This window comes from Sphingopyxis sp. OPL5 (assembly GCF_003797775.2).
GTDB lineage: Bacteria > Pseudomonadota > Alphaproteobacteria > Sphingomonadales > Sphingomonadaceae > Sphingopyxis.
In genome coordinates this window covers 1183872-1410726 of record NZ_CP060725.1, presented here as the reverse complement: position 1 = coordinate 1410726, position 226855 = coordinate 1183872, and the positions used below count along the sequence as shown (strand labels likewise).

207 protein-coding genes and 2 tRNA genes (2 of these 209 only partly in view) are annotated in these 226855 nt (G+C 66.4%); 119 read left to right on the top strand and 90 right to left on the bottom strand.

The genetic code is table 11. The annotated features are described in order from the left end of the window. Positions 1-1342, bottom strand: the 5' portion of a protein-coding gene (locus EEB18_RS06770) for a lipopolysaccharide biosynthesis protein (protein ID WP_187141091.1). The gene continues 188 nt to the left of window position 1, outside the view; the window shows 1342 of its 1530 coding nt (coding positions 1-1342); it begins with the start codon at positions 1340-1342; its stop codon lies beyond the left edge, outside the window. A 124-nt stretch (positions 1343-1466) separates the two neighbouring features. Between EEB18_RS06770 and EEB18_RS06765 the strand changes: the two genes are divergently transcribed. The 3 genes from EEB18_RS06765 to zapE are packed head-to-tail and all read left to right on the top strand — an operon-like array spanning position 1467 to position 3852. After that, positions 1467-2249, top strand: a complete 783-nt coding sequence (locus tag EEB18_RS06765; RefSeq protein ID WP_056343647.1) for a succinate dehydrogenase iron-sulfur subunit — start codon at positions 1467-1469, stop codon at positions 2247-2249. Continuing rightward, entirely contained in the window at positions 2246-2731 is a 486-nt protein-coding gene (locus EEB18_RS06760) for a PaaI family thioesterase (RefSeq protein WP_187141090.1), read from the top strand. The genes EEB18_RS06765 and EEB18_RS06760 overlap by 4 nt, the downstream gene beginning before the upstream one ends. Continuing rightward, positions 2728-3852: a cell division protein ZapE gene (zapE, locus tag EEB18_RS06755; protein ID WP_187141089.1), complete on the top strand. Its 1125-nt coding sequence runs from the start codon at positions 2728-2730 to the stop codon at positions 3850-3852. The genes EEB18_RS06760 and zapE overlap by 4 nt, the downstream gene beginning before the upstream one ends. Here zapE and EEB18_RS06750 read toward each other — a convergent pair. Together EEB18_RS06750 and EEB18_RS06745 are read right to left on the bottom strand one after the other, a co-directional pair. Continuing rightward, positions 3823-4866 (bottom strand): polysaccharide deacetylase family protein, encoded by a 1044-nt coding sequence (locus EEB18_RS06750; protein WP_187141088.1) that lies wholly within the window; start codon positions 4864-4866, stop codon positions 3823-3825. The two genes, zapE and EEB18_RS06750, sit on opposite strands and share 30 nt — an antisense overlap. A gap of 59 nt (positions 4867-4925) precedes the next feature. Beyond that, entirely contained in the window at positions 4926-5468 is a 543-nt protein-coding gene (locus EEB18_RS06745) for a phosphatase PAP2 family protein (RefSeq protein ID WP_187141087.1), read from the bottom strand. Positions 5469-5677: 209 nt separating this feature from the next. On the opposite strand from EEB18_RS06745, the gene EEB18_RS06740 reads away from it, so the two are divergent. The 13 genes from EEB18_RS06740 to EEB18_RS06680 all read left to right on the top strand — a co-directional run bounded on the left by EEB18_RS06740 (position 5678) and on the right by EEB18_RS06680 (position 19858). Beyond that, complete coding sequence (locus EEB18_RS06740) at positions 5678-7189, top strand: DUF4157 domain-containing protein (RefSeq protein WP_187141086.1); 1512 nt, start codon at positions 5678-5680, stop codon at positions 7187-7189. A gap of 224 nt (positions 7190-7413) precedes the next feature. Further along, the gene (mdh, locus tag EEB18_RS06735) at positions 7414-8376 is read left to right on the top strand and encodes a malate dehydrogenase (RefSeq protein WP_037517804.1); all 963 of its coding nucleotides are present in this window, start codon (positions 7414-7416) and stop codon (positions 8374-8376) included. Positions 8377-8456: 80 nt separating this feature from the next. Continuing rightward, positions 8457-8909 carry a hypothetical protein gene (locus EEB18_RS06730; protein ID WP_187141085.1) on the top strand — a complete coding sequence of 151 codons (453 nt, stop codon included), beginning with the start codon at positions 8457-8459 and terminating at the stop codon, positions 8907-8909. Positions 8910-8967: 58 nt separating this feature from the next. Next, positions 8968-9858 (top strand): succinate--CoA ligase subunit alpha, encoded by an 891-nt coding sequence (sucD, locus tag EEB18_RS06725; RefSeq protein ID WP_187141084.1) that lies wholly within the window; start codon positions 8968-8970, stop codon positions 9856-9858. 94 nt (positions 9859-9952) lie between these two features. Beyond that, entirely contained in the window at positions 9953-12772 is a 2820-nt protein-coding gene (locus EEB18_RS06720; RefSeq protein ID WP_187141083.1) for a 2-oxoglutarate dehydrogenase E1 component, read from the top strand. Positions 12773-12792: 20 nt separating this feature from the next. Beyond that, positions 12793-14037 (top strand): 2-oxoglutarate dehydrogenase complex dihydrolipoyllysine-residue succinyltransferase, encoded by a 1245-nt coding sequence (gene odhB, locus EEB18_RS06715; RefSeq protein ID WP_187141082.1) that lies wholly within the window; start codon positions 12793-12795, stop codon positions 14035-14037. 13 nt (positions 14038-14050) lie between these two features. Then, positions 14051-14416 carry a gamma-glutamylcyclotransferase family protein gene (locus tag EEB18_RS06710; RefSeq protein ID WP_187141081.1) on the top strand — a complete coding sequence of 122 codons (366 nt, stop codon included), beginning with the start codon at positions 14051-14053 and terminating at the stop codon, positions 14414-14416. Continuing rightward, the gene (gene lpdA, locus EEB18_RS06705) at positions 14416-15813 is read left to right on the top strand and encodes a dihydrolipoyl dehydrogenase (protein WP_187141080.1); all 1398 of its coding nucleotides are present in this window, start codon (positions 14416-14418) and stop codon (positions 15811-15813) included. The genes EEB18_RS06710 and lpdA overlap by 1 nt, the downstream gene beginning before the upstream one ends. Before the next feature lie 22 nt (positions 15814-15835). After that, positions 15836-17173: an amidohydrolase gene (locus EEB18_RS06700; RefSeq protein ID WP_187141079.1), complete on the top strand. Its 1338-nt coding sequence runs from the start codon at positions 15836-15838 to the stop codon at positions 17171-17173. A 9-nt stretch (positions 17174-17182) separates the two neighbouring features. Beyond that, entirely contained in the window at positions 17183-17809 is a 627-nt protein-coding gene (locus EEB18_RS06695; protein ID WP_187141078.1) for a trimeric intracellular cation channel family protein, read from the top strand. 118 nt (positions 17810-17927) lie between these two features. Then, positions 17928-18203: a hypothetical protein gene (locus EEB18_RS06690; RefSeq protein ID WP_187141077.1), complete on the top strand. Its 276-nt coding sequence runs from the start codon at positions 17928-17930 to the stop codon at positions 18201-18203. Between the two features lie 18 nt (positions 18204-18221). Continuing rightward, positions 18222-19124, top strand: a complete 903-nt coding sequence (locus tag EEB18_RS06685) for an alpha/beta fold hydrolase (RefSeq protein ID WP_187141076.1) — start codon at positions 18222-18224, stop codon at positions 19122-19124. Continuing rightward, positions 19121-19858 (top strand): PepSY domain-containing protein, encoded by a 738-nt coding sequence (locus EEB18_RS06680; protein WP_187141075.1) that lies wholly within the window; start codon positions 19121-19123, stop codon positions 19856-19858. The genes EEB18_RS06685 and EEB18_RS06680 overlap by 4 nt, the downstream gene beginning before the upstream one ends. Positions 19859-19913: 55 nt before the next feature. On the opposite strand, the gene sppA is transcribed toward EEB18_RS06680, so the two are convergent. The 6 genes from sppA to EEB18_RS06650 all read right to left on the bottom strand — a co-directional run bounded on the left by sppA (position 19914) and on the right by EEB18_RS06650 (position 26721). Beyond that, a complete protein-coding gene (sppA, locus tag EEB18_RS06675; protein ID WP_187141074.1) occupies positions 19914-21899 on the bottom strand; it encodes a signal peptide peptidase SppA in 1986 nt (661 codons plus the stop codon). Positions 21900-21977: 78 nt separating this feature from the next. Beyond that, on the bottom strand, positions 21978-22877 hold the full coding sequence (locus EEB18_RS06670; protein ID WP_187141131.1) for an NAD(P)H-binding protein: 900 nt from the start codon (positions 22875-22877) through the stop codon (positions 21978-21980). Positions 22878-22894: 17 nt separating this feature from the next. Then, positions 22895-24001: a glutamate 5-kinase gene (gene proB, locus EEB18_RS06665; protein ID WP_187141073.1), complete on the bottom strand. Its 1107-nt coding sequence runs from the start codon at positions 23999-24001 to the stop codon at positions 22895-22897. Between the two features lie 45 nt (positions 24002-24046). Next, a complete protein-coding gene (locus EEB18_RS06660; RefSeq protein ID WP_187141072.1) occupies positions 24047-24847 on the bottom strand; it encodes a MipA/OmpV family protein in 801 nt (266 codons plus the stop codon). Between the two features lie 50 nt (positions 24848-24897). Then, positions 24898-25941, bottom strand: coding sequence for a GTPase ObgE (gene obgE / locus EEB18_RS06655; RefSeq protein ID WP_187141071.1), 1044 nt, complete (start codon positions 25939-25941; stop codon positions 24898-24900). 174 nt (positions 25942-26115) lie between these two features. Further along, the gene (locus tag EEB18_RS06650; RefSeq protein ID WP_056346987.1) at positions 26116-26721 is read right to left on the bottom strand and encodes a TetR/AcrR family transcriptional regulator; all 606 of its coding nucleotides are present in this window, start codon (positions 26719-26721) and stop codon (positions 26116-26118) included. An 83-nt stretch (positions 26722-26804) separates the two neighbouring features. On the opposite strand from EEB18_RS06650, the gene EEB18_RS06645 reads away from it, so the two are divergent. Beyond that, complete coding sequence (locus tag EEB18_RS06645) at positions 26805-27710, top strand: metal-dependent hydrolase (RefSeq protein WP_187141070.1); 906 nt, start codon at positions 26805-26807, stop codon at positions 27708-27710. A 111-nt stretch (positions 27711-27821) separates the two neighbouring features. Beyond that, positions 27822-28352 carry a GNAT family N-acetyltransferase gene (locus EEB18_RS06640; RefSeq protein ID WP_187141069.1) on the top strand — a complete coding sequence of 177 codons (531 nt, stop codon included), beginning with the start codon at positions 27822-27824 and terminating at the stop codon, positions 28350-28352. 71 nt (positions 28353-28423) lie between these two features. Here the strand turns inward: EEB18_RS06640 and EEB18_RS06635 are convergent, their stop codons facing one another. Together EEB18_RS06635 and EEB18_RS06630 are read right to left on the bottom strand one after the other, a co-directional pair. Beyond that, entirely contained in the window at positions 28424-28870 is a 447-nt protein-coding gene (locus EEB18_RS06635) for an NfeD family protein (protein ID WP_056343594.1), read from the bottom strand. Position 28871: 1 nt separating this feature from the next. Next, positions 28872-29795: an SPFH domain-containing protein gene (locus tag EEB18_RS06630; RefSeq protein WP_187141068.1), complete on the bottom strand. Its 924-nt coding sequence runs from the start codon at positions 29793-29795 to the stop codon at positions 28872-28874. An 80-nt stretch (positions 29796-29875) separates the two neighbouring features. Between EEB18_RS06630 and EEB18_RS06625 the strand changes: the two genes are divergently transcribed. Both EEB18_RS06625 and EEB18_RS06620 read left to right on the top strand, forming a co-directional pair. Further along, positions 29876-30679, top strand: coding sequence for an HpcH/HpaI aldolase/citrate lyase family protein (locus tag EEB18_RS06625; protein WP_187141067.1), 804 nt, complete (start codon positions 29876-29878; stop codon positions 30677-30679). Positions 30680-30743: 64 nt separating this feature from the next. Continuing rightward, positions 30744-32249, top strand: a complete 1506-nt coding sequence (locus tag EEB18_RS06620; protein WP_262408149.1) for a M28 family peptidase — start codon at positions 30744-30746, stop codon at positions 32247-32249. Between the two features lie 116 nt (positions 32250-32365). On the opposite strand, the gene EEB18_RS06615 is transcribed toward EEB18_RS06620, so the two are convergent. Continuing rightward, positions 32366-33739, bottom strand: a complete 1374-nt coding sequence (locus EEB18_RS06615; protein WP_187141066.1) for a class II 3-deoxy-7-phosphoheptulonate synthase — start codon at positions 33737-33739, stop codon at positions 32366-32368. Between the two features lie 239 nt (positions 33740-33978). On the opposite strand from EEB18_RS06615, the gene EEB18_RS06610 reads away from it, so the two are divergent. From EEB18_RS06610 to EEB18_RS06595, 4 genes are read left to right on the top strand one after another with little or no spacing between them, the layout of a single operon-like run. Next, positions 33979-34656: a Crp/Fnr family transcriptional regulator gene (locus tag EEB18_RS06610; protein ID WP_056343585.1), complete on the top strand. Its 678-nt coding sequence runs from the start codon at positions 33979-33981 to the stop codon at positions 34654-34656. Between the two features lie 46 nt (positions 34657-34702). Next, positions 34703-35050, top strand: coding sequence for an ArsC family reductase (locus EEB18_RS06605; RefSeq protein ID WP_056343583.1), 348 nt, complete (start codon positions 34703-34705; stop codon positions 35048-35050). Continuing rightward, positions 35047-36117 (top strand): glycerophosphodiester phosphodiesterase, encoded by a 1071-nt coding sequence (locus EEB18_RS06600; RefSeq protein ID WP_187141065.1) that lies wholly within the window; start codon positions 35047-35049, stop codon positions 36115-36117. The genes EEB18_RS06605 and EEB18_RS06600 overlap by 4 nt, the downstream gene beginning before the upstream one ends. Continuing rightward, positions 36114-37049, top strand: a complete 936-nt coding sequence (locus tag EEB18_RS06595) for an aldo/keto reductase (RefSeq protein WP_187141064.1) — start codon at positions 36114-36116, stop codon at positions 37047-37049. The genes EEB18_RS06600 and EEB18_RS06595 overlap by 4 nt, the downstream gene beginning before the upstream one ends. Here EEB18_RS06595 and EEB18_RS06590 read toward each other — a convergent pair. The 4 genes from EEB18_RS06590 to EEB18_RS06575 all read right to left on the bottom strand — a co-directional run bounded on the left by EEB18_RS06590 (position 37046) and on the right by EEB18_RS06575 (position 39068). After that, a complete protein-coding gene (locus tag EEB18_RS06590; protein WP_187141063.1) occupies positions 37046-37828 on the bottom strand; it encodes a dienelactone hydrolase family protein in 783 nt (260 codons plus the stop codon). The genes EEB18_RS06595 and EEB18_RS06590 overlap by 4 nt on opposite strands. Positions 37829-37940: 112 nt before the next feature. After that, positions 37941-38162: a helix-turn-helix transcriptional regulator gene (locus tag EEB18_RS06585; protein ID WP_056343571.1), complete on the bottom strand. Its 222-nt coding sequence runs from the start codon at positions 38160-38162 to the stop codon at positions 37941-37943. Beyond that, positions 38155-38580, bottom strand: coding sequence for a hypothetical protein (locus tag EEB18_RS06580; protein ID WP_056346981.1), 426 nt, complete (start codon positions 38578-38580; stop codon positions 38155-38157). The genes EEB18_RS06585 and EEB18_RS06580 overlap by 8 nt, the downstream gene beginning before the upstream one ends. 65 nt (positions 38581-38645) lie before the next feature. Next, positions 38646-39068, bottom strand: coding sequence for a hypothetical protein (locus EEB18_RS06575; protein WP_187141062.1), 423 nt, complete (start codon positions 39066-39068; stop codon positions 38646-38648). Between the two features lie 128 nt (positions 39069-39196). Between EEB18_RS06575 and panB the strand changes: the two genes are divergently transcribed. From panB to EEB18_RS06545, 6 genes are all read left to right on the top strand, one after another. Then, positions 39197-40060 (top strand): 3-methyl-2-oxobutanoate hydroxymethyltransferase, encoded by an 864-nt coding sequence (panB, locus tag EEB18_RS06570; protein ID WP_056343565.1) that lies wholly within the window; start codon positions 39197-39199, stop codon positions 40058-40060. 115 nt (positions 40061-40175) lie between these two features. Next, a complete protein-coding gene (locus EEB18_RS06565; RefSeq protein WP_187141061.1) occupies positions 40176-40943 on the top strand; it encodes a tetratricopeptide repeat protein in 768 nt (255 codons plus the stop codon). After that, on the top strand, positions 40943-42274 hold the full coding sequence (locus EEB18_RS06560; RefSeq protein WP_187141060.1) for a PQQ-binding-like beta-propeller repeat protein: 1332 nt from the start codon (positions 40943-40945) through the stop codon (positions 42272-42274). Before EEB18_RS06565 ends, EEB18_RS06560 begins: the two co-directional genes overlap by 1 nt. 40 nt (positions 42275-42314) lie before the next feature. Continuing rightward, positions 42315-43703 carry a ribosome biogenesis GTPase Der gene (gene der / locus EEB18_RS06555; RefSeq protein ID WP_187141059.1) on the top strand — a complete coding sequence of 463 codons (1389 nt, stop codon included), beginning with the start codon at positions 42315-42317 and terminating at the stop codon, positions 43701-43703. Between the two features lie 14 nt (positions 43704-43717). After that, positions 43718-43921 (top strand): sulfurtransferase TusA family protein, encoded by a 204-nt coding sequence (locus EEB18_RS06550; protein ID WP_262408148.1) that lies wholly within the window; start codon positions 43718-43720, stop codon positions 43919-43921. A gap of 97 nt (positions 43922-44018) precedes the next feature. Then, entirely contained in the window at positions 44019-44441 is a 423-nt protein-coding gene (locus tag EEB18_RS06545) for an Hpt domain-containing protein (RefSeq protein ID WP_056343545.1), read from the top strand. Here the strand turns inward: EEB18_RS06545 and EEB18_RS06540 are convergent. Continuing rightward, positions 44435-45691 (bottom strand): DUF418 domain-containing protein, encoded by a 1257-nt coding sequence (locus tag EEB18_RS06540; protein ID WP_187141058.1) that lies wholly within the window; start codon positions 45689-45691, stop codon positions 44435-44437. The genes EEB18_RS06545 and EEB18_RS06540 overlap by 7 nt on opposite strands. A gap of 192 nt (positions 45692-45883) precedes the next feature. Between EEB18_RS06540 and EEB18_RS06535 the strand changes: the two genes are divergently transcribed. Further along, on the top strand, positions 45884-46666 hold the full coding sequence (locus EEB18_RS06535) for a Coq4 family protein (RefSeq protein ID WP_187141057.1): 783 nt from the start codon (positions 45884-45886) through the stop codon (positions 46664-46666). A gap of 69 nt (positions 46667-46735) precedes the next feature. On the opposite strand, the gene EEB18_RS06530 is transcribed toward EEB18_RS06535, so the two are convergent. The 7 genes from EEB18_RS06530 to EEB18_RS06500 all read right to left on the bottom strand — a co-directional run bounded on the left by EEB18_RS06530 (position 46736) and on the right by EEB18_RS06500 (position 52271). Then, positions 46736-47086, bottom strand: coding sequence for an endonuclease domain-containing protein (locus EEB18_RS06530; RefSeq protein WP_262408223.1), 351 nt, complete (start codon positions 47084-47086; stop codon positions 46736-46738). A 95-nt stretch (positions 47087-47181) separates the two neighbouring features. Next, entirely contained in the window at positions 47182-47583 is a 402-nt protein-coding gene (locus EEB18_RS06525) for a hypothetical protein (protein WP_187141056.1), read from the bottom strand. Beyond that, positions 47580-48314 (bottom strand): DUF72 domain-containing protein, encoded by a 735-nt coding sequence (locus tag EEB18_RS06520; protein WP_187141055.1) that lies wholly within the window; start codon positions 48312-48314, stop codon positions 47580-47582. The genes EEB18_RS06525 and EEB18_RS06520 overlap by 4 nt, the downstream gene beginning before the upstream one ends. 129 nt (positions 48315-48443) lie before the next feature. Continuing rightward, complete coding sequence (gene purL, locus EEB18_RS06515) at positions 48444-50699, bottom strand: phosphoribosylformylglycinamidine synthase subunit PurL (RefSeq protein ID WP_187141054.1); 2256 nt, start codon at positions 50697-50699, stop codon at positions 48444-48446. 77 nt (positions 50700-50776) lie between these two features. Further along, on the bottom strand, positions 50777-51067 hold the full coding sequence (locus EEB18_RS06510) for a hypothetical protein (RefSeq protein WP_056343528.1): 291 nt from the start codon (positions 51065-51067) through the stop codon (positions 50777-50779). A 131-nt stretch (positions 51068-51198) separates the two neighbouring features. Then, positions 51199-51612 carry a DUF2177 family protein gene (locus EEB18_RS06505; RefSeq protein ID WP_187141053.1) on the bottom strand — a complete coding sequence of 138 codons (414 nt, stop codon included), beginning with the start codon at positions 51610-51612 and terminating at the stop codon, positions 51199-51201. Next, positions 51612-52271 (bottom strand): hypothetical protein, encoded by a 660-nt coding sequence (locus EEB18_RS06500; RefSeq protein ID WP_187141052.1) that lies wholly within the window; start codon positions 52269-52271, stop codon positions 51612-51614. The genes EEB18_RS06505 and EEB18_RS06500 overlap by 1 nt, the downstream gene beginning before the upstream one ends. An 83-nt stretch (positions 52272-52354) precedes the next feature. On the opposite strand from EEB18_RS06500, the gene EEB18_RS06495 reads away from it, so the two are divergent. From EEB18_RS06495 to tgt, 9 genes are all read left to right on the top strand, one after another. Next, a complete protein-coding gene (locus tag EEB18_RS06495; RefSeq protein WP_187141051.1) occupies positions 52355-52630 on the top strand; it encodes an exodeoxyribonuclease VII small subunit in 276 nt (91 codons plus the stop codon). A gap of 5 nt (positions 52631-52635) precedes the next feature. Continuing rightward, on the top strand, positions 52636-53553 hold the full coding sequence (locus EEB18_RS06490; RefSeq protein ID WP_187141050.1) for a polyprenyl synthetase family protein: 918 nt from the start codon (positions 52636-52638) through the stop codon (positions 53551-53553). Continuing rightward, positions 53553-54059 carry a pantetheine-phosphate adenylyltransferase gene (gene coaD, locus EEB18_RS06485; protein ID WP_056343510.1) on the top strand — a complete coding sequence of 169 codons (507 nt, stop codon included), beginning with the start codon at positions 53553-53555 and terminating at the stop codon, positions 54057-54059. The genes EEB18_RS06490 and coaD overlap by 1 nt, the downstream gene beginning before the upstream one ends. An 87-nt stretch (positions 54060-54146) precedes the next feature. Continuing rightward, positions 54147-54872: a peptidylprolyl isomerase gene (locus EEB18_RS06480; RefSeq protein ID WP_187141049.1), complete on the top strand. Its 726-nt coding sequence runs from the start codon at positions 54147-54149 to the stop codon at positions 54870-54872. Between the two features lie 13 nt (positions 54873-54885). Then, positions 54886-55911, top strand: coding sequence for a tRNA preQ1(34) S-adenosylmethionine ribosyltransferase-isomerase QueA (gene queA, locus EEB18_RS06475; protein ID WP_056343504.1), 1026 nt, complete (start codon positions 54886-54888; stop codon positions 55909-55911). A 154-nt stretch (positions 55912-56065) separates the two neighbouring features. Next, positions 56066-58186: an EAL domain-containing protein gene (locus EEB18_RS06470; protein ID WP_262408147.1), complete on the top strand. Its 2121-nt coding sequence runs from the start codon at positions 56066-56068 to the stop codon at positions 58184-58186. Between the two features lie 55 nt (positions 58187-58241). Further along, positions 58242-59003 (top strand): tetratricopeptide repeat protein, encoded by a 762-nt coding sequence (locus EEB18_RS06465; RefSeq protein WP_187141047.1) that lies wholly within the window; start codon positions 58242-58244, stop codon positions 59001-59003. Positions 59004-59073: 70 nt separating this feature from the next. Continuing rightward, entirely contained in the window at positions 59074-59562 is a 489-nt protein-coding gene (locus EEB18_RS06460; RefSeq protein WP_056343494.1) for a hemerythrin domain-containing protein, read from the top strand. A gap of 46 nt (positions 59563-59608) precedes the next feature. Further along, on the top strand, positions 59609-60745 hold the full coding sequence (gene tgt, locus EEB18_RS06455) for a tRNA guanosine(34) transglycosylase Tgt (RefSeq protein WP_187141046.1): 1137 nt from the start codon (positions 59609-59611) through the stop codon (positions 60743-60745). 6 nt (positions 60746-60751) lie between these two features. Here tgt and EEB18_RS06450 read toward each other — a convergent pair whose 3' ends face one another. Continuing rightward, positions 60752-60862, bottom strand: a complete 111-nt coding sequence (locus tag EEB18_RS06450; protein WP_162248534.1) for a NepR family anti-sigma factor — start codon at positions 60860-60862, stop codon at positions 60752-60754. A gap of 259 nt (positions 60863-61121) precedes the next feature. Here EEB18_RS06450 and EEB18_RS06445 point away from each other — a divergent pair, with 259 nt between their 5' ends. The 9 genes from EEB18_RS06445 to EEB18_RS06405 all read left to right on the top strand — a co-directional run bounded on the left by EEB18_RS06445 (position 61122) and on the right by EEB18_RS06405 (position 70545). Beyond that, positions 61122-61916 (top strand): response regulator, encoded by a 795-nt coding sequence (locus tag EEB18_RS06445; RefSeq protein WP_187141045.1) that lies wholly within the window; start codon positions 61122-61124, stop codon positions 61914-61916. Positions 61917-61983: 67 nt separating this feature from the next. Then, positions 61984-64680 (top strand): bifunctional [glutamine synthetase] adenylyltransferase/[glutamine synthetase]-adenylyl-L-tyrosine phosphorylase, encoded by a 2697-nt coding sequence (locus EEB18_RS06440; RefSeq protein ID WP_187669088.1) that lies wholly within the window; start codon positions 61984-61986, stop codon positions 64678-64680. After that, the gene (locus EEB18_RS06435) at positions 64677-65141 is read left to right on the top strand and encodes a peroxiredoxin (protein ID WP_187142016.1); all 465 of its coding nucleotides are present in this window, start codon (positions 64677-64679) and stop codon (positions 65139-65141) included. Before EEB18_RS06440 ends, EEB18_RS06435 begins: the two co-directional genes overlap by 4 nt. Before the next feature lie 102 nt (positions 65142-65243). After that, positions 65244-66035, top strand: a complete 792-nt coding sequence (locus EEB18_RS06430; protein ID WP_187142017.1) for a ferritin-like domain-containing protein — start codon at positions 65244-65246, stop codon at positions 66033-66035. A 177-nt stretch (positions 66036-66212) separates the two neighbouring features. After that, complete coding sequence (locus EEB18_RS06425) at positions 66213-66851, top strand: M23 family metallopeptidase (protein WP_187142018.1); 639 nt, start codon at positions 66213-66215, stop codon at positions 66849-66851. 334 nt (positions 66852-67185) lie between these two features. Then, complete coding sequence (gene erpA / locus EEB18_RS06420; protein WP_056343477.1) at positions 67186-67527, top strand: iron-sulfur cluster insertion protein ErpA; 342 nt, start codon at positions 67186-67188, stop codon at positions 67525-67527. A 39-nt stretch (positions 67528-67566) separates the two neighbouring features. Then, positions 67567-68337, top strand: a complete 771-nt coding sequence (xth, locus tag EEB18_RS06415) for an exodeoxyribonuclease III (RefSeq protein WP_187142019.1) — start codon at positions 67567-67569, stop codon at positions 68335-68337. Beyond that, positions 68334-69326, top strand: a complete 993-nt coding sequence (locus tag EEB18_RS06410) for a cyclic nucleotide-binding domain-containing protein (RefSeq protein ID WP_187142020.1) — start codon at positions 68334-68336, stop codon at positions 69324-69326. Before xth ends, EEB18_RS06410 begins: the two co-directional genes overlap by 4 nt. Positions 69327-69354: 28 nt before the next feature. Next, positions 69355-70545 (top strand): serine hydrolase domain-containing protein, encoded by a 1191-nt coding sequence (locus EEB18_RS06405; RefSeq protein WP_187142021.1) that lies wholly within the window; start codon positions 69355-69357, stop codon positions 70543-70545. A gap of 194 nt (positions 70546-70739) precedes the next feature. Here EEB18_RS06405 and EEB18_RS06400 read toward each other — a convergent pair whose 3' ends face one another. Together EEB18_RS06400 and acs are read right to left on the bottom strand one after the other, a co-directional pair. Next, positions 70740-71261 (bottom strand): hypothetical protein, encoded by a 522-nt coding sequence (locus EEB18_RS06400; protein ID WP_187142022.1) that lies wholly within the window; start codon positions 71259-71261, stop codon positions 70740-70742. 52 nt (positions 71262-71313) lie between these two features. After that, entirely contained in the window at positions 71314-73278 is a 1965-nt protein-coding gene (gene acs, locus EEB18_RS06395; RefSeq protein ID WP_187142023.1) for an acetate--CoA ligase, read from the bottom strand. A gap of 190 nt (positions 73279-73468) precedes the next feature. Between acs and EEB18_RS06390 the strand changes: the two genes are divergently transcribed. Beyond that, a complete protein-coding gene (locus EEB18_RS06390; protein WP_187142024.1) occupies positions 73469-74968 on the top strand; it encodes an aldehyde dehydrogenase family protein in 1500 nt (499 codons plus the stop codon). 10 nt (positions 74969-74978) lie between these two features. Here the strand turns inward: EEB18_RS06390 and EEB18_RS06385 are convergent, their stop codons facing one another. From EEB18_RS06385 to fsa, 4 genes are all read right to left on the bottom strand, one after another. Further along, positions 74979-75857, bottom strand: coding sequence for a YwqG family protein (locus tag EEB18_RS06385; RefSeq protein WP_187142025.1), 879 nt, complete (start codon positions 75855-75857; stop codon positions 74979-74981). 83 nt (positions 75858-75940) lie between these two features. Next, entirely contained in the window at positions 75941-77443 is a 1503-nt protein-coding gene (locus EEB18_RS06380; protein ID WP_187142026.1) for an acetyl-CoA acetyltransferase, read from the bottom strand. A 1-nt stretch (position 77444) separates the two neighbouring features. Continuing rightward, on the bottom strand, positions 77445-78248 hold the full coding sequence (locus EEB18_RS06375; protein ID WP_187142027.1) for an enoyl-CoA hydratase-related protein: 804 nt from the start codon (positions 78246-78248) through the stop codon (positions 77445-77447). Between the two features lie 213 nt (positions 78249-78461). After that, positions 78462-79112, bottom strand: a complete 651-nt coding sequence (fsa, locus tag EEB18_RS06370) for a fructose-6-phosphate aldolase (RefSeq protein ID WP_056343398.1) — start codon at positions 79110-79112, stop codon at positions 78462-78464. 220 nt (positions 79113-79332) lie between these two features. Here fsa and radA point away from each other — a divergent pair, with 220 nt between their 5' ends. From radA to EEB18_RS06350, 4 genes are read left to right on the top strand one after another with little or no spacing between them, the layout of a single operon-like run. Beyond that, on the top strand, positions 79333-80694 hold the full coding sequence (gene radA, locus EEB18_RS06365; RefSeq protein ID WP_056343395.1) for a DNA repair protein RadA: 1362 nt from the start codon (positions 79333-79335) through the stop codon (positions 80692-80694). 10 nt (positions 80695-80704) lie between these two features. Beyond that, complete coding sequence (locus tag EEB18_RS06360; protein WP_082544813.1) at positions 80705-81274, top strand: CvpA family protein; 570 nt, start codon at positions 80705-80707, stop codon at positions 81272-81274. Continuing rightward, positions 81271-81699: an iron-sulfur cluster assembly scaffold protein gene (locus EEB18_RS06355; RefSeq protein ID WP_056343392.1), complete on the top strand. Its 429-nt coding sequence runs from the start codon at positions 81271-81273 to the stop codon at positions 81697-81699. The genes EEB18_RS06360 and EEB18_RS06355 overlap by 4 nt, the downstream gene beginning before the upstream one ends. Further along, positions 81696-83582 carry a cation:proton antiporter gene (locus EEB18_RS06350; RefSeq protein WP_187142028.1) on the top strand — a complete coding sequence of 629 codons (1887 nt, stop codon included), beginning with the start codon at positions 81696-81698 and terminating at the stop codon, positions 83580-83582. The genes EEB18_RS06355 and EEB18_RS06350 overlap by 4 nt, the downstream gene beginning before the upstream one ends. Here the strand turns inward: EEB18_RS06350 and aroB are convergent. Together aroB and EEB18_RS06340 are read right to left on the bottom strand one after the other, a co-directional pair. Beyond that, positions 83579-84685, bottom strand: a complete 1107-nt coding sequence (gene aroB / locus EEB18_RS06345) for a 3-dehydroquinate synthase (RefSeq protein WP_056343385.1) — start codon at positions 84683-84685, stop codon at positions 83579-83581. The two genes, EEB18_RS06350 and aroB, sit on opposite strands and share 4 nt — an antisense overlap. After that, the gene (locus EEB18_RS06340; RefSeq protein ID WP_082544812.1) at positions 84673-85248 is read right to left on the bottom strand and encodes a shikimate kinase; all 576 of its coding nucleotides are present in this window, start codon (positions 85246-85248) and stop codon (positions 84673-84675) included. The genes aroB and EEB18_RS06340 overlap by 13 nt, the downstream gene beginning before the upstream one ends. A 140-nt stretch (positions 85249-85388) precedes the next feature. Between EEB18_RS06340 and EEB18_RS06335 the strand changes: the two genes are divergently transcribed. The 5 genes from EEB18_RS06335 (at position 85389) to EEB18_RS06315 (ending at position 90863) form a co-directional block, all read left to right on the top strand. Next, positions 85389-85529 (top strand): hypothetical protein, encoded by a 141-nt coding sequence (locus EEB18_RS06335; protein WP_156377553.1) that lies wholly within the window; start codon positions 85389-85391, stop codon positions 85527-85529. Beyond that, a complete protein-coding gene (locus EEB18_RS06330) occupies positions 85526-87337 on the top strand; it encodes a hypothetical protein (RefSeq protein ID WP_187142029.1) in 1812 nt (603 codons plus the stop codon). Before EEB18_RS06335 ends, EEB18_RS06330 begins: the two co-directional genes overlap by 4 nt. A 2-nt stretch (positions 87338-87339) precedes the next feature. Then, positions 87340-88281: a tyrosine recombinase gene (locus tag EEB18_RS06325; RefSeq protein WP_187142030.1), complete on the top strand. Its 942-nt coding sequence runs from the start codon at positions 87340-87342 to the stop codon at positions 88279-88281. A gap of 10 nt (positions 88282-88291) precedes the next feature. Further along, the gene (locus EEB18_RS06320) at positions 88292-89239 is read left to right on the top strand and encodes an acetyl-CoA carboxylase carboxyltransferase subunit alpha (protein WP_187142031.1); all 948 of its coding nucleotides are present in this window, start codon (positions 88292-88294) and stop codon (positions 89237-89239) included. Positions 89240-89372: 133 nt separating this feature from the next. Further along, positions 89373-90863 (top strand): M48 family metalloprotease, encoded by a 1491-nt coding sequence (locus EEB18_RS06315; RefSeq protein ID WP_187142032.1) that lies wholly within the window; start codon positions 89373-89375, stop codon positions 90861-90863. Between the two features lie 104 nt (positions 90864-90967). Here the strand turns inward: EEB18_RS06315 and EEB18_RS06310 are convergent, their stop codons facing one another. Then, a complete protein-coding gene (locus EEB18_RS06310; RefSeq protein WP_187142033.1) occupies positions 90968-91132 on the bottom strand; it encodes a Flp family type IVb pilin in 165 nt (54 codons plus the stop codon). A gap of 146 nt (positions 91133-91278) precedes the next feature. Beyond that, entirely contained in the window at positions 91279-91449 is a 171-nt protein-coding gene (locus EEB18_RS06305) for a Flp family type IVb pilin (protein ID WP_187142034.1), read from the bottom strand. 261 nt (positions 91450-91710) lie between these two features. Between EEB18_RS06305 and EEB18_RS06300 the strand changes: the two genes are divergently transcribed. Continuing rightward, positions 91711-92094 (top strand): (deoxy)nucleoside triphosphate pyrophosphohydrolase, encoded by a 384-nt coding sequence (locus EEB18_RS06300; RefSeq protein ID WP_187142035.1) that lies wholly within the window; start codon positions 91711-91713, stop codon positions 92092-92094. A 4-nt stretch (positions 92095-92098) separates the two neighbouring features. Here EEB18_RS06300 and EEB18_RS06295 read toward each other — a convergent pair whose 3' ends face one another. Then, positions 92099-92950, bottom strand: a complete 852-nt coding sequence (locus EEB18_RS06295; RefSeq protein ID WP_187142036.1) for a methyltransferase domain-containing protein — start codon at positions 92948-92950, stop codon at positions 92099-92101. Positions 92951-92974: 24 nt separating this feature from the next. On the opposite strand from EEB18_RS06295, the gene EEB18_RS06290 reads away from it, so the two are divergent. From EEB18_RS06290 to EEB18_RS06275, 4 genes are all read left to right on the top strand, one after another. Next, positions 92975-93859, top strand: a complete 885-nt coding sequence (locus tag EEB18_RS06290) for a ComF family protein (RefSeq protein ID WP_262408146.1) — start codon at positions 92975-92977, stop codon at positions 93857-93859. A 4-nt stretch (positions 93860-93863) separates the two neighbouring features. Beyond that, a complete protein-coding gene (gene grxC, locus EEB18_RS06285; RefSeq protein ID WP_056343365.1) occupies positions 93864-94124 on the top strand; it encodes a glutaredoxin 3 in 261 nt (86 codons plus the stop codon). A 3-nt stretch (positions 94125-94127) separates the two neighbouring features. After that, complete coding sequence (locus EEB18_RS06280; RefSeq protein ID WP_056343362.1) at positions 94128-94607, top strand: DUF1178 family protein; 480 nt, start codon at positions 94128-94130, stop codon at positions 94605-94607. A 49-nt stretch (positions 94608-94656) separates the two neighbouring features. Further along, positions 94657-94733 (top strand) — tRNA-Arg (locus EEB18_RS06275). A 228-nt stretch (positions 94734-94961) separates the two neighbouring features. Here the strand turns inward: EEB18_RS06275 and EEB18_RS06270 are convergent. Continuing rightward, the gene (locus tag EEB18_RS06270; protein WP_187142037.1) at positions 94962-97706 is read right to left on the bottom strand and encodes a TonB-dependent receptor plug domain-containing protein; all 2745 of its coding nucleotides are present in this window, start codon (positions 97704-97706) and stop codon (positions 94962-94964) included. A 181-nt stretch (positions 97707-97887) separates the two neighbouring features. Between EEB18_RS06270 and EEB18_RS06265 the strand changes: the two genes are divergently transcribed. Together EEB18_RS06265 and EEB18_RS06260 are read left to right on the top strand one after the other, a co-directional pair. Further along, on the top strand, positions 97888-99828 hold the full coding sequence (locus EEB18_RS06265) for an isoaspartyl peptidase/L-asparaginase (protein ID WP_187142038.1): 1941 nt from the start codon (positions 97888-97890) through the stop codon (positions 99826-99828). Next, on the top strand, positions 99828-100274 hold the full coding sequence (locus tag EEB18_RS06260) for an Lrp/AsnC family transcriptional regulator (RefSeq protein ID WP_056343352.1): 447 nt from the start codon (positions 99828-99830) through the stop codon (positions 100272-100274). Before EEB18_RS06265 ends, EEB18_RS06260 begins: the two co-directional genes overlap by 1 nt. Positions 100275-100360: 86 nt before the next feature. Here EEB18_RS06260 and EEB18_RS06255 read toward each other — a convergent pair whose 3' ends face one another. The 4 genes from EEB18_RS06255 to EEB18_RS06240 all read right to left on the bottom strand — a co-directional run bounded on the left by EEB18_RS06255 (position 100361) and on the right by EEB18_RS06240 (position 106502). After that, positions 100361-101905, bottom strand: a complete 1545-nt coding sequence (locus tag EEB18_RS06255; protein ID WP_187142039.1) for an AMP-binding protein — start codon at positions 101903-101905, stop codon at positions 100361-100363. A 12-nt stretch (positions 101906-101917) separates the two neighbouring features. Further along, complete coding sequence (locus EEB18_RS06250; protein ID WP_187142040.1) at positions 101918-103039, bottom strand: DUF5938 domain-containing protein; 1122 nt, start codon at positions 103037-103039, stop codon at positions 101918-101920. Positions 103040-103071: 32 nt separating this feature from the next. After that, positions 103072-103842 (bottom strand): SDR family oxidoreductase, encoded by a 771-nt coding sequence (locus EEB18_RS06245; RefSeq protein WP_187142041.1) that lies wholly within the window; start codon positions 103840-103842, stop codon positions 103072-103074. A 77-nt stretch (positions 103843-103919) separates the two neighbouring features. Next, positions 103920-106502, bottom strand: a complete 2583-nt coding sequence (locus tag EEB18_RS06240; RefSeq protein ID WP_262408145.1) for a TonB-dependent receptor — start codon at positions 106500-106502, stop codon at positions 103920-103922. Between the two features lie 182 nt (positions 106503-106684). On the opposite strand from EEB18_RS06240, the gene EEB18_RS06235 reads away from it, so the two are divergent. Next, positions 106685-109363, top strand: a complete 2679-nt coding sequence (locus tag EEB18_RS06235) for a LuxR C-terminal-related transcriptional regulator (RefSeq protein WP_187142357.1) — start codon at positions 106685-106687, stop codon at positions 109361-109363. A gap of 36 nt (positions 109364-109399) precedes the next feature. On the opposite strand, the gene EEB18_RS06230 is transcribed toward EEB18_RS06235, so the two are convergent. Then, the gene (locus EEB18_RS06230) at positions 109400-110770 is read right to left on the bottom strand and encodes an MFS transporter (protein ID WP_187142358.1); all 1371 of its coding nucleotides are present in this window, start codon (positions 110768-110770) and stop codon (positions 109400-109402) included. A 72-nt stretch (positions 110771-110842) separates the two neighbouring features. Beyond that, positions 110843-111625, bottom strand: a complete 783-nt coding sequence (locus tag EEB18_RS06225) for a FadR/GntR family transcriptional regulator (protein ID WP_056343333.1) — start codon at positions 111623-111625, stop codon at positions 110843-110845. Positions 111626-111771: 146 nt separating this feature from the next. Here EEB18_RS06225 and EEB18_RS06220 point away from each other — a divergent pair, with 146 nt between their 5' ends. The 4 genes from EEB18_RS06220 (at position 111772) to EEB18_RS06205 (ending at position 117998) form a co-directional block, all read left to right on the top strand. Beyond that, a complete protein-coding gene (locus EEB18_RS06220) occupies positions 111772-113943 on the top strand; it encodes a TonB-dependent receptor (protein ID WP_187142359.1) in 2172 nt (723 codons plus the stop codon). A 52-nt stretch (positions 113944-113995) separates the two neighbouring features. Then, positions 113996-115549 carry an acyl-CoA synthetase gene (locus EEB18_RS06215; protein ID WP_187142360.1) on the top strand — a complete coding sequence of 518 codons (1554 nt, stop codon included), beginning with the start codon at positions 113996-113998 and terminating at the stop codon, positions 115547-115549. A 1-nt stretch (position 115550) separates the two neighbouring features. Beyond that, the gene (locus EEB18_RS06210; protein WP_187142361.1) at positions 115551-117071 is read left to right on the top strand and encodes an AMP-binding protein; all 1521 of its coding nucleotides are present in this window, start codon (positions 115551-115553) and stop codon (positions 117069-117071) included. Positions 117072-117194: 123 nt separating this feature from the next. Continuing rightward, a complete protein-coding gene (locus EEB18_RS06205) occupies positions 117195-117998 on the top strand; it encodes an enoyl-CoA hydratase/isomerase family protein (RefSeq protein WP_187142362.1) in 804 nt (267 codons plus the stop codon). Positions 117999-118279: 281 nt separating this feature from the next. Here EEB18_RS06205 and EEB18_RS06200 read toward each other — a convergent pair. Further along, positions 118280-118366 (bottom strand) — tRNA-Leu (locus tag EEB18_RS06200). 318 nt (positions 118367-118684) lie between these two features. Here EEB18_RS06200 and EEB18_RS06195 point away from each other — a divergent pair. From EEB18_RS06195 to EEB18_RS06125, 15 genes are all read left to right on the top strand, one after another. Next, complete coding sequence (locus EEB18_RS06195) at positions 118685-120244, top strand: hypothetical protein (RefSeq protein ID WP_187669087.1); 1560 nt, start codon at positions 118685-118687, stop codon at positions 120242-120244. An 89-nt stretch (positions 120245-120333) separates the two neighbouring features. Beyond that, on the top strand, positions 120334-123036 hold the full coding sequence (locus EEB18_RS06190) for a TonB-dependent receptor domain-containing protein (protein WP_187141917.1): 2703 nt from the start codon (positions 120334-120336) through the stop codon (positions 123034-123036). Positions 123037-123311: 275 nt separating this feature from the next. Next, positions 123312-124190 (top strand): type II secretion system protein N, encoded by an 879-nt coding sequence (locus tag EEB18_RS06185; protein WP_187141916.1) that lies wholly within the window; start codon positions 123312-123314, stop codon positions 124188-124190. A gap of 5 nt (positions 124191-124195) precedes the next feature. After that, a complete protein-coding gene (gene gspD, locus EEB18_RS06180; RefSeq protein ID WP_187141915.1) occupies positions 124196-126400 on the top strand; it encodes a type II secretion system secretin GspD in 2205 nt (734 codons plus the stop codon). Then, on the top strand, positions 126397-127890 hold the full coding sequence (locus tag EEB18_RS06175) for a GspE/PulE family protein (protein WP_187141914.1): 1494 nt from the start codon (positions 126397-126399) through the stop codon (positions 127888-127890). The genes gspD and EEB18_RS06175 overlap by 4 nt, the downstream gene beginning before the upstream one ends. Next, complete coding sequence (gspF, locus tag EEB18_RS06170; protein ID WP_187141913.1) at positions 127883-129100, top strand: type II secretion system inner membrane protein GspF; 1218 nt, start codon at positions 127883-127885, stop codon at positions 129098-129100. The genes EEB18_RS06175 and gspF overlap by 8 nt, the downstream gene beginning before the upstream one ends. 11 nt (positions 129101-129111) lie before the next feature. After that, the gene (gspG, locus tag EEB18_RS06165; protein ID WP_410468121.1) at positions 129112-129597 is read left to right on the top strand and encodes a type II secretion system major pseudopilin GspG; all 486 of its coding nucleotides are present in this window, start codon (positions 129112-129114) and stop codon (positions 129595-129597) included. Then, positions 129584-130051 (top strand): GspH/FimT family pseudopilin, encoded by a 468-nt coding sequence (locus EEB18_RS06160; RefSeq protein WP_262408144.1) that lies wholly within the window; start codon positions 129584-129586, stop codon positions 130049-130051. The genes gspG and EEB18_RS06160 overlap by 14 nt, the downstream gene beginning before the upstream one ends. Continuing rightward, the gene (gspI, locus tag EEB18_RS06155) at positions 130041-130406 is read left to right on the top strand and encodes a type II secretion system minor pseudopilin GspI (protein ID WP_235535548.1); all 366 of its coding nucleotides are present in this window, start codon (positions 130041-130043) and stop codon (positions 130404-130406) included. The genes EEB18_RS06160 and gspI overlap by 11 nt, the downstream gene beginning before the upstream one ends. Continuing rightward, a complete protein-coding gene (locus tag EEB18_RS06150; protein ID WP_187141910.1) occupies positions 130403-131014 on the top strand; it encodes a GspJ family type II secretion system protein in 612 nt (203 codons plus the stop codon). The genes gspI and EEB18_RS06150 overlap by 4 nt, the downstream gene beginning before the upstream one ends. Then, complete coding sequence (gene gspK / locus EEB18_RS06145; protein WP_187141909.1) at positions 131011-132018, top strand: type II secretion system minor pseudopilin GspK; 1008 nt, start codon at positions 131011-131013, stop codon at positions 132016-132018. Before EEB18_RS06150 ends, gspK begins: the two co-directional genes overlap by 4 nt. Before the next feature lies 1 nt (position 132019). Beyond that, the gene (gene gspL / locus EEB18_RS06140; protein WP_187141908.1) at positions 132020-133159 is read left to right on the top strand and encodes a type II secretion system protein GspL; all 1140 of its coding nucleotides are present in this window, start codon (positions 132020-132022) and stop codon (positions 133157-133159) included. Continuing rightward, positions 133156-133638: a type II secretion system protein GspM gene (gspM, locus tag EEB18_RS06135; RefSeq protein ID WP_187141907.1), complete on the top strand. Its 483-nt coding sequence runs from the start codon at positions 133156-133158 to the stop codon at positions 133636-133638. Before gspL ends, gspM begins: the two co-directional genes overlap by 4 nt. Beyond that, a complete protein-coding gene (gene gspN / locus EEB18_RS06130) occupies positions 133638-134345 on the top strand; it encodes a type II secretion system protein N (RefSeq protein WP_262408143.1) in 708 nt (235 codons plus the stop codon). Before gspM ends, gspN begins: the two co-directional genes overlap by 1 nt. Positions 134346-134348: 3 nt before the next feature. Further along, complete coding sequence (locus EEB18_RS06125) at positions 134349-135122, top strand: prepilin peptidase (protein WP_187141905.1); 774 nt, start codon at positions 134349-134351, stop codon at positions 135120-135122. Here EEB18_RS06125 and pal read toward each other — a convergent pair. The 18 genes from pal to EEB18_RS06035 form a co-directional block, all read right to left on the bottom strand. Continuing rightward, entirely contained in the window at positions 135109-135618 is a 510-nt protein-coding gene (gene pal / locus EEB18_RS06120) for a peptidoglycan-associated lipoprotein Pal (protein ID WP_410468131.1), read from the bottom strand. The two genes, EEB18_RS06125 and pal, sit on opposite strands and share 14 nt — an antisense overlap. A 132-nt stretch (positions 135619-135750) precedes the next feature. Next, positions 135751-137118: a Tol-Pal system beta propeller repeat protein TolB gene (gene tolB / locus EEB18_RS06115; protein WP_187141903.1), complete on the bottom strand. Its 1368-nt coding sequence runs from the start codon at positions 137116-137118 to the stop codon at positions 135751-135753. Between the two features lie 5 nt (positions 137119-137123). Continuing rightward, positions 137124-137930: a hypothetical protein gene (locus tag EEB18_RS06110; RefSeq protein WP_262408142.1), complete on the bottom strand. Its 807-nt coding sequence runs from the start codon at positions 137928-137930 to the stop codon at positions 137124-137126. 27 nt (positions 137931-137957) lie between these two features. After that, positions 137958-138467 carry a protein TolR gene (gene tolR / locus EEB18_RS06105; protein WP_187141901.1) on the bottom strand — a complete coding sequence of 170 codons (510 nt, stop codon included), beginning with the start codon at positions 138465-138467 and terminating at the stop codon, positions 137958-137960. Then, entirely contained in the window at positions 138467-139165 is a 699-nt protein-coding gene (gene tolQ / locus EEB18_RS06100; protein ID WP_056343269.1) for a protein TolQ, read from the bottom strand. Before tolQ ends, tolR begins: the two co-directional genes overlap by 1 nt. Beyond that, positions 139159-139638: a YbgC/FadM family acyl-CoA thioesterase gene (locus EEB18_RS06095; protein WP_187141900.1), complete on the bottom strand. Its 480-nt coding sequence runs from the start codon at positions 139636-139638 to the stop codon at positions 139159-139161. Before EEB18_RS06095 ends, tolQ begins: the two co-directional genes overlap by 7 nt. A 121-nt stretch (positions 139639-139759) precedes the next feature. Next, positions 139760-140782 (bottom strand): Holliday junction branch migration DNA helicase RuvB, encoded by a 1023-nt coding sequence (gene ruvB / locus EEB18_RS06090; RefSeq protein ID WP_187141899.1) that lies wholly within the window; start codon positions 140780-140782, stop codon positions 139760-139762. After that, positions 140779-141309 (bottom strand): hypothetical protein, encoded by a 531-nt coding sequence (locus EEB18_RS06085; RefSeq protein WP_187141898.1) that lies wholly within the window; start codon positions 141307-141309, stop codon positions 140779-140781. Before EEB18_RS06085 ends, ruvB begins: the two co-directional genes overlap by 4 nt. Next, positions 141302-141706, bottom strand: coding sequence for a GFA family protein (locus EEB18_RS06080; RefSeq protein ID WP_187141897.1), 405 nt, complete (start codon positions 141704-141706; stop codon positions 141302-141304). The genes EEB18_RS06085 and EEB18_RS06080 overlap by 8 nt, the downstream gene beginning before the upstream one ends. After that, a complete protein-coding gene (locus EEB18_RS06075; protein ID WP_187141896.1) occupies positions 141699-142388 on the bottom strand; it encodes an energy transducer TonB in 690 nt (229 codons plus the stop codon). Before EEB18_RS06075 ends, EEB18_RS06080 begins: the two co-directional genes overlap by 8 nt. Continuing rightward, positions 142385-142984, bottom strand: a complete 600-nt coding sequence (gene ruvA, locus EEB18_RS06070) for a Holliday junction branch migration protein RuvA (RefSeq protein ID WP_187141895.1) — start codon at positions 142982-142984, stop codon at positions 142385-142387. The genes EEB18_RS06075 and ruvA overlap by 4 nt, the downstream gene beginning before the upstream one ends. Positions 142985-143175: 191 nt before the next feature. After that, positions 143176-143649 (bottom strand): crossover junction endodeoxyribonuclease RuvC, encoded by a 474-nt coding sequence (gene ruvC, locus EEB18_RS06065; RefSeq protein WP_187141894.1) that lies wholly within the window; start codon positions 143647-143649, stop codon positions 143176-143178. A gap of 96 nt (positions 143650-143745) precedes the next feature. Beyond that, the gene (locus EEB18_RS06060; protein WP_187141893.1) at positions 143746-144492 is read right to left on the bottom strand and encodes a YebC/PmpR family DNA-binding transcriptional regulator; all 747 of its coding nucleotides are present in this window, start codon (positions 144490-144492) and stop codon (positions 143746-143748) included. Between the two features lie 84 nt (positions 144493-144576). Beyond that, on the bottom strand, positions 144577-145395 hold the full coding sequence (locus tag EEB18_RS06055) for a hypothetical protein (protein WP_187141892.1): 819 nt from the start codon (positions 145393-145395) through the stop codon (positions 144577-144579). Continuing rightward, complete coding sequence (locus EEB18_RS06050) at positions 145392-145919, bottom strand: hypothetical protein (protein WP_187141891.1); 528 nt, start codon at positions 145917-145919, stop codon at positions 145392-145394. Before EEB18_RS06050 ends, EEB18_RS06055 begins: the two co-directional genes overlap by 4 nt. A gap of 32 nt (positions 145920-145951) precedes the next feature. Then, entirely contained in the window at positions 145952-146269 is a 318-nt protein-coding gene (locus tag EEB18_RS06045) for a YbjQ family protein (protein WP_056343246.1), read from the bottom strand. A gap of 30 nt (positions 146270-146299) precedes the next feature. Beyond that, the gene (locus tag EEB18_RS06040; RefSeq protein ID WP_056343244.1) at positions 146300-146542 is read right to left on the bottom strand and encodes a DUF2312 domain-containing protein; all 243 of its coding nucleotides are present in this window, start codon (positions 146540-146542) and stop codon (positions 146300-146302) included. A gap of 63 nt (positions 146543-146605) precedes the next feature. Beyond that, a complete protein-coding gene (locus tag EEB18_RS06035; protein WP_187141890.1) occupies positions 146606-146926 on the bottom strand; it encodes a DUF1244 domain-containing protein in 321 nt (106 codons plus the stop codon). Positions 146927-147048: 122 nt separating this feature from the next. Here EEB18_RS06035 and pyk point away from each other — a divergent pair, with 122 nt between their 5' ends. The 6 genes from pyk (at position 147049) to EEB18_RS06005 (ending at position 156174) form a co-directional block, all read left to right on the top strand. Then, the gene (gene pyk, locus EEB18_RS06030) at positions 147049-148503 is read left to right on the top strand and encodes a pyruvate kinase (protein WP_056343238.1); all 1455 of its coding nucleotides are present in this window, start codon (positions 147049-147051) and stop codon (positions 148501-148503) included. Positions 148504-148691: 188 nt separating this feature from the next. Further along, a complete protein-coding gene (locus tag EEB18_RS06025; RefSeq protein ID WP_056343236.1) occupies positions 148692-149465 on the top strand; it encodes an arginyltransferase in 774 nt (257 codons plus the stop codon). Between the two features lie 251 nt (positions 149466-149716). Beyond that, positions 149717-152164 (top strand): cyclic nucleotide-binding domain-containing protein, encoded by a 2448-nt coding sequence (locus tag EEB18_RS06020; RefSeq protein ID WP_187141889.1) that lies wholly within the window; start codon positions 149717-149719, stop codon positions 152162-152164. After that, the gene (locus tag EEB18_RS06015) at positions 152164-153060 is read left to right on the top strand and encodes a hypothetical protein (protein WP_262408141.1); all 897 of its coding nucleotides are present in this window, start codon (positions 152164-152166) and stop codon (positions 153058-153060) included. The genes EEB18_RS06020 and EEB18_RS06015 overlap by 1 nt, the downstream gene beginning before the upstream one ends. Positions 153061-153079: 19 nt before the next feature. Beyond that, positions 153080-155014 (top strand): cytochrome c3 family protein, encoded by a 1935-nt coding sequence (locus EEB18_RS06010; RefSeq protein WP_187141888.1) that lies wholly within the window; start codon positions 153080-153082, stop codon positions 155012-155014. Positions 155015-155325: 311 nt separating this feature from the next. After that, entirely contained in the window at positions 155326-156174 is an 849-nt protein-coding gene (locus tag EEB18_RS06005; RefSeq protein ID WP_056343226.1) for a phosphodiesterase, read from the top strand. Here the strand turns inward: EEB18_RS06005 and EEB18_RS06000 are convergent. The 9 genes from EEB18_RS06000 to EEB18_RS05960 all read right to left on the bottom strand — a co-directional run bounded on the left by EEB18_RS06000 (position 156171) and on the right by EEB18_RS05960 (position 179247). After that, positions 156171-157115 (bottom strand): D-2-hydroxyacid dehydrogenase, encoded by a 945-nt coding sequence (locus EEB18_RS06000; RefSeq protein ID WP_187141887.1) that lies wholly within the window; start codon positions 157113-157115, stop codon positions 156171-156173. The genes EEB18_RS06005 and EEB18_RS06000 overlap by 4 nt on opposite strands. A 19-nt stretch (positions 157116-157134) precedes the next feature. After that, entirely contained in the window at positions 157135-157494 is a 360-nt protein-coding gene (locus EEB18_RS05995; RefSeq protein WP_187141886.1) for a hypothetical protein, read from the bottom strand. A 68-nt stretch (positions 157495-157562) separates the two neighbouring features. Beyond that, positions 157563-158057 (bottom strand): hypothetical protein, encoded by a 495-nt coding sequence (locus EEB18_RS05990; RefSeq protein ID WP_187141885.1) that lies wholly within the window; start codon positions 158055-158057, stop codon positions 157563-157565. Between the two features lie 198 nt (positions 158058-158255). Next, a complete protein-coding gene (cysS, locus tag EEB18_RS05985) occupies positions 158256-159698 on the bottom strand; it encodes a cysteine--tRNA ligase (RefSeq protein ID WP_187141884.1) in 1443 nt (480 codons plus the stop codon). Positions 159699-159744: 46 nt separating this feature from the next. Continuing rightward, entirely contained in the window at positions 159745-171273 is an 11529-nt protein-coding gene (locus EEB18_RS05980; RefSeq protein WP_187141883.1) for a hypothetical protein, read from the bottom strand. 28 nt (positions 171274-171301) lie between these two features. Then, a complete protein-coding gene (locus EEB18_RS05975; RefSeq protein ID WP_262408140.1) occupies positions 171302-173221 on the bottom strand; it encodes a ShlB/FhaC/HecB family hemolysin secretion/activation protein in 1920 nt (639 codons plus the stop codon). A gap of 87 nt (positions 173222-173308) precedes the next feature. Next, complete coding sequence (locus tag EEB18_RS05970; RefSeq protein WP_056343214.1) at positions 173309-174067, bottom strand: hypothetical protein; 759 nt, start codon at positions 174065-174067, stop codon at positions 173309-173311. Further along, entirely contained in the window at positions 174054-176144 is a 2091-nt protein-coding gene (locus EEB18_RS05965) for an adenylate/guanylate cyclase domain-containing protein (protein WP_187141881.1), read from the bottom strand. The genes EEB18_RS05970 and EEB18_RS05965 overlap by 14 nt, the downstream gene beginning before the upstream one ends. A 4-nt stretch (positions 176145-176148) precedes the next feature. Then, positions 176149-179247 (bottom strand): CHAT domain-containing protein, encoded by a 3099-nt coding sequence (locus EEB18_RS05960; protein ID WP_187141880.1) that lies wholly within the window; start codon positions 179245-179247, stop codon positions 176149-176151. Positions 179248-179460: 213 nt separating this feature from the next. Between EEB18_RS05960 and EEB18_RS05955 the strand changes: the two genes are divergently transcribed. The 3 genes from EEB18_RS05955 to grxD are packed head-to-tail and all read left to right on the top strand — an operon-like array spanning position 179461 to position 180408. Then, on the top strand, positions 179461-179784 hold the full coding sequence (locus EEB18_RS05955; RefSeq protein ID WP_056343429.1) for a DUF1476 domain-containing protein: 324 nt from the start codon (positions 179461-179463) through the stop codon (positions 179782-179784). A gap of 10 nt (positions 179785-179794) precedes the next feature. Then, positions 179795-180028: a BolA/IbaG family iron-sulfur metabolism protein gene (locus EEB18_RS05950; protein ID WP_056343204.1), complete on the top strand. Its 234-nt coding sequence runs from the start codon at positions 179795-179797 to the stop codon at positions 180026-180028. Positions 180029-180078: 50 nt separating this feature from the next. Then, on the top strand, positions 180079-180408 hold the full coding sequence (grxD, locus tag EEB18_RS05945; protein ID WP_056343201.1) for a Grx4 family monothiol glutaredoxin: 330 nt from the start codon (positions 180079-180081) through the stop codon (positions 180406-180408). 161 nt (positions 180409-180569) lie between these two features. Here grxD and EEB18_RS05940 read toward each other — a convergent pair whose 3' ends face one another. Further along, positions 180570-180965, bottom strand: a complete 396-nt coding sequence (locus EEB18_RS05940) for a group III truncated hemoglobin (RefSeq protein ID WP_187141879.1) — start codon at positions 180963-180965, stop codon at positions 180570-180572. Positions 180966-181635: 670 nt separating this feature from the next. Between EEB18_RS05940 and EEB18_RS05935 the strand changes: the two genes are divergently transcribed. From EEB18_RS05935 to EEB18_RS05885, 11 genes are all read left to right on the top strand, one after another. After that, the gene (locus EEB18_RS05935; protein WP_187141878.1) at positions 181636-182004 is read left to right on the top strand and encodes a BlaI/MecI/CopY family transcriptional regulator; all 369 of its coding nucleotides are present in this window, start codon (positions 181636-181638) and stop codon (positions 182002-182004) included. Continuing rightward, a complete protein-coding gene (locus tag EEB18_RS05930) occupies positions 182001-183731 on the top strand; it encodes a M56 family metallopeptidase (protein ID WP_187669086.1) in 1731 nt (576 codons plus the stop codon). The genes EEB18_RS05935 and EEB18_RS05930 overlap by 4 nt, the downstream gene beginning before the upstream one ends. A 557-nt stretch (positions 183732-184288) precedes the next feature. Continuing rightward, positions 184289-185209: an MBL fold metallo-hydrolase gene (locus EEB18_RS05925; RefSeq protein ID WP_187141641.1), complete on the top strand. Its 921-nt coding sequence runs from the start codon at positions 184289-184291 to the stop codon at positions 185207-185209. Beyond that, positions 185206-185820 carry a DUF4230 domain-containing protein gene (locus tag EEB18_RS05920; RefSeq protein WP_187141640.1) on the top strand — a complete coding sequence of 205 codons (615 nt, stop codon included), beginning with the start codon at positions 185206-185208 and terminating at the stop codon, positions 185818-185820. The genes EEB18_RS05925 and EEB18_RS05920 overlap by 4 nt, the downstream gene beginning before the upstream one ends. Before the next feature lie 66 nt (positions 185821-185886). Continuing rightward, on the top strand, positions 185887-186600 hold the full coding sequence (locus EEB18_RS05915) for an adenylate cyclase (RefSeq protein ID WP_187141639.1): 714 nt from the start codon (positions 185887-185889) through the stop codon (positions 186598-186600). 71 nt (positions 186601-186671) lie between these two features. Beyond that, on the top strand, positions 186672-187661 hold the full coding sequence (nadA, locus tag EEB18_RS05910; RefSeq protein ID WP_187141638.1) for a quinolinate synthase NadA: 990 nt from the start codon (positions 186672-186674) through the stop codon (positions 187659-187661). 1167 nt (positions 187662-188828) lie between these two features. After that, a complete protein-coding gene (locus tag EEB18_RS05905; protein ID WP_056343173.1) occupies positions 188829-189092 on the top strand; it encodes a GlsB/YeaQ/YmgE family stress response membrane protein in 264 nt (87 codons plus the stop codon). 120 nt (positions 189093-189212) lie between these two features. Beyond that, positions 189213-189482 carry a GlsB/YeaQ/YmgE family stress response membrane protein gene (locus EEB18_RS05900; protein ID WP_056343170.1) on the top strand — a complete coding sequence of 90 codons (270 nt, stop codon included), beginning with the start codon at positions 189213-189215 and terminating at the stop codon, positions 189480-189482. A 304-nt stretch (positions 189483-189786) separates the two neighbouring features. Then, the gene (locus tag EEB18_RS05895) at positions 189787-190959 is read left to right on the top strand and encodes an efflux RND transporter periplasmic adaptor subunit (protein ID WP_187141648.1); all 1173 of its coding nucleotides are present in this window, start codon (positions 189787-189789) and stop codon (positions 190957-190959) included. 36 nt (positions 190960-190995) lie between these two features. Beyond that, complete coding sequence (locus EEB18_RS05890; protein ID WP_187141637.1) at positions 190996-194166, top strand: efflux RND transporter permease subunit; 3171 nt, start codon at positions 190996-190998, stop codon at positions 194164-194166. A gap of 181 nt (positions 194167-194347) precedes the next feature. Beyond that, entirely contained in the window at positions 194348-195532 is a 1185-nt protein-coding gene (locus EEB18_RS05885) for a DUF445 domain-containing protein (protein ID WP_235535555.1), read from the top strand. Positions 195533-195562: 30 nt separating this feature from the next. Here the strand turns inward: EEB18_RS05885 and EEB18_RS05880 are convergent, their stop codons facing one another. After that, positions 195563-196354: an SDR family NAD(P)-dependent oxidoreductase gene (locus tag EEB18_RS05880; protein ID WP_187141636.1), complete on the bottom strand. Its 792-nt coding sequence runs from the start codon at positions 196352-196354 to the stop codon at positions 195563-195565. Positions 196355-196402: 48 nt separating this feature from the next. Between EEB18_RS05880 and pepN the strand changes: the two genes are divergently transcribed. Next, positions 196403-198997: an aminopeptidase N gene (pepN, locus tag EEB18_RS05875; protein WP_187141635.1), complete on the top strand. Its 2595-nt coding sequence runs from the start codon at positions 196403-196405 to the stop codon at positions 198995-198997. 220 nt (positions 198998-199217) lie between these two features. On the opposite strand, the gene EEB18_RS05870 is transcribed toward pepN, so the two are convergent. Beyond that, positions 199218-199538 carry a DMT family transporter gene (locus EEB18_RS05870; RefSeq protein WP_187141634.1) on the bottom strand — a complete coding sequence of 107 codons (321 nt, stop codon included), beginning with the start codon at positions 199536-199538 and terminating at the stop codon, positions 199218-199220. A 324-nt stretch (positions 199539-199862) separates the two neighbouring features. Here EEB18_RS05870 and EEB18_RS05865 point away from each other — a divergent pair, with 324 nt between their 5' ends. Both EEB18_RS05865 and EEB18_RS05860 read left to right on the top strand, forming a co-directional pair. After that, the gene (locus tag EEB18_RS05865; RefSeq protein WP_187141633.1) at positions 199863-200399 is read left to right on the top strand and encodes a hypothetical protein; all 537 of its coding nucleotides are present in this window, start codon (positions 199863-199865) and stop codon (positions 200397-200399) included. Then, on the top strand, positions 200399-201202 hold the full coding sequence (locus EEB18_RS05860; RefSeq protein ID WP_187141632.1) for a hypothetical protein: 804 nt from the start codon (positions 200399-200401) through the stop codon (positions 201200-201202). Before EEB18_RS05865 ends, EEB18_RS05860 begins: the two co-directional genes overlap by 1 nt. A 17-nt stretch (positions 201203-201219) precedes the next feature. On the opposite strand, the gene EEB18_RS05855 is transcribed toward EEB18_RS05860, so the two are convergent. From EEB18_RS05855 to EEB18_RS05840, 4 genes are read right to left on the bottom strand one after another with little or no spacing between them, the layout of a single operon-like run. Then, positions 201220-201819 (bottom strand): ABC-type transport auxiliary lipoprotein family protein, encoded by a 600-nt coding sequence (locus EEB18_RS05855; RefSeq protein WP_187141631.1) that lies wholly within the window; start codon positions 201817-201819, stop codon positions 201220-201222. 11 nt (positions 201820-201830) lie between these two features. After that, complete coding sequence (locus tag EEB18_RS05850) at positions 201831-202772, bottom strand: MlaD family protein (protein ID WP_187141630.1); 942 nt, start codon at positions 202770-202772, stop codon at positions 201831-201833. Positions 202773-202781: 9 nt separating this feature from the next. After that, positions 202782-203639 carry an ABC transporter ATP-binding protein gene (locus tag EEB18_RS05845; RefSeq protein ID WP_056343129.1) on the bottom strand — a complete coding sequence of 286 codons (858 nt, stop codon included), beginning with the start codon at positions 203637-203639 and terminating at the stop codon, positions 202782-202784. Beyond that, complete coding sequence (locus tag EEB18_RS05840; protein ID WP_056343126.1) at positions 203639-204745, bottom strand: ABC transporter permease; 1107 nt, start codon at positions 204743-204745, stop codon at positions 203639-203641. The genes EEB18_RS05845 and EEB18_RS05840 overlap by 1 nt, the downstream gene beginning before the upstream one ends. A gap of 111 nt (positions 204746-204856) precedes the next feature. Here EEB18_RS05840 and EEB18_RS05835 point away from each other — a divergent pair, with 111 nt between their 5' ends. Next, positions 204857-205582, top strand: coding sequence for an HAD family hydrolase (locus tag EEB18_RS05835; protein WP_262408139.1), 726 nt, complete (start codon positions 204857-204859; stop codon positions 205580-205582). A 106-nt stretch (positions 205583-205688) separates the two neighbouring features. On the opposite strand, the gene EEB18_RS05830 is transcribed toward EEB18_RS05835, so the two are convergent. The 6 genes from EEB18_RS05830 to lgt form a co-directional block, all read right to left on the bottom strand. After that, positions 205689-207014 (bottom strand): cystathionine gamma-synthase family protein, encoded by a 1326-nt coding sequence (locus EEB18_RS05830; RefSeq protein ID WP_187141629.1) that lies wholly within the window; start codon positions 207012-207014, stop codon positions 205689-205691. A gap of 73 nt (positions 207015-207087) precedes the next feature. Beyond that, positions 207088-208371 (bottom strand): MFS transporter, encoded by a 1284-nt coding sequence (locus tag EEB18_RS05825; protein WP_187141628.1) that lies wholly within the window; start codon positions 208369-208371, stop codon positions 207088-207090. 109 nt (positions 208372-208480) lie between these two features. Then, on the bottom strand, positions 208481-209242 hold the full coding sequence (gene pgeF, locus EEB18_RS05820; protein WP_187141627.1) for a peptidoglycan editing factor PgeF: 762 nt from the start codon (positions 209240-209242) through the stop codon (positions 208481-208483). Further along, positions 209239-209757 (bottom strand): GNAT family N-acetyltransferase, encoded by a 519-nt coding sequence (locus EEB18_RS05815; RefSeq protein ID WP_187141626.1) that lies wholly within the window; start codon positions 209755-209757, stop codon positions 209239-209241. Before EEB18_RS05815 ends, pgeF begins: the two co-directional genes overlap by 4 nt. Beyond that, on the bottom strand, positions 209754-210794 hold the full coding sequence (locus tag EEB18_RS05810; protein ID WP_262408138.1) for a class I SAM-dependent methyltransferase: 1041 nt from the start codon (positions 210792-210794) through the stop codon (positions 209754-209756). Before EEB18_RS05810 ends, EEB18_RS05815 begins: the two co-directional genes overlap by 4 nt. Next, positions 210787-211668 carry a prolipoprotein diacylglyceryl transferase gene (gene lgt, locus EEB18_RS05805; RefSeq protein WP_187141625.1) on the bottom strand — a complete coding sequence of 294 codons (882 nt, stop codon included), beginning with the start codon at positions 211666-211668 and terminating at the stop codon, positions 210787-210789. Before lgt ends, EEB18_RS05810 begins: the two co-directional genes overlap by 8 nt. Before the next feature lie 77 nt (positions 211669-211745). Here lgt and EEB18_RS05800 point away from each other — a divergent pair, with 77 nt between their 5' ends. Genes EEB18_RS05800 through EEB18_RS05790 form a run of 3 tightly spaced genes read left to right on the top strand, consistent with a single transcriptional unit; the run spans position 211746 to position 215104 of the window. Further along, positions 211746-213452 (top strand): class I adenylate-forming enzyme family protein, encoded by a 1707-nt coding sequence (locus EEB18_RS05800; protein WP_187141624.1) that lies wholly within the window; start codon positions 211746-211748, stop codon positions 213450-213452. A gap of 30 nt (positions 213453-213482) precedes the next feature. Next, on the top strand, positions 213483-214328 hold the full coding sequence (locus tag EEB18_RS05795) for a cytochrome b/b6 domain-containing protein (RefSeq protein WP_262408137.1): 846 nt from the start codon (positions 213483-213485) through the stop codon (positions 214326-214328). Next, positions 214325-215104 (top strand): molybdopterin-dependent oxidoreductase, encoded by a 780-nt coding sequence (locus tag EEB18_RS05790; protein ID WP_187141622.1) that lies wholly within the window; start codon positions 214325-214327, stop codon positions 215102-215104. The genes EEB18_RS05795 and EEB18_RS05790 overlap by 4 nt, the downstream gene beginning before the upstream one ends. 97 nt (positions 215105-215201) lie before the next feature. Here the strand turns inward: EEB18_RS05790 and EEB18_RS05785 are convergent, their stop codons facing one another. The 3 genes from EEB18_RS05785 to EEB18_RS05775 form a co-directional block, all read right to left on the bottom strand. Further along, positions 215202-215639, bottom strand: a complete 438-nt coding sequence (locus tag EEB18_RS05785; protein ID WP_187141621.1) for a DUF1801 domain-containing protein — start codon at positions 215637-215639, stop codon at positions 215202-215204. A gap of 10 nt (positions 215640-215649) precedes the next feature. After that, positions 215650-216990: an acyltransferase family protein gene (locus EEB18_RS05780; protein WP_187141620.1), complete on the bottom strand. Its 1341-nt coding sequence runs from the start codon at positions 216988-216990 to the stop codon at positions 215650-215652. 274 nt (positions 216991-217264) lie between these two features. Beyond that, a complete protein-coding gene (locus EEB18_RS05775) occupies positions 217265-218338 on the bottom strand; it encodes a tetratricopeptide repeat protein (protein ID WP_187141619.1) in 1074 nt (357 codons plus the stop codon). A 142-nt stretch (positions 218339-218480) separates the two neighbouring features. On the opposite strand from EEB18_RS05775, the gene EEB18_RS05770 reads away from it, so the two are divergent. The 4 genes from EEB18_RS05770 (at position 218481) to EEB18_RS05755 (ending at position 222043) form a co-directional block, all read left to right on the top strand. Then, positions 218481-219698: an argininosuccinate synthase gene (locus tag EEB18_RS05770; RefSeq protein ID WP_187141618.1), complete on the top strand. Its 1218-nt coding sequence runs from the start codon at positions 218481-218483 to the stop codon at positions 219696-219698. A gap of 152 nt (positions 219699-219850) precedes the next feature. Then, a complete protein-coding gene (locus EEB18_RS05765) occupies positions 219851-220036 on the top strand; it encodes a hypothetical protein (RefSeq protein ID WP_056343085.1) in 186 nt (61 codons plus the stop codon). 43 nt (positions 220037-220079) lie between these two features. Continuing rightward, a complete protein-coding gene (locus EEB18_RS05760) occupies positions 220080-221090 on the top strand; it encodes a threonine aldolase family protein (RefSeq protein ID WP_187141617.1) in 1011 nt (336 codons plus the stop codon). Next, positions 221087-222043 carry a DMT family transporter gene (locus tag EEB18_RS05755; protein WP_187141616.1) on the top strand — a complete coding sequence of 319 codons (957 nt, stop codon included), beginning with the start codon at positions 221087-221089 and terminating at the stop codon, positions 222041-222043. The genes EEB18_RS05760 and EEB18_RS05755 overlap by 4 nt, the downstream gene beginning before the upstream one ends. A gap of 19 nt (positions 222044-222062) precedes the next feature. Here the strand turns inward: EEB18_RS05755 and EEB18_RS05750 are convergent, their stop codons facing one another. Beyond that, complete coding sequence (locus tag EEB18_RS05750) at positions 222063-222734, bottom strand: hypothetical protein (RefSeq protein ID WP_187141615.1); 672 nt, start codon at positions 222732-222734, stop codon at positions 222063-222065. Positions 222735-222825: 91 nt separating this feature from the next. Between EEB18_RS05750 and EEB18_RS05745 the strand changes: the two genes are divergently transcribed. Next, the gene (locus tag EEB18_RS05745) at positions 222826-224091 is read left to right on the top strand and encodes an alpha/beta hydrolase family protein (protein WP_187141614.1); all 1266 of its coding nucleotides are present in this window, start codon (positions 222826-222828) and stop codon (positions 224089-224091) included. Here EEB18_RS05745 and EEB18_RS05740 read toward each other — a convergent pair. Then, positions 224088-224696 carry a hypothetical protein gene (locus tag EEB18_RS05740; protein ID WP_187669085.1) on the bottom strand — a complete coding sequence of 203 codons (609 nt, stop codon included), beginning with the start codon at positions 224694-224696 and terminating at the stop codon, positions 224088-224090. The genes EEB18_RS05745 and EEB18_RS05740 overlap by 4 nt on opposite strands. A 35-nt stretch (positions 224697-224731) precedes the next feature. Then, the gene (gene murA / locus EEB18_RS05735) at positions 224732-226015 is read right to left on the bottom strand and encodes a UDP-N-acetylglucosamine 1-carboxyvinyltransferase (protein ID WP_187141612.1); all 1284 of its coding nucleotides are present in this window, start codon (positions 226013-226015) and stop codon (positions 224732-224734) included. Between the two features lie 180 nt (positions 226016-226195). Between murA and EEB18_RS05730 the strand changes: the two genes are divergently transcribed. After that, positions 226196-226855, top strand: partial view of a DUF3011 domain-containing protein gene (locus tag EEB18_RS05730; protein ID WP_187141611.1) — the 5' portion only. The gene runs 351 nt beyond the window's last position; the window shows 660 of its 1011 coding nt (coding positions 1-660); it begins with the start codon at positions 226196-226198; its stop codon lies off the right edge, out of view.

Sequence of the window (226855 nt, the reverse complement as noted above, 5' to 3'; positions counted from 1 at the left end):
GCAGCGCGACGCCGGCGAACTGGTGGTCGAACGGATGGAGCTTTTCGTTGATCGCGAGCTGGAGCATCGGGATGCCGCCCATCACGACGAGGCCGATCGACATGGCGAGCGTCACGCCGGTCAGCGCATCCATATGCCCGACGATCAGCCAGCCCGCGCCGACGGCGACGATCACCCCGACGATGGCCGCGGTGAGTTGGTGGCGGAACGCCGCGACGACCTGCAGCACCGGCAGCGAGATGCCGAGCACCGCCTCGGCGGCGCGCGCGAAGAGCAGGATGACCAGCGCAGCCTGCGCGACCTTTGCCTCATGCCCGAACAGGCTGAGCAAAGGCGCGCTGCCCGCAGCGAGGATGGCCGCGAGCGGGAGCGCGATCGCCATGATCAGCCGCGTCGCATAGGCATAGATGTCGGTCACCTGCGCGCGGTCCTCGCGCTCGGCGCTGGCTGCCAGCGGCGCCATCACATAGACGAAGGCGATGCGGACGAGTTGGACGACGCTCGAGAGCTTGCGCGCGATGGTGAACAGCGCGGCGGCCGCGGCGCCCGCCGCGCCGGGCAGGATCAGGTTGAGCACCAGCGCCGGGGCGTCGCCGAACAGCCGCGCGATGACGTTCGACGGCAGGATCGACAGCCCGGCCCAGAAGGTGTTTTTCGCGGTCTCGCCGCCGCGTCCGCCGTGGAGCAATTCGCCGAAGTTGTAATAGCGCCGCAGCAGGCGGACGCAGAGGATCGCGGTGATGCCAAGCGAGCAGAGATGCGCGATGAACAGGCCTTTCAGGCCGAGGCCGCCGGCGAAGAAGGCGCTCGCGAACACCAGTCGCATGATCTGTTCCCACACGATGCGGAGGCGGATCTCGGCGCCGAACACCATGCGTGCGCGCATCGCGCTGGTCGCGATCTCGACGAACGCCCAGAGCGGCAGCGCCCAGATGAAGAGCTGGATCGCGGGCACGACGAGCGGCCGGTCCTTCGCCGCGACGTTGAGGAAGGGTGCGAGGTCGGCGGCGAAGACGGCGATCAGTGCCGCGACGATCAGGCACGGCCCGACCCCGAACAGCATCGCGGTGCGCAGCGCCGCGGCGGCATCGGCATCGCTCGCCGATTGCGGCACGGTGCGCTGCATCGCGCTGGTCATGCCGAGGTCGAAGAGATTTTCGAGCAGGTTGATCGTCGCCCACAGCACGGCATAGAGGCCGTAACCCGCGAGCCCGAACATCAGCACATAAAGCGGCTGCGCGACGATCTCGACCACCGCGCCGAGGCGCGCGAGCACGGTGGTGCCGAGCCCCTTCGCGACGCTGCGGCTGGTAACGGCGGGGGCGGGCGTGTCGTCGCTCATCGTGGCGCCAGTAGCCGCTCGCGCGCGGCCCCGCCAGCGGGTTTCGCTTTTGCGTCCGTCACCCCTTGTCGTCGCGATTAATCGGGTCTAGTCCGACCCCGACTGCATCAGGGGAGCCAGCGACATGGCCGAATTTCGCCTTCCGAAGAACAGCCGCATCCAGAAGGGCGGCCAGACCCACAAAGCCGAAGGCGCGGCCAAAGTCCGGAAATTCAAGGTCTATCGCTACGACCCCGACAAGGGCGAGAACCCGCATTTCGACAATTTCGAGATCGATCTCGACAAGTGTGGCCCGATGGTGCTCGACGCGCTGATCAAGATGAAGAGCGAGCAGGACTCGACGCTGACCTTCCGCCGCTCGTGCCGCGAAGGCATTTGCGGCAGCTGTTCGATGAACATGAATGGCAAGAACGGCCTCGCCTGCACCACCGCGATCGAGGATCTGAAGGGCGATATCAAGATCACCCCGCTGCCGCATATGGAAGTGATCAAGGACCTTGTCCCCGATTTCACCCATTTTTATGCGCAATATAATTCGATCGAGCCCTGGCTGAAGACCAAGACGACGACGCCGAGTGGCAAGGAGCGGCTGCAGTCGCCCGCCGAGCGCGAGAAGCTCGACGGGCTGTACGAATGCATCCTGTGCGCCTGCTGCTCGACGAGCTGCCCGAGCTATTGGTGGAACAGCGACAAGTTCCTTGGCCCCGCGATCCTGCTCCAGGCGTATCGCTGGCTCGCCGACAGCCGCGACGAAATGACCGGCGAGCGCCTCGACGAGTTGGAAGATCCCTTCCGCCTCTATCGCTGCCACACGATCATGAACTGCTCGAACGCCTGCCCCAAGGGGTTGAGTCCGGCACGCGCGATCGCCGAGATCAAGAAGCTCGAGGCCGAGCGGCAGGTGTGAACGACGGGATCGAGGAACCTCGCCGCTATAGCTTTAGCGCCGAGGACGAGGGCGACGGCTGGCTGAGCTGGAACCTCAAGGACGCGAGCCGCTTCAACAGCTTCATCGAACCGCTATCGGTGCGTGTCGAGCCGAACACGCCCGACGGCCGCCCGCAGGCGCGGGTGCGGATGATCCCGGAGCGCAAGCACAGCAACCTCGGCGACAATGTCCATGGTGCGGTCACGCTCGCGCTCGTCGACATCGCGCTGTTCGCGGCGTCGCACCAGTTCGGGTCGCTCAACGCCGGCCATTCGGTGACGCTCGACCTGTCGACGCAGTTCGTCGGCGCCGGCCGACTCGGCGAGCCGCTCGACGCCGTGGTCGAACTGGTGCGCGAGACTGGCCGGCTGATCTTCCTGCGCGGACTCGTGGTCCAGGGCGAGGGCGACAGCCACATCGTGCTGACCTTTGCGGGGACGATCCGCAAGGCGAGCAAATGACGACGGGCGTGCTCGCGGCCTATGATGCGCTGGTCGCGGGCGGCGAGTTGCGGCCCGACCCCGAGCAGCGGGCCGGGGCCGAACGGCTCGACCGCCTGCAAAAGGAACTGGAAGCGGTGCCGCCGCGCGGCAGCCTGCTCTGGCGCCTCACCGGCCGCAAGCCCGAAGCGCCGCGCGGCGTCTATCTGTGGGGTGCGGTCGGGCGCGGCAAGTCGATGCTGATGGACCTGTTCTACGACCAGCTGACCATCCAGCGTAAACGGCGCGTCCATTTCCACGCCTTCATGATCGACGTCCATGCGCGGATGCGCGAGGTGCGCAAAAGCGAGGCGGGCGATCCGATCCCGCTCGTCGCCGACGCGCTCGTCGCCGACGTTCGCTGCCTCGCCTTCGACGAAATGGTGGTGAACAACAGCGCCGATGCGATGATATTGTCGCGCCTGTTCACCGCCTTGATCGATCGCGGTGTCACCGTCGTCGCGACCTCGAACCGGCCGCCCAAGGACCTCTACAAGGACGGGCTCAACCGTGAGCATTTCCTGCCCTTCATCGCGCTGGTCGAGGCGAAGCTCGACGTGATGGGGCTGAACGGCCCGACCGATTATCGCCGTGACCGGCTTGGCGACGGGGCGCGCTGGTTCGTGCCCGCCGACGATGCCGCGAGCGCGGCGCTGTCGGCGGCCTTTTTTCGCCTGACCGACTATCCGCCCGAGGATCGGGCGCATGTGCCGACGCTCGACCTCGACCTCGGCGGCGGGCGCATCCTCCATGTCCCCAAGGCGCTGAAGGGGGTCGCGGTCTTTTCGTTCAAGCGCCTGTGCAGCGAAGCACGCGGCGCGTCCGACTATCTGGCGGTCGCGCGGCATTTCCACACCGTCATCATCGTCGGCATCCCGCGCATGGGACCCGAGAATCGCAACGAGGCGGCGCGCTTCGTGACGCTTGTCGACGCGCTCTACGAATATAAGGTCAAGCTGCTCGCGAGTGCGGCGGCGATGCCCGATGCGCTCTATGTCGCGGGCGACGGGGCGTTCGAGTTCGAACGCACCGCGAGCCGGTTGTCGGAAATGCAGTCCGACGACTATCTGGCCTTAGGCCACGGCCAGGAAGACGCCGCCTAGCACCTTGCCCCAGCGCGAGGAGTTGACCGTCACCGCGATCAGGTCGCGGACATAGCGGACCTCGTGGACGACATGGCCGACGCCCTGTTCGATGATACGGCGCAGGGTGCGCAGCGGCTTGGGCGCGGCGATGCCGATCCGCGCCGGGCGCGAGGGCGGGGCGGGCAATGTCGCGAAACCCCCGCTGGTGACGCGGGGATCCTCGGCGACGGCGCGGCACAGCGCCTCCATTCGCGCGATGGCGAGTCCGTTGGGCACCGCGCGGTCGCGGCTCAGAAGTTCAAAGCTGTGGCTGAAGGCCGAGAACTGGATGGCGCCGCTTGCCGCGCTATGACCCAGGGCATCGCGCATCTCTTCTTCGGACATCGCGCAGAGTTGGGCGGGACGGAAACGGCCCACGCGGTCCATCAACCCGCTGACCGGGACTTCGCATATGCCTTCATGCGCGCGGACCGCGAGGTTGCCCGGGTCTAGCGAAATGGCGCAGCCATGATCGCGATACGCCCCGTTGAAGCTGCTGTCGAAACGGAAACCGAGCGACGCGAGGGCGCGCAGCGTGTCGTCGTTGGCGCCAAAATTGCCGGCACGAAAGGCGGTGGGTTTGGGCGCGCCGGCGCCGACGAGAATGTCGCGGGCCAGGCCGATCAGCTTTTTCTGCGCGCCGAGGGGAAAGTCGCCGATGTTGCGTCCGGTGAGCCGCCCGATGGGGTTGAAGCGCGCGAATTCGAGCCATTCGGTGTGGATGTGAAGCTGAACCTCGTGCCCGCGCGCGACGATCGGCTGGACGATCCTGTCGATGATTTCGGGCCCATAGACGAGCGCCGGCATCGGATCGACGAAATAGACCCCGGTCAGGCCATGGCGTTCGAGCATGTCCATCTGGAAGTGGATGCCATAATCGCCGTCGCGGCAACGGCCGAGGATCGAGCTTTCGAAATTTGCACGCGCATCGGCGCCCCGTTGATAGAGGCCCGCCGACAATTCGGTGTCGAAGCTGATGATAGCCCGCGTCATCCCCGCGAGCCTAACAGGCAGGGGGATAAGGGAGGGTTAACCGGGGGTTGCGGCGGACCTCAGAAGCGCAGCGTCACATCGACCCCGGCGCTCTTGGTATCGGCCCAGGGGAAGATGTGGATGTTGTCGTTCGCCTTGGTGGTGATCAGATGCCCGGTCGCGGTGCCGATCGCGGCGCCGACGAGCACGTCGCCGACGCGGTGCTTCTTCGCTTCGACACGGCTGAGGCCGACAAAGGACGCGACCAGATAGGCGGGCAGGCCGGCTTCCCAGCCGTAGCGGTTGTGCAGCGTCGCCGCGGCGGCGAAGCTGGTCGAGGTGTGGCCCGACGGGAAGCTCTTGTTGTCGCTGCCGTCGGGGCGGCGCGACGGAAAGGCCTCCTTCAACCCTTGGGTGATCAGGATCGTGCCGCCGATGCTGCCACCCGCTTCCAGCACGCCCTCCCAGTCGCCCTGCACCGCCGGGACGCCGAAGGCCGCGACGACGAGCGCATTCTTGGCGACGGTGCCGGCATCGTCCCAGCCCTTTTCGCTGGCGTGGGCGGGCGCCGCGCATGCCAGCGCGATCGCGGCACCGGCGGTGGTCAGTCCAGATCGTATCATGTCGCTCGCCTCGTGCCGTTATGGCACCGATGCATAGCGCAGAATTGGCCGCGGCCAAAATTGCGGCTCCGGTACGCCGCTTTTGGCGGATTGGTCCAATTGGCCCGCCGGGAAGGCGGTTAGGTTCTCGCCGGGCCGGCTTGTATCGGGGTGACGAAAAGGGGGAATTCCGATACAAGCCGCCGACCGGAGTTGGAAGGCGAACTGCCATGTACCGACGCGCGATCCGCCGCAAAAACCGTGTTATGCCCGCCACCGGCGCGCCGCAACAGGCGCCGGCGCGGCGCGCGCGTTCGCCGCTTGCTTCGCTTATGGGGGTACCGTCGCACGCACCGCTGACGATCGGCGCTGCGAACGACCCCGCCGAACAACAGGCCGATGCCGCCGCCGATCATGTGATGCGCGCGGCGACGCCAGCGCGCGGCGAGGCGTCGGCGCCGGTCGTGCGGCGCGAGGCCAGCGGCGGCTCGGCCACGGGGTCGGCGCCCGCGACCCCTGCGGCGCAATCGGCGATCGCCTCGCTCGGGTCGGGGGCGCCGCTCCCGGCATCGGAACGGGCGTTTTTCGAGCCGCGCTTCGGTGCCGACCTGTCGGGCGTGCGCGTCCATGACGGGGCCGCCGCCGACATCGCATCGCAATCGATCCAGGCGCGCGCCTTCACGCTGGGCAGCGACGTCGCCTTTGCCCGCGGCGAATATCGGCCGGGGACCGGCGATGGGCGGCGGCTGATGGCGCACGAACTGGCGCATGTCCTGCAGGGGGGCGGCGAGGCGCGCCGCGTCGTGCGCCGCGTCACCGCCGATCAATGCGCGTCGGACTGCACGATGGAAGATGGCATCGCGACCAAGACCGGCAAATATACGCTGACGATCATGGCCGACAAGGAGGGGCCGTTCCTGCTCATCCCCTTCACCTCCAACGTCGGGCACGCCTGGTTGCGGCTGCAGGACGACACCGGCAATTACTGGACCTATGGGTTCTGGCCGCAGACCGGTTTCGATGCCAGCCAGCCCTTTGCCGACGTCGAAGGCTGCGTTCATCATCCCGACACCGCGCACGACGACCATATCACCGCGTCGCAAAGCTATGAGCTCACCGCGGCCCAGTTCGCCGCGGCGAAAAGCTATGCTTCGGGGATATGCGCGGCCAAGCCGAAATATAATCTGTTCCAGTTCAACTGCACCGAATTCGTCCGCAAGACGCTCGACGCCGCGGGGCAGGGATCGTGGGGCGGCTTTGGGCTGATCTGGGAAAGCCCCAACGGGCTCGATGCCTGGATGCGTCTCCATGCGCTGGAAATCGGGACCAGCGCCACCGCCGCGACCACGGCGCCGAAGGCGGCGGGCGCCGGCTCGTTCGGGTTCGAACTATCCTATCGCCATCAATTTTATTCGATGCTGGGGCATAAATTGCGGCTCTATGGCGTCGGCCAGACCGAGTTGGGCGGGCCGATCAAGATCGCCGGGGCCGGGGTCGGGGTGTCGCTCGATCCGCAGCGCGTCTGGCTGCCGTCGCTCTATGCCGAGGGCATGGGGACATTCGGCGACATGAATCCCGGCGCCGATAAATTCGGCGCGGGCCTGTCGGCGGGTTATGGGCTGAACTATCGCATCGACGCCTTGGGCTCGATCGGCGTCGAGCATAATTTCCTCAAGGATTTCGTCAACGACGACCCCGCACTGGGTCGGCTGATGATCAAAGCCAAGATCAATCTGTGGTAGCCTTGGCGTTGGCGATCGATGCCGGAGGCCGGAGCAAATGGGCCTCTATCACTATTGCGAACTATTAGCAATTAATCTTTGATTTTCATGCTTTTCGCGGTTGTTTCCTTAAGGGAATCGGCGTAGGGCGGCGCCGTCTAGGGACCGGCGCGGCGATTTGGCCCGTGTGCCAGCCGGTTTTGTGCTTCATTGCCGGGCTTGCCACGAAGGGAGTGCCGCGCGCCATGGGACGCAAGAAAATCGCTTTGATCGGAGCCGGAAATATCGGCGGAACGCTGGCGTTGCTGGCGGCGCAGAAGGAACTGGGCGACGTCGTCCTGTTCGACGTCGTCGAAGGCGTACCGCAGGGCAAGGCGCTCGACCTGTCGCAGGTCGGCCCGATCGCGGGCTTTGACGCGAAGATCACCGGCACGAACGACTATGCCGACATCGCCGGCGCCGACGTCATCATCGTCACCGCCGGTGTCGCCCGCAAGCCGGGCATGAGCCGCGACGACCTGCTCGGCATCAACCTGAAGGTCATGAAGGCCGTCGGCGAAGGCATCAAGGCCAACGCCCCCGACGCTTTCGTCATCTGTATCACCAACCCGCTCGACGCGATGGTGTGGGCGCTGCGCGAATTTTCGGGTCTGCCGCACAACAAGGTCGTCGGCATGGCCGGCGTGCTCGATTCGGCGCGGTTCAGCCACTTCATCGCTGACGAGTTCGATGTGTCGGTGAAGGATGTGAACACCTTCGTCCTCGGCGGCCATGGCGACACGATGGTTCCCGTCGTGCGTTACTCGACCGTCAACGGCATTCCCGTTCCCGACCTCGTCAAGATGGGCCTGTCGTCGCAGGACAAGATCGACGCGATCGTCAAGCGCACGCGCGGCGGCGGCGGCGAGATTGTCGCGCTGCTCGGCACCGGTTCTGCCTTCTATGCGCCCGCCGCGTCGGGCATCGCGATGGCCGAAGCCTATCTGGGTGACCAGAAGCGCATCCTGCCCTGCGCCGCCTATGTCGATGGCCAGTACGGTCTCGACGGCCTGTACGTCGGCGTTCCGGTGCTGATCGGTGCTGGCGGCGTCGAAAAGATCGTCGAGATCGAACTCGACGACGCCGACAAGGCGGGGCTGCAGGTCTCGGTCGACGCGGTCAAGGAACTGCTCGACGCGTGCAAGGCGCTGGATCCGTCGCTCGCATGATAGCCCTTCGCAGCTTCCTGTTGGCGATTGCCGCTTTGCCTACGGTGGCAGCCGCGCAATCGGCCAGCACGGAGCCAAGTTTGAGCGACATGCTCAAACCTGGCACCCCTGATGCTCTGGCAGCTGCCTTTGACGAAGTTTGCTTCGCCAACCGTAGCGATATCGGGCTCCAGCAGGCGGCTGCGAATGGATCGGCAAGGGGTTTTCGGCCGTTGGGAAAGCCGACGCCGAAGAAGGCCAGTTTCATGGCCTTTCCGATCATGGCCTCGATGGAACAGCTTGGAAAATCGGTGTTCGGCTGCTCGATGACCTCGGGCGTTGCGGATGACCTGACGCCGTCGTTGCTGGTGGAAGCGATCAAAACGAGTAGCCCTGGCCTGAAAGACGTTCCATTCCGGATCGAGAAGGATAGCGCGAGCGCGTCTATCGTCGAAGGAAACAGGCGCTTCGAAGTTCAAGTGCAGCTCTCGGAGGGGCAGCTATCGCCGATTGCGACGCTGGCTGTGATGTCGCTTTCCGTTCCGTCGAGATGAGTAAAATGCCCCTGGCCGCCGCATGGCCGGCATCAGGAAACAAGGAGTAGTTTGTGTAATGTCCATCCTCATCGACAAGAATACCAAGGTCATCACGCAAGGGATGACCGGTGCCACCGGCACCTTCCACACCGAACAGGCGCTTGCCTATGGCACGCAGATGGTCGGCGGCGTGACGCCGGGCAAGGGCGGTACGACGCATATCGGCCTGCCCAACTTCAACACGGTCGAAGAAGCCAAGGCCGCGACCGGCGCGACCGCGTCGGTCATCTATGTGCCGCCGCCGTTCGCCGCCGACTCGATCCTCGAGGCGATCGACGCCGAGATCGAGCTGATCGTCGCGATCACCGAGGGCATCCCGGTGCTCGACATGGTCAAGGTGAAGCGCGCGCTGTCGGGCTCGAAATCACGCCTGATCGGCCCGAACTGCCCCGGCGTGCTGACCCCCGGCGAATGCAAGATCGGCATCATGCCCGGCAGCATCTTCTCGAAGGGCAGCGTCGGCGTCGTCTCGCGCTCGGGCACGCTGACCTATGAAGCGGTGTTCCAGACCACCAACGCCGGGCTTGGCCAGACCACCGCGGTCGGCATCGGTGGCGACCCGGTCAACGGCACCAACTTCATCGACGTCCTCGAACTCTTCCTCGCTGACGAAGCGACCAAGTCGATCATCATGATCGGCGAAATCGGCGGCGACGCCGAGGAGCAGGCGGCACAATTCCTGATCGACGAAGCCAAGCGCGGCCGCAAAAAGCCGATGGCCGGCTTTATCGCGGGCCGCACCGCGCCTCCGGGCCGCCGCATGGGCCACGCCGGTGCGATCGTGTCGGGCGGCAAGGGCGACGCCGAAAGCAAGATCGCGGCGATGGAAGCGGCGGGCATCACCGTGTCGGCGAGCCCGTCCGAACTCGGCACGACGCTCGTCGAAGTGCTGAAAGAACGCGTCTGAGTATCGCGCCCGCCGGAACGAAACGGTTCCGGCGGGCATCCCCTTCCCAACCCTTCTCCCCGGAGCCATTTCTCGCAAGGGAATGGAAAAGATCATGAACCTCGAACGACAGAGCTTTGACATCGACGAGCCGCAGGCGGGCCCCAGCTGGGCGCCGAAGAACTGGCCGCCGATCGACAGCGACGACCTGACCGCTGCGCTCGATCCGCAGCAGATGCAGGTCGCAGTGAAGGCCGCCGCCGCCAAGGCCGGTGCGCCCCTGTCGAATGCCGAAGTCGAACGCGCGGCGAATGATTCGATCCGCGCGATGATGCTGATCCGCACCTATCGCGTGCGCGGGCATCTCGCCGCGAACCTCGATCCGCTGGGGCTCAGCACGCGCGAGCTGCCCGCCGATCTGACACCCGAATATCATGGTTTCGTCGGCGCCGATCAGGACCGGCCGATCTTCGTCGGCGGTGCGCTCGGCCTTGAAAAAGCGACGATCCGTGAGATCGTGGCGATCTTGCGCGCGAATTATTGCGGCAATGTCGGCCTCGAATATATGCACATCGCCGACATCGAGGAGCGCCAGTTCCTGCAGGAACGGATGGAAGGCGCCGACAAGATCATCGAATTTTCGGTCGAGGGCAAACGCGCCATCCTGAACAAGGTGATCCAGGCCGAGGAATGGGAAAAATTCCTCGCGCGCAAATATGTCGGCACCAAGCGCTTCGGCCTCGACGGCGGCGAATCGATGATTCCGGCGATGGAAGCCATCATCAAATATGGCGGCCAATATGGCGTGAAGGAAATCGTCTACGGTATGGCGCACCGCGGCCGCCTGAACATGCTCGCGAACGTGATGGCCAAGCCGTACAAGGTGATCTTCCACGAATTTTCCGGCGGCAGTGCCAACCCCGACGATGTCGGCGGGTCGGGCGACGTCAAATATCACCTCGGCACCTCGACCGACCGCGAGTTCGGCGGTGCGTCGGTGCATATGTCGCTGGTTCCCAACCCGTCGCATCTCGAAGCCGCCGACCCGGTCGTGCTCGGCAAGGTGCGAGCGCAGCAGGTGGTGCGCGACGACCTTGCCAAGCATGAGCAGGTGCTGCCCGTGCTGATCCACGGCGACGCGGCCTTCGCGGGGCAGGGGATCGTCTGGGAATGCCTCGGCTTCTCGGGCATCCGCGGTTACAACACCGGCGGCTGCATCCACTTCATCGTCAACAACCAGATCGGCTTCACGACCAGCCCGCAATATGCGCGCTCGTCGCCCTATCCGTCGGACGTCGCGAAGGGCGTGATGGCGCCGATCCTGCACGTCAACGGCGACGATCCCGAGGCGGTGACCTTTGCCTGCAAGCTGGCGATCGACTTCCGCCAGCAGTTTAAGCGCGACGTCGTGATCGACATGTGGTGCTATCGCCGTTTCGGCCATAACGAGGGCGACGAGCCTTCGTTCACCCAGCCTTTGATGTATGCCGTCATCCGCCAGCACCCGCCGGTGTCGCAGCTTTGCGCGGCGAAACTCGAAGCCGAGGGCGTGATCGATGCCGGCTGGGCCGACGCCCGCCGCGCCGAATTCGTCGCGCGGCTTGAGGATGATTTCGAATCGGCGAAAAGCTACAAGCCGAACAAGGCCGACTGGTTCGCGGGTCGCTGGTCGGGGCTGCACGCCCCCGCCGATCCCGAAAACGCCCGCCGCAACATCTCGACCGGGGTCAGCGACAAATTGTTCGACTCGATCGGCCGGATCATGACGACGATCCCCGCCGACCTCGACGTCCACAAGACGCTGCGCCGCGTGATTGACGCGCGGGGCGCGATGTTCGCCGACAAGAGCGACAAGGAAGTGTTCGACTGGGCGACCGCCGAGCAGCTCGCGTTCGGGACGCTGCTCAGCGAGGGCTATCAGGTGCGCCTGTCGGGGCAGGATTCGGGCCGCGGTACCTTCAGCCAGCGTCACGCGGTCTGGGTCGACCAGCAGACCGAGAATAAATATGTCCCGCTGACCACCGTGCCGCACGGCCGGTTCGAGGTGCTCGACAGCCCGCTCTCCGAATATGGCGTGCTCGGGTTCGAATATGGCTATGCGATGGCCGATCCGAAGAGCCTCGTGCTCTGGGAAGCGCAGTTCGGCGACTTCGCCAATGGCGCGCAGATCATGATCGACCAGTTCATCGCGTCGGGCGAAGCCAAATGGCTGCGCGCCAACGGCCTCGTGATGCTGTTGCCGCATGGCTATGAAGGGCAGGGTCCCGAACATAGCTCGGCGCGCCTCGAACGCTTCCTGCAGCTGTGCGCGGGCGACAATATCCAGGTGTGCAATATTTCGACCCCGTCGAACTATTTCCACGTCCTGCGCCGCCAGATGCTGCGCCCGTTCCGTAAGCCGCTGATCATCATGACGCCCAAGTCGCTGCTCCGCCACAAGCTGGCGGTCTCGCAGCGCTCGGACTTCATCGGCGACGCGCATTTCCGCCGCATCATGTCGGACCGCACCCCGCCCGCCGATAGCGATGTGAAACGCGTCATCCTCTGTTCGGGCAAGGTCGGTTACGACCTGATCGAAGCGCGCGATGCCGCGGGCCAGACCGATACGACGGTGATCCGCATCGAACAGCTCTACCCCTTCCCGGGTGAACCGCTCGCCGTGCGTTTGAAACGCATGCCGAAGCTCGAGGAAGTGGTGTGGGCGCAGGAAGAGCCGCGCAATAACGGCAGCTGGTCCTTCGTCGAGTCGTTCGTCGAGGAAGCGCTGACCAACGCCGGGCACAAGGGCATGCGTCCGCGCTATGCCGGCCGTGCCGCGGCGGCATCGCCCGCCACCGGGCTGATGAGTCGTCACCAGACCGAGCAGTCGGCGCTGGTCGCCGACGCGCTGGGCCTGAGCGTTCGCGCCGAAATCCGCCGCACCAAGAATAAATAAGCGCCCCAAAGGAAAGCAAGATGAGCACCGAAGTCAAAGTCCCCACCTTGGGTGAAAGCGTCACCGAAGCGACGGTCGGCGAATGGTTGAAGCAGCCGGGTGACGCGGTCGCGCTCGACGAGCCGATCGCGAGCCTCGAGACCGACAAGGTCGCGGTCGAGGTACCCTCGCCCGTCGCGGGCGTGATGGGGCAGCAGGTGGTGGCCGCGGGCGACACCGTCGCCGTCGGCGCGGTGATCGCGACGATCGAGGCTGGCAGCGGCAAGGCCGCGGCGCCCGCAGCGCCGGCTTCGGCGCCTGCTCCCGCCGCGAAGGCCGAAGCCGCAGCGCCCGCGCCCGCCGCGACGGCGAGCGAAGACACCGGCGACGGCGTCACCACCCTGTCGCCCGCGGTGCGCCGTCTGGTGCTCGAGCATGGCGTCGACCCGAGCAAGATCAAAGGCAGCGGCAAGGACGGCCGGTTGACCAAGGAAGATGTGCTCGCCGCCGCCAATAATGCGCCCGAGGCTCCGGCGGCCGCGCCGCCGCCCGCCGCTGCCGCCCCCGCGGCATCGGGTGCCCCCGGCCGCCGCGAAGAGCGCGTCAAGATGACTCGGATGCGCCAGACGATCGCCAAGCGGTTGAAGTCGGCGCAGGAAACCGCGGCGATGCTGACGACGTTCAACGACGTCGACATGTCGGCGGTGATGGCGACGCGCGACAAATATCGCGAAAGCTTCGAAAAGAAGCATGGCGTCCGCCTCGGCTTTATGAGCTTCTTCACCAAAGCGGTCGCGCTCGCGGCGCACGACATTCCGGCGGTCAACGCGCGCATCGACGGCGACGAGATCGTCTATTTCGATTACCTCGACGTCTCGGTCGCGGTGAGCGCGCCCAACGGCCTCGTCGTGCCTGTCGTGCGCAACGCCGACAGCCTGAGCTTCGCCGAGATCGAAAAGGCGATCGCCGACCTCGGCAAGCGCGCCAAGGAGGGCACGCTGACGATGGACGACATGACCGGCGGCACCTTTACCATTTCGAACGGCGGCGTGTTCGGCGGCCTGATGTCGACCCCGATCATCAACCCGCCGCAGTCGGCGGTGCTTGGTCTCCATCGCATCGAGGAACGTCCGGTCGTCCGCGACGGCCAGATCGTGGCGCGCCCGATGATGTATCTGGCGCTGAGCTATGACCACCGCCTGATCGACGGACGCGAGGCGGTGACGTTCCTGAAGACGATCAAGGAAGCGATCGAGGATCCGACGCGGCTGCTGATCGACCTGTAATAGGGAACGCCGCATGCGCGACGCCACCGAAGCCTTGTTCGCCTATGGCACGCTCCAATATCCGGACGTGCAGCGCGAACAGTTCGGCCGGTTGCTCAGCGGCACGGCGGACGCGCTGACCGGGTATTGCCTCGGACGGATCGCGATCGCCGACCCCGAGGTGATCCGCAAAAGCGGCGAAAATCACTATCCGGTGCTCGTTCCCGACAGCGAAGGCTCGCAGCGGATCGCGGGCACCCTATATTGGATTACAAGACAAGAACTCGAAGCGGCCGATGTCTATGAGGCCGAAGACTATCAGCGGCAGCGCGTCGCACTGGAATCGGGCGAGAGCGCCTGGGTCTATGTCGCCGCACCGGGCCTGCAATGGAGTATATGATGGCTGAATACGATTACGACGTCCTTGTCATTGGTGCCGGCCCTGGCGGCTATGTCGCGGCGATCCGTGCGGCGCAGCTCGGCCTCAAGACCGCGTGCGCCGAAGGGCGCGAGACGCTCGGCGGCACCTGCCTCAATGTCGGCTGTATCCCGTCGAAGGCGATGCTCCACGCGTCCGAATATTATGACGCCGCCGCCAATGGCGCGATGGCGAAGATGGGGATCGACGTGACCCCCAAGCTCAACCTGCCCGCGATGCACGGCCAGCGCATCGACGCGGTCAAGGGCCTGACCGGCGGCATCGAATTCCTGTTCAAGAAGAACAAGGTCGACTGGCTGAAGGGCTATGCGCAGTTCACCGGCAAGGACAGCGTCGAGGTCGCGGGCAAGACGGTCCGCGCCAAGAATATCGTCATCGCCACCGGATCGTCGGTCACCCCGCTGCCCGGCGTCGCGGTCGATAACGAAAAGCAGATCATCGTCGATTCGACCGGCGCGCTCGAACTCGCGAAGGTTCCCGAGCATATGGTCGTGATCGGCGGCGGTGTGATCGGACTCGAACTCGGCAGCGTCTGGCGCCGGCTTGGCGCGAAAGTCACCTGCGTCGAGTTCCTCGACCAGATCCTGCCCGGCATGGACGCCGATGTGCGCAAGGACGCGAACCGCATCTTCAAGAAGCAGGGCATCGAATTCAAGCTGAAGACCAAGGTCACCAAGGCCGAGGTCAAGGGCAAGAAGGCCGTGCTGACGCTCGAACCCGCCGCTGGTGGTGACGCCGAGACGCTCGAGGCCGATGTCGTGCTGGTATCGATCGGGCGCCGCCCGAACACCGAAGGGCTGGGCCTCGACAAGGCGGGCCTCGCGGTCAACGCGCGCGGCCAGATCGAAACCGACCATGATTTCGGCACGCAGGTCCCTGGTATCTGGGCGATCGGCGACGTTATCCCCGGCCCGATGCTCGCGCATAAGGCCGAGGACGAAGGCATTGCGGTCGCTGAGAATATCGCCGGGCTGACCGGCATCGTGAACCACGACGTCATCCCCTCGGTCGTCTATACCATGCCCGAGATCGCCGGCGTCGGCCTGACCGAAGAGCAGGCGAAGGAGCGCGGCGAGGTCAAGGTCGGCAAATTCCCGATGGCGGGCAACAGCCGCGCCAAGACCAACCACGAACCCGACGGTTTCGTGAAGGTGATCGCCGATGCGAACAGCGACCGCGTGCTCGGCGTCTGGATCATCGCCAGCGTCGCGGGCACGATGATCGCGCAGGCCGCGCAGGCGATGGAATTCGGCGCCACGTCGGAAGACATCGCCTACACATGTCACGCCCACCCGACGCACAGCGAAGCGGTGAAGGAAGCGGCAATGGCGGTGACCGGCAAGCCGATCCACATCTGACAGGCATTTGGGGGAGAGAGTGATGGCGAAGCATGGGCTCTGGGCAGCGGCTTCGCTCGCCCTCTTTCTGGTCCCGGCGGGCGCTCAGGCGGCGCCTGACATGGCTGCGGCGAACGCGCGGCTGACCGCGCTTCTCGACAAAAATTATCCGGCTCTCGAGGCGGTCTACAAGGATTTGCACGCCAATCCCGAACTGGGGATGCAGGAGGTGCGGACCGCCGCGATCCTCGCCCAGCATCTCCGCAAGGCGGGCTTCACCGTGACCGAGAAGGTCGGCGGGACCGGCGTCGTCGCGGTGCTGAAGAACGGCGACGGGCCGACCTTCCTCGTGCGTGCCGACATGGACGCGCTGCCGATGGAGGAAAAGACCGGGCTGGCCTGGTCGAGCAAGGCGCGCGCGACCTATGAGGGCAGGGATGTCCCCGTGATGCACGCCTGCGGCCATGACACGCACGTCGCCTATCTGATCGGCGTCGCGCAGGCGCTGAGCGCGATGCGCGACAGCTGGTCGGGGACGGCGGTGCTGATCGGCCAACCGGCCGAGGAACCGCTCAAGGGCGCGCGCGCGATGCTGGATGACGGGCTGTTGACGCGTTTCCCCAAGCCCGACTTCGGCTTTGCGGCGCATGTCTCGAACCTGCCGTCGGGTGTCGTCGCGATCAAGGCGGGCGCGGGGTCGTCGGCCTCCGACAGCTATTCGATCACCTTCCACGGCCGCGGCGGGCACGGATCGATGCCCGCGGCGACGATCGACCCCATTCCGATCGCCGCGCGCTTCGTCACCGATACGCAGGTGGTGATCAGCCGCGAGAAGGATCCCGCCGCCTTTGGCGTGCTGACGATCGGCGCGATCAACGCCGGCAGCGCGCCCAACATCATCCCCGACAGCGCCGAGGTGAAGGTCAATCTGCGTTCGCAGTCGCCCGAGGTGCGCAAGCTGCTCCAGGACGGCACCGCGCGCGTCGCGAGATCGGCGGCGGCGATGGGCAATGCGCCCGAACCGACGATCCGCTACCTGAGCGGCACCGGCATTCTCACCAACGACGAGACGATGGCCAAGGCCGCGGTCGCGGCGCTGACCCCGGTGTTCGGCAAAGGCCTCGTCTTCGCCCCCGCGAGCGCGGCGCCGATGTCAGGCAGCGAGGATTATTCGGAATTCGTCGACGCGGGCGTGCCGTCGCTGTTTTTCGGCATCGGCGGTTATGATCCTGCGGTGCTCGCCGACCTGAAGGCGAAGGGCGAACCCGCGCCGACCAATCACTCGCCCTTCTTTGCGCCTCGCGCCGAGCCCGCGATTCGCAATGCGGTGACCGCGATCATGCTCTCGATCGTCGGCGGTGTTCGCCCTGCCGCGAAATAGCGACGCGCAATGCCCGTCCCCGACAATGACCTGCTGATCCGGCTGCTCGATCTTGCCGGGATCGGTGTGTTCGCCTTGTCGGGGGCGCTGATGGCGGTGCGTCTGCGCCAGACGCTGGTCACCGCGATGTTTTTCGCGCTGGTGACCGGGGTCGGCGGCGGCAGCGTGCGCGACCTGCTGATCGGCGCGCCGGTATTCTGGGTGCAGGACGGGGCGATCGCGGCGGTGTGCATCGCGATCGCGCTGGTCGTCTGGGTGACGCCCGAACGCTGGTGGCAGGGGCAGTTGCTCGAATGGGCCGATGCCGTTGGGCTCGCGGCCTATGCCGTCTTCGGCACCGCCAAGGCGCTGGCGTGGGGCGTGCCGCCGGTGCCTGCGCTGCTGATGGGGGTGATCACCGGCTGCGTCGGCGGCACGATCCGCGATATCCTCGCCGGGGTGCCATCGATCATCGTCAGGCCTGAAATCTATGTCACCGCGGCGGCGCTCGCCTCGGGGCTGTTCCTGGCGCTGCTCTGGCTGGGCACGGGGACGCCGGTCGCGGCGCTGAGCGGTGTGGTCGCGGGCTTCGTCCTGCGCGGTGCCGCGATCTACTGGTCGCTTGCGCTGCCCGCGTATCGCGAACCGAACCGCTGAACGGGTCCCGGTTCGGGACGGAATGACCCGAACGGCAGCCGGACTGTCAGAATCGATTAACCCACCACGCCTAGCCCGCATCGCACGAAAGGGGCGCGTGGGGGCCTTGGAAGTCTTGTTGATCAGTTTCGGCGCCGGCGTCGCGTCGGCCGACTGCGCGGTCGATTGCGATGCGGCGATGACGGCGGGGGTCATGCTATTGGCCGCGCCGCCGATCCTCGCCGCGGTGATGCTGCGCGACCGGCTGTTCGCGATGTGTGCGGGATGGGGTGAACGGTTCGGCCACTTGCGTGCCGCGCGCGGCTCCTGCGCCGCGGGCTTGCCAAATACGCTGGCTGTGGCAGGTTCGTCGGTGAACACGGATGTCAGCACCATCGCCGCGCGAAGGGCCTGACCCTTGCAGGGGCTTTCCATGACGACAATGCAGACGACCGCAAATGGCATCGACATCACCTATGAGGACAAGGGGCCGCGCGATGCGCCGGTCATTCTGCTGGTGATGGGACTGGGCGGGCAATTGACTCTGTGGCCCGACGAATTCGTCGATGCGTTGAATGCTCATGGTTTCCGCACCATCCGCTACGACAATCGCGACGTCGGCCTGTCGACGCGCTTCGAGGCGGCGGGGGTGCCCAACCTGAAATGGATGTTCGTCAAGGCGGCGTTGCGCCTGCCGGTGCGTCCCGCTTACACGCTCGCCGACATGGCAGCTGACGGGGTGGCGCTGCTCGACCATCTTGGCATCGAGCGCGCGCATATCGTCGGCGCGTCGATGGGCGGCATGATTTCGCAGCATATCGCGGCGCGCTATTCCGACCGTACCCTGTCGCTGACCTCGATCATGTCGACCACCGGCAACCCCAGATTGCCGCGCGCCAACAAGGACGCGATGGCGGTGCTCGCCAACCGGCCGATGAGCGGCGATCCCGAGGCGATGATCGCCTATTCGGTGCGCGCCGCGCGGGTGATCGGCAGCCCCGCCTATCCCGCCGAGGAAGAGCGGCTGCAGCGCCGGGTGCGCGGCGATTTCGAGCGTGGCTGGTACCCGCAGGGCGTCGCGCGGCAGATGGCGGCGATCGTCGCCGACGGCGACCGCCGCGCGATGCTGAAGACAATCGCCGCGCCGACGCTGGTGATCCATGGCGAGGCCGATCCGCTCGTCCCGCTCGCGGGCGGCAAGGACACCGCGGCGAGCATCCCCGGCGCGCGCTTGATGACGATCCCGGGCATTGGGCATGACCTGCCGCTCGCGCTCGTCGATACGCTCGCCGATGCCATCGCGGGTCATGCGCGGGAGCTGGCGGCGGCGGCATGAGCGCGCTGAAGACGCGGCTGCGCGCGCAGCTGCTCCGCATCCATATCTGGCTTGGCTGGCTGGTCGGCGTGCCGCTGATCCTGTGGACGCTGTCGGGGTTGGTCATGGTGATCAAGCCGATCGACGAAGTGCGCGGCAGCGATTTGCGCAGCGAGCCGGTTGCGATCCCCGCGACCTTGGCGGCGGTGCCGCCGCAGCTGAATGGCCGACCGGTGCAAAAGCTGGAGCTGGCGATGCGCGGGGCGAGACCGGTGTGGCTGGTGCGCTATTCCGGCGACGACAGCCGCGCCGCCGATGCGACGACCGGCGCGCTCTTGCCGCCCGTCACCGCCGCCGAGGCGCGGGTGATCGCCGATGGCGCGCTAAAGGCGCCGGGCAAGCTGCTATCGGTACGCCGCTTCGCCGCCGACGCCAATCCGATCGAACTGCGGCGCGACCGTCCGGCGTGGCGGATCGTCTATGACGGCGGGCTTCATGCCTATGTCGATGCCGATACCGGCGAGTTGCTGGCGCTGCGGACGGGATATTGGCGCGGCTATGACTTTTTCTGGGGGCTGCACATCATGGATCTGCAGACCCGCGAGGATACGCACCACCCGCTGCTGATCGGCTTCACGGCGGTCAGCCTGGTGACCGTTGTGCTGGGGTTCGTGATGCTGTTCGTGCGCCAGCGGCGGCGGCGCAAACAGTCCCCCTCCCGATCGCGGGAGGGGTTAGGGGAGGGTATGTCGTAAAGGCGGGAAGGCAACAGGCCCTCCCCCGACCCCTCCCGCAAGCGGGAGGGGAGTATCAGCGCATCAACAACGCCAGCGTGGCGAGGAAACCCCGGGTCTCCGCCTGGCCCGGCCGCGGCACGGCGGGCAGATAGGCGCGGCAGTCGAGGCACGATGCCTGCACCGACCCGGCCTCGGTCAGCAGCGAGAGGTCCTGCACGACGCGGCGTTCGATCATCTGGCGGTTCATCGCCGCGATGCCGAACCAGCCGCGAGGCAACGCCGCGGTCGGTTCCTGTTCGGCGCCGGTCCAGCTCGCGAGCATCTTCGAAAACTCGCTCGGCTCATTCTCGAAATATTTGGCGTGAACGTCGCCATCGACCTTGGCCAGTTTAGCCGCGGCGGCAATCGCGTCGGGCAGGCCGCCGAACTGGTCGACCAGCCCGATCTGGCGCGCGGTGCCGCCGGCCCAGACACGGCCTTCGGCGATCTCGCGGATCTTCTCGATCGGCTGCTTGCGGCTTTTGGCAACGAGGCCGGTGAAGCGCCCGTAGATATCCTCGACGCTGGCCTGCGCCAGCTGGTTGAACTCGTCGTTCACCCCGCCGAGGATGTCGGGCTGGCCCGACAAGGGCGTCGTCTTGATGCCGTCGGTGGTTACGCCGGCCTTGGCGAGCGTTTGTTCGAAGCTCGGCAGGATGCCGAAGACGCCGATCGACCCGGTGATCGTGTCGGGTTCGGCGAAGATGCGGTCGGCGGGCGTTGCGATCCAGTAGCCGCCCGACGCCGCGACATTGGCCATCGACACGACCACGGGCAGTTTCTTCGCCTTTGCGGCGAGCAGCGCCTGCCGGATTTCCTCCGACGCGAGCACCGATCCACCGGGCGAATCGACGCGCAGGACGATCGCCTTGATGCTGTCGTCGGCCGCGGCATCGAGGATGTGCTGGGCGATCGTCTGGCCACCGGCGCTGCCGTTCGGAGCCTCGCCATCGACGATTTCGCCGATCACGGGCACCACCGCGATCGCGCTGCCGGGCTGCTTCGGCGGATTGGCGGCGACCCAGTTGTCGAGCGGGATCGCATTATAGTTCCAGGGCTGGCTGTCGTCGAATGCGCCGCTGATTTCGGCGACGCGGCTGCTGAACGCCATCCGGCTGCCGAGCGTGTCGATCAGCCCGGCGTCGAGCGACGCCTTCGACAGGTCGTTGCCCGCGGCGCGCACCGCACCCGCGGTGTCGGCGATGAAGGGATCGATCTTCGCCTTCGGGCGGGCCTTTTTGACGTCGGCCAGCCAATTTTCCCACAGGGCGCCGGCATAGGCGAGGTCGGCCTGTTTCGCCTCGGGCGACTGGTCGGCGCGCAAATAGGGTTCGACCGCGCTCTTGAAGGTTCCGACGCGATAGATGTTCGCGGTGACGCCGAGCTTGTCCATCAGCCCCTTGTAATAGAGCCGCGAACCGCCGGGTCCGGCGATCGCGACGCCGCCGATCGGGTCGGCCCATATTTCGCTGGCGTGCGAGGCGAGCTGATAGCTGTCGGTCGTGTAGGCGGTGGCGAAGGCGAGGACGGGCTTTTTCTGTGCGCGGACCTTGTCGAGCGCGTCACCGATTTCGGCGAGCGAGACCTGGCCGCCGCCAAGAAAGCGGTCGAGGTCGAGCACCACCGACGTGATACGCTTGTCGTCGGCCGCGGTTTCGAGCGCGTGAACGACGTCGCGGACGCGAATTTCCTTGAGGTTGTTGCCGCCCGACAGCGCCGCGAACGGATCGATCTCGGCGGGCTGTTCGGTGACGACGCCGTCGAGCTGGAGCAGCAAAGCGCCTTCGCTGACCGGCAGCGATGGATTGGGGCGCCCCGCGAACAGGCCGAAGAGCACGACAAAGAAGAGGAGCAGGAAGATGAGCGCCAACCCGTCCTTGATCGCGACGAGCAGGTTCCAGACCTTGCGCGGAAAGCTGGTCGTGCCTTTCGGCTTGTCCTCGCCGGGCAGCGGGCGGCGAACGGGGATGGCCCAAGGGCCGGCGGGATCGTTGGGCGTGTTCGCGGTGCTGTCGGTCATGCGCGCAAACCTAGGGATGCGGCTGGCCCTTGGCAATGCACGCTTCGACCGGCGGGCGATGACGCCCCACCGGCGGCGTCAGAGCCAGTTTTCGCGGCGGTACCAGCGGACGGTTTCGGTCAGCGCATCGCCGGTGTCGAGTTCGGGGCGCCAGAGGTCCGGCGGCGGGCCGGCGCCGTCGGTGGCGACCCAGTCGGGATGCGCGATATAGCGCGCGCGGTCGGGGGTCAGCTTGGCGCGGCTGCGGCGCACCAGCTTGTCGATCCGCCCGCCGGCCTTGAGCAAGGTCGCCGGAATAGTGAGGGTCGAGACATGGCTGCGGCCGACGGCACGCCCGACCGCTCGGGCAAAGCTGCGATGCGACCAGCCGCCGGGCTTCCCGTCGTCGGGTTCGTAAATGGCGCCGATGCTGGCGTCGCGATCGGCGGCGAGCGCGACGAGCAGGCGCGCGAGTTCCTCGACGTAGATTGCCGACATCCGTCCGGCGGGCGGCAGCAGCGCGATGCCGCGCCGCGCCATGCGGAAAATGTCGAGCATCTCGGTATCGCCGGGTCCGAACACCGCGGGCGGGCGAACGATCGTCCAGTCGAGCCCGCTCGCCTTGACGATCGTTTCGGCGCGCGCCTTCGACCAGCCGTAGTTGGAGAGGTCCGGCTCGCGCGCCGCGAGCGATGAGACATGGACGAAGCGGGTGACCCCTGCGCCGCGCGCGGCATCGACGACGTTGCTGGTCGCGGTGGCGTTGCCGGCTTCGAACGCGGCGCGGGTGGGCACATTGACGACACCCGCGATGTGCAGGACGATGTCGCTGCCCGCCGCGAGCTCGGCGAGCGTCTCGGGCTGGTCGAGCGCGCCGGCGATCCAGGTGACGCCGTCGCGCTGCTCCTGCCGGCGGCGGGTGAGGGCGCGGACGTGCCAGCCCTGTTCTATCGCGCGCCGCATCGTCGCGCCGCCGACAAAGCCGGTCGCGCCGGTCATCGCCAGCACCGGCGCGGTCACAGCAGCACCATATGGTCGCGGTGGACGACGGCGCTGCGCGGCGCATAGCCGAGCGCCGCCTCTTGCGCGTCGCGGCCGAGGCCGAGGATCGCGGCCGCGTCGGCGGCGGTATATTCGGCAAGGCCGCGCGCGACGACGCGATCATCGGGACCGGCGATGTCGAGAATGTCGCCGCGCGCGAAATTGCCGGTCACCGTCGCGACCCCGGCGGCGAGCAGGCTGGCGCCGCCGCGCAGCGCCTTGACCGCGCCGGCGTCGATACCCAGCCGGCCCTTCGCGGTCAGCCCGCCGGCGAGCCATGCCTTGCGCGCGCTCGCGCCCTTTTCGGCGACGAACAGGCTGTGCCGCGCTTCGGTCGAGAGCGGGTGGTCGATGCGCCCCGACGCAATCGCGAGATGCGCGCCCGCGGCGTTGGCGATCCGCGCCGCCGCGATCTTCGACACCATGCCGCCCGACCCCATGCCCGAGGCCGACCCGGTGTCGGCCATCGCCTCGATGGCGGCGTCGATGCGTTCGATCCGCGCGATATGGACGGCGCCATCCTGCGCGGGGTTGCGGTCGTACAGCCCGTCGATGTCCGACAGCAGGATCACGCCGTCGGCGCCCGCCGCCTGCGCCACGCGCGCGGCGAGCCGGTCGTTGTCGCCAAAACGGATCTCCTCGGTCGCGACGCTGTCATTCTCGTTGATGATCGGCACCACGCCGAGGCTGAGCAGGCGGTCGAGCGTCGCGGCGGCGTTGAGGTAACGGCGGCGATGTTCGAGGTCGTCGAGCGTGACGAGCATCTGCGCCGCGGTCAGCCCCTCGGCGCCAAGCACCTCGGCCCACACCTGCGACAGCGCGATCTGTCCGGTTGCGGCGGCGGCCTGCGCATCCTCGAGGCTGGCGCGCCCGCCCTTGGCCAGCCCCAGCCGCCGCGCGCCGAGCGCGATCGCGCCCGACGAGACGACCGCGACCTGCTGGCCGGCCCTGGTGCGTGCGGCGATGTCGGCGGCGATGCCGGTCAGCCAGTCTCGCCGCACCGCGCCGTCCGGATCGACGAGCAACGCCGAACCGATCTTGACGATCAGACGGGGGCAGGCGGCGGGCGGAAACAGGCTCATGGCGCCGCCGATAGCGCGCGCGGCGCCGCGCGCCAATGGCTTTGCTCAGCGATCTCCGCCGAAGGTGTAGCTGAGCGCGACGCCGACCGACGGCTGGTCGCGCGACCCCAGCTGGCGGACGACGGGCGAGCGCGCGGCGTCGCCGACGAGGCGGTCGTAGCGGGCATAGGCCGCGAGGCCCCAGTTCGGGCTGAGCTGGCGGAGATAACCGGCGGTCAGCCCGACCGCGTGAACGCCGCCGTCGATATCGAAGGCGGGAAGGCCCGAGGCGGCCGCCGCGGCCGGACTCACCCCGAAATAGGCGCGCTGATATTTGCCGTCGCCGAGCGTCACGCGCGGGCCGACGGAGAAGAGCCAGTCGTCGCCGTCGCGCAGGACATAATCGGCGCTGACCTCGCCGACGAAGCCGTCATGGCCGCCGAGGCCCCGCCGGGCCTCGGCCCGCAGGCGAAAGTTCGGGGTCAGCGACACCTGCGCGAACCCGCCCGCTTCGATCGTCAGGCCGACCTTGGGCAGGTTGGCGCCGACATCGGCGGCGGTGCGTTTGCCGACGAAGCCGAAGGCCGGGCCGAAGGCGAAGTCGCCGGCCTGGAGGAGCGGCGCGCCGAAGCTTTCGTCGGCGGCTTCGAAGGTGAATTCGGTGCCTTCATGCTCGCGCGAGAGATCGAGATAGGGGCCGATCGACAGGTCTTTCGCGCCCGGCCAGGCTGGCGAAAGCTGCGGCCCCGCGATGATGCGCGTGCGTTTGGGGGCGGGGGTTTCGGCCTCTTGCGCGAAGACAGGTGCCGTCAACGCCAGCAAGGACGAGGCGGCGAGAGTATAGGGGATCAGGCGACGAGGGGGCATCGGGAACTCCAGCTGTTCCCTCACCCAAGTCCCGCCTCGGCGCTTGGTTCCTAGACGGGAGACCATAGGGCGTCGGCATCGCTGTCGGGGTCTTCGCCCGCGACGTCGCCCGCGACGGCTTCGAGCAGCTTGTCGAGCACGGCTTCGATGCCCGCGCCGCTCGCGCCCGACAGCGCCATCACGGGATGGCCGCTTTCCTTGGCGAGTTCGGCCGACAACGCCGCGATCAGCTCGTCGTCGAGCGTGTCGACCTTGTTGAGCGCGACCACCACCGGCTTGTCGAGCAGGTCGGCACCATAGGCCTCAAGCTCGTTGCGCACGATGCGATAGCTGGTCGCGACATCCTCGTCGTTCGCGTCGACGAGGTGGAGCAGCACGCGGCAGCGTTCGATATGGCCGAGGAAGCGGTCTCCGACCCCGGCGCCGTCGGCGGCGCCCTCGATCAGGCCGGGGATGTCAGCGACGACGAATTCATTGCCCTTGTGGCTGACGACGCCGAGCTGCGGGCGCAGCGTGGTGAAGGCGTAGGCGCCGACCTTGGCCTGCGCATTGCTCACCGCATTGATGAAGGTCGATTTGCCGGCATTGGGCAACCCGACCAGCCCCGCGTCGGCGAGCAGCTTCAACCGCAGCCACACCCACATCTCCTCGCCGGGCCAACCGGGGCCGTGCTGGCGCGGGGCGCGGTTGGTGCTGGTCTTGTAGCTTGCATTGCCGCGCCCGCCGTCGCCGCCGCGCAGGAAGGTGACCTGTTCGCCCTCCTTGGTCAGGTCGGCGAGCAGGCTGCGCTCTTCGTCGTCGTCGAGGATCTGGGTGCCGATCGGTACCTTGATCAAGAGGTCGGGGCCGCCGGCGCCGGTGCGGTCGCGGCCGGCACCGGGGGTGCCGCGCTTGGCCTTGAAATGCTGGGTGTAGCGAAAGTCGATCAGCGTGTTGAGCCCGGCGACCGCTTCGAAGATGATGTCGCCGCCCTTGCCGCCGTTGCCGCCGTCGGGACCGCCATATTCGACATATTTCTCGCGCCGGAAACTGACGGCGCCGGGGCCGCCGTCACCGGACTTCACGAATATCTTGGCTTGATCGAGGAAATGCATGGCGGGGCCTTTGGGCGCGGGAGACGGGAAAACTACACATCAAATCCCGTTCGTGTCGAGCGAAGTCGAGACACCCATCGGGGCACACGACCGAAGGGAGTCTCGACTTCGCTCGATGCGAACGGAATGACGGGATGCGGCCCCTTAGCGCGCGCGCACCAAAATTGCTAGCCTTCAGGCAGCAGGCTTGCCGCCGTGCTCAGCCCAGAATTTCGCGATCCTGCCGGTGATCAATTCGGTCGCCAGCACCCGCGACGTGTCGCGCGGCAGGTCGAGCGCCTCGGCCATCGGGCCGCCGAGCTGCGCATCGCCCAGTGCCATCAGCACCAGTGCCAGCGTATCTTCGTGCATCAGGCGCTTTTCATGCGCGTCGGGCGCGATGTTGTCGATCAGCCGGTGGATCGCCTCGACGATCGGGTCGAGCGCATCCTCGTTGCCCGTCGCAGCCATCCAGGTCGCGAGCGCGCCGGCGCCGCCCTCGTTGAAGGCATCGAAGGCGAGGTCGACGATCTCGCGCACATTGCGTTCGCCCGGTGGCGATTCCGCCATCTTCCGGCCGATCGTCGCGCAGACGGTTTCGGCCTGATAGGCGGCGAGTGCCTTTTGCAGTCCCGCCGCGCTGCCGAAATGATGCAGCAGATTGGCGTGGGTGCGGTCGATGCGCGCCGCCACGGCTTTCAGCGTCACCGCCGCCGGCCCCATCTCGATCAGGATCGTCCGCGCCGCCTCAAGCGCTGCCGACCGGCTCTCTTCGGGACTCAGGCGCTTCTTCGCTACTATTGACACCACTGTAAGTAACCTTTAACATATGCCCCATAGGACGTCCCCACGCCCTTCCTCTCCTTTTCGACGGTGCAGACCATATGTCCAGCTTTTCCCACAACCCGACCCCCGCCGACCTTGCGATCACGCCGCGCGACATGCGCTTCGGCCGCGACGACCGGCAGGGCCGCTGGTGGCTGAACGGCGACCCGATCGCCTCGGCTTTTCACACCGCGCTGTCGGTGACCTTCCCGCGCGGCGAGGCGATGTTCATCGAGGCGGTGAAAGCGCACCGCGATGGCGTGCCCGACAAATTGGCGCGCGAAATCCGCGCCTTCACCCAGCAGGAGGTGGTCCACAGCCGCGAGCATGTGGTGTTCAACAAGAAGGCGGCGGAAGCGGGTTACGACCTCAGCGAGCTCGAAGACGATGTGAACCACGTCCTCGACCTGATCAAGGCACGGCCGCAGATCGTCAACCTGATGGCTACGATCGCGCTCGAACATTATACCGCGATGATGGCAGCGGTGATGCTGCGCGACGACAGCATGTATGCCGGCGCCGAACCCGAATGGGCGGCGCTGTGGAAATGGCACGCGATCGAGGAGATCGAGCACAAGGGCGTCGCCTATGACACCTGGCTGCACGCGACGAAGGACTGGAGTCGCTTCAGACGCTGGCGCGCCAAGTCGATCATGATGCTGCTCGTCACCACCCGCTTCTGGCCGAAGCGCGTCAAGGGGATGAAGGCGCTGCTGAAGCAGGACGGCCTGACCGGCTGGCGCGTCACGGCGCGCATCTGGTGGTATCTGCTCGGCAAGCCGGGGGTGCTGCGCAAGAGCTTCCTGCCCTGGCTCAGCTATTTCCTGCCCGGCTTCCACCCGTGGAATCACGACGACCGCGCGCTGATCGGCAAATATGAAAGCGATTATGTCGATGCGGTGATGCCGCAGCACAGCTCGGCTGCGCCGGCGCGGCACGAGGAATTGGCGGCCGTGGCCGCCTGACCGGCTCGTAAAGGCGGAGCCTCCAAAGGGCTCTCTCTCCCCATTTTCGGGGCTTCGCCTTTGCGGGATCAGCGGCTTGCGGCGCGTCGTGTGCGCTGATAGCCCGGCGCCATGTTCACGACGCCCCCGATCATCGAAACCGACCGCCTGCGCCTGCGCGAGCACCGCCTGTCGGACAAAGCCGACCATATCGCGATGTGGGCCGACGAGCGCGTGACGCGCTTCATCGGCGGCGAGCCGCGCCCCCCCGACGTCAGCTGGGGCAAGTTCCTGTCGGCCGCCGGGCTATGGCCGGTGATGGGCTTTGGTTATTGGGTGTTTGCCGACAAGGTCACCGACAGGCTGATCGGCATGGGGGGCTTAAGCTATTTCGGTCGCGGCATCCCCGAACTCGAAGGACAGCCCGAGGCGGGTTGGGCGTTCGACGCCGACCATTGGGGCGGCGGCCTCGCGACCGAGGCGATGGGCGCGGCGCTGGCCTGGGCCGACGCGAACCTCGACGCGGCGGACATCCGTTGCATCATCGAACCGGGACATGGCGCATCGGAGCGCGTCGCGGCGAAGCTGGGGTTCGGCCTGACCGGATCGAGCGACGTGCTACCCGAGATCGTTAATATCTACGCGCGACCGCGCGGCGGATAGAGATATTCGTCATTGCGAGCGGAGCGAAGCAATCTCCTTCGGCTCCTCGCAATGACGAGATGTGGTTTAGCCTAAGCCAGTTCCACCACCAGCAACCCGCCCTCGGCGCTGACGACGCGGACCTTCGTGCCTTCGGCGGTATCCGGGCCGCGCACCGGCCATTCGCCGTCGCCGACCTTGGCGCGGCCACGGCCGTCTTCGATCGCCTTGGTCACCGTCAGCACTTCGCCGACCAGCCGCCCGCCGCGCTGGTTGAGCAGCGGGTCGGTGGTGGTGATCGGATTGTCGCGCAGATATTTGCGCCCCGCGTAAAGCGCGACGATCGACAATATGGCAAAGATGGCGAGCTGCAGCGGGACACCGATCGGGACGATCCACGCGACGATGCCGGTGACGATCGCGGCGGCGCCGAGCCAGACGAGGAAGAAGCCCGGCGCGACGATCTCGGCCGCTGCGAGCAGGACGCCGATCGACAACCACGCCCAATGCGGCTCCATGTTCGCAATCCAGTCGGGCATGTCAGCGGCTCCCTTCGCGGCTGGCCAGCGCATCCTTGGCGAGTTCGCCGATGCCGCCGAGCGTGCCGATCAACTGCGTCGCCTCGACCGGGAACAGGATCGTCTTGGCATTGGGGCTGGTCGCGAACTGGCCGACCGCCTCGACATATTTCTGCGCGATGAAATAGTTGATCGCCTGGGCATTGCCGCTCGCGATCGCGTCCGACACCATCTGGGTCGCCTTGGCTTCGGCCTCGGCTTCGCGTTCGCGCGCCTCGGCGTCGCGGAAGGCCGCCTCGCGGCGGCCTTCGGCCTGCAGGATCTGGCCCTGCTTCTCACCCTCGGCGCGCAGGATCTCCGACGCGCGCATGCCTTCGGCTTCGAGGATGTTGGCGCGCTTTTCGCGCTCGGCCTTCATCTGCCGCGCCATCGCGTTCGAAATGTCGGCGGGCGGGCGGATGTCCTTGATCTCGACGCGGGTGATCTTGACGCCCCACGGCGTCGTCGCATCGTCGACGACGTGCAGCAGGCGCGCGTTGATCTCGTCGCGCTTCGACAGTGTTTCGTCGAGGTCCATCGAACCCATCACGGTGCGCAGGTTGGTCGTCGTCAGGTTCATGATCGCAAGATAGAGGTCGCTGACTTCGTAAGCGGCCTTCGCGGCGTCGAGCACCTGGAAGAAGACGACGCCGTCGACCGCGACCATCGCATTGTCCTTGGTGATGATTTCCTGGCCCGGGATATCGAGCACCTGTTCCATCATGTTCACCTTGCGGCCGACACGATCGAAGAAGGGGGTGATGAAGTTGAGCCCCGGCTGCGCGGTGTGTGTGTAGCGTCCGAACCGTTCGATCGTATAGCTGAAGCCCTGCCGGACCGGCGTCATCGCCCAGATCAGGAAGAACAAGGCGAGCACCACGATCGCGATGGCAAACCCAAAACCCATGACAAATCCCCTCTGCTTGGTCGCAAACCTCTGGCGCTAACTTATTGCGACATTGCCCGGCTTGCGCCACAGAAAAGCGCATGATCGATTTTGCGCCCCGCTCGCTGCTCTATGTTCCCGGTTCCAACGCCCGCGCACTGGAGAAGGCGCAGGGGCTTGCGGCCGACATGCTGATCGTCGACCTTGAGGATGCGGTGCCCGGCGACCGCAAGGAAGAGGCGCGTGCCGCGATGCGTGCGGCGGTGGTCGCTGGGTTCCCGGGCAAGCGGATCGCGGTGCGGATCAACGGCACCGGGAGCGAGCATCAGGCGGCCGACATCAACGCGGTCGCCGGGCTGCCGCTCGATGCCGTGGTGCTGCCGAAGGTCGATGCGATCGCCGACCTCGAACCCGCACGCGGGCTTGCTCTGCCTTTGCTCGCGATGATCGAGACGCCGACCTCGATTTACGCCGCGCGCGACATCGCCGCCGACCCTGCGGTCGCGGGCCTGATCGCCGGACTCAACGACCTTGCCTACGAACTGAAGCTGCCCGACGGCATGGACCGCAGCGCGATGAGCCACGCGATTCAGGCGATCGTGCTCGCGGCGCGGGCGGGCGGGAAATATGGCTTCGACGGGGTCTATAACGCCATCGACGACGCCGAAGGTTTTGCGACGGAAGCCGCCGAGGGGCGGCGGCTGGGGTTCGACGGCAAGACGCTGATCCACCCGTCGCAGGTCGAGCCGTGCAATGCCGCCTTTGCGCCGTCCACGCGCGAGATCGCCGAGGCCGAAGCGCTGGTTGCCGCGGCGACCGGCGGGGCGCAGCGACATCAGGGGCGGATGATCGAAGATATGCATGTCGCCGCGGCCCGCGCGCTGCTGGAGCGGGCGGGGCGATAAACGCCCGATCCGCTTCGACGAACCGTCTTGCCGGTCGTTCGCGGACATGCCATGCCGCGCCGCCATGCACGCAATAAAATTTCGCGCCGCGATCGCGGCCGTCGCTCTGATCGCCGTCTCCGTTTCCGCCGTTCAGGCCAGGCCGGTCGATCCCCCGATTACCGAAGCCGACCTCGCCGCGCATATGCGCGTGCTGGCGAGCGACGCGTTCGAGGGGCGCGCGCCGGGGACCGAGGGCGAGAACCGCACCATCGCCTATGTCGTCGGCGAATGGGCCAGGATGGGGCTCCAGCCCGTGCCGGGCAGCGAAACCCCCTGGCTGCAACCGGTGCCGCTGGTCGAAAGCGCCGCGATCGCGGGCAGCGTCCAGTTCAAGGTACGCGGCCGCGCCTTTCCGCTGTCGGACGACAGCATCGTCCTGACCGGACGCGACGCCTCGCTGGCGCTGGCGGACGTGCCGGTGATCTTCGTCGGCTATGGTGTCGATGCATCGGGCAAGGTCGCCGCCGATGTGAAGGGCAAGGTCGCGATCCTGCTCTCCGACGCGGTGCCGTTCGGCGAGAAGATGCCGCGCTATCGCGACCGGCGCCAGATGCTCGCCGAAGCGGGCGCGACCGCCGTGCTCGTCGTCGCGAGCGATGCGCTGCCTTGGGCGGCGGTGCAGGGATCGTTCGGATCGCAGACCACCAAGCTTGCCGGCGCCAAGCCCGGCGCGGCGGCGACGGGCTTCATCGCGGCGCCCGCCCTGCAGGCCTTGCTGACCAAGGTCGGTAAGCCGGCGGTCGCGGCGCTCGAAGCCGCCAAATCGCCCGATTATCGCGGCACCGACCTCGCCGTCACCGCGAACCTCAGCGCCGAGACCGAAGTGCGTCCCTATGCCAGCCACAATATCATCGCCAAACTGCCGGGCGCGAAACCCGACGGCAAGGCGGTGCTGTTCCTCGGTCATTGGGACCATCTGGGGATCTGCGGCGACGAGGGCGACGCCGACCGGATCTGCAACGGCGCGGTCGACAATGCGAGCGGCATCGCAGTGCTGACCGAGGTCGCCAAGCGGCTCGCCAGCGGCCTGCGCCCCGACCGCGACATCTATTTCATGGCGACGACCGCCGAGGAAAAGGGCCTGCTCGGCGCCGCTTATTTCGCCGACCATCCGATGGTGCCGCTGGGCGACATCACCGTCGCGCTCAATATCGACACCATCGCCATCTCGCCGCGCGGCACCCCGGTCGCGACGATCGGGCGCGGGCGTCCCGCCTATGACGCGGTGGTGCGCAAGGTTTCCACCGACCTCGGCCGCAAGCTCGACGAGGATGGCGAGGCCGATGCCTTTGTCCAGCGGCAGGACGGCTGGGCGCTCGGCGCCAAAGGCGTGCCGTCGCTGATGGTCGGGGGAAGTTTCTCGGACATGCCGTTGCTCGAGAAATTCCTCGGCAGCGACTATCACAAGGCCGCCGACAATTTCAGCGACGCGATCCCGCTCGGCGGCGCGGCGGAGGATGCCGACCTGCACGTCGCGCTCGGCCGGGTGTTCGCCGACACCAAGGCTTGGTCGGGAACGGAGAAATAGGGCCGGGGAAAAAGGCTTCGTCATTGCGAGCGAAGCGAAGCAATCCAGGGCGGTTTACGCCTGCTCTGGATTGCCGCGTCGCTTCGCTCCTCGCAATGACGAGTTGATGAGGCTGATCAGGCCGCCTGCTTCGCCCGTTCGCTCATTTCCTGATTGAGCATTTCGGCCAGCAGGAACGCCAGTTCCAGCGACTGACCCGCGTTCAAACGCGGGTCGCAATGGGTGTGATAGCGGTCGGCGAGGTCCATCTGGGTCACGTCCATCGCGCCGCCGGTGCATTCGGTGACATTCTGGCCGGTCATCTCGATATGGATGCCGCCACCATGCGTACCCTCGGCGCGGTGGACGGCGAAGAAGCCGCGCACTTCGGCGAGGATGCGCTCGAACGGGCGCGTCTTGTAGCCGTTGGGCGTCTTGATGACATTGCCGTGCATCGGGTCGCACGACCAGACGACAGGATGCCCCGATTCCTTCACCGCGCGGACAAGCCGCGGCAGGTGCGCCTCGATCTTGTCATGGCCATAGCGTGTGATCAGCGTCATGCGGCCCGCGACATGATTGGGATTGAGCGTGTCGAGCAGGCGCAGCAGCACGTCGGCTTCGAGGCTCGGTCCGCACTTCATGCCGACGGGATTGCCGATGCCGCGGAGGTACTCGATATGCGCGGAGCCTTCGAAGCGGGTGCGGTCGCCGACCCACAGCATATGGCCCGAGGTGTCGTACCAGCCGCCGGTCAGGCTGTCCTGCCGCGTCAGCGCCTGCTCATAGGGAAGCAGCAGCGCTTCATGGCTGGTGTAAAAGCTGGTGCCCTTGATCTGCGGCACCGTTTCGGGGGTGACGCCGCAGGCTTCCATGAAGGCGAGCGCTTCGGAAATGCGCGCGGCGGTTTCCTGATATTTCTTCGCCCAGGGGCTGCGGTCCATGAAGTCGTGCGTCCAGGCGTTGACCTGGCGCAGATTGGCATAGCCGCCGCCCGCGAAGGCGCGCAGCAGGTTCAGCGTTGCCGCCGACTGGTTGTACGCCTTGACCATGCGCTGCGGGTCGGGCGCGCGGCCCGATGCTTCGAACGCGATGTCGTTGATGATGTCGCCGCGATAGCTGGGCAGCTCGACGCCATCGATGTCTTCCATGTCGGCCGAACGCGGCTTGGCGAACTGGCCCGCCATGCGGCCGAGCTTCACCACCGGCATTTTCGACGCGAAGGTCAGCACCACCGCCATCTGGAGCAGCACGCGGAAGGTGTCGCGGATGTTGTTCGGATGGAATTCGGCGAAGCTTTCGGCGCAGTCGCCGCCCTGGAGCAGGAACGCCTTGCCCTCGGCGACGCGGCCGAGTTCACTGGTCAGTTCGCGCGCCTCGCCGGCAAACACCAGCGGCGGATAATTCGACAGCTCGCGCTCGGCCGCGGCGAGCGCGACCTCGTCCGAATAGGTGGGAAGCTGGCGGGCTTCGTGCGAGCGCCAGCTGTGCGGCTGCCATGGCTGTGTCATAATCAAAATCCAAAAATCGAATCGCGCGCCGCCATGGCGCGAATGGACCATGGAGGCAAGGATCAGGAAATTAGCATCGGCGCGGCTTTTGCGCACCTGTGCTTTTCTTTGCCGCGAAAAACTGATAGTTTGCTATGGTTTTGGGACGTGCGCGCGGGGATCGTGATCGTCCGTTCGGCAATCCGTAACCTTCTACACTTAGTGGCCCAGGTAAGGGGCCACCTGTTGAAAAGATTCATATGGCGAGTTTCGATCCCGCCTGGTTCGGATATGGCGCACTTTTGCTGGTGCTCGGAACCAGCTTCGCGCTGACCCTGACGCACGTCCGCATCGGGCTGGCGCTTGCGGCGCTGATCGCGCTGCCGCTCACCCTGTTTCACGCGCCGGGCGCCGGCTATTCGCTGCTCGTCGGGCTGATCCTCGCGGTCAACCTCGGACAGGTGGGGCGGGACTGGATCGGCGATGCCCAGGTGGCTTTTTCGCCGGAGGAACAGGAATTGCGGCGGCTGCACTTCGAAGCGCTCAGCCCGAGCAATGCGCGCCGGCTGATCGATCAGGGGCACTGGATTTCGGCGCGGCGCGGCGAGGTCTTGATCCGCGAGGACCAGGCGGCGCCCAGCCTCTTTTACCTTGCCGATGGGGTTGCGACGATCCGGCGCGAGGGCATCGACGTCGGCACCGTGGCGGGCGGGACGCTGATCGGCGAGGCGACAGTGCTCGACGGCAGCCATGCGACCGGGACCGTCTTGCTCGCGAGCAACGCGCGGATGTGGTTCATCCCGGCGCATTCGCTGCGCGCCTATCTCACCGCCAATCCGGGCATCGCCGCCACGCTGCACGAAGGCTTTGCGCGCGCGCTTCGCGGTAAATTGGCGAACGCCAACGCCCGCATTGCCGACCTGCCACCCATCGCTTAGGGTCTGCCGCATTATTGTCATCGGCGGCTTCTAACATGGACTATATATGGCACTGACTTTGTACGGAATTCCCAATTGCGACACGGTGAAAAAGGCGCGGACCTGGCTCGATGCGGCGGGCGTTCCGTACAGATTCCACGATTTTCGCAAGGACGGGCTCGATCCCGCGACGCTGCAATCCTGGATCGACGCGATCGGCTGGGAAAAATTGCTCAACAAGGCCGGGACGACCTTTCGCAAGCTGCCCGACGCGGACAAGGCGGATCTGGATGCGGGCAAGGCCAAGGCCTTGATGCTCGACCAGCCGGCGATGATCAAACGGCCGGTGGTCGAGGCGGACGACGGGGTGAGCGCGGGCTTTTCGGCCGCCGAATGGCAGACGCGTTTTGCATGATCCGGCGCTGGGCGGTGGTGCCGGCGCTGCTGCTCGCGGCGTGCGGGGCTGAGCCGATGGCGGCGCAGCAACCGACGCTCGACGGCAAGGCCCCGATCGTCATCGCGCACCGCGGCGCGTCGGGCGAGCGCCCCGAACATACGCTTGAAGGCTATCTGCTCGCGATCGACCTCGGTGCCGACTATATCGAACCCGACCTCGTGCTGACCAAGGACGGTGTGCTCGTCGCGCGCCACGAGAATGAGATTTCGGAGACCACCGACGTCGCCGATCATCCCGAATTCGCGGATCGCAAGGCGACCAAGCGGATCGACGGGACCGAATTTACCGGATGGTTCACCGAGGATTTCACCCTCGCCGAGCTCAAGACGCTACGCGCGAAGGAGCGGCTGCCGCAATTGCGCAGTACCGACTATGACGGGCGGTACGAGATCCCGACCTTCGAGGAAATTCTCGACCTGCTGGTTCGGGTGAACAAGGGGCGGAAGGAGCCGGTCGGAGTCTATCCCGAGACCAAGCATCCTAGCTATTTCGCCTCGATCGGCCTGCCGCACGAGGCGACACTGCTGGCGACGCTTGACCGCTATGGCTATCGGGGCCGCAGCGCACCGGTGTTCATCCAGAGCTTCGAGGTCGCCAACCTCAAGGCGATCCGCGCCAGGAGCGACCTGCCGCTGATCCAGTTGATGGACGGCGAAGGCGGTCCTGCCGACGATGCGAAGACGACCTATGCCGCCATGGCGACGCCTGCCGGGCTGAAAGCCATCGCCGCCTATGCCGACGGTATCGGACCCAACAAGGCGATGGTCATCCCGCGCGGCGCGCTCGGAACGCTGGGCGAGCCGACGACGCTGGTGGCGGACGCCCATGCGGCAGGACTCAAGGTTCATCCCTGGACCTTTCGCCGCGAAAATTATTTCCTGCCGCTCGCCGACAAGGGGGGCATCAATCCCGCCGGCCATGGCGATCTGGGCGCCGAGATCGACGCCTATCTGAAAACCGGCATCGACGGGCTGTTCAGCGACAACCCGCGCGAGGCCGTTGCGACGGTGAAAGGCAAGCCATGACCGAACGCGCATTGGGCCAGAGCGGCCTGTCGATCCGGCCCTTCATGCTCGGCGGCAATGTCTTCGGCATGACCGCGGACCGCGACGCGAGCTTCGCCGTGCTCGACCGATTCGTCGAACTGGGCGGCGGCATGATCGACACCGCCGACGTCTATTCGGCCTGGGTGCCGGGCCACAAGGGCGGCGAGTCCGAGCGCATGATGGGCGCTTGGCTGAAGGCCGGCGGCGCGCGCGACCGGGTGATGATCGCGACCAAGGTCGGCATGATGCCCGGCGGGCTGAAGCCTGATCGCATCCGCGAGGCGGTGCAGGGTTCGCTCGACCGGCTCGGCACCGACCGGATCGACCTGTATTTCGCGCACAAGGACGATCCGGACGTGCCGTTGGACGAGGTGCTCGGCGCGTTCGGCGAACTGGTCGACGCGGGCGTCGTGGACGCGATCGGCGCGTCCAACTATTCGGCCGATCGGCTGGCCGAGGCGCTGCGCGTGGCCGACGGCAACGGCCTGCCGCGTTTCACGGTGATGCAGCCCGAACTCAACCTGCTCGATCGCGGCCAATATCAGGGCGCGCTGCAGGATTTGTGCGTTGCCGAGGGGCTGGGTGTCGTCACCTATTTCAGCCTCGCTTCGGGGTATTTGTCGGGCAAATATCGCAGCGTCGATGACATCGGCCAAAGCGCGCGCGGCCCGCGCGTGAAGCCCTATGTCGAGGGCAAGGGGCCGGCGATGCTGGCGGCGATGGATACCATAGCGGCGGAGACGGGTGCCACCCTGTCGCAGATCGCGCTTGCCTGGGTCGCCGCCCAGCCGGGCGTCACCGCGCCCATCGCGAGCGCGACGAGCGTCGCGCAACTCGACGAGATCATGGGCAGCGAGAATCTGACGCTGACCGCCGAGCAACTTGCGGCGCTGACTGCCGCCGGAGCCTAGTCGAGCGCGCAGCTTTCGAAGCTGATCCCCCGTTCGAACAGAAAGTCGCCGATCGTCTCGCGGGCGTCGGCGTGCGCATTGGCGTCGAAATCCTCTTCCGTCGTCGCGCTTGCCGGATCGTCGACCGGGTGTGCGACGTCGAAACGATGTTTGGCGCCGGGGTAGCGCTTTACGATGAACGGATATTCGGCGTTCTTCACACGCCCGGCGGCGAGGGCTTCGAGCTTTTTGGCCGGTGCGGTCCCGTCGGCGGTACCTTGCAGCGCGAGCACCGGCATCCGCTGCGGCCAAGGGGACGGCTGGCCGCCGACCGAGGGATAATAGACGATCGCGGCGCGAATGCCGCTGTCAGTGCCTTGCTTGCTCGATGCCAGCGTGAGTGCGCCTTCGCCGCCGCGCGACCAGCCGACGACGACGCCGGGGCAGCGCATGTCGAAGCGGCCCTGCTCACGCAGCCGTGCGATCGCGTCGAGCGCAATCGTCGCGCGCTTTTCACCCGCCGATCCCTTCGGGGCGAGCCGTTTGAGCGCCGCGTCGTCGTCCACGATCACGACGTCGATGCCGCGATCATTCAGATATCGGCCAAGGTCGGCATATTGATTGCCGGGTGCGAGCATGCCGACCCCGGCGGCGCGTGGGAAGAATATAGCCCAGGGGCGTGGTTTCGTGTCGGGAGCGACCGGGACCAGGTGCAGGTCGGCGGGGAGCGGGGCGGGGGACTCCGCCGACAGCGGCGCGGCGGCCAGCAGGGCGGAGCAGAGCAATGCAAGGCGGGGCACCGGCGACTCCTTTCGGACGGTCCAGCCTAGGCCTTTTCGCGGGCGCTGCCAAATCAAGGTGCGGCCCCGGCCCCGGGAAGAGCCGAGGCCGCACCCGCGCGGCCGCGCTGTTTCAATCGGCGCTTTCGTCCCACTGGAACACCGCTTCGAGCGGCTTGTCGAACGTGCGCGCGATGCGAAAGGCGACTTCGAGCGAGGGGGAATATTTGCCCTGTTCGATTGCCGCGATCGTCTGGCGGGTGACCCCGACCCGGTCGCCGAGGTCGCCTTGGGTCATCTCGCCCGAAAGGAAGCGCAGCGTGCGGATGTCGTTGGTGAAAGGGGGCTTAGCCATGCCAGCCCCTCCGGTAGCTGATGAGCACGACGACGCTGTTTACCAGTTCGGCGGCGACGATCGCGAACAGGCCGCAATTCGCCAGCCGCACCCCGCCGTCGACGAAGGGCATATAGACGCCGACGACCATCATCCCCACCAGCAGCACATAATAGGCGGCGGTCGCCCCGCGGCGGCGGATCGCGCGGTCGCGCTCGTCGGCGCGCGCGCGCTCCGACTTCGGGGCCTGCGCCGACAGGATGATCGTGCCGACGATGACGGTGGCGGCATGCGCTATGGCGATCGATCCGAAGAGCCACAGCATGGGGAATATTTCGCGCCCGGCGGGATGCCCGGACAGGAGCAGCCCGAAATAGAGGGTATAGGCGGCGACCATCGCGATGACGTTCAGCCAGGCGGTCTTTTCACGGAAGTTCATCGACAAGTCTCCGGTGTCGGCGCCGGCAAGCTGCCGCGCGGATTCGAGGGTCGCGGGGACATGGCTCAGTACCCCCGGCGATAGAGGAACAACTGGGTCCCGATGCGGACCAACTCGGCGACGACCAGCGTCGCGATCATCAGATTGAGCTGCTGCGCTTGGCCGATGCCCCAGAAGATCAGGAAGATGTTGACCCAGATGCCGACGACGAGCGGATAATAGGCATAATGGGTGCCGTGCATATGAAAGCTGCGGTCGCGTTCATCCTCTTTGACATCGACCTCTCCGCGGTTGCGGATCGCAAGGAAGGCGGTGGCGACGGTCATCGCGACGATGATTGCGATGGTGACCGGCACCAGCATCCCCGCCGTCGCCCACACAGCCGCCGGACGGTCGGCGATCTGCCAAGGGTAGGCGAGGAAGTACCAGCCGAAGGCCAGGATCATCGTCACCAGCGTGACCCAGTGAATTTTCTCGCGGAAAGCCATCCGATTCGACTCCATGTCATGAAATATGCACTCTATGTCTAATATTTTTAACATTGAGTCAACAAATAATAACATGGCATGGCTTTGGCGCTTTCGCCGCCTTCTATTTGGGGGTAAGCGGCGACCCCATGTCCACGCTCCCCAAAACGCTCACCTACGACACCTCAACCAGCCGCGCCAATCCGACGCCGCAGCCGATGAAACGCCTGACGGTGCCGCGGATTCGCCAGCGCAAGGGCGGCGAGCCGATCGTCATGCTGACCGCCTATACCGTCCGCATGGCGCAGCTGCTCGATCCGCATTGCGACATGCTGCTCGTCGGCGATTCGCTGGCGCAGGTGATCTATGGCCTGCCGCACACCGTCGGCGTGACGATGGACATGATGGCGCTGCACGGCGCGGCGGTGGTGCGCGGCAGCTATCATGCGGCGGTGATCGTCGACATGCCCTTCGGCAGCTATGAGGGCAGCCCGCAGCAGGCGTTCGACAATGCGGCGCGGCTGCTCAAGGAAACCGGCGCCGCGGCGGTCAAGGTCGAGGGCGGCAAGGTGCTCGCCCCGACGATCGAATTCCTGACCCAGCGCGGCATTCCGGTAATGGGCCATGTCGGGCTGACCCCGCAGGCGGTGAATATCCTCGGCGGCTATGGCGTGCGCGGCAAGAGCGAGGAGGAAGCGCGTTCGATCGTCGAGGACGCGATCGCGGTCGCAAAGGCGGGCGCTTTTTCGATCGTCATCGAAGGCGTGCTCGAATCGATCGCGATCGAGATCACCGAGAAGGTCGACTGCCCGACGATTGGCATCGGGGCCTCGGCCAAATGCGACGGTCAGGTGCTGGTCACCGACGACATGCTCGGTATGTTCGATCGTGTCCCCAAATTCGTGAAACGCTATCAGGATATGGCCGGCGTGGTGAACGGCGCGGTCAAGGATTATGCCGACGAAGTCAGGTCCCGTTCATTCCCCACCGAAGATCAGATCTACGCCGGTTGATCCGGCATAAGGCGGTGTGTGCGGGCCAAGTGAAAAGCTTGGCCTTTTCGGGTGCCGTCGCTAAGGAAACCACCGGCGGGCGTCTTCGTGCCTGCCCGGTCTATGGAGAATATGTGTGGCGTTGAGCCCGACGAACAATGCGGCCCTGTTGCAGGAAGTGGATGAGGCTGTCCGCAAGGACCAGCTCGACAGCATCTGGCAGCGGTTTGGCATCTGGATCTTGGTCGGGGTCGTCGCGGCGTTGATCGCGTTCGGCGGCTACCTTTATTGGGGCCATATGCAGGAAACCAAGCGCGGCGAGAATGCCGAGCAGCTGCTCGCGGCCTTCGACAAGTTGAAGGCGGCGCAGCCGACCGCGGCGACCGCCGAGCTGACCAAGATCGAGGCCGACGGCGGCCCCGCCTATCGCGCCGTCGCGCTGTTCCAGCAAGCGAACATGAAGGCCGAACGCGGCGACCTGAAAGCCGCTGCCGCGCTGATGGCCAAGGCCGCCGCCGACACCAAGCTCGACCCGTCGCTGCGTGATCTGGCGCTGATCCGCCAGACCGCCTTCGAATATGACACGCTGAAGCCCGAAGTAGTGATCGCGCGAATGAAACCGATGGTCGATGCCAAGGATCCCGCGTCGAGCTGGTTCCCGAGCGCCGCCGAACTGTCGGCAACCGCGCATTACCAGCTCGGTCAGTTTAAAGAGGCGGGCGCGCTTTACGGCCGGATCGCCGACACCCCCAATATCCCCAAGTCGCTGCAGTCGCGCACCGTCCAGATGGCCGGCATGCTGGGCGTCGACGTCGTCAAGGATCGCGCGGCCGAGAGCGCCGCGAAGGAACAGAAGGGCAGCGCCGCACCGGCGGCCGCCGGACCAGCCGAGGAAAAGAAATAATGCGGAAAGCCAATTTTGTCGGCGTGGCGCTGATTGCGCTGACGCTCGCCGGCTGCGGCGTGCTCAAGGGCAATGGCGGGCCGAAAACCCCGACCGTCGGCGACCGCGTCTCGATCCTGTCGAACGATAACAGCGTCAAGGTCGATCCCGCCACGGCGTCGGTCGCGGTCGTGCTGCCCAATCCCGTCGTGAACGCGAACTGGGCGCAGTCGGGCGGCAACGCGTCGAAATCGATGGGCCATCCCGCGCTCGGCGCGTCGCGCAGCCAGATCTGGACCGCCAGCATCGCCGGCGGCAACAACAAGCAGCGGCTGGCCGCGGCACCGGTCGTTTCGGACAACCGGCTGTTCGTGGTCGGCACCGATGCCGTCGTCTCGGCCTTTTCGGCCGACACCGGCGCGTCGCTGTGGAGCGCGGCGATCGGCACCACGGGCAAGGATTTCAAGGATTCGCTGTTCGGTGGCGGCGCGTCGGTCGACGGTAGCGTCGTCTATGCGACCAGCGGCGTCGGCGATGTGGCCGCGCTGAACGCGGCCGACGGATCGATCCTGTGGAAGGTGAAGCCCGCGGGGCCGCTGCGCGGCGCCCCGACGATCGCCTTCGGCGGCGTCTATGTCATCACCCAGGACAACCAGATCATCGCGCTCAACGCCGCCGACGGCGCGGTGCTGTGGCAGGCGACGGCGTCGCTCGAAGCCGGCAGCATCTTCGGCGCCGGATCGCCCGCCGCGGGGCAGGGCACGATTGTTGCCGGCTTCTCGTCGGGCGAGGTGCAGGCCTATCGGTACGAGAATGGCCGCGACCTTTGGGAAGATGCGCTGGCGCGCACCTCGATGGCGCTGTCGGTGTCGACCTTGTCCGACGTCGATGCCGACCCGGTGATCGACCGCGGCCGCGTCTTCGCGCTCGGCCAGGGCGGCCGCATGGCGAGCTACGAACTCGTCACCGGCCAGCGCAGCTGGGAAATTTCGATCGCCGGCATTTCGACGCCCTATGTGGTCGGCGAATGGGTCTATGCGATGACCGACGACGGCAAATTGCTGTGCGTCGCGCGCGGCACCGGCAAGGTGCGCTGGCTTCAGCAGCTCGCGCGCTTCCGTGTCGAAACCGAAAAGAAGAAGAAGGACCCGATCCGCTGGACCGGCCCGATCCTCGCCGGTGGCCGCCTGATCGCGGTGAACAGCGAGGGTCAGCTTTCCGAATTTTCGCCCGCCGACGGGTCGCTGATCGCGACGACCGAGTTCAAGACGTCGCTGTCGCAGTCGCCGATCGTCGCGAACAATGTCCTCTATATCCTGGCGGACGACGGACGCATCACCGCCTGGCGCTAAATTAAATAGGGACTGTCCCTATTTATTGAAGGAATATGAAATGGCGCGATCCGCAACGATCGCCATTGTCGGCCGGCCCAATGTCGGCAAATCGACGCTGTTCAACCGGCTCGTCGGCAAGCGCCTGGCGCTGGTCGACGACCAGCCGGGGGTGACGCGCGACCGGCGCGAAGGCGACGGCGAACTGCTGGGACTGAAATTCACGATCGTCGATACCGCGGGGTTCGAGGATTATGACGCGGCGACGCTGCCCGGCCGGATGCGTGTGCAGACGGAGAAAGCGGTGCGCGAGGCCGACGCTGCGCTGTTCATGATCGACGGCCGCGCCGGCGTGACTCCGCTCGACGAGGAAATCGCGCGCTGGCTGCGCAGCGAGGACACGCCGATCATCCTCGTGGTCAACAAGGCCGAGGGCAAACAGGGCGAAAACGGCCTCAACGAAAGCTATTCGCTCGGCTTCGACAATCCGATCGCGCTCAGCGCCGAACATGGCGAGGGCATTGTCGACCTGTTCGACGCGCTGCGCCCGATCGTCGAGGGTTATGACGCCGCCGCGGCCGAAGCCCTGCCGCCGCCCATCGAGGGCGAAGAGGATGAGGATGCGCCGCTCGGTCCGCTGAAGCTGGCGATCGTCGGCCGCCCCAATGCGGGCAAATCGACGCTGATCAACCGCATGATCGGCGAGGACCGGCTGATCACCGGACCCGAGGCGGGGATCACGCGCGATTCGATCCGCGTCGACTGGCGGTGGGAAAATGACGGCGAGGTCCACGAGATCCAGCTGTTCGACACTGCGGGCATGCGCAAGCGCGCCAAGGTGCAGGACAAGCTCGAGAAACTGTCGGTGATGGACGCGCTCCACGCGGTCGATTTCGCCGAGGTTGTGGTGCTGCTGCTCGACGCCACCAAAGGCCTGGAATCGCAGGATCTGCACATCGCCGACCGCGTGCTGCAGGAAGGCCGCGCGCTGATCGTCGCGCTCAACAAATGGGACGTCGCCGAGGACCCGTCGTCGCTGTTCAACGGCGTCCGAGGCGCGCTCGAGGACGGACTCAGCCAGGTCAAGGGCGTCCCGGTACTCACCATTTCGGGCGCGACGGGCCGGGGAATCGACACGCTTGTCCGTGTCGCCTTCGAACAGCGCGCGATATGGACCAACCGCGTCTCGACCGCACGGCTCAACCGCTGGTTCGAAAGCGCGGTCGAAAACAACCCGCCGCCCGCGCCCGGCGGCAAGCGCATCAAGCTACGCTATATCACCCAGGCGCGCACCCGCCCGCCGACCTTCGTCGTTTTCGGCACGCGCACCGACTCGCTGCCCGGCAGTTACGAGCGTTATCTGGTCAACGGCATGCGCAAGGAACTGGGGTTTCAGGGCGTGCCCGTGCGGCTGAATTTCCGCAATTCGCGCAATCCCTATGACGAATGACGGCCGCTGAAAACTTGGATACGGTAATCGTCGATGCGCGCGGCATGAAATGCCCATGGCCGGCGCTACGGCTCGCCCGCGCGATGCGTACCGATCCCGCTGTGATCCTGCTCGCCGACGATCCGCAGGCGGAGCGCGAAGTCGCGGCGCTGGCGGGCGAACATGGCTGGACCGTCACGACCGAAGCCGCAGGCCGCTGGCTGGTCCGCCGTACCTGACCCAAAACGGGCCGCATCGGAAGCGGACGTCCCCATCGTAACGGCTTTTTTACCGGATTCGCGGCATGACGGGGCTGGGACCAAAGACCGAATTTTGATGCCAAGGGACAAACGAGTGGACGATATCCTGGTCGATTGGGATGAATTCCGCGCGACGCGCACGCAGCTCGGCGCTGCTTTCGTGCGGATATTGGGCTATTTTCGCGAAGACGGCACCAAATCGGTCGTCGCGATCGAGGAAGCGATGCGCGCCCGCGACGCACGCGGTCTCGTCATGCCCGCGCACACGCTGAAGGGCGAATCGCGTCAGTTCGGGGCCGAAAAACTCGCCGACCTTGCCGAAGATATCGAAACCTTCGCGCGCCATTGCATCGAAAGTCAGGTCAGCCCCGAAGAATATCTGCCACGCGTGGTCACGCTGCGCCCACTGTTCGAGGAAACGCTGGCTGCGCTGGAAAAGGAAGCCAATCCGCTCGTCCAGCGCCGCGCCCCCGGTTTCGGGCGCGCCGTCGGTTACTGAACCGCCGCGCCTTTCCGCATCGGTTGCAAGCTGAAGCGCGACAGGCTGCGCCACAGCCATTCGAGCGGCCCGTAGTAGAAGCGGGCGAGCCAGGGTTTCGACCAGAACAGCATCGCCGCCCACATGCCGAAGCAGAACAGGTAAAGTCCGGCGCGCCCGACGCTGCCGAACAGGCCCAGTCCATAGCCGTAGAAGATCGTCGTCATCACGATCGTCGTCACCAGATAGTTGGTGAAGGCCATGCGCCCCGTCGCGGCGAGGCGCGCCCGGACCGCGGCGCTGGCGCGGGTCTGGATCAGCAGCATGATCAGCGCCGCCCAGCCGACGGTCATCAGGATGTCGAACGGTGTCGAGAAGACGAGGCTGGTTCCGAACACCGTCATCGTCGCGAAGCCCGTCTGCGCGCTGTGCCACGCCATCCATGCGAGCACGGGTGCCGCAATCGCGAAGCAGGCGGTGGCCCATTTGGTGTAGCGCTCCGGACTCCATTCGCCCGTCAGCATGCGCGACTTGAACAGCGCCATCCCGATCAGCATCAGCGCCATGCTCTCCCACAGGAACAGCATGACCTGCACCAGCGGTTCGGCGGCGTCGGGACCCATGCGGGTGCCCGCGATCTCGCGATAGCTGCCGAGGAAATGGGCGACGTCGGCGGCATAGGTCGGCGAGTTCGGTCCCATCATCGCGTTGAATTCGGCCATTTGCTGACCCATGGCGGCGGCGGTTTCGGGCGGCAGGCCGCCGGTATCGAGCATCGCGATCGACAGCCAGGTCGATCCCAGGAACAGCAGCGAGACGAACAGGAACGCACCCGCCCAGATCAGCAGTGCGCGGATCGACAGGCCCCGAAACAGGAACAGCAGCAGCCCGCATGCGGCATAGAGCGACAGGATGTCGCCGAACCAGAAGAGGTAATAGTGGGCGAGGCCGAACAGCCCGAGCCAGAACATTCGCGCATAATGCGTACCGGCCGCGCTGCGCCCGCTCGCCTCGGCGCTCTGGATCACCAGCAGGGTGCTGGCGCCGAACAGCACCGAAAAAAGCCCGCGCATCTTGGAATCGACAAAAACGAAATTGAACGCCCAGGTTGCAAGGTCGCTCGTGCCTGGCGCTCCGCCGGCGGCGGGATTGAAATAGGCGCTCATCGGCAATGCGAAGGCGACGATGTTCATTGCCAATATGCCCATCACCGCGACGCCGCGAATGGCGTCGAGACTTTCGTAACGCGTTGCTGCCGCTTGCCCGTTCATACCGTTCCCCTGTCGATCGAAGGTCTTCGCAACTTCTCGATCATCGCGCACATCGCCGATGCTGTATTATGATGGTATAACGGTTCGGGGGCCAGTCCGTCCAGCCCGTCGAAACGCTATTGACATGTATGTCAGTAATGCTATCTGGACAGCGTCAGATGATTCGCCAGAGTCCGCCGAAAGAGAGCCGCCATGACCCCGACCATCTTCTCCCATCCCGCCCGCCAGCCCGCTAAGTTCCGCCCGTTCAAGGCGCTGTCGCACTTTCGCAAGCTGATCAAGGACAAGGAAGACACCGAGCAGGTCTTCCACATCTTCGAGAATCTTCCGCGCAAGGGCTTCATGGATGATGCGCGCGCCTTCGTCGAAAGCGATTTCGGCCAGCGGCTGATGGCGAGCGAGCCCTATCTGCCCGATCTACTCGACGATCATGGCTGGATCGACGCACTGCCCGAAGGCACGGTGGGCCACGCCTATGTCACCTTCATGCGCCGCGAAGGCCTGTCGGCGGCCGGCCTGGTCGCCGAGGCCGACAAGATGGGGCGCCCGAAGTTCGACGACCAGGTGCAATGGTATGCCAACCGCCTGCGCGATACGCACGACCTGTTCCACATCCTGACCGGCTATGGCCGCGACGCACTCGGCGAGCAGTGCGTGCTCGGCTTCACCTATGGCCAGACGGGCAATTACGGCAATTTCTTCATCGCCTATGCCGGCGGTTACGAACTGAAGCGCAGCGTCAAGGGCGACGCGCCGGTGATGAGCGCGATCCGCCAGGGCCAGCGTCACGGCAAGGCGTCGAAGGCGATCATCGAGCAGGATATCCGCTCGCTGCTCGCCGAACCGCTCGACGCCGCACGCGCGCGGTTGGGGATCGGGGAACCGACGCTTTATAAGGAAGCGCACCGGGCATACCGCAGCCGCGGCATCGACCCGTATAACTTCCTGGCGTCGCAGCAGGCGGTTGCGGCTTGACCTGAAGATCCTCCCCTTGGCGAAGCCATGGGGAGGGGGACCGCTCGCGTAGCGAGTGGTGGAGGGGTTTTACCTCTCGGTATAGAGCCGCACGATGCTGTCTGCGACAGCGACGGGGTTGGCGAGGACGTCCTTCGCGGCGATACACAGCATCCGCACTCCTTGCGATTCAAGCCACTGGTCGCGCGCCTCGTCGCGGTCGGGTCGGTCGCCCATGTCGTGGGCGATGCCGTCGATCTCGATCGCGAGCTTTAGTTCCAGCACATAGAAGTCCAGCACATATCGGCCGATCGGGTGCTGGCGCCTGAATTTGATATAGCCGGGCTGCTTTCTGAGGATTTGCCAGAGCAGCACTTCGGGGAGCGACATCTTGCGGCGCAACCGTTTCGCGTTCCTGTAGGCGTTGTTGCTTGGCGGCACGCGCGACCCCTCCACCACGCCCTGCGGGCGCGGTCCCCCTCCCCAACGCTTCGCGAAGGGGAGGATCTATTTAGCCCGACCGTCGCTTTTGTCGATCAGCGCAGCTTTTTCCGCACCATCAGCTTCAGCCCCGACCACACCGTATCGACGGCGCAGACCTTCACATCGACCCAGCCCATCGGCAGGCAAATCTCGCGGATCACATCCTCGGTGATGTCGGTCGGGACTTTCGCGGCCTTCTTGGGCCAACTCACCCAGACGAAACCCGTGGGGTCGATCAGCGTGCGCAGCTCGGTGAGCAGGCGCTCGAGTTCGGCGCGCTCGGTGGTGAAGATATGCACGGCCTGCAGGCCCGCCTCGGGCGCGGCGCGTTCGTCGAGTGCGACATCGCCGATCTCTTCGCGCACGCTGGCGGGCATCGTGTGGAACCACGCGGTCATCCCGTCCTTCAGCGACAATTTCTTCGCGAGCGAGGTGCCCGAATAGCCGGCACTCATAGCCGCGCGATCAGCGCCTGTGCGGCCGCGGGATTGCGGACCTTCGCGCCCGAGATGAAGAAGAGGAAGACGTCGCGGTCGCCCTTGGTCCAGTCCTTCGCCTGGACAGCCCATTTGCCTAGCGCCGCCGCGTCATAGCCGGTTTCGACATCCTCCTGGCTGCGTTGCAGGCGGGCGTAGGTGAAGTCGGCGGTCTGCTCGTCGATGCAGGGGAATTCGTCGCTGTCGGCATAGACGACCGCCATGTTGCGCTCGCGCAGCATGGCGATGAAGGCAGGGTCGCCGAAGCTTTCGTGTCGGACCTCGATCGCGTGACGGAGGGGGAGGCCGTCCTGGCTGTCGGGCAGCAGGTCGAGGAAGCCGGCGAAATCGTCGCGGTCGAACTTCTTGGTTGCCATGAACTGCCAGTGGATCGGGCCGAGACGGTCGCCGAGCCGCGTCAGCCCCTGCGTCAGGAATTTCTCGATCGATCCGGCGCCTTCGGCCAGTATCTTGCGGTTGGTGGTGAAGCGCGAGGCCTTGACGCTGAACTTGAAGCCGTCGGGGACCGAGGCCGCCCAGCTCGCGAATGTCTCGGGCTTCTGGCTGCCATAATAGGTGCCGTTGATCTCGATGCCGGTCAGATGCTGGCCGGCATATTCGAGCTCGCGTTTCTGTGCGAGGCCGGCGGGGTAGAAGGGGCCGCGCCACGGTTCGAAGGTCCAGCCCCCGATTCCGACATGGATGCTCATAGACCTCTCACCTCGTCGCGCCAGTGGTGGTTCGTCATTGCGAGGAGCCGCAGGCGACGAAGCAATCTCCAGCTATCGTCGTCAATGGACGGCGGCTGGAGATTGCTTCGCTACGCTCGCAATGACGACTTAGGCAAGCGCCGCGTCGGCCCCCATCAGCGTCGGGAAGAAACCTTCATGCGCGTCGCGCAGCTCGGCGAGCGTCACGCTATGGTCGCTGCCTTCCAGTTCGAAGACGATGCGGTCCTTGATCGTGCGCCCGACCGGATCGACGGGCACATCGGCGCGGCCGGCAGCGTCGAGGAAATCGGCGAGGCAGGTGTCGCAGACGGTGACGAGGTAGAGGCCCTGATCCTCGCCGAAGAAGCTTTCGGCGACGCCGAAGGGCTGTTCTTCGCTAACCAGCACACCGATGTTCGACTTGAGCGCCATTTCGGCGAGCGTCACCGCCATACCGCCGTCGGAGACGTCGTGGCAGGCGGTGATCCAGCCAGCGTTGATCGCACCGCGGATGAAATCGCCGGTGCGCTTTTCGGCGCGCAGGTCGACGGGCGGCGGCGGACCTTCCTCGCGGCCCAAAATTTCGCGCAGCCAGACCGACTGGCCGAGATGGCCGGCGCGCTCGCCGACCGCCAAGACGATGTCGCCGGTGCGCTTGAAGCCGATGCCGACCGCCTTGCCCAGATCTTCGATCACGCCGACGCCGCCGATCGCCGGGGTCGGCAGGATCGCGCTGCCGCCGCCGGTCGCCTTGCTCTCGTTATAGAGGCTGACGTTGCCCGAGACGATCGGATAGTCGAGCGCGCGGCACGCCTGCGCCATGCCGTCGAGGCAGCCGGTGATCTGGCCCATGATTTCGGGGCGCTGCGGGTTGGCGAAATTGAGGCAGTTGGTGATCGCCAAGGGCGTGGCGCCGACCGCGCTGATGTTGCGCCAGGTTTCGGCGACCGCCTGCTTGCCGCCCTCGACAGGGTCGGCGTAGCAATAGCGCGGGGTGCAATCGGTTGACATGGCGAGCGCGCGGTTGGTGCCGTGGATACGAACAAGCGCGGCGTCGCCGCCGATCTGCAGCGTGTCGCCGCCGACCTGGCTGTCATATTGTTCGTAGATCCAGCGGCGGCTGGCGATGTCGGGGGTGCCCATCAAGGTCTTGAGGTCGGCCGCGACATCGGTCGTCTCGGGGACGTTCTGCAGTTCGGGCTGCTTCGGCGTCGGGACGTGCGGACGGTCGTAGAGCGGCGCGTCGTCGGCGAGCGGGGCGAGCGGAATGTCGCAGACGATCTCGCCCTTATGCTCGAGCACCATGCGGCCGGTGTCGGTGACGGTGCCGATGACCGCGAAATCGAGTTCCCATTTGTGGAAGATCGCGGCGGCGAAATCCTCGCGGCCGGGCTTCAGCACCATCAGCATACGTTCCTGCGATTCGGACAGCATCATCTCGTAGGTCGTCATGCCGGTTTCGCGCTGCGGCACATCGTCCATCTTGAGATGGAGGCCGACGCCGCCCTTCGACGCCATCTCGACCGATGACGAGGTGAGGCCTGCAGCGCCCATGTCCTGGATCGCGACGATCGCGTCCGACGCCATCAGCTCGAGGCATGCCTCGATCAGCAATTTTTCGGTGAAGGGGTCGCCGACCTGCACCGTCGGGCGCTTTTCCTCGGCATCCTCGCCAAAGTCGGCTGACGCCATGGTCGCGCCGTGGATGCCGTCGCGGCCGGTTTTCGAACCGACATAGACGATCGGATTGCCGACGCCCGAGGCGGCCGAATAGAAGATCTTGTCCTGTTCGGCGACGCCGACGGTCATCGCGTTGACGAGGATATTGCCGTCATAGGCCTTGTGGAAATTGACCTCGCCGCCGACCGTGGGGACGCCGACGCAATTGCCGTAGCCGCCGATGCCGTGGACGACGCCCGAGATCAGATGCTTCATCTTCGGATGGTCGGGGCGGCCGAAGCGCAGCGCGTTGAGGTTCGCGACCGGGCGCGCGCCCATCGTAAAGACGTCGCGAAGGATGCCGCCGACGCCGGTCGCTGCACCCTGATAGGGTTCGATATACGACGGGTGGTTGTGGCTCTCCATCTTGAAGATCGCGGCGAGCTTTTTGCCGTCGGGGCCTTCGCCGATGTCGATGACGCCGGCATTTTCGCCGGGGCCGCAGATGACCCAGGGTGCCTCGGTCGGCAGTTTCTTGAGATGGAGGCGCGAGCTTTTGTAACTGCAATGTTCGGACCACATCACCGAGAAGATGCCGAGTTCGACAAGGTTCGGTTCGCGCCCGAGCGCGTGCAGGACGCGCTCATATTCTTCCGGAGACAGGCCGTGTTCGGCGACGATCTCGGGGGTGATGACGGAGGCGGGCGCGGCTGCTGTCTGAGTCATGGCGCGCCTTTAGCCGCGCGAGGACAAAACGAACAGACCCCATAGTGCATTTCGCACCATGGGGCCTGCGTCGGAGATCAGCGCGCGGCGAGGACGGTGACCGTCGCCTTCAGCGGCTCGACGTCCTTCAGCGAGAATTCGACCTGCTGCGAACCGACGGTGCCGCGGACCTTATGGGTGCCGACGCGAAGCGAGAAGCGCTTGCCGCTCGCCTCGTCGACGCCATCGATGATGCGGCGTTCGCCGACGGTCTTGATCGTGTAGCTGTAGATGCGACCCTCATGTTCGAAACGGCGCGCTTCCTCGGCATGCGCGGCGGCGGGCAGGACGGCGAACAGGGTCAGGATGGGGAGGAGAAACTTTTTCATGATGCAAGTCCTTGTTTAACGAACAAAACTTGCCTTTACGCCCCTCTCTCTTGTGCGGTGCAGCATGATGCGACATGCCACATTCGGCAATTGCAAAAAACGGAAACGTGATTGCGCGCGGTGGAGCGCGCTCAGGCGCTGCGCGGCAGCAGCGCCAGCACCAGCCAGGCGGCGGCGCCCGCCGACAGCCCGGTCGCGCAGGTGCCCCAGACGATGTCGGCGAGAGTGATTTTGGTCGACCAGATCTTCATCGTCGCATGGTTGGTAAGGTCGTAGGTCATGTAGCAGAAGAAGCCAAAGAGCGCGCCATATGTGGCCGCGACCTGCCATTTGCCCGCCGCGAACGCCGGCTGGACCGCAAAAATCTGGATACCGAGCATATAGAGGGCGTAAAAGATGAGCGCGGGCGCGGGGCGCCAGCCGTCCATCAGCAGTTCGCCGATCTCGGGTCGATAAAGTTTCGGCCCGACTTTCGTCAGCCACAAGGCGTCGAGAATGCCGAAGATCAGGGCGGTGAAGCCGTATCCGGCAGCGGCCTGCAGCATCAGGGCATGGCCCCCGCGATACGGCGGTTGGCGCCCGCCCACGCGGCGGTCGCGGCGAGCAGCGCATAAGCGAAAAGCATCGTCGCCGGGATCGCGAGCGAATAGACCGGTTCCTTCGGCCCGAACCAGTCGACGGCCTGCGCGAAGGCGAGCAGTCCGGCGAGAATCCACAGCCGCCTGTTGCCCGTCGGCGCCTGTGTGCGGCGGGCGTAGTAGATCAATGCGGCGCCGATGAAGGCGATCTCCAGCGGCATCGCGATCGCCGGATGATCCCACAGGCCGAGCCCGAGCTTGGGCGGCGCGCCATAGAGCGTCAGGTCGGGGATATGGACGAGCAGGTCGACGAACCAGTGCGACACGACGACGAGCGCCGCGCCGATCGCCGCCGCGCGCCGCTTCGTCGCGAACCAGACGAGCGCCCCGAACACCGTAGCCCAGAGCAGGCTGCCGAGCAGGCTGTGGGTGTAGGGCATATGAAAGAGGTCCATCGGGTTCATCGCGGTGATGCCGGGGGCGATGCGCATCGCCTCGATCCCCGGTATCAACAGCGCTGCGAAGCCGATATCCACAAGCTGTGCGGCGACGAAGAGCGTCCCGAGGCCTGCGGCTTTTGGCCGGGCGGCGGCGACCAGCGCCGGGGCGAAATGGCCGATGAACATCGCGCGAGCCTAGTGCGCCGCCGGGCGACGTCAAGCTTGACCGCACTTGACCATCGGGTGTCGAAAGGGCCAAAGCAGGTGCCATGACGGACACCCCCGCACCCGCCCCGGAAACCTCTGGCGCCCCCGCCATCGCCGCGCTCTCGTTCGAAGCCGCGATGGGCGAACTCGAAACGATCGTGCGGCGGCTCGAAAGCGGCGACGTCAGCCTCGAGGAATCGGTTGCGCTCTACGAACGCGGCCATGCGCTGCGCGGCCATTGCGAGGCCCGGCTCGCCGCGGCGCAGGCGCGCATCGAACAGGTCAGCCTCGGCGCCGACGGCCGGCCGGCGGGTACGACGCCCTTCGGCGAAGGCTGAACCGGATGACGGTCGCGGAAGGGGATATCGACGGCGGCCGCCTGCTCGCGGATGCGCAGTCCGAGGTGGTCGAGGCGACCGACCGGCTGTTCGACCAGTTGCTGCAAGTTCCCGAGGATCCGCGCGAGCGTCTCTATCAGGCGATGCGCCACGCCGCGATTGGCGGTGGCAAACGGCTGCGTCCCCTGCTCGTCCGCGCCGCGGGCGATCTTTATCATGTCGACCGCAATCTTTCGCTGCGCGTCGGCGCGGCGGTCGAGGCGATGCATGTCTATTCGCTGATCCACGACGACCTGCCGTGCATGGACGATGACGACCTGCGCCGCGGCAAGCCGACGGTGCACAGGGCCTATGACGAGGCGACGGCCGTGCTTGCGGGCGATTCGCTTCACGCGCTCGCCTTCGAATGGCTCGTCGATCCCGCGACCCACGCCGATCCCTTCGTGCGCAGCGAATTGATTCGCGAACTCGCGCGTGCCGCCGGGCCCGCGGGCATGGCGGGCGGCCAGATGATGGACCTCGTCGCCGAGACCGCGCAGTTCGATCTGCCGACGGTGACCCGGCTGCAACAATTGAAGACCGGGGCGCTGATCGCTTTCTCGGTCGAGGCCGGCGCGATCCTTGCGCGCATCCCGGCCGAGGGACGCACGCCGCTGCGCGGTTATGCGCGCGACATCGGGCTCGCCTTCCAGATCGCCGACGACATCATGGACGTCGAGGGCGACGAGCAATTGGCGGGGAAGGCGCTGCACAAGGATGCCGCGGCGGGCAAGGCGACGTTCGTGACGCTGATGGGGCTCGACCGGGCGCGCGAACAGGCGGTCGCGCTCGTCGACCAGGCGATCGGCCATCTGGCAGGATTTGGCGAAGAGGCGACGCTGCTGCGCGCCATCGCCCATTATATCGTGGAAAGGGACCGCTGATGCGCGTGGGGGTTTATCCGGGGACGTTCGATCCGATCACCCTGGGACATATGGACATCATCCGGCGCGGCGCGAAGCTGGTCGACCGGCTGGTGATCGGGGTGACCACCAACATCACCAAATCGCCGCTCTTCGACGACGAGGAGCGGATCGAGATGGTTCGCCGCGAGGTCACCAGCATCGGCGGCGATATCCGTGTGGTCGGTTTCAACTCGCTGCTGATGGACTTTGCCGAACGCGAGGGCGCGAGCGTGATCGTGCGCGGGCTGCGCGCCGTCGCCGACTTCGAATATGAATATCAGATGGCGGGCATGAACCAGCAATTGAACGACCGGATCGAGACGGTGTTCCTGATGGCCGACGTCGGATTGCAGCCGATCGCGTCGCGGCTGGTCAAGGAAATCGCGATCTTCGGCGGCGACATCCACAAGTTCGTCACTCCGGCGGTGAAGGACGCGGTGACGGGGCGCATCGCCGAACGCGGGCTGCGCCAGGGCGACGCCTGATCGCGATCATTGAGCGTTCAGCTTTTTCCCGCTAGGGCCGCGCCAGACGGGGCGCATAGAGCATTTCATCACAAAGGCCGATCCAGCATGACATTCACCTTCCGCCCCCTGATCCTGACGGCGATAGCGCTCGGCCTTGCGGCTCCGCTCGCGGCGCAGGAAACGCCCCCGGCGGAGGCGCCCGCGACGGCACCGGCCACGGGCGAAACCACGGTCGCCCCGGCGGTGCCGGCGATGACGCCCGACCAATATATCAACAACCCCGAATATATGCTCAACATCGACCTTTCGACCGGTGGGCGGATCGTCGCGCAGCTCTATCCGAACGTTGCCCCCAACCATGTCGAACGTGTGAAGCAGCTTGCGCGTGCGGGATTCTATGACGGGGTGAAATTCCACCGCGTGATCGACGGCTTCATGGCGCAGACGGGCGATCCGACCGCGACCGGGCAGGGCGGCTCGCAGCTCCCCGATCTCAAGGCCGAATTCAACCCGACGCCGCATCTGCGCGGAACGCTGTCGATGGCACGCGCCGAGAGTGAGGACAGCGCGAACAGCCAGTTCTTCATCATGCTCCAGCCGCGCTTCAGCCTCGATCGCCGCTACACCGCCTTCGGCCGCGTGATTTCGGGCATGCAATATGTCGATGCGATCCACAAAGGCGAACCGCCTGAAGTGATGTCGCGAATGGTCCAGGTGTCGGTCGCCGCCGACAACAAGCCGATGCCGCCGGCGTCGATGCTGACAGACACGGTGTCTGCGCCCGCCGCGGCGCCGATCACCGCCGACCAGCTCAACGCACCGATCCGGTAAGGAGAGGCGCGCGATGCGCGTCGACGCCTTCGATTTCGACCTCCCTGCCGAGCGTATCGCGCTCCGCCCGGCGCGTCCGCGCGACGCGGCGCGGATGCTCGTGGTCGAGGGACAGGCAATGTCCGACCGGGGCGTGCGCGACCTGCCGGCGCTGCTTCGTGCGGGCGACTGCCTCGTTTTCAACGACACGCGGGTCATCCCGGCGCAGCTCGAAGGGAAACGCGGCGAAGCGAAAATCGGCGCGACGCTGCACAAGCGCATCGACCTCCGCCGCTGGCAGGCCTTCATCCGCAATGGCAAGCGGCTTCGTGTTGGAGAACGCGTCGATTTCGGTTCTGGCGTCGCAGCGGTTGCCGAGGACCGGCTCGCCGACGGCAGCTTCATCCTCGCCTTTGCCGGCGACGAGCCCGTCGAAATCCTGCTCGAACGCGCCGGCACGATGCCGCTGCCGCCCTATATCGCGGGCAAGCGCGGGACCGACGAGGCCGACCGCAGCGATTACCAGACGATGTTTGCGAAGGAAGACGGGGCGGTGGCGGCACCGACCGCAGCGCTGCATTTTACGCCCGAACTGCTGGAATCGCTCGCCGAAGCCGGGGTAAAAAGCGAAACGCTCACGCTCCACGTGGGAGCGGGAACCTTCCTGCCGGTTAAGGCCGACGATACCGACGATCATGTCATGCATGCCGAATGGGGCCGCATCGATGCCGACACCGCCGGGCGGCTGAACGCGGTGCGCGCGGCGGGGGGACGCGTCATCGCGGTGGGCACGACCAGCCTGCGCCTGCTGGAAAGCGCGGCGCGCGAGGATGGTATCATCGCGCCCTTTGCGGGCGACACCGCGATCTTCATCACCCCGGGCTATCGCTTCCGCGCCATCGACGGGTTGATGACCAATTTCCACCTTCCCAAATCGACCCTGTTCATGCTGGTTAGCGCGCTGATGGGGCTCGACGCGATGCAGGCGGCCTATGCCCACGCCATCGCGTATGACTATCGCTTCTACAGCTATGGCGACGCGAGTCTGCTGCTCCCCTGATCTGACTCCCCGTCATTTACTGATTCGCAAGGGATTTCAGGCAAATGGTCTCAATTGGTGGGGACCAGCACGATGATGCGACATGGGTAAGCCGGTGCTGCGCCCGGACGACCGGGGGAAATAGAGAGTGCCAGACGGCGGTGGGCGAGGGTTTTTGGGCAAGTTCAGCGCGCGCGCGGCGACGCCGCGCCCTGAAGTCGTTCCCAGCATCCACACCAAGGAAGCGTTGCTCCTCCTTCAGAATTACGAGGAAAGCGGCCAGGGCTGGTTCTGGTCGACCGATGCCGACGGTCGGCTGACGTATATCACCCATCATGTCGCGCAGCAGATGGGGCGGACCGCCGCCGCGATGCTCGGCGCCACTTTTTCCGACCTGTTCCTGCCGGTCGACAGCCATGGCGAGCGGCAGCGCACTCTGCCCTTCCTGCTCACCAAACAATCGAAATTCGACGAATTGCCGCTGCGCGGTGCGTTCGAGGGCGACCAGCGTTGGTGGGCGGTGTCGGGACGCCCGCACTTCGACGGCGGCGGCCGCTTCACCGGCTATCGCGGCAGCGGCATCGACATCACCGAGCAGCGCCGGTCGGCCGAGGATGCGTCGCGGCTCGCGATGTATGATTCGCTGACCGGGCTCGCCAATCGCTTCAACATCTCGAAAAAGCTCGATACGACGCTCGCCGCCTTCACCCAGCAACAGCGATCGTGCGCGATCATGCTGCTCGACCTCGACCGCTTCAAACAGGTCAACGACACGCTGGGCCACCCCGCCGGCGACGCGCTGCTCAAGCAGGTCGCCGAACGGCTGCTCAAGATCGTGGGAGACAAGGAAATGGTCAGCCGCCTGGGCGGCGACGAATTCCAGATCATCCTGCCCGACGTCGAGGATCGCGGCAAATTGGGCGACATGGCGTCGGACATCATCAACAGCCTGTCGCAGCCCTATTCGGTCGAGGGTAGCCGCTGCATCATCGGCGCCTCGATTGGCGTTGCGATCAGCCCGTTCGACGGCGACAACAGCGACAATCTCGTTCGCAACGCCGACCTCGCGCTCTATGCGGCCAAGGGCAATGGGCGCGGCCGGTTCAGCTTCTATTCGAGCGACCTGCACCAGTCGGCGGAAGATCGCCGCGCGCTTGAGGAAGATTTGCGTGATGCGCTTGCACGCGGCGAGATGGAGCTTTCTTACCAGCCGATCGTCAACGCGAAGACCGATACCGTCACCGGCATGGAGGCGCTGATCCGCTGGACGCATCCCGAGCGCGGACCGATCTCGCCGGCGCTGTTCATCCCGATCGCCGAGGAAGCCAACCTCATCTGGACGCTCGGCGAATGGGTGCTGCGCAAGGCGTGCGACGACGCGTCGCGCTGGCCGGGCGAGATGCGCGTCGCGGTCAATGTCTCGCCGATCCAGTTCGCCAACGCCGAATTGCCGAAAATCGTCACCCATGCGCTCGCCGCCAGTGGCCTGCCGCCTGAACAGCTCGAACTCGAAATCACCGAAAGCGTCTTTCTCGGCGATTCGGCCGAAACCAGCCAAATGTTCAAGGCGCTGAAGGCGATCGGCGTCCGCCTCGCGCTCGACGATTTCGGCACCGGCTATTCGTCGCTCGGCTATCTGCAGTCGGCGCCGTTCGACAAGATCAAGATCGACCAGAGCTTCGTACGCGGTGCGACCCAACCGGGTTCGCGCAACGGCGCGATCATCGCGGCGATCGTCGCGCTCGCCGAGGCGCTCGAAATGGAAACGACCGCCGAGGGTATCGAATCGCTCGACCAGCTCGACCTGATCCGCAAACTCAACGTCAGCCATGTGCAAGGCTATGTGTACAGCAAGTCGGTGTCGAACGACGAACTGCTCGGCCATGCCGAATCGGGAAACTGGACGATCAAGCCAGCGGGTCCGGCGCGTCAGCGCAACGATCGTTTCCAGATGTTCCGCAATGTCGGTGCGATCCACGACAATTACCGCTATACCGTCGTGATGCGTAACCTGTCGGCGACCGGCGCCTTTATCGAAGGGATCATGGACGTGCCGATCGGCACCCAATTCGTGATCGACTTCGGCGAAGGCCAACTTGCCACCGCAACCGTCCGCCGGACCAAGAAGCACCAGCAGGGCATCGAATTCGAACAGTCGATGGTCAGCGACGGCAATGGCGGGCTGTGCACCCGGCACCGTGTGTCGCCCTATCTCATCGCCGCCGCCACGCAACAGACCGCGACCTCGCTGGCGCTGCCGTCGTTTACCACGACGACGGACTGGACGGGCAACTGACACGGTCGCGCAGGTAGCGCTGGCGCCGACGCTGCGTCTTTGCCAAAAGGCACCCATGTTCAGCACAGCACATCATATCAAGCGCGTCGCGATCGTCGGATTGGCGTGGGTTGCGCTCACCGCCGCATCGACCGGCGAGCAGGTCGCCGACTTGATCGAGGCGGGCAAGCCGATCGAGGCTTTTGCGCTCGCGCAGGAAAAGGCGGGCGAGGGTGACCCCGAGGGGCAGTTCGCGCTCGGCTGGTTCTATGACAATGGTGAGAATATCACTGCCGACAAGGCGAAGGCAGCGGGGCTGTACCGCAAATGCGCCGACAAGGGGCTTAGCCAGTGCCAGTGGCGCCTCGGCGTGATGTACGACACCGGCGAGGGTGTGACCGAGGATCCGAAGGCTGCGTTCGGCTGGCTGAAGAAGGCGGCGGCGCAGGATAATCTGGCGGCGCAGGTCAGCTTGGCCGTGATGCACGCCAATGGTCGCGGCACGCCGGTCGATTTCGCCAAGGCGATGGACTATTATCAGGCGGCGGCAAGAAAGCGCGAGCCGCACGCCTTTTACGGCATCGGCATCCTCTATCTCGAAGGGCAGGGCGTGGCGGCCGACAAGGAAACCGCCGCCGCGTGGTTCTCGGTCGCGGCTGCACTCGGCGACGAATCGGGGAGGGCGATCACCGATCGGATGCTTGCGGACCAGAAGACCGAGGTGCTCGACCGCGTCGCGGCCAAGGCGACCGCGCTCTATTCGGATTATGTCGAACCGGTGCGGCCTTTGCCGACGCAGCCTGCCGAGGCGCCGACCGAAGCCCCCAAGGGACCCTGACTTCGCCGCAGCGGAACCGCTGCCGTCATAAGCCGTTATCCGTTCGAGGGATCAGCGAACGGAGACGATCATGGCGGAAGCAAAGATATTCGCGCGACTCAAGGCCGATCACGACCGGCATCGCGACCTGCTCGACCGGATCGACGACACCCATGGCGACAGTCCCGAGCGCGAGCAATTGTTCGAGGCGTTCCGCGTCGAGGTGACCGCGCACGCGGCGTCCGAGGAACTCTCGCTTTATGCGACGATGATGGGCCAGCCCGACCTGCGCGAGGACGCCCAGCACAGTGCGAGTGAGCATAAGGAAATCGACGAGATGCTCACCGAACTCTATGAGATGGACTTTGCCTCGACCGGCTGGCTGACGCGATTCCGGACGATGAAGCATCGCTATCTCCACCATATCGACGAGGAAGAGGAAGAGATGTTTCCCGCCGCCGAAGAGGGGCTGACCGCGGCGCGGAAGAAGGAACTGGCGGAAATCTTCGCGAAGGAAAAGCCGAAGGAAAAGGCGAAGGCGGCTGCCGATGAGCCATCGAGCGAGGACGAGCGCGAATAGGCGCGGCGCTCGACTTTCGCGCGCCCGCCCGCCATAGGCGCGCGCCATGACCACAAGATTCACCTTTTCGGTCGCCGCGACCGATGGCGCAGCGCGAACCGGCGTCATCGCGATGCAGCGCGGCGACATCCGCACCCCGGCCTTCATGCCCGTCGGCACCGCCGCGACGGTGAAGGCGATGCGCCCTGCGGACGTTCGCGCGACCGGCGCCGACATCATCTTGGGCAACACCTATCATTTGATGCTGCGCCCCGGCGCCGAGCGCATGGCGCGGTTGGGTGGCTTGCACAAATTCATGGGGTGGGACCGGCCGATCCTGACCGACAGCGGCGGTTATCAGGTGATGAGCCTGTCGGCGCTGACCAAGCAGAGCGAGGAAGGCGTGGCGTTCCAGAGCCATCTCGACGGATCGCGTCACATGCTAACGCCCGAACGCTCGATGGAGATCCAGCGGCTGCTCGGCAGCGACATCGTGATGGCGTTCGACGAATGCCCGCCGAATGGCGTCGATGCCAGGCGCGCCGAGGCGAGCATGGAACGATCGATGCGTTGGGCCGCGCGCAGCCGCGCGGGCTTCGACGCCGGCGAGGAACATGCGGCGCGTTCGGCGCTGTTCGGAATCCAGCAGGGCTCGCTCGACGAGACGCTCCGCGCACGCTCGGCGGCGGCGCTGACCGACATCGGCTTCGATGGCTATGCGATCGGCGGCCTCGCGGTGGGTGAGGGTCAGGAGGCGATGTTTGGCGTGCTCGACTATGCGCCGAGCCAACTGCCCGCCGACCGGCCGCGCTACCTGATGGGGGTCGGCAAGCCGGACGATCTGGTCGGTGCGGTCGCGCGCGGTGTGGACATGTTCGACTGCGTGCTGCCGACGCGTTCGGGGCGTAACGGGCAGGCCTTCACCTGGAGCGGTCCGGTCAATATCCGCAATGCAAAGCATGCCGAGGATCAGGCGCCGCTGGACGAGGCCTGCGGCTGCCCGGTATGCTCGACCTGGACGCGCGCCTATCTCCACCATCTCGTCCGCGCGGGCGAGATGCTTGGCGCGATGTTGATGACGCAGCACAACCTGCATTTCTATCAGGATCTGATGCAGGGGATGCACGATGCGATCACCGAGGGGCGCTTCGCGGCTTTCCAGTCGGATTTCGAGAGTCGGTATCAGCGTGGCAAGGCCGGGTGACGCGACTCAGTTGAGCTTGTTGAGCAGGTCCATCATCGAATCGGGGATCGTCTCGTCGACCGCAGACTCATAGGCGCGACGCAGGGCGATGTTCACGTCCTGCGCCTTTCTGGTCATTTTCTTGTCACCGTCTTTTCCGGTTCGCTTCTGTGAAGGGGACCCGGATTCAGACGGCATTATCATGATATCCAATGGACATGGGGCCTGTAGCTAACCGCGCCTTCAACAAAGAGCAATGGCGCGTTTCTTCTTCCCCATGAAACCAATTTGCCGTTAGATCGTTCCACGTCGGCGCAATAATATCGGGCGCGGGCGGAGCATCGTCCGATTCCGGCGGGTTTCGAGGCAGGCATGGACCTGTATCAGGAGGTAAACTATGTCATTGGGTCAGGCGATCGCGCCGCATCTTCCCTATCTGCGCCGCTACGGCCGTGCGATTTCGGGAAGCCAGCGGAGCGGCGATGCTTTGGTCGCGGGCTTGTTGCAGACTTTGGTCGCAAACCCGGCGGCGGTCGATACGCGCGCCGACCTGCGCATCCAGCTCTATCGCATGGTGCATGACAATTTCGGGCTCGCCAGCGAGCAACAGGGGCAATCGGACGAACCCGCCGCCGCCGACATCGCGATCGCCGACGCGCGGCTGCGCCGCATTCCCTCGCTCGCGCGCCAGGCCCTGCTGCTGACGGCGGTCGAAGGCTTCAGCGAAGAGGAGGCCGGACGCATCATCGGCCGCGACGCCGCGACGGTGCGCGGCCTGATCGACGAGGCGATGGCCGAGATCGACCGCCAGACGCGTGCGCGCATCCTGATCATCGAGGACGAGCCGATCATCGCGATGGACATCGAAATGATCGTTCGCGACCTGGGGCATGACGTCGTCGCGGTCGCAACCACGCACAGTGAGGCGGTCGCCGAGGCGCAAGCGCACACACCGAGCCTCGTCCTCGCCGACATCCAGCTTGCCGACAACAGCTCGGGGATCGAGGCGGTGCAGGAAATCCTGACCGGGCTGAAGGTACCGGTCATCTTCATCACCGCCTTTCCCGAACGGCTGCTCACTGGCGACCGGCCCGAGCCGGCCTTCCTGCTCACCAAGCCGTATCAGCCCGCGACGCTGCGCGCCGCGATCTCGCAGGTGCTGTTCTTCGACGAGAGCACGGTTCCGGCCTGAGGTCATCCCTTCGCTATTGCGCGCTATGGGTTGCGAGCTTGGCCGGAGCAGGTGATAGGGCGGGGCGATGACTTCCCAACGCCAATCGGCGCTCGATCGCCTGACTGCCAATGCGCCCTTTCTCGCGCGGCTGGCCGAGTTGCAGCCCGATGATGTGACGCGCTTCCTGACCGACGGCACCGACGCCGCGCTGGCGGCGGTCGCCGCGCCGCCGATGGATGACGATATCATGGTGAGCCTGCGCCAGTGGCGCGGGCGCATCGCCTTGTTGCTTGCGCTCGGTGATCTGTCGGGCGAGCATGATGTCGCGACGACGACGCGGCACCTGTCGGCGTTTGCCGACGCCGCCTGCGATGCCGCGCTTGCTGCTGCCTTTGCCGAGCGCGTGCCCGGCGAAGAGCCGCGCGGGTTGTCGGTGATCGCGCTCGGCAAGCTCGGCAGCCACGAACTCAATTACTCTTCGGACATCGACCCGATCCTGATCTTCGATCCGGAGACGATGCCGCGTCGCCAACGCGACGACCCGACCGAGGCGGCGGTGCGGATCGCGCGGCGGATGACCGAAATATTGTCGGCGCGTACGGCGAACGGGCATGTGCTGCGCGTCGACCTTCGGCTGCGCCCACACCCGGAGGTGACGCCGATCGTGCTGCCGGTCGATGCCGCGATATCCTATTATGAATCCGAGGCGCTGGCGTGGGAGCAGGCGGCGTTCATCCGGTCGCGCGCATCGGCTGGCGACCGTGCGCTTGGCGGCGAGTTCCTCTCCGCGATCCAGCCCTTCATCTGGCGCCGCAGCCTCGATTTCCGCCAGCTCAAGGAAATCGGCGCGATGAGCGACCGCATTCGCGACCATTTCGCGCAGGGGCAGGCCTTTGGGCCGGGCTACGACCTCAAGCGTGGGCGCGGCGGCATCCGCGAGATCGAGTTTTTCGCGCAGGTCCACCAGCTGATCTATGGCGGGCGCGACCCGTCGCTGCGCGTGCCGGCGACGGTCGACGCGCTTGCGGCACTGGCGAAGGCGGGGCGGATCGAGGGGGGTGTCGCGGAGCGGCTGACCAGTTGCTACGCTATTTTGCGGCGGATCGAACATCGGTTGCAGATGATCGAGGACCAGCAGACGCATGGCCTGCCGCTGCAGCCCGACGCGCTGGATGCGGTGGCGCGGCTCGACGGGCATGCCGACGGCGCGGCGCTGCTCGCGATGCTCCAGCCCGTCACCGCCGAGGTCGCCGCCTGTTACGACCGGCTCGTCCTCGAACGGGCGGCGACCAGCGGGCTGCCGCGCGACGAGGGCGAACTCGCCGGGGCGCTGATGGCCGCCGGGTTCGAGCCGCCCGAGCCGGCATTGCGCGCGATCGCCGAATGGCGAGGGGGCAAGCTGCGCGCGCTGCGCACCCCCGCGGCGCAGGACGCGCTCGAGACGGTGCTGCCCGAACTGGTCAAGGCGCTGGGCGCCGCTCCCGATCCCGAAGCGGCGCTGACCCGTTTCGACAAGCTGGTGTCGGGGTTGCCGAGCGCGATCAATTTTTTCCATCTGCTCGCGGCGCAGCCCGAACTCGCCAAGGTCGCGGTGCGCGTGCTGACGCTGGCACCGACGCTTGCCGAGGCGCTGGGCGTGCGGGTCGAGCTGATCGAAGGGCTGATCGACAAACGCGCGTTCGATGCGCCCGCCGACAAGGCGCAATTGCGAGCGGAGTGGGCACCGGGGCTGGCGGGGCTCGATTACGAACGCCTGCTCGACCGCGTGCGCGACCGGGTCGGCGAGCGGCGCTTCGCGTATGGCGTGCAACTGATCGCGGGCGCGAGCGACCCGATGGTCATTGCGCGCGGCTATGCCGAGCTTGCCGAGGCGGCGCTGCAGGTGCTCGCCGATGCGACGGTCGCCGAATTCGTCGAGGCGCATGGGCGGATCGCCGACAGCGAATTGGTGGTCCTCGCGCTGGGGCGGCTCGGTGGACGGGCGCTGACGCACGCGTCGGACCTCGATCTGATCTATCTGTTCACCGGCGATCATCTGGCCGAATCCGACGGGCGGCGGCCGCTCGGCGCGACGACCTATTACAACCGCCTCGCGCAGCGGGTGACCGCGGCGATGTCGGTGCCGACCGCGGCGGGCAAGCTCTATGACGTCGATACCAGGCTGCGGCCACAGGGTGCGCAGGGGCCGCTGGTCGTCACGCTCGACAGCTTTGAACGCTATCAGCGCGAGGAGGCCTGGACGTGGGAGCATATGGCGCTGCTCCGCGCGCGGCCCGTCTATGGATCGGACGGTGCGAAGGCCGAGGTGCAGTGCGTCATCGACACGCTGCTCACGGCGCCGCGCGATGCAGGGAAACTGACGCAGGACGCCGCCGAGATGCGCGACAAGATGGCGGCACACAAGCCGCCGAAGGGCGCGCTCGACATCAAGGGCGGGCCGGGCGGGCTGGTCGACCTCGAATTCGCGATGCAGGTGACCCAGCTCGCCAGCGGCGAATGCCATGACCCCAATATCGCGGCGGCGCTCGCGTGCCTGAAGGGCAAGGGCCTCGCACCGCCCGAAGTGTGCGAGGCGCATGCGCTGCTCGCGCGGATGCTCGTGATGCTGCGCCTGACCGCACCCGAAGGTGAACCCGCGACCGCCGCGGCGCGACAACTGGTGGCGAGCCAATGCGGCGAGCCGGGCTGGCCGCAGCTGCTTGCTGCGCATGACGCGGCGCGGCAGGATATTACAAATTGGTGGGCGTCGATTCGCCCCGACCCACAGGAGAAAATGCCATGACCCTCACCATCGGCGATGCTGTTCCCGCAATGAAGCTGCTCGACGCCGACGGCGCGGCGATCGACCTTGCGGGCCTGACGGGCGCGCCGCTGGTCGTCTATTTCTACCCCAAGGCCGACACGCCGGGTTGCACCGTCGAAGCGCAGGATTTCACGCGGCTTGCCGATGACTTCGCGAAGCTCGGCGCGCAGGTGCTGGCGGTGTCGCGCGATGCGCCGGCAAAACTGTGCAAGTTTCGCGACAAATATGGGCTGACCGTCCGTCTCGCGTCCGACGAGGATGGCGCGCTGTGCGAGGCGTTCGGCACCTGGGTCGAAAAGCAGAATTACGGCCGTAGCTATATGGGGATCGAACGCTCGACCTTCCTGTTCGGCGCCGACGGCAAGCTCGCGCGCGAATGGCGCAAGGTACGCGTGAAGGGCCATGCCGAAGCGGTGCTGGAGGCGGCGAAGGCGCTTTGATGATTACTGCCCCTTTTTCCGTTCGCGTCGAGCGCAGTCGAGACGCCGGGCTGGACCGAGGGGCGTCTCGACTTCGCTCGACGCTAACGGGATAGGGAATCCATGAACTCCTTGGGCGAAGCCGCGCGGGCGGTGCTGCTGACCGCCGATCCGCACGCCAAAAGGCGCGCGGCGCGCGAACTGGCGCGCGCATGGCGGCGCGGCGATCTGGCTCATCGCTGCGACGTCGCGATGCCCGATCAGCCAGCCTGGCCCGAATATCCCCAACTGCTGCCGCCCAACCGCATGCCGAGCCGCCGCAAGGGAGGTTCCGAGCGCGGACGCATCGCGATGCTCCACGCGCTCGCGCATATCGAGTTCGTCGCGATCGACCTTGCGGTGGACCTTGTCGGACGCTTTGGGGGAGAATTTCCGCGCGCCTTCGTCGACGACTGGATCGGCGTCGCGGCCGACGAGGCGATGCATTTCGCGCTGCTCGACCGGCGGCTGCGCACGCTCGGTAGCCACTATGGCGCGCTGCCCGCGCACGCGGGTTTGTGGGAGGCGGCGCAGGAAACGAGCGACGATGCGCTGGCGCGGCTGGCGATCGTCCCCATGGTGCTCGAAGCGCGCGGGCTCGACGTCACGCCGGCGATGATCACCCGGTTCGAGGGCGCCGGCGACACGGTTTCGGCGGCGATCCTGCGGCGCATCTATCGCGACGAGATTCGCCATGTGAGCGCGGGCACAGACTGGTTCAACTGGGCGTGCGATGAACAGGGATTCGCCCGGACGTTAACCTGGCAAAGCCTCGTAAAATCGCGATTTCGGGGAGGGTTGAAGCCGCCGTTCAACGACTCAGCGCGCCATGACGCCGGTTTAACGCAAGAATACTACGCCGTTGTTGCTTCGTAAGGATTGACCCCGCAGACAGGCTCGCGGGCGGATGATCAATCATCCAATGCAGACTAAACCGGCACCACCGGAAAATTTTTTCCGTTGGCGACAAGGCAGATGCGGGGTCGTTAAGTGATAAACACTCTTCTGGCGCAAAAGTTTCGTTTTGGGCTGATTTTTTGTGCCACAGCGCTGATGGGCTTCACGGCCCCGACGGTCCAGGCCGCCGAAACCAGCGCCGATGCGGGCATTGTCGTTCCCGACGAACCCGATGACGACAGCTTCACCGCCGGCGTTCCGCAGACCAGCGAAGATACCGAAGCCCGCGCGATTTTCCAGGCGTGGAAGCGCCTCGACACCGGCCTGACCGCCAATATCGGTGTCGCAATCCCGTCGCGGGTGCCGATCGAGAATATGTCGCTGTCGTCGTCCTACGGCATGCGCGTCCACCCGATCACCGGCAAGGTCGCGCGCCACAATGGCGTCGATATTCCCGCGCCGCACGGTACCCCGATCTATGCGACCGCCGACGGCATCGTCGGTCGCGCCCAGCGCCTCGGCGGCTATGGCAATTATGTCGAAATCGAGCATGGCAACGCGATCCAGACGCGCTACGGCCATATGTCCTCCTACATCGTGGCCCCGGGCCAACAGGTGAAGAAGGGGCAGGTCGTCGGTTACGTCGGTTCGACCGGGCGTTCGACCGGCAACCACCTCCATTATGAAGTTCGCATCGAAGGCGCGCCGGTCAATCCGATGCCCTTCTGCCGCCAGGACAGCATGGCGATCGCCGCGATCACCGGCGACAAGCTGGCGATGGGCGGTCCCGAATAAAAAGCTTTTCAGGGTCGGAGAGGAGGGGGCGCCCACCGGTCCAAGCCGGGGCGCCCTTTTCATTTGGGCGGTATGCCTCGGTTGGACGCAAGATCCTCCCCACGCGAAGCGATGGGGAGGTGGCAGCCCGCAGGGCTGACGGAGGGGTTCAAACCTCTCGCCATGACGCACCGTACCGACCCCTCCACCACCGCTTCGCGGCGGTCCCCCTCCCCAACGCTTCGCGATGGGGAGGATCTTCAGGGTCGCCACTCACACCAAAGCCGACAAAACGCCGCGATCCATCGTCACCACAACCCCTTCCATTCGTGCCCGCACTCCCTATCTTGGCACCATGGCCACGCAGCTTTCCGATATCACTCTGTCCCCCGCCGCCGCGGCGCGCGTCCGCTGGATCGCCAACCGCAAGGGTGAAGCAGAGGCTGCACTGCGCCTCGCGGTCGATGGCGGCGGCTGTTCGGGCTTTACCTATCGTTTCGGGCTCGCCGAAGGCATCGATGCGGAGGATATCGTCACCGAGACCGACGGAGTGAAGCTGGTCGTCGATCCCGTCAGCATCGACCTGGTGCGCGGCTGTATCGTCGATTTTGTCGATTCGCTCGGCGGGTCGTCGTTCAAGGTCGAAAATCCTAACGCGGCCTCGGGCTGCGGCTGCGGGTCGAGCTTCTCGATCTGACGCCTTTCGTCGCGACCCCGTTGCTGCCATAGGTGCGGCATGAAAATCGCGACCTTCAACATCAACGGAATCAAGGCGCGCCTGCCGCGTCTCGTCGAATGGCTGGAGGAAACCCAGCCCGATATCGCCTGCCTGCAGGAACTGAAGTCGAGCGACGAGACGATGCCGACCAAGGAGATTGAGGCCGCGGGTTACGGCTTCCTCTATCACGGGCAAAAGGGCTTCAACGGCGTCGCGATCCTCGCCAAAGGCACGACGCCGGTCGAGGTGCAGCGCGGGCTGGCGGGCGAAGCCGAGGACGAGCAGTCGCGTTACCTGGAGGCCGATGTCGACGGCGTGCGCGTCGCGTCGATCTACCTGCCCAACGGCAATCCGCAGCCGGGGCCGAAATTCGATTATAAATTGCGTTGGATGGCGCGGCTGCGCGAGCGCGCGAAGGCGCTGCTCGTCGCCGAGATCCCGACGATCCTGACTGGCGACTATAATGTCATCCCGCACGACGACGATGTGTGGGACCCGCGCGCGATGTCGACCGACGCGCTGATGCAGCCCGAATCGCGCGACGCCTGGTTCCGCCTGCTCGGTGACGGCTGGACCGACGCGATCCGCAGCCGCCATCCGGCGGGCGGGGTGTGGACCTTCTGGGACTATCAGGCCGGCGGCTGGCAGCGCGACCATGGTTTTCGCATCGATCATCTGCTGCTCAGTCCTGCGCTCGCCGACCGGCTGGTCGACGCCGGAGTCGACAAGGACCACCGCGGGCGCGAGAAGGCGAGCGACCATGCGCCGACATGGGCGGTGCTCGCTTGAACGCGCTGTCCGCCAGCCGGCTGGCGGACGTGCCGCTGTTCGCGGACCTCGACGACGCCGCGCGTGCCGAAATCGCCGATGCCTTCACGGTGCGCCATTTCGCCGATGGCGAGGCGCTGCTCGTCCAGAACGAGCGCGCCGAGGGCCTGTATCTGATCGACGAGGGCCGGGTCGATATCGGCAAGCGGCTGCCCGGAGGCGGACTGGCCTTGCTTGCGCAGGTCGGCCCGGGGGAGGTCATCGGCGACATGGCGCTGATCGGCCGCGATATCAAACGATCGGCGATGGGCATCGCGCGCGGACCGGTGCGCAGCTGGTATATGCCCGCCGATCAGTTTCGCGCGGCGTTGTCGCAGCTTCGCCCCGCCTCGCTGCAATTGCAGACCGCGCTTGGCCGGCTGGTCGCGGCGCGGGTTGCGGGCAAGACGCGCGATATTGCCGCGATGCTGTCCGAAACCCCCGATAGCTTCACGCCGCGCCCGCAGCGGGCGCTGCCGCCGGTGAGCGAGGAGGATTTCGCGGCCGAGGCCTTTCTCGCCAAGCTCCCCTGTTGCGCGGCGATGACGCCGGGCCAGCGCCGCGCCTTCTGGGATGCCGGAACGCGCGTCGATGCGCCGGCGGACAGAGATTTGGCGACGCCCGGCGCGGTTTCGGACCGGCTGTGGCTCGTCGTGCGCGGGGCGGTGCGCAGCGGCCTGCCGCACAGGGAGGGTATCTATCAGCTGACCGTCACCGGTCCCGGCCAGCTTGTCGGTCTGTCGCCGATGCTCTCGGGCACGGCACACGACCGGCTGCTGCGGACGAGCGAGCAGGCGACGTTGCTGGCCTTCGACCGCGCGACCTTTGCCGAAATGCTCGGGACCGGCGATGCGCTGAGCCGCGAACTCGGGGTGTCGGTCAACGCCGACCTCGTCACCGCGCTCGACGCGCTCGATCAGGTCGAGGCGCGCATCCTCGCGATGCAGCGCGGGCACGCGGTGGCGGCCTGATATTTCGATGAAGAGACGGGAGATTGCCATGTCGCGCTGGATTGCCGTCGCCCTTTGCCTGACCGCAGCCCCGTCCGCCGGGGCGGACGAGGGCGGTTTCGACGCCGCGCTGCGTGACTTTCGCCAGCTCCATCGCGCCGAAACGCGCCGCGCGAATATTGCCGGGAGCAGCTTTTACGTCGTGCGCGACGGGCAGGTTGTCGCGGCCGACCATCTGGGCGAGCAGGACGCCGAGGCGCATGTCCCGGTCGATGCGCGCACCATCTATCATTGGGCGTCGGTGACCAAGACGATGACGGGTATCGCGATCATGCAGCTGCGCGATCGCGGGCTGCTGTCGCTCGACGACCCGATCGTGAAATATGTCCCCGAACTGGCGGCGGTGCATAACCCCTATGGTGACACGGGCGCGATCACGCTGCGCCAGCTGATGAGCCACAGCGCGGGGTTCCGCAGCGGCACCTGGCCGTGGCGCGAGCATGACTGGCAGCCGTTCGAACCGGCCAACTGGTCGCAGTTGTTGGCGATGCTGCCCTACACGCGGGTCGAGTTCGAACCCGGCAGCCGTTTCGGCTATTCGAACCCCGGCATCGTCTATCTCGGCCAAGTCATCGAGCGGCTCTCGGGCGAGGATTATGAAGTCTATATCGACAAGAACATCCTGAAGCCGCTCGCCATGCACGAAAGCTATTTCGACCGGACGCCGCCGCACCTGCTGCCGCATCGGTCGCACAGCTATACCATCAGCGACGGCAAGCGCGTCGCGGCGCCCTTCGATGTCGATACGGGCGTCACCGTGTCGAACGGTGGGCTCAACGCGCCGATGCCCGACATGGCGAAATATGCCGCCTTCCTGCTCGGCGAGCCTGCGCGGCAGGCGGACTATGATCTGGTGCTGAAGCGCTCGTCGCTCGAGGAAATGTGGGTGCCGCAAATCGCGGCGGGCGAGGATTTCACGCAGGGCCGCATGGCGAAGACGACCCAGAGCGGACTATCCTTCTTCGTCGACCGCGGCGCGGGCGTGCGCTTCATAGGTCACAATGGCGACCAGAACGGCTTTCGCGCCTATCTCAGTCTCTGCCCCGACCAGCGGGCGGGAACGTTGCTGGCGTTCAACACCGAAACGAAGGGCGTCGAGAACAGCCCGGCCAATCGCGATACCGCCGAATCGCGCATCGCGCTGGCGACCGATCGTCTGTGCGAGGCGCTCGCGAAGTAGCTGTGTTGCGGTTCTCCCGTTTGGGCGGAAATATTCTATGTTTTTAGCTAGTTGGTGCATTCGTCTGGCGATAACATGTCGAGCAGGGTTGGCAGCGCGGCCATGTCGCCTGGACTGTGCGCCCCGCCCGCTCACCGCCGATCGAGCCCGCTCCTCGGGAAGGCCCAATCGATTCCATCAACGGGAAATCAACGCTAAAACTCGCAATTCGGCACAGGAAGCACTTTCATATCCTCTGGCGTTCGGCCTGTAGAAACTTCCTTCACATCCATCGAGCAACTGCGAACAGGATTGTTGCCGTCCGGTATCTGGGTGATGTTATATGTCGCATTGGCTTTTGGCGTGAATTCGATAACGTTTATGCAAGACGAGTAAAGCTGAGAATTATAGCCTCCGTAGGTTTGCTTCATGGTAAAGCCCAATATCTCTACCTTCTTTCCGGCTTCAATTTTTATCGGTTTTTCTTTTGTATTTCGACCAATTCCAGCGCTATAATCAATAAGCTTTTGAGATAACTGACATTCATCGCCTTTCATGGTCCGGTAATATTGATAATCTCCGCTGAAAACGGATAGTCTCAAGCCTCCCTTAGGAAAGATAAATGTTGCGGTCTCTGTTGCGCCGGTAGGGACTTTGTATTTTTTCTGGCCAAGCTCGTTTCTATCGACTGATCCTCCGAGCACAACGGCAAGAATTAGGGCAAATGCTATTCTCATTTGTCAATATTCCCTGAAACTTCGTAAATTCATTATATTGTCGGGGCCGCGCCTACCGGTTCTTGCGCCCCTCGATCAGCCCGTCGACGAGGCTCGGGTCGGCCAGCGTCGATGTGTCGCCCAATGACCCGAAATCATTCTCCGCGATCTTGCGCAGGATCCGGCGCATGATCTTGCCCGAGCGCGTCTTGGGCAGGCCAGGTGTCAGGTGGATATGGTCGGGGGTCGCGATCGGGCCGATTTCCTTGCGCACCTGCTGCTTCAATGCGGCGGCGACCTCCTCGGTCGCTTCGACCCCGGCGTTGAGCGTCACATAGGCGTAAATGCCTTGGCCCTTGATGTCGTGCGGGAAGCCGACGACCGCGGCCTCGGCGACGTCCGCGTGCAGGACGAGCGCGCTTTCGACCTCGGCGGTGCCCATGCGGTGGCCCGACACGTTGATGACGTCGTCGACGCGGCCGGTGATCCGCCAATAGCCGTCGGAGTCGCGGCGGCAGCCGTCGCCAGTGAAATACTTCCCCTTGTAGGTCGAGAAATAGGTCTCGGCGAAGCGCGCGTGATCGCCGTAGATCGTGCGGGCCTGTCCGGGCCAGCTGTGGGTGATGCACAGATTGCCTTCGGCCGCGCCGCCGCTCTGTTCGTCGACGAGCACACCGCCCTCGGCATCGACGAGCTGCGGGCGGATGCCGAAGAAGGGCTTGCCGGCGCTGCCGGGCTGCGCGGGATGCGCGCCGGGCAGGGTGGTGATCATGATGCCGCCGGTCTCGGTCTGCCACCAGGTGTCGATCACGGGCACGCGGCCCTTGCCGACGATGTCGCTGTACCAGCGCCAGGCCTCGGGGTTGATCGGTTCGCCGACGCTGCCGAGCAGGCGGATCGACGACAGGTCGTGGCGGGTGACATAATCGTCGCCCTCGCGCATCAGCGCGCGGATCGCGGTCGGCGCGGTGTAGAGGATGTTGACCTGGTGCTTGTCGACGACCTGCCAGAAACGGTCGTGGTCGGGGTAGTTGGGGACGCCCTCGAACATCAGGGTCGTCGCGCCATTTTGCAGCGGGCCATAGACGACATAGCTATGCCCGGTGACCCAGCCGATGTCGGCGCTGCACCAGAAAATCTCGCCGGGGCGATAGTCGAAGCCGTACCAGAAGGTGCTCGCGGTCCAGACCGAGTAGCCGCCGACGGTGTGCAGCACCCCCTTCGGCTTGCCGGTCGATCCCGAGGTGTAGAGGATGAACAGCGGATCCTCGGCGTTCATCGGCTCGCAGGGGCAAGTGTCGCCGACGTCGGCTGAGAGCGCATCGTACCAATGGTCGCGGCCTTCGGTCATCGCGACGTCGCCGCCGGTGTGGGCGATGACGAGCACCGCCTTGACGTCGACGCGTTCGAGCGCCTTGTCGACATTGGCCTTGAGCGGAACGGTCTTGCCGCCGCGCAGCCCCTCGTCGGCGCAGATCACCCAGTCGCTGGCGCAATCCTCGATGCGGCCGTGGATCGCCTCGGGCGAGAAGCCGCCGAAGACGACGCTATGCACCGCGCCGATGCGCGCGCAGGCGAGCATCGCCACCGCGCCCTCGGGGATCATAGGCATATAGATGGTGACGCGGTCGCCCTTTTGGACGCCCATATTCTTGAGCGTATTGGCGAAGCGGATGACGTCGGCGAGCAGTGCGGCATAGCTGATCGTGCGCGTCTCGCCGTCGGGGGCGTCGGGCTCGAAGATGATCGCGGTGCGGTCGCCATGGCCGGCGGCGACATGGCGATCGACGGCGTTGTGACAAAGGTTGAGGACGCCGTCCTCATACCATTGGATCGACACCGGATCGTAGGACCAGTTGGCGATCTTCGTCGGCGGGCTGATCCAGTCGATCCGCTTCGCCTGTTCGGCCCAGAAGGCATCGGGGTCGGCGATGCTCTCGGCATAGAGCCGGTCGTAGTCGGCGGCGGTGCAATGGGTGTTCGCGGCGGCGTCGGCGGGGACCGGGACCAAAGGTTCGGAGGGGGGTAGGTCGGACATGTTGCTTCTCCCGCTTTTCAGGCCCGTCGCTTAGGCCGCGAATCTTGTCAGTCCCTCCTTATCCGTTCGCATCGAGCGAAGTCGAGGTGCCCGTCGGTCGCATACGACTTCGGGGTGTCTCGACTTCGCTCGACACGAACGGGTGGAGGGGATTAGAGGCGGCACGAGACCGCAATGGAAAGGACTATCGATGACCGGGATCGGCGAAGAGGTCGGGCGGCTGCTCGACGGGCTGGGCGTAGACCGGGCGTTGTGGACCGACGGATCGATGCCGTCGGTGACGCCGCTGACCGGCGAGCCGGTCGCGATGCTGCGCGTCGCCGATGCGGCGGCGATCGACGAGACGCTGGACAAGGCGGTTGGCGCCTTTCGCGCATGGCGCAACGTTCCGGCACCGCGGCGCGGCGAACTGGTACGGCTGTGGGGCGAGGAATTGCGCGCGGCCAAGGACGATCTGGCGAAGCTGGTGACGATCGAGGCGGGCAAGATTCCGTCCGAGGGCGCGGGCGAAGTGCAGGAGATGATCGACATCTGCGACTTCGCGGTCGGGCTTTCGCGCCAGCTTTACGGCCTGACCATCGCGACCGAGCGGCCGGGGCACCGGATGATGGAGGTGTGGCACCCGCTGGGCGTCGTCGGGGTGATTTCGGCGTTCAACTTCCCCGTCGCGGTGTGGGCGTGGAATGCCACGCTGGCGCTGGTGTGCGGCAACAGCGTGGTGTGGAAGCCGTCGGAAAAGACGCCGCTGACCGCGCTCGCCACGCAGGCGATTTTCGCGCGCGCGGTTGCTCGGTTCGGCGATGCGCCGGAGGGCCTGTCGCAACTGCTGATCGGCGGGCGCGAGGCGGGCGAGGCATTGGTCGACGACAAGCGCGTGGCCTTGCTGTCGGCGACGGGGTCGACGCGCATGGGCCGCGCGGTCGCGCCGCGGCTGGCCGAGCGCTTCGCGCGCGCTATCCTCGAGCTTGGCGGCAACAATGGCGTGATCGTCGCGCCCTCGGCCGATCTCGACCTCGCGCTGCGCGGGGTGGCGTTCGGCGCGATGGGGACCGCGGGGCAGCGCTGTACGACGACGCGGCGATTGTTCCTGCACGACAGCATCTACGACGGCTTCGTCGCCAAGCTGAAGGCGGCCTATGCGAGCGTCGGGGTCGGCAATCCGCTGGCGGGCGAGGTCCTCGTCGGGCCGCTGATCGACCGCGCCGCGTTCGAAATGATGCAGGAGGCGCTGGCGGCGGCCAAGGCGTCGGGCGGCGTCGTGCAGGGCGGGGAGCGCGTCGGCGAAGGCGCGAGCTTCTATGTGCGGCCCGCGCTGGTCGAGATGCCGGGGCAGGTCGGGCCGGTGCTCGAAGAGACCTTCGCGCCGATCCTTTATGTCATGCGTTATGACGACCTCGATGCGGTGATCGACGAACATAATGCGGTCGCTGCCGGCCTGTCGTCGGCGATCTTCACCACCGACATGCGCGAGGCCGAACGCTTCTTGGTCGCCAGCGACTGCGGGATCGCCAACGTCAACCTCGGCACCAGCGGCGCCGAGATTGGCGGGGCGTTCGGCGGCGAGAAGGAGACCGGCGGCGGGCGCGAGAGCGGGGCGGACAGCTGGCGCCAATATATGCGGCGCGCGACGAACACGGTGAATTATTCGGACGCGCTGCCGCTGGCGCAAGGGGTGTCGTTCGACATCTAGGATAGGGTGGTCAGTAGCAGTCCCACTGGTAGAAGATCTTGCTGAAGTCGCGCTTGAGCAGGTCTTCGCGCCGGATCATGAACTGGCCCTGCCCGGAGTCGCCCCACATGATGTGGTCGTCGCTCCACAGGTTGAGGAGGACGCGGTCGACGTCCTGATAGCGCTTGTCCGCGCGCCAGTCGGACTGGGTAAAGCCGGGGTGGCCGCCGACATGGTGGCCATGGGTCGCCAGTTCGATCTGCTTGTCGGCGAAGGCATAGATGCGGTCGCTCTTGGCGCGGTCGTTGAGCAGCGTGGCGAGGTCGCGTTCGGCGAGCCAGGATTCGACCGAGGGTATCTGGTCGGTCCGTTTCGGCTTCAGCGCGACGCCTCGCGCGACGGCGGCGTCGTAGAGCGGGGAATAATCGTCGATCCCGCGGTCGCCCGCTGGCCGTCCGCTGTGCAACTGGCCGGGGCCGTCCATTTTTTCGCGCCAGATGACACGAAACTTGCCGGCCTCGGGCTTCTCGAAATTCGCGCCATACAGGTCGTCGCGGGCGAGGAAGAATTGCAGCACGCCGCTGGTCGGATAGTCGGGCAGCGGCGGCAGTTCGGCAAAATCGACCTGCGCCAGGAAGGACATCGGTCGTCCTTCGGGGTCGGCGGGCCACGCTTCGCCGGCCGCCAGCCAGACCGGGCCGCCGATGCGTGTGCCCCCCGCCGTGGCGGGGGCCGGACCCGCCGGCTCGAGTTCGATCGCGGGGAGGCTGTGTTTTGCCTGCCAGGCGGCAAATTCGGACACCGCCGGATCGCGTAGCAATTCCTGCATCGTCGGCTCGGCGGGTATCGCCGGTGTGCAGCCGAACATCGTCGCGGCTGCGAGGGCCGCAGGGAGCAGGAGCCTTTTCATGTGGTGGAGCCTATCGGCTTAGCCGATCGTGCGCGAGTGAATTTGGGACGATGTTCCCCTCCCGCTTGCGGGAGGGGAGAGGCTTATGCGCGCCAGCCGAAGCGATCCTCGCCCAGCGCCACGACCGCGCCCGCCGTGCCGACCGGCTCGGCCTTGCCGTCGGTCAGGAACGCCAGCATCGCGGCATCGCTGACATCGACATGCGCCAGCGTGCGCTGGCCATCGGGCGTGCGCGCCACCACCACGCCGGCTTTCGGCGCGCCGTCGCGGCCATAGAAGACGGTGTAGCTTTCGATCGTCGCCGGCCCCGCATAGTCCTTGACCAGTTCGGGGACGGGGCCGCGCTTTTCCTCGGCTTCGGCCTGATAGTCGAAATCCTGCGGGAAGCTGGCGGCGGCGATCGGTTCGCTGCCGAGGACGATGCAATGATTGTCGGTCGCGAAGCCGCCATTGGCGAACAGGAAGCCGTAGCGGCCCTCCTTGCGCAGCTTTTCGACCATCGAGACCACCGCGTGGCTCATGTAATTGGCGATCGGGCCGCCGCCGAAGGTCAGGCCGCCGAAAACGGTCGCGGGCTTGTCGACCGACCAGCCGAGCGTACGCCGCGCCATCTTGGGCACGCAGGGGAAGCAGCTGTAGAGTTCGACGCAATCGAAATCCTCGACGGTCATGCTGTTGAGCGCGAGCGTGCGGTTGATGCTCGTTTCCATGCTGACGCTGCCGTCGTAGCGGTCGCGGTGGAGGATGTTGGCGGGCTCCTTTGCGGCGGCGCCCATGCCCACGTAAATGATCCGGTCGTCGGCGATGCCGCGGCGCCGCGCCTCGGCGAGGCTGGTGACGATGAAGCCCGCACCCTGATTCACCGACGAATTGGCGACCATCAGCTTCGAATAGGGAAAGGCGATCGGGCGGTTGCGCTCGTCGACGGTCAGGATGTCTGCCGGCGTCGCGGGCTTGCGGATCCACGCGCCATCGTTGGCGGCGGCGACTTCGGAAAAACGCGACCAGATCGCGGCGCTTTCGTCCTGTGCCTCGGTCAGCGTCTGGCCCCAGGCGGCGCGGGTGGCGTTTTCGTAGAGCGGATAGACATCGACCGGGGCCGAGAGCCCGTGCAATTGCGAATAATTGGGTTCGCGGCGGGTCGCGACCTGGCGGATCGCGTTGTAGCTTTTGTCTTCGCCTTTCGCGGCCTTGGCGGCGCGGCCGGCGGCGGTGCGCAGCGCTTCGGCACCGACGATCGCGGCGAGTTTGATCTCGCCGGCGCCGATGCGGTTCGCGGCCTCGTTGAGCAGGCGGATCGGGGTGTCGCCGTGCGGGGCGGCGGACTGGTAGTTGATCGCAGGGGTCGCACCGATCGCGGCGGCGAGCGGTTCGGGAAGCTTGCCGAGGCTGTGGAAGCTGATCTGGTCGACGATCGCGAGGCTGTCGATTTCGGTCAGCGACACGCCCGCGTCTTCGGCGGCGACCTTCAGCGCCGCGACCATCAGGCCAAGCGAATCGAGGCCCTGGTCGGGATCGGCGGGGCGGTCGTTGACCTGCCCGACGCCGATGATGACGGGGATAAGTTCGGGATCGGTCATTGTCATCCTAGCGTGCCTTCCACTCGGGCTTGCGCTTCTGCGCGAAGGCGAGCGGGCCTTCGCGCGCGTCCTCGCTGCGCATCAGCTGGTTGCGTTCGAGCGTGTTCGCCTCCCACGCCGCCGCGTCCGACGCGATACGGCCCTCGTGGATGCCGAGCGCGACGCGTTTCGACACCTGCACCGACAGCGGCGCGTTGGCGGCGATCTTTTCGGCGAGCGCGATGGCGGTCGGCATCAGGTCGGCGAGCGGGACAACGCGATTGGCGAAGCCATAGCGATGCGCGGCCTGTGCATCGAAGGGGTCACCGGTGAGCAGATGCTCCATCGCGAGCTTTTGCGGCAGCTGGCGCGCGATGCGAAAGGCGCCGCCGGCGGCGGCGAACAGCCCGACCTTGACCTCGGGCAGGCCGAATTGGGCGGTTTCCGCGGCGACGACGATGTCGCTCATCAGCGCGATCTCGCAGCCGCCGCCAAAGGCGAAGCCGTTGACCGCCGCGATGATCGGTTTCGAGATCGGGTGCGCGACCATGCCCGCGAAGCCCCACGCCTGTTGCGCCTCATCGTCGGGTGCGAGCTTGCCGCCGCGCGACAGCGCGACAAGGTCGGCGCCGGCGCAGAAGCTCTTGTCGCCCGCGCCGGTGATCACGACGACGCGGATCTCGGGGTCGTTCTCGGCCTCTTCGAGTGCGGTGCCGATGCCGACATGGACGTCGGCATTGACCGCGTTGCGCGCCTCGGGCCGGTTGATCGTGATGATCAGGATATGGCCCTGACGCTGCGTCAGAACGGCGGGGGCGGCGGTGTCGGTCATCGAATCTCTCCCTTTGTCGTAGGGGAGTATCGGCGTGAGTTGACGTTTACGTCAACTGTAAAGGGATGAATCCTCCCTGTCGCGAAGCGATGGGGAGGTGGCAGCGGCGCAGCCGCTGACGGAGGGGCCATGGCGCGACGTCGCCGGCCCCTCCACCACCGCTTCGCGGCGGTCCCCCTCCCCACGGCTGCGCCGCAGGGAGGATCTCTATCTTCAGATCGACTGCCCGGTCTTCGCCCAGTCGGCGAGGAAGCCTTCGATGCCCTTTTCGGTCAGGATGTGCTTGAACAGCCCCTTGATGACCGACGGCGGCGCGGTCATCACGTCGGCGCCGATCTTGGCGGCTTCGAGAACATGGATGCCGTGGCGGACGCTGGCGACGAGGATTTCGGTCTCATAGCCATAATTGTCGTAGATCAGCCGGATATCCGAAATCAGCTGCATGCCGTCGAAGCCGTTGTCGTCGTGGCGGCCGACGAAGGGCGAGACGAAGGTCGCGCCGGCCTTGGCCGCGAGCAGCGCCTGCGCCGCCGAGAAGCAGAGGGTGACATTGACCATCGTGCCGTCGCCGGTCAGCGCCTTGCACGTCTTGAGGCCGTCGATGGTCAGCGGCACCTTGATGCAGACGTTGGAAGCGATCTTGCGGAGGATTTCGGCCTCCTTCATCATCGTTTCATGGTCGAGCGCGACGACCTCGGCCGACACGGGGCCGGTGGTGAGGGCGCAAATCTCGCGCGTCACTTCCTTGAAGTCGCGGCCCGACTTGGCGATCAGCGAGGGGTTGGTGGTGACCCCGTCGAGCAGGCCGGTCGCGGCGAGTTCCTGGATGTCGGCGATTTCGGCGGTGTCGGCGAAGAATTTCATGGTGCGGGGGATCCTTGTGCGGGGCGATTCGGTGGTTGGTTATCGCCCTAGAGCAGTGCGCGAGAAAACTGAACCGTCACCCGCTGTTCGTCATTGCGAGCGAAGCGAAGCAATCCAGAGCGGCCTTGCACAGCCCTGGATTGCCGCGTCGCTTCGCTCCTCGCAATGACGGGGGAGGAAAGGGCTAGCGTTCCGCGTTTGTTCCGATTATGCGAACCCCATGGCCAAAGCGAAACGCCAATATGTCTGCCAGAATTGCGGCTCGGCCACCTATCGCTGGCAGGGGCAATGCGCCGATTGCGGCGAGTGGAACACGCTGGTCGAGGAAGCGGGCGAAACGGCCTTTTCGGCGAAGCACGACCTCAGCAAAGGCGGACGGACGATCGCGCTCGAGGCGCTCGACGCGCACAGCATCATGCCCGAGCGGATGCTGTGCGGCATCGCCGAGTTCGACCGCGCGCTGGGCGGCGGTTTCGTCGCGGGGTCGGCGACGCTGATCGGCGGCGATCCGGGGATCGGCAAGTCGACGCTGTTGTTGCAGGCGGCGGGGCGGCTGGCGCTGGCGGGCAAGACGGTCGTCTATATCAGCGGCGAGGAAGCCGCGGCGCAGGTGCGGCTGCGCGCGCAGCGGCTGGGGCTCGGCAAGGCGCCGGTGCAATTGGCGAGCGCGACCTCGGTGCGCGATATCCTCGCGACGCTTGGCGGAAGCGATCCCGATTTCATCGTCATCGATTCGATCCAGACGATGCACAGCGACCTGATCGAAGGCGCGCCGGGGACGGTGAGCCAGGTCCGCGCCTCGGCGCAGGAACTGATCCGCTATGCCAAGGACAGCGGCGCGGCGCTGGTGCTCGTCGGCCATGTCACCAAGGACGGGACGATCGCGGGGCCCCGCGTGCTCGAACATATGGTCGATACCGTGCTGGCGTTCGAGGGCGAGCGCAGCCATCAATATCGCATCCTGCGCGCGGTCAAGAACCGTTTCGGCGGCACCGACGAGATCGGGGTGTTCGCGATGGGCGAGGGCGGGCTGGGCGAAGTCGCCAACCCGTCGAGCCTGTTCCTGACCGACCGCAGCCGCGACGTGCCGGGGTCGGTGGTGTTCCCCGCGCTCGAAGGCACAAGGCCGGTGCTGGTCGAGGTGCAGGCGCTGACCGTGCGGCTGGCGAGCGGAGCAACGCCGCGCCGCGCGGTGGTTGGCTGGGACAGCGGGCGGCTCGCGATGGTGCTCGCGGTGCTCGAGGCGCGCTGCGGGCTGCAGCTTGGCGGGGCGGAGGTCTATCTGAATATCGCGGGCGGTTATCGGCTCACCGATCCCGCGGCCGACCTCGCGGTCGCGGCGGCGCTGATCTCGGCGTTCAGCGAGCGGCCGGTGCCCGCCGATGCGATCGTGTTCGGCGAATTGTCGCTGTCGGGCGAGGTGCGCCCGGTGTCGCACGACGGGCTGCGGTTGCGCGAGGCGGCGAAGCTCGGTTTCTCGACCGGCTGGGGTCCCAAGGGGATGAAGGGCGTCGGCGGGATTTCGGTCACCGGTTTCGGCCGATTGGGCGAACTCGTTGACCTGATGCTCGGGCGCGACTAGCGACCGGCAAATGGGAAGTCTGACGGCTCTGGATATCGTCGTGCTCGTGCTGGTTGGCGGCGGCGCGGTGCTCGGTTTTACGCGCGGCCTGGTGCAGGAGGTGACGACCCTCCTCGCCTGGGTGCTGGCGATCGTCGCCGTGCGCCTGTTTCACGGCATGGTGACCGGCCTCGTCAGCGGCTGGGTCGGGACCCAGGGCGGCGCGGCGGTGCTCGCCTTCGTGCTCGTTTTCGGCGGGGTGTTCGCGCTCGCCAAATGGGGATCGCGCGCGATGGGCAAGCGCAGCCGCGCCTCGCTCGTCGGCGGGTTCGACCGCGGGCTGGGCGCGGGCTTCGGTGCCGTGAAGGGGCTGCTGATCGCTTCGATCGGCTTCCTGCTCGTCACGCTGCTGTACGACATCGGTTATGGCAATACGCAGCGCCCGGCGTGGATGACCGACAGCCGCACCTATCCGGCGCTCAATGCCACGAGCGCGGCGATGAGCAAGGTCATCGCCGAGCGCCGCGCCGCAGCGCGCGAGGCCGAGGCAAACGGCAGCGCCAAGGACAACAAGGACGCGTCCGCCGCGGGCGCGAAATGAGCGCGCCGCTCTATAATCGCGACATTTTGTCGCTCGCGGTCGCGACCGCCGAATATCTGCCGCTGCCCGATGCGCGCCATCACGCCTCGCTGCGCGCGCCGCTCTGCGGCAGCCGGATCATCCTCGATCTCGATACCGACGGCGATGGCCGCGTGACCGCCGTGGGCCTGCATGTCGAGGCCTGCGCGCTCGGACAGGCGTCGGCGGCACTGCTCGCGCGCCATGCGAAGGGGCGAAGCCTCGACGATATCCGCGCCGCGCGGACAGCCATAGCGGGCTGGTTTGGCGGCACCGGCGACCAGCCCGACTGGCCCGGCTTCGACCTGCTGGCGCCGGCGAAGGATTATCCCGCGCGGCACGGCGCCATCCTGCTGCCCTTCGATGCGGCGATCGCGGCCTATGAGGCGGAGACCGCGGGCGCATGAGCCTGTTGCTGCTCGCGACCGCCGCGTCGGACATCGCGGCCGGCAATGGTGTCGCGACCGACACGATGTTGTTCGAAGGGGCGATCCTGCTCGGCGTCGCGACCCTGTTCGTCATGATCTTTCGCCGCCTCGGCCTCGGTGCGGTGCTCGGCTATCTGATCGCGGGCGCGCTCGTTGGCCCGCATGGGCTGGGGCTGGTCGGTGGCGGCGAATCGAAACTCGCCTTCGCCGAGATCGGCATCGCCTTCCTGCTGTTCCTCGTCGGGCTCGAACTCCATCCGCGCCGCCTGTGGGAACTGCGCCGCGCGATCTTTGGGCTGGGCATGGCGCAGGTCGTGGTGAGCGGGCTGATCCTCACCGCGCTGATCCTCGCGACGCTGGGGTTCAGCTGGCAGGCGGCGCTGGCGCTCGGCCTGCCGCTGGCGCTGTCATCGACCGCGCAGGTCCTGCCCAGCCTCAAATCTTCGGGCACGATCAATTCGCCCTTCGGCGAAAAGGCCTTTTCGATCCTGTTGTTCCAGGATCTCGCGATCGTGCCGATGATCACCATCGTCGCCGCGCTGTCGCGCGCGCCCGCCGACCCGTCGGCGCCGCCGGGATGGCAGATGGGGCTTTATACGGTCGGCGCGATCGCCGCGCTGGTTCTGGTCGGACGCTTCATCGTCAACCCGTTGCTGCGCCTCGTCGGGCGCTATGGCGAGCGCGAGCTGTTCGTCGTCGTCGGGCTGCTGGTGGTGCTGGCGAGCGCGGCCTTCATGCACAGCCTGCATCTGTCGACCGCGCTCGGGGCCTTCATCGCGGGTGTGATGCTCGCCGACTCGCCGTACCGGCACGAGATCGAGGCCGATGTCGAGCCCTTCCGCCTCGTCCTGCTCGGCCTGTTTTTCCTTGCGGTGGGCATGGTGCTCGATGTCGGCGCGGTGATGGAGCGGCCCTGGCTCGTCCTCGGCCTCGCGGCGGGGCTGGTCGCGGTCAAGGTCGGCGTTCTCACCGGGATCGCGCGCGTGTACGGCATGTCGTGGAAGGCCGCGCTCGGCCTCGGTCTGCTGCTCAGCCAGGGCGGCGAGTTCGGTTTCCTGCTCTTCACCCAGGCGTCGGACGCGCTGCTGATCGCCCCCGAGGCAGCGAGCCTGTTCAGCGCGGTGGTGACGCTGTCGATGGTGTCGACGCCCTTCCTGATGCTGTTCGCGCGCAACCTGGAATTCGCGCCCGACCGCGATGGCCAGGAGCTCGCCGGTCCCGAGGATGCGCCGCGCGGATCGGCGCTGGTGATCGGTTATGGGCGGTTTGGACAGATCGTTTCGCAGATGCTGCATGCGGTCGATTGTTCGGTGACGCTGATCGACAAGAAGCCGAGCCAGATCGAGCTGTCGGAACGGTTCGACACCAAGGTCTATTTCGGCGACGGGCTGCGGCTCGACCTGCTGCGCCGCGCGGGGGCCGATGACGTCAAGCTGATTGTCTATTGCATCGACGATCGCAGCGTCGATGCCGCCGCGCTGCGCCCGGTGGTCGAGGCCTTCCCCAATGCGAAGGTGCTGATGCGCGTGTTCGACCGCCGCCAGTTGATGGCGATCGACGGGGCGGGAGCGAGCGGCGCGGTGCGCGAGGTGTTCGAAAGCTCGATCGCGCTGGGGTTGATGGCGCTCGAACAGCTCGACATCGACCGGCGCGAGATCGAGGATGTCGAAGCGGCGCTGCGTCACCTCGACGAGGTGCGGCTCGATGCGCAGCTGGTCGATGGAGACCTGTCGGCGGGCATGGACCATCGTTTCCAGCCCGGGGGTAGCCGCGAGGGGACGAGCATCCTCGAGAAACTGCGCGAAACGCGCCGCGCGGCGAAGCTGGCGAAGGAAGAGGCCGAGGGTGAGCCATTCGCCTAGGCGGCGTCGGCGCCGTCCAGAAACGCCGCGACCTTGTCGAGGCCATAGTCTTCGGTCACGAAGCTTTGGCCGATGCCCCGCGTCAGGATCAGCGGCAGCTTGCCGCCGCGTACCTTCTTGTCGTGCGCCATGTGCGCCGCGAGCGTCGCGCCGTCGCTGTTGACGCCGGCGCTCGCGAGGCTGTGCGGCAGGTCGACGCTGGCGAGATGGTCACGGACGCGGGCGGCGTCCTCCGGCGGGCAGAGGCCGTTCGCGGCCGAAAACTGATGCGCCAGCACCATGCCCGCGGCGACCGCTTCGCCGTGGAGCAGTCGGTCCGAATAGCCGGTCTCGGCCTCGAGCGCGTGGCCGAAGCTGTGGCCGAGGTTGAGCAGCGCGCGGATATCCTGCGTTTCGCGCTCGTCGGCGGCGACGATGCGCGCCTTGGCCGATACGCTGTGCGCAATCGCCTTGTGCCGGGCGGCGCTGTCGCCCGCGAGCAACGCGGCGCCGTTCGCCTCGCACCAGGCGAAGAAGGTGGGATCGTCGATCAGGCCATATTTGACGACTTCGGCATAGCCCGCGCCGAGTTCGCGGCGCGGCAGCGTTGCGAGCGTCGTCGGATCGATCAGGACGAGCGCGGGCTGGTGGAAGGCGCCGATGAGATTCTTGCCCGCCGCGACGTTGATCGCGGTCTTACCGCCGACGCTGCTGTCGACCTGCGCCAGCAGCGTGGTCGGCACCTGTACGAAGGCACAGCCGCGTTTGACGATGCTGCACGCGAAACCGACGAGGTCGCCGATCACCCCGCCGCCGAGCGCGATGACATGGTCGCTGCGTTCCACGCCCTCGCCGATCAGCCATTCGGTGAGGCGGCCGAGGCCGGCCCAGCTCTTGCTGCCCTCGCCCGCCGGCAGGACCAGCGAGGAGAAGGAAATGCCTTCGGCGCCGAGCGAGGCGCCGACTGACGTCAGATAGTGCTGCGCGACATGGTCGTCGGTGACGATCATCGTGCGCGGGCGCTTGAGCAGCGGCGCGACATGAGTGCCGATGTCGCGGATCAGGCCGTCGCCGATCAGGATCGGATAGCTGCGGCTGCCGAGTTCGACGGTCAGGCGTTCCATTGCGAAAGGGCCTCCAAAATCGCGCGCACCGTATGGTCGTGCGGGCTCGACGCCGAGCTAACGCGGATATGCGCCTCGGCATAGATCGGGTTACGGACGACGGCGAGTTCGCGCAGCACCTCGCCCGGATCGCGATTCTTGAGCAGCGGGCGGTGGCTGCGGCGCCCGACGCGTTCGACGAGGGTCGGAATGTCGGCGTCGAGCCAGATCGACAGGCTCGCCTGCTTGATCAGCGCGCGCGTCTCTTCGTTCATGAAGGCGCCGCCGCCGGTTGCGAGGACGAGCGGCTTGCCGGTCAGCAGGCGCGCGATGACGCGGCGCTCGCCGTCGCGGAATTGCGCCTCACCGAAGCGCGCGAAAATCTCGCTGATCGTCATGCCCGCCGCGCGCTCGATCTCGTCGTCGGCGTCGGCGAAGCGCATCCCGAGCCGTGAGGCGAGACGACGGCCGATCGTCGACTTGCCCGACCCCATCAGCCCGACGAGAACGATCGGCCGCTCGCGGATCGCCGCGGACAGGGCACCCGAGGAAATCGGTGCCGGGCTTTTCGGGTTTCGCGTCATGCTGGGCGCGGCTATACCGGCTGGACCGCGCGGGACAATGGTTTTGCTGCGCCGCGCAAAACGGGCTTCTGGTCGGCAAAGGATGGCATTGGATATTGCGCAGGCGGGGCAGATCGGGGAAAGGCCGCTGGGTCGGTCGATTGGTCGTGTTCCTGTTGGTGCTGCTGGTTTTCTGGCTGCTGCTGATTTTCCTGGGCCGGCCGATCGAACCGCGAATGATTGAGGTGGATGTGACCGACAAGATTGCCGACAGCGCGACGCCCGAAAGCCGCCCGCAATGAAGACGCGGCTGGTATCGCTGACGCTGGGCCTGTCGGGCGCCGCTCTCGCCGCCGCGCTGGTCCTGCCCGCGCTCGCGCAGGAATCGCTGCTGCCCGAAGGTTTCGGCAATCCGGCCCCGACGCCAAGCCCGTCGCCGACCCCCGCGCCGACCGCGACACCGACCCCTTCGTCGACGCCGAAGGCCGGGCCGGTCGCCCCGACCGTTACCGCGACGCTCCCCGGCACCGCCACGACCGCGACTGCGACCGACGACGAGGAGCTCGAGGACGGCGAAGAGGTCGAACCCGGCACGCTGAAATACGACCTGCCGCCCGGTGCGCGGCGCCTGCTTACCCGCATCGGCCCGCTGACCCCGGAAACCGGCGGGCTTGGCCCCGACGCGTTCGGCGTGCGCGGCCAATATGCCGCCGCGATCATGCGTTCGACGCGCGGGCCGCTGGCGTCGCGCTGGGGCGCGATCCTGCTGCGGCGTTCGCTCGCCTCCGCGATCGACACCCCCGACACGATCAATGGCGCCGACCTCGCCGCCGACCGCGCTGGCTTGCTGCTGCGTATGGGCGAGGCGAGCGTCGCACGCACGATCGTCCAGTCGGTCGATTACGACCGCGCGAGTCCGCGGCTCGTCGCGACGGCGCAGCAGGTTTTCCTCGCCAACGCCGATCCCGCCGGCATGTGCCCCTATGTCCCCGCCGGCCTTGCGCATGGCGACGAACAGGCGTGGCGGCTCGCCGCCGGCATCTGTGCCGGCCTGTCGGGCGAGGCGGGTCCCGCCGGCTGGGCGATGAGCCGCGTGCGATCGAGCGGCAAGGTATCGAATTTCGACATTTTGCTCGCCGAACGCGTGCTCGGCGCGAGCGGCGCGGGCGGGCGTTCGATCACGATCCAGTGGGACAAGATCGACAAATTGACGAGCTGGCGCTTCGGCATGGCGACCGCGACCGCGACGCCGATTCCGGCGCCGCTGCGCGGCACCGCCACCCCGGCGATGCGCGCCTGGACCGTGCTCGCGCCGATGAGCGAGATGGCCGACCGCGTCGCCGCCGCGCCCGACGCCGCGGCACGCGGGGTGCTGTCGAGCGAAGCCTATGTCTCGCTGCTCAGCGCCGCGGCGAGCGACGAGGAGCCGCCCGAAAGCCTGGCTGCGCAGACCGACCTGTTGCGCAGTGCCTTTGGCGGCGAAACGGCGGCCGATCGCTATGCGGCGATGGAAAGCCTGTGGGGCCGAGGCAGCAATCCGGTCGATCGTTACGCGGCGCAGGTCGCGACCGCTCGCGCCGCCGCGGCGTTGCCGGTCGGCACCGCGGTCGGCAGCGATCCCTGGCAGCTGATCGGGTCGATGCTCGCGGGCGGTTACGACAATCGCGCGATCGATTGGGTGCCGACGGTCAATGTCGGCAGCCGCGCCTGGGGGGTCCTCGCGGTTGGATCGCCGCGCGCGCTCAACGGCACGACCGCGAGCGCGGTGTCGAGCTTTTCGGGCGATGACGACAGCGCCGATTATCAGCGTAGCAAGCTGCTGCTCGCGGGGCTGGCCGGTCTCGGGCGCATCGACAGCGGCCAGGCCGCGTCGGCGGCGAGCGATCTCGAGGTGAACCTCGGCAAGCAGACGCGCTGGACGCGCGCGATTTCGGACGCCGCAGCGCGCGGCGAACCGGGCATGGTCGCGCTGCTCGCGGCAGCGGGGATGCAGGGCGACTGGTCGACGATGCCGCCCTATCATCTCTATCATATCGTGAAGGCGTTGCGCGAAGTCGGGCTGGCGTCGGAGGCGCGGATGATCGCGGCCGAGGCGCTGGTTCGGGTCTGACCATGCGCGACGGCGACGCCGCGCTGATCGACCGTTTCCTCGAAATGATGGCCGCCGAACGCGGCGCGGCGCGCAACACGCTCGTCGCTTATCGCCGCGACCTGGAGCAGGCGGCAACGATGGCGCCGCACGGGCTGGCGGATGCCGACACCGACGCGCTGCGCACGATCATGGCTGGTTATCAATCACTTGCGGCGAGCAGCGCGGCGCGCAAATTGTCGGCACTGCGGCAATTTTACGCGTTCCTGCGCGACGAGGGCGAGCGGGCCGATGACCCGGCGCAGCCGCTGGCGCGGCCGACGACGCGGCGGCCCTTGCCGCGCATATTGACCCATGACGATGTCGAGCGCCTGTTCGCCCAGGCGGGCGGAGAGGCCGATGGGGCCGCGCCGCCCGCCGCCGCGGTGCGGATGTTGCTGCTGCTCGAACTGCTTTACGGTTCGGGGCTGCGCGCGAGCGAATTGGTGTCGCTGCCGCGGCGGGCGATCGCGGGCGAGCGGCTCTATCTGATCGTGCGCGGCAAGGGCGACAAGGAACGGCTGGTCCCGCTGTCGGAGCGTGCGCGGGGGGCGCTCGATCGCTGGCTGCCGTTGCTTGCCGACGGCGCGCCGTGGCTGTTCCCGTCGGGCAAGAGCCATGTTTCGCGCGTGCGCCTGTTCCAGATGCTGCGCGAGCTGGCGGCGCGCGCCGGGATCGATCCGACCGCTGTGAGCCCGCATGTGCTGCGCCACGCCTTTGCGACGCACCTGCTGGAGGGCGGCGCCGATCTGCGCGCGCTGCAACTGATGCTCGGCCACGCCGACATCGCGACGACCGAAATCTACACCCATGTCGACAGTCGTCGCCTCGTCGAACTCGTCAATCGCCGCCATCCGCTCGCGCGCATGGATGTCGGGACGGGCGGGGTGGCGGCGAACGTTGACGTTGCGACGCCATCGTCCTAACCGCGCACAGATGACAGCCTTTCTGGACTTCGAAAAACAGGTCGCGGCGCTTGATCGCCAGATTGCCGAATTGCGCGAAATGGGCGACGATCCGACGCTCAATATCGAGGGGGACATCGCGCGGCTCGAGGACAAATCCTCGAAGATGCTGCGCGATATCTATGCGAAGCTGACGCCCTGGCAAAAGACGCAGGTCGCGCGCCATCCCGACCGCCCGCATTTCAAACATTATGTCGCGGGGCTGTTCGACGACTGGATGCCGCTGGCCGGCGACCGCAATTTCGGCGACGATCAGGCGATCCTCGGCGGGCTCGCACGTTTTCGCGGTCGCCGCGTGATGGTGATCGGGCATGAAAAGGGCGACGATATCCCGTCGCGGATGAAGCATAATTTCGGCATGGCGAAGCCCGAAGGCTATCGCAAGGCGATCCGCCTGATGCAGCTCGCCGACCGCTTCGGGCTGCCGGTGATCACACTCGTCGACACCTCGGGCGCTTTTCCGGGGATCCAGGCCGAGGAACGCGGGCAGGCCGAGGCGATCGCGCGCTCGACCGAACAATGTCTGGCGCTCGGCGTGCCGATGATCGCGACAGTGGTCGGCGAAGGCGGATCGGGCGGCGCGATCGCGATCGCCGCGGCGAACCGCGTGCTGATGTTCGAACATGCCGTCTATTCGGTGATTTCGCCCGAAGGCTGCGCGTCGATCCTGTGGCGCACCGCCGACAAGGCGGCCGACGCGGCGGCGGCGATGAAAATGACGCCCGAGGATCTGCTGGCGCTGAAGATCATCGACCGCATCGTTCCCGAACCCGTTGGCGGCGCGCATCGTGCGCCCGAAATCGCGATCAAGGCGCTGGGCGACGCGATCGCGCAGGAACTCGATGCGCTGTCGGGGCTGCCGCGCGACAAGATTCTCGCGGCGCGCGAGGAGAAGTTCCTCGCCATGGGCCGCGCCTAGACGGCATCTTTCCGGAACCCGATCGCGGGCCCGACGTTTTCCTGTCAATTGCCTGAGCCGGATGTTCATGGCGCGTCTTTTCGTGCGCGGATATAGGCTTATGGTATCGCGGACAGGACCAAGGGAGATCAACATGACCCGGACGAAATTGGCGATGGCGGCGTTGCTCGCCAGTGCGGTGACGATCGGCGGTATCGCCGATGCGAAGACCAAGACGATCAAGACGGCGACCAGCATCACCGCAAGCGAGCGCAAGCAGGGAAGCGACGCGCACCCCGAACTGGTGCAGGAGTTCGGCGGCACCTACGCCGGACCGCAGGCCGCCTATGTCGGGCGCGTCGGACAGGCTATCGCGGTGCAATCGGGCCTTTCGAACGCGCGTAGCGACTTCACCGTCACCCTGCTCAATTCGCCGGTCAACAACGCTTTCGCGATTCCCGGCGGTTATATTTACGTCACGCGTCAGCTGATGGCGCTGATGAACGACGAGGCCGAACTCGCGGGCGTGCTCGGCCACGAGGTCGGCCATGTCGCGGCCCAGCATAGCAAGAAGCGGCAGTCGGCGGCGACGCGCAATTCGATCCTCGGCGTCCTCGCCGGCGTGCTCGGCGGCGCGATCGGTGACAATGGCGGGCTGCTCGGTGGTCTCGGCGGGCTGCTTCAGAACAATGCCATGAAGGTCGCACAGCTCGCGACCCTGGGATTCTCGCGCAGTCAGGAACTTGAGGCCGATCAACTGGGCGTCCAGTATCTGCGCAAGGCGGGCTATGATCCGCTGGCGCTGTCGACCGTGCTCGCCAGCCTCGCCAACCAGACCAACCTCGATGCCCGCCTGTCGGGCGGCGATGCGCGCGCGCTGCCCGAATGGGCGAGCACTCACCCCGACCCGGCCTCGCGCGTGCGCAACGCCCAGACGCTCGCTTCGGGTGCGGGAACCGGCGGCGTGCGCAACGCCGATGCCTTCCTCGCGTCGGTCGACGGCGTGCTCTATGGCGACGATCCGGCGCAAGGTGTCGTCGAGGGCAATGAATTCCTCCACCCCGACCTGCGGCTGAAATTCGCGGTGCCGAGCGGTTACGGGATGCAGAATGGCGCGGCCGCCGTGTCGGTCAGCGGCACCGGCGGGCAGGCGCAGTTCACGACGGCTGCGTATAACGGCGACATGAATGCCTATGTCGCCGCGGCGTTCAAATCGGTGGCGGGCAACACCGCGCTGACACCCAGCAGCATCCAGCGCACGACGGTGAACGGCATCCCCGCTTATACTTCGACCGCGCGGGCGAACACCCAGTCGGGGCAGGTCGACGTCACCGTCTTTGCCTATGAATTTTCGCGGACGAGCGCGTTTCACTTCGTCGCACTGACCAAGGCGGGCGGCGGCAGCGTGTTCAATACGATGTACAACAGCGTCCGGCGCCTCAGCACGGCGGAAGCCACCGCGATCAAGCCGCGCCGCATCGATGTGGTAACGGTCGGCCGCGGCGACACCGTTGCGACGCTGGCGCGGCGTATGGCGTACAGCAATTACCAGACCGAGCGGTTTCAGGTGCTCAACCGGCTGACCGCGACAAGCCGTCTGACGCCGGGGCAGAAGGTCAAGATCGTGGTGTATGCGAGCCGCTGAACCGGCGCGGACTTTTCGACCGGACAGCAAAAAGGGCGGTGGATTGTTCCACCGCCCTTTCTATTGGATTGCCGACCGGCGGACCGGTCGGCGAAATCGCAATATTAGCTTTCGAGCGCGGTGTTCACGTTGTTGAACGTGCCGCTGACGCTCTTGCCGACCGAGGTCATCGCGGTGATGCCGGCGACGGCGATCAGAGCGGCGATCAGGCCGTATTCGATGGCGGTCGCGGCCTTGGTGTCGCGAACGAATTTCTTGAGAAACTTCATGTCTGGTCTCCTGATAAGTCACTTACCCTGTTGACGGTCTGGTCGGGTCAACATTTGCGGTTCTACGGCGAATTGGTTTTGAATTTCTTAATGCGTCGGAGGCTCTTGGCGTCTTTCGTCAGTCCCATTATCGGACAGACCGAATCTCACATCGCTTCGGTCGAAGCGGTCGATACATTGTTCCACATGGCGATCGTCGACGATCCGACATTCGATATCGCGGTCATCGCCGCAATGAAGATCAGGGCCAGTATCAGCCCATATTCAACAGCCGTCGCGGCGCTGGTCGACCGCAGCAACTTGGCAATCTTGGTCATCGTTCTGCCCCTGCCTTGTGCCAGGTTCAGGACCCCTGAATTGCCGGACGGATCGCCCATGGCGCCTGACGTGCGCGCGATGCGGCACTGGTCCGTGCCGGATATCGCGTCATGGGTCCGAGACGATAGAATCGTTCGAACCTCGGCCGTGCAATTCGGGGATTCTGGTCCTAGAGTTCCCGAGGATTCCGGATTTCGCATATCAGGGTTAATAATTTGTCCTCTGCTACATCGATAAAAGCCGCCGAAAACTGTCTCATTGTGGTCGCCGCGGCGCTGGTCGATCGCGACGGGCGGGTGCTCGTCCAGCAACGTCCCGAAGGCACGGCGATGGCCGGTTTGTGGGAGTTTCCGGGCGGCAAGATCGACCCCGGCGAGACCCCCGAGGCGGCGTTGATCCGCGAACTCGACGAGGAACTGGGAATCGTGGTCGATCATGCCTGCCTGGCCCCCGCCTGTTTCGCGAGCGAACCGCTGGGCGACCGGCATTTGCTGCTGCTCGTTTATGCGCTGCGCAAATGGCAAGGCGTGCCGGTGGCGCAGCACGCCACGGCGCTGCGCTGGGTGCGGCCGGTCGAGCTTTACGGCCTCGACATGCCGCCCGCCGACCGCCCGCTGATCGGGCTGCTCGAAACCTTGCTCTAGGACCCTAGTCTTTCGGTTTCAGCGCGTCGGCGAGTGACGCGGTGCCGCTGCCGCGTCGCGCGGGTTTGGGCTGATCGGGATGCGGTGCCCAGCCGCTGAAATGGATCAGTCGGAAATGTTCGGCGACGCGGCCGTCGGGGTCGGCCTGCGCCGCAAAGGCGACCGCGATGCGCGCCGCCTCTTCGCGCGTCAACGGCGGCGGCGCGGGGGATAGCCGGCTCGACAGGCCTGCGGCGCGTAGATCGCGGACGAGCGCGAACCAGTCGCCATAGCGCACGCTTAGCGCGTCGACGTCGACCACCGGCATGGTGAAACCGGTGCGCTGGAGCAGATTGCCCATCGCCGCGAGGTCGATCTGTGGATGCAGGCGGGCGATCGAGCGCACCCCGTCGGTCATCACCGCGCGCCGTAGTCGCGCCAGGCTGCCGTCGCCGACGAAGGCGCCGAGCAGCAAGCCATCGGGCGCGAGCAGCGCGCGCAACCGAACGAGCGCTCCGGGCACGTCGTTGACGCTGTCGAGTCCGCCGGGCCAGACGATCAGATCGAAACTGGCGAAGGGCAGGTCGATCGCATCGGCCTCTCCCACGATCGCGCCCGTCGCGGCGGCCAGTGCCGGCCCCGCCTCGAATATCGTCAATTCGGTGCCCGTCGCGCGCAGATGGTCGGCGAGCGCGCCGTCATGGGCACCGATCAGCAGGGTTCGCGGGAAGCGGCGCGTCACCATCGACAGGCGGTCGAGCAGCGTTTCGGCGATGATCGGCGCGAGAAAATTGGCCTCGGCGGGCAGGTGCGCCAGGCGATCGCGCTGGGCGCGGTGGCGCGCGGAGGAAAAAAGCGGGGCGGGGGGCTGCGACATGCGGCGCTTGTGCCGCCTCGTGCGATGCTTCACAAGTCGGACATGGCGAGCGCGGCGGTGCAGGTCGAGAGCGAAACGCCGGCGCGGGCGGCAAGCCTGCTGCGCGGCCTCCGCGACGCGGGCCGGGCGATCGTCGACTATGCCCTGCCGCCGCGCTGTCCCGCCTGCGGGATCATCGTCGCGGGCGACCGGCAATTCTGCCTGGCCTGCTGGCAATCGCTCGATTTCCTCGATGGTCCCGCCTGCGCCCGCTGTTCGATCCCCCTGCCGCGGGCGCTGGCGGGCGCCGATTTGCACTGCGGCGCCTGTGTCGCGAATCCGCCGCCCTTCGATGGCGCTCCGGCGGCGGTCGCTTATGGCCCCGCGGCGCGCACCGTCGCGCTGCGGCTCAAATATGGCCGGCGGCTCGGTCATGCCCGGCTGATGGCGCGCCTGATGGCGCGGCCGTTGACGACCCTGGCGGACGGGGGAGAGGCGCTGCTCGTGCCGATCCCGCTCCACCGCCGGCGGCTCTGGTCGCGCGGGTTCAACCAGGCGGCGCTCGTCGCCGACGAACTGACGCGGCTGACCGGCGCCCCGCACGATCATCATCTGTTGCTGCGCGCCAGGGCGACCGCGTCGCTGCGCGGCAAGTCCCGGCGCGAGCGCGAGAAGATCGTCGCGGGCGCGTTTGCGCTGGCCCCCGATGCCAAGGCGAGAGCCGCGGGACGTCACCTGATCCTGATCGACGATGTCCATGCCAGCGGGGCGACCTTGCGCGCCGCCGCCAGGGCGCTCCGGCGCAGCGGTGCGGTGCGCGTTTCGGCGCTCAGCTGGGCGCGGGTCGTCCCCGAAGCGCTGATGACCGGCAACATATTTGACTTTGCCACGTTGGATTCCGATATCAGCGATCAGATCATGACAGGATAGCCATATGGCCAAAATCGAAGTCTTTACGAAATTTTTCTGCCCTTACTGCTCGCGCGCGAAGGCGCTGCTCGACCGCAAGGGCGCCGACTATCAGGAAATCGACCTGACGATGGATCGCGCGGGGTTCGAAGCGATGGTCGAACGCGCCGGCGGCAGCCGCACGGTGCCGCAGATTTTCATCGACGGCCGCCATATCGGCGGCAGCGACGATCTTGCCGCGCTCGATGCGAAGGGCGGGCTCGATCCGCTGCTCGGAACGGCCTGACCTTTGATCGTCTTCGATCTTTGCTGCGCCGCCGGCGACCACCGGTTCGAGGCCTGGTTCGCCAGCAGCGATAGCTTTGCCGGTCAGCAGGCGCGCGGTCTGATCGCCTGCCCGATCTGCGGCGACAGCGATGTGCGGAAAGCGGTGATGGCGCCGCGCATCGGGGCGAAGTCGAACCAGCTTGCCGCGCCGTCGGCTCCGGCGCTGACCGAGGCCCAGCACGGCCATGCCGGTGAAATTTCGCCCGAACTCGTCCGCAAGGTGATGGCGGGGATCGCGGCGAAACAGGCCGAGATGCTGCCGCAGTCGCGCTGGGTCGGCCGCGACTTCGCCGACGCGGCGCGCGCGATGCACGAAGGCCGCGCCGCCGAGGACCTGATCCATGGCCAGACCTCGCCCGAGGAAGCTCAGTCGCTACGCGACGACGGCATCGCGGCGATGCCGTTGCTCGTTCCCTTCGTGCCGCCCGATGCGCTGAATTGATCGCTGCCGATTGACGCTTTGCGGGCCACGCCGCTACACGGACGGCGGCGCACCCGTAGCTCAGCAGGATAGAGCATCAGATTCCTAATCTGGGGGCCACAGGTTCGAATCCTGTCGGGTGCACCACTTCGCTCGTCGTCGCGATCATTTTACAGCTTCGACCCGATTTCGGTCGCGGCGGGCCGCGCCGACGCGCATCGCGCCGCTGACAGCGGCGATCGTTTCGGTCTCCGCCATGCCGCTCTCGATCGAAACGCCCGGGGTAAGGCCGGGGGTGGAGAGCCAAGCAAAAAAGCTGGCTCGCCACAACCGGCCCATAACCGCCGCGCTAGCGAAGGATCGGTTCGAAAGCCTTCAGAGTGCCGAACCGCCGAGCTTGTAGGTAAGCTGCAGAAACACGCTACGCCCGACGCTGTCGAACCAGCTGGTGTTGTAATAGGGATAGCTCGACCAGGTCGGGTCTTTCACCGGGTTGGTGTCGAACAGGTTCCGGATCGTCAGCGACCCGCGCATATGATCGGTGAAATCATATTGCAGCGTCGCGTTGAACAGGTAGCTCGCCTTCAGGAACGCGTCCTCGTCATAATTGGGCAGCTTGCCGAGGCGGGTGCCCGAGAAAGTGAGCTGCAATCCATCGCTGGCCCAGGTGATGCTGGCGTTGGACTTGTCGCGCGGCAGATAGAAACCGCTGTCGAACGCCAGCTTGTTCTCGATCGGATCGCCCGGATATTGCTGGAAGCTGTGCTTGAACACATGACTGTGCGCGAGCGACAGGGTGAAATCGCCGAAGCTGGTGGGCAAGGTGCCGCGGAAGGCGATGTCGATACCGCTGGTCTTTTCGCGCGCAATATTGATCGGGTTGACGCGGATCGATTCGATCTGTCCCGCGAAGCTGCCGCCGGTGAAGCGCGACACGCGCGCGATCGCGTCCTGGCAGGTCGGCGAGGCCGGATCGAGTTCGGTGTTGCCATTGGCGTCGGGCCGGCAGGCGGCCTCGTCGCGCGCGATCTGGTCGATGCTGAGGTCGTCGACCTGATTGTCGAGCGAGACGCGGAAATAGTCGACCGACAGGTGCAGGCGGCTCGACGGAGCGAAGACGATACCGGCGGTCAGCGTCTTGCCCGTTTCGGCCTTGAGGTCGCGGTTGCCGGTCCGGTTCACGACGACGCCGGTGCCCGAATAGCTGCAGTCGCCGATGTCTTCGTCGGGTTCTTCGATGCCGCAGAGGTAATAATCGTCGACGCCGCTCGACACATTACCCGGTCCGGTGAACACATAATGGAGGTCGGGCGCGCGGAACGCGGTGCCATAGGCGGCGCGGAACAACAGGCTGTCCATCGGCCGCACTTCAAGGCCGCCATTATAGGTGAATTTGCCGACGTTGCGGCCCGCAAAGCCGAAGCGGTCATAGCGCCCGGCGCCGGTCACCGTCACGAAATCGAGCACCGGCACGCGCAATTCGCCGCCCAGGGCGGCGTGGCTGCGCTTGCCCTCGCCATCGCTGTCCTTCCAGCTGTAATAATAGTCGGTGAGCGCCAGCGGATCGGGGCGGAGATTATAGCCCTGCTTGCCATATTCGGCGACCATCGCGAAGCCGACCGGGCCGGCGGGCAGTTCGAACAGCTCACCGTTGGTAAGCGTCGCCTGCAAATTGTTGGTCCACGCGTAAGGGCGATAGACGGTGTCGGCCGAAATGCTTTCATATTCGGCGCGCGTCAGCGGCGTGTAGAGCCGCGCCGGGTCGGCGTTATAGATCGGATAGCCGCTGTCCTCGTCGAAGCCGACCCGGTCGCCGAGGAACAGCTTCTGCGCCTTGCTGTTGATGATCTGCGGCCAGCGAACGGTCGACTGGTAGCGGCTGTAATTGAACGACAGCTCGTAATTCCATTTATCGGCAACCGTGCCGCGGATGCCCGGCGTGATGCTGTAGGTCGTCTGCTTGATCCGCTGCAGCTCGAACCCGCCGGTTTCTTCCGGCGTGAACTGGCGCGACCAATCTTCGAGCTGGTCGGTGAAGCTGTTGTAGAAATAATTGTCGGCGCTCGAAGACGATTGTTCGAACGCCCAGGCGGTGACGTCGTACATCAGCCGCACCTTGCTGATCCCGAACTGGAAGTCGGTGAACAGCTTGGCATTGTCCGACAGCTCGTATGACATGGTGCCAAAGCTGTTGAAGCCCTTGCGCCCCGAAATGATCGTCCCATAGGCGATCGATTGCTTGCTGCCGCAGAAATCGCCGTAGCGCGGACGGTTATATTGCTGGATCGTGCCCATGTTGAGTCCCGACAGCGCGGCGCAGGCGCCCGGCGGCGGGGTGATATAGTCGACATTGTCGTCGATGCGCAGGAAGGTGCGCCGCGCCAGCGTGTTCACCGGATTGTCGTCGGTGCTGTCCTGGATGCCGCGGTCGAACGCCCACAGCGGCCGCTGGTCGATATATTCGATCCCGCCGGCGATGTTGAACCGATCGGTCGACCAGCCGCCCGTCGCGGTGACGCGGTGCGACATGCCGCCGCCATGCTCGGTGCGCCCGTGGCGATAGTCGAGCGTGATGCCGTCGAGCTTTTCCTTCATCTTGAAGTTGACGACGCCGGCGATCGCGTCCGAGCCATAGATCGCCGACCCCGCGCCGCTCAGGATTTCGACCTTGTCGATCAGGCTGACGGGGATGTTCGAAATGTCGGTGAAGTTGCTGCGCCCGATATAGGGCAGCGGGAAATCGGCGATGCGGCGCCCGTTGATCAGCACCAGCGTATGGTTGGGGCCGAGACCGCGCAGGTCGACCTGCTGCGCACCGGGGGTGAAGTCGGCGCTGCTGCCCGATTGCGGGCTCTGCGTTTCGCCACTGTTCTGCGTCATCGCGGCGAGCAATTCGGGGACGCTGGTATAGCCGTTGGCGCGGATCGTATCGGAATCGATCGTCGTGACCGGCGACGGCCCCTGGTCGCGGATCGTGGGAATGCGCGACCCGGTGACGATGATTTCCTCGCTGCCCGCCTCGGCGGAGGCCTCCTGCGCAAAGGCCGGCGCGGACAGCGCCGGCACGCAAACGCCCAACGCCAGCAGAACCCGCATCGGACGCCTCGAGAAATTCGTCATCATACAACCCCTTGTTTGCCCGGCTCGACTCGATGCCCTACGCGCCCCGCGTACCGGATGTTTCGCGCATCCCACCAGAAAGCGTCGATAATTTCAATCAATATGTCGAATCTGGAAATCATATTGTCTTTTCAGGTCGACATTATGTAACATCCGCTCGTTCATTGGGAGAAGGAAAGCCATGCTGCGCGCGTTCATCAGGGGAATCCGGCTGCTGTCGATCGCGATGCTCGGTATCGCCCTGACCCCGGCCGCCGCGAAGGAGGCGAAGGAAAAGCCCGTCGAACATTATGTTTTCGGCAAGCTCGACACCCCGACTCCCGGCCCCGTGTCGGGCGGGCTGCTGCTGATGGGCGGCGGCGACCGCAATATCGACGCGATGAAATGGTTCTTCGGCAAAGCCGGGCGCGGCCATATCGTCATCATCAGCGCCTCTTATGGCGAGGAGATGGGCAAGGAATTCTTCGACGAGATCGGCGGCATCGAGTCGGCCGAAATCTTCGTCTTCCACGCGCGCTCGCAATCGACCGACAAGAAGATCCTCGCCCGGCTGCGCAAGGCCGACGGCATCTTCATCGCCGGCGGCGACCAGGCGCGCTACGTCCGCTACTGGCGCGGCACCCCGGTCGCCGAGATTCTCGACGCGCATGTCGCGGCGGGCAAGCCGCTCGCCGGGACCAGCGCCGGGCTGGCGATGCAGGGCGAAAAACTTTATGGCGCGATGGACGACGGCAGCATCCGGAGTCCCGAGGCGCTTGCCGACCCGCTCGGCCCCGCCAACACGATCGAGGGCGATTTCCTCCATCTCGCGCTCTTGAAAGGCGTCGTCACCGACACCCATTTCAAGGAGCGCGAGCGGCTCGGCCGCCTCTTCGCCTTCGTCGCCAAGGCGCAGGTCGGGCGCGACCCCGCGCTGCCTCCGATGCTCGGCCTCGGCGTCGATGAAAGCGCCGCGCTGGCGGTCGAACCCGACGGCCGCGGGCGGATCTATGCGACCGCGCCCGACGGCTATGCCTGGGTCGTCGACGGCGGCGGGCTGAAAGACGTCACTGCCGGCCGCCCGCTTGACGCGCCGCGTGTGAAGGTGACGGGGGTGGGCCCGAACTCGGTGATCCACCTGCCCTCGGGCCGCGTCGACAATCCGGTGTTCGAGCGCCACTATGCCGCGCGCGCCGGGGCGATCGCCGAAGTGCCGCGCTGGTCGCTCGCGATCCATGGCGGCGCCGGGGTGATCGAACGCGGATCGCTGTCGCCCGAAAAGGAGGCCGCCTATCGCGCCGGTCTCGACGAGGCGCTGCGCGCCGGCAGCGCCGTGCTCGACAAGGGCGGCCCCGCGCTCGACGCGGTCGCCGCGGCGGTGCGCGTGCTCGAGGACAATCCGCTGTTCAACGCCGGGCGCGGCGCAGTCTTCACCGCCGAGGGCAAGAATGAACTCGACGCGGCGATCATGGACGGCAAGACGCAAAAGGCCGGCGCGGTCGCCGGGGTCACCCGCACCCGCCACCCGATCGACCTCGCGCGGGCGGTGATGGACCGGAGCCCGCACGTCATGCTGGCGCGCGACGGCGCTGACCGTTTTTCGGTCGAGCAGGGGCTGGAACAGGTCGACCCCAGCTGGTTCCGCACCGAGGAGCGCTGGCAGCAATTGCTGGCCTGGCGCAAGAAGCAGCAGGCGGCGATCGATCCCACCCATTTGTTCGGCACCGTCGGTGCGGTCGCGCTCGATGCCGAGGGCCATCTCGCCGCTGCGACCTCGACCGGCGGCATGACCGGCAAGCGCTGGGGCCGCATCGGCGATTCGCCGATCATCGGCGCGGGCACCTATGCCAAGGACGGCCAATGCGCGGTGTCGGCGACCGGGTCAGGCGAATATTTCATCCGTGAAAGCGCGGCGCGCCAGCTCTGCGATCGCGTTGCGTGGAAGGGCGAGAGCCTGAAGGATGCGGCGCAGGCGACGATCTTGGCGGTCGGCGCGATCGGCGGTGACGGCGGGCTGATCGCGATGGGCCCCGACGGCGACCCCGCCTTCGCCATCAACGACCTCGGCATGTATCGCGGGCGGATGAGCGCCGGGCAGACCCCGCAAACCGCGATCTTCGCCGACGAAAAGCTGGCCGACTGATGGCCAGCGGGGGCGTCACGCTCGACGAGATCGACGAACGCCTGCTGACCCTGCTCCGCGACGACGCCCGCCAGACGATCGCGCAGCTCGCCAAGGAATTGGGCATCTCGCGCGGGCAAATCTATTCGCGCCTGGCGCGGCTGGAGGAAGGCAAAGTCGTCGCGGGCTACACCGTGCGGCTCGGCCATGCTTTCTCGGCAAGCCGGGTCCGAGCGCATATGATGATCAAGACGCTGCCCCGCTTTCACCGTGAGGTCGAGCAGGCGCTCGCTGCGCTGCGGCAGGTTCAGGCGGTCCACGCGATCAGCGGAGAATATGATATCATTGCGATGCTCGAGGCCGAGGACGGCGTCCAACTCAACGAGCTGATCGACGATGTCGGCCTCCTTGAAGGTGTCGAACGCACGACCACGTCGGTCATTCTCGCCACCAAGATCGAGCGATAGTTTAGAGCGAGTTCGCCGATTTTATCGAAAGCTATTGAGAGCGGCGCCGGAAACCGGGCGACGGCGCGTGATCGCCGCTGGTCCGGTCAGCCGTCGTTGGCCGCCGCCAGTTTCTGCGCGCGAATATCCTTCTTGAGCACCTTGCCGACCTTCGATCGTGGCAGATCGGTCCAGATTTCGAGGGTCTTCGGCGCCTTGACGCTGCCGATCGCCGCCTTGACCGATGCGATGATGTCGGCCGGGTCGGCGCTTTGCCCCGCGCGCAATTGCACGACGGCGCAGACGCGCTCACCCCATTTGTCGTCGGGCAGGCCGAACACCGCGCTGTCCTGCACCGCCGGATGCGCGAGCAGCGCCGCCTCGACCTCGGCCGAATAGACGTTGAAGCCGCCGGTGATGATCATGTCTTTGGCGCGGTCGACGATGAACAGGAAATTGTCGGCATCGAGATAGCCGATGTCGCCGGTGCGGTGCCAGCCGTTCACCGTCGCCTCGGCGGTCGCAGCCGCGTTCTTGTAATAGCCATCCATGACCAGCGAGCCTTTGACGACGATCTCGCCGCGTTCGCCCTGCGGTAGCTCCTTGCCATCGCTATCGATGATCGCGACCCGGACCAGCGGCCCCGGCCTGCCCGCCGATGACAGGCGGTGGCGCGCGACCGATCCGTCGGGGTTGAAATGATCCCGGGGCGCCATCATCGAAATCATCATCGGTGCCTCGGTCTGGCCGAAGAGCTGCGCCATCACCGGGCCGATTTTCTCGATCGCCTCCTCCAGCCGGACGGCGGAAATCGGCGCGGCGCCGTACCAGAAGCATCTCAGCGACGAGAGGTCGGTCGCGGGCAGCGCGGGGTGGTCGAGCAGCATGTAGATCAAGGTTGGCGGCAGGAATGTGTGCGTTGCGCGGTGCTGTGAAGCGAGCGACAGGAATTCGCCGATATCGGGATAGGGCATGATCACGACTTCGCCGCCATGCGCGAGAATCGGGAAGGCGAGCACGCCCGCCGCGTGGGTGAGCGGCGCCATCGCGAGATAGATGGGGCGGCCCTCGAACGGATAGCCCATCAGGGTGAGCGCGGTCATCGCCTCGAGATTGCGATTGGTCAGCATCACCCCCTTGGGATGGCCGGTGGTGCCGCCGGTGCCGGGGAGCATCGCGAGGTCGCTGACCGGGTCGGCGGTGAAGGGACTGTTGTCGATGCCCGCCAGCCACTCCGCCAGCGAAGGCGCGAAGGGCTGTTCGGCGTCGAGGCAGACGAGCAGTTTCAGCTTGGGCAATTGCCCGCGCAGTTCGTCGACGAGATCGGCGAACTTCGAATGGAAGATCAGCGCGGTGCAATCGAAATTGTCGAGAACGAAGGCGTTTTCGGCCGCTTCGTTGCGCGGGTTGATCGGGCACCACACCGCGGCGGCGCGCGTGATGGCGAAGACGCAGGCGAAGGCGGTCGGGTCGTTGCCCGACAGGATCGCGACATGCTGGCCCGGCGATATCCCCGAGGCGTTCAGCCCCCGCGCGACGCGGTGGGTGAGCGCCTGCACATCCGCATAGGACAGGCTCTGCCCGTTCATCGTCAGGCAGGGGGCATCGGCGCCCAGCGACGCCCCCTTGTCGAGCCAGTCGACCAGCCGCATCAGGCGCTCTGGTCAGTCATGGACCGTGACGATCGGTTTCAGCACCAGCCCGAACTGGCGCAGGCTGCCGAGGATTTCGCGGTGTCCGAAGGCCTGGCAAGCCGAGGCGAAGCCGGTGCGGCGCGGCGCCTGTTGCAGCAAATTCGCCGCCGCCCAGGCCTGCATCAGCCCGGTCTGCTTGTAATTGCAATTGCCGTGGATCAGCACATGGACGCGGCCGAGCGGGCCCGAGGCATAGACCGAGTCGATGCTGGTGTTGAGCCGCGGATTCTCGCGCGGTGGCATGTCGCCCTGCACCGATTCCGCCATTTTTGCGAGCGCCGCCTCTTGTTCGGCAAAGGGTAGCGGCTTGATGTCGGTGTCGATCATCTTGGTCATCGCGACGACATTGTCCATGACCTCGCGCGCGAAGACGCCGCCATAGACCTTGACCGTCGAGACGCGCGGATCGGTCTTGAACCAGATCGGGTGCGAAGTGCCGCCCCAGGGCAGGGTGAGCGCGGTGGCATGCTGGCCCGGCACCTGGCATTCGGTCGTCGTCAGCGTCGGCCACTGAACATATTGGTTGTTCTCGAGATAATACCAGTCGGCCTTGAGGATCGTGAAGATCGTCTGGACCGAGGCATAGGTCGGGAAGCCTTTCCACAGCACCAGCATGTCGAGCGTGTCGAGGCCGGGCATGGTTTCGAGCGCGATATTCGCCGCGATTTCGCCGGTCGTGTACATTTGCGCGACGCAGGGCGAGAGGAGGAGGCCCTTCTTGGCGAAGGCGTCGCCCCATTTTTCCTGCGCGAGCAGCATCCAGTCCTGTTCGCCGGTCGTGTCGAGATAGTGGCAGCCGGCGGCGAGTGCAGCTTCGACCGTCTCGGGCCCATATTTGATGAAGGGGCCGACCATGTTGCACACGACCTGCGCGCCCTTGAACAGCTTGGTCAGCGCCGCGACATCATGCTCGACCTCGGCGACCTCATAGTCGGCGGTCTCGATGCCGGGAACCTTGTCCATCACCTCTTGCACACGCTTGGCGTCGCGCCCGGCGGCGATGAACGGGATGCCGAGTTCGCGCAGATATTCGCAGACGAGGCGGCCGGTGTAGCCCGAGGCGCCATAGACGATGACCGGCTTCTTGCTCATGTCATTATTCCCTAGTTTGAAAGAGTTGGAGATCAGATCGCGGTGTAGCCGCCGTCGACGATCAGCTCGCTGCCGCACATGTAAGCGGCATCGTCGCTGGCGAGGAACAGCAGCGGACGGGCGATTTCGCGCGTCGTTGCCATACGGCCGAGCGGGATCGCGCCGACTGTCGCCGCCGCAAAATCGCCGGCGGCGTCGCCAAGGCTGCCGACCGCGTCGGCGACCAGCTTGGTCTCGCAATAGCCGGGGTGGAGCGAGTTGATTCGTACCGGCCAGCCCTTGCGCGCGCAATCGACCGCCGCGGCCTTGGTGAACATCGCGACCCCGGCCTTGCTGGCGTTATAGGCGGGGAAGAGCGGCTCGGCGACATTGGCGGCGATCGAGGCGACGTTGACGATCACGCCGCCCCTGTCCTTCATCGCCGCGATCCCGGCACGGGTGCCCAGGAAAACGCTCTCCAGATTGACCGCCATCAGCCGCTGCCATTCGCCGAGGCTGGTATCGACGACCGATTTCAGGAACCCCATGCCGGCGTTGTTGACGAGGATGTCGAGCCCGCCCTCGCGCGCGACGATATCGGCGATCTGCACGCCCCACGCGGCCTCGTCGGCGACGTCCTGCCGCCGCGCCTCGGCCTTGTGCCCCTCGGCGCGGATCGCGGCGGCGGCAGCCTCCGCCTCGTCGCCGTCGATATCGGTGATCGTCACCGATGCGCCTTCGCGGGCGAATTCCTGTGCCGCCGCCAGCCCGATGCCGCGCGCGGCGCCGGTGATCAGCACGCTCTTGCCTGTAAACCGCATCATCGGATGCTCCTTGCCTGGTCGGGGGTGGGACCGGCGGGCGGGAGGAGGGGTGCCCGCCGGTCCCCGGGGGTAAGCGATCAGAACTTCGCCGTCAGCTCGACGCCATAGGTGCGCGGGGTACCGCGATTGAGATAGTCGAGACCGAAGATGTCGATATTGAGCCCGTAGCTGTAGTAGAATTTGTTGGTCAGATTCTTGACCCACAGGCTGGCGGCATAATTGCCATGCTCGAAGGTCAGCCGGCTGTTGACGAGCCAGTATCCGGGGTTGCCACAGGTGATCGCAGGACCGGCGGGGCGGACGTTGCCGGGCGCGCCGGCGCGGTCGCACGGGTTCTGGCCATAGTCGCCGAACGGGTCGAAATAATATTTGCCGGTGTAGGCGGCATCGGCGCGCAGCGTCAGCTTGTTGTCGCCGCTGTCGATCACGTCCCAGTCGACCCCGGCCGAGAAGGTGGTGCGCGGGGCGTTGGGGAACGGATTGCCGTTGACGTTGCGGGTCGGGCTCGACGGGTCGGTCGGGTCGATCACATTGCCCTTATATTTGCTGCGCAACAGGCTCATCGACGCGTCGAAGCGCAGGAAGTCGGCGGCCTGGATCGTCAACTCGGCCTCGCCGCCATAGAGGCGCCCGTTGGCGCTGCGGGTGAAGGTCGTCGCGCCGATGACCTGCGTCACCTGATGGTTCTTATAGTCGTAATAGAAGCCCGCGAGATTGAGCTGCACGCGGCGGTCGAGGAAGCGCATCTTGAGCCCGCCTTCATAGGCGTTGATCTGCTCGGGCTGGATATAATAGACCTGATTGGTGCCCTGATAGGCGAGGCCGTTGAAGCTGCCGCTGCGATAGCCGCGGCTGTAGTTGAGATAGCCCATCATATCGTCGGCGAAGTCATAGCTGATGTTGACGCGGCCGGTCAGGCGGTTCGCCTTCTCATTCTGTTCGAGCGCCGGAGCGTTCGGGTTGTAGGGGAAGGTATAGGGGATGGTGCTCGCGCGGATCGTGCCGCCAAGGTCGTAGAGCACCGTGCGGCCGTTCTGATATTTGACCTTGTCCATCGTGTAGCGGAGGCCGACGCTGACCGTCAGCGCATCGGTCAGATCATAGCTGCCGTCGAAATAGATCGCCGCCGACGGCCGCTTGATCGTGTAGCTCTGCTCGCCGCTGATCGGGCCGAAGGGCGGGGCGCCCGCGGCGCGGCACGCCGCAGAGATTGCGCCGCCGAAGCCGCCGCCACCCGAATTATTGACCTGGATATCGGTGAGCAGCGCGATCAGCGACCGTGCGTCGAGGAAACCGTTGGGGTTGCCCGTCGGCACCGCCGAGCAATTGGCGGGGTTGGTCGGATCGAGCGCGGGGTTGGCGGCGAAGGCCGGGATGATCGCCGCCGCCTGCGGCGCTGACACCGGGGCGTTGAAGAAGCTGGTCGGCACCCCCGCACCGAGCAGGATCGGTTTCAGCACCCCGAAGAAATCGATCTCGTTGCGGGTGTCGATCTTGTCGACGCCATAGTAGAGGCCGGCCACCAGATTGAGCCGGTCGCCGTTGTAATTGAAGCGCAGGTCCTGGTTGAAGTTCTGGCTGACCGAATTGTAACGCAGCGCGCAGACGCTGTTCGGCGAACCATCGCAATCAAAGGGCGAATTGCGATATTTGCCGCCGTCATAACCGGTGATCGAGGTGACCGAGACCGTATCGCTGAGCTCGACCGCGATGTTGAGCGCGACCCCGCGCGACGAGGTGAAATAACGCCCGCCGGTGTCAGCCGCGACCTCGTTCTTGCCGAGCGGCGCGCCGCCGTTCTGCGCCGGATCGAAGCGCGAATAGCCGAGCACGTCGCGCCCGCCCGCGAGCTGGCCGAGGGCATAGGGGTTGGGCGCGAGTGGATTGTCGCGCGCGAAATAGCCCTTCAGATTGATGTCGACCGTATCCGACGGTTTCCAGCGCAGCGACACGCGCCCGGCGACGGTGTTGGTCGTGCCGACATCGCGGTCCTGCACCGGGTTATATTGCCAGCCATCGCCCTTGGCGAAGGTGCCGGCGAAGCGGATGCCGAGCTTGTCGGGGACCAGCGTCGCCTCAAGTGCGCCCTCGACGGTCTTGGTGTCGTAATTGGCGTAGCCGACGGTCAGCGTGCCGTTGCTCGCGCCAAGCTGGGGCTTGTTGCTGAAGAAGCTGATCGCGCCGCCGGTGGTGTTGCGGCCGTACAGCGTGCCCTGCGGTCCGCGCAGTACTTCGACGCGTTCGAGGTCGTAGAGCTGCTGGCCGTGGCTGGCGCGGAAGCTTTGATAGACTTCGTCGACATAGACCCCGACCGGCGACGCGGTGGAGGCAGAAAACTCGTTTGCCACCGACACGCCGCGCAGCGAGAAGTTCGGCTGGGTGCGGCCATAGGGCGTCGTGATCTGAAGGCTGGGGACAAAGCCCTGAAGGTCGGAGGTTTCGCTGACCCCGCGCGATTCGAGTTCGTCGCCGGCGAGCGCCGAGACTGCTACCGGAACGTCCTGCAAATTCTGCGCGCGCTTTTGCGCAGTGACCACGATTTCGGCGATGCCGCCGCTTTCGGTCTGCGGCGCCGCGGTATCCTGGGCGAAGGCGGCACCATGCCAGCCGATCAGCATGGTGGTGGACAGGCAGGTCGCCAGAAATGCTTTCTTGGTCATATCGTCTCTCCCAAGGATCGCGACCCGGTTCTTTGCGGGGCCGTCGATGAAAGGAGGCTATGGCGGTGGCGGTCGCGGCGACAGGCCAAGCGGCGGGGGGAGCGATGGGGGGGATGGCTGCGCGCCGCTTGCAGGGCGACCTCGCGCGGCGTAGCCAGTGGGATTAAGGGAGGGGCACACGCATGACCGTCCAATCGGGATCGAGGATCGAAGCGAAGGCGCTGCTGCGCGCGGTGCCGCCTGCCGATCGGCCGCGTTTCGTCCGTCGCCAATATGTGCCGCCGCGCTTTCCGCCCGATCTTGTCGGACTCGATTCCATGCGGCCTTGGCTCGACAGGCTGGCGGCCCACGAACTGTGTGTCGTTCGTGCGCCGGCCGGCTATGGCAAGACCGCCTTTTGCGCGGCGCTGTTTGCCGAGGCGCAGGAAGCGGGCTGGGACACGGCCTGGCTATCTTTCGAAGCCGACGGTGATGATGCGGGCGCCGTCGAGCGAATGGTTCGGGCGGTGATGCTGGCGCGCGGCGATGCGGTTTCGGACGACGGAGCGGAACCGACGCCGGCGGCGGAACTCGCCGATGCGCTCGCCGAAAAGATGGACGCGGGCAACCAGCCGCTGCTGCTTGTTCTTGACGACATCGACCGGCTGGGCGACGCCCATGCGCTCGATGTGCTGGGCCGGCTGCTTCGCCATCCGCCCGCGCAATTGCGGCTGGTGCTCGCGAGCCGCGCGATACCGGCGGTGGCGATCGAGGCGGCCGAACGGCGCGGCATGGCGCTCCACATCGGCCGCGCGGACCTCGCGCTGACGGGCGAGATGCTGCGTGCTTTCCTGCAAGGTGCGGGGGTGAGGCTCGATGCGCAGGGCCATGTGTCGCTCAGCGCCCTGCTCGAAGGCTGGCCGACGGGGGCGCGGTTGGCGGCACAACAGGGCGAGGCGCTTTCCCGCGATCGCGACTGGAACGGCTTGACCGGCCGGATCGAGGCGCATCTTGCGACGCTTGTGAGCGAGTTGTCCGAAACGAAGCTTCGCTTCCTTGGCCGTGTTGCGGTCGCCCCGAAACTGGATACCGATCTAGCGCGATTGCTCAGCGGCGATGCCGATGCCGCTGGCCTGTTACGCGATCTCGCCGCCGAGGGGCTGTTCGTCGAGCCGGTCGCCGACGGCGGTGGCGGCTACCAACTTCATCCCGCCTTTCGCGCCGCATTGCTGCGCGGCGTCGATCGCGACAGCCGGGCGCAGTTGCACCGCGTCGCCGCACGTCATTATGCCGCGCAGGGGATGAAAGGCGAAGCTGTCGATCAGGCGCTTGCCGGTGGCGATCCGGCGCTGGCCGCCGGGTTGCTGGCGCATATCGCGATGCCGATGCTGGCGCGCGGCGAGATTGGCCGGGTGGCCGACTGGATGGGTCGGCTGGCGCCCGAAGATATCGCCGAAACGGCGGGCCTTCGCGTCGCCGATGCCTGGCTTTCGGTGCTCACCGCGCGCCCTTATGCGGACGTCGCCATCCTGGCGGCCGACGGCGAGGAGGCGGAGGCCGCCGCCATGACCCTGTTCAATCGGGCCTATGCCGGCGACCGGATCGACGAAGTCGCCGAGACCTGCGACCGGCTTCTCGCCGCGCCTGACGATCTGTCCGATTTTGCGGTCGCAATGCTACGCGCGATGCGCGCCCATGGGGCATCGCGGCGCGGCCTGTTCGGGCTGGTCCATGATTCGGTTCGTCCGCTGATGCTGCGCGGCGCGGGACAACCGCTCGACCTGCCGTTGGCGATGGCGGTCTGCGCGCGCGCGGCGGCATCGCGGGCGCTGGGGCAGCTCGGTGAGGCCGAGCGGCTGTTGCGCGATGCGCAAAGGGCCGCTGCCGGTGCCAATCTCGCCGCCGCGCTGGTCGATGCCGCGCTGGCGCGCTGTTGTTACGAGCGCGACGATCCGTTGGCCGCTGCCGCGCTGGCCAATGCGGCGCTGCCATTGCTCGAAAACAGCGCCTTCCAGGATGCCGTGACCCATGCCTTCCTCGTCGCGATCCGCGTCGCGGCGAGCATGGGGCGGACCGATGAGGCCGCGGCCCTGACCGACCGTGCCGAACTGCTTGCCTTCAAGCGAGGCTGGCTGCCGCTCAAGGCGCTTTGCATCGTCGAACGCGCGCGGTTGCGGCTGCCGCCGACGATCGATGCCGAAGCGGTGGTGGCGATCGCCGACGAGGAAGCTGCGGTGATCGATCCGCTGTCGGCGCAGGGCCGCGCCTTTGCCCTGCTGTCCGAAGCCCGCGCCTATGAAGCGATCGCGCAGGGCGACCGGCCGCGGCTGACGACGGTCGCCGAGCGACTGCTGCGGCTGGCGTCGAACGCGGACGATGCCGAATTGCGCGCCTCGGCAACGTTGTTCAACATCCTGCCGCAGCTCAGCGGCCGCTGCGACAAGATGGTCGAACTCGAAACGGTGCGTTTTCTCAACCACGCCGCGAGCGTCGGCTTCCGCCGCACGATCGTCGACGTGCTCGACGTCACCGGGGTGCGCGCGGTGCAGAATTTCTGCAGCGAGGCCTATAGCTCGGATTGTTTCCTCGCCTTGCTCAAGCTCGCCGATCCGGCGCGGCACGATCCGGCGCTCGAAGGCGCGCATGTGCCCGCGCCGGGCGAGGCCTTTTCCTTCCTCACCGAGCGCGAGATCGAGATTTTGAGCGCGCTCAATGCCGGCGAGTCGAACAAGGAAATCGCGCGCACGTTGCAGCTCGCGCCCGAGACCGTGAAATGGCACCTCAAGAATGTGATGCGCAAATTGCGCGCGACGAGCCGCGAGGAAGCGGTGCTCAACGCGACGACATTGGGACTGAAGCTGATCGAGAGCGCCGCGCGCTAGCGCATAACCTAGGCCGGACGCGCTGGCCTGCCGGTGTCAATGGCTGGCCGAAGCGCCCGCTGCTTCGGCCTCGCCGACAGCCGCCCGCATGGCGCGCAGTCCGCACAAGAAGATGATGGTGACGATCGTTCCGCAGGCACCGAAGGTAAGGGCGAGCGACATCCCGATCGCGGCGGGGTCTCCGAACCAATGGTCGGTCATATAGCCGACGATCGCAGGGCCCGCAGACATCCCGATGATGCTGACCGCGAACAGATAGACTGCGGAGACCCGCCCGCGCAGCGGCGCAGGGGTGACCATCTGGATCGCCGACGCGCCGATCGCCCCCATGGCGAGAGGGAAGGAGGGGAGTGCCATCGCGAGGAAATAACCGCTCGGGCTCGATGAGAGATAGGCGGCGCTGCCGAGCAGCGCCAGCACCACCCCGCCTACCACATAATATCGGAAATGCGCGTCGTGCAGGCCCTTCTGGAACAGATGATCGACGACCCGGCCACCCAGAAGCAGGCAGCACGCCCCGACGATGAAGCCGTAGGTCGAAAGCGCATAGCTGGTCTCGCTGACGCTCCAGCCAAAGCTGCGCATCATGAAGGTCGGGGTCCAGGCGAGCCGCGCGTAGACGAGCGCCATGACCACCGAGAACCCAAGGATCTGGACGAAAAAGAACAGCTTCCTCGCGCGGATGAAGTCATAGACTTCGCCCCATCCCCGATGTTGCGTCTGGGCGATTTTCGGACGGGCGGGTTCATAAATGAACAGCGCGAGAAATGCCATGAAGATGCCCGGCAGGCCGGTCACGATGAAGGCGAACCGCCATCCGGCCGTCGGCCCGAGCAGGGGCAGGTCGACGCCATCTTTCGCCAGTTCGAGAATGGTGCCGCCGATGGCAAGCGAAAGCTCGGCGCCGAGCAGCGCCCCCAGCATGAAAACGGCGATCGCAAAGGTCAGCTTGCGGCGAGGGAAAAGATCGGCCAGCAGCGAATAGCAAGCCGGGGCGAGCGCCGCCTCTCCCGCGCCGACCAACATGCGCGCGAAGAGCAATTGCTCAAAATTCTGCGCCAGCCCGCACGACATGGCCGCGATCGACCATATCATGACGCCGCCGAGGATGATGTAGCGGCGCTTGTACCGATCGACCGCCTGGCCCAGCGGCAAACCGCAGACCGCGAACAAGAGCGCGAAGGCGAACCCCTGGAGCAGACTGATCTCGAAATCGCCGACGCCGAATTCGGTGCTGATCGGTTCGACCATCAGCGAGACGATCTGGCGATCGAGATAGGCCATCGCGAACAGCAACGTCATCAGGGCGGTGCTGGCCCAGGCGCGCGACGCCGGCGGATAGCCCTGCACCGCCGCATCGTCGTCGCGGGGACCCGCTTCCTCATCAACCGACGCGTCGTACCGCATTGTCTCTCATCCCATTCGCTAGCGCTTTTCTTTTATATGTTAGCGATATGGATTAAATGCGAAAGCGATTTCTCACTCGAAGGGAAATGGCTTGAGTTTCCGGAGCGAGTTGGGCGTGATTTCCTGAAGGTTTTCGAGATAGCGCCGAAGGTAGAGCCGCCACAGGTCCGCCGCCGTGTCGGCGTCGCGGCGTTCCATCGCGGCGATCATCTCCTCCTTCACCCCGATCGCGGCAAGATAGCGTTCGACCTGTTGCGGATGATGAGGCAGCCGGACCGACAGCAGCGACAACTGGCGGTCGGCGATCCCGCCGATCATCAGGCCCATCAATCGCAGCGTCTCGCTGCCGCAATTTTCGACCAGCGTTTCGCGGAAGAGTCGGCCGCGGGCATAGAATTCGGGACGGTCGTGGACAAGGTAGCGCTGCGACGCCGCATTCTGCGCCAGTGCGGACAGAATAGCTGGCGTGACGTTGCGCGTCAGCGATGCGACCGCCGCGGTTTCGATCACGATGCGTGTTTCGAAGACTTCGGAAATCGTCGCGTTGCGCATCTGCAGAAAGACCGTGCAATAGGAAGCGAGGCGCGCTGCGTCGGGTTCGCGGACCCGGGCGCCGCCACGACTGCCGCGCTCGACGCGAACCAGTCCTTCGGATTGCAGGATGCGCAGCGCCTCGCGGCACGACGGGCGCGACACTTCGAAACGCTGCATCAGTTGGTGCTCGGCGGGCAGCATCGCGCCGACCGGCCATTCACCGGCGGCGATTTCCTCGCGCAGCTCTTCGGCCACACGTTCGGCGACGCTCGCCTTGTGGCCGCCGTTCGCTTCGTTTTCGATCAAATCCTGGTCGGTCATTGCAGAGCCATAAGGTCGCTCGTCGAATGTGACAAACACTATGGTATATCGATAGCGATTAAATCTAAATCGCTTGACAATTATGGCGTATGGCATTTGAAGCACGCCAAGCCGGCGTGGTTGACCGGCAGGATGGGAGAGAGACGATGACGAAGACGGTTCTGGGAATTGCCGGCATTGCTGCCACGCTCGCGGTCGCCGCGCCGGCCGCGGCGCAGATGAACGACGAAACCTCCGTCGCCAGCCCGGCGCCGGACGAAGGCGCAGCCGCAGCGGGCGATGGCGACATCATCGTGACCGCGCAGCGCCGCTCGGAACGCCTCGTCGATGTCCCGGCATCGGTCGTCGCGATCAGCGGCGAGGCGCTGGCCCAGGCCGGAGTCAACGGGATCGAGGACCTGACGCGGCAGGCGCCGGGCGTGCTGATCAACAAGACCGGTGCCTATGTGCAGCCCACGGTGCGCGGGATCGGCGCGAGCGTCCAGGGCGGCGGCGCCGAATCGAACATCGCCGTCTATGTCGACGGGGTTTATTTCGCGAGCCAGACGGGCGCGATGTTCGACCTGGTCAACCTCGAATCGGTGCAGGTGCTGAAGGGGCCGCAGGGCACGCTGTTCGGCCGCAACGCGACCGGCGGCGCCTTGCTCTTGACGACGTTGACCCCGTCGTTCACGCCGACCGGCAAGGCGTTCGCGAGCTTCGGTCGCTTTAACGAATATAAGCTCAGCGCCTATGCCTCGACCGGCCTCACCGACACCCTCGCCGCCGATATTTCGGTCTATCGCCGCCATACCAACGGGTTCATCCGCGACCTGCGGACCGGGGAGCGCCGGGGCGAGCAATCGAGCTTCGACATTCGCGGCAAGCTGCTTTTCGAGCCGAGCGACGCGGTGCGGTTCATCCTCGCGGCGTCGCATACCGAAACCAAGGATCCGTCGGGGCTGACCTATACGACGCTCAACGGCAATTCGGTCGGGCGGAATTTCCCCAATTCAGGACCGATCGCCGTCGAGCGCGGCACGTCGTCGCAGGAAATCGCGACGCGGATTGAGGCCAAGGTCAACACGGTGTCGCTGCGCAGCGAGATCGACCTGGGCTTTGCGACGCTCAACACGATCAGCGGCTATATCGACGAACAGGACTTCATCGACGCCGACCTCGACTCGAGCTACGCGCCGTCGTCCTTCGCGACTTACGACCAGTTCAACGAAAGCTTCAGCCAGGAAATCAACCTGACCTCGCCATCCGGTGGCGATTTCTCGTGGGTTGCAGGCCTCTATTATTACTGGAACGCCGCCGGATCGGAGAATTGGCGCCTCAACGGCAATCCCTTCTATCGCGCGCGGATCACCAGCAACAGCATCTCGGGCTTTGCCGACGGGACCTATGACCTGGGTCCGGTGTCGCTCATCGCCGGGCTGCGCTACAGCAAGGAAAAGCGCGGGTTCCAGCGCGGCTTTCCGGGCGGCGCCTATACCGTCGATACCGACGTCACCTATACCAGCTGGACGCCGCGCGCGGGCCTCCGCGTCGACGTCGGGCCGCGCAGCAACCTCTATGCGACGTTCAGCCAGGGCTTCAAGAGCGGCACCTATAATCTGTCGTCACCGAGCACCACGCCGGTACGTCCGGAAAAAATCACCGCTTATGAAGCGGGCTTCAAATCGGCGAGCCGCGCGATCGACTTCAACATCGCCGCCTATCACTATGATTATCGCGACATCCAGGTGACCGCCTATGACTATACGTCGGGGGTCAGCCGGCTGTTCAACGCGGCGCGCGCCCGCGTCCACGGGATCGAGAGCGACGCGACATGGCGTCCCGCCGACAATTTCGACCTGCGTGCAGGGTTCGCCTGGACGCACGCGCGCTTCAAGAGCTTCCCCGGCGCGCCCGCCTTCTTCCCGCGGACGACGCTGACGAACGGCACGCCATGCCCTGACCTCAATTGCGGCAACGCCCAGGTCAACGTCGATGCCAGCGGCAACAAGCTGCTGCGCGCGCCCGAGTTCACCATCAGCGCGGGCGCCAATTATCACCTCGAACTCGCGGGTGGCAGCAAGATCAGCTTCGGCGTGCGCCCCTATTGGTCGAGCAAGATCAATTATTCCTTCCAGGAACGCATTTCGCAGCCGTCCTACTTCACGGTCGACGCCGACATTTCCTATTCGCCCAACGATCAGTTGCGCCTGTCGATCTGGGGCCGCAATCTGACCGACACCAAATATGCGACCTCGCGGTCGGAATCGTCGGCGCGCGATGCGATCGCCTGGGCGCAGCCGGTCACCTACGGCATCTCTGCCAGCTATAATTTCTGATATGGAGGCGCCGCGCGCGAGCCGCGCGGCGCCTTTGCCTAGAGGATAGTCGATGCATCCCAGAATTCACGCCGCCCGCAACCCCGATCAGGCCGCCGCGATCCGGTCGGACACGGGGGAGACCCTGACCTATGGCACGCTCGAGCAGCGCGCTAACCGCGGCGCGCATTTCCTGCGTAGCCTCGGCATCCAGGCCGGCGATACCATCGCGATCTGGCTTCCCAATGTCCTCGAATATTACGAGATCTACTGGGCCGCGCAGCGGGCCGGCCTCTATATCACCCCGATTTCGACCAAGCTGACGGTAGAGGAGGTCGCTTATATCCTGCGCGATTCGAGCTCGCGGTTGCTGGTCACGAGCGGGGACATCGCCGAACTGGGCGCCTTCCTCGACGTCGCGAGCGCAAGCGCACCTGATTTGCGGCATATCTATGCGTTGGGTGCGGGGCACGGAACGCTGCCCGGCTGGGATGCCATCGCGGACTTTCCGGCCGATCCGATCGCCGATGAAAGTGCGGGCTTTCACATGGTCTATTCGTCGGGAACGACCGGCCGCCCCAAGGGCATCCGCCTGCCGCTGACGGGCGGGCCGGCGACCGAACCGCACATGCTCGCCGAGCGGCAGGCCAATCGTTATGGGACGTGCCCGCACAGCATCTATCTGTCACCGGCGCCGCTGTACCACACCGCGCCGCTCGCGATCTCGACCGCCGCGCAGCGGCTGGGTGCGACCGTCGTCCTGATGCCGCGCTTCACCCCCGAAGCCGCGCTCGCGGCGATCGCGACCTATCGGGTCACAGTGACCCAGATGGTACCGACGATGTTCCTGCGCATGCTGCGGCTGCCCGAACAGCAGCGGGCCGCAGCCGACGTGTCGTCGCTGACCCACGTCATCCACGCCGCCGCGCCTTGCCCGATCGAGGTCAAGGACCAGATGATCGACTGGCTCGGACCGATCATCTACGAATATTATGGCGGTTCGGAAGGCAATGGCTCGACCTTCATCACCTCTGAGGAATGGCTCCGCAAGAAGGGATCGGTCGGGCGCGCCGATTGGGGTGTGATCCATATCTGCGACGACGAGGGGCGCGAGCTTCCAGCCGGTGAACAGGGCCTGATCTATTTCGAGGGCGGCTGGAACTTCCAATATCTGAACGATGCCGAGAAGACGCGCGATTCGCGGCACCCGACCGAGCCGGGCTGGTCGGCGCTCGGCGACATCGGCTATCTCGACGCCGACGGCTATCTGTTCCTGACCGACCGCAAGAGCTTCATGATCATCTCGGGCGGGGTGAACATCTATCCGCAGGAGATCGAGAATCTGCTGACCGTCCACCCGAAGGTCGCCGATGTCGCGGTCATCGGCGTGCCGAGCGCCGAGATGGGCGAAGAGGTGAAGGCCGTCGTCCAGCCGCGCGACCCGGCCGATGCCGGACCCGAGCTCGAGGCCGAGCTGATCGCTTATTGCCGCGAACGGTTGAGCGCGGTCAAATGCCCGCGCAGCATCGATTTCGAGGCCGAGCTGCCGCGCCACGAAACCGGCAAGCTCTACAAGCGCGAGATTCGCGAACGCTATTGGGCGGGTTTCGCACGGCGGGTCGCCTGAGATGGCGGCGGTGCCTGGCAGCCTGATCGGGGCGATCCTGGAAGCCGAGGCCCGCGCGCCGGGCACCCCGCTCGTTGTCGCGTCTGACGGGCAGCCGAGTCATACCACGCTGGCCGAGGTCGTGGCGGCAGGGCGACGGATGGGGACGCGGCTGTCCGATGCGGGGGTCGCGAAGGGCGACGTCGTCGCCGCGATGCTGCCCAACTGGCGCGAATGGCTGGTCGTAGCCGTCGCCGCCGCGCAGTCGGGCGCGGTACTGCTTCCGATCGTGACCATCTATGGCGCGACCGAGCTGGGTTTCATCCTGCGCCAGTCGGGTGCGAAATGGCTGTTCACCCCCGAACGCTTTCGCGGCGTCGATTTCGCCGCGCTGATCGGCACCTGTGGTGATCTTCCGGCGCTGCGGCATCATGTGACGGTCGGGCCGGAGTTCGACCGGCTCGAAACCGAGGGCATGATTGCCGACACGGTGCCGTGCGATCCCCAGGACATGGCGCTCCTCGTCTATACCTCGGGAACGACCGCGGCGCCGAAAGGGGTCATGCACTCGGCCACTGGCTTGCTGGCCGAACTCGCTTCGATGCGGGCGCTGCGGGCGCGGGGGAAGCAGGAGGTCGTGCTCTCGCCCTGGCCGCCGGGTCATGTCGCGGGCGCGCTGGCGATGTACCGCTTCCTGTGCGACGCGGTGCCGCTCGTCCTGATGGATCATTGGGACGCCGCGGTTGCGGCCGGCCTCATCGAGACCCACCGGGTGACGACATCGTCGGGAACGCCCTTTCACCTGTCGGGCACCATCGCCGCGGCGGGGACCGAGGGCCGTGACCTGTCGTCGCTCGAACAATATCTGGTCGGCGCGGCGCCGGTTCCGGCGTCGCTGGTCGAACGGTGTCGGGCACAGGGCCTGGCGGTCTATCATTGTTACGGGTCGAGCGAACATCCGACGGTCACCTCGGGCGTGGTCGACGATCCGGTCGAAAAGCAGCTTCATACCGAGGGGCGGCCGACGCCCGGTACGACGCTCCGCTTCGTCGACGACGCAGGCGTCGACGTCGCATCCGGCGAAGAGGGCGAAATCTGCACCCGCGGCCCGGACCTGTTTCTCGGCTACCTCGACCCGGTATTGAACGACGCGGCTTTCCTGCCGGGGGGCTGGTTCCGGACCGGCGATATCGGCCGCCTCGATGCCGAGGGCTATCTTCACATCACCGACCGCAAGAAGGACATCATCATCCGCGGCGGCGAGAATATCTCGTCGAAGGAAGTCGAAGCGGTGCTGCTGACGCATCCGGCGATTGCCGACGCTGCGGCGGTCGCGGCGCCCGACGACCGGATGGGTGAGATCGTCCGCGCCTGCGTCGTGCTGAAGCCCGGCGCCACGCTCGATTTCGAGGGGCTGCGCGCGCATTTCTCCGCGGCGGGCATCGCGAAGCAAAAGACCCCCGAACGCCTGACGATCGTGACGGAGCTGCCCCGCAATGCGACCGGCAAAGTGCTGAAGCATATGCTGCGTCTTGCGGGGTGATGGATATAGCGAGCATCCAACCTTGCCGGCGAGCGGTGCTCGCCGGCAATTTTTTGGCGTGCGTCTGGACGGCGGGATCGACGATCGGCTCCATCTGATACGCATCCAAAGGCGGGGAAGGCCATGACCAGTACCACCTCTCTTTCCAAATCGCGCCACGGCCGCGTTCTCAAACTGACGCTGGAAAGCGATTGCGGCCGGCATCCCGTGTCGCCCGAGCTCGGCCTGGCCATTCACAGCAGCATCGCCGACGCCGAAAGCGATGACGCCGTCGGCGCGATCCTGTTGACCGGCAGTGGTAAGACATTTTCGGCTGGCGGCGACATCGGCGGTTTGATTGCCGGACTCGACGCGGCGCGGCCCGACGCGGAAACCAGCGCTCTTCTCGCGCGGTCGGCTTCGGGCTGCCTCGCGCTCATGAACGCCACCAAGCCGACGATCGCACTCGTGAATGGCGCCGCGGCAGGGGGCGGGCTGGCGCTGGCCGCCGCTTGCGACATACGGCTCGCGAGCCACGCCGCCAAATTCGCCTTCGCTTATCCCCGGATCGCCCTGGCAGGTGACCTTGCGGCCTGCTGGAGCCTCAACAGGATATTGGGACCTTCGAGGGCGCTCTATTTCGCGCTGTCGGCCAAGCGGCTTTCGGCAAGCGAGGCCCTGACGCTCGGTTTGATTGCCGAGGTTCATGCCGATGATGGTCTTCAGCAAGCCGGGCTGACGCTCGCGCAAGACATCGCCTCGATGTCGCCTATGGCGCTTGCGCAGGTGAAGATGAATTTTCGGGCGGCCGCCACGGTCTCGAGAGACGAGGCGATCGAAATCGAAAGCGATAATTTTCTGCTGGCACGCGCCCATCCCGACCATCGCGAGGCGGCGGTCGCCTTTATCGAAAAGCGAAGGCCGCGATGGACGCAGGGCGCGCGTTGAACCCCGGGCTTTGTCGCCTAGCCTGTCGGCAATGGTCGATCATGTCGACACGGGCAATCGCAGAGCATGACGCGCAGCGCTTGAGGACGATCGAGCGTCCTCATCGCTGGCACGGCCGAGAGGGCAGGTTCGTGTCTGGCTGATCAGATGGGCGAGGGCGCGCGCCGGCCCATGGAGGGGTTCGGTTCGAACGGCCGTCGATCGGTAAAGCGCCCGGAGCTGCGCCGCGTTGCGGCTGCAATCTCTCCGATGCCTGATTTCCCAGGTCCCGCAGGACTGAGTGGTGCGGTCGAGAAGACTCGAACTTCCACGGCCTTTCGGCCACAACGACCTCAACGTTGCGCGTCTACCAGTTCCGCCACGACCGCACATCATGATGGGGCCGAATGGGTCCGGCTCCGGGTAGGAGCGGGCGCCTAGCAAAGCTTTTCGGACGATGCAAGCAAGCTGTGCCGCATTTATTTTCGCAGCTGCGAACAAGTCGCGTGACGCGCTTTGGTGCTTGTCACGAAACCGACTCCAAAGAGTCACTCAAATGTCATCGCTCTGGCGTCAGACCGTCACCGAATCACCCTAGTGGCGGCGTCACCGGGGGCGCGGCGGGGCACTCCTCTCGAACCGGCCGGTGATTTTTCAGCAGGGGCGCCGACCGATCCGGCGGCGCACAGCGGATAACGGAGAATTTCATGGCGGCTTTCGCGCGCGTTCGTTTGGTCATGCTCAGCAGCGTGGCCTGTTCTATTCTGGCCGCCTGCGGTGCCGACGGTGTCGCTTCGCCCGGTGAAGGCGTCATCGTGATCCCGGCGCCGACCCCGACCCCCACGCCGACCCCGACCCCCACGCCGACCCCGACCGGCGTCACCCCTGCCGCCGGCTGCCCGAGCATCGCCGGCCCCGCGCTGTCGGATCTCGGCACCATCACCGGTCCGCAGGGTACCTGGCGCAACTGCGGCTTCCCCGCGCGCTTCACCGCCTCGACCGCGATCCCCAAGGTCGCCGGCGTCATTTACTCGCTCCCCGGCCGCGTCGATGTCGGCACCGACCAGGGCGCGACCAGCACCAACACCGACGTCACGCTGACGATCGATCCGGGCGTCACCATCTTCGGCGCGACCGGCGTTTCCTATCTGGTCGTCAATCGCGGCAACCGCATCGACGCCGTCGGCACTCCGTCGCAGCCGATCATCTTCACGGGTCGCGGCAACGTCGTCGGTTCGGCCGACGACAATACCTCGCAGCTGTGGGGCGGCGTCGTCCTGCTCGGCCGTGCGCCGGTCACCGACTGCCTCGCGCCGGGCGCCACGCCGGGCACCGCCGCGTGCGAACGCGACACCGAAGGCACGTCGAACGCGCTTTATGGCGGCGCGCAGCCGGCCGACAATTCGGGCCGCATGTCCTATGTCCAGATCCGCTACTCGGGCTTCATCCTCAGCGCCGACAAGGAGCTGCAGGGCCTGACCCCGTCGGGCGTCGGTTCGGGCACCACGATCGAAAATATCCAGGTCCACAACAGCTCGGACGACGGCATCGAAGTGTTCGGCGGCCGCGTCAACATGCGCAACCTGGCGATCACCGGCGCCGAGGATGACGGTCTCGATACCGACGTCGGATACAAGGGCAATGTCCAGTTCCTGCTCGCGGTACAGCGCGCCGGCGGCACGGTCGGCGACTCGATGCTCGAAATCGACTCGAACGGCAACGAAGACACCACCCCGCGCCAGAATGTCGCGCTGTCGAACTTCACCTTCATCCACCGCGCCAATGCGGCGGGCAACACCGCGTCGGTGCTGATCCGCGGCGGCGCCGACTATCGCCTGATGAACGGTCTGATCGTGGCGCCCGGCATCTCGTGCGTCCGCATCAACTCGGCAACGACGATCCAGACCACGGGTGCCGACGAAGCCGGGCCGCCGAAGTTCGACTCGGTCAACATGCAGTGCGGCGGCGCCAGCGCCTTCCTCGGCACCAGCGGCGTCACCAACGACCAGGTCGCGACGATCTTCAACGGCGGCACGAACAACAGTGCGACCTATGTCCCGACGCTGTCGAACGTGTTCATCAACGGCGCCACCGAAACCGCCCGCCCGGCCTTCAACCCGGTCCCGATCAACGCCTTCTTCGTGAACGCGGGCTATGTCGGCGCGGTGCGCGATGCCAGCGACACGCGCTTCACCGGCTGGACCTGCAACAGCGCGACCGCGAGCTTCGGTTCGTCGAGCGCCGCGTGCACGCTCATCCCGGTCTGACGCGCCTTCGTACCTGAATTGGGGCGGGGCGCACCACAGAGGCGCGCCCCGCCCCGCTTATCATCCGAATTATAGGGGTTTTTAGGGCCATGACCAAACGGTCGATTTTCGCCAGCATGCTGCTCCTCTCGTCGGCGTTGGTCGCACCGGCCGCACTGGCACAGGACGCCGGACCCGCGGGTTCGAGCACCGAAGCCACGCCGCCGACCGCCGATGCCGCCGATCCGGCGCCGGCCGACGACGATCAGCCCGATGTGTCGATCCCCGGCGGTTCCGATCAGGAAATCGTGGTCACCGGCCGCTATACCCCCAATGTCGTCCGCGCGACCCCCGAGGTCGTGTCGGTCCTTTCGTCCGCCGACATCGCGCGCACCGGTGAGGGCGATATCTCGGGCTCGCTCCAGCGCGTCACCGGTCTGTCGGTCGTCGGCGGCGGCTTCGTCTATGTCCGCGGCCTCGGCGATCGCTATTCGCTCGCGCTGCTCAACGGTTCGCCGCTGCCGAGCCCCGAACCGCTGAAGCGCGTCGTCCCGCTCGACATCTTCCCGTCGAACGTCATCGATTCGACGCTGGTCCAGAAAAGCTATTCGGTGAACTTCCCCGGTGAGTTCGGCGGCGGCGTGATCAACCTCACCACCAAGTCGACCCCGCGCGAGAATTTCCTGACCTTCTCGGGCGGCATCGGCTGGGACAGCGAGACGACCAACGAACTCGGCTACACCTATTATGGCGGCGACGCCGACTGGACGGGTTTCGACGATGGCACCCGCGATGTGCCGAAGTCGCTCGCTGCGGCCTTTGCCAGAGGCAAGCCGATCATTGAGGGCGCCGATTTCAGCAAGGACGATCTCGAAGCGATCGCCATGGACCTCGTCAATGCGCCGACGACGCTGCTGCAACAAAACAACCATATCCCGGTCAACTGGTCGGCGGGCGTCACCGGCGGCCTGACCATCCCGATGGCTGACGGCGAACTCGGCATCATCGCGACGGCGGGGATCAGCAACAAGTGGCGCACCCGCGACACGCTGCAGCAGACCTCGGTCGAGGCCGACCTGTCGGGTGATCCGCAGACCAGCTACAACCGTGTCGTCACCGACAATCGCGTCGTCGTCAACGGCCTGCTCGGCTTCGGGCTCGAGATCGGCGATCACAAGCTGCGCTGGACCAACCTCTATATCCGCGACACCCTCAAGCAGGCGCGTCTCGCGCTCGGCACCGACCAGAACCAGTCGGGCCGCGACATCATGAAGCAGGACACGGCGTGGTACGAACGCCAGCTGATCAACACCCAGTTTGTCGGCGAATTCCATTTCGACCGGCTCAAGCTCGACCTGCGCGGCGCCTATGCCAATTCGCAGCGCGAAGCGCCCTATGAACGCAGCTTCACCTATGTCCGCACCAACCTGCCGACCGCGCAGGACCCCGTCGGCGACAAGTTCGTCAACGACCTTGGCGGCAACAAGGGTGACGCGACGATCGCCTTTTCCGACCTGAACGAAGATCTGTGGTCGGGCGGCGTCGACCTGTCCTACGAAATCGCCCCGCGCATCACCGGGACTGTCGGTTATGCCTATAGCGATACCAGCCGTACCTCGGTGCGCCGCGCCTTCCAGTATCGCGCCTCGAACCTGCCGATCCCGGTGCAGCAATTGCGCCCCGACTATCTGCTCTCTGACGCGTCGATCCAGCTTTATGACATCACGCTGCTCGAGACCTCGGCGCAGGACGGCACCGCGGCGTTCGACGCGGCGCTGACCACCCATGCCGGCTATGCGCAGCTGCAGGCCGAACTGCTGTCGGGCGTCAACATCAACGCCGGCGTCCGGTACGAGGATGCCAAGCAGACGGTGTCGCCGATCGACCTGTTCAATTCGGGCGCGTCGTCGATCGTCGATACGAACCTGAACAACGACTATTGGCTGCCCGCGGTCACCCTGACCTGGGAAGTCGCACCCGACATGCAGCTGCGCGTCAGCGGGTCGAAGACGATCGCCCGCCCGCAGTTTCGTGAGTTGGTGGCGCAGGTTTACCAGGATCCCGAATCGAACCGTCTGTTCCGCGGCAACCCGTCGCTGACCGACAGCCGGCTGACCAACGCCGAAGCGCGCTACGAATGGTATTTCGCCAAGGATCAGCGCCTGACGGTCGCCGGCTTCTACAAGTCGATCGACAATCCGATCGAGGCCTATACCTCGATCTCCGACTCCTCGGTCAACACCAGCTACGCCAACGCGCCGAAGGCGACGCTTTATGGCGTCGAGTTCGAACTGCAGAAATATTTCCCGCTCGACACGCTGTCGGATGCGCCTTTCTGGTCGAGCCGCCGCTTCGTATTGATCGGCAACTATACCTATACCCAGTCCGACATCTCGGTCGCGGCGGGCGATACCACGACGATCAACGGCGTGGTGCAGGATGCGAGCAACTTCTTCTTCGACGGCTCGCCGCTTACCGGTCAGTCGGACCATCTTGTCAATTTCCAGATCGGGCTCGAGGATCAGGACCATTTGTCGCAGCAGACCCTGCTCGTGACCTATGCCAGCCCGCGCGTCACCAGCCGCGGTCCCTCGGGGCAGCCCGACCTGCGCGAAAAGCCGGGGATTTCGCTCGATTTCGTCGCGCGGCAGGGCATCAATCTGCTGAACAAGGAAATCGAACTGAAGTTCGAGGCGCGCAATCTCACGGGCCGCAATTATGAAGAGGTACAGGAGTTCGGCGACAACCGGATCTTCTTCAACCGCTACAAAATCGGCCGCAGCTTCTCGCTGAGCGCGTCGCTGAAATTCTGATGAAACATCCTCCCTGCCGCGAAGCGGTCGGGAGGGGGCCGCGCCCGAAGGGCGTGGTGGAGGGGCATCGACGCTGCGTCAAAGCCCCTCCGTCAGCCCTTCGGGCTGCCACCTCCCAATGCCTGCGGCACCGGGAAGATAGATACGGCGAGCCGCCACAGGCCGGACTCGCCCGACTGTCAAAAAACTGTAATCTTCCCGTCAGCTGATTGTCACCAATCGCCCCTAGGCGATTCGCGAGGCACCATGGTGATGCGGGGGATAAACAGGTTTTCATGGCGACGCTGATGTCCGGATCGGCCGTTCGGTTGCCGCGCGGATTGCCCGCATGGCTGCGCAGCGGCAAGCGCTCGCCACGCGCGGTCTGGCCCATGCTGGTCGTCGGCCTGCTGGCGCTGCTGCTCGCGGTGCAGGTTGTGCGCCTGCTCTGGACGATCGTGACACCCCTGTCGCCGCTTGGCGCCTGGCAGCCGCAGACCGCGGTCATCGCCTCGCCTGCCGAGCGCCGCGCGCTCTTCACCAGCTTCGATCCCTTTTTCCGGACCGGCGGACAGGGGCCCGCCTCGGCGACGGTCACCGCTCTCGGCCTGACGCTGTTCGGCGTCAACATCAACGAAGCGACCGGCGGCGGATCGGCGATCATCGCCGCCGAGGACGGTATCCAGAACAGCTATGCCGTGGGCGAAGAGATCGCGCCGGGGGTGAAGCTCGTCGGGGTCGCCTTCGACCATGTGCTGCTCGACCGCGGCGGTGCGCGCGAAAGCCTGTTCCTCGACCAGAGCGGCGCGGCGCCGGTTGCGACGCCCGCGACTCCGCTGCCCGCGCCGACCCCCGAGGTCGGGTCGGCGCCTGCCAATGATGCGGTCGCCGGCGAACTCTCGCCCGCCGCGTTGAAAGGCGGTATCGGCTTCGCACCGCGCAGCGAAAACGGCCGCGTCACCGGGGTCGTCGTTCAGCCGCAGGGCGACGGCGCCGCCTTCCGCGCCGCGGGCCTGCGTCCGGGCGACGTCATTCGCGGCGTCAACGGCCGCCCGATCGGCTCGGCGGGCGATGCCGCCGCGCTCGCCAATCAAATCACACCGGGGGCACGCCTCTCGCTTGAAGTCGAGCGCGGTGCCAACGTCGTCCCGATCGCCATTTTTGTTTCGAAGTAGGGTATATGCGCCTCAAACTGTCCCTGATGCTTGCCGCCGCACTGGTTTCGGCCACGCCGACCGCCGCGCTCGCGCAATATACGCTCAACGTCCGCGACGCGGATATCCGCGCCTTCATCCAGGATGCGGCGCGGATCACCGGGCGCACCTTTGTCATCGACGGGCGCGTCAACGGCAAGGTGTCGGTGGTGACCGACCGCCCGCTGTCGCGCAGCGAATATTTCGAAATCTTCCTCGCCACGCTGCGTTCGAACAGTCTCGTCGCGGTATCGGGACCGAACGGCAGCTATCGCATCCAGCCGATCGACGGCGCGGCGTCGCAGCCCGGCCGCATCGGCAGCGACCGCGCGGCGCAGAACCAGTTCGTCACCGAAATCATCCGCCTGCGCCACATCGACGCCGTCGCGGCGGTCGAAACACTGCGGCCGCTGGTCAGCCCGCAGGGCTCGCTGACCGCGAACCGCAACGCCAACAGCCTGGTTGTCGCCGACTTCGCCGACAATATCCGCCGCATCCGCGCGCTCGCGTCGAGCATCGACCGCGACAGCACGACCAGCCAGATCGTGACGCTGAAAAATGCCGGCGCGCGCGAAATCGCCGCCGCGCTTCAGGCGCTCGCGCCGGCGGCGGGGGAGGGCGCGCAGGCGCCGGTCGCGATCGTTCCGATCGACAGCAGCAACGCCATCGCGCTGCGCGGCGACCAGGCGCTCGTGGCGCGCTTTGTCCAGATGGCGAACGACCTCGATCAAAAGGCGGCGGGCGGTACCGAGCTGCGTGTCTATTGGCTCGACCATGCCAACGCCGAAACCTTGCTCCCGACCATCCAGCAGCTCATCGGCGGCGGCAGCGATCCGGCGCAGAAGGCGGGTCTGCCGGCGGCGTCCTCGTCCTCGTCCTCTGGCGGCAACGGCGCATCGACGGCCGCCCCGGCCCCGGCAGCGGCGCCCGTCTCGACCGGCGGCGGCGGGAGCGGCAGCATCGCGACGCGCGGCCCCGCGATCGTCACCCGCTACGAAGGCGCCAACGCGATCATCGTCGCCGCTAACCCCGACGTCCAGCGCATGCTCGGCGAACTGATCCGTCAGCTCGACAGCCGCCGGCCGCAGGTGCTGGTCGAGGCGATCGTGGTCGAGATCGGCGACGATGCGGCGAAACAGCTCGGCGTCCAGTTCCTGCTCGGCGGCAAGAATATTCCCTTTGTTGCGACCAGCTACGGCAACGCTTCGCCCAACATTCTGACGCTCGGCGGCGCCTATGCCGCCAACCAGTTGTCGCAGGACACGACGACGGTGAACGGCACCACCACCGTCACCACGACCGGCAGCTCGTTCGGAAACACCCTGCAGGAAGCGGCGGCGGCATCGCTGCTCACCGCGACGGGCGGGTTCGCGGGCTTCGCCGGCGACATCGGCAAGAATACGGTGTTCGGGGCGATCATCAACGCGGTGAAGTCCGACACGACGTCGAACCTGCTCGCCACCCCGCATATCGTCACGCTCGACAATCAGGCGGCGAAATTCCTCGTCGGCCAGGAAGTCCCTATCACGACGGGCGAAGCGCTCAGCGACAATTTCGACAACGCCTTTCGCACCGTCCAGCGTGAGGAGGTCGGCATCAAGCTCGACGTCACGCCGCAGGTAAACGGCGCCGGAGAGGTCAAACTCTTCCTGCGTCAGGAAGTGTCGAGCGTCGCGGGACCCGTCTCGTCGCGCAACGGCGACCTGATCATCAACAAGCGCTCGTTCGAAACGGTGCTGACCGTCGACGACGGCGAAATCCTCGCGATCGGCGGGCTGCTCAACGACGACGAACGCAAGACGATCGAGCGGATTCCGTTGCTCAGCGACATTCCGCTGATCGGCGAATTGTTCAAATCGCGCAGTCGCTCGCGCTCGAAGACGAACCTGATGGTCTTCATCCGCCCGACGATCCTGCGCAACCGCGAGGACAACGCCGCGCTCACCGCGCGCCGCTATGGCTATATTCGCGACACCCAGCTGCGCCGCAATCCCGACGAGGAACCCGCGCTCGACACGCTGGTCCGTGACTATATGGGGGCGACGCCGCCGTCGCCGCCGACCGCGACCGACATCACCGTCGGCCCGGTCGACCTGCCGGCGCTGCGCGGCCCGGACGGCAGCGTCACGACGACCGATGTGCCGCCCTCGATCTCGAACGCCCCCGCCCCGCCGCCGGGAGATTATCCGTGACCGAAGACGCGCCGATCGCCGCGCCCCCGGCGCCGGTTGACATTCCCTATGCCTTTGCCCGCACCCACGGTGTCGTCATTGCGCCGGGGGAGGGCGGCGTCTGGCTTGCGACCCTGCGCGAAGGCGCCGACCCTGCGGTGTTGATCGAGGTGAAACGCCACCTCGCGCAGCCGCTACGCGTCGCCACCATCAACGCCGCCGATTTCGACCGGCTGCTGTCGGACCATTATGCCGTCGATGCCTCGGCGGCGGCGATGGCGGGTTCGCTCGACGGCAGCGACATGGATTTCAGCCTGCCGAGCGCCGAGGATCTCCTTGACAGCGCCGACGACGCCCCCGCGATCCGCCTGATCAACGCGATCATCGCCGAAGCGGTACGCCAGGGTGTCAGCGACATCCATATCGAACCCTATGAAAGCGGGCTCGTCGTGCGCATGCGCACCGACGGCGTGCTGCGCGAGCATCTGCGCATGCCGCCGCATGTCGCCCCCGTCGTCGTCAGCCGCATCAAGGTGATGGCGCGCCTGGACATCGCCGAGCGCCGCATTCCGCAGGACGGCCGCATCGGGCTGACGCTGGCGGGCAAGGCGGTCGACGTCCGCGTCTCGACGCTGCCCAGCCGTGCCGGCGAACGTGTCGTAATGCGTATCCTCGACAAGGACGCGGCGGGCATCGATTTCGACGTCCTCGGCCTGTCGGGTGCCGCCGACCAGATCCTGCGCGAGGCGCTGGCCGAACCCAATGGCATCATCCTCGTCACCGGCCCGACGGGGTCGGGCAAGACAACGACGCTCTATGCCGCGCTGAAACAGCTCAACGATGGCCAGCGTAACATTCTGACCGTCGAGGACCCGGTCGAATATGCCGTCGACGGCGTCGGCCAGACGCAAGTGAACGCCAAGGTCGGGCTCGATTTTGCGGCCGGCCTCCGCGCGATCCTGCGCCAGGATCCCGATGTCGTGATGGTCGGCGAAATCCGCGATCGCGAGACCGCCGATATCGCGGTGCAGGCCTCGCTCACCGGTCACCTCGTCCTTTCGACGGTCCACACCAACGACGCTGTCGGCGCCATAACGCGTCTCAAGGATTTGAAAGTAGAGCCTTTTCTACTGGCATCGACGCTTCGTGCGGTCATCGCCCAGCGACTTGTGCGCAAACTTTGTGAAAATTGCCGCGAACCGGTGCAGGCCGACAACAGCATCGCCGCGATGCTCGGACTCGACATCGGCACCGTCATCTGGCGACCCAAGGGTTGCGACCATTGCGGCGGCACCGGCTACAAGGGCCGGATCGGGGTGTTCGAGGCGATCAAGGTCGACGAGACCGTCCGCCGCTATATCTATAACGGCGGCGACGAGGCGATGATCGTCAAGCACGCCTTCCTCAAATCGCCGACGCTCGCCTCGGCGGCGCGCGTGATGGTCGCCAAGGGACTGACCACCGCCGAGGAAGCGATCCGCGTCGCGCGGCGCGAGGAAATCGATGCCTGATTATCGCTATGTGGCGATCGATCCGCAGGGCCGCGAGCGCAAGGGGCGGCTGACGGCCGCCAACGACGACGCCGCGCGCGCCGATCTCGTCCGGCGGAAATTTCATATCGTCGCGGTCGAGGCGGCGGGATCGAAACCCGCGGCGGGCCGGTCGCTGTTCGCGTTTCGCCGCACCAAATTGTCAGCCAAGGAACTCGCGCTTTTCACCCGCCAGCTCGCGACGCTCGCCGAGGTCGCGCCGCTCGAGGAAGCGCTGCGCACGCTGACCCGCCAGAGCGAGGCCGAGAGTGCACGGGTCGTTGTCGGCGACGTCCACGCCGGCCTGCTCGAAGGCCGCCGCCTCGCCGATGCGATGGCGCGCCAGCCGGGCAGTTTTCCGCCGCTTTACCGCGCGATGGTCGCCGCGGGCGAAACCACCGGCAGCCTGACGACGATCCTTGCGCGGCTTGCCGACCTGCTCGAACGCCAGGCTGAGGTGCGCGGCAAGCTGATCGCCGCGCTTGCCTATCCGATCGTGCTCGCCTTCGTCGCGATCGGCGTCGTTGCGGCGCTGATGATCTTCGTCGTCCCGCGCGTGGTCGAACAATTCACCGACTCCGGCCAGCAACTGCCGTTCCTCACCCGCGCGGTGATCGCCATTTCCAGCTTCGCCGCCAACTGGTGGTGGCTGGTCGCGCTGCTGTTCGCCGCCGCGGTCTTCGGCTGGGTGACCGCGATGCGCCGCCCGGCGTTCAAGGCCCGGATCGATGCGCGGCTGCTGCGTCTGCCGCTCCTCGGCCGCCTGCTCCGCGATCTCCATGCCGCGCGCTTCGCGCGTACCCTGTCGACGATGGTGTCGAGCCGCCTGCCGCTCGTCGAGGGGCTACGCCTGACCGTGCCGACGATCCGCAACGCCGCGCTGGCGGGCGCGACCGCGACGATCGTCGACCAGGTGCGCGCCGGCGGCGGTCTGTCGGCCGCGCTGCGCGACGCCGGGGTGTTCCCGCCCTTGCTCGTCTATATGACTGCCAGCGGCGAAAGCGCCGGGCGGCTCGAGCAGATGCTCGAGCGCGCCGCCGACTATCTCGAACGCGAATTCGACCGTTTTACCGCCGCCTCGATGGCGCTTCTCGAACCTGTCATAATTGTCGTTATGGGGTCGTGCGTCGCCCTCATCATCCTCGCCATCCTGCTGCCGATCCTCCAGTTGCAGAACCTTGCCGGATTATAATAATGTCGCTCATGCAGCTTTTCATTCGCCTGATGCTCGATCCCGCCCGGCCGCTGCCTGAGCAGCGCCGCAAGAAGGACGAGCGCGGCTTCACCCTGACCGAATTGATGGTCGTCATCTTCATCATCGGGCTGCTCGCCACGGTGGTGATGATCAACGTGCTGCCCAGCCAGGACCGAGCGATGGTGACCAAGGCCAAGGCCGATATCGCGACGCTGGAAACCGCGCTCGAACAATATCGCCTCGATAACCTCAGCTATCCCGCATCGGGCGACGGGCTCAATGCGCTGAAGGTCGCGCCGCCCGCGCTGGCGCAGCCCGAGCGCTATCGTCGCGGCGGCTATATCAAGCAATTGCCCCAGGACCCGTGGGGTCGTCCCTATAATTACCAGGCGCCCGGACCCAATGGCGCGGCGTTCGACATCTGGTCGCTTGGCGCCGACGGGGCGCCCGGCGGCACCGACGACAATGCGGATATCCACGGTGGAGAAGGCTAGGGCGCGCGCGTCCCGGGCGAACGGCTTCACCCTCGTCGAGCTGATGGTCGTGCTCGCGATCATGGCGCTTGCCGCGACCGCGGTCGTGCTAACCATCCCGGGCGAGGAACGGACCGTTCGGAGCGAAGCCGACCGGCTCGCCGCGCGGCTCGCCGCCGCGCGCGACGTCGCCGTGATCGAGGGGCGCAGCGTCTCGGTCAATTTCGCGCCTTCGGGCTATGGCTTCGAGCGGCGGATCGGCGGCGAATGGCAGCCGCTTCCGGGGCGTTCCTTCGAGCAGCGCAACTGGCCCTCTGACGTCCGGTTCGCCGCAGGCAACGGGCAGGGCGCGGCGCGCATATTGTTCGACCGCGTCGGCACCAGCCCGACGCCGCAGGCGATCGTGCTGAGCGGCGGCGACGCGCGCGAGGTCGTGCGCGTCTCGGCGACCGGGGAGGTCAGCCGTGGCGAATGAGCGCGAAAGCGGTTTCACCCTGCTCGAAATGCTGGTCGCGCTCAGCATCATCAGCATCGCTGCGCTGACCCTCGTGCGCCTCGACGCCTTTGCGGTGCGCACCGCCGGCGACCTCGACGAGACCACCATTGCGGGCATCGTCGCGCAGAATCGCGCGGTCGAATTGTGGACCGACCCCGCGCCGCCGACGATCGGCAACAGCGCGACCGGGGTTTCCAATGCCGGGCGCAACTGGCGCGTCGAACAGCGTGTCGCGAAGACCGCCGACGACAGCCTGCTGCGCATCGACCTGATCGTCCGCCCCGAAAGCGGGCGCGGGCAGGCGGCGCTGACGATCATCCGGCCGTCGCGATGAAGGACCAGCGGGGCTTCACCCTCGTCGAGATGCTCGTCGCCTTGTCGCTGTTCGCCGCGATCGCCGCGATCGGCGTGGGGCTGCTGCGCAGCAGTATCGATACGCAGGATGCGGTGCAGGACCGGCTGAAGGCGATGGGCGGGGTCAACCGGTTGCGCGCGCTGATGGCCAACGACCTTGCGCAGGCGCTGCCGCGTTCGACGCGCGGCCCCTCGGGCGAAACGGTCCCCGCCTTTGCCGGCTCCGAAACCGGCTTTGCGCTTGTTCATGGCGGTGCGGCCTCGCTCGACGGCGGCGCGCATCCGAATATCGAGCGCGTGGCGTATGCGCTCACAGGCGGCGAATGGCGCCGCGCGGTGCAGCCGATGCTCGACGGCACGGCATTGAGCGATGGCGACCGTCTGGTGGATGAGGTGGCCGGTGTCGCCGTTCGCTATCGCGACGAGCAGGGGCAATGGGGCAGCAGCTGGACATCCGATCCCGGCGATCGCCTGCCCCGCGCGGTCGAGGTGCGGTTGACCCGGCAGGGCCGCGCGCCGCTGGTGATGCTGTTCCTCACCGCGCCCGTACCGCCGCCGCCGCTGCCGCTCGGGACGCCCGTGCCATGAACCGCGGACAATCCGATGAACGCGGCGCCGCGCTGCTCAGCGTGCTGCTGCTCGTCGCGGTGATGGCGGTGATCGCCGCGACCGCGCTCGACCGGCTGACGCTCGCGACGCGGATCGCGGGCAGCGCCGCGACGGTCGATCAGGGCCGCGCCTACAGCTTCGCCGCCGAACAGATCGCGCTGCGCCGCGTCGCCGACCTCGTCGGGCGCGATCCCGCAAAACTCACGCTCGCCGGCGATTGGCTCGGGCGCGACTTCACCCTGCCGTTGCCGAACGGGCAGGGGACGGCGCGGCTGACCGATGCGAGCAATTGTTTCAACCTGAACAGCCTCGTCGCCGAGACGATCCCGGGCCGCTTCACCCAGCGCCCCGGCGGCACCGGCCAGTTCGCCGAGCTGATGACGCTGCTCGGGGTCAACACCGACGAGGCGCGTATGGTGGCCGGCGCGACCGCCGACTGGATCGACAGCGACAGCGTTGATGGCCCGCTCGGCGCCGAGGACGGCGTCTATCGCTCGCTGCCCGGCAGCTACCTTCCCGCCAACCGCAAGATGGCCGATATCAGCGAATTGCGCGCGGTACGCGGGGTGACGCCCAAGCTTTATGCGCGGCTCAAACCCTGGATCTGCGCGCTGCCCGCGACCGACCCGGTCAAGCTCAACATCAACACGCTGGCACCCGAACAGGCGCCGCTCGTCGCGATGCTGTTGCCGGGGCAATTGACCGTCGCCGAGGCACGCGCGGCGCTGGCGGCGCGGCCCGCTGGCGGCTATGGCAGCAGCGTGCGATTCTGGGAATCCGGACCGCTCGCCCGGCTCGATCCGCCCACCGATGTCGCCGAGCAGGCGGGGGTGACGAGCCGCTGGCTGATATTGAAGACCGACGTGACGATGGGGGATGGTTTCTTGACTTCTGTATCGCTGATCGACGCGAACGGCGGTGCGCCATCGGCGGGCCAGATGCCGCCGGTGATCGTGCGGCGCGATTGGGGCGAAACCGACTGACATGGCGCGCACATTGGTTCTCTGGCTGCCCCCGGCGGCGATGCTCGGCGAGCGGGTCGACGCGGCGTGGCTGCGTGTCGACGACGGTGTCATCGTCGATTCGGGACAGGATGACGGCTGGGTCGACGCTTGGGAAAAGCCGCAGGATGACGAGGGTGACGACCGCCTGATCGCGCTCGCACCCGCCGCCGACGTGCCGCTGCGCTGGCGCCACTATCCCGACGCCGCCCCGGCACAGGCCGCCGCGATCGCGCGCGTTGATACGCTGCGCGACAGCCTGGGCGATGCGGCGCTCTTGCATGTCGTCGCCGGCCAGCCCGCCGACGCGGGGCAGGCGGTGCCCGTCGCGGTGACCACCCACGCCGCGATGGCGGCATGGACCGACTGGCTGAAGGCACAGGGGCTGTCCCCCGCCGCGATCATCCCCGCCGCCGCGACCGTGCCGCCGCCCGAGCCCGACAGGCTGTGGTCGGCCGAGCTCGGGCGCGAACAGATTTTGCGCAGCGACGACCGCAGTTTCGTCTCCGACCCCGAACTCGACCCGCTGATCGCCGCCGGACGCCCGATCGCGCCGCTCGATGCCGACCGGATGCGTCAGGCGCTGCTGCTCTCGCTCGCCGCGCCGCCGCTCGACCTGCTGACCGGCGCGTGGCAGCCGAGGCGCAGCTGGACGATCGATCCGGCGCTGGTCCGGTGGATGAAGCGACTTGCCGTCGTCCTGCTCGCCGTGACGTTGCTGATCCCGATCATCCATGCGATCCGGCTCAACGCCGACATCGGCCGCGCTGACGATGCGAGCGTCGCCGCCGCCAAAAAGGCTGGCGTCACCGCCACCGACGCGGAGAGCGCCGAGGCCGAACTCGACCGCCGCCTCGCGGCTGCGGGCGGCGGGCCGCTCGCCTTCTCGGTGCCCGCGTCGGCGCTCTACGACGCGATGCGCGACACGCCGGGGGTGGCGCTCAAGAGCTTGTCGCACCGCACCGACGGCACGCTGTCGACGACGATCGCGGCGCCGCGCACCGAGGACCTGAACGCGGTGCTGCTGGCGCTGCAGGCGCGCGGCTACAAGATCACCGCGCAGCCGATGGCCGGCACCGACGGCAACCAGATGGCGAACATCACCGTGAGGGCCGTGCCATGACCGATCGGATCTCCAACTGGTGGCAGGGTATGTCGCGTCGCGAACGCTGGATGGTCGGGGTTGCCGGGGTGCTGGCGCTGGCGGTCTTCATCTGGCTGCTCGGCCGTCCGGCCTATGCCGCCTTCACCAATCTCGAGGCCGATCATCGTGCCGCGATCGAGCGGCAGGGCCGCGTCGCCGCCAAGGTCCAGTTGCTGGCGCAGCGTCCGGCATCCTCGGCGGCCGCGGCGAATGACGCGGTCGCGATCGACCAGTTTCTCACCCAGTCGGCGGGCGAGATCGGGCTGACGCTCGACCGCAATGAAGCACGCGGGCAGGGGCAGGCGACGATCGCGATCGCCACCGCGCGCGCGCCGGTGCTCGCCGACTGGCTCGCCTCCTTGGAAACGCAGGGCTTCGTCGTCGACCAGCTGACGATCACCCCGGCCGCCGACGGCACCGTCGGTATGACCGCCGAACTGCGGCGCGGGGGCAAATGATGCGCCGCCGGGTCATCCTTGCCGCCGTCCTGATCATTCTGATCCTGATTGTCGCGACCTTCCCGATGCGCCTCGCGCTCGCGATGGCGGGCGCCGAAAAGTCGGGGCTGACCGCACGCGAGGTCAATGGTTCGGTCTGGGCGAGTGAATTGATCGAAGCGCGGCTCGGTGCCCTGCCGCTCGGCAATGTGCAGGCCAGCCTGTCGCCGCTGGCCCTGCTCGGCGGCGATGTCGAGCTGGCTTTCAGTCGGCCTGATACGCGGCTCGGCGAACTCGCGGGGCGTCTCCATGGCAGCAACCCGCGCGGCCTTTCGGATCTCAACGGCACGACCTCGCTCTCGGGTGGCCTCGGCCTCGTTCCGGTCGACAGCCTGCGCTTCGAGGGTGCCGCGGTACGGTTCGACGATCGCGGGCGCTGCGTCTCGGCGAGCGGGCGCATCCAGCTCAGCGTCGGCACCTCGATCGCCGGGCTCGACCTGACGCGTGGCCTTACGGGGCCGCTGCGCTGCGTCGAGGGCCGCGCACAGGCGGCGCTCGTCAGCCAGTCCGGCATGGAGCGACTGATGCTCGGCTTCGACGGTAGCGGCGCCTGGCGTGCCGAGTTCGCGATCACCGCCGATGACCCGGTGATGGCGTCGGCGCTGTCGGCGATCGGTTTTCGCGCCGGCAGCAACGGCTTCGTGCTGGTCAGTTCGGGCCGTTTCTGACCGATGACGGCGGCGCTTGACGCCTTGCCCTTTGGTGCGGGCGTCGGCCTCGCGGCGTTGCTTGGGCTGGTCCTCGGCAGCTTTATCGCGACCCTGGTGCTGCGCTGGCCCGACGGGCGGTCGCTGCTAGGGCGTTCTCGCTGCGACGGCTGCGAGCGCGCCCTCGGTCCGCTCGATCTCGTCCCGCTTGTCTCGGCGCTCGTTCAGCGCGGCCGTTGCCGGGCATGCGGCGCGCGGATCGATCCCTTTCATATGCAGGTCGAACTGGCGTCGGGCCTGATCGGCGCGCTGGCGCTGACGATCATGCCCGGCATCGCGGGGTGGCTCTGGGCGCTGTTCGGCTGGCTGCTGCTGCCGCTCGCCTTGCTCGACGCGCGGCATATGTGGCTGCCCGACCGGCTCAATGCGGTGCTGGCCATCGCCGGGCTGCTGCTCGCCGGGCCGTTGCTCGACACGGTGCTGCTCGACCGCTGGATCGGTGCGGTCGCGGGCGGGGTGCTGCTCGCGCTCGTCGCGCTCGCCTATCGGCGCGGGCGCGGGCAGGACGGCATGGGCGGCGGCGACCCCAAGCTGGTCGCGGCGATCGGCTGCTGGCTCGGCTGGCAGGCGCTGCCGCTGATGCTGCTGCTCGCCAGCGTCGGCGGCATGGTCTGGGCGCTGACCACGCAAAAGAAAGGGGACCGGCCGCTGGCGTTGCGACAGGTCCCCTTCGGTCTCTTTGCCACCGTCGCCGCCTGGGCGACGGTGGCGCTGTGGCCGTTGCTTAGCGCTGGATGACCACTGTCACCGCACGGCGGTTCTTCGCATAGGCTTCCTCGGTCGACGCGGTGTCGGCCGGGCGTTCCTTGCCATAGCTGATCACCTCGATCCGCGACGGGTCGACGCCCAGCGAGGCGAGATAGTTTTTCGCGGCATTGGCGCGGCGTTCGCCAAGCGCGATATTATAATCGCGGGTGCCGCGTTCGTCGGCATGGCCTTCGAGCAGAACGCGAACCGCCGAATTGCGCTGCAGCCACTGGGCCTGGTTGCTCAGCGTCGCCTGATCCTCGGCATCGACATTATACTGGTCGAAACCAAAGAAGATGCGGTCGGACGAAACGCTGTTCAGGAAGTCCTGCTGCGAACCCGGGATCACGCCGGTGCCGCCGCCCGAATTGCCGCTGCCGTCGTCGATCCCGTCGGGGTTGGGGGGCAGAACCTCGGGCGCCTTTTTCGAGCAAGCGCCCACGGCGAGCATTGCGATCGCGGCGATCATGGCGGTGGTTTTCCGTATCGTCATGTTGTCGTCCCTTTCGTGTTAATCCGGATGGTCCTGTTCATGTTGAGATTAACCCATGTTGAACCTGTGGGTTCAACCCGAGGCTGCAACATTGGTTCCGCCGCACATTTGGTGCGGATTGGCCGATTACGGCAGCACGGGTCCCCAACTCGGGTCCGACCCGTCCTGCGGAGTCTGCAGCTTGCGCATGTTCACGCCGGTCAGGTCGACCTGCCACAGGCTCGACTTGCCGGAGGCGCCGCGCGAGGTGCGGAAGAATTGCAGCACGCGGCCGTTCGGCGACCATGTCGGCGCTTCGTCCTGCCAGTCGTTGGTCAGCAGGCGCTCGCCGCCGCCCGACGGGGTCATCACGCCGATGCGGAATTCGCCGCCGCCCATCTTGGTAAAGGCGATCAAATCGCCGCGCGGCGACCATTCGGGGGTGGCATAGCGCCCGCCGCCGAAACTGATCCGCTGTTGGTTCGACCCGTCGATGTTCATCGTATAGACCTGCTGGCCGCCCGACCGGTCGCTTTCGAACACGATCTTCTTGCCGTCGGGCGAGAAGCTGCCGCCGACGTCGATGCCCGGGTTGTTGGTCAGCCGCACCGGCGTGCCGCCGTTCGCCGAGATGCGATAGATGTCGGTATTGCCACCGGTCGCCATCGAGAAGAGAATCTGCGTGCCGTCGGGCGACCAACGCGGCGCGAAGGTCGCGTTGCGGCTTTCGGTGACGAGCTTTTGCGTGCCCGCCGCCACGTCATAGATGAACACCCGGACGCGGTCGTTCAGATAGCTGACATAGACGATCTTTTGGTAGTCGGGCGAGAAGCGCGGTGAGATCGCGAGCGCCTGCCCGTTGGTGATGAAGCGGTGGTTGCCGCCATCCGAATCCATGATCGCGAGGCGCTTGATGCGGTTCCCCTTGGGGCCGCTCTCGGCAATATAGGCGACGCGGCTGTCGAAGAAGGGCGCCTCGCCCGACAGCCGCGAATAGATGGCGTCGGCGCATTTATGCGCGGCGCGGCGCCAGTCGCCCGGCTGGATTTCGAACCCCTGCCGCACCAGCTCGCTGCCGAGCTGGGTGTCATAGAGATAGCAGCCGACGATCAGCCCGCCGGTGCTGTTGGTGCGCACGAAGCCGTGGACGACATTCTCTGCATTGCGGGCCTGCCAGTCGGCAAAGCGCGGCGCGGTAACCTCGGCCATCGTAATCGCGCGGACGCTGCCCGGGCCGAGCGGCGCATAGAGGCCGCTGCGCTCAAGATCGGCGGCGATCACTTCGGCGATCTGGCGGCCGAGGCTGTCGGTGCGCAGGCCCGCAACGGTGGTCACTGCGGGCGTGGCGAGCGCGGGCACCGCGATGACCGTGCGGTCCTGCGACAGCGTGCCTTCGATCGTTTCGCGCGGTTCGGACGGTGCCGGCGTGGCGGGCGGTGTCGGAGCGACCTGCGCCATCGCGGGGGAAGCAGCGAGCGCCAGCACGAGGGCGAAGGCGGTGGAACGGAGGATCATGTCACTTACCTCTTGATGAAATCGAGCGTGTAATTTTGCCAGAAGCTGTAATTTTCTTCGGGCAGGTCGAAGGGAGCGGCCAATTCCACCGCGCGCTTGGCGCATTCCTGATGACGCTGGACCTGAAACTTGTTGCTGTCGTTTTCGCCGGTCGTGGTGACACTGGTAAACCCGGCGAGCGCCCCGGATGCGGTCAATCGGAACTTCACCACGGTCTTGAGTTGATCGACATCGACCCCCGACACGCGGCAACCGTTCCAGCGCGGCGCGACTGCCGCCTTGATGCTGACATCGATCGACCGGCGGACCTCTGCCGCAGTTTTGGCGGCCGGGGCGCCTTTGCTGGGTGCCTTGGTCTGTTCGCGGCCCAGCCCGTCGGTGATGCCATCGAGCCGTCCGGTCGGGCGGGCGCCGGACTTTGTGGCAGGCGCCTTGGGTGCGGCCTTCGGCGGTGCTTTGGCCACCGCCGGCGGGGTCTTTTTGGGCGGCGCTGGGACTGGGCGCGCGACCTGTTTGGGGGTTGGTGCGGGGGTCGGGCGCACGACCGGTTCGGGCAGCGGCGGCGCAGGTGTAGGCAGTGGTTCGGGCGCGGCGATATCGACGGCATCCTCCTCGCCCAATCGGGCGGCGGGTGGCGTGTCACTAAGCACCGGCGCGCTCGATTCGGTCGCGGTCTCGGCGATCAGATCGACCTCCATCGGCGGATTGTCGAAGCGCCGCTCGCCCGCGGTCCATTGCACTGAAAGCAGGCCGATGATCAGGACGTGCGCGATCACCGCGATGGCGATGCCGCGCGCCTCATTGCCCTTCATTGCCCGTGTCGCCGCCATGATGTCAGCCTATCGAGCCGTGCCTGAACCGTCGGTGACCGCAGGCGCTGCGCCTTCGGACCCGCCCTCCGATCCCGTGGTCACCAGCGCGATGCGGGTCAGCCCGGCGCGGTTGAGTTCGCCCATCACGCGCATGACGCGGCCGTAATCGAGCCCCTTGTCGGCGCGCAGCATGATCTGCTGCGGCCGCTCGCCTTCTTTCTGCGCCGCCGCGATCGCGTCGAGCCGTGCGGGCAGCTCGGCCTCGGGCACGACTTCCTCGCCGATATAGATGGTGTCGTCGCCGTTGATCGACAGCTGCACCGGCTCCTGCTCCTCGGTCTCGACCGGTTTGGCCCGGCTTTCGGGCAGATCGACGGGGACGGCGGAGGCGAGCAACGGCGCGGTGATCATGAAGATGATCAGCAGCACCAGCATCACGTCGACCAGCGGCGTGACGTTGATTTCGGACATCGGCGCGCGGCGTCCGCCGCGACTGCGTCGTCCGCCCGCGCCGCCCGAGGGACCCGACATCGCCATCAGGCTTCGACCTCGAGCTCGCGGCTGAATGTCGCGTGCAGCCCGTCGGCAAAACGGCCGAGCCGCGATTCGAGCCGGTTCAGACGCTGCGAGAAGCTGTTGTAGGCGATGACCGCCGGGATCGCCGCGAACAGGCCGATCGCGGTCGCGAACAGCGCCTCGGCGATGCCCGGGGCCACGACATCAAGGCTGCTCTTGTTCTGCGCCGCGATCTCGGTGAAGGCGCGCATGATGCCCCACACGGTACCGAACAGGCCCACAAAAGGCGCGACCGAGCCGATGGTGGCGAGCACGCCGATCTTGTCCGCCAGTTTGTCGACTTCGCCTGCCACTGCCGCGTTCATCGCAATGCCCAGTCGCTCGCGGGTGCCGTCGCGGTCGACGCTCTTGCCCGCGGTCGAACGGCGCCATTCCGAAATCCCGGCGCCGAGAACTTTCGCGCTGGGCAGTTCCTCGCGGCCATTCTCGTCATAGAATTTGTCGATATTGCCCGCGCGCCAGAAATCGCGCTCGAACCGTTCGGACGCCTTCATCATCTTGCTGACGCCGCGGCCGTGGGTGGCGATCACCGTCCAGACATAGATGGACGCCGCAAGCAGGCCGATCATCACGCCCTTGACGACCCAGTCGGCCTGCAGGAACAGCGCGATCGGGGACAGCGTCGCCGCGTCGGCGGCCAGCGAAATATTGTTCAGCAAGGGAAATTCTCTCCATTCATGATGGCGGTGAAGCGCTGGACCCAATCGCCGGGCTGGCGGCGGGGACGGCCGGCTGGGGACAGGAAGACCGCAGTGACACGCCCCTCGGTAAGCGTGTCGGAGCTTAACGCATCCTGACCGCGAAGGATGCGCTGAGCGATGACCACGCTCGCCCCGCGCACCGCCTCGACGGTGCTGATGACCAGCAGATCGTCGTCGAGTTTCGCGGGGGCACGATATTTGATGGTCAGGTCGGTGAGCGCCCAGGCGCCTTCGCCACCCTCCATCGCCGCGCGCTGGTCGATGCCGGCAAGGCGCAGCATGTCCGACCGCGCGCGCTCCATATAGCGCAGATAATTGGCGTGATAGACGATGCCCGACAGGTCGGTGTCCTCGAAATAGACGCGCGCACGGTAATGATGCGCGGGCCCGACAAAGGCGCCGGGGACGAAGGGGGGCGGGGCGTCGCTCATCTGGTTAACCGATAGCGATGCTTCGACTCGTCGCAAACCCCTGATCAACACTTCGTCGCAGGGGCGGGACGATTGGTGGCAGAAAAGCGTGGAAGTTGGCGAAGGTGCGGCGCGGCGCGAATCAGGATTCGGGGTCGAACAGACTTTCTTGAGAGCCAGTTGGGGGCATTAATCCCAAATGTTTCCATGCACTTGCGTTCATCATCCGGCCTCTGGCAGTGCGCGCGATCAGGCCGATCTGGAGCAGATAGGGTTCGATGACATCCTCGATCGTGTCGCGCGGCTCCGACAATCCCGCCGCGAGCGTTTCCACCCCGACCGGCCCGCCGCGATAAATATCCGCGATCATAAGGAGATAGCGCCGATCCATCGCGTCGAGCCCGAGCGCGTCGACTTCGAGCCGGTTGAGCGCGGCGTCGGCCGCTTTCGCATCGACGATCGCGTGTCCGGCAACGGTCGCGAAGTCGCGGACGCGGCGGAGCAGGCGGCCCGCGATACGCGGGGTGCCCCGCGCGCGGCGCGCGATCTCAAGCGCGCCGTCGGCGGCGATCGGCAGGCCGAGCAGGCGCGCGGCGCGGGTGATCACCTGTTCGAGCTCGGCATGGGTGTAGAAATTGAGCCGCACCGGGATGCCGAAACGGTCGCGCAGCGGCGTCGTCAGCAGGCCCTGCCGCGTCGTCGCGCCGACGAGGGTGAATTTCGGGAGGTCGATGCGCACGCTGCGCGCCGACGGCCCTTCGCCGATCATGATGTCGAGCGCGCGGTCCTCCATCGCGGGATAGAGGATTTCCTCGACCGCGGGCGACAGGCGGTGGATCTCGTCGATGAACAACACGTCGCCGTCCTCGAGATTGGTGAGCAGCGCGGCAAGGTCGCCGGCCTTGGCGATCACCGGGCCGCTGGTCGATCGGAAACCGACGCCGAGCTCGCGCGCGACAATCTGCGCCAGCGTCGTCTTGCCGAGTCCCGGCGGGCCGAAGAACAGCACATGGTCGAGCGCATCGCCGCGCGATTTCGCGGCCTCGACGAAGATGCGCAGATTCTCGCGCGCCGCCGCCTGGCCGACGAACTCGGCGAGCGTCTTGGGGCGCAGCGCGGCGTCGGCGTCTTCGGGGGTACGCTGCGGGGTGGTGAGGTCGGTCATTGGCTCGGCGCGCTTTCCCACGGAGCCGTGAAGCGGACGCGGCGCCAGACGAAGCGGTCGGGGTGCGACCTGTAGCTTTCGAGTGTGGCGGTAGATCGCGGTAGTTCGGGCGAGAGCCAGTAATAGGTTTCGCCGGCCGCCCTCGCCGGAACCGTGGCATAGCCCTCCACGACACCTTTAGCGTCGGGTTCACCCATCCAGAAAAGGCAGTGATCGCCCCACGCCGGAGCGGCCACGACGATATGATCGCCGGTGCGCAACTTGCCGTCGCCCTCGATCACCAGCATACGGTAGGCGATCTGGTCGGCGGGGTTGCCGTCCTTTCGGATTAGCGCTTCCTCGACGCGCAGCCGCGCTTGTTTGTGGGTGCCGGTTGCAGACTGTTGGCGTTCTGTTTCGAGCAACAGGCGCCCGGTGCGGCAGGCCTGGGCTTGCTGGGGAAGCGCCATCACGCTCGCGGTCGCCAACAGGAACAGCGTGCGTTTTCGCTTCGTGCATGGGATGGCGGTGAGGGTCGGCTCAGTCATAATGGTCTATTGCCTCGCCGGTGATCGAAACCCAAGGCTCCTTGCGCTCCTCATAGATCGAATAGTCGGGGACGAAGCGGTGGCCGGGCTCGAAATTGCCGAGCGGGATGGCATAGGCGTCATGATAGGGCCGCGCGCGGTACCAGACGCCCGAGCCGCAGGTGGGGCAGAAGAAGAAGTCGGCGGTGTTGCCACTGTCGCCGGTATATTGCCACATCTTCGCTTCGCCCTCGGTACGGACCTGGTCCTCTGGGAAACGGACCTGCGCGGCGAAGGCGCTGCCGCTGCGCGCCTTGCACTCGCGGCAGTGGCACACCGACACGCGGATCGGCTCGCCGGTGCAGGCGATGCGGATTTGGCCGCAGCGGCAGGAGGCGTGGCGGGTGGGGTCAGTCATCGTCGCCGAACCAGCGAATCCTGTTTCGAAATTTGCCTTCGACGGGAAGGCCTGCCCGATCACGGGCGGGCAGAACCCTCAGCCTTTCCATGACCAAGGCGCAGGTGCGCGTATCCAGCGATGCGTCTCCGCTCGACAGGGTAATCGTACAGTCCCGAAGCACTCCCTCCGAATCTGCAGTCACTTCGAAACCCACCACGCCCGAAGGAATCTTCGCTTTAGGGTCGTCGAACAGGTCCGCTTCCTTGATAGGGAAGCTTCCCTTCTGTCGAACCGGCTCGGCCAAATATGGCGTCAAATCGCCGAACGCATCCTTTGTACATGTGTGTTTCAAAATGCGTTCGAATTCGGTGCCCAAGGCAAAGCTATCGACCAGCAGGCCGGTGTCATCGTGATATTCGATCAGCATTCGATCGCCGTAGAAGAGGGAGTCCTTTAGCGTCACCGTGGTGCCTGCATCGCGCGCGACGGTTTCGATTTTCTCGCACTTCCGGTCGCACCATCGGCCCGAACTTCGATCGATCTGATAGTGTATGGTTTGAGCGCCGAATTTTGGTTCGCCATTCTCTTCGATCGGCGCGCACTCCAAGTCAAAACTTTGCGCATGCGCGGTCGTGGGGACCGCGGGGATCGTTAGCAGCCAGCTCAAAGCCAACGAAGTTCGCGAGCTCTTCATGATCATTTGGCTGCTTTCTGGAGAGCCACGCGAACTAGTGCATCCAAGCTCGCACCCGCGCCCAATTCCTCGTTCGCCGCCGCGACCGCGGCGCTTGCTTCGCCGGGTTTGAAGCCGAGCCCGGTGAGGGCTGTGACAGCGTCGCCGAGGGGGCCGGACGTGGTGCCCCTGGCCGGACTCGAACCAGCGATCCCGCCGAGCGCGCCCGCTTTGTCCTTGAGTTCATGCGTGATGCGCTGCGCCAGCTTCGGGCCGACGCCATTGGCGCGCGCGATCATCGCGCTGTCGCCGCTGGCGAGCGCGCGCTGGAGGTCGGCGACTTCGAGCGCCGAGAGGATCGCGAGCGCGACCTTGGCACCGACGCCCTGGACGCTGGTGAGCAGGCGGAACCAGTCGCGTTCCTCCGCGCGGGCGAAACCCAAGAGGCGGAGGAAATCCTCGCCGACGAGCGTTTCGGTGTGGATGGTGACGTCGCCGCCCACCGCGCCGAGCGCATCCAATGTGCGCGCCGACGCCTCGACCAGATAGCCGACGCCGCCGACGTCGATCACCGCATGGCCTGCGCCGCTGCTGTCGAGACGTCCGGTGAGTTTTGCGATCATTTCGCTGTGCTAGCGCGGTAGGAATGAAAAGGGAACAGATTGGTTCACGCGGAGACGCGGAGACGCGGAGAGATCGTGCCGACCGAGAAATAGCGTTTTGTCCGACCGTCGCGGAAAATTGAGAGGGTTCGAATATCGGGCCTGTCGGCCTACCCCAACCTCTCCGCGCCTCCGCGTCTCCGCGTGAACTTTCAAAAACGCGGTCGGTGGTTCGCGTGGCAGATCGCCACCGCGAGCGCGTCTGCAGCATCGGCCCCCGCGACCTTGGCGCCCGGCAGCAGCACGCGCAGCATTGCCTGCACCTGTTCCTTCGCCGCGCCGCCGGTGCCAACGATCGCCTTCTTGACGAGGCGCGGGGCATATTCGCCGACGGGCAGTCCAGCGCGCGCGCAGCCGAGGAGGGCGACGCCGCGCGCGTGGGCGAGCTTCAGCGTCGATTGCGGGTTGTCGTTGACGAACACCTCTTCGACCGCAGCCTGCGTCGGGGCGTGGTCGGCGATCACCGCCGCGAGCACCGTGTCGAGATGGGCAAGGCGGTCGGGCAGGGGAGCCTTGGCGTCGGTCTTGATCTGGCCGTTCGCGATATGGCTGATCCGGCTGCCCTCGACACGGATCACGCCCCAGCCGGTGCAGCTGAGCGAGGGGTCGAGGCCGAGGATGATCATGGTGACCCGTTCGTGTCGAGCGACGTCGAGACACCCAGACGGCGTGGGCGTCCGATGGGCATCTCGACGTCGCTCGATGCGAACGGGTTTTGGCGTTTAGCCAAGCTTTTCCATCACCTCGTCGGCGATGTCGTAATTGCCCCACACGGTCTGGACGTCGTCGTCGTCGTCGAGCGTGTCGATCAGCTTGAACAGGCTCTGCGCGATGCTTTCGTCGCTGACGTCGCTTTTCAGCGTCGGACGCCAGGCGAGCTTGACGCCTTCGGCTTCGCCCAGCTTGGCTTCGAGCGCTTTCGCGACTTCGTGCAGGCCGTCGACGTCGGTCCAGATGTCATGGCCGTCCTCGGACGATTCGACGTCGTTGGCGCCGGCATCGAGCGCGGCTTCGAAGACGGTGTCGGCGTCGCCCGCGCTCGCGGGATAGCTGATCAGGCCGAGGCGGTCGAAGCCGTGGCTGACGCTGCCCGAGGTGCCGAGGTTGCCGCCATTCTTGGAGAAGGCGGTGCGGACGTTGGTCGCGGTGCGGTTGCGGTTGTCGGTCAGCGCCTCGACGATCAGCGACACGCCGCCGGGGCCATAGCCTTCGTAGCGCATTTCTTCGTAATTATCGCCGTCGTTGCCCGCGGCCTTGTCGATCGAGCGCTGGATATTGTCCTTGGGCACCGACTGCGCCTTGGCGGCGTTGATCGCGGCGCGCAGGCGGGCGTTGGCGTCGGGGTCGGGCAGGCCCATTTTCGCCGCGACGGTGATTTCGCGGCAGAGCTTGGAAAAGAGCGAGCTGCGCTTCTTATCCTGCGCGCCCTTGCGGTACATGATGTTCTTATATTTGCTATGGCCGGCCACGGCGGGCTCCTGAGATCGATGAGATGACTGCCGCGCCTATTGCCGAGTGCGGCGGAATTTTCAACGGCCTTGGCGATTGTCCGCCTAGTTCGCTGGCTGGCCCGTGCGCAGGTCGATGACCTTGCCGCGATCATAACCGAGTATGCCGGGGATCGGGGCGAGGCGGTTGATCGAGGGCGCGCCTGGTTCATGGAACAAGCCTACGGCGCGAAACTCGGCGCGCTCGTGCGGCAAGGCGGCGAGCGCCGCCGGCACGGGCGTGGCGTCGTTGGCGGGGACCAGCGCCTGCCCGAGAATGAAGCCATAATTGAACATCGACGGGCCGACGTTGTCCTCGAGATTCGGAATCGGCGACTCCTTGTGCACCTTGTCCGCATAGAGCGATCCCAGGAGCGTCATTTCGCCTGCCTTGGCGGCGAACCGCACCGTGCCGAGGCAGTTGCACGTCGACACGCCGCGACCGCCGACCGAGATACCGTATAAAACATAGTCGCCCGCCGGCACCTCGACCAGGAACTGCCGCATCTCGCCATCTTCGATGAAATCGCCAGCGTCGATGGCGAACACATTGCCGGGACCGGCATAGTCGAAGGAATATTCGCCGATCGTCGGTACAGGCCCGCCTTTGGCCTTCTTTTGCAGCTTGGGCAGATCCGCCGCATAGGAAGCCTGCCGGGCCGCTTTCCACGCCTCGATCTCGGCGTCGGTCGGGATCCGCAGGAACACATGCTCGATATTGATCATGCCCGATTTGGCCGTGCTGGACCGGAACAGCAGATACGCCTTGCCGGGGTCGAGCGCCGTCGGCGCAGATTTGTGCGACACGACCCCGTCGCCGCCTTTCGCGGCAGCGCTGTGCGCGGCGGACAGCAGGAGAAGCGCGAGAAGAAGCGGACGGATCATTCGGTCACCTGTGCTGCATTCGGCCGTCCGCCGGACGCGAGTTTCGCCTGCATCGCCACCAGTGTCGCCTCATCGCCCTCGTTCAGCGTTTGCCACGCTGCTTCGGGGGCCGGATACCGGGCATAGCCGCGCGGTTCCATGCAGCGGCGAAGCTTGTTGTTGCGTATCCCCCGTTCCAGTTTCGGAAGGATGATCGACGCGATGGCCGACCGCATGGCCATATCGAGGAGGCCGACGCCGGGATATTGCCGCTTCACATCGTGCCTTACCGGCTCCACCCAGGGGCGGAAACCGGGAATGGCAGCGGGCGCGCCGCTGACCAGAAAGCTCCGGCATTCCGCGATGTCGGCATAGGCTTCGTCGAAACTGACCGACGGGTTGTGAAAGTAGAAAAATTTGAAGCCGTCTTCGACCGCCTTGGGGTTCTGGTCGACCGAGACGTCGGGTAGCACGACGGCGGCCGGATCCGGCCGCGCGTCCTGCGCGGTGGCGGTCGTTGTCGTCATTAGCGCGCCGGCGAGCATCGCCGCCAGGCGCGTCTTTTGCCGCGTCCCCATCAGAGGACGACCGCCGTCCCGCTCGCCGAGACCATCAGCATCGAGCCATTCTGGCCGAGCACTTCATAGTCGAGGTCGACGCCGATCACCGCATTGCCGCCGAGCTTGGCGGCCTCGGCCTCCATCTCGCCCAGCGCTTCCTTGCGGGCGCGGGCGAGGACATCCTCATATTTGCCCGAGCGGCCGCCGACGATGTCGGTGATGCTGGCGAACAGGTCGCGGAACAGATTGGCGCCGACGATCACTTCGCCGGTGACGATGCCCAGATATTCGCGGACCGGGCGGCCCTCGACGGCGTTGGTGGTGGTGCTGAACATCGTCACTCTCTCCTGATCTGAAGGTGGGCGTCAGTCGATGCCGAGCGCCGATTTATACACGTCGAGGATCGCTTCCATTTCCTTGCGGTCGTGGACCGGCAATTTGCGCAGGCGGACGATCTGGCGCATGATTTTCGGGTCGTAACCTTGCGATTTCGACTCATTATAGGTGTCGCGGATATCGTCGGCGATGCCCTTTTTCTCTTCTTCCAGCCGCTCGATACGCTCGATGAACAGGCGTAGTTGCTGGTCGGACACGGTGGCTTCGCTCATTTTGGACTCCGGTAATGGGGATGGTGGGACGCGAGAATCGCGCTTGGCGCGTCCCTAGCGAGGTCAGGGATTCTTCGCCATGCTTTCTTCCATCCGCCGGAGTTGTTCGGGGGTCGCGGCGGTGTGGTGGAGCGCCTTCCAGTCGGCGGTCGGCATGCCGTGAACGATCGCGCGGCCATCCTCCTTGTCGATGCCGCCGGCCTCGGCGATCCAGTCGCCGAGGCAGTTGCGGCAGAAGCCCGCGAGCCCCATCAGGTCGATGTTCGCGGCGTCGCTGCGATGCTGGAGCAAACGGACAAGGCGGCGAAAGGCCGCGGCGGCGACGGCATCGTCGAGCGTGTCGAGCGCGTCGTTCGGAACATTCTGGTCTTCGCTGCACGACATGATCGTTTCTCCACTCGGCCGGTTCGGGGCGATGAATAGCTATACGCGGCTTGCCTTGGCCGCCGCAACGCGCCTAGGCAAGCGGCCGACATTCACCCCCAGATTTTTGACCGGAGCACCCCGTGGTCCAGAGCTTCACTCCCCGCCAGCGCAAGGTGCGCATCCTCGCGACGCTTGGCCCCGCCAGCGCGACGCCCGACATGATCGCCGAACTGCACCGCGCCGGTGCCGACGCCTTTCGCGTCAACATGAGCCACGGCGATCATGAAGGCCATGCGAAGGTGATCGCCGCGATCCGCGCGCTGGAGAAGGATACCGGCCGCCCGACGACGATCCTCGTCGATCTGCAGGGGCCGAAGCTGCGCGTCGGGAGCTTTGCGGGTGGCCCGGTCGAACTGGTCAAGGGCAAACCCTTCGCGCTCGACACCGACAAGGCGCCAGGCGACGCGACGCGGGTGCATTTGCCGCATCCCGAATTGTTCGCGGCGCTCGAAGCCGGAACCCGGCTGCTGATCGACGACGGCAAGCTGGTGCTGCGCGTGCAGGCGGTGTCACCGACACGGATCGACACGGTCGTCGAGGTCGGCGGGAAGATTTCGGATCGCAAGGGTGTCAATGTCCCCGACGTCGTCGTGCCGCTCGCGGCGCTGACCGAAAAGGACCGCCGCGACCTGACATTCGCGCTCGAACAGCATGTCGACTGGATCGCTTTGTCGTTCGTCCAGCGGCCCGAGGACGTCGCCGAGGCGCGGACCCTGATCGGCGGCAAGGCGGCGCTGCTGGTGAAATTCGAAAAGCCGTCGGGGGTCCAGCGGATCGAGGAGATCCTCGAGCTTGCCGACGCCGCGATGGTCGCGCGCGGCGACCTGGGGGTCGAATTGCCACCTGAAGCCGTTCCGCCGCTGCAAAAGCGCATCGTCGCGACCGCGCGGCGGATGGGCAAGCCGGTGGTCGTCGCGACGCAGATGCTCGAATCGATGATCACCTCGCCCTCGCCGACGCGCGCCGAGGTGTCCGATGTTGCGACCGCGATCTATGACGGCGCCGACGCGATCATGCTGTCGGCCGAGACCGCGGCGGGCGCCTGGCCGGTCGAGGCGGTGACGATGATGGATTCGATCGCGCGCTCGGTCGAAAGCGATCCCGATTATTTCCGCCGCCTGCATTTCACCGAGACGCTGCCCGACGCGACGACCGCCGATGCGCTGGCGGAAGCGGCGGGGAGCATCATCGCGACGATCGCCGCCGATGCGATCATCTGTTTCACCGCGTCGGGTTCGACCGCGCGCCGCGTCGCGCGCGAGCGGCCGAATGCGCCGCTGCTCGTGCTGACCCCGAAGAAAGAGGCGGCGCGGCGGCTCGGGCTGCTGTGGGGCGCGCATGCGGTACCGACGAAGGACATCGGCAGTTTCGAGGAGATGATCGCCAAGGGCAAGCGCATGGCGCTGCGCCACGGCATCGGCCGGCCCGGTGCGAAGCTGGTGATGATGGCGGGGGTGCCGTTCGGGACCCCGGGGTCGACCAATGTGCTGCACGTTGCGACGCTGACCGGCGATGAATTGCGCGGTTACAGCTGAGGGTTGATTCAGTCCGGCACAGATGTGCCGGACAGGCACAATTTTTTTCGGTCGGACCCGCGTGCGGACGGTCGAAATTGGTAAATCCTCTTTGCACCATCGGCGCGGCGCGGCATAACCCCCTCAATCAACGCGTCGGGGGGCCTTGCGTCGGGGCCTGCTGCGCCAGTTTCGGAGATGAAGCCCGCGTGTCCGCCCCGTTCCGTTTCCCGCGCTTTTTCGTCACCAGCCCGGCGCCCTGCCCGTATCTGGCGGGCAAGACCGAGCGCAAAGTGTTCACCGAACTCAGCGGCCACAGCGCGGGCGAACTCAACGACGCGCTCGGCCGCATCGGGTTTCGTCGCAGCCAGTCGGTCGCCTATCGCCCGAGCTGTTCGGATTGCGCCGCGTGCGTGTCGGTGCGCGTGTGCGCCGGCGAATTCGCGCCGAACACGTCGCATAAGCGCAATGTGCGCCGCAACGGCGACATCGTCGCGACCGCCTGCAAGCCCTGGGCGACCGAGGAACAATATGCGCTGCTCCGCGCCTATCTCGCCTCACGCCATCCCAATGGCGGCATGGCCGACATGGACGAACAGGATTTCGCCGACATGGTCGAACAGACCCCGGTCGACAGCTACCTGATCGAATATCGCGAACCGACGGTCGACGGCGTGCGCGGGCGGCTGATCGGATGCTGCCTCACCGACCGGCAGAGCGACGGCTTGTCGATGATCTACAGCTTCTTCGATGCGTCGCACCCGCTGCGCGAGGGACTCGGCACGTACATCATCCTCGACCATGTCCAGCGCGCCGCGCAGGCGGGGCTGGCCTATGTCTATCTCGGCTATTGGATCGAGGGGTCAGCGCGCATGGCGTATAAGGCGCGCTTCCGGCCGCTCGAAAAGCTCGGCCCCGAGGGCTGGTCGCGATTCGAGCCGGTCGCGTCGGACCGTATCGCGGCGCAATTCGAACTCGCCTGACACGCGGCGTTTTTGGCGTTGTCGCGGCGCTGTTGCGAACGGCTCGCAGCAGCCAGAAACTGGACGTTCGCCGGTTGACCTTTCCCCGCTTTCAAGGGCATAGCTTGACGCCCAGGACATAAGTCCGGGTCGCATCCATATTGTACTCGCCGGGGGGCTGGCGACAGGGGGACAGGGATGCCCGTGCGCAGGTTTGTGAGCATCACGGCGACAAGGTCGGGCGGCGTATCGCGCGGCCGGCGGACGCGCGCATGAGCGAGTCGCTCCCCAATGTTGTCAGGGTCGCGATCATCGGGTCGGGTCCCGCGGGGCTGAGTGCCGCGTCGCGCGCCGGACAGCTTGGCCTGTCGCACATCCTGCTCGAAAAGACCGATCACCTTTCGGACACCATCTATAAATATCAGAAGGGCAAGCGCGTGCTGGCGACGCCCGAGCGGCTCGACCTCAGGTCCGACTGCCGCTTTGCCGAGGGCGCGCGCGAATATATCCTCGGCAACTGGGACGAGGATGCCGCGAACAACAAGGTCCAGGTCGCCTATCATGCCGAAGTCGCCGAGGTGACCGGGCAAAAGGGCGCGTTCGCGATCAAGACCGCCAAGGGCGACGTCTTTCACGCCGAAAACATCATCCTCGCGATCGGCACGCAGGGCAATCCGAACCGGATGCGCTGCCCCGGCAACGACCTGCCGCACATCATCTATACCGTCGACGACCCCGAGGATTTCAAGGATAAGCATATCACCGTCGTCGGGTCGGGCGACGCGGGCATCGAGAATGCGCTCGGCGTCGCCGAGGAGGCGCTGGAAAACACCGTCACCATCCTCAACCGCTCGAAGGATTTCGCGCGCGCCAAGGCCAAAAATGTCTCCGACATGATGGAGGCGGGCGAAAATGGTTTCATGTCGATCCGCACCGAGACCCAGCCCAAGCTGGTCGAACCCGGCTGGCTGACGCTGGAAACCCCGACCGGCGATGAGAAGATCGAGTGCGACGTGATCGTTGCGCGCCTGGGGTCGGTCGCGCCGCGCGCGTTCGTCGAGTCGATGGGGATCGAATTCACCGGCCCCGACCGCGAAGCCTTTCCCAAGCTGTCGCCGACCTTTGAATCGACCGTCCCCGGCATCTTCGTGATCGGCGCGCTCGCGGGCTATCCGCTGATCAAGCATTGCATGAACCAGGGCTATGACGTCGTCGAGTTCATCAACGGCAACACCGACCTGACCCCCGCCGACGAAAAGGATCTGGCGGCGATCTTCGAAAAGCTGCCGCAGAAGAAATCGGTCAGCGAGTGGCTGGACTATATCCGCACCCGCGTCCGCATCTTCGCCGACGTCTCGCCGCTGCAGATGCGCGAGTTCATGCTCGATTCGAAGGTCGGCTATTATCCCAAGGGGGAAGTCGTCTTCTACGCCGACGAGCCGGGATCGTCGCTGTTCGCGATCGCCGACGGCCATGCCGTGGTCGAGATCGGGCCCGACATGACGGTGCCGATCGAGCAGGGGTCGATCTTTGGCGAGGTCGGCCTGATTTCGGGCCGCAAGCGCGGCGCGACGATCCGCGCCGGCGAGGACAGCATCTTCGTCGAGGTGTCGCGTACCGCCGCGCTCAAGCTGATGGCGTCGGTGCCGGGCGCCAAGCGCGTGATCAACCGCATCTCGCTGGAGCGCCAGCTGCTCCAGATCTTCAAGGGCGGGCTGACGGTCGAGGATCTCGAACCGATCGTCGAGGATCCGGCGATCGAACGCTTTCCGGCGGGCAAGGTCGTGCTCGCCGAGGGCGACGAGGGCGACGATGTCTATGTCGTGCGCTCGGGCTCGATGGTGGTCGAGAAGGATATCGGCGGCAAGGCGATCTTCCTGCGCTACCTGCCGGCGGGCAGCTATTTCGGCGAAATGGCGGTGCTCAGCGGCGCGCCGCGCAACGCCACGGTCAAAGCCGCGGTCGCGAGCGAAGTGATCCGGCTGAAGGGGCAGCAGTTCAAGGAAATGCTCGCCAAGCGGCCGAAGGTCCGCGAGGCGACCGAGGCCGCGGTCGCCGAGCGCGCCGCGATGAATGCCTTCATCGAATCGCGCAAGGCGAGCTATTCGAGCGCGGTCGACCTGTATTCGGACACCGCCGGCTTCATCATGAAGGAAGGGCTGGGCGAGGCGACCGACGCGTTGCTGATCGACGAGAATCTCTGTGTTGGCTGCGACAATTGCGAAAAGGCCTGCGCCGACAGCCATGAAGGGCTGTCGCGGCTCGACCGCGAGGCGGGCAAGACCTTCGCGCATCTGCACGTGCCGACGAGCTGCCGCCACTGCGAGCATCCGCATTGCATGGCCGACTGCCCGCCGAACGTCATCCACCGCGGCCCCGACGGCGAGGTGTTCATGGAGCCGGGGTGCATCGGCTGCGGCAATTGCATGCGCAATTGCCCCTATGGCGTGATCCGCATGGAAGCCGCGCCGCCCGAGAAGCCGAGCCTGCTGCGCTGGCTGCTTACCGGTTTCGGTCCCGGCCCGGGCGAACCCTCGCCCAAATGGACCAAGAAGAAGCTGGGCGAGGAAAAGCCCAAGAAGATCGCGGTCAAATGCGACATGTGCAAGGGCATCGCCGGCGGTCCCGCCTGCGTGCGTGCGTGCCCGACCGGCGCGGCGATCCGCGTGTCGCCCGAGGAATTCCTGTCGATCGCGCGGCTCGAAGAGGACGCCGGCTGATGGCGAGCCTGTTTTCGAACCTGTTCCGCGGCGGCCGCCGCAGCAAGGCGACGCAGACCGAGCGCGTGCGCGAGAGGCGACACGAGGGCTTCCTGCGCTACGCCAATTTTCGCTGGGCCAAGATTTCGGGCGGGCTCTGTCTGCTCATCATCGTCAGCTATGCGCTGGTCGACGTTACGCCGCGGCACAATGGCGGCAGCTGGTATGGCTATACGCTCGGCACGCTGGGCGCCGCGCTGATCCTCTGGCTCACCGCCCTGGGCTATCGCAAGCGCAAGATGACCAGCGATTATTGGTCGCTGAAAGCCTGGACGTCGGCGCATGTCTATCTCGGGCTCAGCCTGATGGTGATCGGCACCTGGCACACCGGCTTCCAGCTTGGCTGGAACGTCCATACGCTCGCCTGGGCGCTGATGATGCTGGTCATCCTGTCGGGGCTTTACGGCATCGTCGTCTATTCGACGCTTCCCGCGGCGCTGTCGAACAATCGCGACGAGATGACGCAGATGCAGATGCTCGAGGCGATCCGTGCCTTCGACCGCCAGCTGCACAGCGCCGCACAGCCGCTGACCCCCGAGGACACCGCGCCGGTGCTCGCGGCGCTGGACGAGGACCCTTTCGCGGGCGGCATCGGCGCGCGCTTGTCGGGGCGCTATCCCAAATGCGCGACAGCCGCCGCGCTGCACACGCTCGCGGGATCGCGCAGCAGCGATGCCGAGGCGCGCGAGAAGGTCGTCGGGCTGTTGAAGCAGAAACAGGCGGCGCTCGGGCGGCTGCGCCAGCATCTGCGCATCCGCGCGCTGCTCGAAATCTGGCTTTACGTGCATGTGCCGCTGACCTTTGCGCTGATCGCGGCGCTGTCGGCGCACATCATCAGCGTCTTCTTCTACTGGTAAGGCGAGGGGAGGGGGAAATATGAGCTTCATCCTGCGCCGTATCTCGACGACGAAGACCGGCAAACAGATCATCCGCGACCAGGCGCTGCCCGGTGACGCGATCACATTGGGCCGCGAGGGCGGCAACATCATTCACATCGCCGACCTGGCGGTGAACCCGCATCATGCGACGATCACCAGCACCGACGGGCGTCATGTCCGGGTGCAGGCGCAGGAGGGGCTGGGCTTCGACATCAACGGCCGGCCCGAGACGGTCGCCGACATCGACAGCGCCGCCGGTGCCGAGCTGCGCTTCGGTGGCCACCGCCTGACGATCGCGCGCGAGGGCGAGGCGATCATCCTGCTCGTCGAACGCATCGACGAGCTGTCGCAATCGTCGAAGGACGTCGACGAAGCCAAGGCCTTCTCGCTGCAGGGGGTGATGCCGGGTAAGCGTGTCGGCGCCTGGACCTTCGCGATCCTGATGCTGCTCGCCTTCCTCGTCGGGCCGATCTGGGCCTGGCAGAGCTACAAGAATGTCGACGAGCGGCCGAAGGGTTATCATGCCGACACCGCCTGGCTGTCGGGGCCGCTGTCGAGCGCGCACGCCAATCTGAAGAACGACTGCCAGTCGTGCCATGTCGAGCCGTTCGTGGCGGTGACCGACAAGGCGTGCGTCGGCTGTCACACCGGCGAGCATAAGGCGATGAGCACCGCGCACGCCAATGCGCCGACCGCGATGCTGCTCGCGGCGCGCGCGCCGCCGGGCGGGTTCGACAAATTCCTCGCGGGGGTCGGGCAGGCGTTCAACCGGCCGCAGGGTCGCTGCGTCGAATGTCATACCGAGCATGAGGGCGCGGGGCCGATGGCGGCGACGCCGCAGAAATTCTGCGCCGATTGCCATGAGGGCATGAACGGCCGGCTGAAGGCCGCGGGGCATCCGACCGAGCTTGCCGATGCCGGCGATTTCGGCACCAGCCATCCCGATTTCCGTCCGCTCGTCCACGCGGCGCCGGGCGCCAAGCCGGTGCGCGCCGCGCTCGGCAAACCGCCGCTCGACTATAACGGCCTGAAATTCCCGCACGACCTGCACCTGCAGGCGGCCGGCGGGGTCGCGCGCATGGCGGCGAGCTTCCGGGGCCGCTACGACTTCGGCAAGAAGCTCGAATGCGCGAACTGTCACAAGCCCGACGCCGACGGGGTGCGGATCAAGCCGGTCGAGATGGAGCGCGATTGCGCGATGTGCCACAGCCTTGCCTTCGAAACCGTTGGCGGCGTGACGCGCACGCTGCGGCATGGCGAACCCGGGCAGGTCGTCGCCGACCTCACCGCTTATTATCGTTCGACTCCGCCCGCGCGGCCGCTGCAGCTCGGCGGCATGGAGCGGCGGCGGCCGGGCCAATATGCCGAGGGGCAGGTCTACAACATCTATTTCCGCGAGGTCGCGGTACGCCCCAGCCGCGCCCAGGACGCGGTGCGCGCGGTCTTTTCGAAGGGCGGCGCCTGTTACGACTGCCACACGATCTTTGCGCCGACGTCGGGCAACGACTGGCGGGTGATGGCGGTCAACCAGACGCCGCGCTTCCTGCAAAAGGGCTGGTTCGACCATGACGCGCACAAGGAAACCGAATGCGCCGACTGCCACACTGCGGCGAGCGCGTCGAAACAATCGACCAACCTGCTCGTCCCGGGGCTGCGCCAGTGCCGCGACTGCCATGTCGGCGAGGGCGGCGCGCGGCTGGTCAAGGTCGAGACCGCGACCGAATCGCCCTGCGCGATGTGCCACGAATATCACAGCGACGGCGGCAAACCCTGGATGCCGCCGACCCAGCGCAAGAAAAAGACGGCGTTCATGACAAAACAACCGTCGCACGATACTTATGCTGTGAGCCAAATCACAGGGCGTGTGGGCCGGAATCTTTATAATGTGACTTGGCGCACTCCAGCGCTACAAGCCACTGAACAGGGCGGATGACAACAGGGCGGTCGGACCAGCCGACCAAAAGGGCCTAAACCCAAGAACTGCGCGCTCGAGGTTTGAAGCGATTTTGTTCAGGGCCAGAAAGCGAGGGGCAGGAATATGTCGATATTTCAACACTCGCTGACGCAGCCATGGACAAAATCGATCAAATCCCGAAGGGACGCCGAAATGGCTTCGATCTCGCCTGCGCGCGGCCTTGCAGATGGAACCACCATCCGCGGCGGCCACGCGAAGGCGATATCTTCGCCATTTCGACGCCTCGAACGCGCAGTTCTTGGGTTTAGGCCCTGAGACAGGGGACGGATATGCTGATCGCCCAGATCACCGATATCCATATCGGGTTCGATCCGGACAATCCGGCCGAATATAATCGCAAGCGGCTGGACGAGGTGCTCGACCTGCTGATCGAGGGGCCGAACCGGCCCGACCTGTTGCTCGCCACCGGCGACATCACCGATCGCGGCGATCCGGACAGCTATCGCCGTCTGGCGACGGCCTTTTCGCGCTGCCCCTTTCCGGTGTGGCCGAGCGTCGGCAACCACGACCTGCGCGACAATTTTCATGCGCAGTTTCCGGGCTTCGACGACGGCAACGGCTTTATCCAGTACAGCATCGACCTGCCCGAACTGCGGCTGGTCACCGTCGATACGCTCGAGGAGGGGCGCCATGGGGGCGCCTTTTGCGAGGCGCGCGCGGCGTGGCTCGACGCCGAACTGGCGAAGGACCCGGCCAAGCCGACCTATGTCGTGATGCACCATCCGCCGGTCGAAAGCGGGATCGAGTGGATGAACACCCATCCCGACGAACCCTGGGTCGCGACCTTCACCGACGTGATCCGCCGCCACCCGCAGGTACGCGGGCTGATCTGCGGGCATCTTCACCGCAGCGTCACCGTGTCGTGGGAGGGGCGGACCATCGCCATCTGTTCGTCGACCGCGCCGCAGGTGTCGCTCGATCTCAGGCCCATCGACGAGAACAAGCCCGACGACCGCCCGATGATCGTCGCCGAGGACCCCGCCTATGCGCTGCACCGCTGGAACGGGCGCGAGCTGGTGAGTTTCTATGACCATGCCGGATCGCACACGATGCTGGCCAAATATGACGAGCGACTGCAACCGCTGGTGCGCGAGTTGAAGGCCGAGCGGCCGGGCTAATAGCCCAGCGTCAGGTTGACGCGCGGCTCGACCGCTTCGCCCTTGTGCCAGCGGCCGAGATTTTCGAGGAAGCGCTCGGCGGCGCGCACGAACATTTTGTCCTGCGCACGGCCCGACAGGTGCATGGTGATATGCGCATTGTCGAGGCTCCACAGCACATCGTCGGCGGGCAGCGGTTCGGGGCTGGTGACGTCGAGGAAGGCCGCGGCGATTTGCTTGGCGTCGAGCGCGGTGACCAGCGCCGCCTGGTCGACGACGCTGCCGCGTGCGATGTTGATCAAAGTCGCGGTCGGTTTCATCGCGGCGAGTTCGGCGGCGCCGATCATGCCGTCGGTCTCTGGCGTCGCGGGGACGGCGAGGATCACCCAGTCATAATCGCCGAGGCGGTCGCGCCACTGGTCGGGGGTCAGCGTGTTGGGGCCGGGGGTCCGGCGCACGACGGTGACGTCGACGGCGAAGGCCTTCAGCCGCTCCTCGACCAGCTTGCCGATCGCGCCATAGCCGAGCAGCAGCGCCTTCGACCCGTAGAGTTCGACCTTGCCGGGCGAATCCTGGAGCCATTCATGCCGCTCCTGCGCGCGCACGACTTCGCGGTACCCCTTGGCGACGGTGAGCATGCCCATCACGACATATTCGGCGATGGTGATCGCGTTGATGCCGACGCCATTGGTGAGCACCGTGCCGCGCTCGGCGAGCAGGCCCAGCGGGATGCCGTCGACCCCGGCATAGATCGAGTTCAGCCAGCGCATTTTCGTCGCGGCGGTGATCGCGGCGGCCATGTCGCGCTTGTCGTACATGTCGAACCAGCCGATGTCGGCCTCGGGCGCGAGCGCCATCGCCTCCTCCTTCGACTGGAAAAAGCGCGGCTCGACCCAGTCGGGCAGGCGGCTTTCGATGAGCGGACGGACGAGGCCCGAGAGGACGGTGACGGTCTTGGTCATTGGTTGGCGATCCCGTGTTTCAGGCGGGGGAGAAGGCCCGCCAGACCACTATGGCCAAAAAGGGCAGTCCGGCAAGGTCGGCGAACGCAATGGTGCGGAGCGACGGGGGCGATCCGGCCTGCCAATAGAGCCACAGGAAGGAGAGCATGCTGATCGCGGCGGCGACGCTGGCGGCACGGCGCGTGCCGGGGTCGAACGCCGCCCAGACGCAGAGGGTGCAGACGACGACGAACAGCGCCGCGCGGTGGTGGAGCAGCAGGAAGGTCGGGCTTTGGGCGTCGACGGCGTAGAGGCGCGTCAGCATCGCCGGGCGGAAGAAGGCGAGCGCCGGGGCGAGGTGGATGAGCGCGAGGAGGAGCCAGGCGATGCGGTCGAGCATGGCGGGAGTGTAGCGCTTACAGGAGTGTAAGCAAGGGGCGTGGCGCCAGATTTGGGGTGGGAAGCCGACTAGCGCTTGGGTGGTGGTGTGGACACGAAAATCGGGTAGGGATTCTTGTGTCCGCGACATAGTTCAAACCCACCCGCCTCTTCCTTTTGGAAACGCGTAGGCCATCCGCCGATGCAATCGATTGGTATCGCATCAATACCGTCGACAATTGCGATCGACATCGAATTGATCCGGGCCTCCCCAATTACGCAATTCAGATTGGCTTTCGGCATTCCGTCGATTTTGACGAACGATGACCCGGCATAATCTGGCTGGGATACGTCCGTCACGAACTGCTCGATCTTGCAATCCCTGATGATCTTTGCGCTCGTCGGGCCGTCCTCAGGTTTGTAATTCAGCCCTAGAATGTGCTCGTAATTATCGTCGGCGACACGGAGGTATTGAACGGTGCCGTCTTCCGACAACGACGCGACCGCAGCGACGCTTGCTAGTGCCGATGCAGCGCCAGCCAACATTCCAATTAGAAAAGGCCGACGGTTCATTGCTCTGCTCATGGCCGGAACCTTACTCGCGTTTCCAATGTCCGCAATCGGTCGCTTGTTGCCGCCCCGCCTCCGAAGCGCTGATGATCAATATTGGGTAGGGAACAGACGTTGCCGATCCTCCCTGTCGCGTCCTCCCCATCGCTTCGCCACAGGGAGGATTTATAGCCGACTTCGGTCGAAATCCGACCTCGCCCATGACTGCGGCAGCTATGCCTCCAACCGCCAATCCCAGCCGAGCGGGTCGCCGTCCATCACCTCGACCCCGGCGGCGATGAGCTCGTCGCGCAGCGCGTCGGAGGCCGCGAATTCCTTGGCCGCGCGCGCTTCCTTGCGGCGGATGAGGGTGGCTTCGATTTCTGCTTCGGTGATAGTTGCGGATTTCGGGCGGACGCGCAGGTCGGCGCGGCTGATCGCCAGCAGGTCGAGGCCGAGAACGGCGTCCATCGCGACAAGCGCCGTGCGCTTCTGCCCGGCGTCGATCTTTTTCATCGCCGCTGCTTCTTCGAGCAGGGTCAATGCGACAGCGGTGTTGAGGTCGTCGGACATCGCCGCGTCGAATTTGGCCAAGAGGTCGGTCAGCCGGCGATCGGCGACCGGCGCGTCGTCGGCGTCGCGAAGGGCGGCGACTGCCATCACCAGTCGCTTCAACCGCGTCAGCGCCGCGCCGAGGCCGTCCCACGAGAACTCCAGCTCGCTGCGATAATGCGCCTGCAGGCACAGCAGGCGATAGGCGAGCGGGTGGTAGCCCTTGTCGGTCAGCAGCTGAACGCGCAAAAACTCGCCGCTGGATTTCGACATCTTGCCGCTGCGTTCGACGAGGAAATTATTGTGCATCCAGAAACGCGCGCCGCTGGCGTCGCTGCAGCTGTGCGCCTGGTTCTGCGCGATCTCGTTCGGATGGTGGATCTCGCGGTGGTCGATGCCGCCGGTGTGGATGTCGAACGGGAAACCAAGCAGCGCCTCCGACATCACCGAGCATTCGAGATGCCAGCCCGGCGCGCCGCGGCCCCAGGGTGAATCCCATTCCATCTGGCGCGTCTCGCCCGCGGGGGTCTTGCGCCAGATCGCGAAATCGGCAGGCAGGCGCTTGCCATCGACGGGGTCGATGCGGCTCTCGCCCTCATCGGTGCCGTGGCGCGCGAGGCGCCCGTAATTATTGACACTCGCGGTGTCGAAATAGAGGCCGCTGTCCAGTTCGTAGCAATGTTTGTCGGCGATCGCCTTGGCGAAGTCGATCATCTGCGGGACATAGTCGGTGGCGATCGACCAGTGCGCGGGCTGGCGGATATTGAGCGCCTTGATGTCGGCCCAATAGGCCTCGGTATAATGGCGCGCGATGTCCCAGATCGACTGCGCGCGCTCGGCCGCCGCTTTTTCGAGCTTGTCCTCGCCTGCGTCGGCGTCGTCGGTCAGATGGCCGACGTCGGTGATGTTGATGACGTGGGTGAGCTTGTACCCTTTGAACGACAGTGTCCGCCCAAGGGTGTCGGCGAAGACATAGGCGCGCATATTGCCGATATGCGGATAGTTATAGACCGTCGGCCCGCAGCTGTAGACGCGCGCCTCGCCCGGATGGACGGGGACGAACTCCTCGAGGGAGCGCGTCAGGCTGTTGAACAGCTTCAGCGGCAGGGCAGGGGCGTCGGTCATGTCCGCGCCCATGCCCCGCCGCGACGCCCAACGTCAACCGAAACGCTTATTCGCTCGGCGGCGTCCACAGGTCGTCGTTGCCCGCGCCGGTCACCGGATCGTCGAGCAGCGGCTCGCCGGTCAGCGGGTCGAGGCTGCGCATCGTGATCAGTGGCACCGGCAGGCTCATGCCCTCGGCGTCGTCGCTATCACCTTCGTCATCGTCCTCCTTGTTGATGACGTCCTGCACCGGGAAGGAGGATTCGAATTCGAGGAAGGCGCAGGTCGTCGAACTGACGATCAGGCACCCGTTCATCGTCGATCCCGAGTCGAAGGCGAGGCCGCTACCGCTCAAGGGACCGCTGCCGATCACGAAGCCGTCGATCGACAGCAGCGGGATGGCGTCGAGTCCGGTGACCTGGCCCGACGGACCGAGGTGGACGCCGTTGATGACGATCCGCGAATCGGCCCCCTCGACGTTCACATTGAGCCCGAGCGTGCCGAAGGTCAGCCCGCGGCGCTGCGCGAAGCGCGTGCCGAGGCCGGTATTCTGGACATAGAAGCCGCCGACGACGCTGACGTCGATGCCGCCCGCGACCAGCGCGCCTTCGTCGCTGGTTACGCCGTCATTCTGTGCCAGCCGGTCATCGATCGCGTCGATGTCGGCCGCCGCCGCGACGTCGGCGATCGCGCTGGCGGTCGCGACGATGACGTCGTCCGATTCGAGCGTCAGGAGACCGCCGGGGGTCGAGGCGCCGCTGGTGCTGCTGCCGCCGGTGAGCCGGATGGTGCCCTCGCCGAGGATGACTTCGAGCGCGTCGCTGGCGCGGATCGCGAGGCCGTTGTTGTCGCCCATGCCGGTGAGCAGCACGTCGCCGAGCACGCGGGCCTTGCCCGGGGTCTCGATCGTCAGCGTGCCGTTGGTGCCCAGGTTCGAGGTCGGCGATCCCGCGGTCATCGTGAAATCGTCGATGATCACGTCGGGCTGCGCGCTGCTGCCGACAGAACCGATCGGCAGGCCGCCGGGCGCCGCGGCGACGAAGCCGCCATTGTTGTCGTCGACCTGCGGGGCGAAGATGCGGATGTCGGTACCATAGAGGCGCGCCATTTCGGCCGCGTCGATATGATAGCCGTCGCGCGTGCCGGTGCCGCCGATGAAGGTCTGGCTGTTGCCGTCGGTATTGCGCACGTCGAGCACGGCGGTGGTGCCGGCGGTGCCGAGGCGCCCGCCGGAGCCGATGACGATGTCCGCCGATCCAAGCGACATTTCGCGCCCGGTGACCGCGCCATTGACCGTCAGCACCCCGCCCGCTTCGCCGAGCAGGCTGTTGGTCGCGGTCACCGCGCCGAGCGTCATGTCATCGTCGGATTCGAGCTGCACGTCGGCGGCGCCGAGCTGCGTCACGCTGAGGTCGCCATTGGTCGAACGCAGCGATGCGCGGCCCGCCACGGTACCGGCGGTGACCGACAGATTGCCGCTGTTGGTGATCGACGCGTCGCCGACATCCGTGGTCAGCGTGCTGAAGACCAGATTGCCGCTGCCGCTGCCGATCGCGATGCTGTTGCCGCTTGCATCGACCGGTCCGGCCGAACTCAGGCTGGCGATCTCGATCGCGCCGTCGGCGCTGTCGAGCAAGGTGGTGCCGCCGCTGGCCACGGTGCCCGCAGCCACGCCTTCGCCTCCGCTGAGCGCCAGCGAGCCCCCGGCGCCGGTGACGGCGCGGGTGATTGCGATCGTCGTCCCGGCGGCGAGTTCCAGATTGCCGCCGGCGCGCACCGCGCCGCCGCTGATCGCGCCGCTTGTCGTGACCTGCAGGTTGCGACCGGCGCTCAGGCTGTCGATCCCGTCGCCGACCGGGGTCGTCAGGCTGGCGATATCGACCGACGCCGCGGCGATGGTGATGTCGCGGCCCGCGGTTGCCGGCGCGGTCACCGCGACATTGCCCGACGAATTGATGCGGACATCGTCGAAAGCGGCGAGGCCGGCAAAGGTGCCGCTGCCGCTTTGCGTCCGGATGCTGCTGTCGCCTCCGGTCTGGCCGAGGCCGAGCGTCGTCGCGCCGCTGACCGACAAGGACGTGGCGGCACCGAGGATGATGTCGTCGCCCGCCGACAGTCCGGCGGCGGTGACCGACCCGCCGGTCGAACGCAGGTCGATGTCGGCGCCGTCGAGCGACGAGACCCCTTCGCCCTGGCCGATGGTGAAGCCGTTCGCCGTATAGTCGAGGACGAAGCCGTCGGGACCTTCGGCGGTCGCGCGAACGCCGGTCGCGGTGACCGCGCCGCCGGCCAGGACGTCGAGATCGTCGCCGACGGTGATGCCCGAGAGGTTGGCGGTCGTGCCGGCGAGCACGAGCATGTCTTCGCCCGCCGTGACATTGGTCAGCGTCGCCGACCCGCGGGCGTTGACGCCGACCATGCCGGCCCCGCTGCTGTCGACCAGCGTTACATTGCCGCCGGCGTCGACGAAGACATTGCCCGCCGTGTCGACGTCACCGTTGCTCGGGTCGGGGGCGCCGCCCGCGGCATTGGCGGTCACATTGATGTTGCCGCCCGCGCTCAGTTCGATGTCGCCGCCGGCCGCATAAGCGCCGCTGATATTGCCGCCGGCCAGCACGCCGATGTTGCCCGCGGCCGTGCCGTTGGCGATCGCGACGTCGCCGCCGCTGCCGAACGCCGACAACAGGCCGCCGGAGTCGATGTTGCCGACCGTGATGCTGTTGCCGGTCAGGAAGACATCGCTTCCGGCGAGGATCGTCGACCCGGCGATTCCTTGGGCGCCCGGCGCGGTCCCGGTGGCGTTGAGGTCGACATAGTCGCCCGCGTCGAGCGCGGCGAAGGCGATCGATTGGGCATCGACGTCGATATGGCCGCCGGCGGTCGAATTGCCGAGGTCGGCCGCGCCGCTGGCGGTGATGTCGATATTTCCGTCGGTAATGATCGAGTTGAGTCCGGTGCGGATGCGCGCGACGTCGGCGGTGAAATCGCCCGCCGCCTCGGCATGGTCGACGTCGAAGGCCCCGGCGAGCGCGATGTTGATGTTGCTGCCGCTCTCGCCGCTGTCGGGGTTGTCGCCGGTTGCGTCCATCAGCGCGACGGTGACGTCGCCGCTGCCGCTGATGCCGATGTCGTCGCCCGCGATCAGCGAGCCGAAGCTGCCGCCTTGCGTCGTCGCGATGACGATGTCGCGGCGGGCGTCGATCGTTCCGGTGGCCGTGACCGCGCCGCTGGTCGCGGTCAGGCTGACGTTGCCGTTCGTGCCGGTCACATCGCCGACGGCGATGCTGGCGCCGGAGAGGCTGGCGTTCTGGAACGCGGTGACGCCGCCGGTCAGGCTGACGGCGCCGGTGGCGTTGGCGGCGACATTGCCGCTGGTTGCGATCACCGCTCCGGTCGCGGTGATGCCGCCGTTCGTCGCGGTCAGGTCGGTCGATACGACGCGCACCTCGTTGGCGCCGAGGTCGATCGAACTGCCCTCTGCCGAGAAGACGCCGCCGCGCACATTGCCGCCGACGGTTACCGCGCCGCCCGCTTCGACGCGGGCCGAGCCGGTGATCGATCCGGTGCTGATGAACCCGGGCGCCGAAATCTGTGCGCCGCCCGAGATGATGTTGCCGACCGCGATGTCGCCGCCGGCGGTCGCGGTCAGATTGCCGCTCGTCGCGATGCGGCTGGCGCTGGTTTGGGTGATGTCGCCGGCCGAAGCGATGGTGATGCCGTTGAAGCCGTTGACGCTGCCGCCGAGGTCGACATCGCCGACCGTCGAGGTGATCGAGACGATATTGCCGTCGACCCCCTGCGTTCCGACGCTGGTGCCGCGCAGGGTAACGTTGTTCGCCGCCGAAACGGGGCCGCTGGCGACCAGCGCGCCCGACGAAAGCAGGACGATGTTGCTGCCGTTATTCTCGTCGTCGATGCCGCCGCCGGTCGCGTCGACGCTGCCGACCGTCACGCTGCGACCGCCGGTGATGCGGATGTCGTCGCCCGCGCCGGCGATGCGGACATTGGCGTCGCGCGATGCGCGCACCGTCAGGTCGCGGTCGGCGCCGAGTTGCCCGGCGACGAGGACGTCGCGGTTCGCGTCGAGTGCGAGCGTGCCGTTCGCAAAGGCGCGGTCGTTCGCGTCGAGGACGATGTCGCGCGCCGAGGTATAGCTGATGTTGAAGCCGAAGACGTCGCCGTCGGTGCGGATGTCGCCCGTCGTCGAGGTCAGCGCGACATTGCCCCCCGCGGTGATGCTGCGCAGGCCGAGGCTGGCGCCGCTGGCGGTGGTGTCGCCGCCCGACTGGAGCAGCCCGGTCGCGGTTACTGCACCGGTCGCGGTCAGGCCGATATTGGCGCCGACGTCGGCGCTGGTCAGCGTGATCGGCCCGCCACTCGCGCCTGCGGTGAACGAACCGCCCGCGGTCACGTCCTGGAGCGACATGCTGGTCGCGCTGAAATTGACGTCGTCGTTGGCGAAGGTGCTGCCGGTCACGGTCAGCACGCCCGCGATGGTGCCCGAAACGTTGCTGCCGATTTCCTCGCCTTGCGGGTTGCTGCCCTCGGCGGTGATCGAGGCGATGGTGACGTCGCCGCCCGCGCCGATCGACACATCGTCGCCCGCGGTGATCGCGTTGAAGGTGCCGCCCGTCGCGGCGTTGATGAAGACATCGCTGCCCGCCGAGATCGTCCCGGTCGAATTGATCGCGCCGCTGTTCGAGCGCAGCGTGACGAAGCTGTTCGAGCTGACGTCGGCGACGTCGATCGAGCCGCCGGTCATCTCGACGAAATTGCCGCCGTTGGCCGCACCGGTGATGGTGATCGCGCCGGTCGCCTGCACCTGCAGGTCGGCGAGCGTCGTGACATTGCCGTTGGCGGTCACGTCGCCGGCGGTCGCGCGCAACAGGATCTGGTTGGCGAGGCCGTTGGCGTTGCGCAGCGCGACGCTGCTGCCCTCGATGAACATGCCGCCGCTGGTGACATCGCCGGTGATGTTGACCGCGCCGACCGCGTCGATGAACGTATAGTCGGCGTTGATCGCACCCGTGTCGACGGTGCCGCCGGCGGTCAGCCGGGTCTGGCCGACGGTGTTCGTCGCCCCGGTGATCGCGATGCTGCCCGGGGTGGTGATATAGGCGCCGGAGTTGTCGGCCTCATTGTCGGCACCGCCCGCCGTCGTCAGCAGGGTTGCCGCCGAGACATTGCCGTTGGCGGTGATGCGGATATCGTCGCCCGCCGACAGGTCGGCGAAGCTGCCGCCGGCCGCCGAGGTGATCGTCAGGTCGTGCCCGGCCGACAGCGCACCGATCGCGCCGATGCCGCCGCTGGTCGAGGTCAGGATGATGTCGGTGCCCGCGGTGACCGATTCGAGATCGAGCGCGCTGCCAGTGATCGTGGTGACGAGGCCCGAGCGAATGGTGTTCGTCGTGCGTACGACATTGCTGGCGGTCGCGGTCAGATTGTCGAAGGCGACCGCGTTCGACGCGTCGATCGTCCCCGCCGAGGCGGTGAGCACGATGTTCGACAGGTCGGTGGGGCCGGTCTGGATCTGCCACATGTCGGGTCCGCCCGCGCTCGACGGCGCGAGGATCAGGCTGCGCCCGTCGGGTCCGGCGCCGGTGGTCGAGACATTGTCGACGATGACGCAGCAGGTGCCGGTGACGATCAGGTCGTCGCCCGCGAGCGAATTGGTCACGGTCGCGGTATTGCCCGCGACGACATAAAGATCCTCGCCCGCGGTCGCGCCGTCGACATTGGCGTTGGTGCCCGCCGCGACGCCGATCATCGTCGCAGCGCTGCTGCCCGCGAGCAGGTTCGCATCGCCCGCAGCGTTGATGAAGACATAGCCTTCGGACGGGCCGTTGGGGCCCACGTAGGTGCCGGCGGCGGTCGCCTGTGCGGTGATGTTGGTGGCCGCGGTCAGGCCGACATTGCCGCCCGCCGCGAAATTGCCGCCGATGTCGCCGGCGCTGTTGATGATGATGTCGCCGTCGGTGGTCGCCGACAGGCGCGCGTTGCCGCCGGTCGAAAGGGCGAACAGCGAGGCCGAGGTGACGACGCTGTCGTTGATCCGGATCGTGTTGCCGAACAGCGCGACATTGCCGCCTGCGGTGATGCCGTTGCCGAGGATGCCCTCGGCCCCCGGCGCGGTGCCGGTCGCGTTGAGGGTGACCGTGGTCCCGGCGCCGATCGTATCGAAGACGATCGACTGGCCATCGACTGCGACGAACCCGCCCGCCGTCGAATTGCCTAGGTCGACCGCGCCCAGCGCGTTGATGTCGATGTCGCCGCCGGTGATGATCGAATTGGGGCCGGTGGCGAAGCTGCCGACGTCGGCGGTGAAATCATTGTCGGCCTCGGCATGGTCGACGCTTGCCGCGCTCACCGTGCTGAAGAAGATGTTGCTGCCGTCGACTTCGGAATCGAGCCCGGTGCCGGTGGTGACCAGCCGCCCGGCGACGATCGTGTTGCCGGTCAGGCTGATGTCGTCGCCCGCCGTCGCGGCGTTGATCGCCACCTCGTCGCGCGCATTGGCGGTCAGGTCGTCGCCGCTGGTCGTGGTGCCATAGACGTTGATGCGGCCTTCGGTCGCGAGCAGCAGGGTCAGCGTCTGCGCATCGAGCGAATCGACGTCGATCGCACTGTTGGTGCCGGTCGCGATCATCGACAGGCTGGTGCCGCCGCTGACCAGGCTGCCCGGCGCGCTGCGGATCGAGTTCACCGCGGTGAAGGAGGCGCTGGTGCCCGACTGGATCGTCGGCGCGGTGCCGGTGCGGAAATCGTGGCGGATATCGACCTGATCGCCCGCATTGACGGTGAGCGCGCCGCCGGCGTTGAGCTGGCCGGTGCCCTGGGCATAGACGCCGACCGAACCGTCGGTGTTCAGCGACACGGCGCCGTCGGTCTGGATCAGCCCGTTGGTGACGCCGAGGAAGATGCCGTGCGGCGCGACGTCGGTGTCGTTGTTCGTCAATGAGGTGCCGCCGAACGCATTGGCAGTCAGGCTGGCCATCTGGATCGTGCCCGCGCTCCGCAGTTCGATCCGTCCCGCGACATCGCCATTGGCGTCGATCGTCGTGTCGCCGAGGGTGATCGTGCCGGCAGCGGTTCCGTTGCCGAAGGTTTCGATCTGGACCCGGCCGCCGATCGTGCCGGTAAAGGCATTTCCGGCGCCGCCGCCCCCCGAGCCGACGCCGCCCGCGCCGCCCGCGCCAGAGGTGCCGCCGACCGCTATGGAGACCGGCGCCCCGCTCGACGAAATGCTTCCGCTGCCATTGGCGACCAGGTGAACGAGTCCGCCGGACCCGGCGCCGCCAAGGCCGCCGTCGCCGCCGCTCAGCCCCATGACCACATCGTCGGGCGTGCCGGGGATGCCGTCGGGGCCGGGCAGGGTGATGGTGCCGGGATTGTCGGCGCCGGTCCCGCCGTCGCCGCCGGTCCCGAAGCTGCCGAGCGCGACGGCGCTGAGCCGCCCGAAGGTCAGCGTCACCGCGCCGTCGTCGGCGATGACTTCGACCGTGCCGCCGGTGCCGTTGCCGCCGCCGCCGCCGGCCGGGCCGACGCGGGGATTGTTGCCCGCTGCGAGTGCCGCATTGCCGCCCTGGCCGCCCAGTGCGCCGGCCGTGAAATTGTCCTGCGAGATGGTAGCGCTGCCATTCGCGCCGGTCACCCGGACGCGCGATATGCCGCCAAAGGCCGAGCCGCCGAAACCGCCCGCGCCGTCGATCCCGTCGCCGCCGTCGCCGCCCTCGGCGCTGGAATCGAGGATCACGTCGACCCTGCCGGCAGCGATATTGTCGACGATCAGCTCTGCGGTTCCGCCTTGCCCGAAACCGCCGTCGCCGCCGATATTATTGGTGCCGCCGATGCCGCCGACCCCCAGCGCATAGCCGCCCATGGTGCCCGTTGCGGTGACCAAAGTCGCGAGGTCGATCGTCGCGGTGCCGCCCTGGCCGTTGCCGCCGTTGCCGCCGCGTGCGACGCCCGACACCGGACCCGAATTGAGGTTGAGCAGCCCGCCGCCGTTGCCGCCGAAACCGCCGGCGTCGGCGGTGATGTCCCCCGAGGTCAGCGTTCCCGCGGTCAGGTTGATCGCGGCGGTGCCGCCCTGGCCGTTGCCACCGTTGCCGGCGTTGCCGACGACGCCCGCGGCGCTGATGAAATCGCCGCCGTCGCCGCCGATGCCCGACGCAAGGGCGCTGAGCGTGGTGGTGGTGACGACCGCGTTGCCGTTGAGGTTGATCGTCGCGGTGCCGCCCTGGCCAAAGCCGCCATTCTGGCCGTCGACCGGGTTCGCGGGGTCGCTGTCGCTGCCGATCTGCCCGACGCCGCCGGCGCCGACCGCTTCGGCGCTGATGGTCGTGGCGTCGAGCGTGCCGCCGAGAAGGTCGATCGTTGCCGTGCCGCCAAAGCCCGACCCGCCGGCCGACGCGCGCAGGTTGCCGCCGCCGACACCGTTCGCCGATACAACGAGGTCGCCGACGTTCGCGGCGCCGCCGGTCTGCCTATAGGCCGCGATGCCGCCACTGCCGACGCCGTTGTCCCCGGCGACGGAGCCGCTGAAGCCGCTGGCCGAAAGCTGAAGCTGTCCGCCGGTCACCTGGCCGCCCTGGACGTCTACCGTGATGTCTCCGCCATTGCCCGCGGCGGTGCCGGGCATTTGTGCCGGCCCCTCGAATATCTGGGCCGCGCGTCCGTCGGCGCTGACGGAAAGGCTCTGGAAATTGAGGGTGCTGGTGTTGAGATTATTGTCGAGCACCTGAAGCAGGATCGAGCCGCCGCGGCCGACAACGATGTTGCCCGCGCTGCTCGCGTCGCCCCCGGCGATGCCGGTCGAGCTGAAAAAGGCGGGGGCGCCGAAGCTGACGGTCCCGCCATCGACGACGACCCCGATCCGGCCACCGGTGGCCGAGGCGCCGCCCTGCGAAAAGCCCGTTGCCGCATCGGTCGCGAAGGAGCTGGTTCCGGCGCTGTCGGTTGCCGAGAATACGCCGGTGTTCGCGGCGCGAATGTCAATCGTGCCGCCCTGCGCGGCGCCGCCGGCACCCGCGCTGTTGCCGGAGGCCGCGGTGGCAGCGATATCGAAGGATCCGGCGGTGATCGTACCGCCATCGGCGGTGAAATCGATGTCGCCGCCGGTTGCCGTGCCGGTGCTGTTGGGCAGGGTGCCATTGGCCCCGCCGACGCTCGCATTGGCGGTGATCGTGGTCAAAGCCGTCAGGCTGCTGTTGCCGCCACTGCCGATCGCGGTCACGGCGATGGTGCCGCCCCGCGCATTGCCGCGGTTTTCGCCCGACGCGGCCTGCGCGCTGGCGTCGAAACCGATCGAGCTGTCCGACGCGAGGGTCGCGCCGCCGTTGATCGTCACATTGATGGTGCCGCCGACGGCGTCGCCGGTGGTCGAACTGGTGCCGTTGACGCTCGATGCGCCGCCGCTGAGCGCACTCGCGTCGACGGACAGGGAGTTTTGTTCGGCGTTGATGCCATTGTCGGCGGTGATCGTCACCGTGCCGCCCGTCGCATTGCCGCCGGTCGCGCCGTCGCCGGTGGCGTTGCCGCCGGTCCCCGACGCATTGGCCGTCAGGTCGCCGAGCGCCGCGGTCGAGGAATTGTCGGCGGTGAAGGTCAGTTCGATCGTGCCGCCCTGTCCGTCGCCGCCGTTCAGCGAGGGGAAGGTGCCGATATTGGGGCTGGATACGGAGCCGCCGCCGGTACCGCCCGCCGCGAGCGTCGTCGTGGGCGAGGTCAGCGAACTGAGCGCGCCAAGCACCTGGATGCGCGCGGTGCCGCCGGTGCCATTGCCCGACTGGACGTTGCCGATCTGGCCGGCGCCGTTCGCGCTGACGCTGAGGCTGGTGTTCGCGGTGAGCGTGCCGCCGCTGTCGACGGTGACTTCGGCGGTGCCGCCCTGGCCGTTGCCGCCCTGGTCGGCGATGACCGGGGCGCCTGACGGCGAACTGGTGACGCCGCCGCCACGCCCGCTGGCCGAGACATTGATCGTGTCGGCGGTGAGCGAGCCGCCATTTTGGACGGTAAGGCCGGCGGTGCCGCCGGTGCCCGTGCCGCCGATGCCAGTGGCGCTGAGGTCGCCCGTCCCGGCCGCCGAAATCGCAATGCCGTTGCCTACGACGACGGTGCCGCCGTCGACCGTGAACTGGGCGCTGCCGCCGGTGCTGTTACCGGTGACGGCATCGGGCCGCCCGGCGCCGAGCAGCGACAGATTGCCGAGAACCGCCAGCCCGCCGCCCGGATTGACGTTGATCGCCGCATTGCCGGCCTGGCCGCCGCTGCCGTTCGATGCGACGACAAAATTGCCGGTGGCACCGACGATCTGGTTGTTGCCGACCGAGACCGTCGCGCTGGCGTCGCCGATGAAGGTGGCGTTGCCCTGGACGATCAGGCGGCCGAGATGCGGCGGCGGCACGGCGACGACAGGGCCGCCAGCGGGGATCGACGCGATCGGCTGGCCGACGAAAGCGCCACTGGCGTGCGCCGTGACGCTGCTCTGGAATATCGTGTCGTTGACGGTGATGTTCGCGGCGGCGGTGCCCACCGGCGCGCCGACGATCACACCATTGGCGACATTGTAACCCGCCGACAGCACCACCGCGCCGTCGGGGTCGGTTTGCGCGGTAACCGCGTCCCGATAGCCGACCTGACCCGAAATCAGCATCGTGACGGCGTCGTTCTTCGGGATCGCGACCATATAGACGCGGCTCTGGTCGGTATCGCCCTGCTGGTGGGCCGGGCCGCCGGTGATGCCGGTGTGGGTGATGGCGTTGCCACCCTCTGCCCCGACCGTGACATTGATGTCGAACAGGCCGTTGTTGATCGTAATGTCGGCCTGTTCGGCGGCGACGAGCGCGGCCGAACCATCGACGTCGATGATCCCGCCCTGGTTGATGCGCGGGGCCACGAGCGCGACATAGCTGCTGCCCGGATTGCCGGGGTACGAAGCGCTGATGAAGCTTTGCGGGCTGATGTCGATCGACGCCGTGCTGCCCGATGCGCCGCGAAACCGGATTTCGCCGCCGGGGCCGAACAGGCCGCCGGTGGTGTCGATATCGTTCGCGGTCAGCACCAGGCTGCCGACGTTGATCGCCGCGCGCGCGCCGATCAGGATGCCGCCGGCGTTGTAGAACCAGATATTGCCGCCCTGCGGGTTCCCGGCGCTCGAGAACGGCGATCCGTCATAGCTGTTGACGGTGCCGTTGAGCGCGATCTGGCGGCTGATCGGGATCGGCGCGCCGGTGATCGGGTTGACCGCGATGAAGCGGTTGAGGACGGTGTATTGGCCGGTGCCATAGAATTCGAGGGTGTTGCCCGTCGGCAGGAAATCGATCGGCGCGCCGGTCGCTGCGCTGTCGGTCGGGGTCCAGTTGATGATCGTCTGCGCGCTGGTGGTCACGACTTGGGTGGTGTTCGGCGGCGCGATGCCGGGCGCCGGCGGGGAAATAGTCGCAGTGCCCGTGACGACCTGCCCCGTTCCCTGGACACCCTGCGCGCGCGCCGGGCCGCCGAAGGCGAGCGCGGCCAGCCCCGCCGCGATCGCGCAGCTCGCCAGCAGGTGCGGCTTGCCCGTGCGGACGGTCGGGATCGAAGCGGTGGCACGCATGGCGGATGTCCTCGATGAAAAACTCATGTCAGCGCGCCTTCACGCCGAACTGGGTGGTGAAATTGAGCAGGAAGCGGGGTTCGGGTTTTTGGGCCAGGAAGCCCGCGCGGTTGAGCGGCACCGCGACGGTCAGGTCGAGCCGTCCGACATCGCCATAGGCAAGGCGGATGCCGCCGCCGGCCGAATAGAGTTTCTGCGGATTGAGTCCGGCAAAGGCGAGGTCCTTGTTCCAGACCCAGGCGGCGTCGAAAAAGACGAAGGGCTGGAGCGCGCCGCTTTCGGTGTTCGCAGGGACGAGGCTGCCGTAGCGCGCCTCCACCGACACCGCGACGCCGCTGTCGCCGATCACCGTGCCGGGGTCGAAGCCGCGTCCGACGGTGAAGTTGCCGCCCGAAAACTCCTCATAGGCGAGCAGCGGGTCGCTCGCCCATTGCGCGCGGGGCGCCGCCGACAGGGTGAAATTCTTGACTGGCCGCCATTCGGCGAGCGCGTTGGCGCGGACAAGGAAGGCGTCGGGCTTGCCCTCGATGCGGGTCAGCGGGATCGCGCCGGGGACAAAACAGGCGGCGCCGGTGGGGCCGCAATCGTCGCTCGCGCCGAGGAAATTGACGCCCTGCCGCGCCTCGAGCGAGGCGCCGAGATACCAGCGCGGTTCGGCGGGGCTGAACCCGCTGCGCCCGCCGATCGATGCCGGGTCGGTCCAGCTGCCATCGGCGCGCAGGTTGAAGACGCGCAGCCGGTCGCGGTTGAGCGGCACGCCGCCCAGCCCGATGTCCTGCTCGATCAGGTCGAACCCGCCGCCGACGGTCAGCCGGTTCGCCTGCGTCAGCACCAGCGGATAGGATGCGAACAGGCTGATGATCTGGGTTTCGGACTTGATCGGCAGCGTCGCGACGCTCGGCCGCGTCCAGGCATAGGTGTAGCTGGCGCCGAATTTCAGCCCCTCGTCGCCGACGCGGAATTCATGCGCGACCTGTGCGACATTCTGCTCGTCGAGATCGGGAGTCGTATAGAAGCTGACCGTGGTCATGTCGCCCATGCCGGTCAGGCCAAAGACGCGCGCGCGGGCGATGCCGCCCCAGCGACCGACGTCCTTCGACCCGAAATTCTGGACATTGAAGTCGAGGATCGCGGCGGTGCGGTCGACCGTCACCTCGCCGACCACTTCGCCCGGCGCGGCGCCGGGGCGCAGGGTCAGCCGCGCCGACAGGCCCGGAATGTCGCGCGCGAGCAGCAGATAGCGCTCGGCATCGGCGATGTTGAAGACAGGCTGATCCTGAAGATGCGACAGATAGCGCTGGAGCAGTCCTTCATTGGCGCCGGCGTCGCCGCGCACCTCGATCCGGCTCATCCGCGCGGCGAGAATGTCGAGCTTGACGATGCCGTCGTCGATCGTCTGGGGCGGGACGCGGACGGCCGCCAGATAGCCTTTCGCGCGCAGCATCGTCGCGGCGCGGTCGCGAATGTCGCAGACCACCGAGATCGGCAGGTCCTGACCGACGCGGTCGGACCAGGTCGACGCGAGCGTCGCCGGGTCGATGCCCTCGACGCTGGAGAATTGGACGTCGCGCAGCGTGACGCGGATATTGGCGAATTCGGGGTTGGCGAGCGGGCAGGGTGCGCGTTCGATGGCATCGTCGGCGGTGACGACCTGTTCGTTCGCCTGCGGAACCGGCGGCGGCGCCGGGCGCTGGATTTCCTCGCGGGTCGGGATTTGCGGGGTCGCGACCTGCGCGTGCCCGACGACGGGCAAGGCCGCGACGATCAGGCCCGATCCGGCGACGAAGCGCCGGAAGGCCCGTCGCCGCGTTTCGGCTTCGCGCGATTGCCCCTGATAGCCGCTGCCGATCATCTCCACCCCTTGCGTTCGACGGCGCGCGGCGTCGCCGCCGCACGTCCAATTCATCATGCCCAGCCCGGTGACGGGCTGCGCGAATTTTCGACCCAAGGAAAGGACTTGCCGCTCGTACGGCAGCTTTTCATCCCATTGTTATCAGATGGATCGGGCGGGTTCAATCATTCCCGCCCGTTTCCGTCAACCGCCCGTCGCTTCCGATTCGGCCATCGCGTCGACCAGCCTGTCGAGCTGCGGCGTGCAGCCCTTGCCGAGCAGCATTTCGCCGGCGGCGTCGGGGGTTTCGGGCATCGCCGCGAGCGCGGCGAAGCGGACCGTCACCGGCGCGGCGAGCCCGCCGCCCGAGAGGCGATAGTCGACGTCATATTGCACGGGCAGGCTGTCGGTCGGCCATTTGCGGAATTGCGCGCCGCTGACGATCGCCACCGTCTCGCTCTTGTCGCCGCTGGCGATGGTCAGCGCAGTGTCGCTCGTCATGTCGGGGCGCCACAGCATCAGCGTCGCCGGATCGGCGACGCAGAAGGTGCCGCCGGCGCGATAATCGAGCAGCCACAAATTGGGCGCGCGGTTCTCGGCGCTCATTTCCTCCGGCCCGCGCGACGCCCCGCCGCGCGTCGCCATCGGCCGCTTGGCCATCATGCGGGTGACGGTGGTGCCCATCGACTGGCTGGCGACGACGGTGGCGCCGGCGGTGAAGGTGCCCGCGCCGGTCAGCGTCTTGGTCTTGCCGCCCTGGATCAGCACGACCTTGTCGCCCGCGACGAGCGTCACGCGGTCGCTGTTCTTGAGCTTGGTGCCCGCCGGATATTTGGAGGCCGACGGCCCGGTCGAGCGGACGACCATCGATTGCGCCGCGGCGGTGCCGGTGACGGCGATCGCGACGAGCGCGGCGGCGGCGGTCAATCCCAGCCGGCGCGTGCGGATCTCAGGACAGGACATAGCTTTCTCCACTTTCGGTCTCGTTCAGTCGTTCTATCAAGAACAGGATGGATGTATCGTGACTGAATTCGGCGCCCACCGCTGTGGCGCAGGTCACATAAAGATTTTTATCGCCCGCCGCGTGCGCCGCAACCATTTCGGCGATGCGCGCGCGCTGGTCGGCGCTGAGGTCGGGACGCGGGGTGAAGGTGTCGACCGGTTGCGCGCGGCCGCGCAGCGTCACCCGGCCCATCGGCACCAGATCGTCGCGCTTCGCGCGCGCCTCGGCTTCGGCCGAGATCAGGACGCCGGTCTTCAGGCTCTTGTTCGCGGCTTCGAGCCGCGACGCGGTGTTCATGCTGTCGCCGAGCGCGGTGTACTGGATGCGGCCCTCGCCGCCGAAATTGCCGACGATCGCGTCGCCGACATGCAGCCCGACGCGCGTCATGCCGAGCGGCGGCACATCCTCGGCGGCGAGGTCGACGCGGAATTTCTCGCCCGCCTCGTACATCGCGATCGCCGCGGCGGCGGCTTGCGGTCCGTCGTCGGGGCGGCTCAATGGCGCGCCCCAGAAGGCGACGACCGCGTCGCCGACGAATTTGTCGATCGTGCCGCCGTGGCTCAGCACGACGTCGGACAGGCGGTCGAGATAGGCGTTGAGCAGGCGCGCGACGGTTTCCGGCGTCGTCGCGTGGCTGAGCTTGGTAAAGCCCTCGAGGTCGGTGAAGACGCAGAAGATGTTGCGCCGCTCACCGTGCAGCGACAGCTGTTCGGGGTCGCGCATGATCTGTTCGGCGACGTCGGCGGGCAGATATTTGCCGAGCGCCGATTGCGCGAAGGCGCGCTGGCGCGAGCCGACGGCGCGCGCCGCCGAGCCGACCGCGACGAAGCCGAACAGCCAGCCGAGCGCCTGCCCGAAGGCGGGCAGGCCGGTGGTGTCGACCCCGATTTTTTGCAGCCAGAAGGGATAGGCGAGGAAAAACAGCATCTGGGCGATGAAGATCAGCACCACCCAGCGCGCCTTGAGGTCGATCAGGCTGGTGAGCCCGCCCGCGATCACGACGAGCAGCGCGAGCGCCCACAGGCCCCAGCCCGGAACCGGGTTCGACCATGCGCCGTCGAGTTGCTGCGCCAGCATATGCGCGTGCACCTCCAGCCCGATCATCTGCTCGCGTTCGCCCGTTTGCAGGTCGGGCAGGCGCGACAGCGGGGTGGTGAACAGGTCGTTGTCGACGATGTCGCCGCCGATCAGCACATAACGGCCGCGCACCAGTTCGGCGAAACCGGCGCGCGTCTCGTCGTCCATCGGGATGGCGAAGCTGTCGATCGGGATATTGGCGAAGACCGGCTCTTCCTGCTCCGCATCGGCGCGGGCGGGCAAGCGGAAGCGGATATTGCCCTGATAGTCGGCATGCGCCTTGTCGACCGGCGCCAGCGCATTGGCCATCAGCGGCGGCAACCCCTTGGGCCGGTCGGGCCAGTTGCGCATCACCCCGTCCTCGTCGGTGCGGAAGCGCACGCTGGTCGGGTGGGTCCTGGCGGTGGTCACATCGGCCAGAAACGCGTCGAGGAATTGCTGTTGCTGATATTGGATGGTGGTCGGGTTGTCCGATTGCGAGAGATAGGCGAGCCAGGTGGGCGTCTTCATCGCGCGCAATTGCGCTTTCAGCGCGTCGTCGTCGGGGCGCGGTGAGTCGTACAGGATATCGATGCCGATAGCCTTAGCGCCCATCGCGTCGATGTTGGCGAGCGCCGTCGTCAGCAGGGTGCGGTCGAGCGGCGAGCGGATCCCGGTGTTGAACAGCGTCTCGTCATTATAGGTGATCATGACGATGCGCGGGTCTTGCCCCACATGCTGCGCCGTCAGCGAGGCGCGGCTGTCGTAGAGCGCGCGTTCGGCGTCGCCGGCGAGCGGCAATTGCCAGCTCATCCGCGCGACGAATATCGCGACGACCAGGAAGATCAGCGTCGTCGCCAGTCGCGCCGGTCCAAGCTGGGTGAACAGCCGCCGCACCTGTTTGCGCAGCGGGATGGCTGCGCGCTTTTCGGCCGCGGCTTCGGGCGCCGCCTCTGGTTCGGTCGTCGGGGTTTCGGTCATCGGATCAGCGGGCGGCGCGGCCGGCGGCCTCTCCGGTCTGCGGTGCCGCTGCGGTCGCGGTGCCGCCGTGGAGGAGCGCCTGGCCGCCGTCGCCGATGATCGCGAAGCCCGCCCAATAATAAGGATGCGAGGTCTGTTTTTCGTCCATCAGCAGCGTCTGCGTTGCCCACAGGGCGTCGCCGACGCTCTCACCCTGCCGTGCCGCGAACAATCCGCCGATCAACCGCTTGGTCGCGTCGAAATCGTCGGGGGCGGGCCAGTGGCTCGCGATCACCGATCGGCCGCCAGCGCCGATGAAGGCGCGGACCAGCCCGTCGAGCGCATTGCCGCCGCCGCTCGCGACGCCGGCCTCGCGCGTCGCGCTGACCGAGGCGGCGCCCGCGGTGTCGCAGGCGGACAGGATCACCAGGTCGGCGTTGATCTTGAGGTCGTAAATTTCCTGGAAGGTCAGCAGGCCGTCCGAATCGCTGTCGCCGAACGAGGTGACGAGCGCCGGCCGCGCCGGGCACGATGGCCGCGGCGCGGTGACGAGGCCGTGGGTCGCGAAATGGATGATGCGATAGTCGTTGAGGTCCGCCCGCGCCTTGACCGCCGTATCGGTGAAGGCGCCGCCGGTCAGCAGCGCCGCCGCCCGGTCGCCCATCGCGACGCGCGCCGTGTTCAGTTCGTCGGCCGAGATCGGGCGGTTCCACTGCGAGGGCGCCCATTGGCAATTGTCGTCGACCCCGCCGGCGGCGCCGCGCGACCCGAGCGAGGGCAGGGCGGGCCCCACCGGCAGATTCTGCCCGAGCCCGAAATATTGGTGCGTCGCATTCGACGGTGCCGCCTGGCGCGCGTTGCGGAACGCGAGCGCCGACACCGCGGTGCTCGGCCGCGTCGTCCGCCCGAGCCAGGCAATCCGGCGCATGTCGAACGCGTCGGCCCCCGGATCGAGCAGGCGCTGCTCATAATCGGCGAGCCCGGTATCGGCGGTGATCAGCAGGTTGATCGGCAGCCGCAGCATCGCGCCATCGGGTTCGAAGATCAGGTTGGCGATCGTCGGCAGCCGGTCGGCGACCGGGCCGAACAACTGGGTGTAAAGGCTGCGCGCGGTCGCGGCGTCGAAGGGATAGGTGACGCGGCGGCCATTTTCGACGATCGAGATCGTCGAGCGGACGCTGTCGACCGCATTCTCGAGCTGCGTCGTGCTGATGTCCGAGCGCCACAGCTGCGCGCCCTTGGTGTCGATCAGCATCGCATAAACGGCATCGCCGACGACGAGCATCTTGAGATAGCCCTCGTCGGGACGCAGCACCGCTTGCAGTTCGGCAAGGTCGAGCTTGCCCGGCGCGACGACGCGATATTGCGGATAGGCCGACAGCGCGGCGACGGTTTCGGCCTGCTGGAAGCCAAGATTGTCGAGCCGCGTCTTGAGATCGGCACGCAGCGCGTTGATTTCGGGCGTTTCCACCATTTGCGCGAGCCGCGCATCCTCGATCCGGGCGCGTTCGATGTCGCGGTTCAGCGTCGTCGCCTGACGGAACAGCCGCGATCCTTCGGCGCTGCCGCTCGACAATTCGCGCGCCAGCACTGCCTGGGTATCGGCGACGCCGGGGCGGACCTGCAACTGGCTGGCGACGAAGAAGTCGCCGACCGCGGCGGGGTCGCTCGCGGCCTTGGCAGCGAGCAGCCGGTAGTAGGGCGCCATCATGTTCGCCATGCCCGAGGTCGAGCGCTGCGAACTCGCGAGCGCGCCGACGACGTCGTGATAGATCGTCATCGCCTCACCATCGCGGCCCTGGCGGGTCAGGAAGGCCGCATAGCGCGCGCGAGCCGAGGCGAGCGCGTTGGTTTCGGGATATTCGACCGCGAGCGCGTTGATCGATTCCAGGAAGCGCGCATCGGCGGCGTCCTTGTCGCCCGCGGCCTCTTCGGCGAGCGCGAGTTCGCCGAGCATTTGCGAGCGCAGCCGCACGATCGAGGTCACGCGGCCTTCGCGGACCGCCATCGCGTCGGCCAGCCCCTTGAGCTGCGCCGCTTTCGCCGCCGCCGGATTGCCGCGCAGCCGCTCGACGGTGCCGAGCAGGTGGACCGCCTGCGCGTCGATGATCTGCGCGCGTTCGAGCGGGGTCAGCCGCTCATTGTCCGAACTTTGGCGGATCGCGCGCGAATTGCTGCCGCTGTTGACCCCGGCGACGATCTCGGGGGTCAGCGTCACGGCGTCGCCCGCCACGGTGACCGCGCTGGCCAGCGGCGGGATCGGCGTGTTGAGCAGGTCGGCGGCGCCGGCATAATCGCGCTGGTTGAGCGCGTGGATCGCGCGGAAATTGCGGCGGAGGCGCAATTGCACCGCATCGGTGGTCGGGATCGCCTCGACCTCGCCGAACAGCCGCTCGGCCTCGGCGAATTCGCCGAGGTTCGATTTCTGCAGCGCGCGGTTGAGGGTGAATTCGGTCGGGTCGATGTCGGCGGCGGCCTGTTCCTCGAGCGCGCGACGCGACAGCGCTTCGAAAAATTCGGCGGCCTCGGCATAATCGCCGCTGTGGTTGCGGCGATAACCCTCGGCGAGCGCGCGATCGACGTCGATCGTCCCTGCGAGCGTGCGGGCAAAGCCGTCGTTGCCGCCGATCGAGGTGGTCGCGACATTGATCGTGCCGGAGGCGACCTTGCGCTGGCGGATCGATTCGAGCGCGAGGTTCAGCGCGTCCTTATAGGCGGTAAAGCCCTCGACTGCGTAGCTGGTGTTGCCCTCGCCCTCGATGCGCGTGGTCCATTGGACGTCGCTGTCCTTGACCATGCAGTTGTCCGTCGCTGTACAGGCGATCGTGCCGGCGCGCGCGCGATCGACGCGGGCCTGGGTTTCGGCCGGGGTCGCGCGCAGCATCCGGACATAGCCGACGGGCTGGCCGGCATCGCGGCAGACGATCATCCACGCGCGGTCGAACATGCCGGTGATCACCGAGTCGCGTACCGTCGACTGGACCTCGCACAGCGACCCGCCCTTGTCGCCGATCGCGAAGCTGTCGCGCAGCGTCGGATCGGACGCCTGCGCCGACGCCGTCCCGGGTGCGGCAAGCGCCAGCATTCCCAGAAACGAGACGAAAAACGGACGTCGAGCGGCCATGAACGTAATCCCCCAAACACAAACGCAAGGGCGCCGTGCCAGCCCGATGGCGGCAAGGCGCAGTCTTTGTTGCTGCGGTACGACCCATAACCGTTGGCGCGAACCCTAACCCCTTCGCATTCAAAAGGGAAGTGATCTGGCGCACAGGCGCCTTGCGTGCCTTGGCCGCCCGACCTATCTGCAAGCCGACAGGTTTCAAACCAAGAGGATATGATGAGCGCATTCGACGATCGCGAAAAAGCATTTGAGGCGCAGTTCGCCCGCGACCAGGAGGTGCAGTTCCGCATCACCGCACGCCGCAACCGGCTGGTCGGCGAATGGGCCGCCGAGCGTATGGGGCTGACCCCCGAGGAAACCGACGCCTATGCCAAGGCGGTGGTCCAGGCCGATTTCGAGGAAGCCGGCGACGAGGACGTGATCCGCAAGCTCGCGGGCGACCTGACCGCAGCGCAGGTCGAGATCAGCGACGCCGAAATCCGCGCAGCGCTGAACGACAAGGCGGTCGAAGCGCGCCGCCAATTCATGGACAAGCAGTAGGCGCCGCGCGATGGCGATGCGCGAATCCGATCTGCAGGCGATGATTGCCGCCGCTTTCCCCGGTGCGGAGGTGACGATCACCGACCTCGCCGGCGACGGCGACCATTATGCCGCGCATGTCGTCAGCGAGAGTTTTCGAGGGCTGACCCGCGTCGCGCAGCATAAGGCGGTGTACGCCGCACTCGGCGGACGCATGGGCGGTGAACTTCATGCCTTGCAATTGACCACCGGCGTTCCTTCATAGGAACCAGATGATTTTCGGGCGCGACATCGCGTCCAACCGGAGACTGCACCATGACCGAAGCCACCCATGATCGTATCGCCAAGCTGGTTGGCGACCATGCCGTCCTGCTCTTTATGAAGGGCACGCCCTTGTTCCCGCAATGCGGCTTTTCGTCGCGCGCGATCGCGATGCTCGACCGGCTCGGGGTCGAATATGACACCGTCGATGTGCTGCAGGACATGGAGATCCGTCAGGGCATCAAGGAGTTTTCCGACTGGCCGACGATCCCCCAGCTCTATGTGAAGGGCGAATTCGTCGGCGGCAGCGACATCATGATGGAAATGTGGGAGGCGGGCGAACTGCACACGCTGGTCGCCGACGTCCCGGCGCGCGCCGAATAAGGGAACATCGCCTTTCCGAACAAAAGGGCCCGCCGACGCTGGAGTGCGTCGGCGGGCCTTTTTGTGCCGGTACGCGGCTTCGGGACGCGTCGGGGGTCTCACAGGCCCGCGTCTCGGCGGAGGCGGTGCGCATAGGGGTTTTGTCCTGAACCAGATGAAGGTCAGCTGGCCCGGATGCCAGGATCTTCGAGGCGAAAGAAAAGCGCGAGTTGCAGGCTTTCGGCGATGCGGGCGGCCTTCGCCTGCAGTGCGGCAGCCGCCGCGGGCGCGAGCAGTTCGTCGGTGGTCGCGGTCCAGATCGCGAGCCAGCGGTCGAACATCGCGGGGGTGATGTGCGCCTTGTGCTTCAGGTGCGCGGCCATCGGGCTGCCCTTGTAGCGGCCGCTGGTCAGCATCACCGACGACCAGAAGGCGACCAGCCTTTCCAGATGGCCGGGCCAGTCGTGCACCGCGTCGTTGAACAGCGGGCCGATCTTCGTATCGGCGCGCACGCGGTCGTAGAAGGCGGGGATCAGGCGCTCGAGCGCGGTTTCGTCGATCTGCTCGTCCTGTTCCACGACTCGCTCCGAACATGCATATGACGCGCATCTATTCGCGGAACTTAAAACATGCAACAAAAATACATATTATGACGAAGGCCGGGTTTTCGGAGGATTTGCGGCAGCGGCTTGATCGCGCGCATTTCGCGGCGCTGTTTGGCGTGCCGCAGCGTCAAGGGGCTGAAAGTGCGTCCGGGGGGCGGGGCTTTCGGCCGCTCCGCCCCCCGTCGCGTCGGGGGTAAGTGGGGATGTCCTGAGTGGGGGCAGGGGACATCAGGGACCAGACTGATGTCCCCCACCGCTCCTTTGAGCGGAACACTCGGGAACATCCGATACCATACAAGGCGCGTGCCAGTTTGGCGACATCGCGGTTTTCGGGGGAGATGCTGGTTAGCAATTCCTTACCGGGCATCGGGGGTGTCAAAAATCCCGACAGGTCGGTCCTCCCTGTGGCGAAGCCATGGGGAGGGGGACCGCTCGCGAAGCGAGTGGTGGAGGGGCCGCGGCCTTGTGCTGCCGCTCGACGGCGTCGGCCCCTCCGTCAGCGCTGCGCGCTGCCACTTCGCCATGCCTTCAGCCCAGCGACGATCGTGCCCTCAGCGCCGTTCAGCTTCATTCATCATCGGTTCAGCCTATTGACTACATCTGTAGTCGTATCGCAGATGAGGCCGAAGGGAGGGGTTCCACGATGGCAGAACGCGCCAGCGAATCCGAAATGCAGATCTTGTCGGCGCTGTGGGACGAATCCCCGCAGAGCGCGACCGATCTTGCCGAGAATGTCGGGGCCGCCAACGGTTGGACGCTCGCGACGGTCAAGACGCTCGTCGCACGCCTCGTCCAGAAGGGCGCGGTGACCGCCGAGGCCGAGGGTCGCCGCTTTCTCTACAGCCCCGCGGTCGAGCGCGCCGATGCGGTGGGCGATGAATCGCAGCGCTTCGTCGATCGCCTGTTCGGCGGCCGGGTCAGCCCGCTGATCGCCCATCTCGCCGAGCGCGAAGCGCTGTCGGATACCGACATCGCCGAGATCGAGGCGCTGCTCAGGAGGCTCAAGTCATGAGCGCCGATATGGTCTTCCAGGCCTGGGGCGACACGCTGGTCACGACCGCCGTGCTCGTCCTGATGATCCTGCTGATCCGTAAGCCCTTCGCGCGCCATTTCGGCCCGGGGCTCACCTATGCGCTGTGGGCGGTGCCCGCGCTGCGCCTGTTGCTGCCGCCGCTGCCCTTCGCGCAGCCCGAGGTCGTCCCCGCCATCGCGGCGGCGATCCCTTCGGCGGCCGAACCCGTTACCGAACTGATCATGCTCGCCCCGACCGATACGGTCGCGGCGGCGCCGACGGTGCAGGCGGCTCCGCTGCTGACCATGGCCGACGTGCTGCCGGTTCTTTTCACCGCCTGGGCGGCGGGCATGGTTGCGGTGCTGATCGCGGCCATGGTGTCGCACCGTCGCTTCCGCCGTCAGGTGCTGACCGGCGCGGTGGTGCTCGAACCGATCGGGACGATCCGGCTGGTGATGACCGACGCGGTCGACGGGCCCGTCGCCTTCGGCCTGTGGCGCCGCTATGTCGCGGTGCCGCAGGACTTCTTCGCGCGCTATGTGATCGAGGAACGCGCGCTCGCGATCGACCATGAACTGGCGCATCACCGGCACGGCGATCTGTGGGCGAATGCCGCCGCGCTGCTGCTGCTGTCGGTGCAATGGTTCAACCCCTTCGCCTGGCGCGCGCTCCGCGCCTTTCGTTTCGACCAGGAGGCGGCGTGCGACGCGCGGGTCCTCGCGCTGACCGACAGCGCGCCGCGCAATGTTCGCACCGCGCGCTATGCGACGGCCATTGCCAAGGCGGCTGTCGGCTCGCGGCTGTCGCTCGCAGCGCCGATGGCGGTGCATGACAATTTGCAGGAGAGACTGACGATGCTGATGCAGCAGGATATTTCGAAGAAGCGCGGCCTCGTCGGACGGCTGCTCGTCGGCGGCGCGACGCTCGCGGTGCTCGCGACGACCGCGACGCTGGTCCCGGCCGGGATCGCGAGTGCGCAAAGCGACCTCGCCGCGCCGCCCGCACCCCCGCCGCCGCCCGGGGCTCCCGGCGCGCCGCTGCCGCCCGAAGCGCCCGAGGCCCCCGAGGCCATCGCCGGCACCCCGCGCGTGATGATCTTCACCAGCGAAGAGCATGGTGAGGGCGATGCGACCGCCAGGGACGGCACGAAGCGCGAGGTGCATCGCATCGTGATCCGCAACGGCGAGGTCAAGGACGGCGAGGGCAAAGCCATGGTCTTCGCGCCCGGCGACGCCAGGGCGAAGCGGTTCGAACTGCGCATGCCCGGCGCGCTGTCGCGCGACGACATCCTCGCGACGCTGAAGGAACAGGGCGTCACCGGCGCGCAGGCCGAGGCGATCGCCGACAAGCTGGAGGCGAAGCGCAAGCATCAGTTCGCGCTTGCCCCCATCCCGCCGATGCCGCCCATGCCCCCGATGCCGCCGATGGCTCCCGGTGCCTGGCAGTCGTTCGACGGCAAGAGTTTCTCGGCGATCAACTGCGGCGAGGGCCAGAAGTCGACGCCGCTGGTGAGCCGCGACGACAAGGACGGCAGGAAGCACAGCCGCGTCGTGATGGTCCGCTGTGGCGGCGGCATGGACAGGACGGCCCAATTGTCGGCGCTCAAAAAGGCGCGCGACCAGTTCGCCGAGGGCGAAGCGGGCCGGCGCATGTCCGACGAGATTCGCGCCAAGGTCGCCGCCGACCTCGACCGCGCGATCGCCGACCTCGAAAAACCGGTCGACTGACAGTTTCAGCTTTGACGCGGGTGCCTTCTCCCCGGTGGGCATCTGCGGCAGGGGCGGGGAAAGGGAGCGGGCGACCGCTCCCTTTTTCTTTGCAGGGGTGCGATTTCCGCTTTGGGGCGGGAAGTGGACGTTGCCGCTCCTCCCTGTCGCGCAGCGATGGGGAGGTGGCAGCGCGAAGCGCTGACGGAGGGGCCGACGCCGTCAAAGGCTGGCGCAAGGCCGCAGCCCCTCCACCACCGCTGCGCGGCGGTCCCCCTCCCCACGGCTGCGCCGCAGGGAGGATTTAGGGCCGCAATCGCTCGAAAACCGCGATCCCCAAAATCGGGCTTTCCTAATTTGCCCCGCCATGATCTACCCTTGCGGATGAGCCAGCCGACCGCTCCGGTGCCTTCTCGGAAAAACAAGCTCGCCGCCTCGCCCGTCGCATCGCTTAAAGCCACAAAGGACTCATTTGTTGGCGCGTCATGCGGGGCTTTTGTGCCCTTAAGGCGCTCGCTCGTCCGAATTTCTTCGCCGATCCCCTTTTGCTCCGCCGCCCGCAATGCCACATGCACCCCATGAGCGACGAAAAGCCTTGGCCCGACTCTATCCACGCCGGCGATTGCGAGCAGCATGAGCCGCTCGTGCGCCGCGTTCTCGCGCCGAACCCTTCGCCCTATACCTTCACCGGCACCCAGACGTGGATCGTCGGGGCGAGCAGCGACGTTGCGGTGATCGACCCAGGCCCGACGGGCAGCGGTTTCAGCGTCGGCGACCCTGCCGATGCCAATGGGGTTGGCCATGTCGACGCGATCCTGCGCGCGGTTGGCGATGCGCGCGTCGCGGCGATCCTCTGTACCCACACCCACCGCGACCACAGCCCCGCCGCCGCTCCGCTCCGCGAGGCGACCGGCGCGCCAATCATCGGCTGCGCTCCGCTGGTGATCAGCGACAGCGGCCCGCGCGCCGATTCGGCCTTCGATCCCGATTATGCCCCTGATCGCGTCCTCCTCGACGGCGAGCGGATTTCGGGCAACGGCTGGACGATCGAGGCGGTGGCGACCCCCGGTCATACCTCGAACCATCTCTGCTTCGCGCTGCTCGAAAGCGGTGCCTTGTTCACCGGCGATCATGTGATGGCCTGGTCGACCAGCGTTGTCAGCCCGCCCGACGGCGATATGGCCGCCTATATGGCCAGCCTGTCGAAACTCTATGAGCGCGAAGACCGCGTCTATTATCCCGCGCACGGCCCCGCAGTGACCAAGCCCCGGCAGTTGGTGCGCGGCATGCTGGGCCACCGTAAACAGCGCGAGCGCCAGATTTTGAAGGAACTCGAACGCGGCACGACCATTATCCCCGAGATGGTGTCGCATATGTACAAGGGTCTCGACCCGCGCCTGACCGGTGCTGCCGGGCGGTCGGTGCTCGCGCACCTGCTCGATCTCGAGCAGCGCGGCCGCGTAGCGCGCGAAGCCGACGCATGGCGGCTGGTCGCATGAGCCGCTCGCTCTTCCGCATCCTGATCCTTGTCGTGCTCGCTGTTGGGGTTTTCCTCGGCTGGCGCGCCTGGCAGGACTGGCAGCGCGGTTATGAGCCCGAGACCGTGGTGGCCGCGAGTCTGCAGGGCCTGCAGGAACAGAATATCCTCGTACCCTTCACCGCGCGTTATGTCGCGGTGGTGACCTCGACGCAGAGCCGGCTCGGGCTGAGCGCCAAGAAGACGCTGATCATGCCGGGCACGGTGCGGTACGAACTCGACCTCGCGAAGCTCAAGCAATCCGACCTCGACTGGAATGCCGAGGCGGGCACGCTGACCGTGACGCTGCCGCCGTTGCGGCTCGCCGGACCCGAGATCGACATCGACGCGATCAGTGAGTTTCGCGACGGCGCGATCCTGCTGACGCTGACCGATGCCGAAAAGACGCTCGACGACGCGAACCGCAAGGCGGCGCAGGACGAACTGATCAAGCAGGCCAGGGCCACGACCCCCATGCGCCTGGCGCAGGGTGCGGCGCGCACCGCCATCGAGCAGAGCTTTGCCATGCCGCTGAAGGCGGCGGGTATCGACGCCAAGGTGACCGCGCGCTTCGCCGGGGACACGGCCGACTGAATCGGCCTTTGCGCGCGGCCTTCGCTGCGCTAGTCCTGCCGTGCAACCAACCTGGGGGGGTATGGCATGGCGACGGCGGCGGCGGGGGTGATTCCCGCGGAGCGTTTCTGGCAGCGGATGGCGATCGGCCTCGCGGTCTTCATTATCTTCGGCTTTGCGCAATTCGCCTTGCGCGGGTTCGTCGACCCCGTGGCCGCGCCCTTCTGGGTGCATCTCCACGGGATCGCGATGCTCGCCTGGCTCGGCCTGCTGATCGTCCAGCCGACGCTGGTGTCGCGGGCCGAGCTGCCATTGCACCGGCGGCTCGGTTGTATCGGCGGCGGGCTTGCGCTCGTCATCACCGGGCTGGGGATTTTCACCGGTCTGGCGTCGCTTGTGCTGAACCGCTTTCCGCCCTTTTTCTCGCCGCCCTATTTCCTCGCGTTGACGACGGTCGAGGCGCTGGTCTTTGGCGCGATGGTCTGGTGGGCGGTGCGCCGGCGGCACGCGACGCAATGGCACCGACGGCTGATGATCGGCGCGACGATCGTCATACTCGAACCCGCGCTCGGGCGCATCCTGCCGATGCCGTTGATGATCGGCTGGTCCGATATCCCGATCGGCCTGATCCAGCTCGCCGTCGTCGGCATCATCGCGCTGCACGACCGCCGCACCTTCGGGCGGGTTCATCCGGCGACCAAGGCCATCTTCCTCATTGTCATCGCGGTGCGCGCCACCATCTATCTCCTGTCGCTGGCGCCGCCGGTGATCGCGCTGGCGGCGCGGCTGACCGGCGGCTGACGCGGCGAATTGCCCCGCTGGCGGGGGACGTGTAGAGGGGCGGGAAATTCCTGCTCTGACAAGGAAGTAAGATGACTGCTCCGATCCGTGAAAACCTCTCCGGCCTCGACCTGCGGGCCGAAATCGACCGGCTCCGCAAGGAACGCAACGCCGTTATCCTTGCGCATTATTACCAGAAGCCCGAGATTCAGGATCTCGCCGATTTTGTCGGCGACAGCCTCGAACTGTCGCGCAAGGCCGCGGACACCGACGCCGACGTCATCGCCTTTTGCGGCGTCAAGTTCATGGCCGAGACCGCGAAGATCCTCAGCCCCGAAAAGATCGTCATCCTGCCCGACATGGATGCCGGGTGCAGCCTCGAGGACAGTTGCCCGCCCGAACAGTTCAAGCGCTTCCGCGAGAAGCATCCTGACCATATCGCGCTGACCTACATCAACTGCTCGGCGGCGGTGAAGGCGCTCAGCGACATCATCGTCACTTCGTCGAGCGCCGAGATGATCATCAGCCAGATCCCCGAGGACCAAAAGATCATCTTTGGTCCCGACCGGCATCTGGGTGGTTATCTCAACCGCAAGTTCGGACGCGACATGCTGCTGTGGCCGGGCGTGTGCATTGTCCATGAGGCGTTCAGCGAAACCGAGCTGCTCAAGCTCAAGGCACAGCACCCCGGCGCGCCGGTCGCCGCCCACCCCGAATGCCCGCCGCATATCGTCGACCATGCCGATTATGTCGGGTCGACCAGCGGCATCCTGCAATTCGCCAAGACCTTCCCGTCGGATACGCTCATCGTCGCGACCGAACCGCACATCATCCACCAGATGGAACTGGCGATCCCCGAAAAGACCTTCATCGGGGCGCCGGGGGCCGACGGCAACTGCAACTGCAACATCTGCCCGTACATGGCGCTCAACACGATGGAGAAGCTCTACATCGCGCTCCGCGACCTGCAGCCGCGGATCGAGATGGACGAGGAACTTCGCCTCGCCGCGCGCAAGAGCCTCGACCGGATGCTGGAGATGGCGTCGGGGACGGTGGGCAAGGGCGATTTGGGACGCGCCTGAGTCGCGTCTGAAAAACCGAGTCGCGGCGATGAGTCGCGGCCGGCTTTTCGAAAACCGAATCCGAAAATGCTGCACTCTTGTTACAAAAATGCTGCGGCGAATCCGCTAGTTGCTAATGCCGGACTTATCCACAGTCGCCGGCGCAATCGGGGGCGTTTCGCTGCAATTTTTGTTGGCGACCCCGCCGACTCATGTCAGCTTCCAACCATCGGACGACGGAGACGACGGACCGCCGGGACACGAAGGAAGGTTGCAAGACCGACCGGAAGGAAACGGACCGGAACGACGAGGAAGTGGACCGATACCCTGGTCACGGAACGCCGCGATTCCCACGAGTTGAGGCGGACCCGATCGGGACAGGAAATGCAGTCCATCGCTTGGGCAGCGATTGCTTCGGCAGACGCATAGAAGAGATGATGAAGGGCTTTCCAGGTGCGGCCGGCCCCCGAAAGGGGGCCGACCAAACCATCGCCGGATAGCTCCGGAACGCGCCGCAAGCGTCGTTTTGCGGGCCGCCGATCGCAAGAGAAGCGGACCGGGATGAAGGCAAGCGGGCAGCGACCGGAAGGATACCGGATAGTGGGGGTTGGCAGCGATGCCGGCCCCCATTTCGCGTGCGCGCGATGCGGGTGGGGCAGTGGCCTCGACTGATGCAGGGCAGGCAGTCGTTGGAACGTCGGCTTTCGGGCGCAAGCGGACGTAAATATCCTCCCTGTGGCGAAGCCATGGGGAGGGGGACCGTTCGCTAAGCGAATGGTGAAGGGGCCGAAAGGTTTCGCGACGCCTGACGGCGTCGGCCCCTCCGTCAGCGGCTTTGCCGCTGCCACCTCCCCATCGCTGCGCGACAGGGAGGATTTAAGGACCATCCGCGCCCCACCCCGAAACCGACCTGTCCGCAACCGCCGCCAAATATTTCGTGCGCCCTGTGACTTCTGTCACACCGCCGTCGCCCCCGCCTGCTTATCCCTCCGCTTGCGACCCGGAGAAGTTCCCAGATCGGAACGGATCCCACTTTCCCGGCCGCGTCCTTGCGGACCGGCCGGGAACCTTTTGCGCTCCCATCGCATTGTGCTGACATCGGCAAAACGAGGTTCGGACGCCATCAGGCGTTGCCGGAAGTCACCCGGTCTGCGTGCTCCGCAGGTCCGGCAATAAGGGAGTGTGTCTATGGGTATCATCATCACGCTGATCGTCGGCGGAATCATCGGCTGGCTAGCCAGCATCGTCATGCGCACCGACGCACAGCAGGGCATCATCCTGAATGTCGTCGTCGGTATCGTCGGCGCTTTTCTCGGCAATATATTGGGCGGCATGTTCGGCATGGGCGCCAGCCTCAGTACCTTCAGCCCGATCGGTCTGCTGTGGGCCTTTATCGGCGCGGTCGTGCTGCTCGGCCTGATCAACCTGGTGCGTCGCGGCAGCGTCCGCTGACACCCGTGGCGGCGGCGTTCGGCGTCGCCGCCATATCGCTAGGCGGTTGACGCGATTTGGTTTACCATCGCGTCTGCCCGGTAATATTCGGGCATCCAAAACGATCGTAGGGGGTCATATATGACTTGGATTATCGCAATTGTCATGGGCGGCGTCATCGGCTGGCTCGCGAGCATCGTGATGCGCACCGACGCGCAACAGGGCATTTTCCTCAATATCATCGTCGGCTGTCTCGGTTCGATCCTCGGCCGTTTCCTGTTCGGCCGCTTCCTCGGCGGCGGGCATTTGCGCGGCGACGCCTTCGATCCGATGACCTTGCTCACCGCTTTCATCGGCGCGGTGGTCTTGCTCGGGATCGTCAATCTCGTGCGGCGCGGCAAGGTCCGCTGATCCCGCTGACATAGACGGTCCTTTCCGGATCGATTTCCAAAAGGCGGTCGGCGCGAGTCGGCCGCCTTTTTTGGCGCCAGGCCACTGGAGTTCGGCCGCCGGGCCGATTATGAAGCGCTGCGCCGTGGGCAGCGGTGCGGTCGCGTTTCCCCCTTGTCAGGGGTGATTTAATTGGATAATACACCGCGAAGAATGGCCGAGGTTCCGGCGCCCCTTCGCGGGCACGGACGACGTGGCCCTCGCATGCCATGGTTGGGGCGGGACAGAGGAATTTGGCGTGAACTACGAGCGGAAAGTGGATGTGATGGACAGCCTCGCGGGCTATGATGACGAGGCCGGCAATCGTCGGCGCCGGATGCTGCTGATCGTCGCGATCGCGCTGATCCTCGCGGCACTCGCCGCGGCCTATTTCGCCTTTTCGGCGGGCAAGGGCGATGGCGCCGCCGCCGCCGGCGGGTCCGCCGGCGGACCATCGAGCGAAAGCATTCCGAACATCACCGTCGTGATCCCGGGCAAGCAATCGGTTCAGGCGCAGATCTCGGCCAACGGCACCATCGCGGCGCGCCGCGAAATGCCCGTCGGCGTTGCCGGCGAGGGTGGTCAGGTCGTCCGCGTGCTGGTCGAGCCGGGCCAGTGGGTCGGTGCGGGGCAGACGCTGGCGGTGATCGACCGCTCGGTCCAATCGCAGCAGGCCGCGGCGCTGTCCGCCTCGATCCGCGTGGCGCAGGCCGACGCCGATCTGGCGCAGGCCGAACTCACCCGTGCCGAGGCGCTGGTATCGCGCGGCTTCATCTCCAAGGCCGACATGGATCGCAAGCGCGCGACCCGCGATGCCGCCAATGCGCGCGTCCGCGTCGCGCAGGCGCAATATGCCGAAGCGCAGGCGCGCAACGGACGCCTTAACATCGTCGCGCCGGCGGCGGGCCTGGTGCTGACGCGTCAGGTCGAACCCGGGCAGATCGTCAGTTCGGGCAGTGGCGTGCTGTTCCGGATGGCGAAGGGCGGCGAGATGGAAATGATGGCGCAGCTGGCCGAAGCCGATCTGGCGCGCATTCCGGTCGGGACCCGCGCGACGGTAACACCGGTGGGTGCCGCGCAAGGCATTGCCGGCCAGGTCTGGCAGAAGTCGCCGGTCATCGATCCGCAGACCCGTCAGGGCATGGTGCGGATCGCGATCCCGTACAGCGCCGAACTGCGCCCCGGCGGCTTTGCCGATGCCAAGCTGGTCGCCGGTTCGGCCGAGGCGCCGTTGCTGCCCGAAAGTGCGGTCCAGAGCGGCCCCGAGGGCAGCTTCGTCCTGATCGTCGGCAACGACAACAAGGTCGAGCGCCGCGTGGTCAAGGTCGGCTCGGTCTCCGATGCCGGCGTCGCGATCGCCTCGGGCCTGACCGGCAACGAGCGCGTCGTCATGCTCGCCGGATCGTTCCTCAACGTCGGCGACACCATCAAGCCCGTCCTACAGAAGACGGCGCGTTAATCCTGGGCACCGGTTGCCAGAGAGGCTGATAAGAGCATGAATTTCCGCAATATCTCGGCCTGGAGCATTCGCAACCCGGTCCCCCCGATCGTGCTGTTCGTGCTGTTGCTGCTCGCGGGTCTGGTCAGCTTCAACCGGATGGACGTCAACGACAATCCGGACATCGAATTCCCGGCCGTCCAAGTCATCGTCGTGCAGCCGGGCGCAGCACCGACCGAACTCGAGACGCAGGTCACGCAGCGGGTCGAAGCGGCGGTGCGCGGGGTTAGCGGGGTCGACGAAATGTCGTCCTATGTCTCCGAGGGCAACAGCCGGACGATGGTCCAGTTCGCGATCGGGACGCCGATCGATCGCGCCTATAACGACGTCAACCAGGCGATCTCGCAGATCCGGAGCGACCTGCCCGACGGCATTCTCGAACCGCAGGTCGTGCGTGTCGACATCGCCGGCGGCCCGATCACCTATTTCGCGGTCGAGGCGACCGACATGACGCTCGAACAGCTGTCGTGGTTCGTCGACAACACCGTGGCCAAGGACTTGCTGTCGATCCCGGGGATGAGCCAGGTGCGCCGCTCGGGCGGCGTCGATCGCGAAATCCGTGTCATCCTCGATCCCGCGCGGATGCAGAGCTATGGCGTGACGGCGAGCCAGATCAACCAGCAGTTGCGCCAGGTCAACGTCAATGCCGCGGGCGGCCGTACCGAGATCGCGGGATCCGAACAGGCGGTACGCGTGCTCGGCAACGCCGGGTCGGCGAACCAACTCGGCGACTATCAGCTGTCGCTCGGCAACGGTCGGACGATCCGGCTCAGCGACGTTGCGACCGTCAGCGACGGCTATGCCGAACAGCGCAATCTGGCGAAGATCGAGGGACGGCAGGTGCTGTCCTTCGCGATCGAAAAGGCCAAGGGCGCGTCGGACGTCACCGTCCATGACGAGACGATGAAGAAGCTCGACGAGATCAAGAAGAACAACCCCAAGGTCAATTTCAAGATTCTCTTCACGCGCACCGAATATACCAAGGAGCAGTATCGCAGCTCGATGCTCGCGATGATCGAGGGCGCGGTGCTCGCCGTCGTCGTGGTGTTCCTGTTCCTGCGCGACTGGCGCGCGACGCTGATTTCGGCGCTCGCGATCCCGCTGTCGGCGATCCCGACCTTCTGGTTCATGGACATGATGGGCTTTTCGCTGAACAGCCTGTCGCTGCTCGCGCTCAGCCTCGTCGCCGGGGTGCTCGTCGACGACGCGATCGTCGAGATCGAGAATATCGTCCGGCATATGCGAATGGGCAAGACCGCCTATCAGGCGTCGATCGACGCCGCCGACGAAATCGGTCTCGCGGTGGTCGCGACGACGATGTCGATCGTGGCGGTGTTCCTGCCGGTTGCACTGATGCCGGGCATTTCGGGACAGTTCTTCATCCAGTTCGGCATGACTGTCGTCTTTGCCGTGCTGATGAGCCTCGCGGTCGCGCGCATGATCACGCCGATGATCGCAGCCTATTTTCTGTCGGCGCAGGGCGAGCAGTCGCACGCCGAAGGGCCGATGCTCGACCGCTATGAAAAAATCCTTCGCTGGACGCTCGACGAGAGCAAGGCAAAGGCCTCGCGCGACCGGGTGCGGGCACGCGGCGGACGCGGCATCGGCCGGCGTATCTTTCTCGACCATCGCGTGTGGATCGTCGGGATCGGCGTTGGTGCCTTCCTGCTGAGCATCGTTATCGGCCGCATGATCCCGATGCAGTTCCAGCCGACGATCAACAGCGATTACAGCCAGATCAGCTATGAATTGCCGCCGGGCTCGACGCTGGCGCAGAGCGAGACGATCTCGAACCAGATCAACGCGATCCTGTCGAAGGACAAGACGGTCGAGAATGCCTTCTATGACGTGGGTGTCGGCAGTGGCGGCGTGTACATCACGCTGAAGAAGGAGCGTCCGCAAAAGAGCGTCGAATGGGAACGCGCGCTACAACCCAAATTGTCGGCGATCCCCGATGCTCGCGTGCGTTTCCAGAGCCAGTCGGGCGGCTTTTCGGGCCGTGACATCACGATGGTCATCGGCGGCGACGATCCGGTCGCGCTCGAAAAACATGCACGCCAGATCGTGAACGAGATGGGCAAGCTTAAGGAACTGCGTGCGCCTCGGATCGAGGGCGACATTCCGCGCCCCGAGATCATCGTCAATCCGCGCATGGACCTTGCCGCCGATCTCGGCGTGACGACCGCCGCGCTGAGCCAGACGATCCGTATCGCGACGCTGGGCGATATCGACCAGAATGCGGCGAAATTCTCGCTTTCCGACCGCCAGATCCCGATCCGGGTGCTGCTGTCGGAGGAATCGCGGCGCAGCCTCGCGACGCTCGAAAACCTGCCCGTTCCGACGACGCGCGGGACCACGGTTCCGCTGAAATCGGTCGCCGAACTGAGCTTCGGCGCCGGTCCGACCGAACTCCGCCGCTATAACCAGACGCGTCGCGTTGTCATCGGTGCCGACTTGGCGCCGGGTCTGGTGACCGGCGAAGCGCAGAAGAAGATCGACGCGCTGCCGGGCGTCAAGACGATGCCGCAGGGCATTCGCAAGGTCGTGCAGGGCGATGCGAAATGGCAGGCTGAATTGCTCACCAACTTCGTGATCGCGGTGGTGTCGGGCCTGCTCCTCGTCTTTGCGACGCTCGTGCTGCTCTATCGCCGCTTCGTGTCGCCGCTCGTGAACATGTCGTCGCTGTTGCTGGCGCCGCTCGGCGGGCTGATCGGTCTGCTGGTCACCGGCATGGAAATCTCGATGCCGGTGTTCATCGGGCTGCTGATGCTGTTCGGGATTGTCGCCAAAAACTCGATCCTACTGGTCGATTTCGCGCTCGAAGAGATGGACAAGGGCATGCCCAAGCATGCGGCGCTGATCGAAGCTGGGCACAAACGTGCGCAGCCGATCGTGATGACCACGGTCGCGATGGTCGCGGGCATGGTGCCGACGGCGCTGTCGCTGTCGGGCGATGGCGCTTGGCGCGCGCCGATGGGCGTGGTGGTGATCGGCGGCCTGATCCTGTCGACGATGCTGACGTTGCTGATCGTGCCGGCGGGCTTCAGCCTCGCTGACAGCATCGAAAAGCGCCTGGGCCGATTCTTCTCGCGCAACCTGTTGACCTATAAGCCGGGCGACGACACCAAGCCGCACAGCATTCCTTCGGAACCGCACCCGGCGGAGTGACGCGAAAGCGCGCGGCGCGGCATCGGTTGCAACCTTTGCCGCGCTTCGCCATTGGATGGCCATGACGGACAGCGTTTCGCCGCAAATCGATACCGATCGCGCCCACCCCCCCCATATCAACCGGGGGGTGGGCGTTGCCGTTCCGACGGGCGGGCTCAACATCCGCGTCGTCGCGACCGGCATGCTCGTCGTGATGGCGATCGTTTTCGTCAGCGCCAAATATTTCCAGGACGTTCACCCTGCGGTGGGTTTCGTGCGCGCCTTTGCCGAGGCGGCGATGGTCGGCGGGCTGGCCGACTGGTTTGCGGTCACCGCGCTGTTCCGCCATCCGATGGGCATCCCGATCCCGCACACCGCGATCGTGCCGCGCAACAAGAACCGCATCGGCGACACGCTCGCGCGCTTCCTGCTCACCAATTTCCTGCTGCCGCGGCTGATCGCGCGCAAGATGCAGACGGTCGACATCGCGGGCGCGGTGGGCAAATTCCTGTCGCAACCGGGCGAAGGCGGCGGGCGGCTGAAACGCGGCGCGTCGCGGATCATCGCCGACGGCCTCGGCGCGCTCGACCAGCAGCGGCTGGGCGGCATGGTCAAATCGGCGATCGCCGACCGCTTACGCGAACTCGACGTCGCGCCGCTGCTGGGGCAGGCGCTGCAGGCGGCGCTGGCCGAGGGGCGGCATCAGCCGTTGCTCGACGCGATGGTCAAATGGGGGTCGAAGACGCTCGAACTCAACGACCATCTGATTCACCAGATGGTGCACGACAATTCGAATGCGATCGTGCGCTTCACCGGGCTCGACGAAAGCATTTCGAACCGCATCGTCGCGGGGCTGGGCAAGCTGCTCAGTGAAATGGCGGTCGAACCCGATCATCCGCTGCGCATCCGTGTCGAGGAAGGGCTCGCCAAGATGGCGCTCGACCTGCAGCACGATCCCGAAGTGCAGGCGAAGGTCGCGCGGGTCCGCGACGAACTGCTCGAGAACAAGGCGGTCAAGCGCTGGCTCGATGGTTTGTGGGAACAGGGCCGCGGCGCGCTGCTGAAAGCCGCGCGCGATCCCGACACCATGCTTGCCGGCAGGCTGGGCGAACTCGTCACCCAGTTCGGCGCGATGCTGGGCGAGGATGCCCATATCAAGCGTACGCTCAACCGCTATGCGCGGCGCGCGGTCGTCGGCGCGGTCGACAGCTATGGCGAGACCGCGCTGAAACTTGTGTCGGACACGATCCGCGGCTGGGATGCCAAGACGATCACCGACCGGCTGGAAAATGCGGTCGGCGACGACCTGCAATATATCCGCATCAACGGCACGCTGGTCGGCGGGCTGGTTGGGGTGCTGATCCACACGGTGGATGTGTTGATCTGACTCGTCGCCCCGCCTTCGCGGGGGCGACGGTTACAGACAGGCTGCCAACCCCTCTCGAAAGCTCGGATAGCGTGGAGTCCAGCCGAGCAGGCGTTTCGCCTTGCCGTTCGCGACGCGGCGGTTCTCAGCATAGAAGGCGCGCGCTGCGGGCGACAGGCCGGCTTCGTCGAGGGCCTGCAAAGGCGGCACCGGCGCGCCGAGCATCGCGCAGCCCCACTCGACGAGGCGGTTCTGGGGACAAGGTTCGTCATCGGCGAGGTTGTACACGCCCGGGGGGCCGCCGAACGACGCGATTACGCCGCTCGCGATGTCGTCGATATGGATACGGCTGAAGACCTGATCGGGCAGGGCGATGCGGTGCGCGCGGCCTTCGCCGATGCGGTCGAGGATGCTGCGCCCGGGGCCATAGATGCCGGGGAGGCGAAACACGCACATGTCGGCGCGCAACGCCTGCCAGGCCGCGTCTGCGGCGTTGCGGTCGGCGCGGCGGCCCTTGATCGGGGCGGTCTCATCGACCCACGCCCCGCCGGTGTCGCCATAGACGCCGGTCGATGAGAGATAGCCCGTCCATGTGGCGCCGGCGAGCGCGATCGCATCGCCATAATGGTCGAGCACCGGGTCGCGCCCGTCCGAGGGCGGAACCGACGACAGGATGTGCGTTGCCGGGCGCAGCGCGGCGAGCACCGCATCGCGGTCGCCGAACGCGAGCGTCCCGCCGCGACCATCGCGCGTCGTCCCGCTCACGTCCCAGCCGCGCGCCTCCAGCCGCCGCGCGAGGTGGCTTGCGGCATAGCCCATTCCAAAGATCAGCATCTGTCCCATCGCCGCGCCTTATTGCGCAGGCTGCGGCCCGCGCCTAGACCTGCCGGCATGACCGATGCCTCCTCGACGCCCGTCCTTCCCGTCACCATCCACCGCGGCGATTACCGACCGCCGGAATGGCAGGTCCCCGACGTCGCGCTCGATTTCGCATTGGGCATCGACGAGACCAAGGTGTCGGCCAGCCTGTCGATCGAGCGCCGTGCCGATACGCCGGTGCCGCTGACGCTGCGCGGCGACGCGATCACGCCGGTCGAGGTGCGCGTCGACGGCGCGGTGTGGAACGACTGGCGCATGCAGGGCCGCGACCTGATCGTCGATCTCGGCGACCGCATGGCGGCGACGGTCGAGGTCGACACGGTGATCGACCCGAGCGCCAACACCAATCTGATGGGCCTGTTCGCATCGAACGGCATGCTGTGCACGCAATGCGAGGCCGAGGGCTTTCGTCGCATTACCTTCCATCCCGACCGTCCCGACGTGATGAGCCGCTATCGCGTGCGCATGGCGGGCGACAAGACCGCCTTTCCGATCCTGCTGTCGAACGGCAATTGCGTCGAGCAGGGCGATGGTCCGGAGGGCACGCATTGGGTGTTGTGGGAAGACCCCTGGCCGAAACCCAGCTATCTCTTCGCGCTCGTCGCGGGCGACCTGGTGGTCAACCGCGACAGTTTCACCACCGTTTCGGGGCGCGAGGTCGAACTCGGCATCTGGGTGCGCGCGGGCGATGAGGGCCGCACCGGTCATGCGATGCAGGCGCTCAAGGACAGCATGGCGTGGGACGAGCGCGTCTATGGCCGCGAATATGACCTCGACCTGTTCAACATCGTCGCGGTCAGCGATTTCAACATGGGGGCGATGGAGAATAAGGGGCTCAACGTCTTTAACACCCGTTACATCCTCGCCGACGCCGATACCGCGACCGACCTCGACTATGACGGGGTGCAGGGGGTCGTCGCGCATGAATATTTCCACAACTGGTCGGGCAATCGCGTCACCTGCCGCGACTGGTTCCAGCTCAGCCTGAAGGAAGGCTTCACCGTCTTTCGCGACCAGAGCTTCTCGGCCGACATGGGATCGCCGCCGGTCAAGCGCATCGAGGATGTCCGCCTGCTCCGCGCCGCGCAATTCCCCGAGGATGCCGGACCGCTCGCGCACCCGATCCGTCCGGACAGCTTTCAGGAAATCTCGAATTTCTACACCGCGACCATCTATAACAAGGGCGCCGAGATCATCCGGATGATGGCGACTTTGCTCGGCCCCGAGCGGTTCCGCGCCGGCACCGACCTTTATTTCGAGCGCCACGACGGCGAGGCCGCGACCTGCGAGGATTTTGTGCGCGCGATGGAGGAGGGCGGCGATATCGACCTGTCGCTGTTCCGCCGCTGGTACGAACAGGCGGGAACGCCGCGGCTGACGCTTGCGCTGGCCGAGGCTGGCGGCGACTGGTTCCTCGACGTCGCGCAGACGGTGCCGCCGACGCCCGGCCAGCCCGACAAGCAGCCGATGATGATGCCGCTGCGCCTGGCGGCCTTCGCGATGGACGGCAGCGGGGCGGCGATGCCCGGTACTTTGGTGACGCTGACCGGGGCGAGCCAGCGCGTGCCGCTCGGCGCCTTCGCGGCGAGGCCGGCCTTGTCGGTCAACCGCGGTTTTTCTGCGCCGGTGATCGTCGATTATGTCCGCGCGCCGGGCGAACTGGCCTGGCTCGCGGCGCATGATGACGATCCCTTTGCACGCTATGAGGCGTTGCAGCAGTTGATGCTCGACACGCTGGTGGCGGCGGTGTCGGGCGAAACGGCCGACCATCAGGCGGTGATCGACGCGGTCGCGGGCACGCTCGCGGGCCGGGCGGACGATCCGGCCTTTGTCGCCGAGGCAGTGCTGCTGCCCAGCGAAGCCTTCGTCGGCGACCAGATGGTGACGGTCGATCCCGACGCGATCCGCCGCGAGCGCCTGGCGCTGCAGGCCGCGATCGGCCGCGCGCTCGAGGGCGAATGGCGCGCGATCCTCGCGGGCGCCGCGCCGCCCGCGACCGACCTGTCGCCCAAGGCGAAGGGCGGCCGCCGCCTGCGCGGCGTCGCGATCGCCTATCTTGCCGCGACCGGCATCGCCGATGTGCCGGCGCTGGTGTTCGGCATCTTCTCGAACGCTGACGGCATGACCGAGCGGCAGGCGGCGCTCGCGACGCTGGCGCATGGCGACAGCGACGAGCGGACGCACGCGCTCGACATCTTCTACCAGCGCTATCGCGACAATCCGCTGGTGCTCGACAAATGGTTTCAGGTGCAGGCCTGGTCGATGCGCTCCGACACGGTCGCGGCGGTGAAGGACCTCGCGGGGCACCCCGATTTCACGCTGGCGAACCCCAATCGCGTGCGCTCGCTCTATGGCGCGCTGACCGGAAACCAGACGGCGTTCCACCAGGCCGACGGTGCGGGCTATAAACTGATCGCCGATCTGGTGATCGCGCTCGATCCGAAGAACCCGCAAACCGCGGCCCGCATGATCCCGCCGCTGGGGCGCTGGAAGCGCTTCGACGATCAGCGCGCGGCGATGATGAAGGCGGAGTTGGAGCGGATATTGGCGCAGCCGGGGCTGTCGCGCGATACCACCGAGCAGGCGAGCAAGAGTTTGATGGGGTGACGGCTGTTTTGGGGCGGGGAGCGGGCGTTCTTTAAATCCTCCCTGTCGCGCAGCGATGGGGAGGTGGCAGCGGCAAAGCCGCTGACGGAGGGGCCGACGCCGTCAGGCGTCGCGCTACCTTTCGGCCCCTCCACCACGCCCTTCGGGTGCGGTCCCCCTCCCCATGGCTCCGCCACAGGGAGGATATTTACGTCCGCTCCCGCCAGAAAATGGACCTGCGTCAGTTCGCCGCAAAAAGCTTCGTTCCGGCGACGCCGATCACGATCAGCGCCATGAAGCCGATCTGTACCGCGCTGATGCGTTCGTCGAACAATATGATGCCGCCGATGATCACCCCGACCGCGCCGAGGCCGGTCCAGATGGCATAAGCGGTCCCGGCCGAAATGCCGCGCATCGCAAACGCCAGCAGCGCCATGTTCAAAAAGCTGAGCGAGATGGGGACGATGGAGGCTTGCCACGATCCGATCGTCGCAGCCCATTTGAGGCTGAGCGCCCAGCAGATTTCTGTAAAAACGGCGATCATCAGGATGATCCACGCCATATATGGTCCTTTCGAGTCAGCGGGCTCGAAAGGAAAGGGCGCAGCCGGAAACCCGGAAGAGGCTGCGCGTATCGTTGGGTGTATTGTGCGGGTGCTATAGGACGGTTAGAGTGAAAGGCAACCGGGGCGCATATGAGGTTCGCAGCCATTGGGCTCGCCGCGCGATGTCGCTCATATAGCCGTCGTCCTCTCAAAGACGAGACTGGCTCCTGACCAAGCATGAGGGGCAATCGATATTCAACCCTGGTCCATTTACCGGCTTTACGCTTGACCGCTGTCCGACGTCGCTGCAGACATCCGCAACCGGGGAGTTGAGGGCTGTTTGTGATCAAACTTTTTGGGACGCTCGTGATGAGCGCAACCGCGTTGATCTTTACCTGTGACGCGGGCGCACAGGAAGCGTCGACGGCTTCGGAGCGCCTGCCCGACCTCAATGTGCCCGAGAAGCAGTGGGGGGATGATCGCAAGTATGTCATCCTTCACAAGGCCGGGGTCAACGTAGCAGAGGCTGAGACAGATTTCGGGTTTTGCTGGCGTTTCCTGCCGCATGGGGTGCAGCGGCGCGCGCCGAGCTTCGTTCCTTGGCGACAGGGGGTGGTCACGCGTCCGGTTTCCTACGACGTCGGCACCTATGGGTTGGTGGGCGCGGCGATTGGCGCGATCATTCAAGGGCCTCTGGAGCGCAGCATCCGCCAATCGCGCCTCTACGCCTGTATGCTGCCGCGCGGCTATGTGCGCTATCGGACCTCTGAAGAGGTCTGGGGCTACCTGAACGATGATGCGGACCCGCAGAAATCGATCCGGTTGCAGGCGCGGATCGCCGCCGGACCGGTGCCGCCAACCGCCAGGATGGAACCTTGATGAAGAGGCTCAAGCGATATGTCGCCATCGCGGCGTGGCTGTCGCTGGCGTCGGGCGTTGCGCAAGCGAAGGTCGATCCGGGCGTCCGCTTTATCAATGCTGACGAGCCCGTGGTCATAGCGCAGGACAAAGCGCTGGCGGTGCTTAGGATCCAGTCGCCATGGTCGATGATGTCCGCTTTTCTGATGCGCATCCCTTCGGCCGAGGAACTGAGCGCGTATGAGACGGCAAAGCGCGGAGCCTATGACAAAGCGGGCAAAAAGGCCGGTGCCTACGAGAGCTTCGTCTTCGATTATCAAGGTGTGGCCAACTTCTACGAGTTTCCGGTCAAGAAGGCGATGATGCGCGGCGCCGTGGCGCTGGTGGTCGCGGAGTTGCCGCCGGGCGATTACATCCTCTACGGTGAGGGTTACTCCGGCTTTCTATACGAGTGTATGTGTTTCGGCACGGTGGGCTTCTCCTTGCGCGCGGGACAGGCGACCGACCTCGGAACCTTCCTGGTCGACAAGGCGTGGGAGCAATCCGCGGTTCCCGAACTGACCGAGGTGTCCGGTCTCGGTCGAATAGGGCGAATGGACTATGGCCTGTTCGCGGTAGGCCTGCGCCCGGTCCGACCCGGCGACATCGCCGTGCCGGGACTCGATGCGGCGAAGATCGCGCCGGCACGGTTTCATGCTATCGGGCCATTTATCGAGACCAATACGCTGCTGGCTACGAGGCTGGCGCCGGTGGAGGGCGTGCTGAGATATGATGGCGGGAGGGTGATCGACATTGCCAGTGGCGAGGAGGCACCGCCAAACTAGGCTGCCGACGCGCGTTTTTACGCCCCCAGCCACCCCGCGACATCGACCGCGACCTTGTTCGCCGCCCTCTGCAGCGCTTCGCCCACCGGCTTCGCTTCGACCACGCCGCCGAGGTTTTCGCGCGCTTCGAAACGGCGCTGGGTCACGCTCTTGCCGCCGGCGGCGACGAGCATCGCCTGATAGACCACCACCGCCTCGCCGGTGCGGGCGTCGACGCCGAATTCCATCAACTGGCCCGCGAGTTGTTCGCCCGGCGCCGTCAGATATTGGCCTTCGTCGAGCACGACGCGACCCGAGCGGGCGGCGACGGTTTCGCTGATCAGGCGCTGGAACAGGCGCTGCGGCGCCTCGACCCATTGCGCATCCTTGACATAGGCGACGCTGGCGCCGTCCTGCTGCACCGGGATGCGCTGGGTGCGCAGTTTCTGCGGCGCGGTGGGGATAAGGATCGTCAGCGTCGCGGCTTCGCCCGCCGTGCGCGCGGCGCCCGCGGGCGGGGCGGCGTCGGCGTCGAGGGTGAGCAGGAAGGGCGGCGGCTTGGCGCCGAAGCTGACACAGGCGGACAGCGTCGCGGCGCCGAGAAGCAGGAGCAATGGGGTACGGAGGCGGCGGGTCATGCGGAAAATCCTCATTGCTTGTAGTCGGGCAGCTTGCTGCCGCTGATGACGGCGCCCGCGCCCTGCTGGTCGAGCTTGTCGGTGAGGCTGGAGAGCGAGGCCGAGGTGCGGCGCAGGTCGCGGATCAGCGCGTTCGCCTCGGGGATCGTCGTCTCGCTGAAGGTCTTGAGCCCCGGTCGAGCATCGGCGATCGCGCCTTCGAGTGTCTGCATCGACGTATTCGCCGACCGGAGCGTGTCGGCGAGATTCTTCATCGCAGGATCGACATTGCGGTCGATCGTGCCCTGCGCCGACGCGGCGAGATTGCCGATCTGTTCGGCGGCGACCCCGGTCTGCTGGATCGCGATGCGCGTGTCGGCGAGCGCGCGTTCGATCGCCGGACCGTTGCGTGCGAGGATCGCGGTCGATTGCTCGACATTGGCGAGGATGCCGGCGAAGCTTTCCTGATTGCGGTCGTCGGCAAGCTCGGCGAGGCGTTCGGTGAGCGTCGACAGGCGCTGGAGCAATTGCGGTGCGGTATTGAGCAGTTCGCCAAGGCCGCCGACGCGGTTGGGGATGACGGGCTTGCCGTCGGGCCCCTTGTCGGTGATCGGCGGCGCGCCCTTGACCCCGCCGGCGAGCGAAATCTGCGATACGCCGGTGAAGCCGACGCCTTCCAGTGCCGCGGTGGTACCCTGTACGATCGGGACGCCCTCGTTCACTTCGATGCGGACGCGGACGAATTGCGGGTCGTCGGGAAGCAGCGCGATCCGGGTGACCTGGCCGACCGGGACGCCCGAATATTGCACCTGTGCGCCCTTGTTCAGCCCATCGACCGACTGTTTGAAATAAATGTCATATTCGCGCTTGTCGCCGCCGCTGTCGTTGGCGAGCCAGACGACGAAAAAGGCGAGCGCCGCGGTAAAGAGAAGGACGAAGGCGCCGACGAGGACGTTGTTCGAGCGAGTTTCCATCAGCTGTTCCTATCGCCGCTGCGCGGTTTGGTTCCCGCTTGCCGCAGCCCGGCCGCGCGGTCCGTTGAAATAATCCTGTATCCATGGATGCTCGGTGGCAAGCAGTTCCGGGATGGTCCCGATCGCGATCACCTTCTTCTCGGCGAGCACCGCGACGCGGTCGCAGGTCGCATAGAGCGAGTCGAGATCGTGGGTGATCAGGAAAACGGTGAGCCCCATCGTGTCGGCAAGCTCGCGGATCAGCTCGTCGAACTTGGCGGCGCCGATCGGGTCGAGGCCGGCGGTCGGCTCGTCGAGGAAGAGCAGCGCAGGGTCGAGCGCCAGCGCGCGGGCGAGGCCGGCGCGCTTGACCATGCCGCCGGAAAGCTCGGCGGGATATTTGGGCCCCGCGTCGGGGGGCAGGCCGACCATCGCGACCTTGTAGGCGGCGATCTCGTCGAGCAGTTTCTGGTCGAGGCGCGGATAATATTCGCGCAGGGGGACCTGGATATTTTCGGCGACGCTGAGCGTCGAGAACAGCGCCCCGCCCTGGAACATCACGCCCCAGCGGCGGCGGAGATCGCGCGATTCCTCTTCGTCGGCGATCGTGTCGAGCGACTTGCCATAGACCTCGATCTCGCCCGCGTCGGGGGTCTGCAGCCCGATGATCGAGCGCATCAGCACCGACTTGCCGGTGCCCGAACCGCCGACCACGCCGAGGATCTCGCCCGACCGGACGTCGAGGTCGAGATGGTCGTGGATCACCGCGTCGCCGAACTTGTTGACCAGCCCGCGCACGCAGATCGCGCGGTCGAACTGTTCGGGGCGCACCGCGTCGGCGGCGGCGATTTCCTCGCGGACTTGCTGTTCTTCGGCTTCGTCGGCCATCAGTTCCATCCGATCGATGAGAAGAAGACCGCGAAAAAGGCGTCGAGCACGATGACGAGGAAGATCGCGGCAACGACCGCGGAGGTGGTGCGTTGGCCGACCTCCTCGGCATTCTGGCGCACCTGCATGCCCTCGTAACAGCCGGTGACGCCGATCAGCACCCCGAACACCGGCGCCTTGATCAGCATCGCCCAGAAATCGGTCATCGGGATGATGTCGCGGAGCAGCTGGATGTAGGTGAGCGGCGGGATTTCCAGCCCGATCCAGCAAAAGACGCCGCCGCCGATGATCGCGCAGATGCTGGCATAGAAGCCGAGCAGCGGCATCAATATCGTCGCGGCGGCGACGCGCGGCAGCACGATCGCCTCCATCGGCGAGACGCCGATCGTGCGCATCGCGTCGATTTCCTCGGTCAGCTTCATCGTACCGATCTGCGCCGCGAAGGCGCTGCCCGAGCGGCCCGCGACCATGATCGCGGTCATCAACAGGCCGAGTTCGCGGATCGAGGCCCGGCCGACGAGGTTGATCGTGAACACCTCCAGCCCGAATTGCCGCAGCTGCACCGCGCCCTGTTGCGCGATGACGATGCCGATCAGAAAGGTCATCAGCCCGATGATGGGGAGGGCGTCGACGCCGACGGTCTGGAACCGCGTGACGATGGCGTTCCAGCGCAGGCGACGACGCGCCCGGATCTGGGTGCCGAGCGCCATGATCATCGCGCCGAAGAAGCCGATGATGCCGAGCAGTTCGCGCCATATCGCGCTGCTGGCGACGCCGAGCTGTTCGAGCATGCGTATCAACGGCGGACGGCGGTCGCGATGAACGCGATATTCGCTCTTGTCGCTGGCCAGCGCTTCGAGCAGCCGCTGGGCTTCCTCGCTGGCGCCGGTGACTGTCGCGCCATGGTCGCGCACGGTGCGGGTGACGATCCACGCGCCGACCGTGTCGATGCGTTCGATCGCGGAGAGGTCGAGCGAGGCGATCGGGCCGAGCGCATCGAGCCGCGCGGGCAGGTCGCCGAGCCGCGCGAGCGTCAGCCGCCCGGTGAAGCGGACCGCGACGCCGTCGGCGCCGTCGCTTTGTTCGAAGTCCGCCCTGGCCACCATCGTGCGACGACATTGTATTATTTGGCGAATAACGGCAAGCCATTCCACGGGTCGGTTCGTCGCGATCGGGTGGCCTTGGCCGCCGCGCCGCCGCGCGCTAAGGCGTTGCCCATGGATGATAATATCGTCGTGTCCGAACCAGCGCCCGCGCACCGTATCGCGATGTACGATATGGACCGCACGATCACGCGTGCGGGAACCTACAGCGGTTTCCTGATGCATGTGGTGCGCCGCCGCCAGCAATGGCGGATGTTGCTGACCCCGCTCGTCGGGCTGGCGGGCCTCGCCTATTCGCTGCGACTGATCGACCGGTCGCGGCTGAAGGCGATCAATCTGTGGTTGCTGGTGGGGCCGCGTTTCCGCCGCGACGAGATCGCGCCGCTCGCCGAAAGCTATGCCGACAAGGTGGTCGCGCGCGGATTGCACGGCGCGGCGCTCGCGCAGTTGGAGGCCGATCGTGCGGCGGGGTACCGCGTGTTGCTCGCGACCGCGTCCTTCCATCTTTATGTCGATGCGATCGCGAAGCGGCTGGGGATCGCCGACGTCCTCGCGACCCGCCTCGACGAGCCCGACGGGGCGGATCATGTCCACGCCCGGCTTGCGGGTGATAATTGTTATGGCGAGGCGAAGTTCGCGCGCATTTCGGACTGGATGGCGGCGAACGCGATCACGCGCGATGCCGCGCATATCCGCGCCTATTCGGACCATGTGTCCGACCATCCGATGCTGCGTTTCGCCGACGAAGCGGTGGCGACGACGCCGTCGCGTGGCCTGAAGAAGCTGGCGCCGACGATGGGGTGGTCGGTCGTCGATTGGCGGGCGGCGAAGCGGCGGTAATTCTCCCCTCCCGTTTACGGGAGGGGTCGGGGGAGGGTGTGTCTATCAAAGCTGCCCCGTCCGACAGGCCCTCCCCTAGCCCCTCCCGCAAGCGGGAGGGGGACTCTTAGACCGCGTCCAGCGCCTGCGCGAAATCGGCGATCAGGTCGTCGGCGTCCTCGATGCCGATCGAGATGCGGACCAGGTTGTCGGTGATGCCCATCAACGCCTTGCGCGCGTCGGGGACCGACAAATGCGTCATCGCGGCGGGGTGGCTGGCGAGTGTCTCGGTGCCGCCGAGGCTGACCGCGAGCTTGGCGATCTTGAGCGCGTCGAGGAAACGGAAACTCTCTTCCTCGCCGCCCTTGATGAACAGCGAGAAGGTCGAACCGGCGCCGGTGCAATGGCGGTCGAAGATGTCCTTCTGCGACCCTTCGGGCAGGAAACCGAGATAGCCGAGGCCGTCGACCTTGGGATGATCGCGCAGGAACGCGCAGACCTTTTCGGCATTTTCGCCGGCGCGGCTCATCCGTAGTTCGATCGTTTCGAGGCTGCGCAGCAGCATCCAGGCGGTGTTGGGGTCGCAGATCGTGCCGATGGTGTTGCGCATCATGCGGATCGGGCCGAGCCAGTGCTTCGAGCCGACCACCCCGCCCGCGACGAGGTCGCTATGGCCGCCGGCATATTTGGTGAGGCTATAGAGCGTGATGTCGGCGCCATGCGCGAGGGGTTTCGACCAGAGCGGGCCGAGGAACGTATTGTCGATCGCGATCGGCGGGCGGGCGCCTTCGGCGAAAGCGGCGTCGGTCGCGGCGCGCATCGCTTGGACGTCGACGAGCGCATTGGTCGGGTTCGCCGGGCTTTCGAGATAGACCATCGCGACCTTGCCGCCCTGCGCCTCGGCCATCTCCTTGGCGCGGATCAGGATCGCGTCCATCTCGGCGCGCGAAGCTTCGGCGGGGAAATCGACGTACGTCGCACCGAAGCGCGACAGGATGCGGCCGATCAGCGTTTCGGTCGCGGCATAAAGCGGGCCCGAATGGACTATGACGTCGTTCATGCTGACATGCGCGAGCAGCAGGGTCGCGATCGCCGACATGCCGCTGGAAAAGACGAGCGCATCCTCGGCCTTTTCCCAGATGCCGAGGCGCGCTTCGAGGATTTCCTGGTTCGGGCCGTTGAAGCGCGAATAGACGAGGCCGTCGGCGCCGCCGGGACGCTTGCCGGTGATCCCCTCGAAATGGCGCTTGCCCGCGGCAGCGCTTTCGAAGGCGAAGGTCGAGGTCAGGAAGATCGGCGGCTTCAGCGAGCCTTCGGACAGCGTCGGGTCATAGCCATAGCCCATCATCAGCGTCGTCGGAGACAGCGCGCGGCCGCCGATTTCGGTGACGTCCTTCTTGGGGGCGCGGCGCGGGGTGGTGCCGGTGAGGTCGGCGTTGTCGATGGGGGGCATAAGAAAGACTCCTGCGCAATATAGTTTCAAATGCCACTAACGCGCTTTTGACCGCCGGTCACCCGGCGATTGGTCAATCCTCGACGATCAGGCTGCGGTCCTTCGTTTCGGGGAGCATCAGCGTTGCGACGCCTGCGGCGGCGATGATGAAGGCCACGTAGAAATAAAACAGCCACTCGACCCCCGCGCCCTTCAGTCCGAGCGCGACCATTTCGAGCGTTCCCGCAAACAGCGCATTGCCGATGGCATAGGGCAGGGCGACGCCAAGACCCCGGATATGCGCGGGGAACAGTTCGGCCTTCACCAGCGCATTGTTGGCGCTGTAGCCGCTTTGCAGGGTGATCGGGATCATGATCAGCAAGGTCGCGACGATCGGTGAGGTCACCGTCTCGAGGGTCTGGAAGGTCGGCACCGCGGCAATCGCGCCGCCGATACCGAACAGCAGCAGCATCGGCTTGCGCCCGAATTTGTCGGCGAGCGCCCCGAACACCGGCTGCATCGCGGTAAACCAGAGGAGGACGGCGGCGATGATATAGGTCGCGGTCGCCTTGTCGAAGCCCACGGTGTTGAACAGATATTTCTGCATATAGCTGGTGTAGGTGTAGGCGCCGAGCCCGCCGCCCGCCGACAAGATGCCGACGAGGATCGATTCGCGGCGATGCTCTTTCCACAGCAGCTTCGCAGTCGAGGCGGGGCGGTCGACCGCCTGATTCTGGAACGACGGCGTTTCGGCGAGGTTGCGGCGGAGTACATAGACGCCGAGCGCAAGCAGCGCCCCGATGACGAAGGGAATGCGCCAGCCCCAGGCGGTGAGTTGCTCCTCGGTCAAAAAGCCCTGCAGCACCACCGCGACGAAGATCGCGCAGAGCTGGCCGCCGATCAGCGTCATATATTGGAAGCTGGCCCAGAAACCGCGATTCTTGCGCGGCGCCATTTCGGAGAGGTAGGTGGCGCTGGCGCCATATTCGCCGCCGAGCGACAGGCCCTGCAACATGCGCGCGACGAGCAGCGTTGCGGGGCCGAGCAGCCCGGCGACCGCATAGGTGGGGGCGACGGCGATCAGCAAGGAGCCGCTGAACATCAAGGCGACCGACAGCGACAGCCCCGCCTTGCGTCCGCGCGTGTCGGCGAACCGCCCCATCACCCAGGCGCCGATCGGCCGCATGATGAAACCGACGGCAAAGATCGCGGCGGTGCTCAGCAACTGCGCGGTGGGGTCGGCCTTGGGGAAGAAGACGGGCGCGAAATAGATCGCGAAAGAGGCGTAGGCGAACCAGTCGTACCATTCGACCAGATTGCCGAGCGACCCGCCGACGATCGAAACCAGCCGTTTGCGCGGTATCGCCAGGCTCTTCATCCGCATCCCCCTTTTTTGCCATCATCCCGGCGAAGGCCGGGCTCTCGCCGGCGCGTCACGATGCGGGGCTGAGATCCCGGCCTTCGCCGGGATGACGGATGATTATGTATCAGCGGATTCCGATCACCGATAGCTGGCGGCCATAGCTGTTCTCGGCTTTATGACACGCGCGGCGATAGCTGAAATAATCCTCGGCTTCGGCATAGGTGTCGTGCCCGCCGATGGCAATTCGCGTCACCCCGGCGGCGGCGAGGCGCGCGGCGACATAGGCCGCGATGTCGAACATCGCATGACCGGGCTTGCCGGCGGCGAAGAAGCGCTCGTTGGCCGGATCGTCGGTCAGGAAGGTGGCGACGAAGCCCTCGTCGACCTCGTAGGAGGCGCGCCCGATACACGGGCCGATCGCGACCGCGATATTGGCGCGCGCGGCGCCCAGGCTTTCCATCGCGGTCAGCGTCGCGTCGGTGACCCCGGCGAGCGCGCCCTTCCAGCCGGCATGCGCTGCACCTACGACGCCGGCTTGGCGGTCGGCGAAAAGGACGGGGACGCAATCGGCGGTCAGGATGCCGAGCAACAGGCCGGGCGTCCGGGTCGCGAGCGCGTCGGCCTCGGGGCGGGCGGCGAGGTCGGTTTCGCCGTCGACGACCACGCAGCGATTGCCATGGACCTGATAGAGTCCGGTCAGCGCCGCGCCGGGCAACACGGCTTCGGCAACGCGGCGGCGGTTCTCGGCGATCAGCGCCGGGTCATCGTCCGATCCGAGGCCGCAGTTTAGCGACGCGAGGTCGCCGGTCGAGACGCCGCCGCGCCGGCCGAAGAAACCATGGGGGACGTCGGCGAGCGCGTCGGACCGGACGAAGGGGACGCTCACAGGTCGAGCCGGAAGAAGCGGTCTTCGTCGACATGGTTGCCGACACGAAACGCATTGCGGCCGACGTCGTAGAAACCATAGCGGCGGTACACCGCCTGTGCGCGCGGATTGTCGGTGAAGACCGAGAGATAGAGGATCGAGGCGCGCGCGCGCGCCCAGCCGATGCCCCAGTCCATCAGCGCGGTGGCGACGCCGGTGCCCTTGGCGGCGTCGGCGAGATAGATCTGGTGGAGTTCGACCGCGTCGTCGGTCGGCTGGTCGGCGGGAAGCTCGAAGTCGAGCGGGCCCATCTTGGCGTAACCGAGGATCGCGCCGGCATCGTCGCGGACCATCGCGATCGACCAGTCGGGATCGGCGATCTGGGCGCGGAACCGGTCGGGCGGGTTCCATGTCGACAGGAAGAGCGCGAGGTCGGCGGGGTCGTAGATATGCCCGAAGGTGGCGGTAAAGGCCGTATTGGCGAACGCCGACAGTGCCTCGGCGTCGGCGATGGTGGCGGGAGTGAGGACGATCATGCGGCAAATCCTGCGGGATGGGGCCAGGCGGGGTCGAAGGCGGTGAGGATCTGGAACAATTCGCCCATCTCGCCCGCCTCGACGAGGCGGTGGCGCTGGCCCTCGAGTTCTTCGGCGCGGGCGGGCGAGGCGGCAATCAGCGATTGGAGCCGCGCGTCGATCCCGAGCCGCTGGAGCCATAGGCCCTGGCCGACGGGACCGGCGACGGTGAGCCCGCCGCGCCGCGCCGCCGCGGTGAGTGCGGTGAAATCGACATGCGCGGTGAGGTCGACCTCGCCGGCGCGCTCGAAGGGGTCGGCGTAGCGGTGGCTCGATACCGCTTGCAGCGTGTCGCCCGCCGCGGGGCCGCGATAGCCGTAATCGATCGCGAGCATCGCGCCGCCGCTGTGCGCGATGCGCAGCGCGCAGCCGTGCATGACCGCGGACGCGGCGGGGCTGGTTTCGACGACCGTCCCGACGGGCTGGGTGCGGAGCAGGGGCGCGACGTCGGCGTCGACCGGGGTGTCGCCATGCTGCGTCACGAGCCGCGCGCCGTCGCGTGCGACCAGCCGCTCGCGCCAACCCTCGGGGGTCGCGAGGAACTGGCGGATCGGCAGCGCGTCGAAAAACTCGTTGGCGACGATGAGCAGCGCCGCGTCGCCGGGCAGGCTTTCGACGGCGTCATGGTGCCGGGCATCGGGAACGCGCGACAATTGCGCCGCACGCAGCGCCAGGCTGGTTTCGACCAGTTCGACGCCGACGGGGTCGCAGCCGAAACGCCGCATCGCGCGCAGCGCATCGGCGGCGAGGGTACCCCGACCGGGGCCGAGTTCGACATAGCGAAAGGCCGGACGCCCGGCGCGATCCCACAGGTCGGCGCACCAGATGCCGACGAGTTCGCCGAACATCTGGCTGATCTCGGGCGCCGTCGTGAAATCGCCCGCGGCGCCGAGCGGGTCGCGGGCCGCGTAATAATGGCCGTTCGCCGCCGCCATATAGTCGGCGAGGCTGACCGGGCCGTCCGTCCAGAGGCTTTCCAGCGGACTCTCGTCAGGCAACGCTGTCGGGTCCGGCGATCGGTTCGACGCGCTGGCGGCGGCGCTTGGCGGTGAGGACCAGCCACAGGCCGATGACGATCATCGGCACGGTCAGCCATTGCCCCATCGACAGCCCGGTGCTTTCGACGACCCACATCCGCTGGCTGTCGGGGTTGCGGACGAACTCGACCGCGAAGCGGCTGACGCCATAGATGATCGACGCCATGCCGACGAGCAGGCCCGGCTTGTAGCGCGCATCGGTACGCCAGAAGAGCCAGGTGAGGACCGCCATCATCAGCAGCCCTTCGAGGCCGGCTTCGTAGAGCTGGCTCGGATGGCGCGGCAGCGGGCCGGCCTCGCCGGGGAAGATGATCGCCCAGGGAACATGGGAAATGCGCCCCCACAGCTCGCCGTTGACGAAATTGGCGATGCGGCCGAGGAACAGGCCGAAGGGGATGACGCACGCGACATAGTCGCAGAAGCGCAGGAAGCTGAGCTTTTCCTTGCGCGTCACATACCAGATCGCGATCAGCACGCCGATGACGCCGCCGTGCAGCGACATGCCGCCGTCCCACAATTTGAAGATCGTCGCGGGCTTTTGGATATAGGCTTCCAGATTGTAGAAGAGCACATAGCCGAGGCGGCCGCCGAGGATGATGCCGAGCATCGCATAGAAGATCATGTCGTCGGCGTGGCGGCGCGCCATCGGGGCGCCGGGCTGGTCGATCAGCTTGAGCAGATACCAGTAACCGAGGAAGATGCCGGCGAGATAGGCGAGCGCATACCAGCGGATCGGCCAGCCGAAGACGCTGAACGCGATCTCGGAGTTTTCCCCCATGAGATCGTGGAAGTTCACATATTGCGTTGCTTCGGCTAAGGTTGCAAAAAGAAACATATAGTCGCGCTGTCCTTCCCCAGGAGAGGCCTCCCCATAAGGGGTATGGCGAGCGAGACCAAGAGGAGAGATGCCCGATGCCATCCGCGCTCGATTTGCGCCTGGAAGCCGCCTATAATCTGATCACGGGTCCCGCCGGCCCGATCCAGGTCGGAACGGTCGAACGTTTTGGCCGGGACCTTCCCTTTATTACGAACGCGCCGACCAACCTTGCCGATTATGTTGCGTTTTTTGCTGCGCAGCATGCCGATGCGACCTTCCTCGTCGAGGGCGACGAGCGGCTAAGCTTCGGCCAAGTCTATGCCGCGGCGCGCAAGGTCGCGGCGGGATTGATCGAGGGTCATGGCGTCGAGCGCGGCGACCGCGTCGCCATCGCGATGCGCAACGCCAATGCCTGGTGCGTGACCTATATCGGCGTGCTGCTCGCGGGCGGCTGCGCGACCTTGCTCAATGGCTGGTGGCAGGGCGGCGAACTCGCCGCCGGCATCGCCGACAGCGAAGCGAAACTGGTGATCGCCGACGTCCAGCGCGCCGCGCGACTCGAGGAGGTCGCGCATGGCGCGAAGGTCATCACGCTCGACCTGCTGAAGCCGATCGACGAAGCGATCGCACCGATCACGTCGGCGGGCGGCAGCGCCGAGACGGTTTTGCCGGTGCTGACCGGTCAGGACCTGGCGACGATCCTCTTCACCTCGGGGTCGACCGGCCAGTCGAAGGGCGCCTATTCGCGCCACGAGGCGGTGGTGCAAGCGATCTTCAACTATGTGACCCAGACCGCGAGTATCGTGCACCTGTTGACGCAGGACGGGCTGATGTCGGACATCCAGCCCGCGACCCTGATCTGCACGCCGCTGTTCCACGTCACCGCCGAAATCCCGGTTTTCCTGCAGAGCATGGCGCTGGGGCGGAAACTCGTTCTGATGCCCAAGTGGAACGCCGAAGAGGCAATGCGGCTGATCCAGGATGAGCAGTGCAATTATTTCGTCGGCGTGCCGCTGATGAGCTATGAGATTCTGACCCATCCGAACCGCAAGAACTACGACCTGTCGACGTGCAAGAGCTACGCCGGCGGCGGCGCCCCGCGCCCGCCCGAACATGTGAAGCGGCTGTCCGAAGAGATGGGCGATGCCAAGCCCCTGCTCGGGTACGGGCTGACCGAAACCAATGCGGTCGGTTGCGGCATCATCAACGAAAATTATCTCGCCAAGCCGATGTCGACCGGCCCGGCGTCGAAGCCGCTGGTCGATCTCGCGATCCTCGACGACAATGGCGAGGAACTGCCGCAGGGCGGGGTCGGCGAGGTGTGCATGCGTTCGGTTGCCAATTTCGAGGGCTATTGGAACAACCCGGCAGCGACCAAGGCGGCGTTTTTCGACAGCGGCTATTTCCGTTCGGGCGACCTCGGTTACGTCGACGAGGACGGCTATCTGTTCATCGTCGACCGCAAGAAGGACATCATCATCCGCGGCGGTGAGAATATCAGCTGTCAGGAAGTCGAGGCGGCGATCTACGAACATGCCGACGTCAATGAATGCGCGGTCTTCGGTCTGCCCGACGAGCGGCTGGGCGAGGTCGTCGGCGCGGTGATCTGGGTGAAGCCCGGGTCGACGGTCGACGACGGCGCGATGTGTTCGTTCCTCAGCGCGCGGCTGGCGCCGTACAAGGTGCCGTACAAGATCTGGATGTCGAACGCGGCGCTGCCCAAACTCGGCAGCGAAAAGATCGACAAGGTGTCGCTCAGGAACCAATATCGCGCGCAGTTCGCGACCGAGGTCGCGGCGTAACCAAAGCGAGGAACGAAGCGAATGGGGGATATGGCCCAGCCTGAAGCCCCCACCGTTCCGCCCGGCGCGGAGCAGCCGCGGTGTGTCTATCGCCACCGGCTGCCGACGCGCATCTGGCATTGGGTCAATGCCGTCACGCTGCTCATCCTGCTGATGAGCGGGCTGATGATCTTCAACGCGCATCCGCGCCTCTATTGGGGGCAATATGGGGCCAACCCCGACCATGCATGGTTCGCGGTCGGGGCGACGCCGACGACCGGTTTTGTGCGGATCGGCGAGACGCGGATCGAGACCACCGGGGTACTCGGGCGCTGGACCGATGCCAAGGGCGTCGAACAGACCTGGGCCTTCCCGGGCTGGGCGACGATCCCCACCAAATACAGCCTTGCCGACGGGCGGCGTTGGCATCTGTTCTTTGCTTGGGTGCTCGCGATCGGGCTGACGCTCTATATGCTCTGGACCGCGATCGGCGGGCATTTGCGACGCGACCTGCACGTCCGGCGGCACGAATGGTCGCCGCGCCATATCTGGCACGACATCAGGGATCATGTCCGGCTGCGCTTTCCCAAGGGGGAGGCGGCGGCGCGCTATAATATCCTGCAGAAGCTGAGCTACATCGGGGTGATCTTTGTCCTGCTGCCGCTGATGATCTTCACCGGACTGACGATGTCGCCGGGGATGGGCGCGGCCTGGCCGTGGCTGCTCGACATTTTCGGCGGACGCCAGTCGGCGCGCTCGCTCCATTTCATCGCGGCATGGCTGCTCGTCGCGTTTTTCTTCGTCCATATCGTCATGGTGTTGCTCGCGGGGCCGGTGAACGAGATCCGTTCGATGGTCAGCGGCTGGTTCAGATTGCCGCCGGAGAAGGGCGAATGAGCGATATCCTTCTTCCACGCCGCCAGTGGATCGCGCGCGCGGGCGGGCTGGTCGCGGCGGCCGGCGCGCTGCCGCTGCTCGCCGGATGCGACGCGATCAACGAGGCACCGATCACGCGCAAGATATTGTCGATGGGCGAGGACATGCATCGCGGCAGCCAGCGCGCGCTGATGAACCGCGACGCGCTGGCGCGCGAGTTCGGCCGCGCCGACCTGTCGCCGGTGTTCCGCTCGAACGGGACGAAGCTGCCGCCGGGCGCGGCCTATGCCGGCCATGCCGCAAGCGGGTTCGCCGACTGGCGCGTCGTGGTGACGGGGCTGGTGGCCAAGCCCCTGTCGCTGTCGATGGCCGATATCCGTACGATGCCGCAGCGGAGCCAGATCACCCGCCACGACTGCGTCGAGGGGTGGAGCGCGATCGGCGAATGGACCGGGGTGCAGCTCAGCCGCATCCTCGCGGCGGCGCAGCTCAAGGACGCCGCGCGCTTCATCGTCTTCCGCTGCGCCGACCGGATCGGCGACGCGCTCTATTATGAAAGCTGCGACCTGATCGACGCGCTGCACCCGCAGACGATCCTGGCGTGGGCGCTCAACCGCACCCTGCTGCCGATCGCCAATGGCGCGCCGCTGCGGCTGCGGATCGAACGCCAGCTGGGCTACAAGCACGCCAAATATGTCACCGGGATCGAAGCGGTCGCCAGCCTCGATGGCATCGGCGCGGGCAAGGGCGGCTATTGGGAGGACCGCATCGATTATGAATGGTATGCGGGGATTTAGGGTCCCCATGATATCGTCATTGCGAGCGTAGCGAAGCAATCCAGAGCGGTTTACGCATACTCTGGATTGCTTCGCTACGCTCGCAATGACGGAGATTTTACTTCGGATAGCGCGCGTTCATCGCGTCCCAAGTGAGCGCCACCAGCTTTTCCAGCACGCCCAGATCGACGTCGCCGAGCTTGTTGATATAGAGGCAGACCTTGCTGGTCTTGTGCTTGCCGAGCGCCGCGAACAGCGCGTCGGCCTCGGCTTGGCGGTCGCCATAATCCTCCATCAAATAGAGGGTGATCGCCGCCTTGCGCGGGCTGAAGCCGGCGCGCGCCATGGTGCCCGAATGGCCGCTGTCATAGTGATAGTCATAGCTGCCATAACCGATGATCGACGGCCCCCACATTTTCGGCTCGAGGCCGGTAACGCGGCGGTGGATCGCGTCGATCACCGGCGCCTCCTCGCGGCGGCGTTCTTCGGGGAGCGATGCGATATAGTCGGCGACGGTTACCTCGGTCGCCCTGGTCTTGATCTCGGTCTTGGCCATCTCGCGTCTCCTAGGTTTCGACGCGGCGCATCAACAGGCGCGCGGCGGGACCGAAACCGACCAGCGCGGCGCCGAGGAAGGGCAGGGCAACGACCCACAGGCGGACGCCGGTGACGCCGAGCGGGCTGGCGATGCTGATCGCCGCGGTCATCGCGAGCCCGGTGCAGATCATCAGCATGCCGAGGATCAGCCGGGCATGGGTGACGTCGCCCTCGGCCGCTTTGCCGCCGCTTTCGTAGCGCGCGAAGAGCAGGATGAAGGGGAAGAGCAAGGCGATATAGAGCAAAAACCAGATCGGACGCGCGAGCCACCATGCGGTGCTTCCCGGCTCGACATGAAGCCCGATGCCGCCGAGCAGCCACGCGGCGACCATCACCAGCACGAAGGCGGTGAGGTGCCAGAGATAGACGGTCATGATCATGCCGTTGATCAGGACCACCGTCGTCCATGCGGTGAGGCCATCGAGCATCGCGCGCGCGGGTTTTTCGAGCACGAGCGCGAGCCCGGTCTGCGCGATGCCGAGCGCGAGCAGTGCCAGCGTCGGCGGCATCGAATTGCTGAGCTCCGCGCCGGGCACCCCGATCATCGCGACCGGATAGGGGCCAAGGCCAACGAGCAGGCCGAGCGCGACCAGGCCCGCCGCCGCCCAGAGCAGCGGCGCGGCGATTCGCCCGTCGTGCCAGGCATAGCCGAGCTGGTGGATCGCGACCCACACGAAGACGAAGTTCAAGAAATTGACATAGGGAATGCCATATTGCAGCGTCGCGATGTCGATCACGACCGCCGCCGCGACGAGCGCGAAGAAAGACGTGAGGCCAAAGCGCCGCCACGCTGCATGGCTCCACGGCGTCAGCGCGGTGACGATCAGATAGACGGCGAGGAACCATACAGGGACGAGCGCGAGTTGCGTCGCCATCTTCACCACCGTGCGGTCGATGCCGGCCTGCGTGCCGAACAGGGTGACGAGCGCCCAGATCAGCAGCAGCGGCAGCACCGGGTTGATCAGCCGCCGGACGCGCGCCGCGAACCAGGTCGTGAAGCGCCCGCCATTGCGCTGGGTCGCCGCCCACGACAGCCCGTTCGAAAAACCGCCGACGAGGAAAAAGAGCGGCATCACCTGAAACCCCCAGGTCAGCCACTGCGTCCACGGCAATATGCCGAGCAGATGCCCGCCCTCGACCGCGCCGTCCTTCATATAGGGCGCGGCGACGAGCCAGTGGCCGACGACGACCGCGAGGATCGAAAAAGCGCGCAGGAAATCGACATAGCGGTTGCGTGTCGGCGGCGCCGCCTCGGCCATCGCGCGGGCGCGCGACCAGAGCGTCTTTTTGGGCGGCGTCGCGATGTCCATAAATCTCTCCTCGCCGGACAAGTGGACGGGAAAGAATGATAAAGCGTTAGCCACGATCCGCAACGGTCGTCCGCGCGGCGACCGCGTCGGTACCTTCCTGTCCGAAGGCAAGGACACGGGTGTCGTACCAATCCTCCCTGTCGCGAAGCGATGGGGAGGTGGCAGCCGCGAAGCGGGTGACGGAGGGGCCGACGCCGTCAGGCGTCGTGCGACCTTTCGGCCCCTCCACCACCGCCTGTGGCGGCGGTCCCCCTGCGGCCATTGGGAGAATTACTCACCCGTCGCAGTCGCTCCAATAATCCTTGTTCGTGGTGCAGCTTTGCAGCCCCGAATAATGGTTCACCAGGCACACGGTCTTCATCGGGCACGCCTTGAACACGCGCGGCTTGTACTCGGGGGGCGCCTTGGACTTGGTGAAGGCGCCGACGACCTGAGCGCGGAGCGGGATCAGCTGGCCGCGGATGTTGTCGTCGCCGCGCGCGATGCCCTCGTCCATCCAATAGAGAATCTCGTCTTCATGCGGCAGCGGGTTCTTGAGCTGGAGCAACGACGACGCCGCCATCACGGCGCCATAGGGTTCGCCCTGGTCGGCGACGATCCGCGACAGACGATAGGCGAGGTCGAAATCCTTCCTGGTGCCGGTGCCGCTGTTGATCATGTCGAACGCCATGATGACGGCGTAAAAATGCCCGCGCTCGGCGGCGGACTTGAAGGCGGCGAAGGCCTTTTTCGGGTCCTTTTTCGTCCCGATGCCCTCCAGATAATAGAGCCCGGTGCGATAGATGGCGTCGATGTGGCCCGCCGCCGCCGACTGGCTGAGCAGTTCAAACGCCTTGGCCGGGTCCTTCTTGCCGCCGATGATCCCGGCGCCATAGAGGGTGCCGACCGAATAGAGCGCGACCGGGTCGCCAAGGTCGGCGGCCTGCTCGATCAGCGCCAGCCCGTCCTGCGGGGTGCCGCCGGCGACGCTGCTGTTGATCCACGCGTGGCCGATCTCGCTGAGCGCGGCGGGGTCCTTCTGTTTCTGCGCATAGGCGAGCGCGGCGTCGCGGCCTTCGGTCGTGCGAATATACCAGTTGCCGCCGCGCGCGGTCATTTCGGGCAGCGGCGCGGGGCAGGGGGTGCCGGCATTGGCGCCCGCCTCATAGCTTTGCGCCCACACCAGCGCCGCTGCCGACGGGCTGGTCCCGGCCTTCTTCTCCGCCACCAACCGGTCATAGGCGTTATGGCAATCGACATTCTGGTTATATTCGCGGGTGGGGTCGGGCATCGCGCCGCCGGCGCTCAGCGTCGAGGAGGCCGTCGCCAGCGCGAGCAGCGGCGCGGCGAAGGTCAAGATCATTCGCATGACAATCATCCTGCAGGCGCGTCCCCCGCGCGATCATGCCGCATGGCGGGCGCGGAAACTTGTAAGAACGCGCCAAGGCGTTGCGCCGCGCGGATCGGCCTGTTAGGCGCCGCCCCGTCATTTCCCGCCAGAAGGTGCTGCCATGTCCGAGTCCATCAAGCGTGTCGTCCTCGCCTATTCGGGGGGGCTCGACACCAGCGTCATCCTGAAATGGCTGCAGGTGACCTATGGCTGCGAGGTGGTGACCTTCACCGCCGACCTCGGGCAGGGTGACGAGCTGGAACCCGCGCGCGCCAAGGCCGAGCTGATGGGGATCAAGCCCGAGCACATCTATATCGACGATGTCCGCGAGGAGTTCGTGCGCGATTTCGTCTTCCCGATGATGCGCGCCAATGCGCGCTATGAGGGCGATTATCTGCTCGGCACCTCGATCGCGCGTCCGCTGATTTCGAAGCGGCTGGTCGAGATCGCCAGGGAAGTCGGCGCCGACGCCGTGGCGCATGGCGCGACCGGCAAGGGCAACGACCAGGTGCGTTTCGAGCTCAGCGCCTATGCGCTGAACCCCGACATCAAGGTGATCGCGCCCTGGCGCGAATGGGATCTGACCAGCCGAACCGCGCTGATCGAATTCGCCGAAAAGCACCAGATTCCGGTGCCCAAGGACAAGCGCGGCGAAAGCCCCTTCTCGACCGACGCGAACCTGCTCCACACCTCGTCCGAGGGCAAGGTGCTCGAAAATCCGTGGGACGAGACCCCCGACTATGTCTATTCGCGCACGGTCAATCCCGAGGACGCGCCCGACATTCCGGAATATATCACGGTCGATTTCGAACGCGGCGACGGCGTCGCGCTGAACGGCGAGGCGATGTCGCCCGCAACGTTGCTGACGGCGCTCAACGACCTCGGCCGCAAGCATGGCATCGGTCGGCTCGACCTCGTCGAGAACCGCTTCGTCGGCATGAAGTCGCGCGGCATGTACGAAACGCCGGGCGGCGAAATCTACGCCCGCGCGCATCGCGGCATCGAAAGCATCACGCTCGATCGCGGCGCCGCGCATCTGAAAGACGAGCTGATGCCGAAATATGCCGAGCTCATCTACAACGGCTTCTGGTTCGCCCCCGAGCGCGAGATGCTGCAGGCGGCGATCGACCATAGCCAGGAAAAGGTGTCGGGCACGGTGCGGCTCAAGCTCTACAAGGGCAATGCCAGCGTCGTCGGCCGCAAGTCGCCGAACAGCCTGTACAGCGAGCGCCATGTGACCTTCGAGGACGATGCCGGCGCCTATGACCAGAAAGATGCGGCGGGCTTCATCAAATTGAACGCGCTGCGCCTGAAGTTGCTGGCGAAACGCGACCGCTGACGCTTCGACCCGTTCGGGGCAGGAATCGCCGCAGCGAACGGCCGGATCGATCGCATGCGGTCGACCCGGCGTCCTGCGCGTGATACCTACCGTCCCGGCAATCGAACGATAATGTCGGGAAGAGGCTGCCACCATCCAATGGGGTAGCGGACATGGACGAATGGAACGCGGAGGACGTGACCTCCGAACGCGACGATTGGGAATGGCGCACTGTGCTGGTTCCGCGCTTTGCGCTGAACGTCAATCGCACCGGGATGCGCACGCGCTTCATCTGGCCGGGGCGCTATCTGGTGCGCTGGTCGCGGACCTATAAACGTTACGTCTATCGCCGCCATTGAGGCCCCGCTGGCGTGCCGCGTTTCGCTGCGCTAAGGGCGCGACATGACCGCGACCCGCTTCTTCTCCGACAATGCCGCGACCGTCCATCCCAAGGTGATGGAAGCGCTGGCGGCCGCCAACCACGTCGACACTGCCTATGACGGCGACGCGCTGAGCCAGTCGCTCGACGCGACCTTTTCGGAGCTGTTCGAAACCGACTGCGAGGTCGTGTGGATCCCGACCGGCACGGCCGCGAACAGCATCATCCTCGCGCATTTCGTGCGGCCCTGGCAGGGCATCCTCTGCTATGAAGAGGCGCATATCGAAGTCGACGAATGCGGCGCGCCGAGTTTTTATTCGGGCGGCGCCAAGCTGATGACGCTGCCCGGTGCGGGCGCGAAGATCGACGCCGAGGCGCTGAAAGCGCGGATCGCCGCGATCCGGAACGACGTGCATCAGGTCCAGCCCGCCGCGATCAGCATCACCAACGCGACCGAATATGGCCTCGCCTGGCGCCCCGACGAGGTGCGCGAGATCAGCGAGATCGCCAGGAGCAAGGGGTTGAAGCTCCATATGGACGGCGCGCGTTTCGCCAATGCCGTCGCCTTCGCGGGTTGCGCGCCCGCCGATGTGACCTGGCGCGCCGGGGTCGATGCGCTGTCCTTCGGTTTCACCAAGAACGGCGCGATGATGGCCGAGGCTTTGGTTTTCTTCGGCGGCAGCGGCGGCGCAGGCGTGCGCGAACTCAAGAAGCGCGGCGGCCACCTGCTCAGCAAGGGGCGTTTCGTCGCGGCGCAGATCCGCGCGATGCTCAAGGACGATCTGTGGCTGGCCAACGCGCGCGCCGCCAATGCCGGCGCCGCGGCGCTCGCGGCGGCATGCGGCGACCGGCTGATGTATCCGGTCGAGGCGAACGAGCTGTTCGTGCGGATCAGCGCCGAGGATGCCGCTGACCTGCGCGCCAAGGGCTTCGATTTCTACGACTGGGGCGAGGGTGCGGCGCGGCTGGTGGTGAGCTGGGACCAGGACGCCGAAGCCGTCGCGCCGCTCGCGGCAGCCATCGCGGCGCTGTGAGCGCGCAGCCCAGCCTTTTGACGCCGCGCGTCCTGCTGCCGTTCGCGTTCATCACGCTGATCTGGGGCTCGACGTGGATCGTCATCACCGGGCAGCTGGGGGTCGTGCCGCCGAGCTGGTCGGTCGCCTATCGTTTCTTCGTCGGCGCGGCGGCGATGTTCGCCTATGCGCTGTGGCGGCGCGAATCCTTGTTGCTATCGGGCTGGGCGTGGGGCTTCGCGGCGCTGCTGGGCCTCGCTCAATTCGCGTTCAACTTCAACTTCGTCTACCGGTCCGAACAGCATATCACCTCGGGACTCGTCGCGGTGCTGTTCGCGCTGCTGATCGTGCCGAACACCTTGCTCGGGCGCGTCTTCCTCAAGACGAAGGTCGAGGGGCGCTTCCTCGCCGGGGCGGGAATCGCGATCGTCGGGGTCGGCATGATGATCCTCCACGAATATCGTGCCGCGACGGTCGGCGCGGGCGAGGTGCTGCTCGGCACGGTACTGGCTTTGAGCGGGGTGATGAGCGCATCGACCTCGAACGTCATGCAGGGCGCCAAAATCGCGCGTGCGCAATCGATGGTGGTGATGATCGCCTGGGCGATGCTGTTCGGCGCGCTCGGCGATGCGAGCTTCGCGTGGATCACGACGGGGCCGCCGGTCATCGAGACCACGCCCGCCTATATCGCCGGGGTGCTCTATCTGGGCGTGATCGCGAGCGCGGTCACCTTTCCGCTTTATTTCAACATCATTCGCGAGGTCGGGCCGGGACAGGCCGCCTGGTCGAGCGTGCTGATCCCGATCATCGCGATGGGATTCTCAACCGTGCTCGAGGGCTATCGCTGGGCGCCGCTGTCGATCGCGGGCGGTGCGGCGGCACTGGTTGGGCTGGCGATCGCGGTGGCGAAGCGGCCCGACAAGCCCTCGGTCAGCGGCGGGACGGTGTCGGTGCCGGTCGACAAGGCCGACTGACCGGGTCGCTCGCAGCGCGTCAGGACCGCTCCTCGCCCACCATATGGTCCGCGACGCTGTATGAATGGCTCGCCTGATAGGCGTTCCGGCCGCGGTTCATATGCGTCAGGTTGAAGGCGCGGATGCCCCGCAAGGCATGTGCGTTCGACAGAAAGGCGCGGATGGATGCGGCGCTGCGAACCCTGATCCCGAGCATATCGGCGCCGTTCGGAAAGAAGCAGCTCACATCCTCGGGTGCGGCGACGCATCGCTCGAGCAGCGGGTGGTCCACCTGTTCGGGATCGCACGACCCGTCGGCGGTGAAATCCGAAAGATGGACGATGAACCGCGCCCGTAGATCGTCGCCGTCCGCATAGAAGGTGAACAGCTCCATCCAGCTCGCATTGACGCGGACGAGCGGCTTGTCCGAGGTCGAGGGCAGGCACGAGACCGACCAGTAATGGCGCTCGGTCAGGCGCGGCACCGGGATGCAGGCGGCGGCGTACAGGCCGAGGATCGCCAGCAGGTCTTCCGCCTGCGGGCGGCGCAGCAGTTTTTCGAAGCGCCCCGCATATCTGAAGCGTTGCTCGATCGATTCGGCCCGCTCGTTGGCGTCGGGCGGACGATACTCGCCTTCCAGCCAGCCGTGTTGCTGTTCGGGATCGAGAAACTGGCGCAGCCCCTTGGCGGCGCGGTGCGATGCACTGGTCATGCCGCGACCATGCGCTCGCGCCCGTCGATCGGCAATGTTTCTTGGTCGAAGGCGGTTCGGATTTGGCGCTGGCCAGTCTAAACGCAACATCATGAAAAATATCGCCTTCGCATGCGCCGTCGCGTTCGCCGCCCTGTCCTCGCCCGCCACTGCGCAGCCCGCCTGCGCGCCGGGCACCTATGCCGCCGCCGACGCCGATTTCGTCGTGCTGGCGCCGGTGCCGAGCGTCCCCGCGCCGGGGCTGCGCTATCTGTTCCGCGACGGGCGCCGCGGCGCGACGAGCGAGGCGGCCGCGCCGCTGGCGTGCCGCGACGGCATGGTCGAAGTGCAGGGCGCGCGCTGGAACAGGATCGTCTTCCGCGAGACCCCGGCGCGCTTCGACAGCGTCGGCACCCCGCTGACCGGCGTGCTGATCGAACCGCCCGGCGCCGATGCCAAGCGGCCGCTGGTCGTGATGGTGCACGGCTCCGAACGCACGTCGCCGATCGGCGGCGTCTATGGCTATGCGATGGCGGCGCAGGGGATTTCGGTGTTCGTCTATGACAAGCGCGGGACCGGCGGGTCCGAGGGCGAATATACGCAGAATTTCGAATTGCTCGCCGCCGATGCGGCGAAGGCGCTCGACACCGCGCGCGGCCTCGCGGCGGGGCGGTACGGTCGTGCGGGCTTTTTCGGCGGCAGCCAGGGCGGCTGGGTCGCCCCGCTCGCGGCGACGCGCAGCAAGGCCGATTTCGTCGCGGTCGGTTTCGGGCTCGTCGCCTCGCCGATCGAGGAGGATCGCGAGCAGATGGTGTCAGAAGTCCGCGCTGCGGGACTCGGCAAGGATGCCGAGGCGCTGGTGACGCGGTTGTCGCAAGCGACCGCGACGCTGCTGCTGTCGAATTTCAGGGACGGTTATGACGCGCTCGAGGCGGCGCGGCGCGAGATGGCGGCGCAGCCATGGGCAGCGAAGATCGAGGGCGAATATAGCGGCGCGATGGCGCGGATGACGAACGAGGAACTACGCCGCGTCGGGCGCGCGCGCTTCGACAATCTCGAACTGATCTGGGATTATGACGCGGTCGCGGCGCTGCGGACACTCGACACGCCGCTGCTTTGGGTGCTCGCGGGTGAGGATCGCGAGGCGCCGATCGAAACCACCCGGACCGCGTTGATGGGCCTGAAGACGGCGGGCAAGCCGGTCGACGTCTATCTCTTCCCGAACACCGATCATGGCATGTTCGAGTTCACCACCGGGGCCGACGGCGAACGCAGCGTGACCCGGATCACCGACGGCTATCTGAAACTGCTCGGCGACTGGGTGAAGGGCTATGCGCGCGGCGCCTACGGCCGCGCAGAGCGCCTGACCGGCGGCTAGGGGCTCTTCGGTTCGCGTGCCCAGGGCGGCGGTGCGCTCGACGGTTTCAGGCAGGGTTCGATGTCGCGCAGCATCTGCTCGCCCCAGTCGGCGGGGTTGCCGCTGCCGTCGGCGTTGCCGCGATAGACGAAGGCGCCCGCAAGCTGCTGCATCGTCCCGTTGGCGACTTGCTGGCCGGCTTCGGCCGTAACCACGGTCAATTGGCCTTCAAAGCTGGTGAAGCGCATATTCTCGAACGCCGGTTGGTCAGGCTGCAGGACGATCCGCATATGCGGTGCCCAGCGTGCGTCGGGAAGTCGCATCAGCCGCTTGCGTGCCGTTGGGCAAGCATCCAGCGAGGTTTCGAGCCATGCGTAGTCGTGCCGCAGCTTGTCGGGGGTGGCGGACAAGCGCTGAACGACGCGGACAATGGTTTGCGGCGCGTGACCGATGCATTGCTGCTCCTCGGCGGCGCCCGTCTCGCAGACCCGACCGATCGCGAAGCCCGTCTCGAAACCGGACCCGAAGGCCCCATAGTGTACGTAGGTGACGTCGGTTTCCGGGCTTTCGCCAAGAAAATAGAGCGCAGGTTCGTCTTGCCATTGTTCGCCGGCATGCGCTGCCAACGGCTGGAGCATCGCGATAGCAAGCGCGAGCAATCTCACCCCGCGCTGATCCGTTCGATGTCGGCACCGACCGCCTGCAATTTCTCCTCGAGCCGCTCATAGCCGCGGTCGAGGTGATAGACGCGGTTGACCTCGGTCTGGCCCTGTGCGGCGAGGCCGGCGATGATCAGGCTCATCGAGGCGCGCAGGTCGGTCGCCATCACCGGCGCGCCGACGAGATGGTCGACTCCGCGCACCACCGCGCTGCGGCCGCGCACGTCGATGTCGCAGCCCATGCGCGCCAGTTCGGGGACGTGCATGTAGCGGTTTTCGAAAATGGTTTCGGTGAACAGGCTGGCGCCGCTGCCCAGCGTCGCCATCGCCATGAACTGCGCCTGCATGTCGGTCGCGAAGCCCGGATAGGGCGCGGTCGACAGGGTGACCGGTTCGGCGCGGCCGGTCATCGCGACGCGAATGCCGGTCTTGGTTTCTTCGACCGTCGCGCCCGCCTGCCGCAGCGCGCTCAGCGTCGCTTCCATCTCGCCGGCCTTGGCGCCGACCAGTTCGACGTCGCCCTCGGTGATGACGGCGGCGCAGGCGTAGCTGCCCGCCTCGATGCGGTCGGCCATCACGCGATAGGTCGCGCCGTGCAGGCGATCGACGCCTTCGATGGTCAGCGTCTCGGTGCCGACGCCGTCGATCGACGCGCCCATTGCGACGAGGCAGTTGCACAGGTCGACGATCTCGGGCTCGCGCGCGGCGTTTTCGAGGATGCAGGTGCCTTTCGCGAGCACGGCCGCCATCACCGCATTTTCGGTGGCGCCGACCGAGACGACGGGGAAGGTGAACTTGCCGCCCTTCAGGCGCCCGCCGGGGGCGACCGCCTTCACATAGCCCGAGGCGAGTTCGATCTCGGCGCCAAAGGCTTCGAGCGCCTTCAGGTGCAGGTCGATCGGGCGGTTGCCGATCGCGCAGCCGCCGGGCAGCGACACGGTCGCCTCGCCCGCGCGGGCGAGCAGCGGGCCGAGCACGAGGATCGAGGCGCGCATCTTGCGCACGATGTCATAGGGCGCGACGGTCGAGGTGAGGGTGGTCGTGCGTGCGGTCATCACGCGGCCGAAATCCTCGGGCCGCGATCCCTCGATCGTCGTCGAACAGCCGAGCTGGTTGAGCAGATGCCCGAAACCGTCGACGTCGGCGAGCCGCGGCAGGTTGCGCAGCGTCAGCGGCTCGTCGGTGAGCAGCGCGCAGGGCAGCAGGGTGAGCGCCGCATTCTTGGCGCCGGAAATGGGGATACGGCCCTTGAGTCGCTGGCCGCCGCGAATGACGATTTGATCCATCGGCTGTCTTTAGCGGATGGCGGCGGCGGCGCAAGCGCGCGGCGATGGTTAAACCCCGCTTTGCGGTCGCCGCATTTCCCATAGCCATGGCGACCGAAACATGGAAATATCGGTGCAAATATTGCGCGCTATGGAGACAGTATCAGGACCGGTTCGACTGCAGCAAAAAGGGGCAAGCGCATGAGGAATATTGTCGCGACCATCGCCACGTCGGCGTCGTTGATCATGGCGCAGCTCGCGCCGCCGGTTCTTGCCCAGACGACCTATCCCTATCCCGGCTCGGGCGGCCCGCAGATCCAGCCGCCGCGCGACCAGGGCTATGCCGGGACGCTGAGCTGCGAATCGCGCAAGAACAAGCTCCAGCGCTGCAATGTGCGCACCGACAATCGCGTCGACCTGATCCGGGTGATCGGCGGGCGTTGTTCGAAGGGGCGCGACTGGGGCTTCACCGCCAACCAGATCTGGGTGTCGGGCGGCTGCCGTGCCGAATTCGGTTATGGCTATGGGTACGGCAATGGCGGCGGCTATCCGGTGCCGCTGCCGCAGCCGGTCGACGATTATGCGGGGACGATACGCTGCGAATCGCGCGGCAGCCGGTACGAACAATGCAATGTGCAGACCAACAACCGTGTCGAGCTGGTGCGGCGGCTCGGCGGCAAGTGCAACGACGGGCGCCAATGGGGCTATACCGCGAACTATATCTGGGTGAACGACGGTTGCCGGGCCGAATTCGCCTATGGCTACAACAATCTGACCCCGCTGCCCGGACCCCGGCCCGAGAAGGACAAGGGGCCGAGCACCGGGCTGATCATCGGCGGCGTCGTGGTCGCGGGCGGGCTG

Excerpts from the sequence above, each read along its gene's own strand:
- EEB18_RS06500 (WP_187141052.1), bottom strand. The coding sequence starts at position 52,271 with ATGTTCATCGGCCATTTCGCCCCGGCGCTGGTCGCCGCCGCCCGGCCA.
- pepN (WP_187141635.1), top strand. The coding sequence starts at position 196,403 with ATGACCGATGCCTCCTCGACGCCCGTCCTTCCCGTCACCATCCACCGC.
- EEB18_RS06435 (WP_187142016.1), top strand. The coding sequence starts at position 64,677 with ATGACCCTCACCATCGGCGATGCTGTTCCCGCAATGAAGCTGCTCGAC.
- EEB18_RS06750 (WP_187141088.1), bottom strand. The coding sequence starts at position 4,866 with ATGACGCGGGCTATCATCAGCTTCGACACCGAATTGTCGGCGGGCCTC.
- EEB18_RS06580 (WP_056346981.1), bottom strand. The coding sequence starts at position 38,580 with ATGAACTTCCGTGAAAAGACCGCCTGGCTGAACGTCATCGCGATGGTC.
- EEB18_RS06020 (WP_187141889.1), top strand. The coding sequence starts at position 149,717 with ATGAGCGAGTCGCTCCCCAATGTTGTCAGGGTCGCGATCATCGGGTCG.
- EEB18_RS05920 (WP_187141640.1), top strand. The coding sequence starts at position 185,206 with ATGAGCCGCTCGCTCTTCCGCATCCTGATCCTTGTCGTGCTCGCTGTT.
- EEB18_RS05935 (WP_187141878.1), top strand. The coding sequence starts at position 181,636 with ATGGCAGAACGCGCCAGCGAATCCGAAATGCAGATCTTGTCGGCGCTG.
- EEB18_RS06220 (WP_187142359.1), top strand. The coding sequence starts at position 111,772 with ATGACGAAGACGGTTCTGGGAATTGCCGGCATTGCTGCCACGCTCGCG.
- gspG (WP_410468121.1), top strand. The coding sequence starts at position 129,112 with ATGCAGCTTTTCATTCGCCTGATGCTCGATCCCGCCCGGCCGCTGCCT.
- grxC (WP_056343365.1), top strand. The coding sequence starts at position 93,864 with ATGGCCAAAATCGAAGTCTTTACGAAATTTTTCTGCCCTTACTGCTCG.
- grxD (WP_056343201.1), top strand. The coding sequence starts at position 180,079 with ATGACCGAAGCCACCCATGATCGTATCGCCAAGCTGGTTGGCGACCAT.
- EEB18_RS05800 (WP_187141624.1), top strand. The coding sequence starts at position 211,746 with ATGCCATCCGCGCTCGATTTGCGCCTGGAAGCCGCCTATAATCTGATC.
- EEB18_RS05745 (WP_187141614.1), top strand. The coding sequence starts at position 222,826 with ATGAAAAATATCGCCTTCGCATGCGCCGTCGCGTTCGCCGCCCTGTCC.
- EEB18_RS06125 (WP_187141905.1), top strand. The coding sequence starts at position 134,349 with ATGACGGCGGCGCTTGACGCCTTGCCCTTTGGTGCGGGCGTCGGCCTC.
- purL (WP_187141054.1), bottom strand. The coding sequence starts at position 50,699 with ATGACTCAGACAGCAGCCGCGCCCGCCTCCGTCATCACCCCCGAGATC.
- EEB18_RS06505 (WP_187141053.1), bottom strand. The coding sequence starts at position 51,612 with ATGCTGCAGGCCGCTGCCGGATACGGCTTCACCGCCCTGATCTTCGGC.
- EEB18_RS05855 (WP_187141631.1), bottom strand. The coding sequence starts at position 201,819 with ATGACCCGCCGCCTCCGTACCCCATTGCTCCTGCTTCTCGGCGCCGCG.
- EEB18_RS06310 (WP_187142033.1), bottom strand. The coding sequence starts at position 91,132 with ATGAAGTTTCTCAAGAAATTCGTTCGCGACACCAAGGCCGCGACCGCC.
- EEB18_RS05770 (WP_187141618.1), top strand. The coding sequence starts at position 218,481 with ATGTCCGAGTCCATCAAGCGTGTCGTCCTCGCCTATTCGGGGGGGCTC.
- EEB18_RS05995 (WP_187141886.1), bottom strand. The coding sequence starts at position 157,494 with ATGCTCGACCGCATCGCCTGGCTCCTCCTCGCGCTCATCCACCTCGCC.
- panB (WP_056343565.1), top strand. The coding sequence starts at position 39,197 with ATGTCCACGCTCCCCAAAACGCTCACCTACGACACCTCAACCAGCCGC.
- sucD (WP_187141084.1), top strand. The coding sequence starts at position 8,968 with ATGTCCATCCTCATCGACAAGAATACCAAGGTCATCACGCAAGGGATG.
- EEB18_RS06745 (WP_187141087.1), bottom strand. The coding sequence starts at position 5,468 with ATGATACGATCTGGACTGACCACCGCCGGTGCCGCGATCGCGCTGGCA.
- EEB18_RS06035 (WP_187141890.1), bottom strand. The coding sequence starts at position 146,926 with ATGTCGTGCAGCGAAGACCAGAATGTTCCGAACGACGCGCTCGACACG.
- EEB18_RS06400 (WP_187142022.1), bottom strand. The coding sequence starts at position 71,261 with ATGAGAATAGCATTTGCCCTAATTCTTGCCGTTGTGCTCGGAGGATCA.
- lpdA (WP_187141080.1), top strand. The coding sequence starts at position 14,416 with ATGGCTGAATACGATTACGACGTCCTTGTCATTGGTGCCGGCCCTGGC.
- EEB18_RS05845 (WP_056343129.1), bottom strand. The coding sequence starts at position 203,639 with ATGGCCGACGAAGCCGAAGAACAGCAAGTCCGCGAGGAAATCGCCGCC.
- EEB18_RS06375 (WP_187142027.1), bottom strand. The coding sequence starts at position 78,248 with ATGACCGACACCGCCGCCCCCGCCGTTCTGACGCAGCGTCAGGGCCAT.
- EEB18_RS06080 (WP_187141897.1), bottom strand. The coding sequence starts at position 141,706 with ATGACTGACCCCACCCGCCACGCCTCCTGCCGCTGCGGCCAAATCCGC.
- EEB18_RS05925 (WP_187141641.1), top strand. The coding sequence starts at position 184,289 with ATGAGCGACGAAAAGCCTTGGCCCGACTCTATCCACGCCGGCGATTGC.
- EEB18_RS05970 (WP_056343214.1), bottom strand. The coding sequence starts at position 174,067 with ATGTCCTGTCCTGAGATCCGCACGCGCCGGCTGGGATTGACCGCCGCC.
- EEB18_RS05830 (WP_187141629.1), bottom strand. The coding sequence starts at position 207,014 with ATGCCCCCCATCGACAACGCCGACCTCACCGGCACCACCCCGCGCCGC.
- ruvB (WP_187141899.1), bottom strand. The coding sequence starts at position 140,782 with ATGACCGACCTCACCACCCCGCAGCGTACCCCCGAAGACGCCGACGCC.
- EEB18_RS06110 (WP_262408142.1), bottom strand. The coding sequence starts at position 137,930 with ATGAAGGGCAATGAGGCGCGCGGCATCGCCATCGCGGTGATCGCGCAC.
- EEB18_RS06250 (WP_187142040.1), bottom strand. The coding sequence starts at position 103,039 with ATGAGCAAGAAGCCGGTCATCGTCTATGGCGCCTCGGGCTACACCGGC.
- EEB18_RS05850 (WP_187141630.1), bottom strand. The coding sequence starts at position 202,772 with ATGGAAACTCGCTCGAACAACGTCCTCGTCGGCGCCTTCGTCCTTCTC.
- EEB18_RS06670 (WP_187141131.1), bottom strand. The coding sequence starts at position 22,877 with ATGACCGGCGCGACCGGCTTTGTCGGCGGCGCGACGATGCGGCGCGCG.
- EEB18_RS05750 (WP_187141615.1), bottom strand. The coding sequence starts at position 222,734 with ATGACCAGTGCATCGCACCGCGCCGCCAAGGGGCTGCGCCAGTTTCTC.
- EEB18_RS06685 (WP_187141076.1), top strand. The coding sequence starts at position 18,222 with ATGACGACAATGCAGACGACCGCAAATGGCATCGACATCACCTATGAG.
- EEB18_RS05840 (WP_056343126.1), bottom strand. The coding sequence starts at position 204,745 with ATGGTGGCCAGGGCGGACTTCGAACAAAGCGACGGCGCCGACGGCGTC.
- EEB18_RS06710 (WP_187141081.1), top strand. The coding sequence starts at position 14,051 with ATGCGCGACGCCACCGAAGCCTTGTTCGCCTATGGCACGCTCCAATAT.
- EEB18_RS06330 (WP_187142029.1), top strand. The coding sequence starts at position 85,526 with ATGAAGACGCGGCTGGTATCGCTGACGCTGGGCCTGTCGGGCGCCGCT.
- EEB18_RS05965 (WP_187141881.1), bottom strand. The coding sequence starts at position 176,144 with ATGACCGAAACCCCGACGACCGAACCAGAGGCGGCGCCCGAAGCCGCG.
- EEB18_RS06695 (WP_187141078.1), top strand. The coding sequence starts at position 17,183 with ATGCCCGTCCCCGACAATGACCTGCTGATCCGGCTGCTCGATCTTGCC.
- EEB18_RS06525 (WP_187141056.1), bottom strand. The coding sequence starts at position 47,583 with ATGAGTGCCGGCTATTCGGGCACCTCGCTCGCGAAGAAATTGTCGCTG.
- EEB18_RS06610 (WP_056343585.1), top strand. The coding sequence starts at position 33,979 with ATGGCGAGTTTCGATCCCGCCTGGTTCGGATATGGCGCACTTTTGCTG.
- EEB18_RS06430 (WP_187142017.1), top strand. The coding sequence starts at position 65,244 with ATGAACTCCTTGGGCGAAGCCGCGCGGGCGGTGCTGCTGACCGCCGAT.
- EEB18_RS05905 (WP_056343173.1), top strand. The coding sequence starts at position 188,829 with ATGGGTATCATCATCACGCTGATCGTCGGCGGAATCATCGGCTGGCTA.
- EEB18_RS05860 (WP_187141632.1), top strand. The coding sequence starts at position 200,399 with ATGAAGAGGCTCAAGCGATATGTCGCCATCGCGGCGTGGCTGTCGCTG.
- EEB18_RS06240 (WP_262408145.1), bottom strand. The coding sequence starts at position 106,502 with ATGACCAAGAAAGCATTTCTGGCGACCTGCCTGTCCACCACCATGCTG.
- EEB18_RS06355 (WP_056343392.1), top strand. The coding sequence starts at position 81,271 with ATGAGCGCGCCGCTCTATAATCGCGACATTTTGTCGCTCGCGGTCGCG.
- EEB18_RS06315 (WP_187142032.1), top strand. The coding sequence starts at position 89,373 with ATGACCCGGACGAAATTGGCGATGGCGGCGTTGCTCGCCAGTGCGGTG.
- EEB18_RS06465 (WP_187141047.1), top strand. The coding sequence starts at position 58,242 with ATGTTCAGCACAGCACATCATATCAAGCGCGTCGCGATCGTCGGATTG.
- EEB18_RS06595 (WP_187141064.1), top strand. The coding sequence starts at position 36,114 with ATGACCGAACGCGCATTGGGCCAGAGCGGCCTGTCGATCCGGCCCTTC.
- EEB18_RS06325 (WP_187142030.1), top strand. The coding sequence starts at position 87,340 with ATGCGCGACGGCGACGCCGCGCTGATCGACCGTTTCCTCGAAATGATG.
- coaD (WP_056343510.1), top strand. The coding sequence starts at position 53,553 with ATGCGCGTGGGGGTTTATCCGGGGACGTTCGATCCGATCACCCTGGGA.
- EEB18_RS06645 (WP_187141070.1), top strand. The coding sequence starts at position 26,805 with ATGTCCAGCTTTTCCCACAACCCGACCCCCGCCGACCTTGCGATCACG.
- EEB18_RS06350 (WP_187142028.1), top strand. The coding sequence starts at position 81,696 with ATGAGCCTGTTGCTGCTCGCGACCGCCGCGTCGGACATCGCGGCCGGC.
- EEB18_RS06000 (WP_187141887.1), bottom strand. The coding sequence starts at position 157,115 with ATGACCAAGACCGTCACCGTCCTCTCGGGCCTCGTCCGTCCGCTCATC.
- EEB18_RS06265 (WP_187142038.1), top strand. The coding sequence starts at position 97,888 with ATGCTGCGCGCGTTCATCAGGGGAATCCGGCTGCTGTCGATCGCGATG.
- EEB18_RS06010 (WP_187141888.1), top strand. The coding sequence starts at position 153,080 with ATGAGCTTCATCCTGCGCCGTATCTCGACGACGAAGACCGGCAAACAG.
- EEB18_RS05885 (WP_235535555.1), top strand. The coding sequence starts at position 194,348 with ATGCTCGTCGTGATGGCGATCGTTTTCGTCAGCGCCAAATATTTCCAG.
- EEB18_RS06460 (WP_056343494.1), top strand. The coding sequence starts at position 59,074 with ATGGCGGAAGCAAAGATATTCGCGCGACTCAAGGCCGATCACGACCGG.
- nadA (WP_187141638.1), top strand. The coding sequence starts at position 186,672 with ATGACTGCTCCGATCCGTGAAAACCTCTCCGGCCTCGACCTGCGGGCC.
- EEB18_RS06045 (WP_056343246.1), bottom strand. The coding sequence starts at position 146,269 with ATGTTCAGCACCACCACCAACGCCGTCGAGGGCCGCCCGGTCCGCGAA.
- sppA (WP_187141074.1), bottom strand. The coding sequence starts at position 21,899 with ATGACCGACAGCACCGCGAACACGCCCAACGATCCCGCCGGCCCTTGG.
- EEB18_RS06340 (WP_082544812.1), bottom strand. The coding sequence starts at position 85,248 with ATGACGCGAAACCCGAAAAGCCCGGCACCGATTTCCTCGGGTGCCCTG.
- EEB18_RS06765 (WP_056343647.1), top strand. The coding sequence starts at position 1,467 with ATGGCCGAATTTCGCCTTCCGAAGAACAGCCGCATCCAGAAGGGCGGC.
- acs (WP_187142023.1), bottom strand. The coding sequence starts at position 73,278 with ATGTCCGACCTACCCCCCTCCGAACCTTTGGTCCCGGTCCCCGCCGAC.
- EEB18_RS06480 (WP_187141049.1), top strand. The coding sequence starts at position 54,147 with ATGACATTCACCTTCCGCCCCCTGATCCTGACGGCGATAGCGCTCGGC.
- EEB18_RS06600 (WP_187141065.1), top strand. The coding sequence starts at position 35,047 with ATGATCCGGCGCTGGGCGGTGGTGCCGGCGCTGCTGCTCGCGGCGTGC.
- EEB18_RS06235 (WP_187142357.1), top strand. The coding sequence starts at position 106,685 with ATGACCGTCCAATCGGGATCGAGGATCGAAGCGAAGGCGCTGCTGCGC.
- EEB18_RS05760 (WP_187141617.1), top strand. The coding sequence starts at position 220,080 with ATGACCGCGACCCGCTTCTTCTCCGACAATGCCGCGACCGTCCATCCC.
- odhB (WP_187141082.1), top strand. The coding sequence starts at position 12,793 with ATGAGCACCGAAGTCAAAGTCCCCACCTTGGGTGAAAGCGTCACCGAA.
- aroB (WP_056343385.1), bottom strand. The coding sequence starts at position 84,685 with ATGGAACGCCTGACCGTCGAACTCGGCAGCCGCAGCTATCCGATCCTG.
- EEB18_RS06015 (WP_262408141.1), top strand. The coding sequence starts at position 152,164 with ATGGCGAGCCTGTTTTCGAACCTGTTCCGCGGCGGCCGCCGCAGCAAG.
- EEB18_RS05870 (WP_187141634.1), bottom strand. The coding sequence starts at position 199,538 with ATGGCGTGGATCATCCTGATGATCGCCGTTTTTACAGAAATCTGCTGG.
- EEB18_RS06320 (WP_187142031.1), top strand. The coding sequence starts at position 88,292 with ATGACAGCCTTTCTGGACTTCGAAAAACAGGTCGCGGCGCTTGATCGC.
- EEB18_RS06205 (WP_187142362.1), top strand. The coding sequence starts at position 117,195 with ATGACCAGTACCACCTCTCTTTCCAAATCGCGCCACGGCCGCGTTCTC.
- EEB18_RS05960 (WP_187141880.1), bottom strand. The coding sequence starts at position 179,247 with ATGGCCGCTCGACGTCCGTTTTTCGTCTCGTTTCTGGGAATGCTGGCG.
- EEB18_RS06305 (WP_187142034.1), bottom strand. The coding sequence starts at position 91,449 with ATGACCAAGATTGCCAAGTTGCTGCGGTCGACCAGCGCCGCGACGGCT.
- tolR (WP_187141901.1), bottom strand. The coding sequence starts at position 138,467 with ATGGCGATGTCGGGTCCCTCGGGCGGCGCGGGCGGACGACGCAGTCGC.
- EEB18_RS06390 (WP_187142024.1), top strand. The coding sequence starts at position 73,469 with ATGACCGGGATCGGCGAAGAGGTCGGGCGGCTGCTCGACGGGCTGGGC.
- EEB18_RS06185 (WP_187141916.1), top strand. The coding sequence starts at position 123,312 with ATGGCGACGCTGATGTCCGGATCGGCCGTTCGGTTGCCGCGCGGATTG.
- EEB18_RS06445 (WP_187141045.1), top strand. The coding sequence starts at position 61,122 with ATGTCATTGGGTCAGGCGATCGCGCCGCATCTTCCCTATCTGCGCCGC.
- EEB18_RS06495 (WP_187141051.1), top strand. The coding sequence starts at position 52,355 with ATGACGGACACCCCCGCACCCGCCCCGGAAACCTCTGGCGCCCCCGCC.
- EEB18_RS06450 (WP_162248534.1), bottom strand. The coding sequence starts at position 60,862 with ATGACCAGAAAGGCGCAGGACGTGAACATCGCCCTGCGTCGCGCCTAT.
- EEB18_RS05815 (WP_187141626.1), bottom strand. The coding sequence starts at position 209,757 with ATGATCGTCCTCACTCCCGCCACCATCGCCGACGCCGAGGCACTGTCG.
- EEB18_RS06075 (WP_187141896.1), bottom strand. The coding sequence starts at position 142,388 with ATGATCATGAAGAGCTCGCGAACTTCGTTGGCTTTGAGCTGGCTGCTA.
- murA (WP_187141612.1), bottom strand. The coding sequence starts at position 226,015 with ATGGATCAAATCGTCATTCGCGGCGGCCAGCGACTCAAGGGCCGTATC.
- EEB18_RS06520 (WP_187141055.1), bottom strand. The coding sequence starts at position 48,314 with ATGAGCATCCATGTCGGAATCGGGGGCTGGACCTTCGAACCGTGGCGC.
- EEB18_RS06625 (WP_187141067.1), top strand. The coding sequence starts at position 29,876 with ATGATCGATTTTGCGCCCCGCTCGCTGCTCTATGTTCCCGGTTCCAAC.
- cysS (WP_187141884.1), bottom strand. The coding sequence starts at position 159,698 with ATGACCGACGCCCCTGCCCTGCCGCTGAAGCTGTTCAACAGCCTGACG.
- EEB18_RS05880 (WP_187141636.1), bottom strand. The coding sequence starts at position 196,354 with ATGGGACAGATGCTGATCTTTGGAATGGGCTATGCCGCAAGCCACCTC.
- EEB18_RS05780 (WP_187141620.1), bottom strand. The coding sequence starts at position 216,990 with ATGGACATCGCGACGCCGCCCAAAAAGACGCTCTGGTCGCGCGCCCGC.
- EEB18_RS05915 (WP_187141639.1), top strand. The coding sequence starts at position 185,887 with ATGGCGACGGCGGCGGCGGGGGTGATTCCCGCGGAGCGTTTCTGGCAG.
- EEB18_RS06680 (WP_187141075.1), top strand. The coding sequence starts at position 19,121 with ATGAGCGCGCTGAAGACGCGGCTGCGCGCGCAGCTGCTCCGCATCCAT.
- EEB18_RS06635 (WP_056343594.1), bottom strand. The coding sequence starts at position 28,870 with ATGCCCGACTGGATTGCGAACATGGAGCCGCATTGGGCGTGGTTGTCG.
- EEB18_RS06405 (WP_187142021.1), top strand. The coding sequence starts at position 69,355 with ATGTCGCGCTGGATTGCCGTCGCCCTTTGCCTGACCGCAGCCCCGTCC.
- EEB18_RS05955 (WP_056343429.1), top strand. The coding sequence starts at position 179,461 with ATGAGCGCATTCGACGATCGCGAAAAAGCATTTGAGGCGCAGTTCGCC.
- EEB18_RS06535 (WP_187141057.1), top strand. The coding sequence starts at position 45,884 with ATGACCCCGACCATCTTCTCCCATCCCGCCCGCCAGCCCGCTAAGTTC.
- EEB18_RS06255 (WP_187142039.1), bottom strand. The coding sequence starts at position 101,905 with ATGCGGCTGGTCGACTGGCTCGACAAGGGGGCGTCGCTGGGCGCCGAT.
- EEB18_RS06700 (WP_187141079.1), top strand. The coding sequence starts at position 15,836 with ATGGCGAAGCATGGGCTCTGGGCAGCGGCTTCGCTCGCCCTCTTTCTG.
- EEB18_RS06490 (WP_187141050.1), top strand. The coding sequence starts at position 52,636 with ATGACGGTCGCGGAAGGGGATATCGACGGCGGCCGCCTGCTCGCGGAT.
- EEB18_RS06560 (WP_187141060.1), top strand. The coding sequence starts at position 40,943 with ATGCGGAAAGCCAATTTTGTCGGCGTGGCGCTGATTGCGCTGACGCTC.
- mdh (WP_037517804.1), top strand. The coding sequence starts at position 7,414 with ATGGGACGCAAGAAAATCGCTTTGATCGGAGCCGGAAATATCGGCGGA.
- EEB18_RS06385 (WP_187142025.1), bottom strand. The coding sequence starts at position 75,857 with ATGAAAAGGCTCCTGCTCCCTGCGGCCCTCGCAGCCGCGACGATGTTC.
- gspK (WP_187141909.1), top strand. The coding sequence starts at position 131,011 with ATGAACCGCGGACAATCCGATGAACGCGGCGCCGCGCTGCTCAGCGTG.
- EEB18_RS06740 (WP_187141086.1), top strand. The coding sequence starts at position 5,678 with ATGTACCGACGCGCGATCCGCCGCAAAAACCGTGTTATGCCCGCCACC.
- proB (WP_187141073.1), bottom strand. The coding sequence starts at position 24,001 with ATGAGCCTGTTTCCGCCCGCCGCCTGCCCCCGTCTGATCGTCAAGATC.
- EEB18_RS06270 (WP_187142037.1), bottom strand. The coding sequence starts at position 97,706 with ATGACGAATTTCTCGAGGCGTCCGATGCGGGTTCTGCTGGCGTTGGGC.
- EEB18_RS06210 (WP_187142361.1), top strand. The coding sequence starts at position 115,551 with ATGGCGGCGGTGCCTGGCAGCCTGATCGGGGCGATCCTGGAAGCCGAG.
- tgt (WP_187141046.1), top strand. The coding sequence starts at position 59,609 with ATGACCACAAGATTCACCTTTTCGGTCGCCGCGACCGATGGCGCAGCG.
- gspD (WP_187141915.1), top strand. The coding sequence starts at position 124,196 with ATGCGCCTCAAACTGTCCCTGATGCTTGCCGCCGCACTGGTTTCGGCC.
- EEB18_RS06150 (WP_187141910.1), top strand. The coding sequence starts at position 130,403 with ATGAAGGACCAGCGGGGCTTCACCCTCGTCGAGATGCTCGTCGCCTTG.
- EEB18_RS06380 (WP_187142026.1), bottom strand. The coding sequence starts at position 77,443 with ATGACAATGACCGATCCCGAACTTATCCCCGTCATCATCGGCGTCGGG.
- queA (WP_056343504.1), top strand. The coding sequence starts at position 54,886 with ATGCGCGTCGACGCCTTCGATTTCGACCTCCCTGCCGAGCGTATCGCG.
- EEB18_RS05785 (WP_187141621.1), bottom strand. The coding sequence starts at position 215,639 with ATGGCCAAGACCGAGATCAAGACCAGGGCGACCGAGGTAACCGTCGCC.
- EEB18_RS06095 (WP_187141900.1), bottom strand. The coding sequence starts at position 139,638 with ATGAGCGACGCCCCGCCCCCCTTCGTCCCCGGCGCCTTTGTCGGGCCC.
- EEB18_RS06050 (WP_187141891.1), bottom strand. The coding sequence starts at position 145,919 with ATGCTCGCCGGCGCGCTAATGACGACAACGACCGCCACCGCGCAGGAC.
- EEB18_RS06605 (WP_056343583.1), top strand. The coding sequence starts at position 34,703 with ATGGCACTGACTTTGTACGGAATTCCCAATTGCGACACGGTGAAAAAG.
- EEB18_RS05835 (WP_262408139.1), top strand. The coding sequence starts at position 204,857 with ATGGATGATAATATCGTCGTGTCCGAACCAGCGCCCGCGCACCGTATC.
- EEB18_RS05795 (WP_262408137.1), top strand. The coding sequence starts at position 213,483 with ATGGCCCAGCCTGAAGCCCCCACCGTTCCGCCCGGCGCGGAGCAGCCG.
- EEB18_RS06225 (WP_056343333.1), bottom strand. The coding sequence starts at position 111,625 with ATGACCGACCAGGATTTGATCGAAAACGAAGCGAACGGCGGCCACAAG.
- EEB18_RS06195 (WP_187669087.1), top strand. The coding sequence starts at position 118,685 with ATGGCGGCTTTCGCGCGCGTTCGTTTGGTCATGCTCAGCAGCGTGGCC.
- gspM (WP_187141907.1), top strand. The coding sequence starts at position 133,156 with ATGACCGATCGGATCTCCAACTGGTGGCAGGGTATGTCGCGTCGCGAA.
- EEB18_RS06720 (WP_187141083.1), top strand. The coding sequence starts at position 9,953 with ATGAACCTCGAACGACAGAGCTTTGACATCGACGAGCCGCAGGCGGGC.
- EEB18_RS06230 (WP_187142358.1), bottom strand. The coding sequence starts at position 110,770 with ATGCGGTACGACGCGTCGGTTGATGAGGAAGCGGGTCCCCGCGACGAC.
- EEB18_RS06660 (WP_187141072.1), bottom strand. The coding sequence starts at position 24,847 with ATGCCCCCTCGTCGCCTGATCCCCTATACTCTCGCCGCCTCGTCCTTG.
- EEB18_RS06290 (WP_262408146.1), top strand. The coding sequence starts at position 92,975 with ATGCTTCACAAGTCGGACATGGCGAGCGCGGCGGTGCAGGTCGAGAGC.
- EEB18_RS05930 (WP_187669086.1), top strand. The coding sequence starts at position 182,001 with ATGAGCGCCGATATGGTCTTCCAGGCCTGGGGCGACACGCTGGTCACG.
- fsa (WP_056343398.1), bottom strand. The coding sequence starts at position 79,112 with ATGAAATTCTTCGCCGACACCGCCGAAATCGCCGACATCCAGGAACTC.
- EEB18_RS06540 (WP_187141058.1), bottom strand. The coding sequence starts at position 45,691 with ATGAACGGGCAAGCGGCAGCAACGCGTTACGAAAGTCTCGACGCCATT.
- EEB18_RS05775 (WP_187141619.1), bottom strand. The coding sequence starts at position 218,338 with ATGCGAATGATCTTGACCTTCGCCGCGCCGCTGCTCGCGCTGGCGACG.
- EEB18_RS05980 (WP_187141883.1), bottom strand. The coding sequence starts at position 171,273 with ATGCGTGCCACCGCTTCGATCCCGACCGTCCGCACGGGCAAGCCGCAC.
- EEB18_RS06510 (WP_056343528.1), bottom strand. The coding sequence starts at position 51,067 with ATGAAAAAGTTTCTCCTCCCCATCCTGACCCTGTTCGCCGTCCTGCCC.
- gspL (WP_187141908.1), top strand. The coding sequence starts at position 132,020 with ATGGCGCGCACATTGGTTCTCTGGCTGCCCCCGGCGGCGATGCTCGGC.
- EEB18_RS06425 (WP_187142018.1), top strand. The coding sequence starts at position 66,213 with ATGGGCTTCACGGCCCCGACGGTCCAGGCCGCCGAAACCAGCGCCGAT.
- EEB18_RS06545 (WP_056343545.1), top strand. The coding sequence starts at position 44,019 with ATGCCAAGGGACAAACGAGTGGACGATATCCTGGTCGATTGGGATGAA.
- EEB18_RS06630 (WP_187141068.1), bottom strand. The coding sequence starts at position 29,795 with ATGGGTTTTGGGTTTGCCATCGCGATCGTGGTGCTCGCCTTGTTCTTC.
- EEB18_RS05950 (WP_056343204.1), top strand. The coding sequence starts at position 179,795 with ATGGCGATGCGCGAATCCGATCTGCAGGCGATGATTGCCGCCGCTTTC.
- EEB18_RS06440 (WP_187669088.1), top strand. The coding sequence starts at position 61,984 with ATGACTTCCCAACGCCAATCGGCGCTCGATCGCCTGACTGCCAATGCG.
- EEB18_RS06190 (WP_187141917.1), top strand. The coding sequence starts at position 120,334 with ATGACCAAACGGTCGATTTTCGCCAGCATGCTGCTCCTCTCGTCGGCG.
- tolB (WP_187141903.1), bottom strand. The coding sequence starts at position 137,118 with ATGATCCTCCGTTCCACCGCCTTCGCCCTCGTGCTGGCGCTCGCTGCT.
- EEB18_RS05990 (WP_187141885.1), bottom strand. The coding sequence starts at position 158,057 with ATGAGCAGAGCAATGAACCGTCGGCCTTTTCTAATTGGAATGTTGGCT.
- EEB18_RS05890 (WP_187141637.1), top strand. The coding sequence starts at position 190,996 with ATGAATTTCCGCAATATCTCGGCCTGGAGCATTCGCAACCCGGTCCCC.
- EEB18_RS06085 (WP_187141898.1), bottom strand. The coding sequence starts at position 141,309 with ATGACTGAGCCGACCCTCACCGCCATCCCATGCACGAAGCGAAAACGC.
- EEB18_RS06260 (WP_056343352.1), top strand. The coding sequence starts at position 99,828 with ATGGCCAGCGGGGGCGTCACGCTCGACGAGATCGACGAACGCCTGCTG.
- EEB18_RS06245 (WP_187142041.1), bottom strand. The coding sequence starts at position 103,842 with ATGATGCGGTTTACAGGCAAGAGCGTGCTGATCACCGGCGCCGCGCGC.
- gspF (WP_187141913.1), top strand. The coding sequence starts at position 127,883 with ATGCCTGATTATCGCTATGTGGCGATCGATCCGCAGGGCCGCGAGCGC.
- EEB18_RS06620 (WP_262408149.1), top strand. The coding sequence starts at position 30,744 with ATGCACGCAATAAAATTTCGCGCCGCGATCGCGGCCGTCGCTCTGATC.
- EEB18_RS05765 (WP_056343085.1), top strand. The coding sequence starts at position 219,851 with ATGGACGAATGGAACGCGGAGGACGTGACCTCCGAACGCGACGATTGG.
- der (WP_187141059.1), top strand. The coding sequence starts at position 42,315 with ATGGCGCGATCCGCAACGATCGCCATTGTCGGCCGGCCCAATGTCGGC.
- EEB18_RS05900 (WP_056343170.1), top strand. The coding sequence starts at position 189,213 with ATGACTTGGATTATCGCAATTGTCATGGGCGGCGTCATCGGCTGGCTC.
- EEB18_RS05895 (WP_187141648.1), top strand. The coding sequence starts at position 189,787 with ATGGACAGCCTCGCGGGCTATGATGACGAGGCCGGCAATCGTCGGCGC.
- zapE (WP_187141089.1), top strand. The coding sequence starts at position 2,728 with ATGACGACGGGCGTGCTCGCGGCCTATGATGCGCTGGTCGCGGGCGGC.
- EEB18_RS06215 (WP_187142360.1), top strand. The coding sequence starts at position 113,996 with ATGCATCCCAGAATTCACGCCGCCCGCAACCCCGATCAGGCCGCCGCG.
- EEB18_RS06360 (WP_082544813.1), top strand. The coding sequence starts at position 80,705 with ATGGGAAGTCTGACGGCTCTGGATATCGTCGTGCTCGTGCTGGTTGGC.
- EEB18_RS06005 (WP_056343226.1), top strand. The coding sequence starts at position 155,326 with ATGCTGATCGCCCAGATCACCGATATCCATATCGGGTTCGATCCGGAC.
- EEB18_RS05825 (WP_187141628.1), bottom strand. The coding sequence starts at position 208,371 with ATGAAGAGCCTGGCGATACCGCGCAAACGGCTGGTTTCGATCGTCGGC.
- EEB18_RS06295 (WP_187142036.1), bottom strand. The coding sequence starts at position 92,950 with ATGTCGCAGCCCCCCGCCCCGCTTTTTTCCTCCGCGCGCCACCGCGCC.
- gspN (WP_262408143.1), top strand. The coding sequence starts at position 133,638 with ATGCGCCGCCGGGTCATCCTTGCCGCCGTCCTGATCATTCTGATCCTG.
- ruvC (WP_187141894.1), bottom strand. The coding sequence starts at position 143,649 with ATGATCATCCTCGGCCTCGACCCCTCGCTCAGCTGCACCGGCTGGGGC.
- EEB18_RS06585 (WP_056343571.1), bottom strand. The coding sequence starts at position 38,162 with ATGGCTAAGCCCCCTTTCACCAACGACATCCGCACGCTGCGCTTCCTT.
- xth (WP_187142019.1), top strand. The coding sequence starts at position 67,567 with ATGAAAATCGCGACCTTCAACATCAACGGAATCAAGGCGCGCCTGCCG.
- lgt (WP_187141625.1), bottom strand. The coding sequence starts at position 211,668 with ATGTTTCTTTTTGCAACCTTAGCCGAAGCAACGCAATATGTGAACTTC.
- EEB18_RS06575 (WP_187141062.1), bottom strand. The coding sequence starts at position 39,068 with ATGGCTTTCCGCGAGAAAATTCACTGGGTCACGCTGGTGACGATGATC.
- radA (WP_056343395.1), top strand. The coding sequence starts at position 79,333 with ATGGCCAAAGCGAAACGCCAATATGTCTGCCAGAATTGCGGCTCGGCC.
- obgE (WP_187141071.1), bottom strand. The coding sequence starts at position 25,941 with ATGCATTTCCTCGATCAAGCCAAGATATTCGTGAAGTCCGGTGACGGC.
- EEB18_RS06615 (WP_187141066.1), bottom strand. The coding sequence starts at position 33,739 with ATGACACAGCCATGGCAGCCGCACAGCTGGCGCTCGCACGAAGCCCGC.
- EEB18_RS06055 (WP_187141892.1), bottom strand. The coding sequence starts at position 145,395 with ATGATCCGTCCGCTTCTTCTCGCGCTTCTCCTGCTGTCCGCCGCGCAC.
- EEB18_RS06640 (WP_187141069.1), top strand. The coding sequence starts at position 27,822 with ATGTTCACGACGCCCCCGATCATCGAAACCGACCGCCTGCGCCTGCGC.
- erpA (WP_056343477.1), top strand. The coding sequence starts at position 67,186 with ATGGCCACGCAGCTTTCCGATATCACTCTGTCCCCCGCCGCCGCGGCG.
- ruvA (WP_187141895.1), bottom strand. The coding sequence starts at position 142,984 with ATGATCGCAAAACTCACCGGACGTCTCGACAGCAGCGGCGCAGGCCAT.
- EEB18_RS06040 (WP_056343244.1), bottom strand. The coding sequence starts at position 146,542 with ATGAGCGAAGCCACCGTGTCCGACCAGCAACTACGCCTGTTCATCGAG.
- EEB18_RS05790 (WP_187141622.1), top strand. The coding sequence starts at position 214,325 with ATGAGCGATATCCTTCTTCCACGCCGCCAGTGGATCGCGCGCGCGGGC.